Raw genomic sequence first — 221,480 nt, 5'->3', positions numbered from 1 at the left:
GCGGCTGACGTTGTGGTTATGGCCGTCGCGGTTGTCCTCGCCGTTGGCCGCGTTGTGCTTCTCCTCGTAGGCCACCGTGTCGGCGAGGGTGTAGCCGTCGTGGCTCGCGATGAAATTGACGCTGGCCAGCGGCGAGCGCCGGGACGGCGCGAACACCTCGCGCGAGCCGGTCAGCCCCTGGGTGACCTTGGCCAGCGTGCCGGAATCGCCCTTCCAGAAGCCCCGCATGGCGTCGCGGAACTTGTCGTTCCATTCGCTCCAGCCGCGCGGATAGCCGCCGAGCTGATAGCCCCCCTCCCCGATATCCCAGGGCTCAGCCACCATCTTGACCCGCGCAAGCACCGGATCCTGCGCCACCGCCTGGAAGAAGGCCGCCTCCGGGGTGAAGGCCAGGGGCGCGCGCCCGAGGCTTGAGGCGAGGTCGAAGCGGAAGCCCGCGATGCCGTAGGCGCTCACCCAGTGGCGCAGGGAATCCAGCACCAGCTGCATTACCCGCGGGTGGCTCACGTCGAGGGTGTTGCCGCAGCCGGTGCAGTCGATGGTGCGGCGTGGATCGGCCGGGTCGAGCTTGTAGTAGCTGGCATTGTCGATGCCGCGGAACGCCAGGGTCGGCCCGGTATGGTCGCCCTCGGCGGTGTGGTTGTAGACCACGTCGAGCCAGGTCTCGATCCCGGCGGCGTTCAGCTCGCGGATCGCCGCCTTCAGGCTGCCGGGCCCGCCCTCCCCCAGGTAGCGCGGATCCGGGGCGAAATAGCTCACCGGTTGATAGCCCCAGAAATTGACGAGGCCCCGCTCGACCAGGAAGCGGTCGTCCGCGAAGCCCTGGATCGGCAGCAGCTCCAGGGCGGTGATGCCGAGCTTGACGAGGTGCTCGATGATCGCCGGGTGGGCGAGCGCCGCGTAGGTGCCGCGCTCGGCCTCGGGGATGGCCGGATGGGTGCGGGTCAGCGCCTTGACGTGCGCCTCGTACACCACCGTCTCGGCGAGCGGCCGGCGCACGGGTGTGAGGGCGAGGTCGGGCACCTCGGGGGCGGTGACCACGCATTTCGGCATGTAGAGCGCGCTGTCGCGCCGGTCGATCCGGTCCTCGCGCCGGCTCTCACCGCCCCTGCGGTGCCCGTAGAGGGCGTCGTGCCAGCGGATCCGGCCGCGGATCTCCCGTGCGTAGGGGTCGAGCACCAGCTTCGACGGGTTGAAGCGGTGGCCGGCGGACGGCTCCCAGGGGCCGTGCACCCGATAGCCGTAGAGCTGCCCCGGCAGCACACCGCGCAGGTAGCCGTGCCAGACGTCGTCGGTCCGACCGGGCAGCCGGACGGTGCGGGTCTCGTGCCGCTCCCCGGGCTCGAACAGGCAGATGTCGACCGCGGTGGCGTGCTCGGAGAACAGGGCGAAATTGACCCCGCGCCCGTCGAAATGCGCCCCGAGCGGCGCCGGGACCCCGTCGTCGACGGCGATCATGGGCGGGTTCCGGGCGTGAAGGTGACGGTCGAAGACGGGCCGTGCAACGTCATGGTCTCAAAAGGTCTTCGACCTTTTGTGGGTGCCGGGCAAAATCCTGCCGGGTTCGGGCGACGCCCGACATCGGGGCTCTGCCCCGAGAGCCCGCCAATGGGATGATCCCTCTGAAAACCCGGGACAGTGACGGTTCCACCGCCGGCTACTCGGCGGCCGCCGCGGCGGTGGGCGGCTCGCGCTCGACCGTGCGGAAATTCTCGAGTTCCGCCAGGAAGTTGCGCGCCCACCAATCGACGTCCTCGCGGGTCATCCGCTCGACCATCGGCTTCCAGCGCGCCAGCCGGTCCGCCTTGGGCATGTAGAGCGCCGCGCGGATCGCCTCCGCCACCTCGAACCGGTCGTAGGGATTGACCAGCAGCGCCTCGGGCAATTGCCGGGCGGCGCCGGCGAATTTCGACAGGACCAGCACGCCGGGATCGTCCTCGGCCTGGGCGACCACGTATTCCTTGGCCACGAGGTTCATGCCGTCGCGCATGGGCGTCACCAGCCCGACCCGGGCCGCCCGGTAGAGCCCGGCCAGCACCGGCCGCGGATAGGCCTTGGTGATGTACTGGATCGGCGTCCAGGCCGGATCGCCGAGCGCGCCGTTGATCTCGCCGACCTTCTCGTTCACGTCCCGGGCGAGCTGCTCGTATTCCGGCACCTCGCTGCGGGATTTCGGCGTGATCTGGATGTAGGTGACGTTGCCACGCTGGTCGGGATTGGAGGCGAAGAAGCTCTCCACCGCCTCCATCCGCTCCGGCACGCCCTTGGAATAGTCGAGCCGGTCGACGCCGATCAGCAGCTTGCGGGTGCGCAGGCCCGCCATGGTCTCGCGCACCACCTTGTTGGACCCCGCTTTCTCGGCGGCGTCCTTGAAGCCCGCGACGTCGATGCCGATCGGGAAGGCGCGGATCCGGGTCCGGCGCCCGTCGACCATCAGCGAGCCGCCGCCCAGGGGAATCGCCCGCTGCGTGTCGACGAGGTTGCGCTGGAGGTTCTGGACATCCGCCTCGGTCTGCAGGCCGATCAGGTCGTAATCGACGATGGCGCGCAGCAATTCGGTGCTCGCCGGCAGCGAGTTGAACACGTCGGCGGCCGGCCACGGGATGTGGTGGAAATAGCCGATCGGGTTGTCGAGCCCGAGGCCGCGCAACTCGGCGGCCAGCGGCAGCAGATGGTAATCGTGGACCCAGATGATGTCGTCGGGCTCGACCAGTTTGGCCAGCGCCCGGGCGAAGGTGCGGTTCACGCGGCAATAGCCGGCATAGTCCGAGCGCGAGAAGGCGCCCAGCCCCAGCCGGTAATGCATGATCGGCCATAGGGCACGATTCGCGAAGCCGGCGTAATATTCCAGGTGGTCCTGCGGCGAGAGGTCGACCACGGCGTACTGGACGCGGCCCCGGTCGATCAGGGTCGGCTCCTCGGAGGGCTCCTCCGCGATCGTGCCGCTCCAGCCGAACCACAGGCCCTCGTAGGCGGTGAACGCCTCCTTGACGGCGACCGCCAGGCCCCCCGCCGCGACCGCCTTGCCGCCCTCCTCCGGGACGGCGACGCGGTTCGATACGATCACAAGGCGTGCCACGCGGGTCGGCTCCGGATCAGGGGCGCGGGTCAAGTCAAGGGCCTTGCCGCGCCTGCATCGAGACTTCGTGATGGTCAGAACGCGCGGGGGGCCTGCGCGATCCTTTGATGGTCTTGGGGCAACCCAAGCGTGAAGCCGGGCGCGGGTCAAGTCGAGCCCGTGCCGTTCCGGGACAGGGCGGCCGCTCCGTCCTGGCACCATGTCGTTCCCGTCGAGGCCTTTCCCGCCGGGCCGACCGCGTGCGCGGCGGTGACGGCCCCTCGGGTCCCCGTTGTCGAAGCGTGGCGGTTCTGCCAGACCGTGCCTGAACGCGGACTGAGCGGCGCCGCGAGTCGCGTCCGGAACGGGCATCGGTCCGGCCTGCACGTGGCACCGGAACCGGTCACAGCCCAGTCGGTTACTCAGCCATCGCGGGGGCCGCGGTCGCCGCGAGCGGCGGCGTCCCCGCGTCGCGAGGAGTGTTTTCGAGATGGCCGGCACTGAGTTCCCGCAGAACGCGCCCAAGGATCCGCTGAAGGATCCGCCCCACGAGCCGTCCCAGGAGGCACCCCACGGGGCGACCCCGGAGCGCGCCCAGTGGCGTGCCCTGCAGGGTGACGTCGAGGGGCTGGCCGACGTGGCGGCCGAGCGCGGGCGCGGTCTCCTGGACGCAGCCCGGGTCCAGGCGCAGACCTATGTCGAGCAGCGCAAGAGCGACGCCGCGCAGTCGGTCCACGATCTGGCGCAGACGATCCGCAATTCCGGCCGCGACCTCGGCGACAAGCCGAACGTGCGCGCCTTCTTCGACAACGCCGCCGACGGGCTGGAGCAGCTCGGCTCGCAGATCGAGCGACGCAGCCTCGGCGATTTCTATAGCGAGGCTGAATCCTTCGCCCGGCGGGCGCCGGTGGCGGTGGCGGTGGGCACCTTCGTGGCCGGCCTGATCGCCGCCCGCTTCATCAAGTCGTCGAGCCTGCCGCCGGAGGCGTCGGACGGCGACGCCCGCGACAGCTTCCGGGCCTGACGCCATGGCCCAGGGTCCAGATCCGCGCCAGACCGGCGCCTCCAGCATCCAGAGCCTGATCGGCGATGCCCTGCGCGAGACCAACGAGCTCGCCCGCAAGGAGATCGCCCTGTTCCGGGCCGAGATGGCTGGCAACGTTCGCCAGCTCATCGTCGGCCTCGCCTGCATGGTCGGCTCGGCGGTGTTCGCCGTGGTCGCCCTGCTGGTCCTGATCGGGGCCTTCGTGAAGTGGCTCGCCACCATCGTCGGATCGGAGTGGCTCTCCGCCCTGATCGTCGGCGGCGTGCTGCTGGCCCTCGCCCTCGGCATGGCCCTGTGGGCGCGCAGCGTCCTCTCCCTCTCGACCCTGGCCCCGACGCGCACGACGCGTCAGGTCCGCCAGGATGCCCAGGCCCTGTCGGAGCGCGTGTCCGGATGAGTACGATGAACGACCTCGAGAAGGAGATCGAGGAGAGCCGCGCCCGGCTCGACGACACGATCGACCGCATCCAGGGCCGGCTCTCGGTGCCGAACCTCGTGGACGAGATGCTGGGCAATGCCCGGCGCGTGCCGGCCCTGAACAGCACCTACGACAGCGCGCTGGACGCGGTGCGGCGCAACCCCGTGCCGGTGCTGCTGATCGCGGCCGGCGTGGGCCTGCTGGTCAACCGGATGGCGCGCGACGCCCAGCGCCGGCGGACGGAGGTCTCGGCCGAACGCGTGGCCGCCCTGAACACCGGCACGGCGCGCGGCTACGACCCCGATCTCCCGACCGCGCGCCCGGCGCGCGATCCCCTGGACAAGACCGAGATCTGACACCCCGGCAGGACCGGACACGAACGACCCGAGGCCGGCCGAGCGGCCGGAACGAACGGCGCCGCCCGCGGACAACCGCGCGCCGCCGAGAGGACATCCGAGGACAGCGCCATGACCGACAAGCCGGGCACCCCCGCCACCCCCTCCCGCACCCCCGAGCAGATCGCCGCCGAGGCGGGCATGCCGCACGGAACCAGCGACAGGAGCCTCCGCCCGGATCCGGCCGGCCTCGGCGATCCCGGAGCGCCGGGCACGGCGGCGGGTGACTTCACCCTTCGGCCCGACCCGCGCGGCTTGCACGATCCGATGCCGCATGGCGCCGCGCCGCTCTCGAGCGGCGGCTATGCGAGCGGCGGCTCCACGACGTCCGCGCACGCGGACGCGGCGTCCGCCACGGTGAAGGAAGGCGTCCAGGCGGCGGGTGATAAGGCCGCCGACCTCGCGGGACAGGCGGGCCGGACCGTGTCGGACCTCGCCGACGACCTCAACGGCCGTCTGGGCGGCGCCGCCGATCAGGCCCGCGAACGCGCCTCGGCGGCCTACGACGACGTGCGCGAGCGGGCGGGCGCACTCCACAGGCGCAACCTGCGGGCGCTCGACGACCTGACCAGCCAGGGGATCGACGGCCTCCAGCGCGGCCGTACCGCCGTGGAACGATTCGTGGACGACAACCCGCTCCTCGTCGGGGTGGTCGGCGTCGCGGCCGGCCTGCTGCTCGGTGCGCTGCTGCCGCGCACCCGCCAGGAGGACCGGAGCATCGGCCCCTGGGCCGACGAAGTGCGCGACCAGGGCCTGCGCTACGCCCGCGAGGTGACCAGTATCGGCCGCGAGTTCGTCCAGACCGCCCTCGACCCGGACAATCTCAACGCCGCCGCCCGCAAGGTGACCGATCCGGACGACCACACGCCGCCGGAGGGCGAGCGGACGCAGCACAACCTCTGAACCGGGTTACGGCGCAAGCCGTACCCGCACCGTTATCAGGTGCGGGCGCAGTGACCCTGGGTCACTGCGCTCGCGAAGATGGCAGAGGTATTCTTTCGCACCGGGGACCGAACCGGGAGCCTCAATCAGTCCCTGTACAGCCCCGCATACGCCTCCCGGAGCAGGTTCTTCTGAACCTTGCCCATGGTGTTGCGCGGCAACTCGTCCACGAACAGGACGCGCTTGGGGCATTTGAAGCGGGCGAGCCGACTCTCCAGGGCGGCCTGCACCCCGGCCTCGTCCGGGCATCCCGGGCCGCCCACCACCACGGCGGTGACCGCCTCGCCGAAATCGGGATGGCCCAAACCGATCACCGCGGATTCGACCACGCCAGGCAGGGCATCGATCTCGGTCTCGACCTCCTTCGGGTAGACGTTGAAGCCCCCCGAGATGATCAGGTCCTTGCCGCGCCCGACGATGTGGACGTAGCCCTGTGGATCGACCTTGCCGAGATCGCCGGTGATGAAGAACCCGTCGGCCCGGAACTCGGCGGCGGTCTTCTCGGGCATCCGCCAGTAGCCCTGGAACACGTTCGGGCCCTTCACCTCGATCATCCCGACCGCGTCAGGACCGAGGATCGCGCCCCCCTCCGGATCGACCACCCGCAGGGACACGCCCGGCAGCGGGAACCCGACCGTGCCGGCGACCCGGTCGCCCGCGTAGGGGTTCGAGGTGCTCATGTTGGTCTCGGTCATGCCGTAGCGCTCGAGGATGGCGTGGCCGGTGCGGGCCTGCCACTCCCGGTGGGTCTCGGCGAGCAGCGGCGCCGAGCCCGACACGAACAGGCGCATGCCCGCGGCGGCCTCGGGCGTGAGGCCCGGCTCCTTCAGGAGGCGCGTGTAGAAGGTCGGCACGCCCATCAGGACGGTGGCCCGGGGCATCAGAGTCAGGATCAGCTTCGGGTCGAGCCGGGGCAGGAACAGCATCGCGCCGCCGCTCGCCAGCACGGTGTTGGTCGCCACGAACAGCCCGTGGGTGTGGAACACCGGCAGGGCATGGATCAGCACGTCGTCGGCGGTGAAGCGCCAGGACTCCACCAGCGTCCGGGCGTTCGACGCGAGGTTGTCGTGGGTCAGCATGGCGCCCTTGGAGCGCCCGGTCGTGCCGGAGGTGTAGAGGATCGCCGCGAGATCCTCCGGGCCCCGGGGCACGTCGGCGAAGTCGCGGCCCGCCGCCCCCGCCCGGTCCGCCGCCTCGGCGGCGCTGCCGCCGCCGGCGGCGTCGAGGGTCCAGACCTGGCGGACACCGGACGCCGCCTCGGCGAGCGCGTCGCGCCGGCCGGGGTCGCAGACGAACACGGCCGGCTCCGCGTCGCCCAGGAAGTAGCCGATCTCGGCCGGGGTGTAGGCGGTGTTGAGCGGCAGGAACACGGCGCCGGCCCGGACCACACCCAGGTAGAGAAAAATGACCTCCGGGCTCTTCTCAACCTGCACGGCCACCCGGTCGCCGGGCGCGACGCCCGCCGCCCGCAGGGCCGCCGCATAGGCGCCGGCGCGGGCGATCAGGTCCGCGTAGGTGTATCGGCGGCCCTCCGGCGTCTCGATCACCGGCTTGGCGGGATCGGGTACGCCGTCCCGAATCAGGGAGAAGAGGTGGTTGGTCATCGGGCGGCTTGAATTGTCGCGGGCCTTCGTGTCGCCCGCACCCATAGCCGCCTCAGGGGCCTCCCGGCGAGCCCTTTCAGGCGGCGAGCCGCTGCCGCGATGACAGAAGGCGCCCCCGGCTCACGCCTCGGCCAGCACCACGGCGCGCGGGGGCGGCAGCTTGGCGCGCAACTCCCGGCTCACCGCCGGGGATGCCACCACCGTGCCGAGATTGGCGTAGGTCTCGTGGTTCCGCTCGATGGCGGCGAGGTCGTAGAGGTAGTTCACCATCAGGCCGTGGGCCTGGGACAGGCCCTTCTGCGAGGTGTCGCCGAGGAAATTGATCCGGTCGAGGCGCGCGCCGTTGCCGAGGTGGAACCGGGCCACCGGGTCGAGGGGGCGCCCGCGCTCGTTCTTGGCGCGCAGGAAATAGGCCGCCGCCGCCGGGATCAGCGCCTTGCGCACCGCCTCGACCCGGGTCTTGTCGGCGGCCCAGTCCGGATCGTCCAGCGCCCGCAGGGTCTCGACGTCCTCGGGCAGGAGACCCTGCGGGCTGTCGGCCCGGCGCTCCCGGGCGAGCCACGCGGAAAAGCCCGGCACCGGCGACAGCGTCACGAAGGTCTTGAGCGTCGGGACCTCGCGGGTGAGATCCTCGACCACCTGCTTGATCAGGAAATTGCCGAAGGTGACCCCGGCCAGGCCCTTCTGGCAGTTCGAGATCGAGTAAAACACCGCCGTGTTGGCCGCCTGCGGCTGCAGCGGCTTGCGCTCCCGCGACAGGATCGGCGCGATGGCCGGCACGATCTGGTCGGTGAGCGCCACCTCCACGAAGATCAGCGGCTCGTCGGCCAGCGCCGGGTGGAAGAACGCGAAGCAGCGCCGGTCCGGCGGCTCGATCCGGGCGCGCAGGTCGTCCCAGCCGGAGATGGCGTGCACCGCCTCGTAGCGGATGATCTTCTCCAGGATATGCGCCGGCGTGGTCCAGTCGACGTGGCGCAGCACCAGGAAGCCGCGGTTGAACCACGAGGCGAACAGGTGCTCGAAATCGCAATCCAGGCTGTCGACCGCGTCCAGCAGGTCGGGATCCGAATCCTCGCCGGAGCGGAGCGTCCGGCGCAGGTCGAACAGGTCCTCGCGCATCCGCACGAGGCTCAGCGTGCCGCCCCGGGCGAGGTTGAGGCGGCGGATCAACTCCTGGCTGCGCGGCTCGGCCGCGTCGTGCAGGCTGCCGAGCCGCGCCCGGGTCGGGGCGGCCCGGTAGGCGGCGATCGCCGCGTCCACGGCGGCATGGTCCGCGTCGAAGTCGAGGGCGATGGCCCGGAGGAAGGCGTGGCGCTCCGCCTGGCCGAAGCTCGCGTAGCGGTCGAGGATCAGGCGGGCCAGCGCCACCCCCGAGGCCTCGCCCCGCCGGGAGATCAGATCCTCGCACAGCTTGACGAGGTCGCCCGCGCTCGCCCGGGAGGCCAGGTCGCCGCGCCCGATGCCGATCAGGTCGCGGCCGCGCTCGCTGATGGTCTGAAGCAGGTCGCCGAAGAAGGAGATCGCCGCCATGACCCTCGCACTGGCTCCCGTCGGCCCGGACTCGAAGCGCGTCCCGCTCCCCGGCGCCGATTCGCCGTTCGGACGCGGGCGCACCCGGATACGCGTGCCGCCGGCCCCCGCCGGGGAGGCCGGATCGGCATCCCGATCCTGCCGGCCATTCTACGGCGGTGCGGGCGCTGCGACCAGAGCTTGAGCGTCCGCCGGGTGCGAAGATCGAGCGTGCCGGTCCGGCACGAAGGTCGTGTGACGGACCGGGGCCGGGCGAATCAGAGCCGCTCGGCCACGGTGGCGAGGTCGGCCCGCTCGCGCCAGTCGCCGACGCCGTGCTGGCGGGCGAAGCGGAGTTCGGCCGCGCGGCGGGCGCGTTCGGGATCGCGGGCCCGGGTGATCTCGACGGAGCCGATCGTGAACGGCACTCCGAGGATTTCCTTGGCGAAGTCGACGCGGTAGTTCGGCATCCCGTACTCCCTGTTGCGGCGGTTCCTGCTGCGGTCGCACGGAACGAACCGCCCTCTCGTTCGTCGTCCGGTGCGGAACCGTGATCGGCTCGACGCCCGGCCTTCGTGTTGTGCGGCACCCGATCGTGCGCCACCGGCGCCGGCCCTGTCGATCGCATATGGTGCGACGGCGGCGGCCGTGAAGGGGCGCGGGGCGTGCCGGCAGGGATGCATCGCCGCAGCTTGCCGGCCGGCGCGCTGGGCCCGTATCGCTGACGGATCGAATGCCCTCCCCGAGACCCGGACCCGACCATGGCCCTTCCGCGGCGGCGTACCTGCCTGCCCTCGACCCAGCCGTGACGCCGATGCTCGACGCGAAAGCCCGTCTCGGCCTGACGCTGATCGCCGGTGGGGCGGTGGCCAACATCTACTACAACCAGCCTCTGCTCGGCCTGATCGTGGCCGAGTTCGGCGACCGCGCCGCCCTCTGGGTGCCGACCACGGCGCTCGTGGGTTACGGGCTCGGCATCGTCGGGCTCGTGCCCCTCGGCGACGCGCTGCCGCGGCGCGCGCTGATCGTGTGGCAGTGCCTCGGCCTCGCCCTGGCGCTCCTCGCGGTGGGGCTGGCGCCCAACCTCGCGAGCCTCGCCCTCGCCCATCTCGTCGTCGGCGTGTTCGCCTGCGCCGCCCAGCAGGCGGTGCCGTTCGCGGCCGAGCTCGCGCCGGATGCGAGCCGCGGGCGGGTCGTCGGCCAGGTGATGACCGGGCTGCTCACCGGCATCCTGCTCGCCCGCACGGCGAGCGGGTTCCTGGGGGCGCATCTCGGCTGGCGGCCGGTCTTCCTGGTCGCGGCCCTGCTGGCGCTGGTCATGGCGGGCATCGCCCGGGCGACCCTGCCCCAGACGGTGCAGACCCATCCCCTGCGCTACCGCGCCCTGATGCTGTCGATCCTCGACCTCGCCCGGACCCAGCCGGTGCTGCGCACGGCGAGCCTGTCGCAGGCGCTGCTGTTTGCCGCCTTCAACGCCTTCTGGGCGACCCTGGCGCTGCTGGTGGAGGGGCCGCCCTTCGGGCTCTCGGCCGCCGGGGCGGGGCTGTTCGGGGTGATCGGCGTCTGCGGGGCCTTCGTGGCACCCCTGTCGGGCCGCTTCACCGACCGGCGGGGGGCCAAGCCCGTGGTGCTCGGCGGCAGCCTCCTGGTCGCCCTGTCCTTCGTGGTGCTCTGGGCGGGCACGTGGTCGCTCGTCGCAGTGGCGCTCGGCGTCCTGCTCATCGACATCGGCATCAACGGCGCGCTCATCGCCAATCAGACCCGGGCCTACGCCCTGGTCCCAGGGGCGCGGGGGCGGATCAACACCGTGCTGTTCACGACCCTGTTCGTGTTCGGGGCGCTCGGTGCCTATGCCGGCTCGCAGGCCTTCCTGCTGGTCGGTTGGGCGGGGGTCTGCGCGGTCGGGTTCGCCTTCTCGGCGCTGGCCGTGCTGGTGGCGGCCCGCGATCCGCATCCGCCCGGGGGGCGCTCTACTTGAGCACCCGCGACAGCCGGCACCACGCCGCCTTCCCGGCCGGCAGGCCGAAGCGGAGGCGCTCCGGGCGCTCGGCGAAGCGCCGCACCGCGATCCCCGCCGCTGCGAGCCGCCGGTAGAGGTCCAGCCCGTCGGGAAACGCCGCGGTCCGGAACAGGCACGTGCCGCCGACGACGGTTCCGCCGCCCCGGGCGATCATCCGGTCGAGGCGGCCCGCATCCGCCGCCCGGGCCTGCGCGGCCTCCGCGCGCCACGCCGTATCCGACAGGGCGGCCGTTCCGATCGCCAGGGCCGGCCCGGACACCGCCCAGGGGCCGAGCGCCGTGGCGATCCGCTCCGCCGTCCCGGGATCGGCGACGGCGAATCCCAGGCGCAGGCCCGCGAGCCCGTAGGTCTTGCCGAAGGAGCGCAGCACCACGAGGCCCGGCGCCGCATGCGGGCACAGGCTCTCCACCGGCTCGAGATCCGCGAAGGCCTCGTCGGCCACCAGCAGGCCGCCGCGGGCGCCGAGCGCCGCGGCCAGGGCGCGGCGCGCCGCCAGCGGATGGGTCCGCCCGTCCGGATTGTTGGGATCGACGATCACAACGACCCGGGCATCGCCGACCGCTTCGGGGCCGGAGATCTCCGCCACCGCGTGCCCGGCCCGGGCCCAGGCGGCGGCATGCTCGGCATAGGTGGGCCCGAGGACCGCGACCCGGGTTGGGGCCAGGAGCCGGGGCAGGGTCTCGATCAGGATCTGGGTGCCGGGGGCGGCCACGACGTGACCGGCACCGGGGGCGCCGTAGGAAGCGGCGGCGGCCTCTCGGAGGGCCTGGACCTCGGCGGCTTCGGGCAGCCGCGTCCAGGCGCTGGCCTCCATCGGCGGCACGGGATAGGGGACCGGGTTGATCCCCGTCGAGAGGTCGAGCCACGGTTCCGGCGCGTCGGGAAAGGCCAGCCGCAGCGCGCCGAGATCGCCGCCATGGGCGATCGGGGCGGGCTCACGCGCGAGAACGTTCCACTCCGAATGGTCCATCTGCCCGGTACGTTTGCCGACACGCTCGCCATCCTCGCCCTCGCCCTCGGGATCGAGGCGGCGGCCGGCTACCCGGACGCGCTCTACAAGGCCATCGGCCACCCTGTCACCTGGATCGGCCGGCTGATCGCCGCCCTGGAGCGCGGCCTCAACCGCGGCGGCGCCTGGCGGCGCCGGGCCGCGGGCTGCCTCGCCCTGGCGCTCCTGCTCACCGCGGTGGGGCTGCCGGCGCTCGGCCTCACGGCTTTGGCGGGCCTCGCCGGCCCCCTCCCCGCCTGGCTGCTGCTCGGCCTGATCTGCGCCAGCCTGCCCGCGCAGCGCAGCCTGCACGACCACGTCGCCGCGGTGGAACGGGCCCTGCGCGCCGGCGGCCTGGAGGCCGGGCGCCGCGCGGTGGCGATGATCGTCGGGCGCGACCCCGAACGGCTCGATGCGCCGGCCGTGTGCCGCGCCGCCATCGAGAGCCTGTCGGAGAACTTCTCCGACGGGATCGTCGCGCCCGCCGTCTGGATCGGCGGACTCGGCCTCCCCGGCGGCGCGCTCTACAAGGCAATCAACACCGCCGACAGCATGATCGGCCACCGGACTCCGCGCTACGCCGCCTTCGGCTGGGCGGCGGCCCGGCTCGACGATCTGGTGAACCTGCCGGCCGCGCGGCTCGCCGGCCTGCTGATCGCCGGGGCGGCCGCCCTGCGCGGCGCCGACGCCCGCGGCGCGTTCCGGGCCATGGCCCGCGACGCCAGCCGCCACCGCTCGCCGAATGCCGGCTGGCCGGAGGCGGCGATGGCCGGCGCCCTCGGCCTGCGGCTCGCGGGACCGCGGGTCTACGACGGCGCCCTCGTCCCCGACGCCCATATGGGCGACGGCCGGGCCGAGGCCACGCCGGACGACATCGCCCGGGCGCTGGCGCTGTACCGAACGGCCTGCTGGCTCCAGGGCGGTCTCGTGCTGGGGCTTCTCGGCATCGGCCTTGCCCTGACGGCCTGATCCGGACCCTCTGCGCGCGCGACTTGGCGCGAGGCGACTTGGCGCGGCAGGGGCTTTGCACCGCCCGCGCACCGGACGCATCGTGGGGACGGAACAGGGAGATGCCGATGCGCGCGGTGTTCGTGGATGCCAACGAGACCCTGGCGGCGGTGGCCCGGCGCCTGCTGCGGCCGGACGACCCGCCCTTCGCGATCCACGCGGAGCCCGCCATCGGCCCGGAGGACCTGCCGGGGATCCTGGCCGGGGCCGCGGTCGCGGTGATCGACCACACCGCCCTCCCCCTGGCCGTGGCCCGCGCCTGCACGGGGCTGAAACACGTTGTCTTCCTCGGCACCGGCGCGCGCAGCTACATGGACCCGGAGGCGCTCCAGGCCGAGCTCGGCGTGACGGTCCACACCATCAAGGGCTACGGCGACACGGCGGTCGCCGAATGCGCCTTCGCGCTGATGTGGGCCGCCGCCCGGGGGATCGCCGCCATGGACCGGGGCATGCGTGCCGGATCTTGGCTCCGCACCGAGGGGATGCAGCTCACCGGCAAGACGGTGGGCCTCGTCGGGTTCGGCGGGATCGGGGCCGAGATGGCGCGGCTGTGCCAGGGCGTCGGCCTGCGGGTGCTCGCCTGGAACCGGACCCCGAAAACCCATCCGGGGGTCGCCTTCGTCGCGCTGGACCGGCTGCTCGCCGAGAGCGACGTGGTCTCGCTCCACCTGCTGCTGACCGACGAGACCCGCGGCTTCCTCTCGGCCGCGCGCCTCGCCGCGATGAAGCCCGGCGCCATCCTGATCAACACCGCCCGGGGCGCGGTGGTCGACGAGGCCGCCCTGGTCGAGGCCCTACGCACCGGGCCGATCGCGCAGGCCGGGCTCGACGTGTTCGCGGTCGAGCCGCTGCCGGCCGATCACCCGCTGGCCGGCCTGCCCAACGTCACCCTCTCGGCGCATTCGGCCTTCCGGACGCCGGAGGCCAGCGACAACCTGATCGGTGCCGCCCTCGACCATTGCCGGCGGATCGCCGCCGGCTGACGGCCGGTGATCCGCTCGGGGATCGAGGGATCCCAGAGGGCTTATGCCCAGCCCTCTGAAGGTGTTTCCGGATGTGCCGGGACACCGACCAGACGCGCTCTTTTCCCCACGGGGGCCACGAGGTTCTCACCGCGCCTCGGGAAGGCGTGACAGGCCCCCTCTCCCGGGCGGGAGGGGGGACCCGTGCCTCGTCCTGTGCCCGCGTGGCCCGGCTCGATCTGTGAATCCGCAAGCCCACACGGGAAGGCGAAACACGCTGCTCTTTCACGATGTCACAGCCGTGGATCGTGATACCCGCACCCAGCCCGGACACCTCGAAAGGGCTGGATCCCGGACCTTTCGAACCTGAGACCTTCGCTTATCGGCGCGGCCCCGCCTCGACCGGAGTCGACAACGCGCTCAGTGCTCGGTGCCCGGCATGTTGGGGCGCGGCGCGCCGCCGTGATGCTGGATCACGTTGGAGCGCTCCGGGCTGCCCTTGGCGTCGGCGACCTGCTTCCGGGCCGCGGCGGCCAGGAACCAGATGCCACCGAGCGTTCCGAAGGCGAGAATCATAAGCGGAAATCCCTGACTCATCGCGGTTTCCTCCTTGATGGCACCCCGCGGGCGCGCGGGGTCGCATCATCCTGCCGGTCGAGCCGGCTTGAGGAAGCATAACGCACCAAGCCGTCGGGTGTTCAGGCCGCCCGCGTCGCGGCCGGCACGCCCCGCCGCTCCGCGTCCCGGCGCAGGGCGGAGAGCACCACGAACATCAGGCCGGCCCCCACGGCGAGGCAGGCCGACAGGAACAGCATCGGCACGAGGTCGCTGCGGGTCTGGTCGCGGATGAACGGCACCGCGTTCTGTGCTACGAAGCCGCCGAGATTGCCCACCGAGTTGATCGCCGCGATCCCCGTCGCCGCCGAGGCGCCGCGCAGGAAGGTCCCGGGCATCGACCAGAAGACCGGCTGCGCCGAGAAGGTCCCGGCCGCCGCCACGCACAGGCAGGCGAACTTCACCGCGTCCCCCGGCAGGACGACGCTGAGCGCCAGCCCGGCCGCGCCGACCAAAGCCGGCCCGACCACGTGCCAGGTCAGGGCGTCGCCCTGCGCGCCGGTGCGGGCGGCGTGGCGCGGGACCCACCACAGGGCCACCGCCGTGGCCATCCAGGGGATGATGTTGAGGAAGCCGTTGGTCAGGTTCGAGACGCCGAAGCCCTTGACCACGGTCGGCAGCCAGTAGCCCAGGCCGTAGGCGGCCAGCGGCAGGCAGATGTAAACGCCGGCCAGCATCAGCACCCGCCGGTCGAGGAGCGCCGCGAACGGGTTGCCGTGATCGACATGGCCCCCGCCCGCGCGCTCCGCCTGGAGGGTCCGGGCGAGCCAGTCGCGCTGGGCCTGCGACAGCCAGGGTGCGGTCTCGGGCCCGTCGGGCAGGACGAGCAGGACGATCACGGCCATCAGGATCGCCGGCACTCCGGTGGCCAGGAACACCCATTGCCAGCCCGCGAGGCCGAGCACGCCGTTCAGGCCGAGGAGCGCCCCGCCGACCGCCGCGCCGACCGCGTTGGCCACCGCGCTGGCGATCATGAACCAGCCGATCATCCGGGCCCGGTGCCCCTGCGGGAACCACAGGGTGAGGGCGAACAGCACGCCCGGGAAGAAGCCGGCCTCGGCGACGCCGAGCAGGAAGCGCAGCACGTAGAACATCGCCGTGCCCCGGGTGAAGCCGAGCAGCACCGTGACGAGGCCCCAGGTGATCATGATCCGGGCGAACCAGATCCGCGCCCCGACCCGCTCCATGAACACGTTGGCCGGCACCTCGAACAGGAAGTAGCCGAGGAAGAACAGCGAGGCCCCGAGGCCGTAGGCGGTCTCGCTGAGGCCGAGGCTGCCGACCATCTCCAGCTTGGCGTAGGAGACGTTCTGCCGATCGATATAGGCGATCAGGTAGAGCAGACCGAGGAGCGGCATCAGCCGCAGGGTCACCGTGCGGACGGTGCGCGCGGCGAGATCTGCATCCGCGGGCGCTTGGATGGACATGCGGCGTTCCTCAACTCGCTGCGGCCCTTCGTCGCGAAGGCCTGCCACAGTCCTAAGCAGACTCGCGCCGGCAAGCCAACTCGCCGTCTGCTTCGGTTCTTCAGGAGGGGCAGGGTTTTGACGCGCGGCCACGGTGGGCCGGGCCGGCCTCTGCTTGCGCGCGTCTCGGAGCCGGGGCCGCGTCTACCGGGCGAGGGCCAGGAGCCGGTCGCAATCGACATGGGCCGCGATGTGCCGCGCGAGCCCGTCCAGCGCCGTCTCGACGCCCGCCTCGTAGCCCGCGCCGTCGGACGCGGCCCCGAGGCGCCCGAGCCAAGCCGCCCGCTGGGCATCCTGCGCGAACAGGCCGTGGACGTAGGTCCCGGCCACGCGCCCGTCCGCCGAGACCGCCCCGTCCAGGCGCCCGTCGGCCAGAAGCAGCAGCGGCCGGGCCGCGTCGGGGCCCGCCGTCGCGCCGATATGCATCTCGTAGCCGGAGAACGGCACGCCGTCGGGCAGGCTCGTGCCGGTGACCGCGGCGAGGCGCTTCTCGGGGGTCATCACGGTGTCGATGTCGAGGAGCCCGAGGCCCGGCACCGTGCGGGGCGCCCCCTCGATCCCGTGCGGGTCGGCGAGGGTGCGCCCGAGCATCTGGTAGCCGCCGCACAGGCCGAGCACCCGTCCGCCCCGGCGGACATGGGCGCGCAGGTCGATGTCCCAGCCCTCGGCGCGGAACCGGTCGAGATCGTCGATCGTGGTCTTGGAGCCCGGCAGCAGCACCAGGGCGGCCTCCGCGGGGATCGGCGTGCCGGGCTGGACCAGCACCACCGACACGCCGGGTTCGGCCCGCAGCGGGTCGAGATCGTCGAAATTGGCGATCCGCGGCAGGACCGGCACCGCCACCGTGACGGCCCCCGCCCCGCGCGGGCCCGAGCCGGCCAGGCCGAGCACGTCCTCGGCCGGCAGGCGGGCGGCCGCGGGGAAGTGGGGCACGAGGCCGAGCGCCGCCCAGCCGGTCCGCTCGGCGATCAGCCGCATCCCGTCGGAAAACAGGCTCGGGTCGCCGCGGAACCGGTTGACGATGAAGCCGGCGATCAGCGCGGCGTCCTCCGGCGCGATCACCGCCTTGGTGCCGACGAGGCTGGCGATCACCCCGCCCCGATCGATGTCGCCGACCAGCACCACCGGCGTGTCGGTGGCCCGGGCGAAGCCCATATTGGCGATGTCGCCCGCGCGCAGATTCACCTCGGAGGCCGAGCCCGCGCCCTCGACCAGGACCAGATCGGCCTCCGCGGCGAGCCGGGAAAAGCTTTCCAGGACGGCCGGCATGAGCTTCGGCTTCCAGGCCTGGTAGTCGCGGGCCTTCACGGTGGCGACCATCCGGCCCTGCACCACGACCTGGGATCCGACCTCGCTCTGGGGCTTGAGCAGGACCGGGTTCATGTGGACGGAGGGCGCCACCCGGGCGGCCCGGGCCTGGAGCGCCTGCGCCCGGCCGATCTCGCCGCCATCGGCGGTGACGGCGGCGTTGTTCGACATGTTCTGCGGCTTGAACGGCCGGACCCGCAGCCCCCGGTCGGTGAAGGCGCGCGCCAGCCCCGCCACGATCAGCGACTTGCCGACATCGGAGCCGGTGCCCTGGATCATCAGGGCCCGCCGCATCGGAGCCCTTGCTGGCCTGTCGGCATCGTCACATCCTGGGCATCGTACGAATCGAGATGGCCGTGGACCTGACCTTTCCGATCGAGTTCAACGTCCCGGGCACGCCCGTCTCGCTACAGGCCAAACGCGCCCGATCCAAGGAGGCGTGGAAGGAGAAGGTCCGGGCGGCGAGCCGTGGGGTCGTTCCGGAGGGGCATTTCGCCACCGAGCGGCCGGTTGCCGTCACGCTCTACTATTTCACGGCCCTGACCCGGACGGGGGACATCGACAACATCCTCAAGCCGACGCTGGATGCGCTGATCCGGCACATCTATCTCAACGACGGGCAGGTCGAGCGCATCGTCGCTCAGAAGTTCAAGCCCGGCGACGTCCTCCCCTTCGCTGCCCCGAGCCCGATCCTCACCGAGGCCCTGCAGAGCCCGAGACCGCTCGTGTATATCAAGCTGTCCGACGATCCCTTCGAGGACCTGACATGAGCGCCACGGAACGCGAGCGGCGAGTCCTCGACCTGATCACGTCGCGCCTGAAAGCCGAGGGCTACGACGTGTTCACGCAGCCGGCGCGCGGCCTGTTGCCGGCGTTCATGCGGGATTACCAGCCCGATGCCATCGCCCTCGGGCGCCCGAGGAACATTGCCATTGAAGTCGCCCGGGATGACACCGCCGCGCGGCCGCAGGCTGCTGCGCTGAGCGAGCGGTTTGCCCAGAGTCCGGATTGGGAATTGCGCATCGTCTATGCGCCGGAGGGCAGCGACGACCGGCCGGTACCCGGCGTGACCCGGGACGAGATCCCTGCGGCCCTCGCGCGGGTCGAGACCCTGCTCGCCGCGGACCATCCTGAGGCGGCCCTGCTGCTCGGCTGGTCGGTCCTCGAAGCGATCGGCCGCCTGCTCCTGCCCGGCGCGGTATCGCGCCCGCAACCGGCCGGCCAACTCCTCGAGCGGATGGCCCTGGAGGGCGTCGTGACGCCGGACGAGGCGGACCGGCTGCGGCAGCTCGCAAACCTGCGCAACCAAATCGCCCACGGCGCCCTCCGGGTGCGCGTCCCACGCGAGGCGGTCGCGGAGCTGATGGCCATCCTGCGCACGGTTCTCGCCGAGAGCGAGGCGCCGGCCGCGTCATAGGCCCGTTCAGAACTCGATCCCCTCCTGCGCCTTCACGCCGGCCGAGAAATGGTGCTTGACGCTGCCCATCTCGGTGACGAGGTCGGCGGCCTCGATCAGGGCCGGCTTGGCGTTGCGGCCGGTGACGACCACGTGCAGGTCCGGCCGGCGGTCCGTGAGGGCGGCCAGCACCGCGTCGAGGTCGAGGTAGTCGTAGCGGAGCGCGATGTTGAGCTCGTCGAGGACGAGCAGGCGGATCGTGGGATCGGCCATCAGCCCCGCGGCGACGTCCCAGGCGTGGCGGCAGGCGGCGATGTCCCGGGCCTTGTCCTGGGTCTCCCAGGTGAACCCCTCCCCGAGGGTATGCCAGGCGACCCGGTCGCCGAAGGCCGCCACCGCGTGGCGCTCGCCGGTGTCCCAGCCGCCCTTGATGAACTGCACCATGCCGACCCGCCAGCCGCGGCCGAGCGCCCGCAGCATCAGCCCGAGGGCGGCGGTGCTCTTGCCCTTGCCGGGGCCGGTATGGACCAGCAGCAGGCCCTTCTCGACGGTCTTGGCCGCCACCTCGGCGTCCTGGACGGCCTTGCGCTTCTCCATCTTGGCGCGGTGGCGGGTCGCGTCGTCGCTCATGCGGGGGCTCCTGGCTTCACGATGAGGGGCAGCCCGGCGACGGTGAACACGACCCGGTCGGCCCGGGCGGCGAGCCGCTGGTGCAGGCGCCCGGCCTCGTCGCGGAAGCGGCGGGCCAGGGCGTTGTCGGGCACGATCCCGAGCCCGACCTCGTTGCCGACCAGCACCAGCGGTCCCGGCGCGCCGGCGCAGGCGGCGAGCAGCCGCTCCACGGCCCCCGCCACGTCGGCCTCGGCCAGGATTAGGTTGGTGAGCCAGAGCGTGAGGCAGTCGACCAGGACGGGCCCCGCGGCCCCGGCCACCGCCTCCGGCAGGGCCAGGGGCACGTCGCGGGTGCGCCACGCCCCGGTGCGGCGCGCGCGATGCTGGGCGATGCGCGCGACCATCTCGTCGTCGAAGGCCTGCGCGGTGGCGAGGTAGAGCCACGGGCCGGGACAGGCCTCGATCAGCCCCTCCGCGTAGGCGCTCTTGCCGGACCGCGCCCCGCCGAGGACGAGGGTCATGCGAGGGGGAGGCTGCATGCCCCTCCATCGCCCCAAGCCGGCCTCCGGTCAAACCCGGGCGGTGTGGCGCTTCGGCGGTTGCCGGGCGCGCCGCCTCCGACTATAGAACCCCGGTCCCGCCAAAGCGCCCTTCGTCTAGCGGTCCAGGACGTCGCCCTTTCACGGCGAAAACACGGGTTCGATTCCCGTAGGGCGCGCCAACGAAATCAAGCACTTAGCTCAAGCCGCCGCACTCGGTGTCCAGTTTGTGTCCCGTCGAGCGGGCCGGACAGCCTTGGACGAAGCTGGCTTTGGTCGGCCATCAGCACGTCGCCAATTCATACCAACGAGGTGTCGCGCTAACCCGACGTGCGGCCGTTTGCTCGGAATGGATCAAGGCCATGCTCAATGATACGGTCCCAGCCTTTCGGTTTAACCGACCTCGTCCCCCCTCCCCCGCAACCCAGCCGCTTCACCGCCACGAGCCGTTGAGGGCGCATACCGAGCCGAATGCGGCAAAGCCTGCTAGTGAACCTGCCGCATCAGATCGAATCAGCGCCGAAGCTGAAAGCCGCGACGCCGTGGCTGCCGACGCCGAACACTTCTTGCATCAGGTCCGAGGTGCGGGAACGCAGCCGCTCGACAGCGCGGGTTGGCTGCAGCGGGCGGGTTTGAACATCCGCAAAGCATCGGACGCGCAGCACCTTGAGACCATCGCGCTCGCCTACGCCACATACATCCGAATCAGCGCCAGCCCACTGCAGACCGCGATCATGGCCGAGCTTGAAACGCTGAGCGGGCGCAAGCGCTCGCGCACGACCCACGACCTGCACCTGATAGTCGAGCGATTCGTCTCTTACGGCGGTGAGACCGCGGCCGAGCTGCTGGCGGCGCGCAAACTGATCAGTCGGGACGTGCGGGCGATCCAGCATCTCGAATCAGCCAAGGTGCTGCCGAGCCGGGTTCAGGCGCTTGCGGCCTCGCCGGGCGAAGGGTTGCACGCCTGGGCGCGTCAGCGGGCAGTGGCGAAGCGGGTGTCCTCATCCCCGCCGAATGCGATCGCGACTGCGCGTCAAGCGAAGGTCGAGGCACAGCAGCGCGCGCGGATCCACGAGGTGACGATCACGACTCGGCGGCCGGACGGTACGCGGAAGGCCCGGCAGCGGTACAGGATCTCCGGGGTGCTAAGTTCGGAGATTGCCGGGCTGCGGCGGCGCCTGAAGGGCCTGGAAGGACGATCCGCTCGCAAAGCTTAGCTGGGATGACCGAGCCGACAGCTGAGCGGCATCAGGTCAACCAAGTGCCGCTATGCGCCATCAGCGGAACTTCGGGCAAAACCACCTGAATGGCCGCTTAAAATCCGACAGCTGCCGTTGAGATGGAATGGTCGGTCCGGCGACCACAACGCCCTCATGTCGTGCTCCATAAAGTTGACCCTGACCTTTGGGCATCGATACGGTCGCCGTTATGGCCATGGCATACCCATACAGCCGTTTCCCGCGCCCGGAGCAGATGCACGGCGACAGCCTCAGCCGGCAGTGGCCTGCCCCCTGAAAAGTGGTCCTCCCTGAGGTATGGCTTCGCGCCATGTGGAGGATGTTATGATGCGTCGGAAGAAGCATACGGCTGAAGAGATCGTCGCGAAGCTGCGTCAGGTCGATGTTTTGGTCTCGCAGGGCCGCAAGGTCTCCGAAGCAATCCGATCCATCGAGGTGACGGAGGTCACGTACTATCGTTGGCGATCCGAGTACGGCGGCCTGAAGGGTGATCAGGTCAAGCGGCTGAAGTCCTTGGAGACGGAGAACCTGCGCCTGCGTCGGGCGATCTCGGACCTGACGCTGGAGAAGCTCATCCTGAAGGAGGCAGCTTCGGGAAACTTCTGAGCCCGGCTCGCCGCCGGGCTTGCGTCGACTACGTCGTGGCCGAGCATGGCGTGTCGGAACGGTTCGCTTGCCGCGTTCTTGGTCAGCACCGCTCGACACAGCGCAAGCGCGCCGTGGTGGTCGAGGACGAGGCGGCATTGACCGCCGCCATCGTCGCACTGGCTCTCCAGTACGGGCGCTACGGCTACCGTCGGATCACGGCGATGCTCCGCCGCGATGGCTGGACGGTGAACGTGAAGCGGGTCGAACGGATCTGGCGGCTGGAGGGGCTCAAGGTTCCAGCGCGACAGCCGAAGCGAGCCCGCCTCTGGCTCAACGATGGCTCCTGCCTCCGTTTGCGGCCGGAGCGGCCCGGCCACGTCTGGTCTTACGACTTCGTCGAGCACCGCACGCACAATGGGCGCAAGTATCGGATGCTGAACGTGGTCGATGAGTTCACCCGTGAGTGCCTGGCCATCCGTGTGTCCCGTAAGCTGAAGGCGTACGACGTGATCGATGTCCTCTCGGATCTGTTCAGCCTGCGCGGCGTGCCCGAGCATATCCGTTCGGACAATGGCCCGGAGTTCATCGCCAAAGCCGTCCAAGACTGGATCACAGCGGTCGGCTCGAAGACGGCTTACATCGAGCCGGGCAGTCCTTGGGAAAACGGGTACTGCGAGAGCTTCAACGCGAAGCTACGGGATGAACTCCTCAACGGCGAGGTGTTCTACACCCTCAAGGAAGCCAGCGTCGTGATCGAGCGATGGCGGAGGTACTACAACAGCATCCGACCCCACTCGTCACTCGGCTACTGCCCGCCTGCGCCGGAGGTCGTCATCCGGCCACCGGAACCGGGCGGCTCAGTACCGTCCGCTCGCCCCGCCATCGTCACGCGACCGACGATGCACTAACTTCAAACCTGGGCCACCGGATGGGGGCAGGCCACTGCACGGTGGCGACGGTGCGACCGGGCATGCGGCCTTCCAATCGTACCCTGCCTCCAACAAGGCGCGTGTCGTGGTCTCTGATAATGGGCGTGGGCTGATGCAAACCATCAGGCCTCCCTTGGAAGATCGAGATCCGAGCTATCGCCACGTCCGGGACGTAGACCTGCTCGTGGAGATGTTCCGCGATGGCTTGTCGCGTTTCGACGACCCCTCTCACGGGAATAGCCTGAAGGGGTGCGCGACCAAAGCAATCAAATATCGAGCTACGCTCGATGTGCGGCTGAGGTCGCAAGCGGTGACGCTGGTGCCCTCGGGGGAGGCGTACATTCCAAACACCGCCATCCTATCATCGGAGTTACCGAAGCTCGCCGGAACTCACATCGCTTTCGAGCTGTCTCTTGTCTGACGTCATCATCACCGCTTAAATGACGGACATGAACCAGGTGCTCCAATGATCGTGCTTCGCGATATGATGCCCAAGTCCGAGGGCTGGGGCCGGGAGATGGGTCGACCGGTTTTCTCGAAGCTCGTCGAGCATGTCGAGCGCAATCCCGACCAGACAATCTTCCCGATCTCCTTCAAGGGCGTGAAGCAGGTCGACTACTCCTTCGCGTCCGAGACGGTCGTTCAGCTCGCCCGCCGCTACAAGGGTGAGAAGGGGTTCTACCTGTTCGAGATCGCCACACCCTACATTGAGGAAAATATCGACGCGGCAGCCCGACGTGTCGAGCAGCCATTGGTCATCGCCGATGCGAAGGGTCATCGGTTCATCGGTTCCGAGCCCAGCGCCGGATCGAAGGCCGCACTCGATTTCGTCGTGGCACGGTCGCACGCACGTGCTGCCGAAATCGCGGACGCGATCCACGTCACGGTGGCGAACGCCTCTATGAAGCTCAAGCAGCTCTGGTCGAGCGGCTTCCTGCTGCGGCGGGAAAGCGTTGCCGATACGGGCGGCGTCGAGTTCGTCTACCAGCGTATCGCCTAAGCCGCCGGGGTTCGTGATAAACGGACCCTTGACGACGTTCGGCCGCACCCCAATAAATGGCTTCACTTATGGAGATTGGCGCGCCGCCCATCTCAATGGAGATGCGCATGTTCGTCGATCACCGCTTGGCACACCGCAAGGCCTACCTCATCAACCTGCTCGCGCGCATGTGCGCCGAGCTCGACATCACCGAGAGCCGGCTCCAGCAGGCTAAGGAGCGCTACGAGGGCGTCGCCCGGTGGCTCGGTGCCGGCGAGCACTTCCTGCTGCACGACCTCTCCATCTACCTACAGGGCTCCACCGCCCTCGGGACGTCGGTGCGCCCCATCGGCAAGAACGAACACGACGTTGATCTGGTCGCGTTCATGCCCGCAGGGACCACTGTGTGGACGCCCGCCTACATCAAGAAGGTGATCGGCGACCGCCTTAAGGCGCACGCGACCTACGCCCGGCTGCTGGAGGAGAAGATCCGGTGCTGGCGGCTGGTCTACGCGGACGAGTTCCACCTCGACATCACGCCCTCGATCCTGAACCTCGCCTGCCGCAACCAGGGCGAGCTCGTCCCGGACAAGAGCCTGCTGGAGTGGAAGGGCAGCAACCCGCGCGGATACCGCAAGGCTTTCGAGGCCCGCGCTGCGCTGGTGCCGGTCATCATGCTCACGAAGACCGTGGACGAGGCGATCAAGAGCCGCGCCAACATTGAGCCGTTCCCCGTCGCCTCCAGCGGCCGCAGCATCCTCTGCAACATCGTCCAAGTGGCCAAGCGGCACCGGGACGTCCACTTCGAGGGGCAGGATCTCGCCCTCTGGCCGATCTCGGTCATCCTCACCACGCTGATCGCATGGAGCTACGAGCGCTGCGTCAAGGCGGGAGTCTACGACACCGAGTTCGACCTCATGATCGCCGTGCTGCGGGGGGTGCCGGGCTTCATCGGCCGGACGCTGCCGGACGGATCCCCGGGCTGGTACATCCCGAACGAGACCACCATCGACGAGAACTTCGCGGAGCGCTGGAACGACGACCCGGACAAGGCGAAGGCCTTCTTTACCTGGCACGCCAAGGCGGTGGCCGACATGGAGAACCTCGCGCGCGTCGATGGCACCGACCAGGTGCGGAAACGGATGGACGAATCGTTCGGTCCCCGCCCGGTCGGCGCCGCCTTCACCGCGCTCGACAACGAGATCGCCAGCGCCCGCCGCTCTGGCCTGCTGGGGGTGGCGCCGCTCGTCGGGCTGACGGCCGCGCCGGCCGCTGTCCCCGTCAGGAGCAACACGTTCTACGGGCGGGACTGCGGATGAGCCCCCCCTCTGGTCCGCGGCGCCTTACGCTCGCCCAGCAGCACGTCAACCTTAAAGCCAGCCCCATCATTCGGGGCGATGGCGGCATCGCGGGCGGCGCGCTGACATGGCGGTTCCAGGCCTCCCCGTCCCCGATCTCGCGCACGTACGACCTGCGCCTGACGTATCGGGTCAACGGGGTGCCGGCCACCTTCGTCGATCAGCCCGACCTGACCTCGCTCGCGAACGGAGCGAAGATTCCGCATCTCTACTCCGAGCGGCCGGCGCGGCTCTGCCTGTACCTTCCCAGCGCCTACGAGTGGCGGCCCTCCATGCTGCTGGACCGCACCATCGTGCCTTGGGCGGTCCTCTGGCTCTGGTACTTCGAGGACTGGCTGGCGACCGGAGAGTGGCGGGGCGGAGGCGTCCATGTCTCCCCCGATGTCGAGGCCAAAATCATCGTCAACAACCCCGGCCTCATCGAGGTCCTTCAGACTGCAAAGGAGGCCGCGTGATGAAACCCGGCAGCGACGGTCCCGAATTCCGTAAGATCCTCACCCTCGACGGCGGCGGCATCCGCGGGGTCTTTCCGGCCGCCTTCCTCGCCAAGCTCGAAGAGCATCTCGACGAGCGCATCGGCCGCTACTTCGACCTGATCGTCGGCACGTCCACCGGCGCCATAATCGCGGCCGGACTGAGCCTCGGCCTCACCGCCGGGGAGATCCTCCGCTTCTACGAGGAGAAGGGCCCCGCCATCTTCGACCAACATCGCGGCCCCATCGCGAACTGGATCACGAAGCAGGCGCGGTCGACTCGCCACTGGATGGGCACGAAATATTCCAACACGAGCCTTCGGGAGGCGCTGGACGAGGTGATCGGCGGTCGCCTGATCGGCGAGAGCCAGACCCGGCTCGTCATCCCAGCCTGGCATCCGATCCTGGAGCGCGTCTATCTTTACAAGACCGCCCATCACCCGCGTTTCGAGACCGACTACCTTCAGCCGGCGGTTGATGCCGCAATGGCGAGCGCGGCGGCGCCGACCTTCCTCGACCCCTACCTCACGAAGGAGGAGATCGAACTAGTCGACGGCGGTGTTTGGGCAAACAATCCTATCGGCGTGGCGGCGGTCGAGGCGGTCGGCGTTCTGCGGTGGCCGGGTGACCGGCTCAAGATCCTTAGCATCGGAACGACCAACGACGTGAAGGCGCCGAGCCGGATCGGAGGCAAGCTCGGTGCGGCGCCGAACCTCGCCCGGCTCTTCATGGCAGGTCAGTCCCACAGCGCCCTCGGCGCCGCGAAGATCATCACAGGCGACGTGCACGACCGCAAGGCGATCTGGCGGATCGACCAGACCGTCCCGCTGGATCGCTACACGCTCGATGACGTCTCGCGCATCGCCGAGATGAAGAACCGGGCCGTCGTCGAGGCGCGCGAGCAACTCCCCGACCTGCGCCGTCACTTCTTCGGGGAGGTCGCCCCGGAGTTCGAACCCTTCCACCGGCTGCCAGCCGTGAAGGCCGCGGCGTGAGGAAACGCAGGAGAGCATGATGGCGAATACACTGACGAAGTCCGGGCAACCCTAAACGCCCGAGGACACGCGGACCCTGCGCAAGCTGGCCGACGAGAACACGCCGACGCGCGTGATGCACATGCCCATGGCCTCATAGATCCAATCCGCGGTTCAAGACCAGATCCGTCTGGTCCTAGGCGTAGTACCAGCTTCCAGGGCTGCTTCGCCTTCCAAGCGGACATTCGAATAGGCGGGGCGGGAGGTCCGCAAAGGGTCATACCTCGACGTCGTAAGCGGCGAGCTCGGGCAGCATCGCCTCGAGGACGAAATCGACGAACGCCGCCGGCACGTCGAGGTAGAACTCGCGATCGGAATAGGCGCCGATATGAGCAGGCAGCCCTCTTGCTGCGAACCACGAGGCCAGCCGATCGAGGTCGGCTTTTGGGGTGTCGCTCAGAAACGAGATCTGTGAGCGCTCCCGGTCGGGATCCCTGTGCCCGGTGTCGCTAAAGCTGAGCTGCAGGTCGACATTGGCCCCGGGCTGCCGCAACCACACAGCGCGTTCGGTCCGTCGCAGTTCGACGAACCCCAGCTGCCCGACGAACATGTCCACCACGGTCTCGAAATGACCCGGGTTCACGCGGTTGGCAACATGGTTGAACCGCACGCCCCAGCTCCCGCCCGTCACAGTGGGCAACGGCATAGAGGATGGATCCGATAGCGTCGAGGAACTAGTTGACCGGGTTGGGATCGAGGTTCAGCAGTCCCAAACACCTACCTTGCCGCGTCGCCCCCCGCCGAGCTTGGCTATGTACTTCACATCGATCATGACAAGACTCGAAGGTAGGCAACCATCTAAACTCGCTCTGGCGGCGTTTCTGACCCGGTTGAGCCGTTCGGAGGCGGGTTTAGGGGCTTCGAGGGGCTGTTTGACCGGTTTGGGCAACTGCACCTGGGCGTCGACGCCTGAACCCCCTGCCCACCCTTCGAAAAAGCCCATGCATCGCGTGTATCCCGTGCAGGCGCCTAGCGGACAAACCAACGTGTACAATCCTCACGCTCTCGCCTCGGCGGTGAAAACCGCCTTAGCCGGGGAAGGTCGAGGTCACCCGTTCGCCGCTGCGAATGAAAGTGATCGTCCAACGTGGACTCACCCTGTTCGCCACCCTGCTGAGGTCCTGAATGCTTCTGACCGGCACCCCATCGACCTGAACGATCACATCACCGCGCTTGAAGTTGCTGCACGTCGCGAAGTCGTCGGTCCGGCAGGAAGCCATGACTGCCCCATAAGTGCCGACGCCGATGCCGAACTGCTGCGCGGTGGCTGGCGAAACATCGACGAACGTCGCGCCTCGGAACGGGGAGCGAACGTTCATCACCAACGCCGGACCGGAAGGAGCATCCGGGCTTTCGGGCGCCGCAGCATTGGGCCGAGCTGCATCCGCTTGCACTGCCGCGTTGGGGACGGCGACAGCCAGAGTGCGTCCCTTGCCCTCCATCAGCCGGTTGGCTTCGGCAAGCAGGGTCTGATCGAACCCGATCAACGGTGCCGCGAATGGCAGCGCCGCGCCCACTGCCAAGCCCGAGCCGACGCATCGGGTGTCCCTCGGTACGGCTGGCTTCGGCGACCCACTGAAGCTCGGATCAGCTGTGTAGGGTGAGCCTTGCAGCGCGAAGGCGGTCATGTTGCCGAGGATGTCGTCGGCATCCTTATTCTCGCGCAGCGCACGTCGCCATCGGTAGGGCTCGGTCTCGGCGTAGTGCTCGCGCAGCCGGTCGAGCGCCCGGCCTACGATCGGTTCGTAGAAGCAGCGCTCGGAGCTCTTCTCGAAGGATTGAACCGCTATCGCGGTCTGGGTCAGCCCGTCACCGAACTGCGCCGACGCCGGCCGAGGGTGCAGGAACGTCGCCACGGCGCTCGCGAGCGCAATGCTGCACAGGATCCTCATCGGCTCTCTCCATCGGTGATCTGCTGGATGTCCATCAGGGTGACGACGCCTTCACCGGCGGCCCTGTGCCAGGGCCTCGGCCTTCATCACGTCGAACTCGGCCTCGCTTAGGTGCCCCTCCCGGCGCAGGCGGCCCAGGCGTTCGAGCTCGGCGATCACGTCGACCCGGCCGGTGGTGGTGGGCTGGAGGGGGGTCGGGGACGGACTTCCGATGGCGGCCTGCCCGATGCCCCCGCCCGTGCCGTCGCCGACGAGCGGATCCGGCCCGTAGCGGTTCGGCCCCGGGGTGCCGGGCATGCAGGAGAACGCGATCAGCGCCAGTCCGACGAAGGGGATCAGCAGCAGCAGGATCATCCAGCCTGACCGATCGGTGTCGTGCAGGCGGCGGGCTGTGACGGCGTAGGACGGGAGGAGGTGAGCGAGGACTACCAAGGCGGTGAAGATACCTGCGGGGTCCTTCTTCGAAACGACATCCGTTTCTTGGGTCACGGCGGCGTCGATGATGAGTGTCACGAACACCAGGCCGAGAAGCACAGCGGTGAACTGCCAGAACTCGGCACGCGACGCCCGGCCCTGGAACACCGCGTAGCGCCTCATCGCTTTTAGGTAGCCCCCCATCCCCCTGTCCCCTTCGTTCTGTGGTCGATGTTGCGATGCTGCGTTGCCGACAGCTTGAGGTAATCAGGGACTGTTGGTCCGTCGATTGTCAAGCCGTCGATCGTGCCCTGTCGCGAGATGGACGCGCGGGGCATCATCGGTTGGAACCTGCGTCGGCTGCGGGTCGAGCAGGGCCTGTCTCAGGAGCGGTTGGCGCTCGCCTCGAGCATCGACCGGGCCTACGTCGGCCGGGTCGAACGCGGGTCCGAGAACGTGACGATCGCCACCCTCGAAGCCTTCGCCACCGTCCTTGGCGTGCCAATCGCCAACCTGCTGACTGAACCGGATCAAGGCGCCGCCAGACCCAAACCATTGCGGGCCGGGCGAAAGCCGAAGCCGTAACCCTAGGGCCAGACCGATGCTCATGACCAAGCCGTCAGCGCGTCGAGGTCGGATAGGATCAGGTGCAGCTCGCGCCAGGGCGAAGTGTCCCGAAGTAAGGCGCCCGGTTCCTGCCAACTCAGCAGGACCAGCAACTTCAACATGATCCCTGTTGCGGTTGAGGCTGGCGTGGCGAGCAGGGTCGAAACCGCTGCCAGAACGTCATCGCCAGCGGCCGCCTCACGGGCCAGCGCGGCGGTCAGGCCAGTATTGACCGCCGCTTCAACCCAAAGCCGCTGGCGACGCTGGAAAGCGCGCTGAAGCCGTTCGCGCTGGCGCCCTTGTGGCACATGCTGCTCAATGGTGGCCTAGTCGGCGGCGAAACGGGCTCGGATGCCGGCGGCGGAAGGTAGGCGCACCCGCGGGTAGCCGATCTTCGCGACCAATCCCGCCTCGAGCCAATCGGCCTCCGCGAGCCCAGCTTCGTGACTGGCCAGCAGGGTTTGAAAATCCGCGAACAGCGACGGGATCGGGTCTGGGGTTGGAGTCCTGCTCGACGAGGCCGTGGTGGTTGGCGCGGTGTCGATCCGCTGATTCGATGCCGTCGCCAGGGAGCCCATCAGGGCCAGCAACCGCCGTCTGGTCGGTGCCGCCCCTGTCGTCTCGGGAGCGATGGATCTTGATGTGTCGCCCGCCTCGCTCTGGCTGACGTTCGGGTCCGTGGGAAGCCCGGCGCTCACGGCTCAATACTCATCGGCGCTCATGATCGTCAGCACGCGGGTTGTGACCGCGGGATCGGCCGGGTCCGGCGAGCCTCCGAGCAGCGCCCGGTCGTAGGTGTCGATCTTCCAGAAAAAGCGCTCGCCCCCGACCTCGACCGCACCGAAGTCGTGCTCGCCGTATGGGTCGTTGTCGGGATCAAAGCTGCTGAAGCGGCGTACGGCCAGCAGTAGGGCGATGCGGTCGGCCTCGGCCAGTTCGACCACGCCGGGGGTCTCGACCACCTGCCCACCGCTGAAGGTTCGCCGGAAGGCGTCGTTCAGGGCCCGCACCCACGCGACGGGGTCAGCCGCCGCGGGGCTCGACCCAGCGCTATAGATCTGGGTGTTCATGGCAGATCCCCCTCAGGCCACTTCGATCGCGGCGGTATTGGGGTGCAGCAGGGCCATGTGCTCGCGGCGACGCACGAGGAGTGGGAGGTCCGGCCAGTCGCGCCATCGTAGGCTGAAGATCCCTCCAGCCTTCGCCTCGATCACCTCGGCCTCGTACCAGCCGTCCTGCTCGCCTTCTGAGATCAGCACGAGGCTGCCGACCACGACACCGGCCCAGCTACGCGGAAACCGAGCTTCGGTGGTTGCAGTCGCCTTGGGGGTTTGGTCATTCGCGTTGTCCAGGGCCGTAGCAGGCCCTTTCGCAATCTTCTCGCCTGCGGCCGCAATTATTGTGGCCTCGGCCGGCCCAGCCAGGGCGCTTAGGCGGTCGTACAGGCCCTTCTTGACGAACGGCACGAATGCCCGCCCCGAGGCGAACACTCGGCCCTGAGGAAGCTCCGCCGCGAGGGCTCGATGCGCCTCGGTACTGAGCAGCATGGTCCGCATGTTCATCACCTCGGCGGCCTTCATCGCGAGGGCGGTATCGGGCTCGGCGAACCATGAGGCGTGCGGTTTCCCGTCCTTATCGGCGCCGAATACGACCAGCGCTGGCGCGGGCTTGGCAATCGGGGGTTCGGCCTTGGTGTCGGTGTCGGGGCCCCTCGCTGGGTTTGAATTCGTCGACTGCTCTTCGGCCGTGGTGACGATCGCGATCATGGCAAGCTCCTGAAATGCGAAAGGGGCCCCGGATGGGACCCCTTGCTTGGTGTGGATGGGTGGGCGAGGCTCGATGAAGAGCTCGGCCTCAGGTCGCAGTGCGATCGCTTCCGTGGCGGCGGTGGTCGAATCATCATGGCCTCAGGCTTTGAGCAGCTTCGCATCGCCCGCCATAGCTTATATAGGTATTTAGTCTTATTGTCAACTTGTTCAGCAGGTTTAATACTTAGCTGTCTGGTTGCGGAACGTCGTTGAAAGGCGGCACGTTGGGCGATGAAAGCATACGCTTGGCGGTTCGAAGGCGTGCGCCGCCGTGTTGCAAGGAGGGCTCGTTGATGCTGGCCATCCATCCCCAGGCCCGCACCACCCGGGCTGTCCGCGCCGAGATTGCCCGCTCGCCCGAGAGCTCAAACGTGCTGGCCAAGCGCTACGGTGTCTCCACCGAGACCATCCCCAAATGGCGCAACTGCGGCCCCGATGCGTGTCAGGATCGCTCGGCGCAATCCCATAAGCTGCCCTCGCGCGCCAGCGATGAGGTGCGCGCCATCGTGTGCGCGCTCCGCCGGTCCACCGGCTTCCCCTCGACGCAATGACCTTCGTCGTCAGCCACTTCCTGCCGCACCTAAACCGGCACGCCGTCTGCGGCATCCTCAGAGCGTAGGGCCTCAACCGGTTGCCGACCGCCGAGCAGGCCCGTAAGCCGCATGGCACCGTCAAGGACTACGAGGTTGGTTTCGTCCACGTCGACGTGAAGCACCTGCCAAAACTGCGTGATCGCGACGGCACCACCCGCAAGCGCTACCTGTACGTTGCAATCGACTGCGCCACCCGCTACGTGCGCCTCGCGGTCAAGGATGACGAGACCCTGGCCTCGGCGCTGGCCTTCCTCATAAACGCGCTCGACGCCTTCCCCTTCCGGGTCACTCACGAACTCATCGATCGGGGTTCCTGCTTTGCGGTCTAGGCTTTCGAGGCCGCCTGTGAGCGGCACGGGGTGCAGCATGGCACGACGCGCCCCTACACGCCGAAGACCAATGGCATGGTCGAGTGCTTCAACGGCCGGGCGCAGCGGGAGGTGCTGGGCATCACGCTCTACAGCCACGCCGACCTGGAGATCGTGCTGCTCGGCTTCAACGCGGCCTACAAGGGTCGCCGTCAGCGCGCGTTCAACGGTCTTTCGCCCGAGATGGTGCTGCGCCAGCATCTCGAAGCTGATCCTGCACTTGCAAATCTCACCTACAGACCGCCCAGTTCTACTCTCATCAATCGCGCCCTCCGCATCGTTGCAGACGCCAAGAAGGTCTTACATCCAGACAGCCGTAGCAGTCGAAGGTGATCACCTTCGGCACAGGTTGCAGCTCTCACCTCGGCTGAAGCCTTCCTCTATGCCGCGGCCGTTATGACCCTCGTCGGACGTCTCACCCGATCAGCCTGACTTCTCGGACGGACCCTCAGCCAGCAACGCGCCGTAGCGGAACGTCGCGATACGCCCATTCGGCTCACTGAACGTCCCTTCGCCTCGATCGGCCCGTGCCGTCGTCACGGTCCCAGGCATGATTGTAGTTCCGGTGCAATCCACACTCAGAGACACAGGCGCATGCGCACTATCGAGCGTGAAACCGCCACTGCACGCGACAAGCCTCTTCGCATCCTGAGTGTAAAAGCTGACGCGTAGGAGACGCACCGACGCGTGACCCTTGAGCAGAAGCCCGTCCTCCCTTCGGATCTCGAAGGGCAGCGAGTCGAAGCCGAACGTGCTGCCGCCTTCGTCCAAGCCTACCTGAATGCCCGGCATCAGCGCTCCACCGCAACCAGACAGGATCGTCAGCCATGCGCCGGCACAGGCGTGGAGCGACCGCCACTTCTTCGAGACGCGTATCGTCACTCCGCCTGCTCGCAAAATGTTGGCGTACGGCCAGCAAGTTCTACCGCGTACGACAATTCGTGTTTGTGTCATCGCTCAAGCCGTCGTCATTGAGGCGTGCCGGGCAATCGTAACGTTGTCCTGATCGACCGTCGGCAGCCTTGGGATCCCAGTCCGGCCCAAGCAAACGGCCGCGGATCGCCTCACGCCGGTAGATCCGGCCCGGCAACGGCACGACGCACGCTCGCGTCAGGGTCGGGTGCTCCATTCGGTGTATATCATGGCAGATTTACTGTAATAGTCAGTAATTATATGGGCGTATATCAATCATCAACAAATTATTCAAAATCTAAGATAAAATGCAGGCACGGCGAGGACATCGATCATCGCGGCTACGAGCGGAAGATATGTAAATCCGTCAGGTGCGGGGCCCCGTCCGGTCCGCCTCCTGGCAAAGGCTAAAATCAGCAAGGGGACCAACGGCAGCAGGTATCGCCCTTGGGGCCCGTACACCCGTTCCTCACCGACGTTCGTCCAGGACAGATATTGGGATACCACGATCAACCAGCAGCAGAATATGACTGACGCCACCAGTAAGATACGTTCAGGCCATGAAGGTAAAGGCTCGCGGTAGGGGATGAGCAGCGGTATAAAAAGCGAGCAGCCCCACAGTACGTAAAGCGCCCCGGGTAGAGGCTGATCGTACCAGCCGAAAATGCCGACCATCCCCTCCGCGAGCACGATCAAGTGTTTCAGGTTGAATACGAACTTTACCGGTACAGTGATGAATCGCAGAGGGGCCGACACGAGCACCCGCGCCTGCGCTGTCGGATCGGTGCTGTTGAACAGTGCCGGACGAGTCGTAGACCAGAGGGGACCTGCCTCGTAGGTGGGACGCGGCACCGGTGCTGCTACGAACACAGTGGCAACCACAGTCCACAGGAGTGCGGGTATCACGGTTAGAGCCATTAAGGACAGCCGGCGCCTATAGAAGCGGCCATCCCGCCGAGCCGGCGGCAGCGGAATCAGCAACATCGCGGCGATCGGCGCGTATGGTGGCTTCGCCCACACGATCGCGGTTATGGCCAGAGCTGCCCCAAACAGGCGGCACCGCGCGCCCTGCTCCGTCATGGACCACGGGGTGAGCAGGGCTGCGGCGAGGGCTGCCAGCGCGATTATCAGCCCGTCCTGGCTAAACGATGCCGCGAGCGAGAGCGACATCGGCAGGCAGAGGAGCGCGAATAGGGCGGCCCGCCCGCGGGTGGCATAAGCTAGGGCTGCGAGGCCCAAAACCATATATGCGACGATGTTCGCGAGCCGTCCGAGCCGAGCCGTCGTTGCGGGATCGAGGTCAAACGCGTCTCCGACCGACAGACCGAGCGCACCGGGGGCGTAGAGGAGGGGCGGATAGGTCGCGATAGTGTGAAGCGGTATGAAAATATTTCCGTCGCTCCCTGCGGTATCGCTCGGCGCCAGGGTGCCACCGAAATCTGGCGGTCGGCTGCGAGCGAGGCGGTCCCACTGGGAGTCGAGCGTTACCCCCGCCACCCGATGGACGGTGCCGTCGGCGTAAGGCACGTTCGCGCGATGCCCGACCCATTGTCCCTGGGCGAGCGCGGCCGCACGGGCGAGGTGCCCGGCCTCGTCGGCGACCTCGCCCAGCGGAACGATCAGCGCCAGCGCGACGGAGACCGGCAGGCCGAGGCACAGGAAGGACAGGCACCAGAACCGGCCCCCTCCGACGAACGGTAGGGTCAAGGCTGCGCCTGCGGCCGCCGAGGCGGCGCATCCCGGGATCTGGAGATCGGCGTGAACAGCGGCGCCTCTTGCAGTCCGAGACGGTGCAGGCGGTAAGCTATCGCAGTCCGGAGCACGCCGAGGCCGTACACGCAGCTGCGCTCGAAGTCGATCGAGGAGGCGTCGTCGAAGTAGCGTGTCGGACAAGAGATCTCGCCGATCCGGAAGCCGGCATGCATCGCCTGGGCGAGCATCTGGTTGTCGAACACGAAGTCGTCCGAGCAAGCCTGGAGTGGAACGAACTCCAAAACCACCCGGCTCCAGGCACGGTAGCCGGAGTGATATTCGGATATCTTCTGACCCATCAGCCAGTTCTGCACGAGGGTCAGGCAGCGGTTGGCGATGTACTTGTACATCGGCATCCCGCCGGCGAGCGCGCCCTTGCCCAGGATACGCGACGCCACGACCGCATCGTATTCGCCCGATACGATCATCGAGGCCATGGCCGTGATCAGGCGCGGCGCGTACTGGTAGTCCGGGTGCAGCATCACCACGATGTCGGCGCCCCGTTCCAGAGCGATCCTGTAGCAGGTCTTCTGGTTGCCCCCGTAGCCGCGGTTGCAGGAATGGCGGTGGGTATGGATGCCGAGGGCCTGGGCGAGCGCCACGGTCTCGTCGTGACTGGCATCATCGATCAGGATGATGTCGTCGACGATGTCCAGGGGGATCTCCGCGTAGGTCCGCTGGAGCGTGGCAGCCGCGTTGTAGGCGGGGAGGACGACGGTGATACGCCTTCCGAGCAGCATCACACCTCCTCCACTATGCGGCGGAGGTCCGCCCGAAGACCCACGTCGGTCTGCCACTGAGCGACTCTGCGATTGACCAATGACGTTCGAGGCAGGCGCGCGTATGCGGCGAAACTCTCCTCGACGAACCGGTTGAGCGGCATCGTCGAGCGTGACGAGCGCCGCCCCGATGCCGGCCGCAAAAAGAGGGCGCTACCGGCAACGCCGTAATGGGCGGCGATCTCCGGATAGACCGGCCAACTCTCCCCTCTGCCGGGATCGCCGGAGAGGTAATCCTCAAGGTTGCATTGCTGATGGCAAACCCCGACTCGATCGAGCAGCTCTCGGGCGAGGTCGACGATGACGTGCAGCTTGATCTGATTTGTCGAGTGCATGAAGCAGCCACGCCGCATCCAGCGTGCGATCGATGCCTCCAGGTCGTAGCCAGCCTCAGCGCCGAGCTTACGCAGCTGCTCGGCCGCCTCGTCCCATGCGTCGAAATACCCAACCCGCTCGAAGACGCGGCGTTGGAACAGCTTCAACACCTCGCCCTGGGACAGGCGAGAAAGGTAGCCGAACAGGACGAGCGCGGAATGCGACTGTCCCATCGGGCCCGTAACCGGGACGCGCGAATAGGAGCCGACGCGGACCTGATCGGGGTGGAAAGCGGCGAACGTAATCACCGGAACGCGCGCGACCTTGGGACCGTGCAGGCCCGCGATCGCTCCGCCGTTGCGGCACAGCGGAAGGTCGGCGCTCAGGAAGACAAAATCATGCCGGCCGAACTCAGCTAAGAGCCGCTCCGCTGCATAAAGCTTTGTCGCGTCATCAGCTGTCTTGTACGTGACAGTCGCCTCCGGTGCGATGCACGCCATCGCATGCGCGACGGCCGCGCTTTGCTCTCCCCCGATGACTAGGAGACGTGGTGAGCCCTGCGACTGACGAACAGAAAAAAGCGATCTCAATCTCTGAATCGCGAGAACATCTGGCAATTTCATCATCGACTCAAGACGACGTCAGCAAAACGAATAAATCGACAGACATACCAGGGCTTTCATCACTAAATGTGGCATCAATGACTTGAGATTTGCGCCTGATTACAGGAAAAACAAAGTACTTATGCCATGGCGCATGAGGACGGTTGCTTCGCCATCAAAAATCGTATACGTGGGAAAAAATCACACGTCAACGACCGAGAGTATGTTGCCCCGTTGCATCCCATCCCGCCGCAGGACTGGTGCCGCTGCAGCCGTTGTCGTCGCCGGCGGATGCATCGGACTCCAAATCGCGCGCGAACACAGCTGCTCACGAGGTTGCGACCACTGACGCTGCCGCACGCTGCGACCGCGATCGCCCCCGCCGCACACAGCATCCGACGGCAACCCCCAGTCTGACTATGCGATTCTTCATCGACCACGATCAGGGCGACTCGATCCGCGGCTGGATCGTGCCGGATAATCCCCTCGCCATCAGCCGCGTTGCGGTATCAGTCGCTGGACGTCGCGTGGCCGAGATTCCGGCCAGCGTCATCGATGAGGCGTTCAAGCGCAACGGCTGGCACGCAACCGGGCAATGCACGTTCGTGCTCACCGATGTAGAGGTGCCGGGGCTGCCCGAGATCCCACAGCTCGAACTCTACGACGCCGACACCAACGTGCTGATCTACCGTCGCCTGCCGCCGGAGGGGACGGTTCAGCTGCGGACCATGCTAATCAACACCAGCATCGAGCCGGAGACGGCGCTTCAGACAGCGCTCTTCCCGTATTTCCAGCACTGCCATTTCAACGTGCATCGCCTGTCGGACGAGATCATGACCAGCCTGCTCTCGACCAAGGCGATGCCGTCGGCGTTACTGTCGGGGGCCGTGACCATCCCGCGGTATGAAAACTACATGACGCCGGACCTGATGGTCACGGCCATCCTGCTGAAGGACCCGCATGTCGAGATGGCGACACGCATGCTTTGGCTGAAGGCGCGGGCAGGCGACGCGACCGACCCCGGTCGCAGTTGGCGCCTGGGTCCGCTCGCGGAAGCCGCGTCCTTCGCGGACGAGTACGACTTCGCCGACGCGAAGAGCCTCAAACGATTCTTCCGCATGCTGCCAGAGCCCGCCTACCGGCTGCTCTACAATCCGCTGACCCGCCAGCTCGGGACGCGCATGCCAGGCGACCGTCTCGACCCAGGCAACTCGATCGTCGCGGTGGAAGTCCTCGCCCGGGTCGGCATCGTCGGCCACCAGGCGCAGTTCCCCGCCTTCGCGTCGATGTTGTTCGACCGTCTCGGCATCGATGTGCCGCTCCCCGATTTACCGCCAGTGCCCGCGGAAGTTCAGGCACTGGCGGAGCGGCTCAGATCCAGCAAGGCGGTTGAGGAGATGCTCGTCTTCGACGGCGCCATATCCAAGATGGTCGAGGTATCGGTCGCGAAACATTGGAGTAACTGATCTCTAGAGAGACATCCATCCTAAAGATCAGCAAAAATGCAAACCAATATATCAACAAAGCGTCGTTCCAAGCCCTTATAGGATGTAAATCTTCGCTTATTTTTTCGCTCAAGACCTCATGCACAGCATGGCCGATGTGAAGAAAAAGAATGATCTAGATAGAGAACCGAGCATACGTCCCAAAGATGTTTTATGCATCATTGCGATGGCTGCCTAGTCAATGGCGATTTTAGCAATCGAGCACCCAGTCCGCCAAGCGCCGCCGATCGTCTCGTACCTGAGTTTTACCAGCTTTCAAATGCGCTGACGATAATTCGCGCGCTGCCAGGACGATCATGCATGCTCCTTTTGTCCACGTGTTAGTCAAGGACTGGCGGAACCGAAGCTTGCTTCGACAGCGAGCAGATGCGCGCTGGAGGCAAATTCGGATCGACCTCGCCGCCGCTGCGAAGGGGGGCGTGCTGCTCGCCGGCAACTCACACGCGGCTCTGATCGGACACCCCCAAATCGCCGGTCGACCGCCGAGCATCAATATCGCCGCCGGCGGCCTCACCGCCCGAGGTTGCGCCAAACGGATGGCGCGCCTCGATACACCGGCGCGAGCCGATGCCGCGGTGCTGATCATCGGGACGAACGACATCGCCCGGCGCCATCGCCCGGAACGGCCGGCCACGGGGCGACGGTTCGAGGCCGACGTACAGCGTATCCTTGCGATCCTAAATCGTTGGTCCGAGCATATCTTCGTCGCTGCCGTGCCGCCCCTCGGCCCCGAAGCGGCGGACCATGACGCAGACGCCGCTGCGACCTTTTCAGATCGTCTTGAGCAACTCTGCGCGGAGGGGCAGCACGTCTTCTTCGATCCGTTTGCGGCTATTCGCGCATCCGATGGAGGCCACGTGAGGGCAGGCCTCTTGTCCGACGATATACATCTAGACGACTACGCGGCACTCGCCGCTGAGATCGATCGGGTCGTCGGCTCTGTCCTTGATGCCGCGCGTCGATCTCAGCCGTCGAGCGAACGGGCCGGCGTGGTCAGGTAGGTGCGCGAGCGGCCGGCGCCGAACGTCCTGTTCGACGCCCGGGGATGCCGATCCCGCGTCAAGGTCGAGGCGGCCCGGATTGTCGGCACCTGAGAAGGCGCGACGCGAAGGCTGACCAGCCGAACCACCTCCCCGGCCAGGCCGGGATAATCGGCCATTTGAAAGCCGTCGCGATGCAGTCCCGCCAGCGCGAAACCAGTCTCGCCGTCGCGGATCCCGGCGAACGGATCGAAAAAGGTAAACCCGCCTTGCTCGGTCAACGTCCGGAGGCGTTCAGTAAAGGCCATTACGGCGGCTGGGTCACGCCCCGTGGTCCATGGGCCGATCGGTGGGACCGCCGCCACGAAGATGCGTTCCGCCCACGCGGCAAGGGTCTGCAAGATCTGGTCAACATCGTCGGTGAAGCGGTCCGCAGCCGCCGGCCGGGCGGGGTGCCGCCAGCGCAGGATATCGTTGGTGCCGATGAACAGCACGGCCGCTGTGGCGCGGGCGTCCGAATGCAGGCTCGCGAGGTGGCGTGCACAATCGGCCGCCGTGCTGCCGCCGACTCCGAGATTGATGCAGCTTCGGTCGCCGAAATCGGGTGTTCCTAGGAACTCGGCGTGCGAGTCTCCGACCAGGGCGACGTAGCCGTTCGGTGCGGCACGGAGCGCAGCGCGAATGCCCGGCAAGCGTTCGATCCGGCGCCGACGGATGAAGCGCGCCTGCCGCAAAGTTTTCACTGGACTCGTCATCCAACTCACGAACATTCCGTGTGGCTGAATAATTCTGTATAGAATTTACATTATTGATAGAGATTGACATTCAAACGCATGCATTCAAATATTATTGCGTTTATTATTCTGTCAAATAACTTAACGTTGCCGTGAGAAGACGTGGCTTGAGACATAAAAATGGCGGAGAGAAGCTATCGTATGATGGCTTCTTCGTCGCAGATTACAGCGGCGTTGCAGTTGATTTCGGCCTGCAGGTCAATGAGAGCTCGATGCGCCGCGGGTTCGGCGCGGTTCGGCGCAAAGGTTCCGAGGAACTGTCGCATGACGTGGCGCACCCCGGCATCGTTGATGGTGCGCTGGTCCTCATCGTAATACCGCCCGGCATTCGCACTGCCGGTAATGAGGTCGTAGGACGGGAAATACACGATCCTGTCGCCGTGAGTAGCGCATACTTCGTTGGCCGCGGCACGCAAGATCGACTTGGAATAACAATTCGAAGTCATGACGTGCTGATCAAGATAAGTGGCCACCATCGCGACGGGAGAAACCGTCATCACGACGCGCGCCGATGGATTGACGCGCCACAATCGGTCCAGAAAACCGTTCAGGTCGTCGATGACCTCGGCGACGCCCACGTTGACGAACGCGTAGCGGCCTGGGTCGTAGGTGCCGCCCGCAACACCGGGGGCGAGCGGTAGAACCGCCCCATCCGCGCGCCAACGCCAGCTCTCGGTCTGACCGAGCGTGATCACCAGGACGTCCAACGTCTCGAACAACCGACGCACAGCGGCCAAGTGAGCGTCGCGCGCCGCCCGTACCTCTTCTGCGCTCGCAAAGCCGTCCGGTTGGATCCTCGGCCGGAACGGATCTACGAACCGTCCGTCCGCCCGCTCCCAGGTCGTAAGTTCGGGCTCGAAGGCCCCGTATGCCCGATCGAACAGCTGCACGAACTGTCGCGTGTAGTACAGATTGCCGTAGCGGGCCGAATAGGTGCCGTATTGAAGGGCCTGAGCCTGGACGTGCGACATGCCGGCGGGCGCGGTCTCAGTGACATAGTAGTTGAACTGCGAGGCATGGAGAGCCGCCGCCACGCGCTGCGCGAAACAGGAACCAGCTGTGGCTACCCGGTCGTCGGGCGAGATGGTGAAGTTGTCGCCGGAGCGCAGATCCAGGGCGAAAGGCGGCACGTTCGTGACGGCGTTGGACCAGAACTGCTTCGACGGCAGCGACCTGTACGGGTTGTTCGACATTTCGGCCTCACGTGACATGCTGCTGAAAGGATGGGCGCCGCTACCGGCTGCCGCGGTCGACCTGCACGGGCGGCGCCCTCGTTGGTGGTCGGACGCATTCGACTCCGCGAGCGCGATTTGGCCCGCCGATCGCGGCCGGTAGGCGCAGCGGGTGTAAGTCATCGGGCACGGTGCAGCGTCGGATTTTGATCGTGCGCCGATCTCACGGAAGCTCGCGTCGCTGCCGAGGTTAGCGGGCCGACGATTGCAGCGGCGAGGATCAGGCATAGGGCTAGGTCGGGAAGCGCTCGCCGACGGCTGGACGCGCCGCCGCCGCGGCAAGACAAGCCGATTAAAGACCGGATCATCGCCGCACCCGCCCGAAGGCGGAGCCAAGAGTCGCGATCTGAGCGATGTCCCACCGCCTTTCGTCGAGGCGTTGGGGAGCCGATATTTCCGCTGAGGAATCGGTGGAGGCGACCAGTTGCGGGACGATCAGCTCACTGTTTGGACGGACCAGTTCCACGACACAGACGCCGACGGCGGGCAGCGCCAGGGCCGTGAGCGTGTACGCGAGGCGGATCAGGCGCGTCGGGAGGTCAGGGACTCGGTCGCGGCGTGCCGCCGTTTGATTGAATGCGATCGGCGGCAGGGGGGGGGTAGACGATAGGGTAAGATGCGGGCGGCATCAGCGAGGAACCTCGAAGGTTGTGGGAGATATGCCCACAACATTTATGTGTGCAAATTTCCCACGTCAACCGAGAAATTGCACATACAGGTGTGTCTGCGTACTATGTGAGGTTGCCTCCCACGCTTAAGCTCCTACCAGAGTGGGTATGTCTGAGACTGCCGACACATCGCGAGAGGGCGCGGCCCTGCACGCGCCGTTGGCCCGGTTACTGCTGCCGTTCGTGCGCCTGCTGGTTGCCCACGGCATCACCTTTCCGGCCCTCACCTACCTTCTACGAGAGCTCTACGTGAACGTAGCCGAGTACGATTTCGCCCTGACCGGTTAGGAGCAGACCGACAGCCGTGTCTCCCTGCTCACCAGCATCCATCGCAAGGAGGTGCGGCGCCTGCGCGGGGTCTGCGCCTCCGTGAGCGCGGTGCCCGCCGTGGTCTCGCGCACCAGCCGGGTCATCGCCCGCTCGACCGGTTCGTGCCGTGCTCGCTGGATTCGGCTATCGCCGTCGGCCAGCGCGAGCACTCGCAGATCGTATCGGCCATTCACTCCGTCGACGCGGCGGAAGCGTAGGTGAAGGTTTATGAGGGCCAGCTGGTCCCGAACCTGAGCCTGCAGGGCTCGCTCAGCCAGGTCTACGACCAGACTGGCCCGAACCAGGCTTACTTCGTCGATTTCGTCGGCGGCAAGCTGAACATCCCGATCTACGAGGGCGGCCAGACCTACGCGCAGATCCGGCAGGCGAAGGAGCAGGTCGATCAGGCCCGCATCCAGGTGGATCAGGTCCGCGACCAGGTGCGCGCGCAGATCGTCGATTTCTGGGGCCGGCTCGAAACCGCCAAGGAGCAGGTCATCGCCGCCCAGGTGCAGGTCCAGGCCAACGAGGTGGCGCTGAACGGCGTGCGTGAGGAAGCCCGCGTCGGCCATCCAGGCGGCGTCACCCCAGATCGGCCTCGTTGCATCCTGCGCAGCCGGAGCCCTCAGCCTAGCCGTGCTGTTATGTGCGGGACAGGCGAGCGCCAATGAGATCGTCGTCCAGGGCAACCAACGAGTCGACGCGGAGGCCATCAGGTCCTACGTGACCGGCACGGCGTCCGGCTCCGCCGAGGAGGCCCGCCGCAATCTGCTGGCGAGCGGCATGTTCTCAGATGTGAAGGTCGCCCAATCGGGCGGGCGTACGGTGGTGACCGTCCGCGAGAACAACCTGATCAACCGCGTGGTGTTCGAGGGCAACAAGAAGGTCGAGGCGAAGGCACGCGGGCCCTACACCGGAGCGATCATCAACGCCGACCTCGCCCGCATCCGCGACGTCTACAAGCGCTTCAGCCGGGGTACCGCCAAGGTGACCTACCGCATCGTCGACCTGCCGAACGGCCGCGTCGACGTGATCTACCAGATCGACGAGGGCGATAAGACCGGCATCGTCTCGATCAACTTCGTGGGCAACAACGCCTATTTGGAGCGGACCCTGAAGGGGCTGATGGGCTCCTCGGAGATGAACTTTCTGTCGTTCATCAAGACCTCCGAGGTCTACGATCACCGACAACGGCACCCATTTCACCACGCCCGGCAACGTCGCCTTGGCCGCTTCCATCATTAAGGTACGATTGCAGCCGGCAAGACCTTCCGGGCCCACAGCTTCGAACTTGCCTGCGCCCGCAACGATATCGACCATCGGCTGACCAAACCGCGCCATCCCTGGACGAACGGTCAGGTCGAGCGGATGAACCGCACGATCAAGGACGCGACGGTCAAGCGCTACCATTATGACAGCTACGCGCAACTCCGTGCGCACTTGGCCGACTTCGTCAACGCCTGCAACTTCGCCCGCCGCCTCAAGACCCTGCGCGGCCTCACGCCCACCGAGTTCATCCTGAACGCCTGGACGAAAGAGCCTAATCGCTCCAGGATCGACTCGTCACACCTCATCCCGGGACCATACAACTAGTCTGTCAGTTTTAATGACGGTCACAGACCTCGAAAGCTGGGCACTGCCGCTGCTGACAACCTAATCGATCGTCGATGCGATTGCCGTTGCAGATGTCCCAGCCAGCTTCCGCGCAAAAGCCCCACAGCGCCGCTTGAACAAAACGAGAGAAGGTCGCCGGGAAGTCCGGGTTGTAGGCTTGGGCATCGATCCGGCAGGCCAAGCCCTCGATGATCGCCGCGCAGCCCCCAGGCGCGGTACAAGCCGGCCCGAAAGCGTGTTCGGCGTCAAACCGCGCCAGGGTGCCCGTCCGATGCAGGAAGTTATGAACGAGGGAGTCGACGGCGATCATCCATGATCCGGCTGTGACCCAGCGTTCCCGGTTCGGGTCGGCGCCGAGCAGAAGGTCAGCCAGCATCATCGCCCAGAGCTTCGGGCCGATGCCGTAGATCCTGCAGAGGGGACCAAGAACGGCCTTCCGCAGGCGCGGACCACGTTCGGGCGCCCCGGGGCCAGGATCGGCCTCGGCGAGCCGTTTATCGATCCAGCCGACGAAGTCACCGTCGCAGACATCGCGAATAAAGAGGGCAAGGCTGTAGGCTGCTTGGTTCAGCGATCCCTTCCTCAGCCTCGGGAGGGGTAAGGTGCAGGCGCTGATGTGATCCGGTGCAGCGCAGGTCTGGTCGACCCTGCGATAGCTGCAACCTTCGAAATGCCAATAACTCGCAAGGCGCAAGCACCTCTGAGGTACCGACAAGGCCGCCTGGATCTCGGCGTGGGTCACCCCGCCATGCTGCTCGGCGTAGCGGACAGCGATCTGATCGGAGATACCCTGGAGCGGTACGAGGCTCATCATCCAGTCGAAGATCGGAGCGCTATCGTAAGCGGTGACCGCCTGCGAAACACCGTTTGCTGTTTGATGGGCTTGTAGATGCTTGAGAAAGGCGGCCGGTGCGAGGGCAAATGCCGGCGCGGTGACACGTTGTAAATGTATCCACGGATCGCCTTTTGATTGATTCGCCTCGGTATGAATTAGCTTCATGCCATCGAATATACTGACTGCCGCAATAAGCATGTCAAACAGATTTTAAGCTATATTCATTGCTGCCGGCGCAATGGCCGATCGAAGTTTTGTATCAGATTGTAGCGATCGATCAGCGCGACAGTTTTTGGTGGCAGACGGTGTGGTGCCAGATGACTGATTATGGCCGAAAGCGGCTAGGGCGTGTCGTCGCCTGAACGGACTGGCGGGGTTTGCGTTTTCCTCTCTCCAAGACAGGAGGGATGATGCTGAGCGACGCGCAATGGTCTGAGCTGGAGCCGCTGGTCGAGGTGTGCCGTCCGAAGGCCAAGACGCCACCGCAGGACCTGCAACGCACGCTCTCGGCCATTCTCTGGCGGCATCAGAACGGGGCGAAATGGCGGGCCATTCCGCAGGATCTGGGTCCTTGGTGGCGGGCCGCACAGATCTTCATCCGCTGGTCACGTGCTGGCGTATGGGAACGGCTCCTCGGCCTCGTGCAGGAGCGCGGGGTTCAGCTCGGGATGGTGTTCCTCGACGGCACGAACATACGCGCGAACCAGAAGGCGGCCGGTGCCGCCAAAAGGGGGGATCTGGGGCCGAGCGAGACACTCGTGAAGCTGTTGGCCGCTCGCGTGGCGGCTATGGCACCAAGGCTTGCGTGATCGCTGATGGGCGGGGCCGCGCCATCGCCTTCCGGCTGGCACCGGGGCAGGCGCACGAGCTGCCCCATGCGGTTCCATTGCTCGACCAACTGCCAAGCGTGCCCAAGTGGGTGGTCGCAGACCGCGGCTACACCAGTCACGCCTTCCGCGAGCACATCTGGGACATGGGTGCGCGCCCCGCGATCCCGCCTCAGCGCCACGAGACCCCCGTCGCCTGCCCGGACTGGATCTACAACAACCGCAATCAGGTCGAGCGCCTTTGGGCGAGGCTCAAGGAATGGCGTGCCATCGCCACCCGCTATGAGAAAACCGCCGCCAGCTTCGTAGGCGTCCTGTCCCTCGCCGCAGCCCTCGACTGGCTCAAGCGATGACACGCCCTAGTCCGCTTCCGAGTAGACCCGCCGCAAAAGCGGACTGCCTCTTACCGACCCAAGCCATACACCGGGACCGCTTGTTGCGCTTCACCAAAGCGATCGCTTGTCAGCCGTCTAGCAACTTCGGCTGGGGGGCTTTCAGACGGTTCGCCTTCGGGGGGCGGATAGATCGGAGCGGACACAACCGCCGGGACCGTTCACGACCCAACTCAGCCGTCCGGATACCCGCGGGCGCTTCCACAAAGCGGACGTTCGTCCGATTTTTAACAATTTCGCCGCGGATGTAAGCTGTGTAGAACCGCTACGTTTTCGATTACCTCTGCATAACAGCTAAAAGGCCGAGCTCAACTTTTGTTATAGCCCTTCAAGATTATAAAGACGAGTCATGCATCACAATTAACTATTCATTGTTCTTCAAAAACTATCTCTGCGCGCCACGTCGGCTTTGTCGTGATAATATTGAAATCTGAACATCTGCTTTCATATAGATTTACGGTGTTGATAGACTGCCAAACCACTACACCATCGTCGGTGTCGGAATGGTGGTTAAGTTCGTCGGGATCACATGGGACCTGTTCTGCATACCAACGTTTAAAGTAAATTGATTGATCGACTAAATCGCCGTTTACGGGGTTCTCAAATATTACAAAAATGCTACTTCCGGCGATGGCTAGCTGTTCCAACTTACAAATAAGGATCCCAATTGTTGCCCGACCGAATGAATGATACATGAAAACTACAATTTTTCCGCCTTTCAATTGAGTCGTAGTTACATCGGCTCGATCGATGCTGATTTTGGCTCTGCCAGGGAATAAATCTGATATTTTCTGAACGTTCTTCTCCGCGATGGCGCACAGTTCGCCTGATATTTCAATGCCGATTAATTTGTAGAATGGAAATTCTGATGCGGTTATTAATGCGCGACCCATGCCGCAACCAAGATCATAGAAGGTAAATTGAGCAGTATCCGGGAGTGAACGAAGAGCTATTCTTACGCAACTGGGTTGACAACCTGCATAATGATTGTTCTCTCGAAGGCCAATTTTAAATATATTCAGCCCCGGGTCGGTTAGAAAGTTCGGGACAAAACCGCTTGTTTGAATACCATAAATTAAATCGATTGGATGAGTATGGCGCCGAGCCTGAGTTAATGCTCGATGCAGCATAAAATTCCTTCCAACCGCATTGCGCGTAAAAACTATTGTCGTAATTGTGCGCAGCAAGGACAAATAGTGAATTAACATATTAAAATTCCGATCATAACCTACAAAAATAAGCAGCTTTGCCCGGCAAGCCTGTTCAAGCGGCGCTTTTCTTATGTAGACGGCTCAACTGAGACACTTTTCCGCGGGGATGTAGGAGGCTGTATGCGCCGCGAATTATCTTTCCAGGTATGCCTTCAGGAGTTGCGAGGTAATCACCGCAAATTTGAGGCTCGCATACCCTGCTCCAAATGGGCGTTGTCCCAGCTAAAAAAACAACTCCTTCCATTCCGTTATCGATTTCGTGTTGCAAAAAGAAGTGTCTCATTGCCATAGACATAGATGAATTATTTAAATTTTCGTGATTGAGCTGCCATTCGACAATACAAGTTTTGCCTTGTCTCCAGCCCGATATATAGCTAACCCACGCCCCCGTTTTATCAGTCAGCCCCATAGAAAACGAGCCAGGCTGTTTCTCGATCGCGCTTTGACGTCTCAAAGCCTTTTCCAGTTTTTCAAATCTGGCCGCTACGGCCTGCAACCGTTCCACGGCCGCTGTGGCTTGAATTGAGGTGAGCGAAGCATGAAACACACATCCGAAATCCTCCTCGGCGCGCCTTTTATAGTATCGAAAATTCTTCCGCATTTTCTGGCTGAAGCGAGAGGTCAATCCACTCATCCCTCCCGTCAAAGGCAGAGAGCTTCTCATTTCGCGAAATTGCCAATTTTTAGAAGGGGTTGCGTTAGCTTGGCGTCCCGCTGTCTCGTCAATTGTGGCGGGCGGTATCAGCAGTGAGACAATAATCGTGTGAGAGAATCTATTCTTTATTAGAGCTGCTGTGCCATATTCGATAATAGACATGTAATTGTTTGAATTTCCAATGACGCACCCCCTACCACAAAGGTAGCCACCTCTGAATGTACCTATTGGAAATCGTCCGAATTTAGTGCCGTGAAGCAGAAGTGCTCCGAAAGGGATGCGATTGGAGTGCAGTAAAATCACTACCGGAAGAGTATTCCATCGGTCCGAAAGCGCTAGAAACCAAGCCATCGATACGGTCATATCATAACTTTGACCACAGGAATGGCGTAATTTTTCGACTATACTTGAAACAGATTCGATAGCTCTTTTGCCTAAAAAAATACCAACCTGAAATTTACCACAACTGCTCGATGAGATCATGAGGCGGACCTCTTGGATTTTCGCACTTTTGACGGTTCCGGCATATAAAATTTTTTCATGTTAGTATAGCTGTGCATGTACGCTTACTGATAAAGTAGGAGGGGGTAGGCTGACGCCGAGAAGAGCAGCCCTAAAATCGACTTGGTGTCCGGAAAGCTGGCTAAAAAGATGCATAAGCCAGCCGATAAGGCGAGGTCGAACATCGACACGGCGCGGAAGCCTGCGAAGCGAGCGGTCCTGTTTCGGCGCTTTGAATTGTATGTGAATGCAGCGGCACATTTTGAGGAACAACTGCCTCTCGCGTGACGATTAGCGCCTGAGCTTGACGGTTAGTACCATCCGAAACGGGTCGTGATATAGCGGATTGGGAACGTCCGCCTCCTTGGGGTCTTGCTCAGAAGCAGACCGTCACAAAGCCACCCCCAGCCGAAGTTGCGAGACGACTGACAAGCGACCGTTTTGGAGAAGCGCAACAAGCGATCCCGGTGTCTGGCGTGGGTCGTGAACGGTCCCGGCGGTTATGTCCGCTCCGATCTATCCGCCACCCGAAGGCGGACCGTCTGAAAGCCACCCATCTGGGACGGTCACGCGGGCGATCAGTAGCGGTCGATCCTAGCCGAAAGCTGCCGCTTCGCTTCGGGGGAGAATCAGCCGGGAAAACAGACAGCTCGTTACCGACCTAACCCCGACGCACAGCCTTGCGAGCCTCCGAAAGCGAGCCTTCGCTCGGGTCTCCACTCACTTCAGAATTTTACGTCAGCGAAACCGTCAAGCTGTTAGCTTGGTCCGATCAAAGCGGATGTGAGAAGCCTGAGCTATGAAAAGGGGATGCCAGGGTTGCCAGGCTGGTGAGTCGCTGCCCTTTGAGTTCACAATGGCGTTCCATCCCATCCTCGACATCCAACGACATGGCGTGTGGGGCTATGAGGCTTTGGTCAGAGGCGTCTCGGGTCAGGGCGCCGGCCATATCCTCGCCATGGTCGATGAGGCAAACCGCTACAAGTTCGATCAGGCGTGTCGTGTGAAGGCGATCGAGCTGGCGAGTTCCTTGTTCGTCGAACCAGATACCCGTCTGTCCATCAACTTCATGCCCAACGCCGTCTATGAGCCAGCCGCATGCATCCGGGCGACGCTGGAGGCGGCTCGTCGGGTCGGCTTCGCACATCGGCAGATCATGTTCGAGTTTACCGAGAACGAGCGCATGGCCGATGTCGCTCACGTCCAGCGCATCGTCACCGAATATCGCAAGCAGGGCTTTGCCACCGCCATCGACGACTTCGGTGCAGGGTACGCCGGGCTCAACCTGCTCGCGAGCTTTCAGCCTGACTACATCAAGCTCGACATGGAGCTGATCCGCGGCATCGGAGCGTCGCGCGCCCGCCAGACCATCGTCGTGGGTGTGGTCGAAATAGCACTTCAGCTCGGTATCGCGGTGATCGCCGAGGGCGTTGAAACAGAAAACGAGCTCGAAACACTGCGTGCGGCCGGCATTCACCTGTTCCAGGGCTACCTGTTCGCCAAGCCTGCGGTGGCGAGCCTGCCGGCCGCTTGGCTCCCACAGCGAGGCTCTGCTGAGTTAAGAACGGAGGCTTGCGTGAATGCTGGGCTTGGCACGCGCGCCGCCTGAGCATTTCCGGACCGACATGCGAGGCCTGCTGTGCTCACTTTCGAAGCCATCTCTCTCGACATACTCCTCACCCTTGAGGCGGATCAGCTCGACACCATGCCGTTCGGGGTGGTCGGACTGTCACCGGCGGGCATCGTCGAAATCTACAACGTTACAGAGGCGCGGCTGGCTGGTCTTCAACGGGAGACCGTCCTCGGCACGCACTACTTCTCAGTGACCGCGCAGTGCATGAACAACTTTATGGTGGCTCAGCGGTTCGAGGATGAGGCGGAGATCGATGCGATCATCGACTATGTGCTCACCCTACGGATGCGCCCCACGCCCGTACGGCTACGACTGCTAAAGGCGCCGCAGACCGATCGCCGCTACATCCTGATCCAGCGCTGAGCGAGGCCGCCGTGACGACTGACCTCGAAGCCGAGAATGCGGCCCTGCTGCAGTTCCTCTATGCCTGCCCGGCCGGTCTCGTGGAGTTCTCGGCGGCTGGTGCCATTGGCATGGTCAACCCGGCTGCGATGGGCCTTCTCATGCCGATCGCGGGTCGTCCGTTCGTCATCAACCTGTTCGACGTCATGGACGCCTGCGCGCCGGAACTGCGCAACATGATCCACCGCTTCGCACCACCGCAGGGGACGGTTTGTGACGGCCACCGCATCGTGACCGGGCGCGGGGAGCGGCCGAACGTCCTGGCCTGCACCATCGTGAAGCTGACCGCGGATCGCTACGTCGCGACCCTTTCCGATGTCACCGAGCAGGTTGCCCGCGAGCGGCGGTTGAAGCAAGCCGAGACGTGGTTCGCTTCCCTGCTCGACGGCGTCGATGATGTCGCTGTGCTCTCGCTCAATGCGAACGGCTGCGTTGACGCGGTCACGCCCTCTGCGACGCGCCAGACCGGTTTCACGGAAGCCGAACTCCTGGGCAAACCCTTTGAATGGTTCGACCGCCCGGACCGCGCTACGGCGATGCCGCTGCCCGGTGAGGCGATCGCCGTGGCGCGACGGGACGGCTGGTACCTTCACGAGGGCTGGCACGCCCTGGCCGACGGCGGTCGCTACTGGTGCCAGCGCCTGGTTGCCGTGCGCAATGAGGCAGCGGGGGCTGCCGCGGGATATACCCTGGTCATAAGAGCGGTGACCAGCCAAGGGCGTGACACAGCCGATTTGCGCAGGATGCTGACGCGGGACCATCTCACCGGTGCAAGCAACCGGGCCCACTTCTTCGAGACGGCGGAACGCCAACTTGTACGGGCACTCCGGGATACTGCATCGTTGGCTCTCGTAGTCCTCGATGTCGATCACTTCAAGCGCGTGAACGACGAGCACGGGCATGCGGCGGGTGACGTGGTGCTGCGCGAAGTCGCGCGCCGCTGCGAAGCGGAGTTGCGTCCTGAGGACATCTTCGCCCGTTTGGGAGGTGAGGAGTTCGTGGTGCTCCTGCCGGAGACCTCGCTGATGAAGGCCTCTGCCGTCGCCGAACGCTTGCGCACCTCGCTCGCGCGTGAGCCGATCGTTGCGGGCGGGATCGAGCTGCGCATCACCGCGAGCTTTGGCTGCTCTGCGTTGGATACGGATCCGGCCGCATCCCTGGCTGGCCTGCTCGCGGCCGCGGATACCGCGCTTTACAATGCCAAGCGTGCGGGCCGCGACCGGGTTGAACTATCACACCCAGATCGGGCCGCGGCTTGAACCCAGGTCATCCCGCGATGCTTTCGCGAAGCGCCCTAGCTACGGTCCTGCAAAGCCTTCTTATCGCTGAACTCCTTGCCGCGCGCGGTCGCGGGAATCCTGCAGCGCGTCTGCCGGCGCACCTGCCACCTGCATGGCCCGAGACCACGCACATTAGCTCCGGCGCGGGAGTGGGGTTGGGCTGCGACTCGCTGGAGCGATTGTGGCTGGCCTCTGCAGTCAACGAGATGTTCCACCTCCACGAGGCGGGCGGTGAGGATGAGCTGCTTGCGGATACCACGTTCGGGGCCTGGATCGAGCGGATCGAGGCCGCGTGGCGCTCCGGTGTCGCTTCGATCACTTTCACGAGCTCGGGGACGAGTGGGCGACCGAAGCGCTGGACGCACACGGCCGATGCTCTACGCACGGAGATCGCGTTCCTAAGTGAGCTGTTCCGGGACAGGCGGCGCATCGTCTCCCTCGTGCCAACCCACCACGCGTACGGCTTTCTGTTCGCCGCGCTCCTGCCCGATGCGCTCAGCGTCGACCATATCGATGCGACGAAGCTCGGCCCTGCTGAGATGGCTCGCAGCCTCGCGCCGGGGGATCTCGTCGTCACGTTTCCCGATCGCTGGCGCGGGCTGGAGCGCTCGCTGCCCAACTGGCCGAAGGACGTCGCTGGCGTGGTCTCGACCGCCCCGTGTCCGCGAGACTTGATCGCGGCGCTCCGCGAACGCGGCCTGGCAGCGATGACAGAGGTGTACGGCTCGTCGGAGACGGCCGGCGTGGCTGTACGCCGCTGGCCGGAGATCTCGTATAGCCTCATGCCGCACTGGCAATTCGTCGAGCCAGTTAACGAGGATGCGCCGGAGATCGTCCATCGATTCGGGCGGCGTCTCTCGTTACCGGACCGCATCCGTCCGCGGGGTGGGGGTCGGTTCGAGCTAGCTGGCCGATTGGATGGTGCTGTACAGGTGGGCGGCATCAACGTGTACCCTGACCGGGTTGCAGCGCGCCTCCGTGATCGGCCCTGGGTCGGTGATGCAGCGGTGCGTCTGATGCGGCCGGAAGAGGGGGCTCGTTTGAAAGCCTTTATCGTACCCGGGGTGGGAGCTGATCTGACCGCGTTGCAGGCGGACCTCTATGCATGGATTGACAGCGCTTTGTCGGCAGCAGAGCGACCGACGGCACTCACGTTTGGATCCAGGTTGCCGACGGGCCTGATGGGCAAACGCGTCGACTGGTAAGGAGCGCGGAGCGGTCATAACGGCAGGTTGACGCGGAATTCCGACGTCGGCCACCAATGGGAACACGCTCGCAAACACTGAAGTCTGCAGGGTGCAGCTATATCTGCCTAAAGCGGTATGCCCAGCTGCTCCCATGACTACCACAGGTGCAATCCGGCCGACCGAACCTGGCCGTAAGCGGAACGGCTGCTTCGGGGTAGACTCGCCGCATAAGCGGACGGTCCTCTACCGACCCAAGTCGGCCACTTGGATCGCCCTGGACGCTTCCCATAAGCGGTCATTCGTCGGCCATGTGGCAATTTCGGGTTGGGGTAGCAAATGAACGCTGAGCGAACAGTCATCTTATCGAAGATAGTAATATGAAGTAGCGATATTCGTGATTGTTGATTGAATGAAAGATGACCCGCCATCGCCACTTGAGCCGCTGGCTAAATCAGACTTCGAGACGAAGATGAGGTCGCGGTTCCGCATACGGAAGGCCTGAGTTAGAAACAGACTGTCGGGGTCGCGCATGTCCGCTTGGTAGACGACCGGCACAAGGGCGGTGCCTAGCAGGCGACTGCCGGGTTTCAGGCGTCGCACCACTGCCGCCGGCTCGAAACGGAAGATGAACGTACCGCCTGGGTCCGCCTGAAGGTCGGACAAGCCACGCGCCTTCGCCAGAGCTTGGGCCAGAGTGATGCCTTCCGCATCAAACGGGATCTCGGTGGCGTTGCCGAGCGCACCCATCGCCAGAAAGGTCTGAGGATCGCGCACCAGCGTCAGGGTATCTGCCGGGCGCAGGGAGATGTTCTCGGCGGGATTTGAAACTACGGTCGTCAACGGCACCTTAGCGATTCGGGCCCCACGCGAGAGCTGCACAACGATCTCGCTGACCGGCGCTCTATCCGAGAGCGCCCGCGGTGGGATCGCGTTGGTGCTTGTTGTCGTCATCGTCGTCACGCTGGTGATCGGCTGGATGTCTGTCTTCACGATCTCGGGCCCTGTCCGCCGCATGGCGAGCGTCATGAAGCGGGTGGCCGATGGCGACACTGACCTCGCAGTACCGAATGCCGGCGAGCGGAGCGAGATCGGCGAGATGGCCGCCGCAGTGCAGGTGTTCAAGGACAACCTCGTCCGCACCCGCAAGCTCGAAGAGGAGACCGCCCTGGCCCGGGCCTCCGCCGAGGAGCAGCGCAAGCGCGCGATGCGGGACATGGCCGATGGGTTCGAGGCCGCAGTCGGTGGTGTCATTGGCCTGGTATCGTCTTCGGCCACTGAACTGCAGGCCACCGCTGGAGCCATGAGCGGCACGGCGGCCGAGACCGCCGCCCAATCCTCCGCGGTGGCGGCCGCGGCCGAAGAGGCGGCCGTCAACGTCAACACTGTCGCCGCAGCGGCCGAGGAACTCGGCTCTTCGGTCCAGGAGATCGGCCGGCAGGTCGATGGCTCCGCAGACCTCGCCCGGCAGGCCGTGGCCGAGGCCGACCAGGCCGGCACGCTGGTGCAGGCGCTCAGCGCCGCCGTCTCCCGGATCGGTGACGTCGTGGGCCTGATCTCGACCATCGCCGGTCAGACGAACCTGCTGGCGCTGAACGCAATGATCGAGGCTGCCCGGGCCGGCGCGGCCGGCAAGGGCTTTGCCGTCGTCGCCTCAGAAGTGAAGGCGCTGGCCGAGCAGACCGCCGAGGCGACGAGCGAGATCTCCGGACAGATCCTGCAGATCCAGGCGTCGACCGGGCAGGCCGTCGCCTCGATCGGTGGGATTACGGGACGCATCCGCGAGATCAGCGCGGTCGCCACCTCTATCGCCGCAGCAGTAGAGGAGCAGGGGGCGGCGACCCAGGAAATCGTTCGCAATGTCGCCCAGGCGGCGGTCGGCACGGGCGAGGTGACGGGGAACATCACCGGCGTGGCGGGTGCCGCCGAGGAGACCGGGGCTGCGGCGAGCCAAGTGCTCGGGGCGGCGTCCGAACTGTCGCGCCAATCCGAGCATCTCGCAGCGAAAGTCGCACGCTTCCTGGCCACGGTTCGAGCCGCCTGACTGAATTCGCGGGCCTGCAGTGCGCACGCGATAGAGTTCGGTCACGACTTGACCGTCCGCTTTCCTGCTGACTGATCTTGGAAGCGGACGGGCCGATTCCCCCCCTTCTCAGACGTTCAGAGACGCAGGGCTGCGGGGTTGGGCGCGCTGCTCGCGGGCGTAGTGGATTGGCGGTCTGCCGACATGACGAGCGAAGGCGGTGCTAAAGGTGCTGGCGGACCCGTAGCCCACGCGCTCGGCCACCTCCGCCACGCCGGCTCCCTCGCGACCAAGCAGATCCTTCGCCAGCGCGATGCGCCACGCCAGGAGATACGCCATCGGCGCGACGCCGACCTCGCGCCGGAACCGTTCGAAGAATGTCGAGCGCGACAGTCCCGCCTCTCGGGCCAGGGCGGCGACCGTCCAGGGAACGGTCGGTCGCTCGTGCATGCGGCGCAACGCGGCGGCCACGCGCTCGTCGGTAAGCCCGCGTAGGAGGCCCGAGGGCGCCGTCGGACCCGTGGTGGACCGGAGCGCCTCGATCAGCAGCACCTCTAGAAGCCGCGCCAGGACCACATCGCGGCCGGGCCTGTCCGCCCGAGTCTCCTCGTTCACGAGGCCGAGCAGCATCGCCAGTCGCCCGACGCCGCGCACATGGACGAACCGAGGCAGGAGCGACAGCAGCAGCTCCGTATCGTCGGAGGCGAAGGTGCAGTGACCCACTAGCATGCGCAGGTCGGGCAGCACCTCAAGAGGGCCGAGTCGGAACACGCCGGGGCCGACCTCGAGGGGCGGCGGCGCCCGCCCCGCCGACGGCGCGACGAGGCTGGATGCGGCGAAGGCGCTGGCGGCGGGGATCAGCACGAAGTCGCCGGCTGCGAGGATGATCTCCACCTCGTCGTCGATCGCGAGGCGGCAGGCCCCCTCCAGCACCGCGGCGTAGAACGGCTGGCCGTGGTCGTTGCGGCGCACTGTCCAGGCTCCGCCAGCCAGGACCAACTTAGAGAACGAGGCACCGGGCCGTAGCAACCCGACGACCTGGGTGAGCGGATCGACCATTTCGGACGCTCGCCAATGAAAAATGGACTTGCGCCCGTATCACGTCCGGCAGAGCGCTCCTATCACCCCGTGGTGCGTCACACGGGAGGTCCCCATGAACACGACCCTCATCACCGGCTGCTCATCCGGCTTCGGTCTGAAAACCGCGCGCCTTTTCCTCGACCGCGGCTGGCGAGTCGTCGCCACGATGCGCACGCCTCAGGTGGCCCTGCTCCCGGAGTCCGACCGCCTCACCGTGCTGCCGCTCGACGTGACGGACGCCAGCAGCATCGCCCGGGCGGTCGCGAAGGCCGGGCCGCTCGATGTCCTGGTGAACAACGCGGGCGTCGGGCTACTGAACGCCCTGGAAGGCCTGTCGATGGAGTCCGCCCGGGAGGTGTTCGAGACGAACACCCTCGGCACCATCGCCATGACCCAGGCTGTGCTGCCGCAGTTCCGGGAACGGGGCGCGGGGGTGATCGTCAACGTGACGTCGAGCGTGACTCTGCGGCCGCTGCCGCTGCTGGCGGTCTATACCGCGAGCAAGGCGGCGGTGAATGCCTTCACCGAGTCCCTCGCCCACGAGCTCGTGCCATTCGGCGTGCGCGCCCATCTCGTCATTCCCGGCCGATCGCCGGAGACGGCGTTCGGGACCAACGCCCGCACCCGGATGGGGATGGATGTACCCAAGGCCTACGGCGATCTGGCGGGGAGGGTCTTCGCGAACTTCCAGCAGGCGACGGAAGAGCTGACCCGGGCCTCGGACGTGGCTGAGGCGGTCTGGCGCGCGGCAATCGACCCGGCTTGCCCGATGCGCCTGCCGGCCGGCGCTGATGCGGTCGCCTGGGCGGCGGCCTGACACGAACCCTCGAACGTCCGCTTCCGCTACATGTTTAAGCAGAAGCGGACTGGTAAATATCCACCCATAGCAAACCTCGGCCTCAGGCACGCTCCAGCAAGTCGAGGAGCACCACGCCGGCAGCGGCGATGACGTTCCCCCGCCCGCGCCAGGGCAGGACGACAGCCTCGGACAACGGCTCGGCCGCCACCCCCCGCAGAACGGTCTCAGGTGCCTCGGCCTCGCGGTCTTGATTATTCCCACGCATGTAGACCACCTGACTGCCGGTGTGGTTCTCGGGCGCGGCTAGGGACGGCTCATCGTCCGCGCCGTCCTCGGTGTCTGGATCCCCGTCCATGTGGTCGAGCACGGCGATAATCCGATCCGCCGCGTCGAGGGCGATCTGTGCCGCTTCCTCCAGGCTGGCGCGGAGCGCGGGCCCGGTCAGCGGCTCCAAATCTGGATCGGCCGGTTTCGGACGCGGGGTGAAGGTCAGGACATCGCCCATGGTGATGGTCTCGGGTCGCGATGAAGGGGAGGCCCGGCGGGATCCGGCCGGGGCGAGACGCACGGCTACGGAGGGGTAGGGAGCCGCCGTCAGCGGACTTCGGGCCCGGCCTGGGTGCGGGCTCTGAGGGCCTCGGCGAGGCATAGTTCCCTCATGCGATCAGCCTCGGCGACCGCCAGCAGCTCGCGGGCAAAGGCCGCGGTCTCAGCAGAGTCGCCGTTCTCGATCGTCTGAACGGCCAGCATCGCCAGTCGCGTTTCCTTCTCCAAGGCGGTGCTCGGCGCCCGACGAGAAACCTCCTTGCGGATCGCGGTCTGGACGTCGGCCAAGGCGTCTCCGATCCACCGCATCAGCTTGCCGGCTTCGTTGAAAACCGGGTCGGCGCTGCGAGCGGAGTCCAGACAGCAGCGAGGTCCCCAGGTGTAAGCGTCGGCCAGAGCTTCGACGTTCTCGGCCATGTCTTGTATCGCCCGCAGATCGCTAAGCGAGGCAGACGCGAGGTCGAGCATGGCGACGAGGCTGTGAGCATGCGCCGGCTCCTCGACGACTTCCGGCTCCGGCTCGGCGGTCTCGGTCGCGCCCCCCTCCTGGCCCAGCACCGCAGACGATGCCGCCATCATGTACCGGGCGCAGGCCAGGCTCAGCAGCTTGCCCCAGCCTTCGAACGTCCCCTGTGCAGCGTCGAGCGCCTTGAACGACCGGCCCGCTCGGGGTGCGAGTCGGGTCAGAGCAGGGAGACGAGGCCGGTCAGGACCATGCCGCCGCCCACGATGGCGAAAGCGGCCAGCAGCTCGGCACCGACATCGAGGAAGAGCAGGGACCGACTGTGCGACGTGTCGAGGCGAACCGGGGCGACGGCCTCCCACGGCTCGATCGTGCCGGGCTGCTGCTCGTCCGGCAGGTTGCGATAGCGGAAATCCACCGGGGGCCGGCGACGCTCGGCGGTGGCGACGGCCGTGCGGTGACGGTCTGCCGCTGTTCGGCAGAGCGGATGAATGCCAAGGGTCATTCCTCGCGCTGGCCTACGCCTCTGCGTTAGGGCGGCGGATCAGATGGTTCTGACATCTGTAGATAGGGGGAGACGTCGCGTTCTTCCGGATCGCGTGATTCGGCCCGAATTAGACTTCAAAACTATCAGATGATAGAATTCAGAGGGAGCTTTCGACCTTAATGGCCCCTATTGAATGCGCTATTAGAAGTTGTATTTTTGATCTGAACGTGGATAATCCGTCAATTGACGTGATTTGAGGATCGTTTGGAGTTACATGCTTATACAAAAGTACGGTTTATGACGGAATAAACTATTAATTAACAGAATCTATCAGAAATAATTGCTGGTTCCGCCACATGTTTATCAGGCGAGGACTGATTATAGTCCTGATGAGAAGCCAGCAATGCGCGTACACCTCCCTGTCAAGGCTGCCCTGGCGGCTGCCTTCGGCCTGCTCGCCCTCATCGCGGGTGGACAGGGCGCACCCTCGATCATTAAGCTAGGGGGCATCCGACATTCCGTCACCGTGATCGCCACGAACTGGCTGCCGTCTGTCGTTGCCGTCGGCCAAATGCGCGAGGCCGCGTCCGAGGTTCGGATCAAGCAGCTAAGCCTTCTCACTCTGGCGGATCCGAATGTCGGCCCATTGCCCGACACGGAAGGCGACCTCATCCGCTGACTCAGCCGCGCTCACCCGTTCGATCCGGAGCCCTCTCGTGCCATCTTCATATGCGCAGACTGACGAGGAAGCTCGGCTGCAGGCGCTGGCCGAGCACGAAATCCTCGATGCCGAGTCAGATCCGTCGCTCGCCCACATCGTCGAACTCGCCGCCCGCCTGCTCGGCGCACCGGCTGCCTTCGTTTCCTTCGTTGATCGCGATCGGCAAGTCTTCCACGCCAAGGTCGGCCTAAGCCTGTGTGACACCGACCGCGACGTCGCCTTCTGCGCCCGGACCATCGCGCAAGCCGACATCCTCGTCGTACTCGACGCATCCCGGGATTCACGGTTCTGCGACAATCCCCTGGTCACCGACGCCCCGTTCATCCGCTTCTACGCAGGCGTGCCGCTACGTACCGGGGACGGCCATGCCATCGGTACACTCTGCCTCGCCAGCCCCAAGCCGCGACGCGCTTTCACGGGCCGAGACAGGCGTATCCTCACCGACCTAGCCCGACTCGTGCTCGACCGGCTGGAGCTGCGCCGCGTCCAGGCGGCCCGGCGTGCGACTCAATCGCGCTTCGAGCACATCGCCGACACCTCGTCGGACGCCATCATCTGCGCGGACGCCCACGGGCGGGTGAGCTTCTGGAGCACGGCCGCCGAGCACCTGTTCGGGCATACGGTCGCCGAGGCTCTTGGTCAGCCCCTCGCCATACTGGTGCCCGAGCGGATGCACGGCGGCCACGAGGGTGACCTCCGCCGGATCGCGCCCGGGGCGGAGACGCGGCTGCTCGGCCGCACTGTCGAACTCACCTGCCGGCACAAGGACGGCCGCGAGTTCCCCGTCGAGCTGTCCTTGTGCACCTGGACCGAGAACGGCCACGCAGCTTTCGGGGCGATCGCGCGCGACGTCAGCCAGCGCCACATGGTAGAGGAACGCCTGTTCCGTCTCGCGCATCTCGATGCCCTGACCGAGCTGCCTAACCGGGCTGTACTGTGCGGCCGGATCGAGGCGGCGATTATGGAGGATCGCCCAGCGGCGGTGCTGATGCTCGACCTCGACGGCTTCAAAGAGGTCAACGACGCGCACGGTCATGCCGTGGGCGATGCCGTACTCCGGCTGGCGGCGAGTCGACTGCGCAACTGCGTCGACACCATGGGCGTTGCGGCTCGATTTGGCGGCGATGAGTTCGCGGTCGTGCTCCCCGGCGTCGGGGATCCGTTGATGGCAATCTCCAAGGGGCGGGCGATAATCGACGCCCTCTCCGAGCCGTACCGCGTCGAGGAATCCATCTTGCGACTCGGCGCCAGCGTCGGCGTGGCCCTAAGCCCCGCCCATGGGGTGCGAGAAGACGAACTGCTGGCTTGCGCCGATGCCGCCCTTTACCGCGCGAAGATGGATGGGCGCGGGCGCGCCTGCCTGTTCACGCCGGACCTGCGCGAGGTCGCACAGCGCGAGCGGGCCTGCCGCGACGGGCTGCGCCGCGCTATCGAGCAGGGTGAGTTCGTACTGCATTATCAGCCGCAGGTAAGCCTGTCCGACGGGGCACTCATGGGGGCCGAGGCCCTGATCCGGTGGCAACATCCCGAACTCGGCCTGCTCATGCCGGCCGCGTTCCTGGAGGTGCTAGACAACGGTCCGGACGCAGCGCGTGTTGGCGACTGGGTGCTGCGCACTGCCTGCGCCCAAGCACAGGCTTGGCGGCAAGGTGGTGTGCATCCGTTCCGGATCGGGGTGAACCTCTGCGCTGCCCAATTCCGAAGTGGCGGTTTGGTCGAGCGAGTCGCAGCCGCGCTCGCAGAGACTGAGCTGCCGGCGCACGCCCTGGAGTTGGAGATCACCGAGACGATCATCTTGCATCACGACCCAGAGGTGGTCGCCGCCCTGCGGGCCCTGCGCGCCATGGACGTGGGAATCGCGTTCGACGACTACGGCACCGGCTACGCCTCGCTCAGCCTGCTCAAGCGCTTCCCGTTGACACGATTGAAGATTGACCGCGGCTTCGTGAACGGCCTGTGTGAGGACCGGCACGACGCGGCCATCGTGCGGGCGGTGATCGACCTCAGCCGCAGCTTCGGGCTGGAGGTGATCGCCGAGGGCGTCGAGACCGAGGAGCAACGCCGGCGTCTGCTCGCGAAGGGCTGCCAAGAGGCGCAGGGTTATCTGTTTGGCCGCCCAATGCCACCGGCGGAATTCGCCGCGCGTTTCAATTTGCGCCAAGATCATATACGTCGCTCGTCGACTTTTACGTAGCCGCGCGCAATGACGATAGCCGATAAAACACGTTTAGACCGTTCAATGCTAGCATGTTGACTGAGAATTTGTTGCTTTATCTGCTCCATTTACCAATCATGTTTTATTTAATCGACCAGCCTCGGATCTTGACCATGAGCGCGCTGTACCGCTTCGTCTACGCCAGCAAGAACCTTCTGACTGGGACTGAGGCCGAGGCTGCAGTTGAACAAATCCTGGCGGCATCGCGGCGGAACACCAAATGGCGCGCAGCGGGCGAGCATGCAACGACAGGTGGGCCCGAGCTGGTTCCTCGGGGCTCGCCCGTGAAGCCTTGGCCGGGCAGTCGCATGAGGGTCGGTGCGGCGGCGGGACTGGAGACCGCGAGCGCCGGCCCACGGCCCTGGAACCCAGCGTGTTCGAGATCCTGCTGCGGACGAAGCCCGCCCCGGCAACCTCGGGCCCAGCATCTTTGTCGACGGGGCAACCCTCTCGGGCCTACCCGCCGCGAACCTGAAGAGGCGGTACGAGGATCGGCATGGGTGACGATGTGGCGGCGCTTCTGCTGACCCTGGCGGCGGAAAACGGCGAGCTGCGCGAGCAACTGGCTATGGCGCAAGATATGCTCGTTTAGACTGCAATCGACACCGGCCATCTGAACGCCTGCATCAAGGCGGTGCAGGTGGAGCGAGATGCATGGCGGGCCGAGCCTGAAAGGCTGCACACCGATTATATGCATCTAGGAGCGTCAATATCGCCGACCGGGAATGCATCGTGCGACGCTATTAGATCGTCGTCGCGTGTATAGTGACTCTCTGAGATGACGGCATTCGAAATCATTTGCGTGTTGGCTTATGTCGCAACGGTCGGCGTGATCATGACGGACACGACGATCCTCTCGCCTAGCCCAGTTGTTTTGTATGCCAACGAAGCCTTTGGGCGGCTGATTGGGCGAGACCTGAAGGATGTCATAGGTCGTAATCCATGGATCATGCAGGGCAAGGAGACGCGCCGCTCGGCGCTCGACACTTTCCATCGTGCCCTCATGGCCGGTGAGCGTTTCCATGGCTACCGCACCAACTACCGTGAGGACGGGTCCAAATATCGTGTCGAGATCGACTGCCGGCCCCTGCGCGCTGCCGATGGGCGGATCGAGAACTTCGTGGCGTTCGAGCGCGAAGTGAGCTGACGGATCGGGCGTCCCACCGTCAGCGCGGCCGGTCGCTACGAGCCCGGCTTGGTAGGTAATGATCCATTAACCACCTTCTTGCGCGAACTCGCCATCTTTAAGCACGGATAAGTTGTATTGTTTCTAATCACGGCGGTATGAAAACTGCTACCGGGGATTAATATAAGTTGTGTTCGGTGCGAATACTGGTCGTGATCGGACACATTAAGCGTAAATTAACGCTCGTTGCCCAGTATTGCCGAAAGCGATGATGCGAAGGGTGACGTGTCGGCGGGATACTCCGCTGGCCGACTGCCTCCCGGTCCGTCGTCGAACACCACAACAATCCTGGGGGATCGGCCATGTTTGGTGGAACGCGCACACATGCGGATCAGGCGGCCAAGCTCGATGCGCTCGACCGCTCGCAAGCCGTCATCGAATTCCAGCCCGACGGCACCATCCTCACCGCCAACGCCAACTTCCTGACCGCCATGGGCTACACGCTGGCCGAGGTGCAGGGACAGCACCACGGCATGTTCGTTGAGGCAGCCACCCGCGACAGCGCCGAGTACCGCGCATTCTGGGAAGCCCTGCGGCGGGGCACGTTCCAGGCCGCCGAGTTCAAGCGGATCGCCAAGGACGGTCGAGCCGTCTGGCTTCAGGCGAGCTACAACCCCTTGCTCGACCGCGCCGGGCGCGTGGTAAAGGTCGTAAAATTCGCCGCCGACATTACGGCGCAGAAGCTGCGCTCGTTGGATAGCGATGGCCAGATCGCCGCCCTGCACCGCTCGCAAGCGGTGATCGCGTTCGATCCGACCGGCACGATCCTAGACGCCAACCAGAATTTCCTCGACGCGGTCGGCTATCGTCTTGATGAGATCCGCGGCCGGCATCACAGCCTATTCGTAGATGCGGCTGAGCAGGCGGGGACAGCCTACCGGGGGTTCTGGGACCGGCTGGGCCGCGGCGAGTTCGCGGCGGGCGAGTTCCGGCGCATCGCCCGCGGCGGTCACGAGGTCTGGATCCAGGCGAGCTACAACCCGATCACCGACGCGGATGGCACCGTGCTCAAGGTGGTGAAGTTCGCCGCCGACATCACCGCGCAAGTGCATGAGCGGCAGCGCCGGGCCGCGGCGCAGCGGGCGATCGGCACGGATCTCGACGCGATCGGCGCCGCAGTCGAGGACGTCACCCGACAGACGGCAGAGGCGGCTGGCATCGTGGGACAGGTCTCCAACGACATCCAGTGTGTCGCCTCGGGCGCAGAGGAGTTGTCGGCCTCAGTCGGGGAGATCAGCCAGCAGGTCAGCCACGCCGCGCGCATGGCCGGCGAGGCGGTCGAACAGGCGCGTCATACCAGCGGCATCGTCGAGGGCCTGAGCGGGCAGGCGGCACAGATCGGCGACGTCGTGACGATGATTCAGGGAATTGCCTCGCAGACCAACCTGTTGGCGCTCAACGCCACAATCGAGGCGGCGCGAGCCGGCGCCTCGGGTAAAGGTTTCGCTGTTGTGGCTTCCGAGGTGAAGGCCTTGGCCGAGCAGACCGCCAAGGCCACCGACCAGATCCGCGGGCAGATCACCGCGACTCAAGCAGCCACACGCGAGGCGGTGAACGCGATCGGCGCGATCCAGGGCACGATCCGATCCCTCGACGAGGTCTCAGCGGCGATCGCGGCGGCGGTGGAGGAGCAGTCGGCCGTGACCCGGGAGATGTCGGGCAGCATGCACACGGCCGCCCATGGGGTGACGACGATCGCCGGCGGCATGGAGGCGATCGCGCGAGCGAGCGAGCAGGTCGATACCGCCACTCAGCAGGTGCGTGAAGCAGCGCGGGCAGTGGGCTGAGGGCATGAACAATACGGGCGAGCAAGCCGCCGTGCGGGCCAGCCTAGAAAATGGGCTCGGGGACCTACTTCGTGCAGCCGTCGAGACTCCGGCAGAGCCCTATGCGGCGAGCTGCAACCGGATCGACGCCGTGTTCGATCATCGGATGGCGCCGCATCGGCATCTGGCCTGGGCGCTAGCGGAAGCCGAGGCGTTGAAACATCGGCTCAAGGACGGCCTGTACGGGTACGCCCCCGATGCTATCGGCGAGGTGTGCAGCGCAAGGGACCCCGACCTGGGGGAGCAGAGCCGATGATTGGCACGCTCGTACCGCTGCGATCCGGTCGCTGCGCCACACCCGCGCTCGCCGCCGTCGACGTGACAGCTATAGAGCTGCTGCAGGAAGGACATGCACTGACGTTGTCGGGTGCGCGGCTCGACGTGATCCAGACGGATCTGTTGGCTCAGCGCGTGCAACTCGCCGCGGTGCGTGCTGATTTGCAGGCGCGGCGGCGGAGCGGTGACGTCGGGATCAACGCTTTCAACGCGACTCTGTGCGCCGAGACCGACATGGGGCTCGCCTACATTGATCGGTTCCTTGATCTGGTAAAAAGCTGCGCCGCGCGCGTCGATGAGAACGGCACGCTGAGCCGTCAGGCACAGCCTGCGTAAGCGAAGCCGCCGACAAGGATCAAATTTCTTTTAGGTTTAGACGAACTATAAACCAGGTTGGTGCCACACTCCGCTATATACGATGACGGAGACAGCTTCCGTGTTGGATCAGTGCTCGATTTCAACCCAGGGTAGATATTGCCTGCTCGGTGGCGAGGACGTTTCATGTCTCGCCGATGTTTCAGCCCCCGACGTCATCGAGCTGCGTCGCGTCGTGCAGGGAGCGCTCCCCGGCAGCGGAGTTCGCGTCGCATGCTACCTCGATAACATTGGGCTGATCGACGGCGTTGTGCTGCACGGCTCCCGCGCAAGCTTCGTCCTGCAGGTGGTGGCCAACCTCGAACGACGCTCCAGGATCGTAGCGCGGCTGGCTTGGCTGCGCAGCGCCGAGACGCGAAACGACCAACGCAAGGCAGCCCGCATCGTCCCGGCCCACCGCGAGGTGCAGATCAGGCTGCCGGGTGAGCAGGCGGTCGGAGCGATTGTCGCCGACCTGTCCATGACTGGCGCAGCCCTGCTCTTGGACGAGCGGCCGGATGTCGGCGAGACCGTGACGGTGGGCAAGCGCTTCGCGACGGTAGTGCGCCATACACCCGAAGGCATCGGTGTGGCGTTCCGGATGCCGTTCGGCTCGCTGACCTTCAACGAGCACGTGATCCTCTGAGGCGCAGCGATGAGTGAGCTTCTGCTGATCACCGACGACGTCCAGCGTGGTGAGCGCTTGGCACGTGATCTCGGTTCGCGCGGTTCTTGCAACGTCCACGATCTGTACGAGGACAAGTTGCCGACCCGGCAGTTCGATCTGATCGTCAGCGACATCGAAGCGCTCACCTCCGACGCGATCATCCGCCTTCGCCGCGCCTTGGCGAAGGTCCGAACCGAAAGTCTGCCGTATCTGTTTCTCGTGCACGGCAACGTCGCTCGGGCCGAAGCGCAGGCACAGATCCTGGGCGCGAGCGCCACGGCCAACCTGCAGCAGATGTCCACTGCGCTGGATCGATTGCGGGGCTCGCCGATCCCCCGTTCTGCACGAGCGACGGCTGCCGAGGCTCGGCAGTTCTTCCAGGGCGCTCTGTTTTCTGGCGGCACAATCACGCCGGATGTGGCCGATGCCGGAACCGACTTGGTCGTGCGCGCCGTCAGCGAGAGCGGGGTCTACGACTGGGTGCGGGCGGTCCGGCAGTTCGACGACGCCACCCATCAGCACTGCCTGATCGTCGCCGCCCTCGCCGCGGCCTTCTCGGGTGCACTCGGCCTGCGAATGGCGGACCGCCATCGCCTGACGAGAGCCACCCTGCTGCACGATGTCGGCAAAATCCATGTGCCGATCGAGATCCTGAACAAGCCGGGTCGACTGACCCATGCGGAGATGGCGGTGATGCGCACGCACGCCGCGTGCGGCCACGCAATGCTCGTCAACGGTGCCTTCGACGGTGAACTGCTGGCGGCGGTTCGCTCGCATCACGAGATGCTCGACGGGACCGGTTACCCGGACGGTCTCAAGGGGTGGGAGATCCCGGACTTCGTGCGGCTGGTGACCGTCTGCGACGTCTACGGCGCGCTGATCGAACGACGCAGCTATCGCGCGCCGATGCCGGGCGGCCAGGCCTACGGCATCCTGCAGGGCATGGTCGGGCGGTTGGACAGCGATCTCACACGCGCATTCCGACCGATAGCAGCGGCGTTCGACCTATCCGTGTAAGCCAAGGAGCGCCGGTAGCATCGGCGCTGCTGGCGGCGCAGCTACCGCACGTGGACGGCGAGCTTCATCTTCGGGTGAACGCCGCACAGGACGGTGAAATCACCCTCCGTCGGGAAGGTGATGACGGCTTTGGCGCCGGGCTCGATATCACCGCTGTCGAAGGCGAACGTCTCGGCTTCGACGTAGGCCTGGTGGACAAAGTTGTCGTCGTCGTTGACCACCGTGATGTGCTCACCGACGTGGAGTGCGACGTCCCCCGGCCCAAAACGTTTGCCCTTCTGCGATACGATGTGATCCGCATCCGGGAGGCTCGCGATGGCGCCGCTGGCCACAGCTAGTGAGATCGCGGTCCCGCGCATGATCGCCGGAAGCAACTTCCGGTTGTTATTCAGCATCTCGGCCATCGAAGATAGATTACAATCTCAGCTGAGATTGAATTCACTCCGTTAATCACCTTAAGGATGCCTGAAGTTTTCAGATCATGACGAGGTTGTGATCACGTGCCGTTCAAGCGGAAGCAATGGCAGAACAAGGGAGGGGATCTTCAGGCAGATTGAGCGCCGCTCAACGCTAGGCCACTGTTCGCCATCCTAGCGGCATGCCCATGCAGCGGTCACCGCAAGTCCGCCTGTAACGACGATACCGATGGGCGAATCTTCGGCTAGAGCCCGGGCCAAGTCGAGAACCAACATGGATAAAGAACGCAGAGGATGCACGATCTATTCGGCAATGTTACCTGGCACGTGCCGGCACACCAATAGACTGAAAACAGGACGCAATGATCAGACACACTGTACATTCCGCTAATGCAGGTGCGATACCTGTTCTTCATTTATTTCACGCGACAGTTCCTGACCGACGGCGAGGAGCAGCTCATCCGCCTTTTGTAGCAAATGCAGTGAGCCATACTGTTCGAGCGCTGCCTGCGCTTCCAGGCAGCGGTCAGCTGCCTGCACGATTAGGCTTTCCTCATGCGGCAACGGCTGGGCAACATAGCCCTCGCCTGTTTCACAAGTCTCACGACTTTCGGTGATGTCGATCATGATGCCGCGGCAGCGCACCGCCTGGCTGTCCTCGGCCCGGTAAATCCGCCCGCGGCACAGGATCCAGCGTATGCTTTGGTCGGGGTTTACGATCCGGTACTCGACTAGGAACAAGCTCCCGCTCTGCACTGCTTTGGCCATGTCGCGCGCCATCCACTCGCAGTCTTCAGGATGGACATTGGCGATCGATACCGGGGCCTTGACCGGCTGGCCGGCGAGGCCGGGATCGCCAGTATGCAAAGCCGCAGCTTGCTCGTCATAGTACACGCAGCGGTTCAGCAGGTCCCATTCCCAGGTGCCGACAACGCCTGAGGCCGCCAAGCTAGTACGCAGCTCGTTCGGCCGGGTCAGGTTCCGCACAACGCCACGCTTCGGCATCTACTCTCGTCTCCCCTGGGCGGCGATCTCGGTCGAGGACAGCCATTCCGTAGCGGATTTCACATGCTAGTGTCGATTGTGCTCCGGCTCGGACTTGCAACTTCAGGGGTGACGGACGCATGCTTGAGCTATCAGCATGCGTGGGAACTGACATGGGCCAGAGGGACAAGGATCCTCCCGGGCTCGGCTTTGAGGGAGACCGACAAGGCCGTAGGCCGATCACCAGTGAGGCTACGATGCGGTTGAAGACGATCGCCGCGTCGCTAAACATGCCCGTCGAAGCGTTCAATCTATTGCATTCGCGCGCGGCGCTACCTCGGGTTTTCTCGTCGCAGGAGGAGGCAGCCGAGGTGTTGCGACTGTACTTTGCCATTGATGACTTAGCCCTGCGGCTGCGCTTCCTCGAATTTTTGCGCGACTTGTCTACTAACCGTGTCGGGGCAGAAAACGACAAGGTTTGAGCTTTAAGGCGAACTCTAATGAGCGGCAGCAGGAACGCCATCTTCCCCTAAACCCGCTGAGCGACCCGTCAGGCGTAGGGGCCACCGAACAGGTCGCCGAGCACTTTCCGCCGGAACAGTGTGCGCCAGCGCCTTCGCTGATGCTCCGGCCAGTCGTGGATCATGTGGCAGCGCTGGCAAAAGGCCGCGAGGTTGGCGTCCGCATTGTTCGAGGTATCGTGATCCCTATGCGCGGCAGCTAGAACGACCCAAGTCCGGCGAGCGCGGCCGAGGATGTCGGCACCCAGCCCGAGACGGATCCGCCTGCCACATCCATCGCGCCACCGGCTGGCCTCGGCGTCCCACCAGCGCCCGTCGCCCAGGTGGTAGACTATCCGCCCATGCGGCCGTCCGCACCCCTCACAGCAGCCCTTTGCCCGACCAAAGCGGATCGCCAGCGACAGCTCGCGCCAGTCGATCGGATAGAAAAAGCGGTGCTCGGGCCGGATTGGCATGAGGGGGCTGAATACCCGATGGCGGGCCAATTCTGTGGCAGGGCGGCGGATCGCTTCTGTAGCATCTCGGCAACAGCCACGGGCCAAAGTCACGGGGTGCTGCAACCAAACCATAGCCGAGATGTTGCGCCGCCTGGTCGTGTACATCGCACTGTATTTCGACCGTGGAACGCATGTTCATGGATGGTTTACTATACCGTCCCACGTCATCAGCCGGCAGTGTGTCCGTAAAACTACAGCCATTTCATCTACGGACCGGTAGCCTTATCGTCAGATCGAAATTTGGACCTTACGTTATGACCAAGCTCCTGACCTCGCTGGCCGCGTTCACCGCCCTGACGGCCGCCGCCTCGGCCGCCGACCTGCCCCGCCGCGCCGCCCCGCCGCCGGTGTTCACCCCCGTGCCGGTGTTCACCTGGACGGGCGCCTACTTCGGTATCAACGCCGGCTACGCGTTCGACGCCTCCAGCCGCAGCAACAACAACTCCACCTTCGGCGTCCCGGCCCCCTACGCCGCCGCCGGCACCACCGCCACCTTCGGCAACCGCAGCCAGGACGGCTTCTCCGGCGGCGCCCAGATCGGCTACAACTATCAGTTCACCCCGGGCTCGGGCGTGGTCGTCGGCATCGAGGCCGACGCCCAGTACCTCGACTTCGGCCGCAGCCGGAACAACGCCTTCATCAACGGCGCCCTCGCCCCCGGCTACTACGTCACCGACCCGCGCGGCCTGTCGAGCCTCGACTACTTCGGCACCGTGCGCGGCCGCCTCGGCTACGCCTTCGACCGCACCCTCGTGTACGGCACCGGCGGCTTCGCCTACGGCTCGGGCAGCGCCGACCGCTCCTTCGGCGGCTACGCCGGCAACGACAGCTTCCGCACCGGCTACGCCGTCGGCGGCGGCGTCGAATTCGCGCTCCCCACCGAGTCGTTCCTGAACTTCTTCCGCTCCTCGGCCGTGACGCTCAAGGTCGAAGGCCTGTACGTCAACCTCGACCGCAACACCCGCAACCAGGGCGCGTTCGTCATCAACGCCGCCAGCAACTTCCCCGCCGTGTACAGCAGCGGCATCGGCCGCCGCTCCGATGAGTTCGCCGTCGTCCGCGCCGGCCTGAACTACAAGTTCGGCTCGTACTGAGATCCGGTCGCGCTGCTCCCGGCATCCGTGCCGGAAGATGCGATGGCGGGCGAGGGGTAGTTGGTCCTCCTCACCGCCCCTCATCGCCGAAGAGCAGCCGTCCGGCTGACCTCCGCACCCCCAGCTCGATCACCCTGGCCGCGAGGTCGGCGACACCCCGGGAGCACCCGCTCCCGGGGTGTTTCTTCGTTCCGCCCCCAGCCCGGTGTGCAGACCTTGGCGCTGCGGCTCATACAGTGCCGGGATCTGTAACTGCAAATCTGATGGAAGACTGAACAATATCGATCGTGGCGTTGTTCAGACTCGGACCGATCAACGCGATCTGTCTGGAGGAAAATATCATGTCGATAAAGACGCTTGCCCTCGCCGCTGCGCTGACCTTCGCAGTCACAGGAGCGGCTCTCGCTCAGATGCCCTCCGGCGGTAGCGCGCAGAGCAACATGAACAATCCGGGAAGCGTGAAGAGCCCGTCAGAGAAGCGCACAGCCGGCCAGCAGGGCATGATGGGTATGAGGCACATGAAGCGTCATCGGCGCCATCATATGCGTCGTTCGCGCATGTAGTTATAGTTACCAGGGTTCCGCAGACATCGATCTGCGGAGCTATTCCGCTAGCGTTGGTCCCAGGTTACGCCGGGGTGATCTGTCCCTCCGTGGAGAGCAGGTCGCCCTGCGTGTCATTGATGGCGTCGAGCACAGCCTGGGGGTTCGTTGGCCGCGCCATCGCCTCCGCTTCATCGTCGACCCGATCGGTGAGGTGGGGATGGTCACGCCTCATCTCCTCCATCAGGGCGATGATCTTGGCACTCTTCTGTTCGGAAACGATCGCGAGTTCCAGGGTTAAGCTGAGCGAGGTGCTCGGCCAGCTGCTCATCGTGCCGCTGCGTGATCAGGATCAGACTGGTGACGTATGGCTTAGGACGCCGCCAACGTCCTGCATGTACGCGAAACGTCGCGGATCGAAACTGCGTGACCGAGTGCCGGGAGAACGAGGTTCAAACCGACCCAGGCGAGGATCGCGCGAGAGAGTACGCCGAAAAGCGTGGGCGCCCAACGGCGCTGGTCATGCGATCGACAGTGCGTTGGACCGGTGTGGCCTTACGATGATGCTCCCAGTGGAGACCAGCGATGGCCCGGACAGTGTGCTCGATGTGGGCGGGCAGGATTGGCGCAGCCGCTTCCTCCTGGCGGTCCGGGCTTGGATTGACCATCAGTGGCGCAGTCCGGTTATCGGAGAGGTCTATAAAGCTGGAACAGGTATATGGCTCGACCGGTTGCCCGTGAACGTTTTCACGACAGCCGAGACAACCCGATGGCCCGCTCTCCCCTTCCACTGAGCGTCGCTTTTGCCGCGTTCGCAACCCTGGCGCTCACCGCATCCGCGCAGGCCTAGACCAAGCCCGGCGAGATCAAGTGCTTCGACGCAAGGGGCGACAAGGGCCGAAGCGCTCAGGACGGCTGGAGCCAAGCGCCGGTGCCGCGGGAGGAGTCGGCCGCGAAGGATGCGCCGAACCCCAGTGGCCACTCGATAGCGGAGAACAAGGATCGACCGGTCCCGGCTGCGAACCCGACCGGCGACTCCGCGCACGATCCTCAGGCGCCGCTGCCAACCCGCACGGCATCACCATCTGGTACCAACCCGGCGGAACCTTCGAAGTAGCAAACTTGCTTCAACACCGCTCCTGACGCTCGCCATCTTGAGACCATGCCCGCGCAGCACGGCCAGACCTACGATCCGCAGAAGCCTTTCGCACCTCAGTGCGTGTGGTCTGATACACCTGCTCCTACCGTAATGCAGGACCCCCTCGCCCGTTCAACTACTTTGACTGCAGCCGATGTTCTCGGCCGGCGCAGCGACGCACACGGTGGGGTCATCGTCTCTGATGAGGCGATCGGCGCGCATCTGTGGTTCGAGCGCGGGTTTCGGGACCACGACGAATTAATCTCACTCATCAATTCCACGCGGCGGGCGCTGGGCGAGTGTGTCCCGTCTCGACCCGTCCGTTAGCCGTACCGGAAACCGGTTCAGCTCAGCTTCGAGCTGGGGGCTGCCTAATGGCTCGCCGGAATCCCGAACCGCCTCGGATGTTCGATGTCTGGGACCGCATCGCCGCTGAGGCCGTGGAGCACGCGAAGGCACAGAGCCAAGCCGTCGCCCTCGAACGGAATATTAGGGCCCCGCGCAACAGGCGCTCGAACTGGACAGGCGATCGGCAGACGCTCCACGAAATCGGGAGCCTGATCCACACCCGCCATCTCGGCCCCTGCGATACGGACGACGGCGAAGTCTACCTGAGAGCCGCCCTGCCCTGGCTCGTTGCGAAGGCCGGTGGCTTTCTCGCCGAGGATCTTGAGCAGCACGTCACCGGCTGGTGCCGAGTTGGCGTTCCCGTATTAGCCTAAGCGCCAACCGCGGATGCATCGCCGAGGCTGAGGAGCGCGACGGCCGGAAACGGTTGTGGTGGTCCGCGCAGGAGTTGGGCGACCTGCTGCGCCTCACGACGGATGAGCGGGAGCGGCTGCGGATCGCGCGCATCCGCCCGGCCGGCATGACGGCCCGAGAGTTCGCCAGCGATCAGCGAGCCCGGGAAGCCGAACTGGCGAAGGCCTACCGCATCGCCAAAGGGGTCCGGCCGCGGGAGCAATCGAAGGCCCGGCTTGAGCCGTGGGCCACTCTCGATATGAGTCGGGCGACCTACTTCCTGCACCAGAAAGCCGGCACCCTCCCCGCTCAGATCCGAGACCGTGAGACTGTTTCGTCGGCACCAGGTACGAAGTACCTAAAGCTCACGACGGATCGGTCTCACGTCGCAGAACGAGCCATTCCGAGTCCAGCGAGGAAGCCCCGCCTGAGCCCGAGCGTCGGCGCTGTCGGGCATGCGCCCGGAGCCAAGGTAAGGGCGATCCCGTCAGGTCGTGCTGTCGCGCAGCCGCTTCCGGAGGAAGGAGTTTTTGAGCACCCCGACATGCTCGGTGGTGGGGAGTGGAGACACATTGGCGCTCCCCTCAGCGACTATGCCGGCGGTGTCCTACCCGACAACCTCGTGCGGGCCGTGCGTGATGCGCAGCGGGTGCGCCAGATGACGCAAGGGGCAGTCGCACGTCAGATCGGGATCAGCCGTCCGCAGCTCGCCAACGCGCTACAGGACCGGTTCGGCTTGAGCCGGAGTGCTGCTGCCAACCTGCTGATGTGGCTTGCTGCCTGAATTCCTTTGTTATCGCGCAGACGGCGCAGCCGTCCGCCGTCAGGCGGGATCGAGGGTGCCGGCTCGGGCCGCAGCTCGTCGCCCGCAGGGCCCCCCCCCTCCCCCTCCCCCCCCCCGCTTTCCGTCGCATAGCGTTCCTGGTCTCGCTCCCGTAGCTCGGCCGTATGGCTTCCGATTTCGCACCCACCATGCTCCCGAACGCCGCTGCCGTGTGGCGCAGCGCCCTTGAGGATCTATCCCCGCACGCCTCGCCCTGCCGGTATCTGACGCCGACCCGCTGGGTGCCGATCCGCGAGGCTGCCATCGATTTCTGCGACCGGCTCGGGGCTGAGGCCCATGCGCTCGGTTGGACGGCGGCCGAGCTGTTCGCGCTTCATCCAGAGCATGGAAGGCTGCGGCTCGACTACTGCGGGGTGATGATGGTCTCCGGGAGCAAGGCTTTGGAGGTGGAACCCACCAGGATCGTGTTCGCAGACGGCTCAGGCTACCGGACCAAGCAAGGTCAGGTCTGCGGCATTCCGGTCTGGGAGTATGTGAAGAAGGCCGCAGGCCGATGACGGGGGGGCTCATGGCGGGATCGGCGGCACCGTCTCGCTCGTCGGTTTCACAGTCCTGATTACTGCGCTGGCAGCCTACGGGCTCGCCGGGCTGGTGTGATAACCCCCGGCCTGAAGTTCATCCGGAGGACGGCGGCGGGGCCGGGATCCGGTTCCGGGAGCGGAAGGGGTAGGCGTTGGGGTGGTCAGGTCGTACCACCTAGCATCTGAAGGCGAAGGGCTATCTGAGATGAGTGACACGCCTGAACCCGACCGCGCCGCCCGCGTGATCGCCGAGAACGTCTACGTGGCGTTCTGCCAGCAAGCCACGATGCCTGCGCACCGGCTTGAGGAGCAGACGATCCTGACGCGCCTTGTTGAGGCGATCCGTCCACGGATCGGCAGCTCTCCGGGGGCGATCGTCGAGGCCGCCAACGCCGCCTTGTCGGCCTGGGAGCAGCGGGATCCCGATGTTCGCGGACCGCGTGTCGTGTCGGTCAATCAAATCGACGGTTCGGTGATCGTGGTTTAATAGTCAGTGAGCCAGTCTTTCACGCCTGTCCGTAGTTCACCGCCATCGCGTAGGCCAGGTGCACCAGAACGGATCGGCGCCTCGTTGGCTTACTCCCTCGCTCAAGGGAGGATGACATGCTGACAGGTAGCCTGCTTTGGCTCTTGGGGGTGCCGATCCCCGTGCTGATCCTGATCTGGTTCTTTTTCCTGCGGAGACGGTAGCGCCGAAGCTGACTCTGCCAAGACCGAGAGGCGGCTCAATTACGAAATGAACACGTTGCTGACTGTGTGTCAGCAGTTATGGGGCCTAGGTCGCCTGAAAAAGAGTAGCCTTTCCCACTTCGGGCCCTTGCTAGGAAATGTCGTTGAGGCTCGGCTAACCGCCCTCCCCCATCCTGCATTTCGGGCCGCGTCGCGTATTCGGCTCCTCGCCGTGAGAAAAGGCACAAGCCCCGCCAACCCGTGAGCAGATCGGGCGGCGGGGTCGAGCCGGGGATAAAACTGTCTAGGCACTACAGACGCGGTTTCAGTGCTCGGTCCCCGGCATGTTCTGGCGTGGTGTGCCGCCATGATCCTTGATGAGGTTGGAGCGTTCCGGGTCACCCTTCAGGTTTGCCACCTGCTTTCGAGCCGCAATGGCTAAGAAGCCGACGTCGCCAATCGTGCCAAGTGCAAGTACTAAAAGAGAAATGCCGCTGCCCATGAGCTGTACTTTTCGTCGGGAGAACCGCCGAAGCATAAGCGACGGGGAGCATGATGCTTTAAAGTAAACCAGGATCTCGATGATAGGTTGCTAATTTATATATGGGCAGGGGTGCGGCGTCTTCCCTCAATATTATTCTTCTGGATCTCTGAGGCGTCGAACGGCGTTTATCCCGTGCCCGCATCTGCCGCGGTGCGGAGTGTGCCGTGTACAATACCTTCCTGTCGTCGATAATGCTGGCGATCGAGTCGCGACGCGTGATCGAGCTGCGCATGGTTCGGCTTGCCTGGGGCGGCCGGGAGGGCCGCGCCGAGATGCAGTCGATGGTCGTCGAGAAGGTGCATGCGGCCGGCGAGGCAATGACCACGCTAATGTTGGGAGGCTCGCCCGAGACGGTCATCGCCCGCTACCGCGAGCACGTCGCCTTCAACACCAAGCGGCTGTCGGCAGCCTAGCGCGCTGCGCTAATCTCGCTTGCGCGTTTGACGACAGCCCGCAAGGCGGCGCTACCTTCCATCACGAACCAGGCATGTAACGTGTTGGTGATTTCAGTTGTATCGTCCGGCAGCTCTCGGAATAGATCGGCGTAGCGGGCTGGCTCACGCTGCACGAGCATGTCGAGATAGCTCGCACCCTTCGTCCGCGCGAGGTTGACGAGGGCATCGTTGAGAACGCGCCGCATCATCTCGCCGACCATGGCCGAGACGTACACCGCCTCGGCACTGCCTTGTTCGGGTTCACTCACGGTTTGCCCCGTGGCCCCTGCCGCAGCGTCCCTGTTGAAGTTTGCGTGCAGGATTTCCCATCCGATCACCGGCGAGATAGCTCAAACTGGCTTGAGATGTCGTCGCAGCCAGCGCGTTGCGTCTTCCAGAGTCGGAAAGGCAGGGACCCTCAGCCCTTGCAGCCGGCCGAACCCCGCCTCCATGAACCAACTTCCGACATTGGCATGCTCGGGTTCGGCGAGGCGAACCAGCACTGCCACGAGTAGGCCGTTGGCGATCACCAGCATGCCGTCGTGGTCAAGGCTGCCCGTGTCGATCGCGATCGGCTGCAGCACAATCAGCGTCTCGACATTGCCCCGCTCGGACATCGGCTAGCCCTCCTGGGCGCGGCCAAGCCAACTCAGGTCGCGGCGCTCTCCCCAACGGGTGTTGCGCAGGTGCAGGTAGTTCGGTGCGAAGCTACAGAAGGCCTTCATTCGCTCGACGTCGAGAATGGTCAGCACGCGTCGCTTGAGGTGGATCAGGCCGAGGGCGCGAAGCTCGCGCAGCGTCCGGTTCACGTGCACGTCGGACAGACCCATCGTGTCGGCGATCTCAGACTGCGTGAGCGGAAACGCATAGCTGTTGTCGGTAACACGGCCGACCGCTTCCAAGCGCATGAGAAGTTCGCACAGAAAATGCGCGATGCGCTGGTCCGGAGCGCGCGCGCCCATATTGACCAGCCACTCGCGCAGGACGGCTCCATCGACCAGAGAGCACCACCAGAAGGCGCGCGCGATGCTCGGGTGCTGTGCTGTGATCTTATCGATAGCTCCGCGCGGGATATCAACGACCTGGCACGTCGAGATGGTGCCGATGGTGTGATCCATCTCGTCGAGGATGAACACGTTCAGGTCGCAGAAATCGCCCGGTACGAGGAGTGCCATGATCTGGCGCTGGCCGTCCGGAAGGACCTTGTACCGGCAGGCGAAGCCGTCGAGGATCAGCAGGACGTTGTCGGGCTTGTCGCCTTCCTGGATTAGATCCTGGCGCGCTCCGACCTGCCGGACCTTGAGTATCAGGTTGTTCAAGGCCGAGCGGGCTTGGTCGGACAGCGGTTCAAAGCTCTCAAGCTTCCGCGTCAGCGCCTGCTGCATGGGGCTCACATCGCTGCACCTCGGTATCTGCCACTATGTCAGATATCCGACCAAATCTCCATCATTTGATTGATATCTTGCTCTCTTAGAAGATTAGGCTCAAAGACAAGCAGGCGTAGGACGCAGGCACGTTCAAGTGCTCCCGACCGAGAGCTCTTGGGCCTCCCGCTCCAAGTGAACGGGACCATGTCGCAACCGACGCAGGATAGCTGCCTCAATCGCTTGCTTAGATCCCTGAATCCGGACGATTTCTGTCTCCTGCAGCCGCACCTCGAACTCGTGGTCCTGTCGTTGAGCGATGTGCTGATCAAAGCCGACACCCCCATCACCCGGGTTGCCTTCGTCGAACGAGGCATCGTCTCGCTCGTCAGCGTCGCGGCAGATGGCCAGCAGGTCGAGGTCGGGCTCGTCGGATGCGAGGGCATGGTTGGCGTGCCGATCCTGCTCGACGCCGAGCGGACGCCAGACGAGGCCCGGGTTCAGGCTATCGGGCTGGCGCAGATCATACCCGTGAGCGCCTTCTCGGAGGCGCTCCGGAGCAGTCCGCGCCTGCACAATCACCTGTTGCGGTATGCGCACGTCCTCGGCGTGCTTGCCACGTCCACGGCCCTAGCCAACGGCCGCTACACCCTGGAGCCGCGTCTCGCCCGCTGGCTGCTCATGGTCCACGATCGGACTGAGCGCGACGAGTTGCCGACGACGCATCGGTTTCTCTCGCTGATGCTCGGGGTCAATCGTCCGGGCCTGACGGGCGCGATCTCGGTCTTGGAGCGTTCCGGCGTGATCGGTCGACAGCGCGGTACCCTGATCGTCCGCGATCGCGCGGCGCTGCTCGCTCTAGCCGGCCCCTCCTACGGCGCTCCGGAAGCCGAATACGAACGGCTGTTTACGGGTCCGGCACCGAGTGTTTCCTGAGAAACTTTCCAGTCGCATCCTAAGCTACGCCCCCCCCCCCCCCCCCCCCCCCCCCCGCTTGCTGCTGAGATGCCGCTCGATCCAGGCCTGAGCCGCGTCCAGGTCTAAGAACAGGGGAGCACCGATCACTGCGGTCGGGCCGAAGCCAGCTTCCAAGAACCGCAGGCCCACATCGGCACCGTGCTAGTCGAAGAGCCGAACCAGGACTGCCACGAGGAAGCCGTCCGCGAACACGAGTTGTCCGTTGCTATCTTGACTGCTGGTGCGGACCCGCACCGGCTGAAGATGCAGGGTCATCCCGCCGCTCGCTTCCGCAAATGCAGGTAGGTCGCGTCGAACTCGGAGGCGCGGATCAGCTCATCCCAGCGGTCCGGGGCGGCCCATGGGCGGCTGCTCAAATCCAAAGGGTGTTGGCTAAGGTATGAGATTGCCCACGGGTCGAGACAGTCGACCCTGACGATGCGTCCGTGACGATACGGGCGGGATAGGGAAGCGGGCCGGATCCCGTAACGACGTGGTTCGGCCCTGTGCCGTTCGGCATCCGAGCCGGAGCGACTGATGCAAAGTAGCACGTGAGCAAGTCGACGTGGAATCTATAATTGCTGAGGGGGGCGCTCTATAGAAGGCGCCCACGGTAGCGCTCCTTGAACCGTTGGTCCAATTTTAATTGCTTAAAGCTGTGATGATTCGTCTGATATATAAAGTTTTAAAAATTATATGCCATCGTGAGATCTCATTTCAGTAGTGCATTGCGATGTTAGAGCGCCGCGCCAAGCTTCGTGTAACGTCAACGTTAGAGCCCGTCCGATAAGGGCCTGAGGCGGGGTTGAGTGGCCGGGATGGCGATGATTCCAGGAGGGTGCTGAAGCCTAACCTGGAAGCGCCATGTGGACCCCGACCACCCGGCGGCAGCATAGCCGCGCGGGCCTTCGCTATGAAACTGACCTCACCGATGCCGAGTGGGCTGTGATCGCGCCGCTGATGCCGAGGCCAGCGTCCTGTGGCCGGCCTCCGCTCTGGACGACACGGGAAGTCCTGAACGCCATCTTCTACGTTCTGAGAGGTGGGATCTCCTGGCGGATGATCCCCAAGGATCTGCCGCCGCGTTCGACGACGTTCGGCTACTTCAGCCGCTGGCGCGACACAGGGCTGTTCGGCCGGATCAACCATCACCTCGTCATGGCCGATCGCGAGCGTGTCGGGCGGGAAGCCTCGCCGTCTGCAGCCGTGCTCGACAGCCAGACCGTCAAAACGATGGAGAGCGGCGGGCCGCGCGGCTACGACGCTGGCAAGAAGGTCAAATGCCGCAAGCGCCAAGCTCTGGTCGACACGGACGGGCGTGCGCTCGTCCTCGATCCGCAACCTGCCGACGTGCAGGACCGGGACGGAGCCGGTCCGGTCCTGCGCCTGTCGCGCCGGACCTTCCCGTTCATCACCAAGGCCTTCGCCGACGCCGGCTATGCCGGCGACAAGCCAGCGAGCGCGACGATCATCGCCGTGGAGATCGTGCGCAAGCCGCCGGATCAGGTTGGCTTCGCTGTTCATCCACGTCGGTGGGTCGTTGAGAGGTTCTTCGCCTGGATCAGCCGCAACCGACGCCTCTGGAAGGATCCGGAAGCGACACTCGCCTCCGCACGAGCCTTCCTCTACGCCGCAGCCGTCATGATCCTCGTCAGACGCCTCGCCCGATCAGCCTGACTTCTCGGACGGACTCTTAGAGGGACGCGCGTCGTTCGCGGGCACACCCGTTCATTCCCCCTGCCTGGTGCTCAACCACAGCTCTAACGGCGCGTGCATCCTGTTTGCCTCGGGCAGGAAGGTGCCGAACACGTTCGATCTCTCGATCGGCAGGGCGAGCACCTCGCTGCCAGTCAGGGTCGTGTGGCGTCGCAATACGACGATGGGCGTTACCTTCCTGATCCCGCGGATCGTGCCGGACGTGATCCCGGGCTGAACTGAAAGTTCGTTGCCCCAAGCGCATTTCCCCAAGCGTGTGCGATCTGAGGCAATGGCGCGCTGCTAACCATCGATAATGACCGTTATCGGTGACGAGGCTTGTAGCCTGACGCTGCAGAGCCTTCACTGCGCCCAAGTTGGCCCGCCTGGCATCTGCATGGTGTGAGGACGTCCTTACCGCCGCTGTCAGCAAGGAAGAGGACGCACCGGCCACGCGTGACCGGGGAGGGCACGGCGACCGGTGCGCTCGCGAGCAGGAGCGTGAGGGCGCTCAACCGCCGCGATAGAGGGAAGAGAAGGATCGGTAGCGGAAAGATCCGTAGCCTCGCCTTCTGCTATGCCTCTGCGGCCTTCCGCGGCCGACCAGCATGCTTCGGCTTGTCGGAGACGGTCGCCGCGGGCTTAGCAGCCTCCGCGACCACCTTCTCGCGTCGTTGGCCCAGCCCGAAACTCTGGGCAAGCGCCGAGCGCTGTGCCGAGTAGCTGGCCGCCGTCGAGGGGTAATCCCGCGGCAGGCCGAAGTGCTCCCGGTACTGCTCGATCGTCATGCCACTCTTGCTGAGATGCCGCTTCAGGGTCTTGTACGGCTTGCCGTCGAGGAAGCTGATCAGCGCGTCTGGCGTGATCGACTTCCGGATCTGCGCGGGTGTGAGCTTCTCGACTGCCGGAGCCGCCGCAGCGGCGCTTTTGCTGAGACCGGCCAGGGCAGTGTGAACGCCGGTGAGCAGTTCCGGCAGATCACCGGGCCGGACGGAATTGTTAGACACGTAGGCTGAGACGATCTCGCTCGTCAGTCCGATGAAATCGATGGTCTGAGCCTCGATGGTCCCTGTATTCTCGTTCACGGCGCACCTGCTTGAGTGAAGCAAGCCATCTGCGCCAGCGAACACAACAAATCAATGCACGTTTAGAACTTTTCGCTTCTACCTGCTGATTTTTGGCTTGCCATCGCTCGCATCTCGGGACGCGGATGCGCGCGCCCATCTCACCACCCTCGCTGAGGAAGTCGAGGCTACCCGACATCGGATCAGGCGCGGTCATGAGGGGGAGGAGTCCGCTGCGCTATCGCTTGCCGTGAGATCGGAGTGTTACCCATCTCGGCTCGCTCAAACTCGCGTAGAGCGGCCCGCACGACCTCGCTGACGCTGCTGTAGCGGCCAGTGGCTACACACCCTTGCAGGAACGCCCGGAGTTCCGGGGGCACGGAGATGGTGATGGTTTCGCGCAGAGCCATGCTTAGCCCTAGCATCGCCTTACAGTGTCTTACAGTTACATATGTTTGATCTGGTTGCGGTCATTATGCCGTCCGCTTCATCGCAGGAGCAGACATTAGACGATGCCTAAGCCATGTCCGAGTGGGGTCGTGAACGGGCGCGGCGGCACGTCCGCTTCATCGCTACGCCGACTAGAAGCGGGCCGGCAGGAAACCACCCAACCCAGCCATTCGGAAGCGCCTACTCACGCGACTGAACCTGGCCGATAGCCGCCGGTCCGCTTCGGAGCAGATCCGCCGAAAAAGCGGACGGCCTCCTACCGACCCACCCCTGCCGTACAGGCCCCGGATGGTGCTCCCCGAAAGCGGTCATCCGTTGGCCGTCCGACAACTTCGGCTCGGGGTGGCAATCGGACCTTGACCTTTCGTCACAAAGCGGACGTTCCACCTTTGACCGACGCTGAGCGAACGTTAGATCACGAGCGCCGCGTGGCGCTCTCGTTCGGCGCCGGTCAGCTGCGATTTGAGCGTGTACGACTTCGCCGTGCAACCGCCCCACATGCCGCCCGTTATCGGACACATTCTGAAACGAAGACGGCTAATGAAATCGATGGCTCTCTCTACTCTCATCCTCGCGACGGCATTCGGCTTTGCCAGCCCGGCGCTGGCGAAGACGGATAAGCCAGGACCGGACTGGATCCCAGCCGATCAAGTCAAGCAGAAGCTCATGGACGCGGGCTACACCAGCATCACCGAGTTCGAGGCTGACGACGGGCACTGGGAAGGCGAGGGCGTGAAGAACGGCGTGAAGATGGAGTTCCACGTCGATCCCAAGACGGGCGCCCTGACCAAGGAAAAGCCCGACAAGGATTGACGCGGCGGCTGACGCCGACCGGCTTGGGATCGAGGTAGCTCGGTGACGAAGCGGGCTAAGCATACGGCCTATCTGATCGCCGTGCATCAGAGGCGTGAAGGCGTCCGCGTCTACGTCATCCTGGCCCCTTCGGCTGCGGTGGCGATGGCGCAGGTGGACGCATTGGCGGCGGATGACGTGCACGTGGAGGTGGTGGGCTCGCTAGGGCGTGACCTCGCACGACGCCTCGATCTAAAAGTCGGTGAGATATGCCTGATCTAAAGCGCCCCGCGCCTGCTCTCGACTGACGTGCTCGTTCCAGACGGCGAGACGTATTGCTTCACGGCAGAACGAAGCCCGAGATGCTGTAGATCAGTGCCGCCACTAGCGCCGCGGCCGGCATGGTGATCACCCAGGCGACCACGATGCCCTGGGCGATGTTCCAGCGCACTGCCGAGACCCGCCGAGCCGCGCCGACACCGATGATCGCCCCAGTGATCGTATGGGTGGTCGAGACCGGGATCCCGAATGCGGTGGCGGCGAACAGGGTCACGGCCCCGCCAGTCTCGGCGCAGAAGCCCTGCATGGGCGATAGCCGGGTGATCTTCGAGCCCATCGTGTGGACGATGCGCCAGCCCCCGAGCAGCGTGCCGAGCGCCATGGCAGTCTGGCAGGACAAGACCACCCAGAGCGGGACGTGGAACGCGCCGTCGCCCTCCCCGTGGGCGTAGAGCAGCACCGCGATGATGCCCATGGTCTTCTGCGCGTCGTTGCCGCCGTGGCCGAGCGAGTAGAGCGAGGCCGAGACGAACTGCATCCGGCGGAACAACCGGTCCACGGCGTGGGGTGTCGAGCGCACGAAGATCCACGACACGGCCAGCATCAGCAGCAACCCGAGACCGAAGCCCAGGGCGGGCGAGAGCACGATGGCGGCGCTTGTAGCGATCACGCCCGGCCAGACGATCGCGCCCAATCCGGCCTTAGCGATGCCGGCCCCGAGCAGGCCGCCGATCAGCGCGTGCGAACTCGACGACGGAATGCCGGCGTACCAAGTGATCAGGTTCCAGCTGATTGCGCCGCCGAGCGCACCCAGGATCACCCGGTCGGTCACCGTGGTGACGTCGATGATGCCGGACCCGACCGTGCCGGCGACGTGCAGGCCGAAGATCAGGAACGCCACGAAGTTGAAGAATGCCGCCCAGATGACGGCGTAGCGGGGTGCGAGCACCCGGGTCGACACGATGGTGGCGATCGAATTGGCCGCGTCATGCAGGCCGTTCAGGAAGTCGAAGACCAGGGCGACGCCGATGAGGACGATCAGGAGGGTCACGCGATCGGCTCAGACATGCTCGACAACGATGCTGCTGATCTGGTTCGCGACATCCTCGAACCGGTCCATGACCTTCTCCAGGTGATCGTAAAGCTCGGACCCAACTACGAAGGCCATGGGGTCCTGCCGGGACGCCTTGAACAGCGCCTTCAACCCGGCATTGTGCAGATCGTCCGCTCGGCCTTCGAGCTGGATGACCCGCTCGGTCAGGGTGTTGAGGATAGTGGCGTTCTCGCCCAGGGCCCGTAGCTTCGGCAGCGCCTCGGCGGTGGCGGCCGCCGCCTCTTGGATCACCGCGCCCATCTCGCGCATCGACGGCTCGAAGGCGGTGACCTCGAACAGTTGTACGGCCTTGGCGGTCTTGAGCATCTGGTCGATGGCGTCGTCCAACGACCCGACCAGGGCTTGGATGTCGCCCCGGTCGAACGGGGTTATGAAGGTTCGGCGCACGGCGAGCAGCGCCTCGCGGGTGATCGTGTCGGCCTCGTCCTCGTGGTCGGCGATCGCCTGGCAGGCCATTGGCACCTCCTGAGTGCCGTCGAGCAGCGCCCGGAGCGCAGCCGCGCCGTCCACGAGCGTAGCAGCATGGCGCTCGAACAGGTCGAAGAACCGGTCCTCCTTCGGCATGAGCGCGCGAAACCAAGCCAGCATGTGAGGTCCCGATATTGGGGGATGACGGTCCTACGATCGCGATCGTTCCCGACTGCATATCACAACGGTTTAAGGCGCTCGTTCGTCGCTAAGCCGCAACTGATGTGAACCTAGGGCCAGCTAACCCATCAGGTCACATTTCCTCACGCGAGCGTCAGCATTAGTCGTTTGCCGGCTTCGGCAAAGGGCGGCATCGTACGACGAGGGCGGCGTAGGAAGCGGGATGACGATTGCACCACAGCTTACCTCGTCTCAGGCTGTTGCCCCGTCGCAGGACGCGTCACGGACCCTGGTAGCGACCGGCATCAACCACGCCCTGCACGACGGTTATACGGACCTGATCTACGTGCTTCTACCGGTCCTGCAGGAGGAGTTCGGGCTTGGCTATGTCGCCCTCGGACTGCTGCGCACCCTCTACAGCGGGACGATGGCCGCGCTGCAGATCCCGGCGAGCCATCTCAGGCAGATCCTCGGTGCTCGCCTCGTGCTGGTGCTCGGCACCTTGCTCAGCGCGGTCGGCTACACAGTTGCGGGGGCGTCGGGCGGCTTGCTCGGCTTGTGTATCGGTCTAGCGCTGGGCGGAGCGGGCAGCAGCACACAGCATCCACTAGCATCAGCGGTGATCTCCCGGGCCTACGGACGGAGCGCACGGGGGCCACTCGGCACCTATAACTTCACAGGCGATCTGGGGAAGGCGTCGCTGCCGCCCCTCGTCGGCCTGCTGCTGACGCTTTTGAGCTGGCGCATGGCTTTGTGGGTCGTCGCCGGAATGGGCGTCGTGGTCGCTCTTGGTGTGAGCCTACTGCTTCCGCGAGATCCCGCCTCACAAGGAGAGCCGCAGGGCAAAGCCACGTCGACAGCCCAGCCACATCACGCGGGGGGCGGTCGGGCCGGCTTCTGGTTGCTCGTCGCCATCGGTACCCTCGACAACGCCGCCCGCCCGGCCTTCCTGCTCTACCTGCCGTTCCTGCTGCAGGAGAAGGGCGCGGCGCTGACCACCGTGGGGCTGGCGCTCTCTCTGGTGTTCATCGGCGGCGCGCTCGGCAAGGCCGTGTGCGGCCGGCTCGGGGAGCGCCTCGGCGTGACCCGGACCGTGCTGCTGACCGAGGTCGGGACCGCGGCGGCGATCCTGGCCGTGATCGCGCTTCCGCTCGCTCCCGCGCTGATCCTGCTGCCACTGCTCGGCGTGATGCTGAACGGCACCTCGTCAGTCCTGTACGGCACGGTGCCGGAACTGGCCCCGGGTGGACGGGTCGAGCGGGCCTTTGCCGTGTTCTACACCTGCACCCTGGGCGGCAGCGCGCTCTCGATCCCTCTGCTCTACGGCCGACTCGGGGACGCCGTCGGGCCGAGCTGGGCGGCAGTCGCTGGGGCCGTGACCGCACTGACCGTCGTCCCAATCATGCTCGCCCTATCACCGCACCTCGCTATGAGAGCGGCCGCTCAGCAACCTCTGCCTCGCTGATCGAAGCTCTCCAGCGCCGCGCCACCAATCCCGAGCCAGTTCCATGAGCCCGTTCGTCCTAGCCTGCGTGATGTGCGCCGCGATCCTGCATGCCGGATGGAACGCTGTGCTGCGCGGCGGTGGCGACCGGCTGTGGTCGATGACGCTGATGATGATCGCAGTCGCCTGCGTGACCGCAGTCGCGGCGGTGTTCGTGCCATGGCCCAACGCAGCGAGTTGGCCCTACGTGATCACCTCGGCCATCATCCACACCGGCTACAACCTGTCCCTCGTCCGAACCTACCGCGTCGGTGACCTCGGGCAGACGTACCCGATCTCACGCGGATCCTCACCCATGCTGGTCGCTCTCGGCGCGCTGATCTTCGCGCACGAGGCCATCGACATCGTCTCCGCCATCGGCATCGCTCTGGTGTCCGCGGGGATCGTCTCGCTCGCCTTCCAGGGCAAGGGGCTCCGAGCCGACTTCCTTCCCGCTGCCCTGACCACGGGGGTTCTGATCGGGGCGTACACCGTCGTGGATGGGATCGGCGTCCGGCTGGCCGGAAGCAGCGTGGCCTATACGAACAGCATGTTCCTGCTGTGGAGCATAACGATGCCGCCGATCTACTTCCTGATGCGGGGGAGACCACCGGCCTACACCAGGGCGCAGACCGGGATGGCGCTGACGGGCGGTCTCGTCTCGCTCCTCGCCTACGGCATCGTCATCTGGGCCATGCAGTACGACGCGATGGGCGTGGTGTCCGCGCTGCGTGAGACCAGCGTGGTCTACGCAGCCATCATCGGGCGCGTGTTCCTCAAGGAGACGCTGACCGCGCGACGGTTCGCATCCTGCGCCGCAATCGCCGCAGGGGCAGCGTGCCTGGCTGCCTAGTCGATTTGCTCACGGCAACTGCACGGTTTTGAGGGAGCGGCAGGGGGCCAACTAGAATAGGAGGCGCGGGCGACATGGTGGATGAGGCGAATGTTCGGACTGGCCGGTGCCATTGCGGAGCAGTGCATTTCGAGGTGACGCTCAGCGACGGCTTCAAGTCGATCCGTCGGTGCAACTGCTCGTACTGCCGGATGCGCGGCGCCGTGGTCGCCATGGCGGAGGCAGGTGGGATCGAGATCCTGCAGGGTGCAAAGGCTTTCACGAGCTACCGGTTTCATACCGGGGCGGCCCAGCACTTCTTCTGCTCCCGCTGCGGGATCTACACGCATCACCAACGACGATCCAACACCGATCTATATGCCGTGAACGTGGCTTGCCTGGACGGGGTGAGCCCGTTCGACTTCTCGGAAGTGACTATCACGGATGGCGTCAATCACCCGAACGATACCGGGACCTCAGCGCGTCAGGCCGGCACGCTGCGCTTCATCCCGACGGACTGATAATTTCGGACGGCGGCTCAGTCCTGCTATCACGTTCAAGCTGACCTGAAACCGCTGATCATCGGCCGGAAGGCCATATCATCACGGCTCGCCAGACCTTGTGCACAATCTGACCTCGGCTCATTCCAATCTTACGCCTATGAGCAGATGGCCAGATATTCCCACGATTCAATCGTAAGTTATTGTCCACGAAGTTGCCGCGAAGCGGACCTTCCGAGGGTCTGTAAAGAGTCGAAAGCGGACGGGGACGGTGTTCTGGAAAAGGTACGCCTTTCTCAGACTGGCGCTTGCGACCGCTCTCAACCCAAATAAATCACCACCGCTGAATTCCCGCCCCCTGGGCCGATGTCCCCTGCCGCGCCACATCAACGGCTGAGATCGAGAGAGAAGTATCATCGTGGCAATTCAAGCACGAACGGGAGGCCTGTCCCCGGCCCAGGCCGCGGTACTTGCGATCGGCGCCGTCACGGCGGCGCTTTTGATCGGACGGCGCGCGAGCCCGACGCCTGAACACCCTCGAACGCAGCGTTGGTATCGGCGTCTCGACAAGCCGGACTACACGCCGCCGTCCCTTGTCTATCCTATCGCTTGGACCGGCATCCAGGCGTCGCTCGCCTATGGCGGCTACCGGCTGCTGCGTGCCGAGGGGTCGTCCGAGCGAACGACAGCCTTGGCGTTTTGGGCTGCGAACCAAGTCGGCATCGCGGGCTGGAGTGAAGTGTTCTTCGGTCATCGCTCGACGGGATGGGGCGCCGTCGCCTCGGCCGCGCTTGGCGCAAGTGCGGTGGGCTACGTGGCTGCGGCCAGTCAGGCCGATAAGACCGCCGGTCAGCTCGGCATCCCGCTGGTCGCGTGGGTGTCATTCGCGACGCTGCTCGCCGAGGAGATCTGGCGGAAAAACGATTAAGCCGTATTCCGTATGTGCGTGTTACGCGAATGACCGGTCGCGGATAGCGTCGGACCTCGACCATGCGTCCGGAAGCAGATGGGGTGGATGGCTCCCGCTCCAACTGACGGCATCTCGGTGCCAAGATGTGGTTGCTGTCGACGCAGCAGCCACGCAGATGCAGGAGCCATCCCCATGGAGATCACCACTGTCGGCATCGATCTGGCCAAGAGCATCTTTCAGGTCCACGCCGTCAATGCAGCCGGGCAAGTCGTCGTTCGCAAGTCGCTGAGGCGGGCGCAGGTCGTGCCGTTCTTCGCCAAGCTGTCGCGATGCCTGGTCGGCATGGAGGCGTGCGGCACGTCCCACCACTGGGCCCGGGAACTGATGAAGCTCGGCCATGACGTGCGGCTGATGCCGCCCGCTTACGTGAAGCCGTATGTGAAGCGCGGTAAAACCGATGCGAACGACGCCGCTGCCATCTGCGAGGCGGTGACGCGTCCGAGCATGCGGTTCGTGCCGGTGAAGTCGACCGAGCAGCAGGCGGCGCTGGCGCTGCACCGGACGCGCGACCTGCTGGTCAAGCAACGCACGCAGTTGGTGAACATGATCCGCGGCCTGCTCGCCGAGTTCGGGATCGAGATGGCGCGGGGCCTGCGGCACGCGCTCGAACTAGCGGCCCGGCTCTCGGCCGGAGACGCGGCCGAGGTGCCACCACTGGCGCAACGCGTGGTGACCGGGCTGGCCGATCAGATCGGCGCCGTGCAGATCCAGCTCACCCGCCTGGAAAAGGAGTTGCTCGCCTGGCATCGGGACAGCGACCTGTCGCAGCGCCTGGCGACGATCCCCGGTGTCGGTATCGTCTCGGCGACGGCGCTGGCCGCCTCAGTGAGCGAGCCCGAGCGCTTCCGCTCCGGTCGGCAGTTCGCCGCCTCGTTGGGACTAACCCCGCTGCAGAACTGCAGCGGCGGCAAGGAGCGCCTGGGTCGGATCTCGCGCATGGGCGACCGCTACCTGCGCCGCCTGCTCGTCGTCGGCATGACCTCCCTGATCCGGCGTGCGAAGGCGACACCGACCTCGGTCGACCCGCGGCTGCCGGCCCTTCTCCAGCGTAAGCCGGTGCGCGTCGTGACCGTTGCGGCCGCCAATCGCACCGCGCGGGTCGCCTGGGCGATCATGACCCGCGGCGGCACCTACCGCGCACCAGCGGCCACGGCCGCCTGACAAGCACGGCAAAGAGACTTTTTATAGGTTGCGAGGACGATGAGAGTTGATGGCGAACCGGTCAGACCGGGAGCCGGGACACCCCGCCGAATGTCCAGGGCGTCATAGCCCGCGAAGCAGAGTGGGACCCAGCTCGCGGATACCATCAGGGCCAGCAGTCAACATGAACGACTGCACCGACAGGCCGGACACAAGACTGCATCCGACCAACGCGCCAGAAGCTCAATTCGCCACTTGCAATGCGGGAGTCATCCACACAGGACGTTCTGCAAGCGACCCGACCCGGCCGTACAGGCCACGCGTCGGCGCTACCCGTAAGCGGTCATTCCTCAGACACCCGGCAGCTTCGGCTCTGAGTGGAAAGCGAGAGTTGACGTAACGTTTGGAAGCCGACCTTCGACTCCGCCCTGGGCTCAGTCGTTCGGGGTGATGCAGTTGGCATTTTTAGGATCACCCACGGTCGAACACTATTTGGGGCAACTCGCTCTCACGCAGGACCAGATGGTGCTCGATAAGCTTCAGCTTAGAATTTCTTCAGATTTGAACCGTTGTAAGTGTGTGAAATACAACACGTTTTCGGCTTGATCAACGATCCGTGAACAGTGTTTACACGGGCATTGTGCCGCTCCGGTGCGCGTCAGCGTGATCCATGTCCTACCGCTCTCTACTCCTCGCCGTTCTTCTGGCCACCACCACCCTTTCCGGGGCTGCGACGGCGCAGGACGGAACCGTCCAGCTCAACGAACTCTCGGTTGAAGCAGCAGGACCCGGCAGCTCAGCTCCCGGACCGGTGGGCTCCGGTGGGGTCAACCTCAGCGGCGGCGACGGCGGCACGGCCGCCACTAGTGGCGGCGGCGGCGGCCCATCCGGCATAGCCGGCTACACAGCCCGCGTGACGACTGCGGGAACGAAGACCAACACGCCCATCATCGAGACACCACAAGCGATCTCCGTCGTCACCCGCGAGCAGCTCAACGACCGCAACGTCCAGACCCTGAGCGATGCGATCAACTACGTCCCCGGCGCCATCTCGGCCCGGTCGGGCTTCGACCCGCGGTTCGATCAGATCTTCATCCGCGGCTTCGACGTGCTGACCAATCAGGGCACCTATCGCGACGGCCTGCGCGTGATCGGCAGCGGGTTTATCTTCCCGCGCATCGAGCCCTATGGCGCGGAGGCCGTGACCATCCTGCGCGGGCCGTCCGCCGGCCTCTACGGCCTCGGCTCGCCCGGCGGCATCCTCGACATCACCAGCAAGCGCCCCGTCTTTGTGTCGTTCGGCGAGATCCAGTTCCAGGCCGGCAGCTTTGACCGCTTCCAGGGCAACTTCGACGTCGGCGGCCCGATCGAGGGGTCGGGTGGAACCATGGCCTACCGGCTGACTGGCCTACGCCGCGAGGCGGGCACCTTCATCGGTCTCGGCACCAACGACGACCGGTTCAACATCGCGCCCGCCTTCACCTGGAAACCCGACGCGGCTACGACGTTCACGTTCCTAAGCGAGTTCCAGACGACCAACACTCCGGCCACGACGTTCTACTACAACTACCCGGGTTTCCGGGCGAGCCCGTACTACATGGGCGATCCGGCCTTCGCCGGTCTCAACCAGACGCAGTATCGTGTCGGCTACGCCTTCGAGCATTTCATCACACCCGATTTGGTCTTCCGCCAGAACTTCCGGCACTATGGCGTCTTTCTCAGTGGAAAGTACGTCGACATCAACGGCATTAACGACGCAAACACGATCGGCACGCGCGACACCGGCTACATCCGCGAGGGCTTGGTGCAGCATACGCTGGACAACCAATTGGAGGCGCGCTTCGCCACAGGCCCGGTCGCCCACACCATGGTCGGGGGCGTCGACTACGCTCGGTACAGCCTGAGCCAACGCCTCGGCTTTGGCCTAGCCCCAGACCTGAACCTCATCACGCGGAACTACGGCCAGCAGTTTATCGCGACCCCGACCCTCGGGTCTGCCGCGCGCCAGACCCAGGAGCAGATCGGCGTCTATTTGCAGGATCAGGCCAAGTTCGGCGACTTCATCCTGACCTTGAACGGCCGCCACGATTGGGTCTTCCAGAACAATTTCGCCACCCCCGACAGCGCGGTCTCAAGTCAGAACAACAGCGCGTTCACGGGCCGGGTCGGACTGGGTTACGTCCTGGCGCCAGGCCTCGTTCCCTACGCCAGCTACGCCACGACCTTCACCCCGCAGGTGGGCCTCGACCGGAACGGACAAGCGTTTAAGCCGGCTACCGGTGATCAGATCGAGGCCGGCGTGAAGTACCTGATCCCCGGCACCAACATCCAAACCGCGTTTGCCGGCTTCGACATCACCCAGTCGAACATCCTGATCCCCGACGCGTCCTCCCTCGCGTTCCAGACTGCCGGCGGGGCCGTGCGCTCGAAGGGCTTCGAGGCCGAGGCGACCGCCAACCTCGCCCCGGGCACGAACTTGACCATCGCCTACACGCACGTCGATATCCGGTTCGTAAACTCGGTCTCGTTCACTGGCCAGTCGCTCACCGGGAATCTCGTATCGGGCATCCCCCAGGATACCTACGCGTCGTTCCTGACCTATGCGTTCCCGCCGTCCTCAGCCCTGCGCGGTCTTCAGATCGGTGGCGGCATCCGCTACATCGGTTCAAGCTACGCAGATGACCAGAACACGGTGCGCAATACCGCTGTCACGCTGTACGACGCTTTGGTGGCCTACGATTTCGCGGCGCTCGACCCGAAGTACAAGGGCTTCCGCGCGCAGCTTAATGGCTACAACATCTTCGACCGGAACTACCAGACTTGCTCGTTCGGGTTCTGCAATCGTAATCAGCCGGCGACGGTCATTGGCAGCCTGATCTACCGGTGGTGAGAGGCCTCGCCTCCAGCGGCTGAGTATGCGAGCACTGAGCCGTTACACCAGCACGACGACCGTGGCGCGCTGCATGGCAGGCTGCGGCTGAGACGACACGGGCGTGAGAGGATGCCGTGCACGAGATCGATCTGACACCGACTTACCAGGACACCCTTCGTCTTGCGCAGCTCCGGAAGCAGGCGAAGGGCCTCGGGCTAAAGTTGTCGAAGTCGCGCTGGCATCAGCCTTATGTTCCGAACCGCGGCGGCCTGATTCTCCTCGATAGCCGGGACGATGTCGTCGCAGGGGACGGCTACAGCCTCAATCTGGCGGCGGCCGAGAGGATCTTGTCCATTATGGCCAATCAAATGCCATCTTCGATGCCGCGATCAATGGAACGTATGGGGTCGGCATAGAAGGCTTTGCTCAATAGGCATCCCACTGCCGGTAAGCAGACCTCTCCGAGGTCCTAGAAGGGTCAGAAGCGGGCCCAGCGGCTATATCCGCTTCGATGCATCCGCCGCCCTGAAGCAGACTGGCTGAAAACCACCCTGAGCAGCCATCCCGCTTCCGACCCATGGCAGCCGTCCCGACGGCCCTCGCCGCTACCTGAAAGCGGCCATTCGTCGGCAGTCTGGCAACTTCGGCTCGGGGTGGGGAGCGAACTTTAGAGCCCTTTGCCCTAAAGCGGACGCTGCGCGCGCCGCAGTTCACCGCCTACCGGCGGTAGCCAAGCTCGCCCGTTCTACAATCTCGACTGCGCCGCGACGCAGCTCGATCAAGCCTGCCTCGGCCCATTGCGCCAGGATGCGGCTCACCACCTCGCGCACGCTGCCAATGTCGTCGGCGAGCTTCTGATGGGTCACGGCAACGACACCGCGCGGATCGGCTTCAGCCAGGAGCCGTTGGGCGAGGCGCTGCTTCAGCGGGGCGAACGCCACCTCGTCGATGAGCGTGAACAGGCCAGACATCAGCCGCGTGTAATCGTCCATGACGAAGCTGCGAAACGTGGCGCTATCCCCCATCAGGTGCTGGAACGTGCTCACTGGCAGAGCTGCAAGCTCAGTCCGCTCCTCGGCCACGCTCTGGGCCGGGAAGGTGCCGCCGGACAGGAGGCATTGCGTGGTCAGGGCGCAGGTACCGCCAGGGCCGACCTTGTAGATCAGCACCTCACGCCCGCCTTCGGACATGCGGAAGATGCGCGTGCGCCCCTCCAGGCACATCAGGTAGTTGGCGCATTCACCATCCAGCTCGTAGGCCGTGGCGCCGGCCTCCAGCACCGGGAACTGCACGGTGCCCCGGGCGAGCTGCAGGTGCGCCGGGCTGAGCGCCTGGAGAAGTGGAAATCGGTCGACCCAATGCTCGACCTTATGCGCGTCCATCATGACCGGCGTCGCCCTCTCAGCCGTGACGACAGGCTGATCATCCGGCTCGCGTTGCGTTTTTCTCCCGCCGCGCCGGACTTGTGTGACCTGGGTCACCGACCGGGTGCAGCAGCTCAGCATAGCATCGCGGCACAATGAAAACGATACGGGCGCCGGCCCTGCACGGCACCCGATGGGAGTGACCCGATGCGCCGCCTCGCCCTGAGCTTCATGCTGGCTACACTCGCTGCCGGCCCGGCCGCCGCCGAACAGGATCTGCTCCTCGGCGCCAACATGTCCTCGCCTGCGATGACCCAGGCCGAGATGAGCCGCGCCGACGTCGAGGCGATGATCAAGGCCGCGGACGGCAGGCCGATCGACCTGCACGACAAGGCCCTGTCCGGCCTCGACCTGTCCGGGTTGAACCTCCGGGGCGCCAACCTGCGGACCGCGCGCCTGAACAAGACTAACCTGCGCGGCGCCGACCTCAGCGGTGCCAACCTCGAACAGGCGTGGTTCCTGAAGGCCGACCTGTCCGGCGCCAAGCTCGCGGAAACGAAGATGTTCGGCATCACCGCCCGGGACGCCAACCTCAGCGGTGCCGACCTCAGCCGGTCGATGCCGATCGGCGACTTCAAGGGCGCCAACATGAGCGGCGCGACGCTCGTAGACCTGAAAGGCGGCGCCGACATCAAGAACCAGTCCATGGGCCTGATGCGGGCGGTGTTCACCTCGGTGAACCTTGCGGGCGCGAACCTGAAGGGGGCCAACCTCGGGCGGTCGCGCCTGGAATACGCCAACCTCAAGGATGCCGACCTCACCGACGTGGTGCTGATGGGCTCGGATTTGTCCGGGGCGAACCTGACTGGGGCCACGGTAGCGGGCGCGGACTTCAAGAACGTCGACGTCAGCGGCGCCCGGCTGATCGACCTCAAAGGCCAGGACAGCGCCAAGGACTGGTCAGCCCGCGTGAACGTCGACCGCGCCATCACCCAGGCGTCGAACTAACCCTCGTTCCCCCGCCTCGCATCCGCTCACGGAGATCCGCGCTCATGACCACCCGCCGCATCCTGCTCGCCGCCTTCGCCGTCGCCCCCATGCTGTTCGGCACCGCCGCCATCGCCGCCGAGATGACCTACACGCCCGCCGCGTTCGAGGCCGCCCAGAAGGCGGGCAAGCCGATCCTGGTGCACATCACCGCCCCGTGGTGCACCACCTGCGCGGCGCAGAAGCCGATCCTCGCCGAGCTGGAGGCCGATCCGAAGTTCAAGGACCTGCAGGTGTTCGACGTCGACTTCGATAGCCGCAAGGACGTCGTGAAACAGTTCGGCGCGACGATGCAGAGCACCCTCATCACCTACAAGGGCGACAAGGAGACCGGGCGCTCGGCCGGCGAGACCAAGCCCGAGGCGATCTCGTTGCTCCTCGATAAGGCGATCTGAGCCGTCATGGTCACGAGCCTGAGCCTCGCCTTCCTTGCCGGCATCCTCTCAGTGCTGTCCCCCTGCGTGCTGCCATTGCTGCCGCTGGTGCTGGGCGCGGCGGCCTCGGAGCATAGGTTCGGTCCGGCGGTGCTCGCTGCCGGGCTCGCTCTTTCCTTCGTGGTCATCGGGCTGTTCGTGGCGGCCGTGGGGTTCGCCATCGGTCTCGACGCCGGCATCTTCCGAACCGGCGCGGCCATCATGCTCATCCTGATCGGGCTGGTCCTGATGGTCCCGGCGGCGCAGACGCGGCTGGCCGTGGCCGCGGGTCCGATGAGCAACTGGACGGAGAACAGGTTCGGCGGCTTCTCCACCGCCGGCCTGCTCGGCCAGTTCGGCGTTGGGGTGCTGCTCGGGGCGGTGTGGAGCCCTTGCGTCGGACCAACCCTCGGGGCGGCTTCACTGCTCGCCTCCCAGGGACGCGACCTCGGCACCGTCGCGTTGACCATGCTGCTGTTCGGCCTCGGCGCGGCACTGCCACTGCTCCTGCTCGGCACGCTCTCACGCGAGGTGCTGATGCGTTGGCGCAATCGGATGATGGGCCTGGGCAAGGGGCTGAAGGCCGCCCTCGGCTTGGTTCTGGTAGCCATGGCCTGCCCCCATCCGGTGGCCCAGGTTTGAAGTTAGTGCATCGTCGGTCGCGTGACGATGGCGGGGCGAGCGGACGGTACTGAGCCGCCCGGTTCCGGTGGCCGGATGACGACCTCCGGCGCAGGCGGGCAGTAGCCGAGTGACGAGTGGGGTCGGATGCTGTTGTAGTACCTCCGCCATCGCTCGATCACGACGCTGGCTTCCTTGAGGGTGTAGAACACCTCGCCGTTGAGGAGTTCATCCCGTAGCTTCGCGTTGAAGCTCTCGCAGTACCCGTTTTCCCAAGGACTGCCCGGCTCGATGTAAGCCGTCTTCGAGCCGACCGCTGTGATCCAGTCTTGGACGGCTTTGGCGATGAACTCCGGGCCATTGTCCGAACGGATATGCTCGGGCACGCCGCGCAGGCTGAACAGATCCGAGAGGACATCGATCACGTCGTACGCCTTCAGCTTACGGGACACACGGATGGCCAGGCACTCACGGGTGAACTCATCGACCACGTTCAGCATCCGATACTTGCGCCCATTGTGCGTGCGGTGCTCGACGAAGTCGTAAGACCAGACGTGGCCGGGCCGCTCCGGCCGCAAACGGAGGCAGGAGCCATCGTTGAGCCAGAGGCGGGCTCGCTTCGGCTGTCGCGCTGGAACCTTGAGCCCCTCCAGCCGCCAGATCCGTTCGACCCGCTTCACGTTCACCGTCCAGCCATCGCGGCGGAGCATCGCCGTGATCCGACGGTAGCCGTAGCGCCCGTACTGGAGAGCCAGTGCGACGATGGCGGCGGTCAATGCCGCCTCGTCCTCGACCACCACGGCGCGCTTGCGCTGTGTCGAGCGGTGCTGACCAAGAACGCGGCAAGCGAACCGTTCCGACACGCCATGCTCGGCCACGACGTAGTCGACGCAAGCCCGGCGGCGAGCCGGGCTCAGAAGTTTCCCGAAGCTGCCTCCTTCAGGATGAGCTTCTCCAGCGTCAGGTCCGAGATCGCCCGACGCAGGCGCAGGTTCTCCGTCTCCAAGGACTTCAGCCGCTTGACCTGATCACCCTTCAGGCCGCCGTACTCGGATCGCCAACGATAGTACGTGACCTCCGTCACCTCGATGGATCGGATTGCTTCGGAGACCTTGCGGCCCTGCGAGACCAAAACATCGACCTGACGCAGCTTCGCGACGATCTCTTCAGCCGTATGCTTCTTCCGACGCATCATAACATCCTCCACATGGCGCGAAGCCATACCTCAGGGAGGACCACTTTTCAGGGGGCAGGCCACCTCCACGGCGAGCGGAAAGTCGGCACAGAACGGGTTCAGCATGACGGCTCCGGTCGGTGGTTCGCGCCTGATAACGCCGTAGCGGAACCCCAGTCGCTACGGACGATGACGCAGGTCAACCTCTGCCGGCGGGTTCAAGCCTCGGCGATGAGATCCTTGATGCGGGTGGCGAGGGTTTCCAGCACGAACGGCTTGGTCAGGACCTGCATGCCGGGGCGCAGGTAGCCATTCCCGAGCACAGCGTTCTCGGCGTAGCCGGTAATAAAAAGCACCTTCAGGTCCGGCCGCCGCTCGCGGCCGGCATCGGCCATCTGCCGCCCGTTCATGCCCCCCGGCAGCCCGACGTCGGTCACCAGCAGGTCGATGCGCACGTCCGACTGAAGTACCTTCAGGCCTCCCACGCTGTCGGCGGCCTCGATGGCGGTGTAGCCAAGGTCTTCCAGTACCTCGGTGACGAGCATGCGCACGGAGGGCTCGTCGTCCACGATCAACACTGTCTCGCCCTGGCCGGCCTGCTCCACCTCGGCAAGCCTGCGGGCCACGTCATCCTCGTCGGCCTCGCCGTAGTGGCGCGGCAGGTAGAGGCAGACCGTCGTCCCGACGCCGACCTCGGAATAGATCCGCACCTGTCCGCCGGACTGTCGGGCGAAACCGTAGACCATGGACAGTCCGAGGCCCGTGCCCTCGCCGGTAGGCTTGGTGGTGAAGAACGGCTCGAACACCTTTCCAATCAGATCCGGGGCCATGCCGGTGCCGGTGTCGGTCACGCAGACGCCCAGGTACTGGCCGGCAGCGAGATCGTGCTGGCGGCCACCGGCCTCGTCAATCCACCTGTTGGCGGTCTCGATAGTGATGCGGCCGCCGTCCGGCATCGCGTCCCGAGCGTTGATGCACAGGTTGAGCAGCGCGTTCTCCAATTGTCCTGGGTCGATCAGCGCCGGCCACAGCCCCGCGAGGCCGACGACCTCCAAGTGGACGGCAGGACCGACAGTACGCCGGATCAACTCCTCCATGTCCCGGACCAGGCGGTTCACGTTGGTGGGCTTGGGGTCGAGGGTCTGGCGCCGGGAAAAGGCGAGCAGGCGATGCGTCAGGGCGGCGGCGCGCTTGGCCGCCCCTTGCGCGACGCTCATGTAGCGGTCGAGGTCGCCCATGCGACCCTGCAACATGCGGGTCTGCATCAGTTCCAGCGAGCCTGAGATGCCGGCAAGCAGGTTGTTGAAATCATGCGCGAGGCCGCCGGTCAGTTGGCCGACCGCCTCCATCTTCTGCGACTGCCGCAGGGCCTCCTCCGTCTTCGCGAGCGCCTCGCCCTGCAGCTTGATCTCGGTGACGTCGCGTACGGACGAGTAGATGAGCCCGTCGCGCGGGACAGCGTTCCAGGACAGCCAGACGTAACCGCCATCCTTGCGGCGGTAGCGGTTCTCGAACGTGAGTTGGGCCTCCCCGCGCGACAGCCCCCCCGCCGCCGCCAAGGTCGCGGCGATGTCGTCGGGGTGGACGAAATCGAGGAACGGTCGCGCCTTCATCTCGGCCTCGGTCCACCCGAGGGTCCGCGGCCAAGCCGGGTTGAGACCGACGAAGTAACCGTCGAGGTTGGCTACGCATAAGAGGTCGGACGAAGCTTGCCAGATCTGGTCGCGCTCGGCGGTCCGGGCGGCGACTTGGCGGGCTAGGTCGGCCTCCGTCTGCGCCCGGACGGTCACGTCCTGCACGAAGACGTGGAAGCCGTCGACCGCGCCGCCGTCATCCTGGCGGGGCAGGTAGCGAATCTCGGCAACGCGGTGCCGCCCGTCGCGGTGCGGCCAGTCCGTCTCGAAGGTGACGGGCTCGCCCCCGAGTGCCCGGTCGATGAAGGGCCGCCGAACGGCGTAGGCGGCCGGGCCCAGGAGTTCGCGGACATCGCGCCCGACGACCTCGCCGGGCGGGACGAAGAACCAGTCCCGGTAGGCATCGTTGGCGAAGCGGTAGACATGGCCCGCGTCGATGAACGCGATCAGCACCGGCAGCGCGTCGGTGATGAGTCGGAGTTCGCGGGCGTTGGCCTCCGCCCGCAACTCGGCGTTCCTTCGTGCGGTAATGTCGCCGAAGAAGACCGCGACGCGGCGGTCGCGCGGGTCCCCGACCCGGTGCGCACGCACGTCAAACCAGCGCCCGAACACGGCGGCGTAGTTCTCGAAGTGGGCGGATTCCCCAGTCAATGCGACGCGGCCGTAGCGGTCGAACCAGTGCCGTTCGAGGTTGGGCGCGAACGAGCTGACCCACCGACCGGCGACGTCCGCGCCGGTCTGCCGGGCGAAGGCCGGGTTGGCTTCCTCGATCAGGTAGTCGACCGCCCGTCCGTCCGCGTCGAAGCGCATCCTGATGATGCAGAACCCGACCTCGATCGTCTCGAACAGCGTCCGGTAGCGGGCCTCGCTAGCCTGCAGCGCCTCCTCGGCAAGGCGGCGGTCATGGATGTCCTCGACGACGCCGTACCAAGCCACGATGGCGCCGGCTTCGTCCCGGCGGGGACGCGCCCTGGCTCGCATCCAGCGGTATTCGCCTGCAGCCGCGATGTTGATGCGGTAGTCCACGTCGACCGGATCGCCCGAGGCGAGGCAAGCCGAGAACACCGCGACCGTGTGCGGAATGTCGTCCGGATGCAGGGCCTTCATCCAGCCCGCGCCGTCCGGTTCGCCCGGGGCCTGGCCCGTCAGGTCGAGCCAGCGATTCGAGTACGAGGTGATGTTGCCAACTGGGTCGCAGGTCCACGGGACCTGAGGGTTGAGTTCGACCGTGTGCCGGAAATGGTCTTCGCTCTCGCGGAGCTTCGCCTCGTTCTCCCTCAGCGCCATCCAGTGGAACGCCTCGCCTTCCGCCTCCGGCAGCCGCGACCGCAGGCGTATGACCTCCGCCTCAAGCTCGTTCCGCGACAACGCCGTGACGTCGAACCCAACCAAAACTCACTTCTCGCGATTGGCCGAGGTCTCGCCTCGAATTCGTGTATCCCGGGGGGCAAGCCATCCGGGCTCGACCGGTTCCGTTGACCGCGTCCCCCCGGCCGGGGCCGTGAGGCCCCGCCTGATCGGGCTACGCGGTCCGCTCCCGTCGAATCGCCCTGCGGAAGCGGGCTGCCTCAAGTCCACCGGTGCTGCCGTTCCAATAGCGGCCCTAGCCGTCGATCCGTCCCTGTCGAGCATCCCGGAGCGGGGCGTGTTCCACGACAAGCCGTTCCAGCAGCGCAAGCTCGTTCAAGGCATCCTCGAATTTGCGTCGGCCAGCCGATAGCTCGATCTATCGACCGGCTAAAAGGCACACCCGGTTCGGTGTTCAACGTCAGGTTCCCAGCATTTCTGACCGAGACCGGACGTTCCGGGCTCCACCCAACCCAGCCGTTCAGAGGCACTGGCCAACGCGACCGAAGCTGGCCGAAAGCTGCCGGTCCGCTTCGGAGGCGGGCGACCACGAAAGCGGACGCTCTCCAACCAACCCAATTCTGTCGTCAGGTTGATCTTCCCCGGTCACCAGAAGCGGACGCATGAAAGTCCGATCTTACCGGATGTCAGGCAGATCGACCCGAGGGACTGGGCTGCAACCCGCGAGCGACTAGCCTGACCAGACTCGCTCGGCAACCTTTGCGCAGGTGCGAAAAGTTCCATGCGACGCTCGCTCGGCTCAAGGCCGAGCTTCGTTGAAGCCCCACTGAGCAAGCGTATCCCGAACACTGATATTGCCGTCGCCCGTCATGGGCATTGAACGATCGAGACTTCCCATGTCCACCCTCATCCGCGCCGGCCTCTCGCTCGGCGCCCTGGCCATTTTCGCCGGCCTGCCTCGGCTCGCCTCGACCGAGGCCGCCATGACTGCGGGTCGCATCGCCGTCGATCAGCTGTCCGACAGCGACATCGCTCCGTTGAAGACGCAGATCGCGGCCGACCTCGCCGGCGGCTCCACGCTGCCGTTCCTGGCACTCCTCGCCGTTCTAGCAGTGATCTGGCTGGCTCCCGCCCGCCGGGTGCCACTCGCCGTCTTGGTCCTGGGCCTTGCCTCTGCCGCAGCGCCCGAGCCCGCGCGCGCCTACTTCAGCAAGTACGACTACGGCGAGTACATCGAGATCCTACCGAACCAATCAGCCTTTGTGATCCCAGAGAGCGGGGACACGAAGACAACGCAGGCGCAGTTTGGCTCGGAGCGCTTCCTCTCCGAGAGCAAGGTCGCGGCCAAGCGTGTCCAGATCCCGCACACCAAGCTGCCCAACACCGGCACGCTGTCAGACTATTATGTGCCAGCCGCGCGTTTGATCATCGTCGACCGAACGCCCGTCTCGCGCGAGTGGACGACCTCGTCCAACCGGGGCACTTCGGCCGCCGATCAGGGCTTCCGCTTCGAGACCGCCGACTCGATCGGGCTCTCGACCTCGGTGGTGATCTCCGCCTTCGTAAAGGAAGAGGACGCAGCCAAGTTCCTTTACTGGTTCGGTACCAAGCCCTCGGCCCAGGACACGGACGAGGCGCGCTTCGCCTCGGTCCTCTACGGCCGATCGCTAGCCGAGGTGGTCGACGGCAACGTCCATCGCACTGTGCAGGCAGCGCTCGCGCGGGAGTTTGGCCGTCGCTCGACCGATGACGCGATCCGTCAGAAGGCCGAGATCATGGCCGCCGTCGAGAAGGCTGTAATCGACCAGTTCGCGCCGATGGGCATCACCGTGACAACGCTGGGCTTTGCCGACGAGCTGAACTTCGAGAATACCGCGATCCAGGCGGCGATCGACGATACGTTTATGGCCAACAAGCGGGCGCAGTCGGCCCAGGCGCAGCTTGCCACGCTGCCGATCCAGGAGCGGATCCTCGACATGGAGATCCGCCGGTCGGACGCGCAGGCAAGGCAGACGCTCGCTGGCCGCTGGAACGGCAGCGCATCGGGCTTCCTGCCGTCGTGGGTGGTAATTCCAAGCGATATCCTCGGCACCGTCCGCGGTTGGTTAGGCGGTGGTGAGCAGAAGCCGGCGACGACTTCTACAACGAAGGGCTGATAGCCAAGCTATGATTACAAGCCGAGCGCTTGATATCCGTAAGGGGGGAGCTGCTTTCGACCCAACGTAGGCCTACAGATTGCTGCCAGCGCTGCGCGAAAGCGGTCATAGGTCCGGGTACCCGTGCAGGTCACGTGCGCTGCCAAGGCGCATAGTCAATGCGGTTCGGCTTCACAGATAGTGCAGGCACGACCTGGAATATGGCTCACTGTCCAGGGAGGACCAGGGCGAGTCACTCTTCGCCACCGGTGATGCTAGCGAAGAAATTGTTTCTCGTTCTAACCCGCCTCAGCAACGCTTAGTCACTACGTCCTGTGACGCAAACAAATGTTGGGGACTTTGATTGTTCTTGGACCACCCTAACCGAGGGGCCTCGAAGATGCCGGTTCGCTCTTTAGTGATTTTGATACTGACGTCGGTTGCAACGCCAGCCCTGGCCTTGCAACCGCAGGACACTTTGCGTGATTGGAGCGCCGCACCGGGCGTCGACCGGGACCGCCTTATGCAGCAGTTGGAGAAATCCGGCGGAGGAGGTGCTCCGCGCAAGGATGTGTTGTCCTGCCTAAATGCCGCTTCGGGCATGGACGCGCATGCCAACTTGGCGATCAGCGACGTGTTCACTGCCTGCACTAAACAGACACTGAAAGACTCGATCTGAGCGTCGCCCCCCACCTCGCTCGTGAAGCAAGGGAGTATTCTCCCGAGGAAGGAGCACGGCATCGATGGGGCCGAGGGAACCGAACGCCACCCGCAAGGGCGATCAGAAAATCATAAGGCTTGAAACCGATGCTCTCGCAAACAGCTATCCTCCTGACCGCCCTCCTGTTCGGCGGGATGATCCTGTACTCATTCGGCTTCGCCGCGTTCTTGTTTAGCGCCCTGCCCGCCGACGCGGCAGGCCCGCTCCTGCGCCGCGCCTTCCCGCACTTCTACGTTTTCGTCATAGGGTGCGCCCTCTTCGGCGCAGCGCTGACAGCCAGCATCGATAGGACCTCCGCTCTTATTTTGGGGCTCATCGCCGTCACGGCACTCCTCGCGCGCCAAATCCTCATGCCGGCCATCAACGGGGCGACCGACATGGGCAATCGTAGACGTTTCGGCGTGCTTCATACCGGGTCGGTGCTGGTCACCTTGGCTCACATCGTCGGATCGTCCGCGGTGATCCTGAGGCTATCCGCCTAGGTTTTTGATCCCTCGGTGTGGTGGTACGGTCGGCCACCAAGCCGTTCGGGACGCCGAACCGGCCATGTCATCCCCGGCAGCACCTGCATCGCCGCGTGGGCCGGAGCTCCGATCGGCGGCGCCGCGCCCTGGCTCCCTTCATCCCCGGCGTCTGGCGCTAGCGGTCCGGGCGAACGGCCGGCATCCTAAGCGTCGTGCCGAGGACAGCCATGCCGAGTGAGATCACCCTCTTTGAGGCCCGGCGGGTCATCACGATGAACCCATCGCGTTCGGATGCGACCCATATCGCCGTGCGGGACGGGCGCGTGCTGATGGTCGGGACGCCGGCCGAGTTCGACGGGCTCGACGCGGTGCCGGATCGCCGCTTCGCCGACAAGGTCATCCTCCCCGGCTTCGTCGAGGGGCACGCCCACGTGATGGAGGGCACCCTCTGGCGCCAGACCTATGTCGGCGCTGGCGACCGCCGCAGCCCGGACGGACGTCGCGTGCCGGGTCTGCGCGACATCGGCGCCGTCGTGGACCGGCTCTCGGAGGCGGACCGGGCCATCGCCGACCCGGACCAGCTGCTCTACGGTTGGGGCTTCGATCCGCTGCATCTCGGCGGCGCGCGCCTGACCCGCCACGACCTCGACCGGGTCTCGACCACCCGGCCGGTGATGGTCCACCATGCCAGCCTGCACATCACCAACGTCAACAGCCTGCTCCTGGAGATGGCCGGCTTCGATGAGCACACGGCCATCGACGGCGTGCCGAAGCTGCCGGACGGCACGCCGTCCGGCGAGCTGCAGGGGATCGCCGCGCGGCTGCGCCTGTTCCGGGGGCTCGGCTACAACCCGATGAGCGGGACCCTCGACGCCGCCGATGTGGGCCGGTTCGGCGCGGCTGCGCAACTCCAGGGCATCACCACCATCGCCGACCTGCACAACGACCTCACGGACGCGACCGTGGCGGTTTACGGCGCTGCCTGCGTCGAGGGACTGCCGGTGCGGATCGTGCCGGCTCTGGCCTCGGTCTCGTGCCCCCCGGAAGACGGGGTCGCCAGGATCGGCCGCCTCGCCGCCGCTAGCACCGAGCGCCTCCGCTTCGGCATCGTGAAGATCGTCGTCGACGGGTCGATCCAGGGCTTCACCGCCCGGCTCCTGCCGCCGGGCTATCACAACGGCGCGCCGAACGGCCTCTGGTACGTCGCCCCCGAGGATCTCGACCGGATCGTCGGCGTCTACCACGCCGCCGGCATCCAGCTTCACATCCACACCAACGGCAACGAGGCCACCGAGGCGGCGCTCGACGCGGTCGAGAAGGCGCAGATCGCCCATCCCCGTCCCGACCACCGGCACACCCTCCAGCATTGCCAGATGGCAACTGAGGCGCAGCTGCGGCGGGTCAAGGCCCTGGGCCTGTGCCTCAACCTGTTCTCGAACCACCTCTACTACTGGGGTGACGCCCATCACGACCTGACGATGGGGCCAGAGCGGGCAGCCCGGATCGACGCCGCCAGGAGCGCGGCGCGGCTCGGTATCCCGCTCGCGATCCACTCGGACGCGCCGGTGACGCCGCTCGGGCCGCTGTTCACCGCTTGGTGCGCCGTCAACCGGACCACATCGTCGGGGCGCGTGCTCGGCCCCGAGGAGCGGCTGAGCGTCGCCCAAGCCCTGCACGCCGTGACGCTGGGGGCCGCCTACACCCTGCGGATGGACCATTGCGTCGGCTCCATCGAGGCCGGGAAGTTCGCCGATTTCGCCGTCCTCGACGCGGATCCCTACGCGGTACCCCAGGAGGCGCTCAAAGACATTCCGGTCCACGCCACGGTGTTGGGCGGCCGCGTCTTCGCGGTGCCGCCGGCATGAGGCGCGGGCTTCCCCCGCCCGCGACGCGCTGCCCGCTCACGGTCGTCGGCGGCTTCCTCGGAGCCGGCAAGACGACGCTGCTGAACCGGCTGCTCGCCGGGTCGCAGGGCCGCTACGCGGTGCTGGTCAACGATTTCGGCGCGATCAACGTCGATGCGGGCCTGATCCAGAACCATGATGGGCAGACCCTGCGGCTGACCAACGGCTGCGTCTGCTGCAGCCTCGCCGACGGCTTCCTCGACACGCTGATGCGCGTCCTCGCGGAGCCCGAACCCTTCGACCACATCGTCATCGAGGCGAGCGGCGTCGGCGATCCGGGCGCCATCGCGGAGATCGCCCTGGTGGAGCCCGGCCTCGTCCTGCGCGGCGTCGTCGTGCTGGCGGATGCCGAGCGCCTGCCGGGCCTCGCCGCCGACCCGCGCCTGGGCGATACCCTCGCCCGCCAGATCCGCGCGGCCGACCTCCTCGTTCTCAACAAGCGCGACCTCGTGGACGAAGCGGGTCGCGCGGTAGCCCGGGATACGCTCGCCGCCCTCGCGCCCGGCGTCCCGGTCATCGAGACCGTGGCGGCCGCGCTGCCCGCTTCTGTCTTCGATCTCGGCGGCGCAGGTCCGGACCGGGCCCGGCGGGGATCGACCCGGCTGCGGGCCGAGGCGGTGCCGCACGAGGAGGCCTTCCAGCGCCTGCTCTACCGGCGCGCGGGCGCGTTCGACCGCGCCGCGCTCGAACGCGCGCTCGCCGGCATGCCGGCCGCACTCCTGCGGCTGAAGGGTCGCCTCGGTCTGGCCGACAGGCCCGGGATGCACCTGCTGCAGATGGTCGGGCGCCGCTGGAGCCTGTCGCCGCTGCCCGAGCCTGCGCCGGACGAAGCCGAACTCGTCGGCATCGCGGCGACCGATCCCGAAGCCGGCCCGACGCTCGCCGGCCTCCTCGACGCCGCGATGCGACACCCGCACACCCCACACGGAGACCGAACCCGATGCGCCTGACCAAACGCACGCTCCTCGGCGCCGGCCTCTCGGTCCTCGCCGCACCCCTGACGACCCCGATCCTCGACCTGCCGAAGGCGCTGGCCGACGACGCGGCCGCGCCGCTGGTGATCGGCACCAGCCAAGTGCCGCGCCACTTCAACGGCGCCGTGCAGTCCGGCATCGCCACCGGGATGGTGTCGACGCAGATCTTCGCGAGCCCGCTGCGCTACGACGACCAGTGGAACCCGCAACCCTACCTGGCGAAATCCTGGGTCGTCGCCCCCGACAACCTCAGCGTGACGCTCCACCTCGTGGAGGACGCCGTCTTCCACGACGGCCACCCGCTGACCGCCGAGGATGTCGCCTTCTCGATCGGGGTGATCAAGGCCAACCATCCGTTCCAGACCATGCTGGAGCCGGTCTCGACGGTCGAGACCCCCGATGCCCACACGGTCATCATCCGGCTCGCGCGCCCGCACCCGGCGCTGCTGCTGGCCATGTCGCCCGGCCTGATGCCGATCCTGCCCAAGCACGTCTACGGCGACGGCCAGGACATCAAGACCCATCCGGCCAACCTGAAGCCCGTCGGCTCCGGCCCGTTCAAGTTCGTGGAGTACAAGCAGGGCGAGTCGATCCAGCTCGAGCGATTCGACCGGTTCTTCATCCCCGGGCGGCCCAGGTTGGCGCGGCTCGTCTACCGGATCCTGCCGGACCAGAACAGCCTCGTCATCGCCACCGAGCGGCGCGAGATCGGCATGCTGCCGTTCCTCTCCTCGGTGCGCGATATCGAGCGCCTCGTCAAGGCGCCGACCCTGACCGTGACGGATCGCGGCTTCGAGGGGATCGGCCCGATCAACTGGCTGGCCTTCAACTGCGGGAAGAAGCCCCTCGACGACGTGCGCGTCCGTCGGGCCATCGCGCTGGCGGCCAACCGCGACTTCATCACCGGCAAGCTGCTCGGCGGCGTCGCGAAGGCGGCCACCGGCCCGATCGTGCCGGGCTCGCCGTTCTACGAGCCGGCCGTCGACCTCTACAAGCTCGACATCGCCGAGGCGGACGCCCTGCTCGACGAGGCCGGCCTGAAGAAGGGGCCGGATGGCACGCGGTTCCAGCTCACCATCGACTACATCCCCAACGACAACGATCAGCAGCGCAACGTCGCCGAGTACCTGCGGGCCGGCCTCAAGCGGATCGGCATCGCCCTCCAGGTCCGCGCTGCGCCGGACTTCCCGACCTGGGCGCAGCGCGTCTCCAACTTCGATTTCGACCTGACCATGGACAACGTCTTCAACTGGGGCGACCCGGTGATCGGCGTGGCGCGGACCTACCTGTCGACCAATATCCGCAAGGGTGTGATCTGGTCGAATACCCAGCAGTACGAGAACCCGAAGGTCGACGAACTGCTGAACGCCGCCGCGGTCGAGACAGACCTGCAGAAGCGCAAGGCGCTCTACGACGAGTTCCAAAAGATCGTCGTGTCCGAGGCGCCGATCGCCTATCTCAACCTCACCCCCTACAAGGCGGTCTACGACAAGCGCCTGACGAACCTGCCCCTGTCGATCTGGGGGCCGCTCTCGCCCCTCGACGAGGTCGCCTGGGCGCAGGGCGCCGCCGGAGCCGAGCGATGACGGGCCTGCGCAGGCTCGGCGCGACGGCAGCGAACGCCGTCGGCCTGCTGCTCGCCGTGGTGGTACTGAACTTCCTGCTGATCCAGGCGGCGCCAGGTGATCCGGCGCAGGTCATCGCCGGGGAGATGGGCGGTGCCTCGCCGGAGATCATGGCCGAGATCCGCACGCGCTACGGCCTCGACCGCAGCCTGCCCGAGCAGCTCGCGACCTATGTCGGCAAGGTCGCGCGGGGCGATCTCGGCTACTCGTTCTTCTTCAACGAGCCGGTCTCGCGCCTCATCCTCGGGCGGCTGCCGGCCACCGCCGTGCTGGTCCTGTCGTCCCTCGGCTTCGCGGTGCTCGCCGGCGCCGGCCTCGGGATCCTGGGCGCCCGCAAACCGAACGGCCTCCTCAGTCACGCGGTCTCCCTGGTGGCGATCGCCGGCAACGCCGCGCCGGTGTTCTGGACCGGCCTGATGCTGCTGGTCGTGTTCGCCTCCCTGTGGCCGGTGCTCCCGGTCGCCGGGATGGAGGACGTGGCCACCCCGCGCCACGGCCTCGCCTACGGTCTCGACGTCGCCCAGCACCTGGTCCTGCCGGCGCTGATCCTCGGCATCGTCTACGTCGCGCAGTACAGCCGCCTGATGCGCGCCAGCATGATCGACGCGCTCAACGCCGACTACGTCCGGACCGCCCGGGCCAAGGGCCTGCCGGAGCGGATCGTGATCGGCAAGCACGCGCTGCGCAACGCGCTGATCCCCCTCGTCACCATGGTCGGGCTCCAGTTCGGTCAGCTCTTCGCCGGGGCGATCCTGGTGGAGACCGTGTTCGCGTGGCCGGGGCTCGGCCGGCTGACCTTCGACTCGATCCTGCGGCGCGACTACCCGACGCTGCTCGGGATCCTGTTCTGCTCGGCGCTGCTGGTCATCGCGGCGAACCTCGTCACCGACCTCCTCTATCGCCTGATCGACCCGCGGATCCGCGCCGGGAGGCCGTTATGAGCGCCCTCGTCGCGGCCGAGCCGGCGGTGCGGCCCGAGCCGATGCGTTCCGAGGCGGCGGCCCCGATGCCGCGTCCCGCGGCGAATCCCGGCCTTGCCGCCCTGCGCCTGTTCCTGCGCAACCCGAGCGGGCTCCTGGGCTCCGTCATCCTGATCGGCCTCCTGTTCGCCGCGCTGGCGGGCCCGCACCTCTACGGGGTCGACCCGTTCGAGATCGTCGGCGCCCCGTTCCAGCCCCCCGGGGGCGACCCGGTGCTGGGTACCGATTACCTCGGCCAGGATATCCTCGCAGCTCTGCTCCAGGGCGGCCGCGCGACCCTGCTGGTCGGGTTCTCGGCGGCCCTCATCACCGTGGTGATCGGCGTGACCTTCGGGGCGCTCGCAGGCTTCTTCGGCGGCCGGGTCGACGCGGCGCTGATGAAGGTCACCGAGTTCTTCCAGGTGCTGCCGACCCTGCTGTTCGCGATGGTTCTGGTCACCCTGTTCGGCCAAAGGATCGCCATCACCACGATCGCGATCGGCATCGTGTCCTGGCCGCCCACGGCCCGTTTGACCCGGGCCGAGTTCCTGCGCCTGCGCGGTCTCGACTTCGTCAAAGCGGCCCGGGCGGCCGGCGCCGGACCGCTCTACCTGATCGGCCGGGTGATCCTGCCGAACGCCGCGCCGCCGATCGTGGTCTCCGCGACGCTGGCGATCGGCACCGCCGTGCTGTTCGAGGGCGCCCTGAGCTTCCTCGGGCTGGGCGACCCCAACGTGATGAGCTGGGGGCTGATGATCGGCCAGAACCGCGCCTACGCCCTGGAGGCGTGGTGGACCGTGCTGCTGCCCGGGGCGGCGATCTTCCTCGCGGTCCTCGGGGTCAGCCTCGTGGGCGACGCGGTCAACGACGCGGTCAATCCGCGCCTGCGCAAGCGGAGCTGAGCGATGGCCCCCGTTCTCGCCGTCGAGGATCTGACCGTCACCCTGACGCAGACGGACGGCCCCGTGCCGGTCCTAGAGCGGCTGAGCTTTTCCGTCGAGGCCGGCCGCACCGTCGCGCTTGTCGGCGAATCCGGTTGCGGCAAGAGCATGACGGCGCTGGCCATCATGGGTCTGCTGCCGGAGGGCTTCGCCCGCGCCGGCGGCCGGATCCGGCTCGCCGGGGAGGATATCGCAACCGCCAAGCCGGCCCGGCTGCGGGCCCTGCGCGGCAGCGCCCTGTCGATGATCTTCCAGGAACCGATGACGGCCCTGAATCCAGTCTACACGGTGGGCGACCAGATCGCCGAGGCGCTGCGGCTCCACCAGCGGCTCGGGCGCCGCGCCGCGCTGGAGCGGGCGCTGGCGATGCTCAGGGCCGTGCAGATCCCCGCGGCCGAACGGCGCCTGCATGCCTACCCGCACGAACTCTCCGGCGGCATGCGCCAGCGGGTGATGATCGCCATGGCGCTGGCCTGTCGGCCCAAGCTCCTGATCGCCGACGAGCCCACAACGGCGCTCGACGTGACCGTCCAGGCGCAGGTCTTCGACCTGCTGAAGGCCCTGCAGGACGAGATGGGCACCGCCATCGTGCTGATCACCCACGACCTCGGCGCGGTGGCCGACATCGCCGACACCGTGGCGGTGCTCTACGCCGGGCGCTGTATCGAGCAGGGCGACACCCGGTCGGTGATGCGCGCGCCGCAGCATCCCTACACGCGGGGGCTAATGGGCTGCACGCCGCATCTGCGCCTCGGCGCGGCGGCCGATGCGCGGACGGGGCCGCTGCGTGAGATCCCGGGCCTCGTTCCGCCGCTCGGCCGGCGACCGGCGATCTGCGCCTTCGCGGACCGCTGCGGCCGGGCCGATGCCACCTGCCTGGACAATCTCCAGCCGCCCCTGGCCGAGGCTGGCCCGTCCCGGGCGGTGGCCTGCTGGCATCCGGAGACCCGCGCCGCATGACGACGAACGCCGCATCATTCCCGACCGGGGCGGACCTGCTGCAGGTCAACGATCTGAAGGTCCACTTCCCGGTCCCGGGGGGCGGGCGCGTCCACGCGGTCGATGGCGTGAGCTTCGTCGTGCGCCGGGGCGCCAGCTTCGGCATCGTCGGGGAATCCGGCTCCGGCAAGTCGACCACGGCGCAGGGGATCATGCGCCTCGTCCCGGCGACCGCGGGTCAGGTGGTCCTGCGCGGCGACGACATCCTCGGCCTCCGGGGCGCCCGGCTCCGGCAGGCGCGGCGCCACATCCAGATGGTGTTTCAGGACCCGTTCGCCTCCCTCGATCCCCGGCGCTGCGCCGGGGATCTCGTGGCCGAGCCGCTGCGGCTGCTGGAGGGGCTCTCGCGCAGGCGGGCGGCGGCGCGGCTCGACGGACTGTTCGCCGCGGTGGGCCTGCCCTCCGAGGCCCGGAGCCTGTTCCCGCACCAGTTCTCGGGCGGGCAGCGCCAGCGCCTGTGCATCGCCCGGGCGCTGGCGACCGAGCCCGACATCATTGTCTGCGACGAGGCGGTGTCGGCCCTCGACGTCGCGATCCAAGCGCAGATCCTCAACCTCCTGGCCAAGCTCCAGGCCGAGCGCGGCCTCGCCTACATCTTCATCTCGCACGACCTCGGCGTCGTGCAGCACCTCTGCCACGAGGTCGCGGTGATGTATCTCGGCCGCATCGTCGAGCAGGCGCCGACGCGGACATTCTTCTCCGCCCCGCGCCATCCCTACAGCTGGTCGCTGATCTCGGCGGCGGTGCCGGCCGGTCCCGCGCGGGACGCCCTGAAGGCGCGCTACCTCGTGCGCGGCGAGCCGCCGAGCCCGATCGATCCGCCCGCCGGCTGCCGCTTCGCCGGGCGGTGCCCGCTCGCGGTCGAGCGCTGCCGTGCCGAGGATCCTACCCTGCTGGCGACCGGCCCGGGCCACTACGTCGCCTGTCACCGGGTCGGCGAGATCGAGGCACCGAATTTCGACCGGGCCCAGGCCGCCTGACGCCACGCGGTCCTCCACCTCCATACGAAGAGGCCGCCCCGAACGCACGGGACGGCCTCTTCGTGTCCGCCGGCGGCGGCCGGTTCAGGCCGCCTCGTCGCGGTGATGGTACCAGCGATACAGCATCCGCTGCCCGATGCGCCGGAACGGGGCGAAGGGGTGGCCCGGGAGCGCTCCCTCGAAGATCGGCAGGCCCGCGGGCCTGCGCCCAGCGACCAGCCCAGCGAGCCGGCGGCCGGCCTGGGCCGAGAACGCGACGCCGTTGCCGCCGTAGCCCATGGCATAGAACAGGGGCTCGCCCGGTTCGGGCTGGACGATGCGGGGCATCATGTCGTGGCTGACATCGACCCAGCCCCACCACGAATAGTCGATCCCGATGCCTTCGAGGACCGGGAATTTCTGGTGCAGGCCGTCCACCAGCAGGCGCAGGTGGCGTGGATGGGTCGCGTCCGCGCCGGTGATCGCGCTGCGGCTGCCGATCTGCACCCGGCCGTCCGGCAGCCGGCGGTAATAGAACCGCAGGGTGCGCGTGTCGGTGACGAAGGTCGTCGTGCGCAGCGTCGCGGCGATCTCGTCGGCGGTGAGCGGCCGCGTGACCAGAGAATTCGACAGGATCGGCATGATCCGGCTGCGCAGGCGCGGGTGCAGCCCCTGGCTGGTATAGCCGCCCGTGGCGATCGCGACCGCGCGGGCCCGCACGGTCCCGTGGGGTGTCCGCACCCGGAAGCCGCCGCCGTCGCGATCGATCCCGAGCACCGGACTGGAAGGGTGGACCTTGGCCCCGGCCGCCCGTGCGGCCCGGAGGTAACCGAAGGCGAACTTGCCCGGATGGATGCCGATCCCAAGCGGTTCGTGGAGCGCGCCGACCGCCCCGGCCTCGTCCATCCAGTCGCGCCGCAGCTCGTCCGCGCCCAGCATCCGGGTGCGGTAGCCGAAGACCGAGTTGGCGACCTCGGACTCGGCCGAAAGCTTGGCCAAGGTTCGGGACCGATGGGCGACGTAGATGTGGCCGCCGGGCTGCGGATCGGGATCGAACTCGCGCACGAGGCCGGTGAAATACTTGAAGCCCTCCAGGATCTCGGCGTGGAGGCGGAGCGCGGTCTCGCGGCCGTAGCGGGCGATCCATTGCGAGCGGCTGAGCCGGCCCGAAGCGTTCTGACCCTGGCCGCCGTTGCGGGTACTGCAGCCCCAGGCGACCCGGTTGGCCTCCAAGACGGTAGCCTTGATGCCGTGATCGCGGGCGAGGCTGAGGGCGCAGGACAGGCCGGTGAAGCCCGAGCCGACGATCACCACGTCCGCATCGACGTCCCCCGTGATCGGGCCGTCATCGGCCGGCGGCGGGCCTGCGGTGGCCACCCAGTAGGTCGGCGCGTAGGCGCGGTCCGTCCCCGGGGTGGCGTCGGTCAGCGGGTCGTAGGTCGGATCGTAGGGCGCGCCGGTCGGGCGCGGGACGGGATCGGGGGTCAGACTCACGCTCCGCCTCCCTCAGGCCGCCTGGACCGGGCGATCCTTGCGGAAGGCGCTCTTGCGGGCGATCAGCCGGCCCTCGAACACGAAAAGGTCGACCCCCTCCACGGCGACCCGGCCACCATCGGCCCGGGTGCCGGTGAACAGCCATTCCGATGTCGCTCGCTCCCCCGCCAGCGTGTGGCGCGACACCGTCCAGGCCACATCCGGCATGTCGGTCCAGACCGCCACGAAGGCCGCCCGCACCGCGTACTGGCCGGACAGCCGGCGGCCGTGCGCCTCCGGACCGGCGGCGGTGTCGAACACGACACCCGGCGTGAAGCAGGCCATGACACCCTCGGCGTCGTGGCGGTTGAAGGCGGCGAACAGGCGTTCCAGCAGGGCGTGGCGCTCGGCTTCAATCGTCGCTTCACTCATAGCATTGCGCTCCCCTTGCGCGCCCACAGGCGGCCGTCGTTCGCGCTGACCTAACGCCGCGGCAGGCCGGCAGACGAGATCCAGAGCGAGGCCAAAGACGCATCCAGTTGGGGGGCGCACCAAGGGGCGGAGGAGCCAGTCGGAGACGATTTGGGCAGAGTCTGGCCCCTTGTGCACGGGGCTTGCCTTGTCGGACCCTGTCGCAAGCCGAGCCGCTTCGATCCGGTTTGCTCAAGGGGGAGTGTGGACATGGACAGCGTAAGGCCGCGATCGAACCCGCGCCGCTCCGTGGTGCGCACGCTCCTGACCGCCCTGACGCCCCTGGTTCTGGGCCTCCTCGCGCCCGGCCCCGCCTGGGCCGCCGAGAAGTCGGTCACCTTCGCCCACCAGGACATGGTGGTGCCGTTCCGGGCCCTGATGGCCTCGGGGGCGATCGAGAAGGCTACCGGCTACACGGTGACCTGGCGCAAGTTTGGCGGCGGCGGCGACGTGATCCGCGCCATGGCGTCGGGCAACGTTCAGATCGGCGAGGCGGGCTCGAGCCCGATCGCCGCGGCGGCCTCGCAGGGGCTCGACATCCAGCTCTTCTGGATCCTCGACGAGATTGCCGACGCCGAGCAACTCGTGGCGCGCAACGGCACCGGCATCCAGAGCGTGTCCGACCTGCGCGGCAAGACCGTCGCGGTGCCATTCGTCTCGACCTCCCACTACCAGCTGATCGCCGCCCTGGCCGATGCCGGGCTGAGCCAGAAGGACGTGACGATCCTCAACATGCGTCCGCCCGAGATTGCCGCCGCCTGGGAGCGCGGCGACATCGACGCGACCTTCATCTGGGATCCGGTCCTCGCCCGGGTGAAGAAGTCCGGCACGGTGGTGATGTCGGCCGGCGACATCGCCCGCAAGGGCAAGGCGACCTTCGACGGCCTCGTGGTCGACCGGGCCTGGGCTGCGCAGAACCGGGACTTCCTGGTCACCCTGGTGAAGCTGATCGCCGCCGAGGACACCGCCTACGGGGCCAAGCCCTGGGCCGCCGGTTCGCCCAAGGTGAAGGCGGTGGCCAAGATCACCGGCGCCGATCCCGCGGAGGTGCCGGCGAGCCTCGCGAGCTACCGCTTCCCGGCCCTCGACGCGCAGGCCTCCCCGGCCTGGCTCGGCGGTGGGGCCGCCAAGGCCCTGACCGAGACCGCCGAATTCCTGAAGGCGCAGGGCCGCGTCCAGGCCCTGGCGCCGGATTACGGCCGGTTCGTCACCGGGGATTACGTCGCGGCGGCCCGGAAGTAAGCGGCGGCTTCAGAGGGCGGCATGATCGAGATCCGCAACGTCAGCGTCCATTACGGGGAGGGCGAGGCCGGCATCGTCGCCCTCTCGCAGGTGAACCTGACGATCCGGCCCGGGGAGTTCGTGGTCGCGCTCGGCGCCTCCGGCTGTGGCAAGACCACCCTGCTCTCGGCGATCGCGGGCTTCCTCGAACCGACCGAGGGCAGCATCCTCCTCGACGGCGTGCCGATCCGGGGGCCGGGGGCCGACCGGGGGGTGGTGTTCCAGCGCCACGCCCTGATGCCCTGGCTGAGCGTGGCCGAGAACGTGGCGTTCGGCCCCAAGCTGCGCGGCGTCGCGCGCCCGGAGCGGCGCCGGATCGCCCAGGCGATGCTCGACCTCGTCGGACTGGCCGAATTCGCCGACCGGAAGGTCTACGAACTCTCCGGGGGCATGCAGCAGCGGGTCGGCATCGCCCGGGCGCTCGCCGCCGACCCGCGCGCCCTGCTGATGGACGAGCCCCTGGGCGCCCTCGACGCGTTCACGCGCGAGCAGGTCCAAGAGCTGATCCTTCGAATCTGGCACCGGACCGGCAAGATGGCCTTCTTCATCACCCACGACGTCGAGGAGGCGGTGTTCCTGGCCACGAAACTCCTGATCATGAGCCCGCGGCCTGGCCGCATCGTCGAGACGATCGACCTGCCGTTCTCGCGCGCGGTCGTGGCCGGGCGGGAGGCCCGGGCGGTCAAGTCGGATCCCGACTTCATCGCCGTGCGGGAGCGCGTGCTCGCGCGCATCCATCACCGGACCGATCCAGCACTCGGGGGCTCCCGATGAGCGGACTGCCCCTCGACGCGACGGCCGTGCCCGAACCGCAGCGGGCCCGTCCCAAGCGCCCGGCCCGCCGCAGCGGCGCGCTGGTGCCGATCGTCAGCACCGCTACCGTACTGGCCTGCCTCGGCCTCTGGGCGGTCGCGACCCATATCGGCTGGATCAAGCCGCTGTTCCTGCCGCCGCCGGAGGCGGTCTTGTCGGCCCTCGGCCAGGCCTGGAACGGCGATCTGGATGGTGCCCCCCTCGGCATCCATGTCCGCGACAGCCTGCTGCGCGTCCTCGGGGCCTTCGGGCTCGCCACTTTGCTCGGCATCCCCGCCGGGCTGGCCATGGGGACGAGCCGGATCGCCCGCGGCATCCTCGACCCGCTGATCGAGTTCTACCGGCCCCTGCCGCCGCTCGCCTACCTGCCGCTGATGATCATCTGGTTCGGGATCGGCGAATTGTCGAAAGTCCTGCTGATCGTCCTCGCCTGCTTCGCCCCGGTGGCGCTGGCGACCCGCTCCGGCGTGCTCTCGGCCTCCGCCGACCAGATCAACGCGGCGCGCGCCCTCGGGGCGAGCCGTGCGCAGGTCCTGCGCTACGTGGTGCTCCCGGCGGCGCTGCCGGAGATCCTGATCGGTCTGCGGATCGGCATGGGCGTGGGCTGGACCACCCTGGTCGCCGCCGAGATGGTGGCGGCCCAGGCCGGGCTCGGCCAGCTCGTCCTCAACGCCTCCAACTTCCTGCGCACCGACGTCGTGGTGATGGGGATCCTGCTGATCGGCCTTTTCGCCACCCTGTTCGAGGTCGGCCTGCGCCAGCTCGAGCGCGTGCTGGTCCCCTGGAAGGGAAAGGCCTGAGGGCAGCCGGGTCCCGCCCTGGCCCCCTCACGCGCCGCCGGCTGGACCTGTCGCGACGCACGGGGCGCCCCTATCGACGGCGGGACGCCCAAAGCTGAGCCACGAGTGAGTCGCCCATGTCGAACGCCCCCGAGAGCCAAACGTGCGGGCAGGCGCGCCTTCCCCGGGGTGTGCGCGATCTCCTCGCCGCCCTCGCCGGCCGCCACCTGATCGGCAATGCGCTGGTCGGCCCGGTGGACGGCGACGGCCTGACCGTCCTCGATCCCGCCACCGGGCACGCCCTGGCCCCGGCGCCGGCGGCCGGCCCGGCGGATGTCGAGGCCGCGGTCGCGGCCGCCCGCGCCGCCGGTCGGGCCTGGGCGCGGGTGCCGGCCCGCGAGCGCGGGCGGCTGGTGGCCGAGGGCGGGCGCCGGATCGCGGCGGCGTCCCCGGATCTCGCCCCGCTGCTGGCCGCCGAGACCGGCAAGGCGATCCGCACCGAGTGCCGCCCCGAGATCGCCACCGCGGCCGACATCCTCGCGATGTTCGGCGGTCTTGCCACCGAATTGAAGGGCGAGACGCTGCCGTTCAGCCCGGACATGCTCGCGCTGACCACCCGCGAGCCCCTGGGCGTGGTGGCGGCGGTCCTGCCCTGGAACGTGCCCCTCGTGCTGATGGCGCTCAAGATCGGACCGGCCCTGGTCGCCGGGAATACCGTGGTGGTGAAGGCGTCCGAGGAGGCCCCCTTCGCGACGATCGAGGCGGCGCGCCTCCTGGCCGATCTCCTGCCGCCCGGCGTCCTCAACGTGATCTGCGGCACCGGTCCCGCCTGCGGAGCGCCGCTGGTCCGGCACCCGGACGTCGCCAAGGTCACCTTCACGGGCTCGCAGGCGGTGGGCGAGGCGATCTACCGCGAGGCCGCCGACAAGCTGATCCCAGTGAGCCTGGAACTCGGCGGCAAGAGTCCGATGCTGGTGTTCGCGGATGCGGACCTCGACCGGGCCGTCGCGGGCGCGGTGGCTGGCATGCGCTTCACCCGACAGGGCCAGAGCTGCACCGCCTCGAGCCGGATCTACGTCGACGCTGAGCTGCACGACCGGTTCGTGGAGCGTCTGGCCGCCGCCGTCTCGAACCTCCGGATGGGCGATCCCCTGGACGAGGCCACCGATATCGGCACTGTGATCAATGCCCGGCAGCGTGCCAAGATCATGGATTACATCGCCCAGGGCGAGGCCACGCCGGGCGCGCGGGCCGTGCGGTGCGGGCGCCTGCCGGCCGCGCCGAATCTCGCCGAGGGCCTGTTCGTGGAGCCAGTCCTGTTCACCGGTCTGACCGAGGACAGCCCGCTCATGCGCGACGAGATCTTCGGTCCGGTCGCCTGCATCGTGCCGTTCTCCGACGAGGAGGCGGTCCTGGAGTCGGCGAATGCGGGCGCGTTCGGCCTCGCCGCAACGGTCTGGACCCGGGACCTGCGCCGGGCGCTGCGGGTGTCGCACGCGCTGGATGCGGGCTATGTGCAGGTCAATCAGAACCTGACGATCCAGCCGAATCTCAGCTACGGCGGCTTCAAGAAGTCGGGCCTCGGCAAGGAGGCCTCCCTGGAGTCGATGCTGGAGCATTTCACCCGCAAGAAGACCATCGTGGTCGACATGCGTTAGGGCGGTGCCTCCCACTCTTCCGATGCCCGAGCCGGCATCCCTGATCGCGATCGCGGCCGCGATCTTCGCCGCGGCGCTGATCCGCGGCTTTACGGGCTTCGGCTTCGCCCTGGCGGCCGTGCCGCTGCTCGGCTTCTCGCTCCCACCGAGCCAGTGCGTCCCGCTCGCGGTCGCCCTCCAGTTCTGCGCGAGCCTGTCCGACCTGCCGCGGGCGCGCCGAACCTGCCATTGGCCCTCGCTCCGCTGGCTCGTCGCCGGCACGGCGATCGGATCACCGCTCGGAGTCGCCGCGCTGGCTGCGGCCAGCCCGGACGTCGCCCGGCTCGGCATCGCGCTGGTCTGCGGTTGCGGGACCGTCGCGCTCCTGCGCGGCTTTCGCTTCGCCGGGCTTCCGCGCGGCAGCGCGACCCTGGCGGTCGGGGTCACCGCCGGCCTGTGTAATGGGCTCGCGGCGATGCCGGGTCCGCCCGTGGTCGCCTATTACCTCGCAACGCCGCTTTCGCCGCAACAGGGGCGCGCCTCGCTGCTGGTGTTCTTCCTGGCGACGTCGATCGCCAGCGCCGTCAGCCTCGCGACCGCCGGGCTCTTCGGGGTCTTTCTGGCGATCCCGGTTATCGTCGGCATTCCGCTCATCGTCGCCGGCAGCCGGCTCGGCGAGGCGCTTCTCAGGCTCGGTGCCGGACGGGGGCATCGCGCCCTGTCGATCCTGCTGCTCTGCACCGTCGCCGTCACGAGCGTGGTACAGGCGGTCTCAGACTTGCTCGGGCATACCCTGTGACATGGGGATTCCAGCCGGCGTGACCAGTTCCGCGAGGCGGGTGAGGCCCGCCTCGATCCGGTCGGTGCGGATCGAGGCGAAGCCCAGGCGGAAGCAGGCACGGCCGGCCTCCGGATCGGCGTAGAAGATGTCGCCCGGCTCGATCAGGACGCCGCGGGCGCGGGCGCGCACGCTGAGATCCCGGGCATCGAGGCCGACAGGCCCCTCCACCCAGAAGCTCGTGGCCCCCGGGTCGCGCCGCCAGCGGAACGCGGGCAGGAGGCGGGGCAGCAGGCCGGCGATCCGGACGGCGCGCTCCTCCAGGACGGTGGCGGTCCGGCGCAGATGCGTGCGGTAATGCCCGAGCGCCACGAACATCGCGGTGGCGCGCTGATTGTTCGAGGGCGGATGGCGCAGCATCAGCCGCCGCAGCACGCGCAGCTCCGCGATCACGGCCCGGGGCGCCACCACGTAACCGACCCGCAGGCCCGGCGCGAGCACCTTCGAGAAGCTGCCGACATAGATCACGCGGCCGTCCGTATCGAGGCTCTTGAGGGACGGGATCTCGTCCGCCAGCGCGAGGTCGGCCTCGTAATCGTCCTCGACCAGGACGACGTCGTGCCGCCGCGCGGCTTCGAGGAGGGCGCGGCGCCGCTCCAGCGGCATCACCGCGGTGGTCGGGCACTGATGCCCCACAGTGACGAACGCCACGTCCCGGCTGGCGAAGGCGGCATCGGGCACGACCCCGTGCCGGTCGATGGCGAGCGTCGCGAGGTCGTCGGTGGCGAGGGTCAGCATGTTGCGGGTATCGGGATAGCTGGGGTCCTCGACGCCCGCCGCTGTGTCGCGGCCGACCAGCAGCTGGATCAGCAGCGAGAGGGCCTGCTGCGAGCCGATGGTGACCATCACCTCGTCGGCGCTCGCGAAGATGCCCCGCCGCGGCAGCACCTGCAGGCGGAGCTGCTCCACGAGATCGGCGTCGTCCTCGTCGATCAGATCGCCCGCCCAGGCGTTGATCTCGGATACCCCGGAGGCGGCCCGCACGCTCTCGCGCCAGTCGTTGGCCGGGAACAGGGACGGATCGAACTGTCCGAATAGGAAGGGATAGGGATAGTCGAGCCAGTCCCGGGGCTTGGTGATCTGCCGCAGCTGCGCCGGCCGGACCGCGAAGCGCCGAGACCACGCGATGGTTCGTCCGTGGGTCGGTCCGCGTGTCTCAGAGACGGTCAGATCCGGCGCCAGGAAAATCCCGCTGCGCTCGTGAGCGACCAGGAAACCCTCGTCGATGAGCTGCTGGTACGCGTTCACCACGGTGTTGCGAGCGACCCCGAGCAGAGCCGCCAACTGGCGCGTCGAAGGCAGCCGAGCCTCTGCGGTGAACAGCCCCCGTTCGATGGCGGTCACAACTGCCCGACGGATCTGCAGGTGTAGCGCCAAGCCACTCCGGTCGAGTTCCCCGAATAGCTGTGTCCAGGCGAGGGCATGATCGGTGACAGTCATGGCATGCGACTCCGGCTTCGGACACATCACCCGAGGCAAGGATGGCGCCAGCGATCCAGGATCGGCGCATCCCCTTGGGAAGTCCGTTCTGGAGACGGCGTTACGGCTCTCTCAGCGACCGATATGGGTGCGAAGCCGAACGGCTGCTTGTCGGTTGAGGCGTCGGTCGTAGCTCGGATAAGTCGAGGCGCGTGGTCCCAGGATGATCGATCCTTCCGCCGGCCGATCTGAAGCGGCGTCGGCGGCATTAGGTCTGGTCCCGGAGCCGCGAACAGCTTACGCAACGCCCCGTTGAGCGCACCGTGTACGAGTGATGCGCATCTCCTGCTGCCGCCTGACTGAAATTTCGGGCAACTAATTGCTGTCGGACCAACCGCTCCTGGGCTTCTGTGACGAAGGCATCAGAGGAGGAGCGTATGGCAAACCGCGCGATCGAGCTTCCGAGCCCGCCTCCGTTCGATCCCGAGGCGATCCCCAACGCCGCGACCCTCTCACGCGGCGGGACCGCGCTCAGACTGATTTGGCATGACGGACTGACCGCGACGCTGCCCGCTGAACATCTGCGTCTTCGTTGCCGGTGCGCGTGGTGCACCCGCGATCGGGCCGCGGACCGCTTCCCCGACGCCTTCCCCGACATCGCGGTCACCCGCGTCGAACCCATCGGCGGCTATGCCGTCCATATCGCGTTCACCGACGGTCACGCCCGCGGGATCTTCCCCTGGGCTTACCTGCGTGCCCTCGCGGCCGAGGCCGACGACAGCCCGCGAGCCGCGGCGCAGGCCGCCTGAACCCCCGATCCGATTCCTCGGCGATCGCACGAGCGCCGCCACTCCGCTGACGCGAGACCTTACCATGAGCGCCTTCGAATCCTCGACGAAGACCGAGATCCTCGAGACCGACATCCTGGTAATCGGCGGCGGCACCGGCGGCCCGATGGCCGCCATCAAGGCCAAGGAGGCCGACCCAAAGCTCCGCGTCGTCCTGATGGAGAAGGCGAACGTCAAGCGCTCGGGCGCGATCAGCATGGGCATGGACGGACTCAACAACGCCGTCGTGCCGGGCTACGCCACGCCCGAGCAGTACGTGAAGGAGATCACCGTCGCCAACGACGGCATCGTCAACCAGAAGGCGGTGATGGCCTACGCGCAGGGCTCCTTCCCGATGATCCAGTACCTCGACAAGCTCGGAGTCAAGTTCGAGAAGGACGGGTCGGGCGAGTACAACATGCGCAAGGTCCACCACATGGGGACCTACGTGCTGCCGATGCCCGAGGGGCACAACGTCAAGAAGGTCCTCTACCGGCAGCTCCGCCGCCTTCAGGTCGGCGTCACCAACCGCTACATGGCGACCCGGCTGCTCAAGGGTCCGGACGGTCGGATCGCCGGCGCCATCGGCGTCAACACGCGCACCTCCGAGTTCCTCGTGGTGAAGGCCAAGGCGGTGATCCTCGCCTGCGGAGCGGCCGGGCGACTCGGCCTGCCTGCCTCGGGCTACCTGTTCGGCACCTACGAGAACGCGGCCAATTGCGGCGACGGCTACGCGATGGCCTACCATGCGGGCGCGCAGCTCGCGAACCTCGAATGCTACCAGATCAACCCGCTGATCAAGGACTATAACGGGCCGTCCTGCGCCTACGTCACCGGCCCGTTCGGCGGATACACGGCGAACAATCGCGGTGAGCGCTTCATCGAGTGCGATTACTGGTCGGGCCAGATGATGCTGGAGTTCTGGCGTGAGCTGCAGGGGGGCAATGGCCCGGTCTTCCTCAAGATGGACCATCTGCGCGAGGAGACGATCTCGGAGATCGAAACCATCCTGCACTCGAACGAGCGGCCCTCACGCGGGCGCTTCCACGAGCGGCGCGGCACCAATTACCGGAGGCGCCCCGTGGAAATGCACATCTCCGAGATCGGCTTCTGCTCCGGCCACTCGGCCTCTGGCGTCTTCGTCGACGAATTTGCCCGCACCACGGTCCCGGGCCTCTACGCCGTCGGCGACATGGCGAGCGTGCCGCACAACTACATGCTTGGTGCCTTCGTGAACGGCGGCATCGCCGGCGCCGATGCTGCCGCGTACTGCTCGGCGAACGCGCTGGCGGACCACGACGAGGCCGATATCGCTGCCGAGCGCGAACGGGTCCTGGCGCCGACCCGGCGCGACGATGGCCTCACCCCGCATGAGATGGAGTTCAAGACGCGCCGCCTGGTCAACGACTACCTCGAGCCGCCGAAGGTGACGGCCAAGATGGAACTCGGACAGCGCCGCTTCGCCGAGATCCGCGAGGACCTCGACCTGCTTTGCGCCCGCGACCCGCACGAGCTGCACCGGGCGCTGGAGATGCAGACGATCCTCGACTGCGCCGACATGGCGGCCGCGGCCTCGCTCTACCGCACCGAGAGCCGGTGGGGCTTCTATCACCTGCGCGTCGATCACCCCGAGACCGACGACGCGAACTGGAATTGCCACACCGTGCTGTTCAAGGATGGTCAGGGCCAGATGGCCCACGCCAAGCGCGCGGTCGACCCGTTCATCGTGCCGGTCGCCGCCGAGGAGATGAGCGCCTACCACCAGCTCCGTATCAAGACGCCAGCCGCTGCCGAATAGCCCCCCACGAACCGGAGATCGATCCATGCCGATCATCAATCAGGCCAGCAGCGCCGCGGTCGTCATCGACGACGAGAAGTGCATCGCCGAGAAGGGCTGCCGCGTCTGCGTCGACGTCTGCCCGCTCGACATCCTCGCGATCGATGAGACGCGGCAGAAGGCCTACATGAAGTACGACGAGTGCTGGTACTGCATGCCGTGCGAGGTCGACTGCCCGACGAACGCAGTCAAGGTCAACATCCCGTACCTGCTGCGCTGAGGCCGACCATGAGCCCCGTATTCGATTCCTTCGACGACGACCTGGATGACGTGGCCGAGCGCTGCGCCAGCGCCGATGCGGTCGTCCGGCGCGTCGCGATGATGGAGCTCGCCGAGGCTGTCGGCCCCGAGGCGAAAATCCTGCTCCTGAAGGGTCTCGGCGACCCGGACGCCACCGTTCGTGCGGCCGCCGCCAGGGCCCTGGACGAGCACGACGGCGCGGACGTCGTCGAGGGCCTGGTGCGCTCCCTGGAAGACGCCGACGAGGCCGTGCGGCGCACCGCCGCCGACACCCTCGCCGAGAAGAAGGAGCCGACCTGCGGCCCACTGCTGATCGAGCGCGCCGAACACGCCGACCCCTTCGTGCAGGCGTCCGCCCTGCGGGCGCTGCGCGAGCTCGTCCTGCCGGACGCCCTGTCGGCCGCATTGAAGGCGCTCCAGAGTTCGGCGCCCGAGGTTCGCCGCGAGGGCCTCGGCGTCATCGGCTACCTCAAGGCCGAGGAGGCGCTGCCCGCGCTGATCGCCACCGCCGGCGATCCCGACCCGACCGTCCGGCGCGCGACGATGGCGGCGCTGGTCTTCCTGCGCCCCGGCGGCCCGGGCGTCTCCACGTTGATCGCCGGCCTGTCTGACGACAACTGGCAGGTGCGCGAGGAGGCAGCGGTCTCGTGCGCCAAAATCCGGCTGCCCGAGGCGACGCCCCCCCTGATCACGGCGATGGATGATCCCGTCTGGCAGGTCCGTATCAAAGCCGCCAACGCTCTGGGCCGGATCAAAGCCTCGGCCGCCGTCGACGTTCTGGGGGGCGCATTGGCTTCGGAGGTGAGTAACCTGCGCAAGGAATCCGCCGCGGCCCTCGGCGAGATCGCCGACCCACGCGGTCTCGCTGCCCTTGAGGCGTCCTCCAACGATCCCGATCCCGACGTCCGCAAGCTCATCCAATGGGCCATCGGGCGCTGCCAGGGACGCCCCTGACTGATCCAACTGACGTCGGTTCGATGCGGCACCTCTCCCATCCGGGGGGGCGCCGTATCGCGTCCACAGACGGCTCGCCGGCAGCCGGATGCCACATGCGAGCTGGGACAGTTTAGAGCTGGTACAGGGTTTGCGGCGACATCCCTGCAAGACGCAGGAGATGGCAATGCAGACCACGGCGCCGATACGCCCGTCTCAGGCCCCGGCGGGGCTGCACACCCAAGCGAACGCCCTTCTGCTGTCCGATGCGGCACCCAGGACTGGCGCCGGCCAGCGCCCGCTGCTCGACGGATTGACCGAACGCGAGCTTGCCCTCGTCGTGGAGAAGGGGCGACGCCGTGTGCTCTACCGCGGCGCGACCCTGTTCACGCAGGAGACGCCGAACGACGGGATCTGGATCGTCGAGAGCGGCCGCATCCGGGTCTTCTACGCGGCGCCTTCCGGTCGCGAGATCACGCTGGCTTACTGGTACCCCGGCAACTTCGTCGGCGGGCCCGACGTGTTTGGCACCGGCCTTCACAAGTGGTCGGGCATGGCGGCGAGCAATTCCAGTGTGCTGCACCTGCCGGGCAAGGCGCTCAAGCAGCTCGTGACGCAGATCCCGACGCTGGCGATCGGGGTCATCGACGGCCTGACCTTCAAGGGCCGCTGCTACTCGACCCTAGCCCAGATGCTCGGGACTCGCTCGATCACGGAGCGTCTCGCCCATCTCATCCTGCACCTGTGCGATCTCTACGGCGTGCCGGAGGAGGACGGGACCGTAATCGCGGCGACCTTTACCCACGCCGACCTCGCCCACATGGTCGGCGCCACCCGGCAATGGGTAACGATCAGCCTGAAGCGCCTTTCGGAGCAAGGGGTCGTCGCGACACGGCGCATGCAGATCGTCGTGCTGCGCCCTGAGATCCTAGCGCAGCTGCGTGGCGGCGAGGAATGCGCTTAAATCTGAAGCTTCCCGCTCAAATCGACAGCACATCCGGGCCGACACAACCTTTTTGCGCAACTAATCGACCTGCGCGCGCTCTCAGTGTTTGATCGAACTCGTCGCCGGGTCCGATCATGCCCGCGATGTCCTTGCGGCATCGGACCGACATGACGGAGCGGGCGATGGCAAGACGGTTCCCCGGGCTCGGATCGGTATCCGCTCTCGCACTTCTCGCAATCACCGGCACCGGGATCGGTACGCCGGCCCGCGCAGAGACCCTGACTGTCGGCATTGGCACGCAGGACACGACGACCAACACCGCGACCGTGGGGGTGGTTATCCGACAGCTCAAGCTGCTCGAGAAGTACCTGCCCAGGACCGGGAAGTACGCCGACAAGACCATCCAGCTCGACTGGCAGAACTTCACCTCTGGGCCGCCGGTCACAAACGGCATGATGGCCGGCAAGCTTCAGTTCGGCGCCATGGGCGATTACCCGTTGGTCGTCAACGGCGCCACCTTCCAGAACAATCCCGAGAGCAAGTCGCAGCTGATCGCGGTCGCGGCGTACAACCTCTACGGTTCCGGCAATGGCATCGTCGTCAACAAGGACTCCGAATACTTCTCCTTCGAGGACCTGAAGGGAAAGGTTGTCAGCGTGCCCTTCGGCTCAGCTGCCCACGGAATGGTTCTGAAGGCGCTGCAGGACAAGGGCTACCCGGCCACCTACTTCCGCCTGGTGAGCCAGAGCCCGGAGGTCGGTTCGACCAACCTTCAGGAGAAGAAGATCGACGCGCACGCCGATTTCGTCCCCTTCGCCGAGCTGCTGCCGTTCCGCGGCTTCGCCCGTAAGGTGTTCGACGGTGTCGAGACCAAGCTGCCGACCTGGCACGGTGTCGTCGTGCGCACCGATTTCGCCAAGCAATACCCCGAAATCGTCGAGGCCTACGTCAAGGCGGTGCTCGACGCCGACGCCTGGGTCAAGGCAGACCCGAAGCGCGCCGCCGAGCAGATCGCGACGTGGACCGGCACCGACAAGGAGGTGGTCTACATCTTCCTCGGGCCCGGTGGCATCATGACCATCGATCCCACGATCAAGCCGCAGCTGATCGACGCCGCACGCGAGGACGTGAAGGTTCTGCAGAAGCTCGACCGGATCAAGGCGTTCGACGTCGGCCCGTGGGTCGACGACGCGTATCTGCGCAAGGTCTTCGCCGAGCGCGGTCTCGACTACGAGCAGCAGCGCGCGAGCACCACCAACTACGAGGTGAGCGGCGAGGACACGTTTTGCAAGAAGACGATCACCGAGCCGCGTAAGGCCGGCGAGATCTGGGTGAAAGGCGGCGCGATACAGCCCTATTCCACCACCGCCTGCACGCTCGGCGCGCTGAACGAGATGAAGACCAAGGGGCAGCCGGTCGACGTCGCCTACGTCTTCGACACCGCCCGCGGCATCAAGCTGTTCGCCCGCGAGGCCTTCTACGTGGTCGACAGCAAGGGCGGCATCGCGCCCTTCCTGCTGAAGCAGGATGCCGAAACCGCGGCTCAGGGCGGCGGCAAGGTGATGCCCTACGACGAGGCCCTCAAGGCCGCTGTGACGGGAGGCTAAACCCTCATGGAAGCTGTCGCCCTCCGGTCCACCGCCGAGCCCGAGCCGCCGCGAACGGCGACCCTCGCGCCGCCGTCCGCGTCTGCCCAACCCACAACCGGCCGCACCCGCCGCTGGCTTCGCCTGCACCATGGTGAGTTCCGCGCCGCGCTGATCGGGCTCGCGTCGCTCATCCTGTTCGTCGCCCTCTGGCAGTATCTGACTGCCAACCGCGTCACCCTCTACGTGCGGTTCCTGAACATACCCACGCCGATGGACGTCGTGGGCCGGGCGGTGATCGCTCTGCACAACCCGGTCTTCGGCGACCACGTGCTCATCTCCTGCCGCCGGATCCTGTTTGGCTTTCTCCTGGCCGGCGGTGTCGCAGTCCCGCTCGGTCTCCTCATGGGCCGCTATCACCTCCTGCGCGAGATTGCCTTCCCGATCTGCGAGGTGCTGCGGCCGATCCCGGCCATCGCCTGGGTTCCGATGGCGATCATGCTCTGGCCGACGAACGAGGGATCAATCATCTTCATCACCTTCCTCGGCTCGTTCTTCCCGATCCTGATCAACACCCTCCAGGGCATGGTGCAGGTCGACCCGGTGCTGGTGCGTGCCGCCCGGTGTCTCGGAGCCAGGGAAGTAGCGGTGTTCCGCGAGGTCTACCTGCCAGCCTCGTTGCCGCAGATCTTCACCGGGCTGACGGTCGGCATGGGCGTGGCCTGGGTCTCGCTGATCGCCGCCGAGATGATCTCCGGCCAGTTCGGCATCGGCTACTTCACCTGGGAGGCCTACTCCCTGGTCCAGTACCCGGACATCGCGCTCGGCATGATCACGATCGGGCTGCTCGGGCTCGGCTCGAGCTTCGCGATCCGGCTCATCGGCCGCCTCGTCATGCCCTGGGCCGCCTCCCGGTAGGACACCCGACGGTCCCGCCGCCTTCCGCGGGGCGGTGCCCCACGAGGCGGATGCCCGTCCCCATCAATCGAGGAGCCTGCCATGCCCGAGCCGAGCCGAGGCCTGATCGAGGTCCGCGACTTCTGCCTGCGGTACGAGTCGATGGAAGGCGCCGTCGAGGCCGTCTCGAATACGTCACTCACGGTGCAGCCCGGCGAGTTCATATCGATCATTGGCCCATCCGGTTGCGGAAAGTCGACGCTGCTCAACGCCCTGGCCGGTTTTCTCACGCCATCGTCGGGACAGGTGACCGTCGACGGCGAGGCGATCTCGGGGCCGAGCGCGGACCGGGGCATGATCTTCCAGCAGTACTCACTCTTCCCGTGGAAGACGGTGCGCGAAAACGTCGAGTTTGGCCTGAAGATGAAAGGGCTTCGGCGGGGCGAGCGCGAGCGTCAGGCCCGCACGCTCCTCGGCCTCGCCGGTCTCACGCCGTTCGAGAACCACTACCCCGACCGACTGTCCGGCGGGATGAAGCAGCGGGTCGGCATCGTGCGCGCACTGGCCACCGGTCCGCGCATCCTCCTGCTCGACGAGCCGTTCGGCGCCCTCGACGCGCAGACCCGGCTGATCATGCAGCAGATCCTCACCAACATGTGGCAGCGCCTGAAGATCTCGGTGCTGTTTGTGACCCACGACATCGACGAGGCAATCTTCCTCTCCGACCGCGTCTACGTAATGACCGCCCGTCCCGGGAGCATCAAGGCCGAGATCGTCGTGCCGCTGCCCCGCCCGCGACAGCCGGCCCTGACCCTGTCCTCCGAGTTCCTTGGCCTGCGCCGGGGGCTGATGTCGCTGATCCGCGAGGAGAGCATCCGCGCGATGGGCGGGGAGGTCAGCGCCGATGCGATGAAGGGCCTGGCCATCGATGTCGAGGGCCAGGATCTCGCCGCGCTGCTCTAAGCTCCGCGCTAACGGGTGAAGCCATGACCTACGTCGTCACCGAGAACTGCATTCGCTGCAAGTACACCGACTGCGTCGAGGTCTGTCCGGTCGACTGCTTCTACGTCGGTGACACCATGCTGGTGATCAATCCGGACGAGTGCATCGACTGTGGCGTGTGCGAGCCGGAGTGCCCGGCCGATGCCATTAAGGCCGATAAGGAGCCGGGAACGGCAGGCTGGAAGGCTTTCAACGCCAAGTACGCCGACCTCTGGCCCAACATCACTGAGAAGACCGAGCCGGCCGGCGACGCGGCGGCGTGGGACGGCCGCGACGGCAAGCTGCTCGAAGCGTTCGGGAATGCGGATCCGGCGGTCGCCTGAGTCAGGAAGAAAAAGCCATGAGCAAGTTTCATGAGGAGCGCGTCCTCTCGGTCCATCACTGGACCGACAACCTGTTCTCGTTCCGCACGACCCGCGATCCGGCGTTCCGCTTCCGCAACGGCGAGTTCACCATGATCGGCCTGGAGGTCGAGGGGCGGCCGCTCCTGCGCGCCTATTCGGTCGTCTCGGCCAATTATGAGGAGGAGCTGGAGTTCTTCTCAATCAAGGTCCAGAACGGGCCGCTGACCTCAAAACTCCAGCATCTCAAGGTCGGCGACCCGATCATCGTCGGCAAGAAGCCCACCGGCACGCTGGTGCTCGATAACCTGCTGCCGGGCCGGCACCTCTACCTGCTAGGCACCGGCACGGGGCTGGCGCCGTTCCTGTCGATCATCAAGGACCCGGAGACCTACGACCGGTTCGAGAAGGTCGTGCTGGTCCATGGCTGCCGGCAGGTGCAGGAACTCGCCTACGGCGAGACCATCACGGAGACGCTGCCGAAGCACGAATTCCTGGGCGAGATGATCTCGAACCAGCTGGTCTACTACCCGACCGTGACCCGGGAGCCGTTCCGCAACCACGGCCGGATCACAGACCTGATGGTCTCGGGCAAGCTGTTCGAGGATACCGGCCTGCCGGAGATGTCGATCGAGAACGACCGCTTCATGCTGTGCGGCAGCCCCGACATGATCCGCGACACCCGGGAGCTCCTGACCTCCCGCGGCTACGAGGAGGGCAACCACGGCGAGGCGGCCCACTACGTGATCGAGAAGGCCTTCGTGGGGAAGTAGGGAGCCCGGATCTCGTGCGACTCCCTCGCGTGACACGCACGCAGGCCGGACGGCTCTTCCTCCTCGCCACCGCGACGGGCTGGGGCCTCAACTGGCCGGTGCTCAAGCTGGTCTCTCAAGACTGGCCGCCGCTGTTCGCGCGGGGCGTCGCCGGTCTCATCGCGGCCTCCGGACTGGGCCTTCTCGCCTACGGGCGCGGTGAGCGCCTGACGGTGCCGCGCGCACTTTTCGGACGGCTCGGTCTCGCCGCCGCGATCAACGTCTTCGCCTGGATGGGTTTCACCGGTCTGTCCCTGAGATGGCTCACCGTGCCGGAGGGGGCGCTCCTGGCGTACTCGATGCCGGTCTGGGCCGTGCTTCTCGCCTGGGTTCTGCGCGGCGAGCGTCCGGACCAGCGCGGGTTCGCGGCCCTCGCACTCGGCATCCTCGGTATCTGCGTCCTCGTCGACGGCACCGGAACCGGTCTGATCCTTCGGAAGGCGCCCGGCATCGCCCTCGCCCTGGCCGCGGCCATCCTGTTTGCGTTGGGAACGATCCTTGAGCGAAGGCCGATCGGCTTACCGCCGATCGCCCTCACCGCGTGGCAGGTCGGGCTCGGCTGCCTTACGATGACGCTGATCAGCCTGTTCACCGAGGCGTCCGACATCAAGGGCCTGAGCCTGCCGAGCCTAGCCGGCATCAGCTACATGGCGATCGGCCCGCTCGCACTCTGCTACCTCAGCTGGCAGGCCGCCCTACGCCGGCTGCCGACAGGCATGGCGACCACGGGCATGCTGTTGGTGCCGATTATCGGCACGGCCGCGGCTGCGCTGGTGCTCCATGAGACGATCGGATCGCGACAGATGCTCGCCTTTGTCCTGACGCTGAGCGGTGTCGGCCTGGCTCTGCAGAGGAAGGTGGTGCCGACGTCCCCGACGGCCTGCGCGTCGTCGAGCGCGGGCCTGGTACGCTGACGCGCAGGTGCACGCGGACGAGCGAGACGTCCGCTTCTGGGAAGCACTTCATTGCGGCAGGATGTCCGGGTTGGGCGCATCGCAGAATGTCTGCTTGCAAGCAGCCCCTCGACTTCCATAGTCCACCCTAAGCCAACGTTGTCGGTGCCCGGCACACAACCGCTTCGGGGAAGCTATGGCAACCGTCCGCATGCCCGACGCGGGTGCCTTCTGAGCGTAGAAACCCCCGCTTCGTCGACGCTCGTCGGCCGGCAAAGCTTGAGTGCCTTGCCAGCCAGTTTGCACATTCGCGTCGAGTTCAAGCTTCGGCTGCCGCGGCCGCGTTCGGATGCAGCAAGGCCATCTCATCGCGCTGGCGCATCAGCAGCGGCAGATCCGGCCAGTCGCGCCATTGTAGGGTGAACTCGCCGCCCGGCTTCGAGGCGACCACCACCGCCTCATACCAGCCGTCCTCCTCGCCCTCGGTGATTAGGACCAAGCTGCCGATCGCGATGCCGGCCCAACTGCGCGGATATCGAGGATCCACGGGGCCCGACCCGCCAGGGCAGCCCTCGTCGCCGTTAGCGGGCTTCTCAGAGCTGTGAGCAATCAGTTTGATGCCGTTGGTAGTCGAACCCCTCGACCCGTCGGCGAGTGTCTGCAGGCGCTCATAGACCTCCTTGGCGACGAACGGCACGAAGGCACGGCCCGAACTGAAGACCCGGCCTCGAGGCAGTTCAGCGGCGGCCGAGCGCTGAGCGTCGTCGCACAACACGAGTGCGCGGAACCCTATCGTCTCAGCAGCCTTCGTAGCGAGGCTCACATCCGGGGTGGGAAACCATGCCGCGTGAGGTTTGCCGCCCTTGTCGAGTCCGAAAACGATGAGGGCCGGTACCGGCTTGGCGAGCGGGCTCTCTGCTGGGGGGAGTGCGCCTTTCGGCTTCGTAGCGGTGGCTGCGGTCATAGAATGCTCCAGAAATGCGAAGGGGGCCTCTGATGAGACCCCCTCGGGATGGTTGCGAATGGCTGAGGCCGATGCAGAAGGCCCGGCGGTGGCGCTAGGCAGCTCGGCTTCAGGGTTAGTGGTGGGTGCCTCATGGCGGCCCTCAACGAAGGCCACGAAGCGGCGGCCCAAGCTCAGCTATCAGATTATATTCCTATTTGTCAAGGTGAGCCCACCCGGGCGTACTACGCCAATGGGGCGAAGCTAATGGTTGCTATTCGCTGCGATGCCGGCCTCCGATCTTTTTTGGTCGTCAGGAACGGCCGCTTGTCGGCTCTCTGAGCGGTCTTGATTGCGGCGTGATCGTCAATGGGAGCCAATCGGCATCAGCGTCACTTCTATCGATCGAGCCGGGCGCACCTTGAGATCCGCCAGGCGAGGCAGATGAGCCGATGGACCGTGAGCGCGACCGCGACGTGGCTGAAGACCTGATCGAGGACGCCCGCAAGCAGACGGGCCATACGAGAAGACTGAACGGCCGGGTCAGGGCACTGACCAGCCGGGCGGTGATGATCCCGCCAAAACACCGAAGGACTGACGGCGCTCAGGCATCGACCTTCCGCCGGTCCCCTCAGGCTGGACGTCGAGTGGCTGCCTGTCTCGGCGCCGGTGCCGCCCTGCCTTGCCGCTTGCTGCGCCCGGCAGGCTCCCTGGCTTTGACTGCGCCGGAACTCGGCGTCTCCGCTTCACGCTGCGGCCGCACGGCGTGCGCGTCGAGGAAGCGCCGGCACGCGTCAAAGCCGGTCTCAGCCTCCCGCGGGCAGATGATGCCACACTGCTCGGCCAGGCTATGTGCGTACTTGAGCATCGCCGCGCTCGGAGTCCGGTGGTCGCCCGATCGGTCGGCGTCGCCATCCTGAGGTACGCGTGGCCCGGCGTGGGTGTCGAGAAAAGACCGGCACATGCTGATGTTGCTCTTGCAGCCGCGCGGCAGCTTCACACCCCTTCTCTCCGCCAAGCTAACCGCAAACGACACCATGGCCGGCGTCGGCGGCCGGTTGTCGGCCTGACTGAGCGGGATCAGGCTCGGATCGAGGCTGACGACGGGCGAGTTCGCGATCGCGGCGATCAGCTCATCGAGGCGCGCGCGCGTGCGCTGTCGGAAGGCGTTCGCGCGCTCGACGGCCACGGCACGCGTGGCCGCACGACCGATCTCGGCCAGTTCCGCCTCGAACAGGGCGCGTCCGACCGGGTCACCGTAGGTCGGAAATACACGCCGCACCGCAATCATGAAGGCCAGCCCGACCTCGGTCACCTCGATGGCCGGGTCTTTGCCGTTGGCCAGGGTGATGTAGCGGCTCTTCAGGAGCTTGGGCAGGATCGTGTCGCGGGTGGCGGCCGTGCCGAGGCCCTTAGGCTCGTTCGGGTTGACCGGGTTCTCCAGGGCGCGCTTGACCGCCGGATCATCGACCTGGTCGATCAGCCGACCCATCACCACCGGCAGCTCGCCTCGAGTGATGCGTCGCGGCGGCTCGGTCATCGCGGTGGCGACATCCGCGCCCGTGGCCGATGCGCCCTCCCCGTCGTTCACAAGTGGCAGACGCGCGGACGTGGCCTCGGCCTCTCGCTTGGCCTTGCCGGGTACGACGTCCGCTTCGAGTTCGGCTTCGCTGCCGTAGATCGCACGCCAGCCCGGGGCGCGGATGACGCTGCCCGACACGGCAAACCGCTTCGCGCCCAGCGGCGTTCCGACCTCGGCGGTAACGCTCGTGCGGGCGTCGATGCCGTCGGGCAAGTGGGCGGCGAGAAAGGCTTTCGCGACGAGCTCCCACAACCGGAACTGCTCGGCGGTGAGACGGCCGCGTTCCGGCACCTTGCGTAGGGGCACGATGGCGTGATGCTCGCCCGGGTCCTTGACGTAGTGGCCCTTCGCCCCGCGTCGGATCAGGGGCGCCTCGCCTCCCGGGATGACGTCACGCACATCGGTCAGCTCGGTCGCGATGGCGGTGACGATCGCAGCGGCATCACCCGCCTGCCCCTCCGGCAGGTACTCGGACTCGGTGCGCGGGTAGCTGAAGTAGCCCTGATCGTACAGCTCCTGGGCGAGCCCGGCCGTGTGCTGCGGATCCCAGCCGAACCGCTTGGCGCAGCGCCGCGCCAAGGTGTCCTTCGAGAACAGACGGGGCGGTGTGCGGCGCACGTCCTTGTGCTCGACCGCCAGAGGGCCCGACCACGCTGCGGCGGCAGTTCGGATCGTCTCTGCGACGGCCGGGTCGAAGATCCGATCCTTCGGGGCGTGCCACAGGGTCAGTTCGGCACCGGACTGGGTGGTCAGGTGCAGCGCGACCTTGAAGAAGTCCTGCGGCACGAAGGAGCGGATCCGCTCCTCCAGGTCGGCCAGGATGGCGAGGGTCGGCGTTTGCACGCCGCCAAAGCGCCAGGGCTCCCGGAAGGCGGGCGGGCGCAGGCGCAGCGAGATGGCCCGCGTGCCGTTCAGGCCAAGGTGGTAATCCTCGTACTGCCTACAGAGTGCCTCAAGGTAGGCGGCGTAGTCGCGCTCGCCTGAGCCCGGCTCCTTGGCCAGGGCTGCGAAGGCGCGCCGGATCGAGACGTCGTCGAGCGCGCCGAGCTTGAGCCGGTCGACGCGGCCGCGCCAGCCCAGATGCTCCAGCACCTCCCAGGCGATCATGGAGCCCTCTCGCCCGGGATCGGTCGCGATGATCACGCGCTCGACGCCGCTCAGCGCCTGTCGGATTGCGGCGATCTTCGGCTCGTGCGACTGGCCGGACCGATTGGTGCCGCAGCTGACCGGGATCGTGGCGAGCTTGATGGGCAGCGCCTCGAAGCGCCATAGCTTCCACTCGGGCCGGATGCTACCCGGCTCCTCGGCCGATAGCAGGTGCCCCTCGGCGGCCACGCAAACGGTGTTCGGCGAGCGGAAAAAGCGCTGCAGCTGCCGCATGGCCGAGGGCTTCTCGAAGAAGAACAGCGTGCGGCTGGAACTCGGAGGTGACATCTCGCTATCCGCGGAGGCGCCCGCTGCACATGGCAGCCTGTTCGTATTTTGTTCTAAAAAGGGTTCGCGCGCAATCGCGCTGAGTGAGAAGCCGCAACGCCCTCGCGCCCAACACTCTAAAGCGAAGAAGCTTCTTCTAGTTACGATTGGGCACTCGAATGGATCTGTATCAAACGCACGGATGGGGCAAAGCCAAGGGCAAAATTTCCTAAATCGGACTTTTGCGTCAAGCACTTGGCGGGGCTGAGTCCCACCAAGTGCAGGCACGTTCCGGTTAGATGAGCCGGCGCAACGTAGGCCGATGAGGATCCTTGCCCGAGCTCACATTGTGAAGGAGTAACCGGTTCCACAAGGGCCATCGTTCTTGGAATAGATCCGCCTCGTCGGCGAAAGACGGATGTAAGGTATCGAATTTCGGCCGTCTCTCGGCTGACATATGTTGGTCGTAAGTTCGAGCGAAGATGCGGTGCTTGAAGACGTAAGAAAGCATATGAGGTTGATTTAGCACCGGTTCAATACTGAACGAATGACAGGAGGTGCTACCGGGTCGGAACGTATGGGTGAGCCGGTCGAACGCCTCTTGACTGATTGAACCAGAAACGAGCACACAACTAGAAACCCGCCATATTGCAGCGATGCTACCTCTAGTTCCTAGGGAAATATCGATGCCACCGATTGCGATTGCATTGGGCATCGATTCGAGCAAAGCTTGCTTTTGCTGATCGAGTAGTCTTCCAAGATCAAAATCGACGAGCAAGCCTTTTGCCACTAATGCACTGGGCGGAGTCCACCACAATTGGACCCACGGATCATTCTCCCCAAGGACATGCTCTGCTTGCGCGAGGAGCCGCAGCCGATACCGCCTTGCGCACACCGGGCAAACCCCAGAGAAGCATCGGTTGTCCTTTCGGCAGAGTTTCAAACGCTCGAGGATCCCTTGAGCGGCTCGGCCCCTGTTTTTCTCTAAACGCTCCATAGTGCGGCTGGCTGCTCGGCGACAAATTTCGAATGATTCGTAGCGAGATATGTATGATTTTAAGTCAGTCATAGTTCGTCTCCAGTTGATGGAGGCCACTACAAGCAACCAAAATTCTGCCGCGTCAAATTTACAAACAAGATTTAGGTTGTTTAAACTCGTCCATGATTGACCGATAAGGTCCGAGAAGAGCTTGATCACATTTACGTGATGGGTTCGATCGAAATTACGACTCTGGAAAATTTAACTTCTAACTCATGATCATCTAACGAACCCCCGCGTTGCTCGTCGTCGCAGCGAGCGGGGGTTCGTTCTTTAACGGCTGAGCTTTGCCGAATAGAGCTATTCCTGCTGTAGCGAGGGAGAAGCAAAGGGCTGAGGTAAAACCCCTGGCCGTGCCTCTCATCCATCGAACACGTATCTCGGACCGCTCGATGGCGAGCACATCGTGATAAGGACGGCGCTATCAACCTCACGCCACCCTTCATCGCCGCGACCAGGGCTGCCGCTGTTTCCAGGCTCGAAACTGCTTCAGCGCCTCATCCCGGATTGCATTAGCGAGCGCGGTCCCCTCGCGGTTGCCGAAGAGGAGTCCGTCGAGGGTGCGGCCGGCCATGACGTCGAGCAGGCGAACCCGCTGACCGGTACGTAGCCAATCCTTCTTGATCCGCCACGCCCGGGTGTCGAAGCCGGTCAGCGGCTGATCGCGTGAAACGGTCCGCAAAAAGACGGTGCGGTAGACCTTCTGTGGGGCCTTCAGCGCGTAAACGAACTGGCGCACGATGTCGTCGTCAGGCACCGCCTGAACGTGCACCGAGGTCACGCCTTCCTTGATGCTGGCATGCCGGGCACGGAGCGGCTGGAGGATACCATCGAGCTCCTGACGCGTGGCCCCCCAGGCGAGCAGGTGGCAGTGCCAAGACACCGAGTCGAACACGGCCCAGCCCGATGAGGACCAACGGGGAAAAAGCGCGACCTCGACCATGCCGATGAAGGGCAGGTCGCCTAAAGCCTGCCGGGCCACTTGCTGCAGGTGATAGATCTTGAAGTGGGCGGCCTCGCTCATGCACCGTCGATCCGACCGCAGTGCACGGCTAGGCGCGAACCGATCCTCGAGGGAAAAAGCGTAACGCGCGGGAGTGACCGTCACGAAGCAGCGCGGGCCATATGCGATGCCGGGCTCAGCAGCGACGTGCTTCAGGGCGATTTCGGCAAAGGCGATCCGCGAATAGGCGTTGTTGGCGTAAAGTGCGTGCGCGTTGGACCGCTGAAGCTCGTCGAGCGCATCGCGACAGGCGACCTGCTTGTAGTTCTTGCGCGGGTATTCGAGGTAGTCCTTTATCCGATCGTCAGCCCGCAGGTGAACCTCGGCGAAGGTGGCCATATCGACGATGGTGGGTAGAGGTGATCGCGGGTCGTAAGGTCTGGGGGGTCGAATTTCAAAAACCTGCTTCGGCGGCCTGTAGGAGCGCGAAGGTGATAGAAAATGGGCATATTCTAGCATAGGTTGCCTGCATTGATGAGGTGATAGGTGCTATAAGGTTGTTTGAATAGATGTGTTTCTTGAGCAGTTGGAACTATTCGACGAACCATCTTGGGACCGAAGGGCTCGAGCTTTGTTAGGCCCGAGCCCTTCGTTGTTGAATTACTCGCTATCTAAGCCAATGCAGTCAAATTTTTTGCAGGCAAATTCTTTGTAGTCCGAGGTACCCTCAACGCGTTGGATCTTGAGTTTTGCTTGCTGCCCTTTTTCGATCTTCATCGCTCTATCAAGGTGCTTCTCACTCACCCAAATTTTTAATGCCACAAGGTCGCCCCAAGTCTCATCTTCAAAGATCGCTGCTTTCAGGGCCCTCGACTTTGTAGCGAGCTTCGCAACCGCTTTGACGCCTCCGTCCTCGTCGATTTGCTTAGCTATCTCATCAGGTGAGATGCTATTGTCGCAATAATATCGAGCAACATTTGCATACACGTTGACAGTCTGTTCTTTCTCCCGGGTGTCTGCGTTAAGAATATATCGCGCTAGAGTGTTGAGCTTGTTCAACGTATCGCGCTTGCGGCCGGTTTTTTTTCTCCGTCTCTAAGAAAAATTTCTCTTTCAGAAGTGCCTGGTACCCGAGTACATCGCCGTCAAACAACTTAGCACTGCGAGCGATGTCGGCGATGGCGAGGTGTAATTGATCGCGATAGGATCCTTCTACCGATTCATGTTTCTTTCGAGCTTCTCGAGCGACATCGAGGGCAGATTTCGGCTTCTCTTTCTGTTCCATTCTTCCGACCTTTCGGCCGAGCTTGTTGGCGCCCATTTGTCGGCATTGACGACGAACAAGCTCGACGCTTAATGATGAATGAGGTTGGTTTCTATCGCCCGGAGGAAGTTCGGAGAGCGCGACTTTGCGCCACCGAAGACCCCCCCCGGGCGATTTTGGCGGGTTGCTGATGCCTGTGCGTCTCAGCTAACCGCCCTTGGTAAGGCTCCTGACTATTCCAACCACTTCTGCCCGATGCCAAAAACTCAATCTCCCAAACTTGCAAGGAGCGGGAAAGCGTTTTGCTTTTATGTCGGCGTAAAGCTTGGAACGAGACATCGGGATGATCTGAAGCACTTGCTTCAACCGGAGCAATTGATCGTTCGTTTCGTTGCTCGCATGCTTCATTAAAACCTCTCGTCCAGTTGCAGACGAGAAATGTCTTGCACCAATAAAATCGGAAAAAACTCGGGTTGATGGGAAAATTCCTGTTTCATTTTCGAGATCGAAAAGCGGGTTTTGGGCAAAAGGCTCTCTGATCCGCACCCCAAGCCTTAAGCGAGCGCGCACCAAGATTGGGCTGCTCCGCCTTGTTTAGGATATTCGCTTGCTGACGATTCTAGAGTTGCGCCCGATCATGTAGCGACGGCCAAGTCGTCTTCGTAACCGGCTGCGGTGAGACAGTTGCGGCACTCGTTTGCGGTGAAGTGGGTGAAGGCATCATGTCGGTGGCAGCTGCGATCTCGTCGATGAACACCAGCGTGTTGGGGTCGAGATCGGGCATGGCGCCGAACCAAGCTTGGCGCTCGCCTCTCACATCCGCGCACTCCTGCTCAGCCGCGTACAGAGCCCCTTTTTACGGGTGATGCCGTGGCGGGCGAGGAACCGTGACAGTCCGCTCGTGCTGGTCTGCAAACCGTGCGCGGCCAAGGCCTCGCGCAACTCGTGCAGGAACAGCTGCTGTTGCCGCTCATGCGTGGCCAGGATCAGCCCAGCCTGCGCCTCGATGGCCCGCGAGCGCTGGTCGCCACCTCCTTGCGCACGGGGCGACATGCCCCTCCTGTCGGACCCGCGCCGCCCAACGGCTCACGCTCGACACGCTCACCCCAAAGCGGGCCGCCGCTGCGTGGGGAGGCGCCCTCCGCCACCGCGGCAGCAACGCGCTCACGCAGGTCAACCGACAAGGATGACGGCATTGGCAGGCTCCTCTACCCACCAACCCATCAGATCAGAGCACCTGGCGAACCGAACGGGCGCAGCTCTAACGATAAAGACGTCCTGCCCCCGCAGCCTGAACCAACCGGCATGACTGCCCGGGCAACGCTCTAAGTCCCCAAATTCGACCACCTAAACCTTCACGAACCCTGGTTAAAACAGCTAGATCTAAATAATTGACTGGAAAAACAACATTATGGCGCCTTGCGACTTGCTATTAACTTGAGCCTGTCTGCGTAGTCTTCTTGCGCCCAATCTAATGCTAAATCTAAGTGTTTTTGGATAGTCTTTGCACTAACGGGAAAGCCGCAAATCTCACAATCCCTCGCGATCCCCAGAACGTCACCACGCACTCTGTGTTTTTTATCATAAACAGGATAAAGTTTGTGCCGCTCAAATGCCATACTCAAGAGAATGCTGTATAATTTGTGCCTGGTGTTCGTATGAATTGCATCCATGCTCGCTTCTTTTGTCGGCTCATTGAAGTCCCAGCCTTTGCTTTTTGACCAGATTACAAAGCTTTTCGGCATTATAGCGTCGTTTAGGAATGTGCCGGCGGATACAGCTCGATTAATTACCTTGATACGTGATTCGAGAACTTTGGAAAAATCAGCTTCTATCTCGTCGTCGAAATTTGATGGAAGATCTAACGCAAATTCCGGTTCAATTTGCATCGAAAGCGCTGCGGCCTCGGCGACAGTCCACGAGTCCATGGACATCCACCTTTGTAAATCATATATCGCATAAGTTTTTCGAATTTCAGCTATGGTGTTGGCTTCACGCGCTTGTTCGTTCTTGATTCTTGCTTCCATCCAAATCTGCTGGACTTCTCCTGATTTCATCCTCGCGTATTGCCCCATAAGACCCCAGGCATTTTCCACAAAATCCTTAATTCTATTTTGGCTTTCTTCAGAAATATTCTGAATAATTGTGAGGCGCTCGATCCCGAGGATTTCGTGGACCAAATCGCAATAGATTTCACTTGCTTTCGGATCTGATTGGATGCCGATAAAATATAATATGCCGTCTTCAATGCAACGATCTAGGTTCGTTTCTTCTCCTGAACTATAGCCTCCACCTTTCGAGGCAAATATAATCTGCCGGGTTTGATTGTTGAATAGCGGATTAGTCGCATTAATTATGTAATCGATTTTCTCATATCGATAAAATGCCTTTGCCATGAGGACCCCTGTTTGGCTCGTACATCTTCCACTGACAGGTAGCACGTATTAAATTCAAATGCGGTTCGGCTTCGATAATGATGCTGCAGAATTCAAGCTATCGCTGAATTTGGCACACGCTTGTAACCCAAATTGTTGAGCCGATCTATAATTCGACACGTAATTGTCGAATAATGAATAGTGCCATCGCGAAATTTTAGCGGTATATAGGGTGTGGTAAATCGAGTCGGATAACAATATTAAAACTTAAGTTGAAAACAGTCTTGGTGCGCCATTCGCAATGAATTCTCGCCGTTTAGCGGCGAGCACCTTTGCGTAAGTCGTCTCGATCATCCGAACACTCGTTCCGCAGTTCTCCGCCACCACGTTCAGCGGTACTCCTGCCTCAACGGCACGCGAGATGTAGGAGTGTCGCAGCGCGTAGAATGTGCCCGATGGATCGAGCTTCGCGGCTAGCAACGCCCTCTTCATTGGCCGTATCTGATGGCTCGCACCCCAAGCGTCTCCGTCGGCGCGAGGCAACAACGGAGCATCCTTCTCGCGGCCAACCATCAGCCGTGAGAAGAACACTACAGCTTCAGGCTGCAAGATGACGATCCTTGCTCCGGTCTTGCCCCTCGGTACGTACAGCGTTTCGCCCGCGGCGTCGAAGTGGCGGACCTGACACGCGGCAAGTTCGCCATAGCGCGCGCCCGTCAGAAATCCTGCCGTCAGCAGGTCACTGAAGCTCGTATCGTTGCAGCTCTCAAGGAGACGCAGCACCTCCGCGGACGTGAAGTGGACCTCGCGTGCCCGGCCGACCCGCTGGAACGGGCGGACAAGCCGCCAAGCGCTGTCGTTCGATAGACCATTTGTTGGGTCACCCACTGCGTGATTCAGCATCGCTTTGACGATGCTAAGCACTCTATTGGCAGTGTCCTGGCTCCGGCGACGCTGCTCGGCATCGGCGCCGGCCCGCACCAAGCTATCGCGCCAAGCTTCGAGTTGGCGACGCGTTAGATCCTCGATGCGGCTCGAACCGAAGCGCGGCAGGAAGAGGCGTTCCAAGCGGCGGCGGGCGTCGTAAGCTGTACGTTCGTTTCGGGCCTCAAGCCCAGTGAGATAGGCCCGAGCGGCGACCTCCACGGTGAGTGGCGCCTTCAGAGCCCCCTCCCCTTTCTTGCCGCCTGCTGTCGCCTTCGCCTGCTGCTGCGCCTCCCAGAAGTCGAGCACGCTCCGGCCGTTACTATCCTCGAAGTCGTCGGCCTGCCCGATCCGCTTGGTCCAGGAACCGCCCTTCCCGTCGGCGACCCGCAGCACCCAGGTCCCGGCAGTCTCGTTACGACGGTAGCCGAGCGAGACACCGGGTGCGACGCGGGCGAAAACGGGCTTTTTGGCCACTGGCAGACGCAAACGGCTGGTGCGTGTTTCGAGCTTTGATGAACGTGCATTGCGAGCCATGGTGTCCCGCGAGTGTCCCGTGGACGTGCTCGGATGATGCCACACAAAGTTGGACAGGCCAAACGCTAGTTCGAACTGAAAGCGAGATCTATCAGCAGGTTAGCTGGATATCGTTGGACGTTCCTGGAGGAATGGCTACGCCCTTTCACGGCGAAAACACGGGTTCGATTCCCGTAGGGCGCGCCAACAAAATCAAGCACTTAGCTTGTATCGGCGCCTGGCATGTCCAATAAATGTCCCATATACGCACTTGGACGGCGGTAGACTTTAACGCCCGCACGGGATGCACGAGCGGCGTTCGTAAGGGGTGGAAGCAGCCCTGATCATTTCGTGGCCGCCCGGTCGGAACCATCGGTCAGCGCCAGGCTTCCTAGCTTGACCGTGGAAGGATCTGCGCCTTGCACGGCCCGTCAGATGCCACCGTTCCCGGTGGCGGTACGAGAGGAGACATTCCTTGCGCACTTCGATGATCACCGCGGCCCTGCTCGCCACGCTCGGCGCCGCAGCTCTCTCGACGTCTGCCTCGGCGGCCCCTCTCAGCCCGGCCCCGGCCGTCGCTGTCACCGGCGCCCACGACGGCATCGTCGACGTTCGCTGGCACCCGATCCGCCGCATGCGTCACATGATGCATCGGCGCGGGCACCACCGCATGTAATGACCGGGCAGTCGCAGCCGGCGACCTTGTCCGAGGGCTCGGAAGCGGATGACACCGCTGCCGGGCCTTTCTTTTGTGAGCTGACGCGCATCCTCAAAGCATCGAGGCAAGCGACGGCAGATCCGCCCGATCGGCCAAGGCCTCTGCTTGGCGCACTCGATCCCGTGATCGTTCGAAAGCCTCATCCCCATCGTGGTAGAGGCGTTCGGACCGGGCGAGGTCGAAGCGGGCGAGCCTGGGCATCCGGACCGCGAGGAAGGCGTAGATCAGGCGCATAGGATCTCCTTGGCCAGCCGTTCGAGGTCACCAACCGCATCATCTTGGTACTGCCGGAGCGACATGCCGATCCGGCACTTCAGTAGGATCGCCGGAAAGCTCACCATCGGTTCGTCCATGAAGGGCAACAGGACGGCATCAAGCTGACTGTCGAGTTCGTCAGTGGGCTACGGCGGCATCGCAAGCGCGCTCAAGAGCATCGCAGGCGGGCAGCAGAAGCAGGGCCAGAAGGCAGCGGGCGGCGGCGGAATGGCGCCCCCGAAGATGGATGGGCGAGCGATGACCCTGCAGCAGGCCCGGCAGCAGTTCGACGCGAGCCGGTTCTACTCGATGCTGCCGCGGGGCGGGCGGGCCGGCTGATATGCCCGGGGCGCTGGCTCCTCCTGCAGATCGTAGGTCTGGCCGTTCTGCGCGGGCATGGCCCCAAGATGGCGAGAGGCGGGGTGGTTGTCGAGATACCGTACTTGACGGCTCGTTAACCAACACTCGGCAACATCGCGGCAAAACTATCTTGAAAGCGCGCGATGATCGGCCTCTCGTTCCGCCAGGCAGCCAAGCCCTCACCTCAGCCAGATGTCGGTAGCGCAGAGCGCCTTCGGTGTGCTGACGAACAGCGGCTCCTCACAGCCCTAGAGCGGTTAGCCGCGACCCAAGATCTGACCATCGCCGATCTGCCGGATGGTCCGTTGCGGGATGCGCTCTCGCGGCTGCTCACGCGGGGACGCCGAGAGCGGCATACTAATCTGAGCGTTCTGGCGAACGTGGCTAAAGAGGCATCGGAAGCGGCTATCAACGTCGGCTGGACCACTCACGATGTCGGTCAGGTCGCCGACTCGGCCCAGACCATCGCCAGCGCGACCGAGGAAATGGTCGCCTCCATCGCCCAAGTCGCCGACACCTCTGAGGCTGCTGGCAGTTCCGCGGAGGTTGCCCGCACGGCCATGCTCGCCTGCCTGGGTGAACTACGGCAGGTCCGACAGGCGATGCAGGCCATTGACGCGCGAACCTCTCAGATCAATGAGCGCTTGGGTGTCCTACAAGGGGCGGTCGCGCAGATCGGTACCATGGCCGGCACCATCGCGAACATCTCCGGGCAGACGAATCTGCTCGCTTTAAACGCCACGATCGAAGCCGCTCGGGCAGGGCAGGCTGGTAAAGGGTTCGCAGTGGTAGCCTCCGAGGTGAAGGCGCTCTCGGCTCAGACCGCCAGGTCGACGGACGAGATCCGCACCTGGCTCGGGACGCTGCAAACCGAGATGAGCCAGATCGCGCATGCCGTGAGCGACAGCCGTGCTGCGGTGATCGCCGGTTCGGCGACTGTCGAGAAGCTCGGCGCCTGTGTCGAGGAGGCCGACAGCGGTATCCGCCAGACCAGTGACCTGAACCGTGCATTGTCCGAGACCCTTAGTCAGCAGCGGCAGGCCACACAGGAGATCGCGCAGAACGTGCAGGGCATCGCCGCGAAGGCGACCAAGACCCGCGGTGAGATCGCGAGCATCACCGCGCGTCTTGTCGCAGCAGAGGCCACGGCACTCGAGGCGCTCGACGCAGCGGATGAGACTGCTCCGGCCTATCAGCTCGTACGGCTTCCAGGCTACGTCGGCGCGTGGAAGCGGCGGCTGGCAAATATTTTGCTGGGGCAGGCTGCAGCGGATACGACCGCAGTCGCCATGCGGGGCCAGTCGACGCCCGCACTTTCCGTACAGTTGAGTGGCACGGCTGTCGAAAAGCACCCGGCGTTCACGCGGTTCGCTCGAGCGGAACAGCTGGCCCTCACCGAAGCGGCGCGGATGATAACGGCGTTGGCGAAGCGAGACTGGGATACGGGTACGCCAGCCTTCAGCGCTGCGTCCGAGGCGATGGCGGCCATGCTGACGGCAGCGGACGATCTGGCTGCTAGTCAGTGAGCTTGATGTTAGCCCACCCTCGGCCCGAATTGGGCGCACAGGGCAAGGCACAAGCTCCTATCGTCAAGAGCAGGATCCCCAGCGCTCCAGGTGCCCGTGTCAGCCGCTGATCGAGAACGGCGTTGCCCCTTGGTGTATGGCCGATCCTGCTGCATGGCGATCGTTCAAATTTTACGCGTTCTTCAGCCTCTCCCTTATCGAACGCTCCTGCAAAAAGTTCGCATTGATCCGGGTCGGAACATGCGTGCCTCTAGAACCACCGCCTTATTTCTTGCCTCGACCGTCGCGCTCGCCGCGGCTGGATCGGCTCGCGCGGATCTCTCCAGTGCCATGAGCATCGTGCTGCAGAAGAGCAGGCACTACGCGCCGACCGACCTGTTCCTGCATCGGGGTGACACCATCACACTGGTCAACGGCGACGAGAACGCTGTGCATCACGCCTTCATCGAGGCCGATCGGTTCGCGTTCGATGCCGGCGATCAGGAGCCGGGGAAGCAGGCCACGCTGACGCTTAAGGAGCCGGGCGACTTCATCATTCAGTGCGGCATCCACCCGAAGATGAAGCTCACCCTCCACGTACAGTGAGAGGCAAATACGAAGCCAAGGGAGGGTAGTCAGTTTGGGTGCGGTGACACAACCTGCAGCCGACGCAGGTCATGCGTGCAACTCTGGGTATCCTTCCGAACTCGGGCTGGATGTAACGATTTCCTGAGGGCCGCAGGTCCTAGCGGGATCGGGCACCTTTTATGGACGCGGTTGAGGATCAGCGAGATGTCGTGCTCCACAATCTCGTGAAGCACGCCGGTCCGGCGCGAGCACGGCTGCGTCTATCTCTTCCCGATGCAGCGCGCCTCGTCCACGTCGAACCCGAACTCATCGCGGGTATCGAGAAGGGTGGCGACTGCATGGCTCCACTCATCGTGCTGACGCAGTTTGCCCTGTTTCTCGGCCTTAACGAGCTTGGCCTACCGCGCCCTCAGCCCGCCGGGATGGAGTAGTCGTCCTACCAAAACGTATCCGGCCGAAACTTCAGCTGAGGCCAGCACGTACCGCTCGCCTATGAGCGAACAACACGACAAGCCCGCGACCCTGGATGCAGCGTTAGCCGTGCAGATCCATGCTGCCCGCGTACGAGGTGCCTACTCGATTGAGACCCTGGCGGCGCTCGCACAGGTCGCCCCCGAGGTGCTTGCCAGACTTGAGGATGGCTTGCCGATCACCGAGGCGGGGGCTCGTGACCGCGTCATGGGCGTGCTCGGACTGCGTCCAGATAGCCAACTCTATCCTGCCAAGCCGACTGATTTCGGCCGGCGCCCATTGGATTGAGAAGGAAGCACGCTGACCCCGTCTGCAACCGCCCAGCCTCCTCCCGCCACGCATCGCGCTCGGCCCGCATGGCCTCTACGAGGGCGTGCATGTTGCCGGCGTCGATTGGGGTCTCAACCAGCATGTCCTGGGCCGAGACCAGCTGCTCGCGCAGCTCGGCGTTCTCGGCCGCCAGAGCAAGGAGCAGGGCGGCCACGGTGTCATTCATCCCTGCTCCCGCACGCCCCGAGGCAGCGCGTTTAGCCGGGCTTAAGCTTGGCCGCAATTAGGCCGATTAGCGCGACTGCGCCGGCGAGGCCGCGCCGAGGCTCAAGGGGGAAAGCTGCGGTGCTGCTCTGCCGGCGCTCGGCTCACCGCCAATCGCTGGGTATATGTTGGCGGTGGGCGGTTAACAGATCGTGGATGTCTCAAGAGCGTTAGTAGCGCCGACAGGACTGTGTTGAGGATCACAGCGGCGTTGGTGGGCCGGTAAAGGCTGCAGATGGTCACGACGCGCTCGAGATGGCGAGCGGCTGGGTGAGTGTCGAAGCAGGATCGGATCACACCCCCTTTTATCGAAGGCTGCTTCGCATTTGCACTTGTCCGTTGGGACTTTAGGGAGCCGCGCCAAAACGAACGAAGAGACTATCAGGGTCCTGCGAGCCCATGCTCGCGCTCTGTGCCGTCGTTGAGGGGGCACGGCCAGCGACGGCTACGGCCGGCGTGAAAGCGCAGGCGCTGATCAGGATGGCAAGGGCAGCAAGGGACTGAAACGTGCGCATAATCGGGCTCTCTCGGCGATGGTGGATCATGGCGCTGAGGCGTGAACGACTATCTGAAAGAGATCACGACAATTTGAGCTATCTACGTTACGAGTCGAACTTTTGACCTTTGTGGGTCCGTAGATGTAAGCATTCAACTGTAAGCTGCGATGGTTATTTATTAACTAATGCGTTGATAAACTGATTTATGCAAAGGGTTGCTGACCGTTGGAGTTGTAGCACGCGCCCTGTCGCTGGGCTCAGCCTCGCGTCCCACGCTTGGACCACTCGCGTGCCATTCAGCATAGACTACCGCAGGATTTCATGGCCCTCCGCATAGGTACCCGCATCCAGTCCATAACCCTGATCGCCTTGAGCGGGATGGCAGCCCTGATCGGCTTGGCGGCCTGGGACATGTCGGGAAGCGTCACAGACGCGCGCGAACTGAAGACGCGCGATCTCGTCGAGTCAGCGCAAGGTGTACTCACATACTTTGAGGGCGAGGAGCGCGCCGGGCGAATGGATCGGTCCGCCGCTCAGAATGCGGCGATCGCGGCGGTCAAAGGCCTGCACTACGCCGGGAGTGAATATTTCTGGTTGCAGGACATGCAGCTGCGTATGATCCTGCATCCTAAGGCCGAGTTGATCGGCAAGGACATCGGCGGGATCACGGATCCGACCGGCAAGCATCTATTCGTAGAGATGGTCGAGCAGGTGAAGCGGTCAGGAGCCGGCTTCGTCCCCTACATGTGGCCCAAGCCTGGCCTGGATCAGCCTGTCGCGAAAATCTCCTACGTAAAGGGATTCGAGCCCTGGGGCTGGATCATCGGATCAGGCATCTACGCGGATGACACGGCGGCACAGATGCGCCCGACGCTGATGCGGCTGCTCGGCGGCGCCTCCATCGTTGCGGTGCTGATCGGCCTTCTGGCGACGCTCATAGGCCGGGGCGTGGTGCGGCCGGTCCGCGCCATGACGGCGTTCATGACCGGTCTCGCCGCGGGAGACCTGAGCAGAGAGGTCCCAGCCAAGGAACGTCCCGACGAGATCGGTGCGATGGCGGCCGCCGTCCAGGTGTTCAAGGACAACCTGATCCGCACGCGCGCGTTCGAAGCGGAGACCGCGCAGGCCCGCCGCGCCGCAGAGGATCAGCGCAAGGCCGGGATGCGCCAGATGGCCGACGGCTTCGAGCAGGCGGTCGGCGGTATCATCGGCATGGTGTCGTCCTCCTCGACTGAGCTGCAGGCCACCGCCCAGACCATGACCGCCACGGCGACGGAGACCGCCAGTCAATCGACGACGGTCGCGGCTGCCGCCGAGGAGGCCGCCTCCAACGTCAACACCGTGGCCGCGGCCGCCGAGGAACTGGGCTCGTCGGTGCAGGAGATCAATCGGCAAGTCGCCGGCTCGGCCGAACTGGCGCAGCGTGCCGTGCGCGAGGCGGATCACACCGGCGCCCTGGTACAGGAACTGAGCGCCGCGGTCGCGCGCATCGGCGACGTGGTCGGGCTGATCTCGACCATCGCTGGGCAGACCAACCTGCTCGCCCTGAACGCCACGATCGAGGCGGCACGGGCTGGTGCGGCGGGTAAGGGGTTCGCCGTGGTCGCCGCCGAGGTGAAGGCGCTCGCCGAGCAGACCGCAAAGGCCACGACCGAGATTTCTGGGCAGATCGCTCAGATCCAGGCCTCGACCGGGCAGGCGGTGACGTCGATCAGCGGCATCACCGAGCGGATCCGTGAGATCAACGGGGTCGCAGCCTCAATTGCGGCGGCAGTCGAGCAACAGGGTGCGGCGACCCAGGAGATCGTCCGGAACGTCTCCCAGGCGGCGCAGGGCACCGGTGAGGTGACGCACAACATCTCCGGTGTGGCGGGTGCGGCCGAGGAGACCGGTGCGGCGGCGAGCCAGGTGCTGGGGGCGGCCTCAGAACTGTCGCGCCAGTCCGAGCACCTCGCGGCCGAGGTCGGGCGCTTCCTCGCCACCGTGCGCGCAGCGTGAGGCGACGATGAGCCCTGTGGGACCCTGTTACATCGTTCCGTTTGATGAGGTTCAGGGTCTCAGGGCAGCCCTGGCCGGCGCCATCGCCGAAGGGGTGAATCTCGGCCCCCGCGGGGCACAGATCCGCGCAAAGGGAGAGTCGCTGGAAACGATGACCGCAGCGTTGCGTCCGGAGCTTGCCGGTCTCTGCGACCAGCTCGAAGTCGATGGCATGGAACTGGATCTTGCTTAGCTCACTCGCATGGCGAAAGCCGCTCGCACCTTCGGGCTAGGCAAGGCTAATTGAGGGGTCTGACTGCATAGATATGCCTTGAGCCGGCGCCTGCGGTGTCCAGTTCCGCTCCTGCACCGACCGTCACACGACCATACGGTAACGTAGCCTTCTCAGGCACAGCTGATAAAAGACCAGCGGTGTTGCAAATTGAGTTAACGTTGACGTAGGTGGGTTAGAGTACAGCGCAGCTTCGAAATTGCCGCACACGTTATATTCTGCCAGGTTCCTACACATTGATTAACTGTTCAAGCTTAGATTGCAGACCCCGGAGCTTGGTATGCGATCTGTTTACACGTGCCTTACCCAGGCGCACGATCATGGCTTAATCCTACTCGCCGCTGGCGTTTGCGTCATCGGCGTATATGGCTCGTTTTCGGTTGCGACCCACGCGGCGCGCTCCGAAGGCCGGTCCGCCGCGCTTTGGGCTGGTGCCAGCATCGTCGCCTCAGGCTGTACCGCCTGGGCGACTCACATGATCGGGCTGCTGGCTTTCCGACCAGGCATGCCCGCGGGGTTCGATCCCTATCTCACTGCCCTATCGCTCCTGGTCGCCATCGCCGGCATCGGGATCAGCGTCGCGCTCGCGATCGGCCAACGCAGGAGAAGCCATCGTTTCCTCATCGGCCTCCTCCTCGGCGGCAGCATCGTCGCGCTGCACTACCTGGGAGAAGCTTCATACCTGATCGCCGGTACCGTCGCGTGGGATCCGCTCCTGCTGTCGGTGTCCATCCCGACGAGCCTGCTCATGTTCGGCGCGGCCATGGTCGTGACGGGGGAGCGCCGCCGCGATCTGAGACGCGCCGGGGCGCCGCTGTTGGTCGCCGCGATCGGCGTCCTCCACTTCTGCGGCATGGCGGCCATGACGCTGACCTTCGATCCTGAGCGCTCGCTCCCGCCGCGCGCTGTTCCACCTGACATCCTCGCACCGGTAGTAGCGGGCGTATCCCTCGGCCTGCTGGCGCTGGCCGTGGTCGGGCTGCGCCTCACTCTGAATGCTAGGGCTCAAGCGCGGCGCGACCAACAGCGCCTCCGCGAACTGGCGAACCTCGCAGTCGAAGGACTCGCGGTCTGCCATGGTGAGGTGATCACTACGGCCAACCGGAGCTTGGAGCGGCTGTCAGGCCTCAGCGCTGGGCAGCTGAACGGTCGTCGCCTGTCCGAGCTTCTTCCCGGCCTCGCCATCGCGGATCTTCCCCTGCGCGAGGAACGGGAGGCAGAACTGGTCGGTGCCGATGGGCAACGCGTGCCGGTGCGCGTCCTGCGCAGCGAGGTCCCGCTCGGCAACAAGCCACAGACCGTGCTCGCCATCCGCGACCAAAGGGAGCGCCTACAAACTGAGTCTAAGATGCGCACCCTGGCTTATTCAGACGCGCTGACCGGCTTGCCCAATCGTGTGCATTTCCACGACCTGCTGGCGCGCCATGCCATGGCCTACCGGACGCACGATCGGGGCTTCGCGGTCCTCATCCTCGATCTCGACCGGTTCAAATTAGTAAACGACACCCTCGGGCACGGCTTGGGCGATGCTCTGTTGCGCAAGGCGGCCCGGCGTCTCAAGGCAGCACTGGCCGAGCACGACGTGGTCGCTCGCCTCGGTGGTGACGAGTTCGCGGTGCTGCAGGTCGACGGGGCCAGCCCTGAGGCGGTGCAGGCGCTCGCCGCGCGCATTGTCGAGCTGATTGGGCGCCCTTTCCTGATCGATGGCCAATTGATCAATGTCGGGGCCTCGGTCGGCGCCGCGCTCGCACCGGTGGACGGCACCGAGCCGAGCCAGCTTCTGCGCAACGCCGACCTCGCGCTCTACAAGGCCAAGACTGACGGCAAGGGCACTTTCCGTCGGTTCGAGCCAGCGCTGGACGCGCGCATGCAGGCCCGGCGCGGCCTGGAGGCGGACCTGCGCCGGGCGATCGCCGTGCAGGAATTCGAGCTGCACTACCAGCCGCTGGTCGATGCGCGCTCTGGCCGGATTACCGCCGCCGAAGCCCTGGTGCGGTGGCGCCATCCCGAGCGAGGCCTCGTCTCGCCCGCCGACTTCATTCCGCTCGCCGAGGAGACCGGTCTCATCGGACCGCTCGGACAATGGGTCCTGCGCACGGCCTGCACGCAGGCAACCCTCTGGCCCTCGCACATTCGGGTCGCCGTCAACCTCTCGCCCGCGCAGTTCCGGGACCTGCGCCTCTCCGAGACCGTGCGGGCAGCGCTCGCCGCCTCCGGCCTCGCCGCGGACCGGCTCGAACTGGAGATCACCGAGGGCGTCCTGCTGGCCGACGAGGAGCGCACACTGGCCACCCTGAACCGCCTGCGGGCGGCGGGGGTCAGCATTTCGATGGATGATTTCGGGACGGGGTACTCCTCGCTCAGCTATCTCCGCCGGTTCCCGTTCGACAAAATCAAGGTCGACCAGTCCTTCGTGCGCCAGCTCCCGGGCGACCCCGAGAGCGCCGCGATCGTCCGGGCGATCATCACAATGGGCTCGTGCCTTGGCATGGCGATCACGGTCGAGGGGGTCGAGACCGCGGAGCAATTCGCGTTTTCAGCCGAGGCGGGCTGCGATCAAGTGCAGGGCTACCATGTCAGCCGCCCACTGCCCGCGGCGGAATTCGTGTCCTTCGTCGACACGTTCGTCAACGCGCGTGAGGCGGCATGACTCCGGCGGACCACACCGACCTGTTCCGGCTGGTCTACCGGAGCCGCTGTTCGACCGACGGAACGCCCGAGGAGGTGCGGCGGCGCATCGATCAAATTCTGACCGTGTCGCGTCGACTTAATGCCGAAGCCGGCATTACGGGCGCGCTGATGTTCACAGGATTGTTCTTCATACAAGCCCTGGAGGGGCCGGCATCGGCCGTGGAAGCAACCTTCGATCGGATTTGCTGCGACTTGCGGCACAGCAACATCGAGGTCGTCGAATGCGGACCCGTTCTGGAACTAGCCTTCGGCGAGAGGTCGATGAGCCATCTAGTGCCGACCGCAGTTGCCGAAGTCGCGCTCTACGGTTTGAAGCACGATGCCGAATTGGCTGATGCCGCAGCCGCGGCGATGAAGCTCATGGCTGCCCTGGTTCGATCTGAACCACGTTCGGATGAGCCGGCACACCACTTCGCTGTCTGAGATCATCTGTCCTCGTTGGTTCTGCGTCCGCCTTATCGAACACCCGCAGACCCTCACTGCATGGCTCGGCCGCCTCCACCACCCACGCGGATTTTCGCACGGTCTGATCGGTTGAGGTCGCCCACCGCTCGTCGGCAGCCCTTCTCCGATTCCGCCTCCATAGCCTGCCTGTGTGGATCTCCCATATCCGTGGAGCGCACGCTTTTGCACCCTATGACGCCCAACAGCGCCGGGGCCGTGTCTCGCCTCCCCGCCGGGGCCATTGCAGCCATTCCCGCGAGAAGATGCGGACTATGTTCGGATCGGACTTCCGACTTTGGTGGCGGCACTCCTGGAAAGTCAGCTGCCCGTCACCCTCGGCCATCCTCTACAGGATGACAGAGGCCCTGGCGGACAGTGACCGCGTGGAGCTGTGCGACTTCGGCACGTTTGCCACGAAGGAGCGTCGGGCCCGCGCCCGCCTGCCCTGCGAGACCAGCCGGCCCGACCGCTGCGCAATTCTGTCGCCGGAGCTCGACGCGCTCGCCGATCGGGACCGGCAGCTCCTGCCGTCGCATCGGGGCCCGGAGCGCTTCCACGTTGAGCGGGACGCGATTGTGCGAGCGCTTCGGCGGTTGGTGCGGTCTGCGTCTTCATACTTATAGTCGAAGTAGCAGCCCGGCGTTGATCCCGAAAGCCCTTCTGCCCTAGGCAATAACGGCATTCCGCTTTAGACATTCATCTACAGTCAAGGATTTATTAATTTGCCTTAATTTCCATCTAGAATATGCATCTGCTTCCAAAGGCTCGCTAAGCGAGCGGTTTATTAATAACAGGTGGGAATAATCGCACTCGATCGAGTTGTGCCGAGCCGCCGATGCCGAACCTCCCCAGCGTACCTTCCGAACTGGTTTCTGACCTCATTACTTCGGATGTCCAAGGGGATCCGCAACTCGATGCCATCTGCCGAACCGCCACCGCACTCTTCGGCACGCGCTACGCCTTCGTCTCACGTCTCGATGCTGAGTGTCAGAGGATCCTCGCTCGCGAAGGATTGGAGATACTCACGACGCCGCGCTCCGTAGCCTTCTGTGCCGTCACGATCCTCGGAGTGGTGTACCAACCTCTCGTCATCCCCGACACCCACGAAGATCCGCGCTTTGCCGCCAATCCGTTCGTAATCGGCGAGCCGTTTCTGCGCTTCTATGCTGGGGTTCCGATCGTTCTTGGGGACGGTGAAGATGGTGCCACCGTCTGTATTGCCGACACAGCGCCGCGCCACGGCTTCGGGGCTGACGAGCGGCGGCAATTGCATGATCTGGCGATGCTGGTCGAGGCTATCCTGCGCGGGCGTCGTGCACAGAACGAGACGACATTGGCACTGCTGAAGGCAGAGGAAGCCAGCGCATCTCTTCGAGCCGAGATCGACCGGCGCAATCGGAGCGAGGCGCTAGCCGTACATCAGCAAACGTTGCTGGAGGAAGCGCACGAGGGCGAGCGCTTCGCCGAAGAGGCTGCAGGCTTCGGACGATGGACAATCCAGCCCGCACAGGGCACCGTCATCTGGTCGAACGGCATGGGGCAGTTGCTCGGTCGGGAGGATTTCGCCGAGCAAGTCCTAGACCTAGAGCAGCATATCGCCTGCTACCACCCAAGCGAGCAGGAGGATATCCGGAAAGCCATACCCCGAGCTGATGACAAAGCAGACGGGCCAGCGGGTGGGTTCACCCGGCGCGGTCGTATCTTGCGGCCGGATGGTGAAGTGCGGGACGTCGTAGTCCACGGGCGTACTACGCGGGATGCAACGAGCCGCGCAGTAACAGCGAGCGGTATCACCCTCGACGTGACGGACCTGATGCGTTCTGAGGACCGACTCCATGCTTCAGAAGCGCTCCTGGGGATGACGCTGGAGCATATGGATCAGGGTTTGATTATGACCGACGCGGATGATCGCGTGCGAGTCTGTAATCGTCGCGTCGCCAAGCTGCTTGGGATACCCGAGGAGCTGCTTGAGGATGGGATGCCGTTCGATCGTGTCCGCATCTATCAGCGAGATCAGGGTGAGTTCAGTCACTTACCGGATCATCTGAGGCATTGGTTGGAGCACGGTGATCCTAAGAATTGTGTCCCAGATTACGAGCGCACCCGCCCAGATGGCACGGTGCTCCAGGTTCGCACGCTCCCGCTGCCTGGAGGAGGTATGGTGCGCACCTTCACCGACATGACCGCGTACCGCGCCGCTGAAGCCGCAGAACAGGAAAGCGAGAGGCGCTTCCGCCTTCTCGCAGCAAACGCGAGCGATGTCCTCATTTTAGGCAGCCCCAAAATCCTTCGTACTTATGTTTCCGCTGCTTCACTTGAAGTTCTTGGTTACGAACCCAGGGAATTAATTGGAACAAATCCATTAGATATGATCCACCCCGACGATGTTAATGTCTTCAATGAGAATTGGTCACAACTATTAAGCGGTGATAACAGGCGACCAATTTTCTGCCTTCGGCATCTTCACAAAGATGGTAGTTACATCTGGATCGAGACGTCTGCTAGCCTGCTATACGATGAGCATAAAACTCAGCCAAATGGCTATGTCGCCGTACTTCGCGATGTGACGGCTCGCCGAGAAGCGGAAGAGCGAATCCGCCATATGGCCCTGCACGATACGCTCACGGGTCTGCCCAATCGAGCTCTGTTCCGCGACCGCCTCGACCAAGCCATCGCGCATGCTACGCATACGCACAGCTCCTTCGCTGTGCTCGCTTGTGACCTCGACCGGTTCAAGTCGATCAACGATAGTCTCGGTCATCCGGCTGGCGACGTTCTCTTGCGCGTCGTAGCTGAGCGAATGCAGTCGGTACTGCGACCCTACGATACCGTTGCCCGCCTCGGCGGGGACGAGTTCGCGATCGTTCTCGCCTATCTCGACGAGGAGTCTACGGCGCCTTCCCTCGCCGAGCGTCTGATTGCAGCTGTGGGCGAGCCGATCTTCCTTGACGGACAAGCGGTCGAGGTCGGCGTCAGTGTCGGCATTACGGTCGCCTCAGAGAACGACGGCGATGCGGACGAGCTGTTCAAGCGCGCGGACATGGCCCTCTACGAAGCCAAGGCCGGCGGTCGCAACACCTACCGTACATTCTGCCCGGACGTCGGAGCCCGCGTTGCCACGCGTGGGCAGCTTGGGTTGGACATGAAGGAGGCGATCCGGCGCGGTGAGTTCCGCCTAATGTACCAACCGGTCGTAGACGCGGCGACCGGTAAAGTGGTCAGCCTGGAGGCGCTGATGCGCTGGTCTCATCCAGTTCGCGGTGAGATCTCGCCTGGTGAGTTCATACCGCTGGCGGAAGAGAATGGGCTGATCATACCGCTGGGCGCCTGGGCACTGCGGGAGGCCTGCCGTGAGGCGCTGAGCTGGCCTGAAGTGTTGCGGGTCGGCGTCAACGTGTCGGCCGTACAGTTCCGCAGCGGGCTTGAGGAGGCCGTGCTCTTCGCCCTGGCGAAAACGGGATTGCCCGCTCACCGACTGAAGTTGGAGGTGACCGAGAGCGTGCTGATGCAGGATGGTGATGCCGTGATTGCGTGCCTCCACCGACTGCGAGCGCTCGGAGTCATCATCGCGCTCGACGATTTCGGTACTGGTTACTCGTCGTTGGGCTACCTGCGGCGCTTCCCCTTCGACAAGATCAAGATCGACCGAACCTTCATCCGCGACATCACCGACCCGGATGCGGCGGCAATCGTGCGGGCGGTCGTCAGCATCGGCGAGCGGCTTGGCATGGGCATCGTTGCTGAAGGTGTCGAGACGGCCGAGCAGCTTGACCTTGTGCGCCGAGAGGGCTGTACGCAGGTGCAAGGTTTTCTATTCAGCCGACCGTTATCACCGCAGGACGCGCAAGCCTACGTTCTGTCTGCCCAAGCGGGCTCAGTTGCAGCCAGTTCGACACCTTCGTTGTCCACACCTAAGCGTCGGAGAAAGCCTCCCACAGCCTTGCCGCCGGCATGCCCGGCTAGTCGGGCCCCGCAGGTCGCGTGAGGCGCTCGTATGTTAGTTTTAGTCAGGTCCGGGCGGCTGTCCAGTTTGGACAGCGCTGCCGTCAGGCCGCCTTGGGCCGCCTTGTTTCCGCTCTGTATTTTAAGGGGGGCGGGTGGCTCCGCGGGCAGGCTGTGCCACCGCTATTCCCCGTTAGAAAACGGGCCGCGAGCCCTCGAACGCACTGTTGTGGGCGCTGTTCTCAGCCGGTGTTTAAGTTAGACAAGGCCGCCGACGACAGGCTGGTCCGAGGCCTCATCCATGCTGTTCGGATGCTGTTAGCAGCACGAACTCAGACGTGCGGTACTGTCCGGTTGCGACCCGACCTGATCGGTTGCGGCCCTTGTCTCACTTCCCCTAAGGCGGACAGAGCTATGAAAATTATCTCGCTGCGACCAGATTTGATCCTAAGGACCCATTTAAACTTATTTATCAGTATAGTTCATTCGGTATTGCGGCCACGAAGTAAATTGCATATCTAGCAAGAGGCAAAACTATTAATCTCAAATTAAGCATGATGCGTCATTTCCACGCTGATATCTGGCTTGGAAAAACGCTGAGATGAACTTCAACTTCACCGTACGGGCACGCCTAATCGCGTCGTTGCTCGTCTTGCTCGCCCTATCCGTCGGACTTGGTGGATTCTGCTATAGCCGCATAAATGCCCTAACCGTGTCCATCGACGAGCTTGGCGGCAATACCCTGCCGTCTACCCGGATCCTCAGCCGCTTGGCCACGGATTTCGAGGCCCTCCGCAGCCGGCAACTGGCCTACCTCGTCTCCAGCGAAGAACGCCGGCCTCAATCCCTGCCGCGCCTGCGCGCCAGCATGGCCGACATCGAGGCGGACTTGAAAGAGTACGCGCCCTATCTCAGCGACGGTGAAGATGCCCTTTGGAAGGCCGTGACGACCGCGGTGCCTGCTTATTCACAGATGGGAGAGGAGTTCCTGCGCCGGATGCAGGCCGGCGAGACGAAGGCGGCCACGGACCATCTCTTGGACGGCATGCTGCCGAACTTGAACGCGGCCCGTGCGGCCATAAAGGCCGATATCGCCTTCAACGACACGAACGGCAAGCAGGGCGCTGCCAATGCCAGAACTCTATCCGAGAGCGCCCGCGGTGGGATCGCGTTGGTGCTTGTTGTCGTCATCGTCGTCACGCTGGTGATCGGCTGGATGTCTGTCTTCACGATCTCGGGCCCTGTCCGCCGCATGGCGAGCGTCATGAAGCGGGTGGCCGATGGCGACACTGACCTCGCAGTACCGAATGCCGGCGAGCGGAGCGAGATCGGCGAGATGGCCGCCGCAGTGCAGGTGTTCAAGGACAACCTCGTCCGCACCCGCAAGCTCGAAGAGGAGACCGCCCTGGCCCGGGCCTCCGCCGAGGAGCAGCGCAAGCGCGCGATGCGGGACATGGCCGATGGGTTCGAGGCCGCAGTCGGTGGTGTCATTGGCCTGGTATCGTCTTCGGCCACTGAACTGCAGGCCACCGCTGGAGCCATGAGCGGCACGGCGGCCGAGACCGCCGCCCAATCCTCCGCGGTGGCGGCCGCGGCCGAAGAGGCGGCCGTCAACGTCAACACTGTCGCCGCAGCGGCCGAGGAACTCGGCTCTTCGGTCCAGGAGATCGGCCGGCAGGTCGATGGCTCTGCTGACCTCGCCCGGCAGGCCGTGGCCGAGGCCGACCAGGCCGGCACGCTGGTGCAGGCGCTCAGCGCCGCCGTCTCCCGGATCGGTGACGTCGTGGGCCTGATCTCGACCATCGCCGGTCAGACGAACCTGCTGGCGCTGAACGCAACGATCGAGGCTGCCCGGGCCGGCGCGGCCGGCAAGGGCTTTGCCGTCGTCGCCTCAGAAGTGAAGGCGCTGGCCGAGCAGACCGCCAAGGCGACGAGCGAGATCTCCGGACAGATCCTGCAGATCCAGGCGTCGACCGGGCAGGCCGTCGCCTCGATCGGTGGGATTACGGGACGCATCCGCGAGATCAGCGCGGTCGCCACCTCTATCGCCGCAGCAGTAGAGGAGCAGGGGGCGGCGACCCAGGAAATCGTTCGCAATGTCGCCCAGGCGGCGGTCGGCACGGGCGAGGTGACGGGGAACATCACCGGCGTGGCGGGTGCCGCCGAGGAGACCGGGGCTGCGGCGAGCCAAGTGCTCGGGGCGGCGTCCGAACTGTCGCGCCAATCCGAGCATCTCGCAGCGGAAGTCGCACGCTTCCTGGCCACGGTTCGAGCCGCCTGACCTGAGTTCACCGGCCTGCGGTGTGCACGCGATAGAGTTCGGTCATAACTCGAACGTCCGCTTTGCTGCTGACTGATCTTGGAAACGGACGGGCCGATTCCCCCCTTCTCAGACGTTCAGAGACGCAGGGCTGCGGGGTTGGGCGCGCTGCTCGCGGGCGTAGTGGATTGGCGGTCTGCCGACATGACGAGCGAAGGCGGTGCTAAAGGTGCTGGCGGACCCGTAGCCCACGCGCTCGGCCACCTCCGCCACGCCGGCTCCCTCGCGACCAAGCAGATCCTTCGCCAGCGCGATGCGCCACGCCAGGAGATACGCCATCGGCGCGACGCCGACCTCGCGCCGGAACCGTTCGAAGAATGTCGAGCGCGACAGTCCCGCCTCTCGGGCCAGGGCGGCGACCGTCCAGGGAACGGTCGGTCGCTCGTGCATGCGGCGCAACGCGGCGGCCACGCGCTCGTCGGTAAGCCCGCGTAGGAGGCCCGAGGGCGCCGTCGGACCCGTGGTGGACCGGAGCGCCTCGATCAGCAGCACCTCTAGAAGCCGCGCCAGGACCACATCGCGGCCGGGCCTGTCCGCCCGAGTCTCCTCGTTCACGAGGCCGAGCAGCATCGCCAGTCGCCCGACGCCGCGCACATGGACGAACCGAGGCAGGAGCGACAGCAGCAGCTCCGTATCGTCGGAGGCGAAGGTGCAGTGACCCACTAGCATGCGCAGGTCGGGCAGCACCTCAAGAGGGCCGAGTCGGAACACGCCGGGGCCAACCTCAACGGGCGGCGGCGCCCGCCCCGCCGACGGTGCGACGAGGCTGGATGCGGCGAAGGCGCTTGCGGCGGGTATCAGCACGAAGTCGCCGGCTGCGAGGACGATGTCCGCTTCACCATCGATAGCGAGGCGGCACTCTCCCTCCAGCACCGCGGCATAGAACGGCTGGCCGTGGTCGTCGCGGCGCACCGTCCAGGCGCCGCCGGCCACGACCAACTTGGAGAACGAGGCGCTGGGCTGAAGTAGCCCGACGACTTGGGTGAGCGGGTCGACCATTTCGGACGTTCGCCAATGTAATACGGACTTGTGCCGGTATCACGTCCGGCAGAGCGCTCCTATCACCCCGTGGTGCGTCACACGGGAGGTCCCATGAACACGATCCTCATCACCGGCTGCTCATCCGGCTTCGGCCTGGAGACGGCACGCGTGTTTCTCGACCGCGGCTGGCGAGTCGTCGCCACGATGCGCACGCCTCAGGTGGCCCTGCTCCCGGAGTCCGACCGCCTTACCGTCCTGCCGCTCGACGTGACTGACGCCGACAGCATTGCCCGGGCCGTTGCGGAGGCCGGGCCGCTCGATGTCCTGGTGAACAACGCGGGCGTCGGGCTGCTAAACGCCCTGGAGGGCCTGTCGATGGAGTCCGCCCGGGAGGTGTTCGAGACGAATACCCTTGGCACTATCGCGATGACCCAGGCCGTGCTGCCGCAGTTCCGGGAACGGGGCGCGGGGGTGATCGTCAACGTGACGTCGAGCGTGACCCTGCGACCGCTACCGCTGCTGGCGGTCTATACCGCGAGCAAGGCGGCTGTGAACGCTTTCACAGAGTCCCTCGCCCACGAGCTCGTGCCATTCGGCGTGCGCGCCCATCTCGTCCTTCCCGGCCGATCGCCGGAGACCGCGTTCGGGGTCAACGCCCGTACCCGGATGGGGATGAATGTGCCCGAGGCCTACGGTGATCTGGCGGGGCAGGTCTTCGCGAATTTCCAGCAGGCGACGGAAGAGCTGACCCGGGCCTCGGACGTGGCCGATGCGGTCTGGCGCGCGGCAACCGACCCGGCTTGCCCGATGCGCCTGCCGGCCGGCGCTGATGCGATCACCTGGGCGGCGGCTTGACACGAGCCCTTGAACGTCCGCTTCCGCTACATGTTTGAGCGGAAGCGGACTGGCAGATATCCACCCTGAGCCGCCCTACTGCTTCCGACCCAACCTGAACGCTTAGTCAGCAGGTGCGCATCTCTGGAACCAGTCGTTGAAACGACCCGCAGCATTCGTCTCTCGCTGCTCGCCTGCAAATCATAGTCGCGTACACCACGCGCGGAACCAGCCCACGCGGCCGCAGCCAGTACGCGCGCAGCTGCTCAGCGCCCTCTTCGGCGGTGAGTCGCGGTCAGCCACCGTGCGTTTGGAGCCACCCGGCGATCCCGCCCACCACCTCCTGCTCAATCCCGTAGTAGCCGTGGGGCGAGAGTGAACCGCAGGCTCTGTCCGAACGCTGCATGCCGCCGCTGACTGCGAGAACGCGAACGCTGGGCGAACGCGTCATGGTCGCGGCAATGCGTGGCGCCATCTCGGGCGGAGCCACGTCGCAAGCATCGTCTCGGTTGGCGACGACCAATACCGGAACGCGCACGCCCCCCGGATCAGCGTCGAATACCGTCTCGGTGCTCCGTTGTCCGGGCACAGACACGGACTCGGTCAACACCAAGCCCGCAATGAGACCCGACCGGGCGTGGGCGGCCCCGTTTATCGCCGCGATCGTCCCCTGACTGGTGCCAACCAAGAAGACGGGTGCAGAGGCTCGATCCCGGGCGTAAGCTGCCAGACCGTTCACAAGCTGACCGTAGGCCGGTGAGCTTCGCAGGCCCCGCAGGTTCGCCTGATCGACGGTGTCGGGGATCAGCACGGCGTAGCCCCTTGCAACCCAGTCCGCCCGCGTACGGACGACGAAGTTGTCCTCGTGGCGCAGGTCCCCGTCTCGCCGAACGCCGATGTCGCCGGAGCCGCCCGGCAGCATGACGAGCGTTGCCCGGGGGTGAGGCGGCGCGTCGTAGAGAACGCGCTGGTCAACACCACCACCGAGCGGCAGATTTATCACGCGCTCTCCCGCAACAAGGGCCTGCCTTGCTGGTCCGGTCTGGGCGAAGGCCGGGACGCCGAGCAGGTTAACGGCGAGGAGCGAGAGGGTGAATTTACCCGGCATCATAGATCCTCTTAACAGACTGATAGGAATGCCTTGATCGACCCATGAAGACTGCGCCTGTATTCCTGCGAGTTATCTGAACAGATTGGCTGAGGGCATCAACTTGCAGGGATGATACAGACTGCAACATTCGTCGTTCGAAAGAGGAGCCTCGTCGCTGTTTTGCGGAACGGTCCCGAGCCGTCACTCGCGTCGTTGAGCTTCTCCGTCCCGCCAATCTTTACGCACTCTCGCTCGACCGCATTATGTGGCGGGTAGCCTAACCACCGATCGGCATCCTTTTCGAAGGCCCAAGATGAGTCGCAAGTGAGCGCGAGGGCGGCGTCTGCTTCTTACGTTTTGCGCTCAGAAGCAGACCGTCCGAAATCCACCCATTTGAGACGTCCTTCCGGGCTTTGGATGGCAGATGCTGGCCGAAAGCGGCTAGTCCGCTTCCGAGTAGACCCGCCGCAAAAGCGGACTGCCTCTTACCGACCCAAGCCATACACCGGGACCGCTTGTTGCGCTTCACCAAAGCGATCGCTTGTCAGCCGTCTAGCAACTTCGGCTGGGGGGCTCTCAGACGGTTCGCCTTCGGGGGGCGGATAGATCGGAGCGGACACAACCGCCGGGACCGTTCACGACCCAACTCAGCCGTCCGGATACCCGCGGGCGCTTCCACAAAGCGGACGTTCGTCCGATTTTTAACAATTTCGCCGCGGATGTAAGCTGTGTAGAACCGCTACGTTTTCGATTACCTCTGCATAACAGCTAAAAGGCCGAGCTCAACTTTTGTTATAGCCCTTCAAGATTATAAAGACGAGTCATGCATCACAATTCACTATTCATTGTTCTTCAAAAACTATCTCTGCGCGCCACGTCGGCTTTGTCGTGATAATATTGAAATCTGAACATCTGCTTTCATATAGATTTACGGTGTTGATAGACTGCCAAACCACTACACCATCGTCGGTGTCGGAATGGTGGTTAAGTTCGTCGGGATCACATGGGACCTGTTCTGCATACCAACGTTTAAAGTAAATTGATTGATCGACTAAATCGCCGTTTACGGGGTTCTCAAATATTACAAAAATGCTACTTCCGGCGATGGCTAGCTGTTCCAACTTACAAATAAGGATCCCAATTGTTGCCCGACCGAATGAATGATACATGAAAACTACAATTTTTCCGCCTTTCAATTGAGTCGTAGTTACATCGGCTCGATCGATGCTGATTTTGGCTCTGCCAGGGAATAAATCTGATATTTTCTGAACGTTCTTCTCCGCGATGGCGCACAGTTCGCCTGATATTTCAATGCCGATTAATTTGTAGAATGGAAATTCTGATGCGGTTATTAATGCGCGACCCATGCCGCAACCAAGATCATAGAAGGTAAATTGAGCAGTATCCGGGAGTGAACGAAGAGCTATTCTTACGCAACTGGGTTGACAACCTGCATAATGATTGTTCTCTCGAAGGCCAATTTTAAATATATTCAGCCCCGGGTCGGTTAGAAAGTTCGGGACAAAACCGCTTGTTTGAATACCATAAATTAAATCGATTGGATGAGTATGGCGCCGAGCCTGAGTTAATGCTCGATGCAGCATAAAATTCCTTCCAACCGCATTGCGCGTAAAAACTATTGTCGTAATTGTGCGCAGCAAGGACAAATAGTGAATTAACATATTAAAATTCCGATCATAACCTACAAAAATAAGCAGCTTTGCCCGGCAAGCCTGTTCAAGCGGCGCTTTTCTTATGTAGACGGCTCAACTGAGACACTTTTCCGCGGGGATGTAGGAGGCTGTATGCGCCGCGAATTATCTTTCCAGGTATGCCTTCAGGAGTTGCGAGGTAATCACCGCAAATTTGAGGCTCGCATACCCTGCTCCAAATGGGCGTTGTCCCAGCTAAAAAAACAACTCCTTCCATTCCGTTATCGATTTCGTGTTGCAAAAAGAAGTGTCTCATTGCCATAGACATAGATGAATTATTTAAATTTTCGTGATTGAGCTGCCATTCGACAATACAAGTTTTGCCTTGTCTCCAGCCCGATATATAGCTAACCCACGCCCCCGTTTTATCAGTCAGCCCCATAGAAAACGAGCCAGGCTGTTTCTCGATCGCGCTTTGACGTCTCAAAGCCTTTTCCAGTTTTTCAAATCTGGCCGCTACGGCCTGCAACCGTTCCACGGCCGCTGTGGCTTGAATTGAGGTGAGCGAAGCATGAAACACACATCCGAAATCCTCCTCGGCGCGCCTTTTATAGTATCGAAAATTCTTCCGCATTTTCTGGCTGAAGCGAGAGGTCAATCCACTCATCCCTCCCGTCAAAGGCAGAGAGCTTCTCATTTCGCGAAATTGCCAATTTTTAGAAGGGGTTGCGTTAGCTTGGCGTCCCGCTGTCTCGTCAATTGTGGCGGGCGGTATCAGCAGTGAGACAATAATCGTGTGAGAGAATCTATTCTTTATTAGAGCTGCTGTGCCATATTCGATAATAGACATGTAATTGTTTGAATTTCCAATGACGCACCCCCTACCACAAAGGTAGCCACCTCTGAATGTACCTATTGGAAATCGTCCGAATTTAGTGCCGTGAAGCAGAAGTGCTCCGAAAGGGATGCGATTGGAGTGCAGTAAAATCACTACCGGAAGAGTATTCCATCGGTCCGAAAGCGCTAGAAACCAAGCCATCGATACGGTCATATCATAACTTTGACCACAGGAATGGCGTAATTTTTCGACTATACTTGAAACAGATTCGATAGCTCTTTTGCCTAAAAAAATACCAACCTGAAATTTACCACAACTGCTCGATGAGATCATGAGGCGGACCTCTTGGATTTTCGCACTTTTGACGGTTCCGGCATATAAAATTTTTTCATGTTAGTATAGCTGTGCATGTACGCTTACTGATAAAGTAGGAGGGGGTAGGCTGACGCCGAGAAGAGCAGCCCTAAAATCGACTTGGTGTCCGGAAAGCTGGCTAAAAAGATGCATAAGCCAGCCGATAAGGCGAGGTCGAACATCGACACGGCGCGGAAGCCTGCGAAGCGAGCGGTCCTGTTTCGGCGCTTTGAATTGTATGTGAATGCAGCGGCACATTTTGAGGAACAACTGCCTCTCGCGTGACGATTAGCGCCTGAGCTTGACGGTTAGTACCATCCGAAACGGGTCGTGATATAGCGGATTGGGAACGTCCGCCTCCTTGGGGTCTTGCTCAGAAGCAGACCGTCACAAAGCCACCCCCAGCCGAAGTTGCGAGACGACTGACAAGCGACCGTTTTGGAGAAGCGCAACAAGCGATCCCGGTGTCTGGCGTGGGTCGTGAACGGTCCCGGCGGTTGTGTCCGCTCCGATCTATCCGCCACCCGAAGGCGGACCGTCTGAAAGCCACCCAACCCGGACGTTGGCCTCTACCTCAACAGCCAGGAATCGGACCTTCCGAAGGTCGCCAATGGGGCGACACCGGACCCGGAGCATGGGTCCCATCCGACGGATTGCGGCGACTAGCTCGCGCGGGTCGCGAACGCCGCATCGATTGATCGTGGCGGAAGTTGCCCCAATCCCAGATCATCCGATGCGGCGGAAAGCCGTGCGCCCGCCAGGAGCGGCCGGATGGGGGAGCAGGAGGAAACGGAATGCCCAACCACATGTTCGACGAGAGCAACATCACCTGGCGGACGCTCGACTGGCTGCCGCACATCGCCTTCTTCGTCTACAAGGTCGACGAGGAGAACCGCATCGTTGACGTCGTGTTCAAGTTCGCCGCGAACCAGAAGGTGATGCTGCACCGGCACAAGAGCCCCTACGTGACGCTCGTGATGCAGGGCGAGCTTCGGTTCTACCGGCAGGATGGGACCCACAAGGAGACCCGTCCGACGGGCAGCTACGTCTCGGGGGTGGCGAACGGCGACCCGCACATGGAGGGCGGCGGCGGCGAGGACGCCATCGTGTTCTTCAGCAACCGCAACATCGAGGACGCGCTCTACGAGTTCCTCGACGACGCGGGGAATCCCGTCCAGGTCCTTGGCATCGCGGACTTCAAGGCGCAGCTCGACGAGCAGATCGCGACGGGCACCTTCGCGAAAGTCACCGCAAGGGCGGCGTAGCCTCCGCGGTCACCGGGGTAGCGTGAGGCCATCCCGGTGACCGCAGTGGTCCATGGGCCGGAGGTCTCGGAACGAACCTTGGCTCAATCCAGAGGCGTTCGCCGGGCGCCTTGTCCGATCTCGGCGGTTACGTTTTCAAGAGCTCCGGGTGCTTCTCGTCCGGCAGGGTCTTGCGAACATGGTGCCGTACGATCTCGGCGCTGAACGGTTTGCCGATGAACGTCGCTCTTTCCAGTAGGTCGCCGGGCCCAGGCTTGGCGTTGCCGGACGCGACTACCACGGCACTGTGGGGCCATCGCTCGGCGGTGTGCCGGGCCAACTCGAAACCGTCGCCATGCCCCGGCATATGCACGTCGGTGAAGAGCAACTGCACCGCCTCGTGGTGACGTTCGAGCACCGCCAAGGCCTGAGCGACGTTCATCGCCTCCAGCACTTGGAACCCTGCATCCTCCAGGATGCTCGTCGCATCCATCAGGATCAGGGCATCGTCGTCGACAACGAGGGCATGGGGCGCGTCGCCCTGGGCGGCTTGGGTCACGAAGCAGGAATGGGCAACGGTCGAGAAGGTTGCCCGCCGACGAATTTGTGATGGCCGCAGTCGCGCCGGTGCGGCAACTCCGTTGAGATGCCTACGTTGGAAACGATGGCTCAGCATCCTCCACTCCGGTTCGATCCTTCGTTCGAAACCATCCCCGAGGATGAGGGTGAGACGCAGCGGGGCCTGACGGAGGCCATGCTCGGCATCCAGCGGAAGACGCACACGGACACCGGCTACGCCCATCGCGCGGTCCATGCCAAGGCGCATGGCTACCTCCGGGCACGGTTCGAGGTGCTCGCCGGCTTGCCTCCGGCGCTGGCCCAGGGGCTGTTCGCCTCACCCGCCAGCTACGACGCCATCCTCCGGTTCAGCACCACGCCTGGTGACGTGCTTCATGACGGCGTCTCCACGCCGCGCGGTGCCGCCCTGAAGATCCTGGGGGTAAACGGGCCCCGACTCCCCGGCAGCGAGGATGAAACCACCCAGAACTACGTGCTCGGCAACTCTCCGTCGTTCCAAATCGGCACCGCCAAGGGGTTCCTCCGTCAGCTGAAGCTCCTGGCCGCCACGACGGGCCGTGCGGAACCGGTCAAGCAAGTCATATCCGCGGTGACGCGTACCGCCGAGGCCGCACTCGAAATGGTCGGGGGCAAGTCCGCTACGCTGACCACCCTGGCCGGCCAGGCGAAGACCCACCTCCTCGGCGACAGCTTCTTCTCCCAGGCCGCGCTGCTCCACGGCGACTACTTCGCCAAGGTAGCCCTTTCCCCGGTCTCTTCGGAGCTCATCGCCCTGTCGGAGAAGTCTATCGACACGTCCGGCCACCCCGATGCGATCCGTGAGTCTGTACGGGAGCACTTCCGAACGTGTCCGGCGGTCTGGGAGCTGCGGGTTCAGTTGGCGACGGACATCGAGGCGATGCCGGTGGAGGACGCGGCCGCGATGTGGTCCGAGGACGAGAGCCCCTACGTCCCCATCGCCCGCATCACCGCCGTTCCGCAGGACACCTGGTCGGACGGCATGCGGGAATGGGTCGAGGACAGGATGGCGTTCAATCCATGGACGGGTCTGGCCGCGCATCGACCGCTCGGATCGATCATGCGCGCCCGCCGCCCAGCCTACGCCGCTGCCCGAGAGTACCGGTCACGGGGCAACGGAGCCGAGATCCACGAGCCCACGAAGCTACCCCAAGCCTAGTGGACGGCATCACCCCTTGCCGAGCCGCCGATGGTTCGCCCGCACCTTCCGCCGATAATCGCGCACGACCTTTTGTGGCGTCCCGCCCAGGGCGATGGTCGCGGCCGCCTCGCTGGCGGCCTTGACCTTCGCGGTCACCATCAGGCGCGCTTCCTTGTCCGCCTTCGGGCCGCCGAGCATGAACATCGCCGTGCGCTGGCCGATGACCATCTGCGCCTCGACGCCGAGCATCGCGAGGTCGATGCCCATGGTGAGCCACGATGCGGGCTTGGCCCGTGAACTCCGACGTGCGCGCATGGTGTGGTCCTCAAACCCTGAAAACCTGGACGGCCAACGCGCGTCACGCCGCATGCTTCCGTATGACGGTCAGCCCACGCTCGTTTCCTGGGCCAGCCAGTCCACGACTGCACGAAGGGCAGCGCTCTCCCCCGCGCCGGCGTCGATGACGGTCTCGTAAGCAGCTAGTTGACCTGCAGCGCTCGATCCGTTGCGGGCGATGATTTTGGCGTGCGCGACCTGGGCAGCGCATCCGAGCGCCGCCGCATCGTCGGCGATCAGGTCGAGAAGCGCGTCAACGGCCTCCTGGACCGGTACGACGCGCTCGGCGGTCTCGTCGATCAGAGAGGCTCCAGTGCCATCGCGTTCGGCCCGCCACAGGTTCTCCATCACGAATCCGCGTGACGCGCCTGTCAGGCCGTCATGAATGTCCGGCCGGCGGTCCAGCAAGCGAACGAGGCAACGATAGATCTGGGCGACGGTGAGGGTGTCTTCGAGGCGCGTGCAGCTGTCGGCGACGCGAAGCTCAAGGGTCGGGTACCGGACCGAAGGGCGGATGTGCCACCAGAAGTAGGTCGGGTCTGGCACAGCGCCCGCAGCCGTCATGACCTTCACGTAGCGGTCGTAGTCGTCGGCGTTGTCGAACAAGTCGGGCAGGCCGGTCCGTGGCAGCTCGGCATAGGCGCGAAGCCGATAGCCGTGCAGACCCGTCTGGCGACGGTCGTAGAACGGCGAGGATGTCGAGAGGGCAAGCAACAGGGGGAGGAACGGATAGATACGCCGCATGATGTCGATCCTCGCCTCGGGTCGCGGCACCTCGACGTGAACGTGCATGCCGGCGACCACGGAGCGGCGTCCGGTGATCTGCAGGTCGTCCATCATGCCGCGGTAGCGCGGCTTGTCGGTCTCCTTCTGGACGGACCAGACCGCGGTCGGGTGGGTGCCGGCAGCGAACAGCTTGAGCCCGTGCTTGCGTGCGGTGCCTTGAAGCTGATCACGAAGGTTGCCGAGCGCAGTCTGCGCTTCCTCGACGCTCGCGGTTGGTGCAGAGCAGATCTCGACCTCGTTCTCTAGAAGCTCACGCTCGACCGAGCCCAAGCGTTTGGCATCGTCGTGGAACCCCTGGATCGAGCTACGCGGAGCACCCCGGGAGCGTGCGCTCGCCAGAAAGAACTCTTCCTCGATCCCGAATTTGAAGTCGTGCCCTGAGCGTTGCGCCATTTCGTGCTCCCATTCAGCAGGACGACGTTTGGCACTCTCGAACGGCAGTCCCGGAGAGCCACCTCAGGATATCGGACTATGGATCGATAAGGCATTTACCGGGCCGCGTCGGGGGATACAGCCCTGGGCTCGTCGCCGAGAGGCAGACGTTCCGAGTACGACCCAACTCGGTCGCCCAGGCGACGGCAGAAGCCGCTCGAAAGCGGCCACTCGTCGGCGGTGCGGCAACCGCGGCTCGGGGCGCATAGCAACGACTTGGGCTGGAGGTCAGCACGTCTCGATTAAGGCTCATCGAGATCGTTCGTCCGGCAGGTCGGCCCCTGAAGCGGTGAACTCGCCAAGGCATTCGACAGAGTTTGACGCCACCAGCTGTGTCCAGGATCGTGCTGGAAGCGCGGATGCCACCAGAGATACGCGACGCTCGGTGGCAACAGGATCGGTGGTTCCCTGACTTCAACATCGTGCCGCGACGCACGATCGGTGATCGCCTTCGGCAGCGTCGCGATGAGGTCGGATGCTGCCACCATCCAGATCGCGGCCGGGAAGCTTGGGACTGTCATAGCGACGCGTCGACGCCGTCCGACAGCCGACAGAGCCATGTCCACAATACCCGTGCGGTCCCCTCCGGTGCTGACGAGCACGTGCGGCAAGGTGGTGTAGGCGTCGAGGTCGAGCGGGTCCGTTAAAGCTGGATGCCCGCGTTTTACCACACAGCGGAACGGCTCGGAGATGACACGCACCCGCATCAACGCGCGATCGAGCGCCAGCTGCTGCTCGACTTCGGCCCCTGCTAGGACAAGATCGAGGTTACCGCTCGCAAGGTCTTCAGCGAGTCCCTGGCCGATCGGCCTCACCTGGAAATCCAAGCCGGGTGCTTCGCGCCTGATCCGACCGAATAGCTCGGGTAGAACCGTGAACTGGGGATAATCCGGTGTCGCTAGGCTGAAGCACCGAGTCGAGTGCGCCGGATCGAACGTCGGCTCCCGGCCCAGCACGCGTTCGAGTTCCGAGAGGCCGAGTGACAGCCCAGGGCGCAGGGCCAGCGCGCGGGGTGTTGGGCAGAGCGTATTACCGACCCGAACCAGTAACGGATCGCCGAACCGCATCCGTAATGCACGAAGCGAATGACTGACAGCCGATTGCGTGAGGCCGAGCGCGCTCGCCGCCTGCGTCACGCTGCGATGATCGAGCAGCGCGTCGAGCACGAGGAACAGGCGGAGATCGCGCTCGGATACATGACGTGGGCTCATGTGTGTATGAGAACTCTTAATCTCGGCTCATGTCGAGAGTGGGCCTAAAGACGGGCATTCCACAAACAGGGAGCCAGTCGATGCACCGGACCGAAACCATGAGCTTCGCTGGAACGCTCGTCGACATCTTGGTGTCGGGCGAGGAGACCGGCCGGCAGTTCTCGTTGCTGCGCATCACAAACCCGTCCGGTGTATGGACGCCGCCGCACCGGCACCTGCACGAGGAGGAAACCATCTATGTGCTGTCCGGACAGGTGGAGGTCGAGACCGGCGGCAAGACTCGCTCGTTGTCCATCGGGGAGGTTCTGCACCTTCCGCGAGGCCAAGCCCATCGGCTGGGGAACGCCGGTCCTGAAATAGCCGAAGCCCTGGTGTTCTGTACGCCATCCGGCTTCGAGCAGTTCGTCCGAGAGGCAGGTCAGACAGCTGCGACCTCGGCGCCCGCTCAGGCGCCTGATGCGGAGGCTCTGGCACGTCTCAGCAGCTTGTCGGCGCGCTTCGGCATCGAGCTCCTGCCGTCAACCTAACGGTGATGTCCGCTTCCATGTATCGCCGCCCAGAAGCGGACCGGCGGCTTTCCACCAAAACCGGACCCAGCGGCCGGTCAGCCCTCCATCACGCATACGCCACCGGCAACTCTCCCACCTGCGTCGTGTAGCGCGGCGTGCGCATCTCGAACTTCGTGCTCCAGTCCCGCCGGCTCACCAGCCCAGCGCGGGCCGGCACCACCGCGCCCCGGCCCCAGCGCGCGTTGCACGCATCCATCGCCGCCATCAGCGGTTCGGATCGCGCGCGGTCCAGCGCGCCGATGAGCGCCCGCGGGCTGTGCGACAGCGGCACCAGGTCGTTGGTGACGATCCCCGCCTTCGAGTAGCGCCACGGCCGCTCCCCCGGCTCGCGCCAGGTCTTGGCCACCCCGTGCCGTGCCGCCTTGATCAGCGCCAGTGTGTCTGACGTGTGCTCGGGCAGGCTCACGGTCGTCGAGACCGAGCGCATCGGCGCGTCCCGGTCGTGCTCGCTCGTGTGGTAGAACACCGTGACGTGGTCGGTGCCCAGCCCCTCCCGCCGCAGCTTCTCGCCGAGCCGCGTCGCGTGGGCGGCCACCGCCTCCGCCAGCACCGCCCGCTCGGTGATCCGGGCGGAGAACGAGCGGGTCACCGCGCAGCCCTTCCGCCGCGCCGGCACCAGCTCCAGCGGCAGGCAGGCCAGCCCGCGCAGCTCGTGGATGATCCGTTCGCCCACCACCGTCAGGCCCTTGCGCACCGGCCGCGGATCGAGGTCGCGCAGGTCCGCCACGCTCTCGACGCCCATCGCCTGGAGCTTGGCCAGCGAGGCCCGGCCGATGCCCCAGACCTCGGCGACGTCGATCCGGCACAGCCAGTGCGCGTAGGCGTCCGGATCGGTCAGGTCGCACACCCCCTGCAGCTCGGGCACCGACTTGGCGATGTGGTTGGCGAGCTTGGCCAGCGTCTTGGTCGGGCCGATGCCCACGCAGGTCGGGATTCCCGTCCAGGCCCGCACCGTGGCGCGCAGGTCCCGGGCGAGCGCGACCCGGAGCGCCGGCGCCACGTCGGTGAGGTTCAAGAAGCTCTCGTCGATGGAGTAGATCTCCACCTGCGGGCTGAACTGCCGGTAGACCGCGTTGGTGCGCCCCGACATGTCGCCGTAGAGCGTGTAGTTCGACGAGAACACCCGCACGCCGCGCGCCCGGCACAGGTCGCGGATCTTGAAGTACGGATCACCCATCTTGATGCCGAGCGCCTTGGCCTCGGCCGTGCGGGCGATCGCGCAGCCGTCGTTGTTCGAGAGCACGATCACCGGCACGGCTGCGAGCCTCGGGTCGAACACCCGTTCGCACGAGCAGTAGAAGCTGTTGCCGTCGATCAGCGCCACGGCGCGGCCGCCGCCGATCCGGTCGCGCCGGCGGGCCTCGGGCGTGCTCACGACGTGTGCCCACGGGCGACGTGCCAGCGGATCGAGAAGCGGACCACGCCCCAGATCGCGCCCTCGCCGAGTTCCTCGACCGCGAAGGCCGGGAGATCCGGGTTGCAGAAGGCGAGGCGTGCGGCGTTGCCCTCGATCACGAGGCGCTTGCACGACATCTGGCCGTCGATCGCCGCCACGACGATGCTGCCGTGGCCGGGGGTGAGGCTGCGATCGACGCAGGCGAGGTCGCGGTCGTAGATGCCGGCGCCCTCCATGGAGGAGCCGGCGATGCGCCAGAGGAAGGTGGCGGGCGGGTTCGGGACGAGCCAGCGCGGCAGTTCGAGGGCGCCCTCGAGGAAGTCGTCGGCGGGCGAGGGAAAGCCGGCGCACAGGGCCTGGCCGATCAGCGGCACGCGGACGGCGTCGGGGCTGTCGACGAGCAGCGCGTCGATCCGATGGATCGGCATGCGCGTCAGCCCCCCCCGATGAGGCAGTAGGCATACCCACGCGAAATCAGCCGGCGCTGCTCCACGACACATTGCTCGGCCGCGTCGAGGTCGCTGAGCGCATCCGTGATCGCCTGCACGAGCGCCGCCCGGGCATCGCCCTCGGCGGCCCGGAGGTAAGCCGCGGCAATTCCCTCGGCCTCGGACGGACGGATCTCCACAGGCGGCTCGTGCCGTTGGGCGTGCATCCGGATCACAACCTCGATTAGAACACATCGGGAACAAAGCGGATGGCGAGGCGTGGTTCAATGGCTGTTTCGGATCGCGCGACGATCGCTGTGGGCGCCTGTGGAGAGGTCGGGAAAACGCCAATGCCGCGGAGGCTTTACCGCTTCCACTGCCTGGGGGGCGGTGAGGCCGTGTTCGATCTGCAGGGGCGGTGGTTGTCGAGCATCCGCGAGATTCGACAGCACGCGGACCGGGTGGCGCTGGATCTGATGACGGGGGCCGGGTGCCAGGATTGGACGGTGTGGCTGGTGGACGTGCGCGATGCCGCAGGTCGGCCGGTGCTGTTTCGCGCGTTCACCGCCGTGACGGTGGACGGCACGCGGGCGTGAGCGACGGTATGGCGATGAAGACGGCGTTCGTGGTCCAGCCGTTCGAGCTGCACCGGAAGCGGCTGCGGCCAGCCCGGCAGGAGGCGGCATCGACGGAGAGCGGCGCGCTGAAGAAGGCCGAGAACCTGGCCAAGCGCATGCCGGGCGCGGCGGCGCTGAAGGTGGTGGCCGACGACGAGACCGGCGAGCTGGAGGGTGTGACGATCCTCGGCCAGTGGGGCGAGATCCCGGACGACTTCGCCGAGAGCCTGCAGGGCGGTTAGGGATCAGCGCTCAGTCGCTAAGGGTACTGCGGTCGATCTCAGATCAACCCGCCGGCGGGCTCGCCCGTGAGGGAGCGACCCGCGCGCGTGACCAAATTCGCGAACGCCAGGGCGGCGGCCGATGCCTGCGTCTTCGAGGGAAAGGTCCGGTCCGATTCGAGGACCGTCATCTGAGCCCCGTCGAGCAGCACCCAGGTCCACTGGTGTCGGCTGGTGGAGCGGATCTCGAAGTGCATGGCCGGCTCGCGATGTGGGACATGCCCGCATCATGAGTTGGGAAAAGGGCTGCGGCGTTAATGGCTTGTCCAGCGCAACAACCTGTGTCGGCTAACATCGCGGTTGCCCCCGACATCCTCGAAGATCACAGCCGAGGCCGGCCGCGGTTCCGCGCCGCAGGCTTATCCGACTGCGTGCAAGGTCTCGCGCCTGGGCCGAGGATGCGGACTGCGTAAGCGCGCCATTCTTACTCGTTGCGGTCACGCCATCTCATTGACGCACGTCTGGATTGCATGATTGTGCGCAACTCAATCGCACGTAATCTAGTTTAAGGGTCGTCGATGCTTCAGTCGACATCGTCCCTGCCCACCCGAAAGACCCTTTCGAATGACCGCACCCGTGATCGCCCAAACGGCGCCGAAGCTGGCGACAGACGCTGACCGCACGATCGGCAGCCGGATCGCCACGCTCCGAGCAGCCCAGGGCTTGAGCCAGAGCGCTCTGGGATCCGCCCTCGGCGTCAGCTTTCAGCAGGTGCAGAAGTACGAGAAGGGTCGCAACCGCATCGGTGCCGGCCGGCTTCAGGCGATCGCCGAAGTTCTGAAGGTGCCGGTCGAAACGTTCTTTGCGCCTCAGCCGGGATCGACCGGTTCCGGAACCGAAGGCGCGACCTTCCTCGAGGATCCGCAGGTGATGGAGCTCGTCACGGCCTTCGCGCGCATCACGGACGGCGCCACCCGCGCCGGCGTGCTCGCGATCGTGAAGGCGACGGCTGGCCTGCCGCTACAGCCTGCTCGGGGTTAGGGGTGCCTGTCGGCGAACGCCCGCACCGGCACGCCCGGCGTTAGTCCCTTCAAGAAGCGGTAGCCCGAGGTTTGGGCGAACGCGATGCGATTGGCATGAACAGCTTCAGCCGCGCCAGAGCTAAGCATCAGCAAGCCGCAGGAATCGACGCGCAGCGTGCTGCTCGACGGGTGCACGCCGAACAGCTCGGGCGCGGTCCAGTCGAGCCGGTACGCTTCGGCGCCGTGTTGATCGAAGAAGGCTAGGGCGTTCTCGCGCATCACCACTCATCTCGCCGGGGCGAGGTATCGGCACGGTGACGCGTGTTCGGACAGGCGCTCGATCAGGTCGCGCCAGGAGGCGACGGCGGGCTGGAGGTCTGACATGCCCCCGGCGATACGGGCGAATAATTGCCTGAACGGCAAAACCCGCCAAGCGCTGGGCCGGGTGGGCAGATGTCATTAGTGGTGTTCGCCGCCGCTCCCTCGACGGTGAGCGCTCGGCCTTTCGTCGCACGCTGGCTTTTCCTCCGAACCGTCAGCGGCGCACGCAGTTGCTGGCTGACCACGATGTAGGAGAGCACGATGTCGAACCCAGCCAAGGGACAGCACGGCGATGGCCAGCGCCACAGCACGATGAGCGCGCAGGAACAGAAGGCCGCCGAGGTCCAAGAGGCCGGGAGCGCAAAGGCCAACGCAGGCCACCCTGAGGTTCTCGAAGGTGGGAAAGCGGAGTCGACGACCGAGGGCAAGGGGCATCCCAAGTCGGCGGCATCGAATGCACCGGCAGGTGGGACCAACGACGCGGCCACGAGCTCGGCGACAGTGGGCAAGGCTGAGAAAGAGGCTGCGGCTGCGGCCGGCGCCGAAAAGGAGCAGCACGGGCGCGGACACCGGAAATCGGAGTAGCCTTCCCGAATCGAATGATCCGCCCGGCCCCGCCCCGATCTGCTCACGGGGCGGGGGAGCGTCCGATCTCACCTGCGGTCGGGCCGATACGCAACGCGGCCCATCAGCGGGATGGCAGAACCCGGTTACGACCGGGTGTAGCGTATGGTTGTGTCGGGCTCAGTATCCGTACCCACCGTAGTAGCCGTACGGGCGGCGGTAGTAGCCGTAGGGTCCGCCGTAGTAGCCCACCGGAGCATACCCGCCGTAGCCATATCCATAACCGCCGTAGGGATACCCGTAGCCGCCAGCGAGGCCGTATCCGACAGCTGCACCGGTCAAGAGGCCCAGACCCAGACCGTAGCCGCCGTAGCCATAACCGCGGCCATAGCCGTATCCTCGGCCGTAACCGCCGTATCCCCCGCGGAAGCCACCGTAGCCGCCGCGGAAGCCAGCGCCGCGGAAACCGCCACCATAGCCGCCGCCGCGGAAGCCACCGCCACCAAACCCCCCACCGTGGAAGCCACCACCGCCGAAGCCGCGGGCATCAGCGCCGGTCGGCACGAAGGCGATGGCGGCCAGCAGCGCCGTTGAAGCGAGAGCAAGACGTTTCACAGGATCATCTCCTATCCATGTCGTCACCAAACAACCTGGGCAACCGCAAAACGGATCCGCCCGTGAAATACCCACGGCGTCGCAATTTTGTATCAATGTGTTGCTGATAGACAAAAAAGCCCGACCCAGGGGAGATGATCCTGGGCCGGGCGCTTCTGCATCGAGCAATACGGGGCGGTGTCGCTTGATGCAGTTGTCGGGTCAATACGATGGAACGAACAAGAGTTCCACTACTGATTCGATCTATCGTTGCCTGATTGCGCTCGCCATCCAGCGCGTCAATCCACGCCGCAATCGAGCAAATCGCGCCTGCGCTGCTCGGAGTTTTCCAGGGCCTCGTCTTGCCAGCTGACCTCGGGCGGATCCGTATCCGCCCTGACCGGCCGCGCGCCCGGCATGTGGGCGGGACGGTTAAGTCAACGTTAGGGAGTGTTCAGCGCGACTATGCCGGCAGGACCTTTGACCCTTGCGGACCTGCGCAAGGCAGGCGTCGTCACCAGCCAGGAGATCGTCGCGGCGATCGATGTCTACCTGCGAGATCCGATGGCTGGCCCCTACCGCTTCGACAGCGGCCACAGCGTGGACATCGCAGCTCTCGTGAACGCCACACCGGCCTTCGCGGCGGTGGACTGATCAGGACCACATGAGAAGGCGTTTCGGACGGTGCTGGCCGCCGCCGTCATGTCGGCGCATCCGACCGCGCCATAGCCCTCGGTCGCTCGGCCTCGCGCCGATCAGATTACGGGACGGGGGAGCGTCCGATCTCACCGGCGTGTGAGCCGATACGCAACGCGGCAGGATGTGGTGGTTAAACAGAATTATCCCCCCAGGGTCCGACCTACCGCCCTTAAGGCGGCTCGATTGGCTTCACCCTGCACGTAGCTGATAACGCGGCGCCGAACGGCTACATCCTCGATTTTCTCGAACGCTCGGATCAACTCAGCATTCTCAGACAGGCTCAAGCCTTTGGCATCGTTCAGCTGTCGGGCTACCCGGAGGGTCTCAATCGAGATGCCGAGCGCGTCGGCAATCATCGACAAAGCCTGCGCCGTATCATCCATGCCCCGGGCCCTAGGCTGGTTCTAAAGGCACGACCGTAGGTTTGCATACAACTGTCTACAAATCACGGAAGCGTGCGCTGCAGCGAACGAGCTGCCGGTCCCGCTTCGGGTGCATAGCTAGTTCTGCGCGAGGCGGGTGTCTCTTGGATCTAAGGGGGATGCGCGTTGTCGGACGGTGCAGATGCCCCGTGCCGGATGTTACTTGCGGGGGATCCGGGGTACAAAAAAGCCCGCGCCGGCGAACTGGGCGGGCTGAAAACTACGAGCAGCAAGACTGATTGGCTGACGTCCAGCAGTCGACTCCGCCATGGTGCGAGCAGGTCCACTGGCGATGCTGGCTGAAACTCCAATCGCCATCGCGACAGCGGGCTGTCGCATCACGCGGCTTCTCGCACGCGCCCCCTGACTTCGGATTGAGATTCTCAGGAACTGGGATGACGCATCCGTCGCTGTTGCGGTAGCTGGGTCGGCCGCGTGCCTGATCATCGGTGAACACGGGACACGCGCCGCGCGCCACAGCATCGCTGATGGACCCCGTCAGCGCCGCGCCGAATAGCGCTACCGCGACCAGCCTGAACTTCATCTGCATGCTCCGAGCTATATTCACTCCGGCGGATGCAGTATCCGCGATCGTATCGGACGTCCGTTGTGCCGACCACACACCCCGAAATGAAAAAGCCCCGCGCGGTTAGGCCGGCGGGGCTTCGTTGCAGCAACTGCGAATGATGCAGTGTCTCAGCGCCGCGACCCTCGCCTCTGGACCCAGGTCATCGAGGGCCGCCGCATACGATGGCGCCGCATCATCCGCACTGGGGCAACCATGCTGGACGTCGCCGAAATGCCGGTGACAGGTCCGGCGGGCACAGCAGCTGCCGGCAGAGAGAGAATGGCTAGGCCGGCTGCAGCGAGCGACGCGAGTGCTAAGATGCGCATGGAGTTTCTCCGGGCCTCAGCGCAGGAGGTGCGCATCAGACCGAGAGGAAGCGTTGGCGCATCCCATTGGTTCAACTGCTCCCGTCCGCCTTCGCCATCTGCCGCCCGTCGTCTTGCATGGGATCGAGGATGAGGTTGGTGAACGGATCTGATGTCAGCGACGCGGGTGGGGCGTCATTTGAATAGGGGTAGTGCTCTGGAGCACACCGCGAAATGACGTCTGGTGATTAACCACATCTCGCACCTGCAGCGCCGATGGGACTATGCGGCGGAGGTGCTGGAGGGTCTCTATCATGTTGACTCGCATCGTCGTCAGCCTCGCCGCCCCCGTCTTCCTCATCGCCTGCTGGGCTGCTCCGTCCTTGGCACAGCCGGCCGCCAATGGCGGGCCGAAACTACTCATCCACGGCAACTACTGCGGCCCGGGCAACAATGCTCCGCTGCCGCCAATCGACGCTCTCGATGCGGCATGCGCCCGACACGACGCCTGCACGCCGGATGTCGGTCTGCCTTCGAAGGCATGCAATCTCCGGCTTGAGCGTGACGCAGAGGCAGTCGCCCGCGATCCGCACCAGCCGGACGATGTCCGCGCCTTGGCTGGCTTCGTAGCCTCTTTCGCGGCATCCAATCCGTCCAGCGGGACTTTGACGGTACTCCCCGCGAGATTAGCTCGTTGATGCACTGGCGTTTCAGCCTCCGTCCGCCTGCGGCCATCGTCAAAGAAAATGCCCCGCGCGGCGGTGCCGGCGGGGCTGAAGGTCGGTCTGGGAGGACTAGGTGACGCCAAGCAAGCGGCGGGCCAGCTATGGCGGATTCTAAGGAGCGATCCGGGTGGGAAACCTCAGTCCGCCTGCCGCATCTGCGCTCCGTTCCGCTGGTCAAACGATCGGACGCCGGTTGTTCCGCCAAGATGCCACCGACGCGCTGCGGGCCTCGAAGGCTTAGCGTAGTGCGTGCCGGGTTCGCCTTGGCGCTCCGCATTAAAGCCGTGGAGTAGAACCGCTCCGGGGCCGAACGTGCGTTGCATCTCCGCGCGCCAGATTCGGTCTGTGATAGCGAGGGCGCTCTCGTCTGGGTAGGCGGCGTGATCCATAGAGGGCCTCTTTGGCTCCCCTTTCCGCAGCACCAACGCTGCCAGATGTGCCAAGCTTTATTCTGACACCCTGCCGAAGCCGGGGTGGCCGAGCGGGAACTTGGCTCAGGCGCTACTCAAGCAAGCAGACCGCGATGCGCGCTATGCCCGTGCAGCCAAGCCCGAGCGTAATCGCACAGAGGAACGATCCGCTCGCCCCGTGACCGGACGTGGGCCGCTACGCTTTCCATGAGCCGATCAGCCGCCCCCATGCCGCGCAGGACCGGTGGCGCATAGATGTAGGTGATGACGATCTGGCCGGGCTCGCGACTGTAGCTTGCGAACGCAATCTGGTCGCCGACATGCAGTTCGAACCGGCTCTGCTCGGGGTTGTCGCGCATCGTATCTGTGATGCCGCCTTCAGGCATCGCTCGGCCTCGATCAAGGGACACGTCATGCACGAGGGCCTTCGGATCCGAGGCTACGATGCATCGGTGCGGCCCCCCAAGGGTCACTTGGGAAGCCCAATGGTTGAATTCGAGGTAGGGCTGCTGATGCGGGCCGGATCCTGTGAGGACGTGGTTCGGCCCTGTGCCGTTCGGCATTCGAGCCGGAGCGACGGATGCGATGTAGCGCGTGGTCGTGACGACGGGACGGTGGCGAGTGCTGAGCAACCAGGGAGCGAACGCCTTCAAGGGGTACTCAAGGAGCAGGTTTTTATAAGGGGGCAGCTAAGTCAGGAGCATGCCGATGGTAATCCGTGTTGAGGTGTGGGGCGAGACGATCGCCCTCACCGTGCATTGACAATCAAAATCGATCTGGATCGTTTATGGCGAATACAGGGGGGGAAACGCTACGAAGGCAAAAGCAGAAGTGCCAGCACAGCGGCTACCATTTGGCGCGAACAGGCCCGCTACTTCTCGGGTCAACTAGGGCTGCGCCTCGGCCGGCAGTGAGTTTCTACCTACGCCCGCCACGATCCGCTGCTGGGCTGCACTAACTTGTCGCCGCTCAGCCGCCAGTCGGCTTGGGGGGCGCCTCCGGGGCGGCGCCCGGCCGGACGCGGTCGAGGAGCTGCCCAGCGGGCTCAAACCACCCCGTGGGCGTCGGCCGAAATCTTGCAGTGGCGCAAGCCTTTGCCTCTGGGCGATGGATTGCGAGAACGTCATGAGAGTATCGATCCCGACCGCCTTCATCCTCGGCCTGCTGACAGCCGGTGCCGCGCAGGCGGCCGAGGTCAAACTTGGTATCGCCGCGCCGATCACTGGGCCCAATGCGGCCATCGGTGCACAGTTCAAGAACGGTGCGAGCCAAGCTGCCGAGGACATCAGCAAGGGTGGCACGATCAAGGGCACAACCTTCTCTGTTTCAGTGGGCGACGATGCTTCCGATCCGAAGCAGGGCGTGTCGGTGGCCAACAAGTTCGCCAGCGACGGCGTTAAGATGGTCGTCGGCGACAACAGCTCCGGCGTCTCGATCCCGGCCTCCGACGTCTATCTCGACGCCGGCATCATCCAGGTCACACCGTCCTCCACGAACGTGAAGTTCACCGAGCGCGGCATGTGGAACACGTTCCGCACCTGCGGCCGCGACGACCAGCAGGGCGCGGTGGCCGGCGCATATCTGGCCGATCACTTCAAGGGCAAAAAGATCGCCTTCGTCCACGACAAGACCCCCTACGGCAAGGGCCTGGCCGACGAGACCCTGAAGGCGCTCAAGGCCAAGGCCGGCAGGGACGTGATGTACGAGGGTATCAACCCGGGCGAGAAGGATTATTCCGCGCTCGTCTCCAAGTTGAAGTCGGCCGACATCGATATCGTCTATTACGGCGGCTACTACACCGAGGCTGGGCTGATCCTGCGCCAGATGCGCGACCAGGGCCTGAAAGCGCCGATGATGGGCGGCGACGGCATGGTCGACAAGGAACTCGTCGCCATCGCTGGGCCGGCTGCCGAGGGCACGCTGACCACCTTCCCGCCGGACGCCCGCAAGAACCCGAACGCCAAGGCTGCGGTAGCTGCGTTCAAGGCCAAGGGCATCGATCCCGAGGGCTACACCCTCTACTCCTATGCGGCCGTGCAGGTGCTGGCAAAGGCTATGGCCGAGACTGGCTCCAGCGACGGCAAGAAGCTCGCCGAGTGGCTGCACCAGGGCAAGCCGGTGGACACTGTCGTGGGCAAGATCAGCTACGATAAGAAGGGTGACATCACGCAGCCTGCCTACATCATGTACGAGTGGAAGAAGAGGCCGGACGGCAAAATCGACTACACCGACCACGAGCTGACGCAGTGAACCTCGAACCTCGCATCAGTACTCAGTGACGTGTCGCGTCTATAATTCTCCGTGGAAGGTTCTGGGCTAGCGAGGCACAGATCACCATTTTGACTATCGCCTTGCCCGGCGCTGCCTGATCGCGAGAGCATCAGTATGGGATCATTCCCACGGGGCAGGGGCGCCGCGGCACATGGCGGCGTAGTCCTCGGCGAGTTCGGGCAGGGCCGCGGTCGCCCAGTACGCCACGGCACGGGGATCAGGCTCACCCGGCTGGTGCAGCGTCGCCTCATACCGGCGGGCGGCATCGGCAGTCTGCTCAGGGGTCAACCGGACGGGCGTCGTCCTGCAGGCAGCCTCAAGCCGGGCGAGGCGTCTAGCGAGATCGCGGGAACTCATCGCGGTCTGCCTCCACTTCTTCGACCGTGGTCCCGTAGAACGCGAACGCGGCCCGCACACAGGCGGGCGAGTAGTCGAACCGGATCAGCTGGTTCGGGCCATAGAAGGCGTCCGAGGTCTTGTGCTGATAGTCCTTGAACGGGGGCGCCCCGCCGAGGATGCCGGCCCAGGTCCGGGACAACAGGTGGTCGTAGGCCGTTTCCCCGCAGGATCCGGGAGGCGCATACCGCTCGACCAGGCGGGGCCAGAGCGTCGCCATCTGATCTTGGATGGCTTCGGGGGCCGTCGCGGTGGTAGCATCGGCCTCGGCGAGGTCGTTGTAGCCCAAGAGGCGGGCGAGCCCGTCGTTCAGGGTGTCGGCCTCGCTGTTCGGGTAGTCGATGAAGCGCTGGACCGCGTCGCACAGCAAATGCTCATAGAGCCCGGGCGGCATGGCGTAACCGTCGCTCCGCGCCGTGGCCCGCCGCTGTTCAAGGCGGGCGACCCGCTCGGCGAGGCACGGGCTCATGCGTGCAGCCGCGGGCTATCGAGTGTGAAAGTGAACCACTCGCTGCCCTTCGGCCACCGCCCAGCCGCCGGAGCCGCTGCGCGATCCTCTTCCGTGAGCAGGGCATGGGACAGATCCCGGATCGGATCCCCATCAGCCGCCAGATGGGCGCCGAGGTTCATCACGAAGACCTGGTCCTCGGGGTGGATGGCGTGGCCGCGCTCTCGCAGGAAGGTGACGATGTCGCCGGTTGGGGTCCCCTGCGAGGCTTCAACCTGGAACGTGAGATGCTTGCCGGTCGAGGGCGGGACAGCCGCCGCCTCCAGCCGCGCTATCCGATCGATCAACCCCGCCATTGCCGCTTCCCTCCCGTCGATGCCTGCTCTGCGGCTTGCTCCAGTGCGGCAAGCCGGGTGGCGACGTCCCGGACCTCGACGGCTTTCACATGAGCGTCGACCAGCTTGGACAGCTCCGCGGCTTCGCTCGGCGTGATCTCGCCGTCTGCTACCCCCTGCATCAGTGCGCGGGTCGCCTTGGTCAGGTCGGCCGCGGTCTCGATCTCCGGCAGGGTGAAGGTGATGGTCCGATCCTTCCGGACGGGCATCAACCTATCAAGGCACATCCTCAGCGCGACCGTGTCGCCCTCCAGAGCCATCTCGATCGCCTTGCGGGTCAGGGCCTCGCTCTCGCCGTCGAGGATCGTCTCCAGGGCCTCGGTAGAGCGGTTGCGGGCACCTTTCGGACGGCCGCCAGGGTTGCCGCTCTGGCCCGGCCCAAATGGCCGACCATCACCCGGCATGCTCACCCCCTGCGGCTCGGCGTGACTGTAAAGAACAGCCAAAAAACAGCCACGACCTCATCGCCCGCACCTGTCGGTGATGTCCTTCAGCGGCAGGTCGCGCCCGGGTGCGACCATGATCCGGATGATGGCGCCTTCATCATCGCGGATGTCGTGACCGCACTCCCGGAGGAAGGCGACGGCAGCATCCCTGGGCAGATCCTTCGGCCCCTCGATCGCGAAGTGGCGCTGCGTGCGGTGCCGCGGCGGACGGATGGCCCTCTCCAGCTTCTGGAGGCGGGCGTTCAAGTCCCTCATGTCAGCCGCCCCTCAATACAGGTGGAGAGGGCAGGCGTGACGTCGCGCGCGCGGCGCGTCAGGCCGATGGCCTCTAAGAGGCGGCGAAGGTTGCCGGAGGTGCGGCTGTAGAGGTCCAGGAACTTGGTGTCGGCCTCGCCCTCAGTGGCAAACCGTTCCTCCATCCGCTCCAGCTCGACGGTCAGCGTCGCGATCCGGCGGACGATCGACTGCTGCGCGACGGACACGGCGCCCTCCCCGCCCAGGTCGGACAGATGCAGAGCCATGAGGTCCCGCATGCGTCGCGCCCAGCCCGAACGCCCATCCACGTTCTGCAGCAGCACGCTGCCGTTCGTGACACGGCTCCGGTGCGAGGGCTTCTGTGCGGTAATGAGGGGGCTATCTGCCACCGATCCAACAGCCTTATCGGACATCTGTTGGACAAAGATAGTGTGGGCGGCGCACTAAGTCATTGAATCTTCGTGTATATATCAGTTCATCTGTGTTCAATCTATTGCCTTGATAAGGCGACAATGGCGGCGGCCAGCTTTTTTCTGGTCATTTCGGCGATGCGAGCGTATGCCCTCTCACCCCATCCTGACGCTTAAGATTTCGATAACCATGACAGGCTCCTGTGGATGAGCGCGACCTGATCTGGTCGTGATCGATTGACCTGTCGGCGACGGAGATCAGCGATGGACCAGCAGGCCGGGGACGATCACGAAGACCGCGCTCAGATGGAGTGAGCTGCCGACTGGAAGGCGTCATGGCGCCACCTCTGAGTCCGAAGGCCACCGGGATGCGTTGAAGCTTTCGACGGGGCGCGTCCGCCGCTGCCCGCTCAGGACGCCCCAATGAACGCGATCGGTTGGCTGCTCACCAAATTGATTGAACTCATCACCGGTAAAGACCGAGGGCAGAAAAGCTCTGGCATGCCGAGAGTACGTGAAGTTGGAGCACACGAAGATCGAGCGGCTGATAAGAGCAGAAACTTCGATGCCGATTACCGCGCTGCCACGAACATGCTGAAGACCCGGATGGGCAACAGCTTCCCAGACAATTACCACGCACGGCCGAGCCCGGGCGCGAACAGCATGCGTGACTTCGGCGACGAGCGGGCCGAAGCGATTGACACGGCTTCGGCTGCGATAGCTGCAGCCCTTCGCAAGGGCGCCACCGTCAAGCAGGCAGCTGAAGCCGGCGCAGCTAGCGTCGGCATCTAATCGTTGGACGGTTGGGGCTAACCTTCAGCTGCCCGACGCTTCCGATCCTCCTGCACGTCTCCCATGGCGATCGCGATATCGCTGGCCGGGACGTGCTTGAGCCGCGGGATGAGTTTGAGCAGCGTTTCCCGCGGAATCCTTTCGACCAACATCTCGGCCGCGCGCTTCGCAGCTTCCTTCCGGTCCGCGTCGGTCAGGTGGGCATAGTGCTTTGCCCAGACGCCTCGGATGATGTCGTTCCGCTGCGGCTTGGTGATGTAACCGATACGGGATAGTTCGCGGGCGGCTCCTTCCTGCCAATCGGGATTGTCCTTCGCCTCGTCCCAGACCTGCTTTAGCTCGGTGGAATCATGCTCGGCCTCGGGCGACAGGGGTTTCCGAGACGCAGTAGCCCGCTTTGGTCCCGTTGCCTCGGCCGCCGCCTCGCGCACGCTCAAACCCGCAACGCGTTGCGCTTTTGCCGGATCACCTTCCACATGCCGGGCGATACGCATGTAGAGCTGCGCCGTCCGCGGTGAGACGGTGGTGTTCAGCCGGAGCCAAGCGTCCCAGCCACCGTGCGGGACGGTGTCCTTGGCCTGGGCCAAGAGCCTGCCGCACTCGACGGCGTACCGGGCGCCCTCGCGCTTGGCAGCCTCGACACCGGCATGGGCCGCGTTGATCGCACCGGCGATATTGGAATGGGTCATCACGAATCCTCCGTTGGTGATGAAAGGTGCCGCCTGCGCCTGAGCGCAGTCACTCGGCCGCCGCGAGCTTCAGCCACTCCAGCGCACCGTCGTTCCGCGCCTCCTCGCGCCAGTCGCCGACGACCACGATGCCCTTGGTCGTGGTCCAACCCCTGAACCAAGCGTCGAAGGAATCGGGATAGGGTGGATAGCCACGACCTCTCTGATCGCCTTCCACGACCGCGATCCAGCAAGGCCAGTTGCCCCCGCAGCCCATTATCGTGTGCGCCTCGCGGCCAAGCAGATCGACTCTGACGGACCGCTTGTGCGGGGGCGTGATGTCGAACTTGTCCTCCAAGCTCACCAGCGGCCCCACACTAGCCTTCACGCATCGCGAGATGGCGGAGATCGTGAACACGGTGACGATGTGCTTGTTGATGCGCTTCGATCTGCGCTTCGCGTCCGATGCCACGATGGTCCCGCGGACCTTCGCCCGTTCGGCCGCCTCCACGAGGTGATCAAGCACCGGGGTAATCATCTCCTCGAACACACGCTCGATTTCCCGCGCGTCCGAATTTATCTTACCCCCCTGTGCCGATAGTGCCGTTGGCGCCGTTTGCGTCGAAATCGCAGCTATTGGCGCCATTGGCACTGCCGGCACAGGGGGGGAGATCTCTTCGAAAGCGCAGATACCGTCAAAAGGGCGGCTGACGACGACCTCCGGATGCACCTCATAGTTCAGGGCTTTGCGCCCCTTACCGTCGCCCGCCCGAGTGAAGCGCTGACGGATCAGCCCCGCCTCTACGAGTTGCTTGCACGCAGCATCCATGTCGGCCGCGTCGCGCAGTATCCCGCCGATCTGTCGCCGGACCTCGCGGGCGTTGAACTCGGTAAGCCGGTTCTGCCGAAGGTGTTGTGCTAATAGCATCCCGCGCCGCTCGGCCACCGGGATCACGGCGTCTCCGAATACCCGCTCAGCCATCGGCAGAAAGTAGGCGTTCAGCAAGTCGGCCGCCGCTGTCACCGCATCGGGCGAGATCGCCTTCGGCTCCGATTCCTCGGTGCCGCCACACCACCACAGATACTCCAGCACGGCGGACAGGCGCAGGCAGTGCCCGCGGGCCTTGCCGAGCGTGCCGGCGAGCAGGCCGCTGGCCATGTGGCAGCGCTCTACGATCTCCCTGGCGAACGCCTCCAGCCGGTCCTCCGCCTGGCGGGCGAGCGGCACCAGCACGGGTTCGGGATGCCCGAACTCGTCATGGATCTGCAGCAGGTCGGTGAGTCGGGCGAACGCGCGCTGCATCGGCCCGTCATCCTGCGCGCCACGGGCCAAGTTGAACTCGGGCTTGGTCTCCGGCCACGCCCACAGGAGTCGAGAGGCCAGCCCATCGTCAGGCCCGTTCAGGATCATCTCCAGCTTGTCAGGCTGCACGCCGCCCAGCACGCCGACGCTGAGATGACGGATCCGCAGCGGCTCCGGGTTCTTCATTCGATCCACGACGTAGGCACGGCCACCGTACATCTCGATCGCGAACGCTCTGTCGGAGCCACCGCCGCCGTACTTATCGAAGGCTCCGAGCCAGCCGGCCAATTCATCACGGACCAGTAGAAGGCCACGAGGAAGGCCTGCAGCCAAGGCGCCCAGCGCCTCGACGGTGGCGTCGGCCACCCGAATCCGCGGCCGGACCGGCGCGGGTGGCTCCTGGGCGTCAGGTGGCATGGCGGGCGGCGGGTCACCGTTCTTCACAGCTGTTTTGACCTCGATCTTCCACGCCTCGATCCGGGCCTCACAGGCTTGCTTGGCGGTGGCGTGCTCCTGCTGAACCTGCTCGAAGCCGTCTGCCATCCGGTCTTCGGCGAACCGGACCAAGTTGAACGCTGCGTCCATGCTGGGCGACTTGGATGAGGACGGTGGTCCGACTTCGGCGCACCAAAGGACAGGTGGCTCCGACCATGTGGTGCCAGCCTGGGGCCAGCGCACGTTGGCGACGCTGGCGCCGACGCTGGCGAGCAGGGCAACCGCCACATAGTCGACTGGCGCGGATGCCCCCTTGGCCTTGCGCTCGCACCACCCGGCCCACGGGCCAAGCAGATGCAGCGGGAAGGCCGGCGGGGATCGCCGACCGGTGCCGAGCAGGATAAGATCGGGATCTGGCCAGAAACCAGACCCCCCTGTGCCGATTGCGCCATTGGCGCCGTTAGACCTGCCGTGATCACCATGACGGTGATCGTCAGCGGCAGGGCCAAGGCGATCCACCTCGGCAGCGAAGTGCTGCGCTCTCATGGGCGCACCTCCGAATTCGAATGAGTATGGGGCGCGGGGGGCGGCTGCCGTAGCTGGCGCTCGCGGTCGGTCTGCTCGGTCAGGTCACCGAGCAGATTGAGAGCGGCCCGAAACTCGGCTGCAGCGCAGCGCATCGAGTACTTCAGCCCGGCATCGTCCCGCAGGACCACATAGTCGCCGACCATGTTGGCGCGCATGCTGACGAGGGCCATCAACTCGGCGATGTGGGCCCGGAGCTTGTCCGGATCGCCGTAGGCGAAGTCGTTGGGGTTGAGAGGGGAGGCGCTCATGCGCGCCTCCAGTGCTCAGGTGTCGCGAGCGCCAACTCGGCGATGACGCTGGCGACGGCCGGCGACAGGCCGTAGCGTGCGGCGAGATGGAGATCTTGCCGAAAGGCGGGGGCGGGAGTATTTCCGTGAATGTCGGCCTGCGAAGCGACAATCAAGGAAACCTGCCTCGGCCCGCGCTGAGCGCAGGTTTTCTTTTGCATGCTATGCGGCCTCCTTGGTCCGCGAGGCAGACTCCGCCTCACACGCGCGCAGCCATTCCAGATCAGCCTCCGCCGAGATCCGGACGGAGTTGCCAAACTTCATGGTGCGCGGCGCCTTGCCGGCCTTAATCAGGTTGTAGAAGGTTGCGCGGGAGATCTTCCGGTGCGCGCACCACTCGGGAATTGTCCAGACTTGCATCTCTGCACCTGCCTTTGTCTGTGGCGGTGCATCTAAGATTAGACAGATCTATCCTTGAAAAAACTATGACAACACTGACGCAGATATTTTGCGTCAGAGTTTTTTATCGACATTTCTCGGCCTGCCGATAGCTGTAGGTACTTTCTTGAAAATGCTTCGAAAATCGGCTTCGGTGATGTGTCGGCTGGGAAAACGCTGGCGCAAGAATTCACTAGCTTGTGCTCGCGTCAGCCTTTTCGTCAGCGTTTCCGCCTCAAGCGCTGCTATGGCCTCCTCGATATCCCGATCGCGCATCGATTTGGGCCTGTCCGCTTCCCCGGTCGGGCTGGTAGCCTGCTTGGCTGCCGCACTCACTCGCTCAATTGCTTCGGCCTGTAGAGCATCCAGATAGATGCTTATGTCCTCTCCGCCGTTGGGTATTCCGATCTGCCAAGCAACTGCAGACGGTATGTAGCCATGATCCATGATCACGGCGCCATGGGGCCCTTGCCAGAAATTAGCTAGTAACGGCAGAAAATTTCCCCCTGGATCGTAGTAGATTGCAACTAGCTGTCTGCCAGACAAGGCTGAACCAAGTATTTCAGATCCAATTTTCTCGCGCACTTCCACGAATGGAACCAGTCTGACAGGCAAAAATGATGGCTTGGTGAGCGGCATCAAATGGCTCGCATCGGTTCAACGTTGTCGTCGGCCCCGCCAAACCGTGGGGCACCGGCCCGGATCGCATCGGCGACGTAGCTCGGCGCGAGGTGCCCGTAGTGCTTCTCGACCATTCGGGTGTCGGCGTGGCCGAGGTTGCGGGACACCACCATCAGCGGCACGCCGGCCATGACGGACAGCGATGCCCACGTGTGCCGCAATCCGTGGAAGCCGATGGGCGGCGTGATCCTGCCGTTGGCGCAGGCGTCCGCCATCGGCCGGAGCTGATGCGAGGCCGCCCACGGTTCGCCGTTGGTCTTCAGGAACATGCGCGCCGTGCCAGGGCGGCCGGCGACGTGGCGGGCGAAGAAAGCGGCGCCGTCGTCCGTCAACACGATGTGACGGGGCTTGCCTGATTTGGAGGTGCGGATCGCGATGGTGCCTGAGTCCGGATTGAAGTCGCGGACCTCCAAGACGCATAGCTCGCCGTAGCGGGCACCGGTCTCCAGGCCGGCTTGAACCAGAGCACGGAATCCCGGCTCGGCCGCGTTGATCAGGCGCTTCGCTTCCGCGATCGTCAGGTAGCGAACGCGGGCGGCGTCGACGTTCTCGAATGGCTCGACGCGGCGCCAAGCCAGATCCGACGAGATGCCCCCTCCCCTCCATGCGCGGTTCAGCGCACCTTTCAGGATCGTCAGGGTACGGTTTGCCGACGAGCGGCGCTTCCGCTTCGTCTCGTCGTCGACCGCCATCTCACCGTAGCGCTGCTCGTCGCCGGCCTTTGTCCGGATCCGGGGCGCAGCCTTCGCCATGTCGGCGAGCCACTTCTCAATCTGTTTGGTGGTGAGCGCCTCGACCTCAATGTCGCCGAGGGTCGGCAAGATGTGAGCCCCTACCCTCTTGCGAGCATCGACACCGGTCTTCCGGTTGGCGTCGAGGAAGTCGACGTAGGCGTTGACCGCGTCTCGGACAGTGAGCGGCCCGGTCTTACCGGCAGCACTGTGCGCCCGCTGAACCATCCGGGAGCGCGCCAGATCTTGCGCCTGCCGAAAGCTCAGCACGGCGACGCCGTCCGGATCGGAGTAGTCGTCGGCGACGGCGAGGGTCTCGATCTCGTAGTCGCGCTCGCCGATGTAGTGGCGGGCGACCCACTTGCCGGCGCCCTTCTGCGGTCGGCGGTAGCCAAGGTGAAGGCCTGGCTCCAGCGTGCGGTAATATGGTTTCCCGCGCGGCAACAGCCGCTGGCGGGCGGTGCGGGTCTCAAGGTTGGCGTCACGAACACTGCGGGCCACGGGTGGGCTCCTCTGCAGACGATGTCCAACAGATGTCCAATATGTGTAGCTAGACTGCGATAGACAAGACTAGGCGCAGATCGGCTATCATATTGGAGGAACTGCGGATTTTACGACAAGGGTAGACGCGGATAGATCTCACAGCGTCTCTTTCACGGCGAAAACACGGGTTCGATTCCCGTAGGGCGCGCCAAAAAAATTTGAGCCCCTGACGGCGACACCTGCGATCCGGCTCAGTCGGCTCCATATCCGCTCGGCTCTTCTCTCGGTCGCCGCTATCGGTCCCATGACGGGTGCCTGCCACGGCCGCACCGTGCCTCTGCCATCGGGCGTACGGGCCACCGGCGCGACGGGATCGGGCGGGCACACCTGCCGGAAGCGGCCGGCGTCGGCGCGGTCTTCAGGGGGGCGCAGATTCCGCGCTGGCGCGTGCCGCGGATCGAGGCGAGCGAAGCGTACGCGTCGAGAGAGCCAGGACAACGCCGACGAGCGCGGTCGCGCTGAACACCGCAAACATCGCCGCGCCGACGTTCTCCGGTCCGACGACCCGGTCGTTGATCACCCCGACAAGCGCGGGTCCGACCCCGAAGGCGACGAGCGTCACGCTCGCCACGAAGACGGCACTCATCCGGCCGCGCAGCGCCCGGGGCGTCAGGATCTGAAGTCCCGCCAGGGCGGGCGGGCTCGTGACGCCGAGCGTCGCCACGAGGACGGCGAACCCGGTCAGCGACGTCGTCAGATCGGACGCGAGGGCCATCACCCCGGCGCTCGGGCAGGCCAGCGCCAGCCCGAGGGCGAGGGCGCGCGAGGCCGCGCCCCGAAGCCCGCGCGCCCGCGCCCGGTCGAGCCAGCGCCCCCCGGCGATGTGCCCGAGCGGCGCCGCCACCAGGATCACCATCCCGAGGTAGAGGCCGCCCGTCGCGGGGGTGAGCCCGTGCGCGCGCACGTAGAAGGTCGGCGCCCACGCCGTCAGGGTCTGGCCGATCAGCACGGCCGCCGCCGCGGCGCCGAAATGCGGCAGGTAGGCGGAGCGATGGCGCAGCACCCAGGCGAGCGCCGGCCGCCCTGTCCGGGCCGGTGCCGTCGGCGGTTCGACCACGCGCAGCAACCCGACCAGCAGCGCGAGGTTCGGCAGGCAGGCCAGCGCGAACAGCGCCTGCCACGGCCGGACCGGGCCGTAGCCGGGCACGGTCAGGCCGCCCGCCGCGGTGAGCCAGGCGAGGGCGGCCCCACCCCCCAGGAGCGCGAGGCTGCGCCCCAGCGTCGCCCCGGCGGTGAAGAGCGAGATCGCCCGGCCGATCCCGGCCGGCGGCAGGCGATAGGCCATCAGCGACAGCGCGGCGGGCGCGATCGCGGCCTGCCCGAGGCCGAGCAATGCCCGGGCGACGGCCAGGGCGGCGAACGAGCCGGCCAGCCCGCCGGCCAGGGTCGCCAAACCCCACACGAGGACGCTGGCCAGCAGCAGGCTGCGGCGGTGCCCGCGGTCGGCGCAGATCCCCGCCCAGGGCATCGCCGCGGCGTTGAGCACGGCGAATGCCGAGCCTTGCAGCACGCCCAGCTGCGTGTCCGACAGGGCGAGATCGAGCTTCAGCGGCTGTGCCACCAGGGTGATCAGGAAGCGGTCGCTGAACGCCAGGAACTGTGTCGCCGCGAGCAGCAGAACGAGTGACCGGCCCGACAGGCCCGGAGCCGCGGCGGCGCCATCCGCGCCCATCAGTACAGCTCGCTGATCCAGCGCTCGAACACGGACTCGATCGGGCCGTGGTCGGACCGGTCGAGCCGCGCCCTGTGGACGATCGATCGGTAGCGGCCCGGCGGGACGCCGAAGGCGGCGCGGAAGGCGCGGTTGCTGTGGCTCTCGTCGATGAAGCCGCAGGCGAAGGCGAGGGTGGATGCGGACCGGGTTTCGCCGGGCCGGCGCAGGGCGTCGCGGAGGCGCTCCAGGCGCCGGCGCTGCACGTAGCGGGCGACGCCGCCCTCGTCGGCGAAATCCTCGTACAGCCGGCTGCGGGACGTGCCGATGCCGGCGGCGACCGTCGCCGCGTCCAGGCGGGGATCGAGCAGATGGGTGTCGACATACGCCTCGGCACGGGTGCGGCGCAGCGGCCGCGCCGCCGCTGCCGACACCCGTCGTGCCACCGGCGCGGCCGTGGCCGCTTTCAACCCGAGGCCGAGCAGTTCGGTCGCGGTGTCGGCCGCCCCCTCGACCGCGACATCCGGCAGATTGTCCGCACGGCGCACGAGCGACAGGAGAAAATCCCTGAGCAGCCCGGCCGCGGCCCCGGGCAGCACCGCGCCGTGGAGGGCGTCGAGCGCGCCGACAGCCGGCTCCACGATCGCGCGCGCGAGTGCCACGGAGAGGAGGCGAGCGCGGCCGACACGGGTCCAGTGCGGTTGGGCGGTATTGACGAGCATGATCTCACCGGGCCGCAACCGGTGCTCCGCCCCCGGGGGGCCAGCGGCGAGATCACCGTCCAGCAGGAGATGCAGCACGAGGTGGTCGAAGCCGTCCCGCCCCACCCGGCGGGGATCGCGGCGGTGCAGGAGGCCGCCGAGGTCGCGCTCGTACAGCACCATCCGCTGAAAGCGGCGGATGTGGACGCGGGCATGGAAAGGCCCGTCGGTGCGCTCGACATCGGCCCCGACGCTGTACAGGCGATGGTACGCGTCGAAGCCGTCACCGCCCTCGCGCGGGGCGGTGAACGCGAGCATGCGCGCGGCCATTGCTACGAGGGCCTGACGCCGACGCGAGCGGCACCGACGTAGCCCGGGCCGGGTGACGCCGCATCCCTGACATGGACGCAGCAGGGTCGTCGGGATGCCATATGCCGAGTGAGTTCTCTATTGTTACCCCGAATGTAGTCCCGTTCGTGGAACGTCTAGAGCCAGGTCTGAAGATATTTTCTGGGGCGCCTACACAGGGCGTCCATTGAACCCGCCTGATCGGGCCCGGCGGCTCGACGGCTTTAGCCATCCCCAAGTGCCTGCCGGGCCACCGACCTTCTCCCGGACATGGCATCCCGCCCGAACGGGATCGGGCTGCCCGGTCGCGACGGACGAGGCCGGCCTCGGCGCAGACGCCGCCGTGCTGCGGCCGTCCGACACCGATCGATTGCACGCGCCGCGTCTCGTGATGGCATCCGGGCGGACGGGCCTGGGTGCCCTGTCACGCGAAAATCACACCCGCATTCTGGGGCCGTATGAGCCGCCAGTTTGGGACGCTCAGCCAATCCATGTCGGGCCTGCCGCGTCCACTATCGGAGGCGCTCGGTATCGTGCCGACGGTGAACGCCCCCGCCTTCGTGGCCGGCGGGGCAGGACGGGGGAATCGGGGACACGGTGATGGCGGGCGTTCGCGGCGGTACCGGAATCCGAGGAAGCGACGCGTTCAGCGACGCGTTCGGCATTGACGTGGGCGGCCTCGGCGACCCGGGCAACGCTCAGGGTATCCGCGACGCGGCCTCTGCTGACTGCCGCGCCCGGCCGACAATGCGGGACGGGTCAGCGCCCCCGCGGCCCCGCAGGCCGGTCCGGGCGTGCCCCCCGCCAAGCGCAACCCGAAGGCCGGTGAGCCGAGCAGCATCGAGATCCTGCAGGTCAATCCGACAGGGAGATGAGGATGAAATCGCGATGTCATCTCTGGACCGTCCTGTGCTTGGCGTGCACGCCGGCATCGGCTCAGGCCCCCGTCAACGTGAACGATTGCACACTATTGCCTGATCCGATCGCGCTCCGCCGGTGCGTCGATGGCTTCGGATCGCAGAGCGTGAGGCCGCCTGCGCCCCCGGCGCTTCCCGCGACCGCATCGGATACGGCCCGATCCGAGCCTGCCCCGAGAGCCGCCAAGGCCCCATCGGCCGGCAAGCAAGCGGGAGACTGGTTGCACGAGAGCGCTTCGGGGGTCGAGCCGGGACGATCAAGCCCGAACGCAATACGTCTCGATGATTGATTTCTTTGTAATAATATCTCGGACGACACTGACTGTATCCGATCGCGCATCGCAAACACAGAGCACAAACCGGCGCCCGAAGTTTCATGTCAACGCTGGTTCCATTCGCCATGCGGCCGCGGGCACATCCGACCGCTGACGACCTGTCGGGATGGCGAGCCCCTGCCGCTCTGCGCGGAGACGACGTTCCGGTTCGGCGCATGACCTGACCATGCCGTCCGGGATCGGATCTCGTCTGAGGCTTGGATGTCGGATCCGGCTGGCGGGCTTCGGCCACGCAAAAAGTTAGCACTTCTCCCAGACGAGTGCTAATGATGCGCCGATCGGGCCGCGATTCCCGTCTTCGCCGCCACGCTTCCCGCGATCGCGCCAACCATGCCGGTTGGATCATGCCTGGGAACGATCAGGATCTCGCAATGAAATTCCGTCCGCTACACGACCGCGTGGTGCTCCGCCGCATCGAGGGCGAGGAGAAGACCAAGGGCGGCATCATCATCCCCGACACGGTCAAGGAGAAGCCGCAGGAGGGGGAGGTCGTCGCCGTCGGGCCGGGTGCCCGCGACGAGGCCGGCAAGATCAATGCCCTCGACGTCAAGGCCGGCGACCGCGTCCTGTTCGGCAAGTGGTCCGGCACCGAGGTGAAGATCGACGGTCAGGACCTCCTGATCATGAAGGAATCCGACATCCTGGGCGTCGTCGCCTAGGGCGCGCGCTGCCGAAATGGACACCGGTTCGGCGTCAGCGCGCGCGACGCATCTGAGGATTCAGAGCCTTCAGAGTCGCCGCACGCGGCCCCGAACCCCGACCTGCCCTTCGAGGCGCCCGCTGTGGCGTGCCTCGGGGCCAAACGACAGATGATGAGCCACCACCATGTCCGCCAAAGACGTTCGCTTTTCGGTCGATGCCCGTGAGAAGATGCTGCGCGGTGTCGAGCTGCTCGCCAGCGCGGTGAAGGTGACGCTGGGCCCCAAGGGCCGCAACGTCGTGATCGAGAAGAGTTTCGGCGCTCCGCGCATCACCAAGGACGGCGTCACCGTCGCCAAGGAGATCGAGCTCGTCGACAAGTTCGAGAATATGGGCGCCCAGATGGTCCGCGAGGTCGCCTCGAAGTCGAGCGACACCGCCGGTGACGGCACCACCACCGCGACCGTTCTCGCGGCCTCCATCGTGCGCGAGGGCGTGAAGTACGTCGCCGCCGGCATGAACCCGATGGACCTGAAGCGCGGCATCGATCTGGCTGTGGCCGCAGTCGTGAAGGATATCGCGGGCCGCTCCCGCAAGGTCGCCTCGTCCGAGGAGATCGCCCAGGTCGGCACGATCTCGGCCAACGGCGATACGGAGATCGGCGGGATGATCGCCCACGCCATGCAGAAGGTCGGCAACGAGGGCGTGATCACGGTCGAGGAGGCCAAGACCGCCGAGACCGAGCTCGACGTCGTCGAGGGCATGCAGTTCGACCGCGGCTATCTCTCCCCGTACTTCATCACCAACGCGGAGAAGATGGTCGCCGACCTCGAGGACCCGTACATCCTCATCCACGAGAAGAAGCTGTCGTCGCTCCAGGCGATGCTGCCGGTGCTCGAGGCCGTGGTCCAGACCGGCAAGCCGCTGCTGATCATCGCCGAGGACATCGAGGGCGAGGCGCTGGCCACCCTCGTGGTCAACAAGCTGCGCGGCGGCCTCAAGGTCGCGGCCGTGAAGGCGCCGGGCTTCGGCGACCGCCGCAAGGCGATGCTCGAGGACATCGCGATCCTGACCAAGGGCCAGATGATCGCCGAGGATCTCGGGATCAAGCTCGAGAACGTGACCCTGCCGATGCTCGGCCGCGCCAAGCGGGTCCGCATCGAGAAGGAGAACACCACGATCATCGACGGCGTCGGCGAGAAGTCCGACATCGAGGGCCGCATCTCGCAGATCAAGGCGCAGATCGAGGAGACCACCTCGGACTACGACCGGGAGAAGCTGCAGGAGCGTCTGGCCAAGCTCGCGGGCGGCGTCGCGGTGATCCGCGTCGGCGGTTCGACCGAGATCGAGGTCAAGGAGAAGAAGGATCGCGTCGATGACGCGCTGCATGCCACCCGCGCGGCGGTCGAGGAGGGCATCGTCCCCGGCGGCGGCACGGCGCTGCTGCGCGCCAAAGCGGCCATTCAGGGGCTCTCGAACGAAAACCCCGACGTCCAGGCCGGCATCAAGATCGTGCTGAAGGCCCTGGAGGCCCCGATCCGTCAGATCGCCCAGAATTCGGGCGTCGAGGGCTCGATCGTGGTCGGCCGGATCCTGGCCAATGCCTCGGAGACCTACGGCTTCAACGCCCAGACCGAGGAGTATGTCGACATGCTCCAGGCCGGCATCGTCGACCCGGCCAAGGTCGTGCGGGCCGCCCTTCAGGGTGCGGCCTCCGTGGCCGGCCTGCTGGTGACCACCGAGGCGATGATCGCCGAAGCGCCGCGCAAGGAGGCGCCCGCCATGCCCGCCGGCGGCGGCATGGGGGGAATGGGCGGCATGGATTTCTGACCTGCCGAAAACCGACCGGCGCTCTCCGGCCGCCCGCCCTGCGGGCGTGTCGGGGGGCGCCTCGCAGTGGATCGGGCCGGAGACGCCCCTGCGCCGTGCTGCGGGGTCGTGACCGCGCGCGGTTGTCCAACCGCCGGCGGTTTGCCCCGGATTTGCATGGGTCATCGCCGTGATGCGCGCCCAAGCTCGCCGTGCCGGCGGGACCGGTGCCGATCTCACGGTCGCCCGGGAGGACAGAGCTCATGCGCATAAAAGTCGGCTGCGAGATGGCGTATGCGTTTTCGCAGCCCACCCCCGTCATCGCGACGCTCAACGTTCACGCCTCGCGCTTCTCCGATCTCGAACAGCCCGATCACCTGATCACCAGCCCGGCGGTTCCCCTGGAGGGCTATCGCGACAGCTTCGGGAACTGGTGCAACCGGATGGTCGCCCCGGCGGGGCGCTTCACGCTCAAGACCGACACGATCGTGCGGGACCACGGCAGCGGCGATCAGCCGGAGCCCGACGCGCCGGAGATCGCGATCGAGAAATTGCCCTCCGACAGCATCCTGTTCCTCCTCGGCAGCCGCTACTGCGAGACCGATCGCCTCTCGTCCATCGCCTGGGAGCTGTTCGGGCATCTCCCGCCCGGCTGGAGCCGCGTGCAGGCGATCTGCGACTATGTCCACGATCGGATCACCTTCGGGTACGCGCATGCGCGGGCGACCCGGACGGCCTTCGAGGTCTTCGAGGAGCAGCGGGGCGTCTGCCGGGATTACGCCCATCTGGCGATCGCCTTCTGCCGCTGCCTCAACATCCCGACCCGCTACTGCAACGGCTATGTCAGCGATATCGGCCTGCCGCTGCCGCACGCGCCCGGCGATTTCGCGGCCTGGATGGAGGTCTATCTCGGGGGCCGTTGGCACACCTTCGATCCGCGGAACAACAGCTCGCGGATCGGGCGGATCCTCATCGCCTATGGGCGCGACGCCGCCGATGTCCCGCTCACGCTGACCTTCGGGCCCAACGAGCTCGTCGGGTTTCACGTGACGACGGAGGAGGCCCCGATCCCGGCCTGACCGGGCGTCGGGTCGAAGCCGGTCGCGCCGGGCCCCGCCCGCGGGACCACGCCGTGCCGTCGCCGGGGTGCGCACCGGGCGTTTCATGAGGCACTCCGAACGGGGCCGCCGGCCCGCTTCCACGGGGGGCGGTTCGGGATCCCGTGCGTCAGTGCGCGGGCCTCGGACTCGACACGGATAGGGTACCCCCCTATATCATGGCTCGAAGGACGGCCGATGGGACACACGCTCAAGGACAAGACGAAGCTGCTCGCCCGCGTGCGCCGGATCAAAGGCCAAGCGGAGGCGGTCGAGCGCGCCCTGGAGGCCGAACTCGGCTGCACGGACGTGCTGATGCTCGTCGCCTCGATGCGTGGGGCCATCAACGGCCTGACCGCCGAGCTGATGGAGGACCATATCCGCCATCACGTCGTGAACCCCGCCACCGAGACCGATGCGGAGCGCGCCCGCGGTGCGGCCGAGTTGATCGAGGTGGTCCGCACCTACCTCAAATAACGGGGGCCTGCCCCATGACGCCGTTGACCGACCTGCTCCGGCAGGGGACCGCGCACGCCTGGCTGTTCGTGCCGACCGCGATCCTGCTGGGCGCCCTGCACGGGCTCGAACCCGGCCACGCCAAGACGATGATGGCGGCGTTCATCATCGCGGTGCGGGGCACGGTCCTGCAGGCGGTGCTGCTGGGGCTGGCCGCGACCCTCTCGCACACGGCGGTGGTGTGGGTGATCGCGCTGGGCGGCCAATATCTCGGCCAGGAATGGGGCGGCGAGACCGGCGAGCCGTACTTCCAGCTCGCCTCGGCCGTCCTGATCGTCGGCATCGCGCTCTGGATGCTCTGGCGGACGTGGCGGGCGCAGTCCGACGCGCATCACCACCCCCACGCCGACGACGCGACGCGCGTCACCGCCCGTGACGGCGTGTTCAGGTTGGAGGTGTTCGAGGACGGCGTGCCGCCCCGGTGGCGCCTAAGCCGGATCAAGGGCGTGCTGCCCCCGCCGCAGCACGTCACCCTCGAGACCGTCCGACCGGACGGCGACCGCACGGCCTTCGCCTTCGCGCGTGCGGGCGCGTTTCTGGAGAGCACGGAGGCGATCCCGGAGCCGCATGCCTTCACGGCGCGGCTGAAGCTGGTCGGATCGGCCGGCCCGGAGATCCACGCGGTCGCGTTCGCGGAGCACGACCATGATCATGACCACGACCATGATCCGATGGACCTGGGCGCGGCGGACGACGCCCATGCCCGCGCCCATGCCGAGGATATCCGGCGGCGGTTCTCCGGACGCCCGGTGACGACGGGTCAGATCGTGCTGTTCGGCCTGACCGGCGGCCTGATCCCGTGTCCGGCCGCGATCACGGTCCTCCTGCTCTGCATCCAGCTGAAGCAGCTCAGCCTGGGCTTCGCGCTGGTCGTGTGCTTCAGCATCGGGCTGGCGATCACCATGGTGTCGGCCGGCGTGATCGCGGCGCTGAGCGTCCGGCACATCGGCGGCCGCTGGCCCGGGCTCGGCCGCTTCGCCCGGCAGGCCCCCTACGCCTCGGCGGCGCTGATCGTCCTGGTTGGGCTCTATACCGGCTGGCTCGGCTGGCGGGGTCTCCAGCACGGCCCGGTCGACCATGCCGGCACGGTCGGTCGGCTGCAGGGGTGATCCCGTCGGCCCGCTCGGATTTGACCGCCGGTGAATCCCGAGGGCGCCGCCGGGCCGTTTTATTGCGATGCAACATAACGCGTCCCGGGCCGTTGGATGGGTGCTACCCTCGCATCGCCGCGTGAGGGACGGCATCAGGTCATCCCCTCGTCGAGGGACGCCGCGATGCGGCCGCTCTCCGAGAGTACCCCGATGCGCCTCGTGCTCAGCCTCACCGCCCTGACCCTCGCGACCCTGCCGCTTCCGGCCGTGGCGTCCTCCTGCGCCGAGCAAATCGGGACCATCGCGCGCCGCCTCGACAGCGCCGGCGCCGTCCAGGTCGCCGGCTTGCAGGCGGGGCACACCCTGCGGACGGGCTCGCCGCGCGGGGTGACCGCGGCGCGCCTCGACGCGCCCAGCGACCCCGACACCGTCTCGACGGCCGACCACGTCGTCATCGCGCGGACCCTGATCCTGCGGGCGGGCGAGGAGGACCGGCGGGGCGACAAGCGCGCCTGCGAGAACACGATGACCGAGGCCAAGGGCATGATCGGCGCCCTGCCGTAGGCGCGCGTTCAGGGGCATCGACCCGCCGCCACCAGCAGAAGGACTCCTGGAGATGATCGGACCCGCCGAGATCGAGGACATGCGCCTGGATCTCCTCGCCATGGACGCCCGGGCGCGGCTCTACGACGCCGCCCTGATCCCCCTGAACCGGCACTGGGCCGAGCGCGGCGCCGCCTCGGTTGGCAGCGTCGGCCGGATCTGCGAGCGCGTCTTCGCCCGGGCGGAGGACCGTCCGCTCACGGACTGGAAGGCGGTCGTCACGGAGGCCGTGGCGGAGGCCGGGTTCGGCATCGTCTGGAACGGCGATTCGGTGGCCTCGCTCGAAGCCTGCTCGTAGCCCCAGGTCCTGCGCGGACACCCGCCCCGTCGACGGCATCAGACGCCGCTTTTGTCGCGGGCGCGCCGTTCCGGGAAACCGTGCGCGCCCGGAGGTCTTTGCCCCTTCATGGAACCCTACGTCCTCGTCGTCGCCGGGTTCGGTGTGCTGGTGCTGCTGACCGCGTGGCTGCCGATGGTGCTCCGGGCGCTGCCCCTGTCGCTGCCGATCTGCTGCGTCGGCCTCGGCGCGGCCCTGTCCACCGTCCCGATGGTGTACGACCTCACGCCCCATCCCGGCCTGCACCTGGCGCTCATCGAGCACGCCACCGAGGCGGTCGTCGTCATCTCGCTGATGGGGGCGGGCCTGAAGATCGACCGCATGATCGGCTGGCGGCGCTGGGCGGTCACGTGGCGCATGCTCGGCATCGGCATGCCGCTGACCATCCTGGCCCTCACGGCCCTGGGCACGGCCCTCCTGGGGCTGGGCACCGCCGCCGCGCTGCTGCTGGCGGCCTCGCTCGCCCCCACCGACCCGGTGCTCGCCTCGGACGTCCAGGTCGGCCATCCCGACGAGGATCACGAGGACGAGCCGCGCTTCGCCCTGACCTCCGAGGCCGGCCTCAACGACGGGCTCGCCTTCCCGTTCGTGAACCTCGCCCTCGCGCTGGCCGGGGGCGGCGGCCTCGCCGGCCTGTCCTGGTCGCACTGGTTGGCCGTCGACGTCCTCTGGAAGATCGCCGTCGGCGCGATGCTCGGGGCGGTGATCGGCCGGGCGCTGGGCTGGCTGACCTTCCATCTGCCGAACCTGTCGAAGCTGTCCCGGACCGGGGACGGGTTCGTCGCCCTGGGCGTGACCTGCATCGCCTATGGCTGCGTCCAGGCCGTCGACGGCTACGGCTTCGTAGGCGTGTTCGCGGCCGCACTCGCCCTGCGCGCCTCGAGCCAGGGTCACGACTACCATCGCAAGATGCACGACTACGCCGAGGAGCTCGAGCGCCTGCTGATGATGGTGCTGCTCGTCGGGTTCGGCGCGGTGCTCGTCGGCGGCGGGTTGCTGCACGCCCTGACCTGGCCGGCGGCCGCGTTCGCCATGGTGGCACTCCTGCTGGTCCGGCCCTTGAGCGGCTGGATCGGCCTCCTCGGCAGCGGGCGCTCCCTCGGGGACCGCGCGGTCGTGAGCTTCTTCGGCATCCGGGGGCTCGGGACGGTCTATTACCTGTCCTACGCGTTCGGGCATGCCGCGTTCGAGCAGATGGATCTGCTCTGGGCCACGGCCGGCCTCACGGTGCTGATCTCCATCCTGATGCACGGCGTCACCGTCACACCGGTGCTGCGCGCCCTCGACCGGAGGATGGGACGCGACACCGCCAGCGCCCAGCTCGACCTGACCCTCGCGCCGCCGCCGGCGTAAACGCCGCCCGGACCGCGGGGCGTCCCGCGGGTCGGCACGGTCCGGGACTGCGACGCCCTCAGCGCCCGGCGCTGGGCTCGTGGATCGGGCAGCCGTTGAAGCGCTGGCGGAACGCGGCCGAGTGCCGGTAGGGGGCGTTGCGGGCGCGGTTGATGTTGCCGAGCGGCCGGTGCGCGGCGAGCCCGGTCCAGACGCTGAAGCGCATCTCCTCGTCGACCGCCTGGACGCGGCTGGGGTCCCAGCTGTCCTGTGGCTCGACCCGGATGAGCCCGACCCGCTGGAACGGCGCCTCGTCCTGCTTCCATTCGACGGTCGGATCCTCGACCGGCTGGCGTTCGAGGTCGCGGCAGAGCTGGACGCGGAACTCCCAGGTGCCCGCGATGCCGGCCATCTCGGACCGCACCGTCTCGCGGATCGCATTCGGGCGGCCGGAGGCGTCGATCTCGGTGCCGGTCAGCGCGGTGAGGGCCGGCGCGACGGGGGCGACCGAGAACTTGGCGATGTGGTCGCCGTACCGGAACGGCGTGACGCTGTAATAGGTCTCGCCCAGCGGGTCGACGTTCGGGGCCCCGCCGAGCGCGCCGACGGTCGGGCTGTCGATGCCGACGGCATGGAGGGCCTTGTTCACCCCGCGCAGCACCGTGGAGGCAGCGACCTTCAGGCCCTCGACCCGGTCGGTGGTGCCGGCGAGCAGCTTCAGGCTGCCGAGGAACTTCGCGGCGTTCGGCGCCTGGAACACCGTGCCGTTGACCAAGATGAAGTTCTGGGTCGTGCCCTCGGCGCCCGGCAGGCGCTCGCCCGCCACGTCGAGCACCTTCAGGGCGAGGCCGCGGGGAAGCGAGACGGCGTCGGGCAGGATATCCCCAGCATTGGTCGACATGCGCATGTAGACCTTGTGGGTGCCGGGCGTGGCGAACAGCCCCTGGGCAAGTTCGGGGAGCAGGTCCGCGTCGATCATCAGCACGCCTTCGAGGATGCCGTGCGCCTTGGCATGCACGGATCTGACGGCATGGCCGGAATGATCGGCGACGGTCTGCAGGATCCCGTCGAACGTCGCGTTCAACGCGTCGATCGTCGCGTCCTCGTCGGGGCCGACCTGTTCGACCTGGGGGGTGTAGCGGACGGGCGCTTGCAAGATCGGGGGCTCCGGATCGGTGTGGTTCCGGGATGAACGACGCGCGCCGCGCTCCGTTCCCGGCCATCGGTCAGCAACAGGCAAGATGTCCGATGCCGTCGATCTTCAAAATAGCAGTCGATGCGCCGTGTATTTTTTATTAGGACCTGATGAACATGCCTCGCGCCGCCGTGATTGCGGAGATTCGACGGGCCCCGGCGACCCCATGCGGGTGGCCTGCCTCCGGGACGCCCGGCCGGGTCTCGCAAGCGTTGGCGGTTGCGACATTGCGACCAGCCTGGAACCGGAGGGTGTTGGCCAGGCTTCTCCCGCCGAAATCGCAGTGGAAGCCCCGCGTGCACAAGCACAGGGTGGCTAGATATCCGAGGGCAAGCCCAAAATGGTCTATCGGTTCGCTTCAGCGTTGCCGCTCGCCTTCGTCCTTGCAGGGCCGGCCGGCGCACAGACCGCGGGGGAGCACCCGCGGGCGACCCTGATACACGGCAACTATTGCGGCCCGGGCAACAACGCGCCCGCCGCCCCGGTGGATGCCCTCGACGCGGCCTGCGCCCGCCACGACGCGTGCACCCCCGATGGCGGCCTCGCATCGAAAGGCTGCAACCTTCGCCTCCAGCGCGAGGCCGCGGCGCTCGCGCGCGACCCGCGGCAGCCGGAGGATCTCCGGGCCATGGCCGGCCTGGTATCCACCGCCGCCGCGATGATGCCGTCGGCGCTGGAACCGGCGGCCGCGTCTCTGGCCGCACGGAGCCGGGGCGGGAAAACCTGGGCCGCCTTCACCCGCTAGAGCATCACCCCGACAGGCGGGTTCCGGCTTTCGGAAAAAAGATGACGCGAAACCAGGGGCCTCGCCGCTTCGGCGCGAGCGAGCGCCCTCCCGACCAGTCCGAATCGACCAATCAACACGAGACATACGCCATGACATTGCAGGGCCGGAAGATCGCCATCCTGATCGCGCCGCGCGGGACCGAGGAGCCTGAATTCACGAAGCCGCGCGACGCGCTGGTGCAGGCCGGGGCGACCGTGACGGTCGTCGGCCTGGAGGCCGGCGAGGCGGAGACGGTCAACAACGACCTCGACCCCGCCGGGCGCTACCCGGTCGACCGGACGGTCGAGGCCGTCGCGGCGTCGGATTTCCAGGGGCTCGTCATCCCCGGCGGCAGCGTCGGCGCCGACAAGCTCCGGGGCAGCGCGGCCGCCATCGCCTTCATCCGGGACTTCTTCGCCCAGGGCAAACCGGTGGGCGTCATCTGCCACGGGCCCTGGACGCTGATCGAGGCCGAGGTGGTGAAGGGGCGCACGCTAACCTCCTTCCCGACCGTGAAGACCGACATCCGCAACGCGGGTGGCACCTGGGTCGACGCGGAGGTCGTCGTCGACCAGGGCCTCGTCACGAGCCGCAACCCGAAGGATCTGCCGGCCTTCTGCGCGAAGATCGTCGAGGAATTCGCCGAGGGCCGCCATTCCGCCCAGGCCCGCAGCGCCTGACGCGGCCCGGAACGGCCTCCGGGTGAACCGGCCATCGATCCAAGGGGGCGGGACACGTCCCCGCCCTCTCACCCCGCGAGGCTGAGAATGACCTACCTGCGATACGCCCCCGACATCGAGACGCCCGCCCCGGACGAGCAGGCGACCATCGACGGCATCATCCAGGGCATGACGCGGCAATCCGAGACGGTCGAGGCCCGGGAGCACCATGCGGTGCGCGCCAGCCACGCCAAGAGTTCGGCCTGCGTCACCGGCGAGCTCACGATCGCCCCCGGCCTGCCGCCCGAACTGGCCCAGGGCCTGTTCGCCAGGCCGGGCGTGCACCCGGTCGCGGTCCGCTTCGCGCAGGGTCCGGGCGAGACGCTCGGCGACCGCGTCTCGACCCACCGCGGCATGGCGATCAAGGTGTTCGACGTGCCCGGCGAGAAGCTGCCCGGCCACGCCGCCGACACCCAGGACTTCGTCCTCGCCACCGGGACCACCTTTCCCTCGGGCACGGCCGCCGGCTTCCTGCGCGACGGCACCGTCATCGGCAAGGCGACCGGTCTGCCGGAGGGGGTCAAGAGCGCGGTGGCCTCGACCCTGCGCACCCTCAACCGGACGCTGCACGCGTTCGGGACGGACAGCGCCTTCGCCGACTTCTTCGGCCACCCCTACAGCCACCCCCTGGCCGACAGCTACTTCAGCCAGGCGCCGATCCGCTACGGCGACTACGTGGCCAAGCTCGGTGCCCTGCCGGCGACCGACAGCCAGCGCGCCCTGTCCGAATGGCGGCTCGATCCCGATCAGGACGCGGACGGCTTCCGTCACGCCACGGTGGCGTTCTTCCGGGAGCAGGCGGTGGTGTTCGAGCTGAAGGCCCAGCTCTGGGCCGATGCCGAGCGCCAACCCATCGAGGACGCCTCGGTCGACTGGCCCGTCGCGGTCAGCCCGTATCGCACGGTCGCGACCCTGCGCCTGCCCCGGCAGGATGCCTACGCGCCGGACCGGGTGCGCTACTTCGACGAGGTCATGACCTTCCGCCCGGCCCATAGCCTTGCGGCGCACCGGCCCCTCGGGTCCGTGATGCGCGCGCGGCTTCAGGTCTACCAGGCCCTCAGCGCGTTCCGTCACCGCGAGAACGGTGTCGCGGAGGAGGATACGGCCAGCATCGACCGCATCCCCGCCTAGAGCCGTCCCCGATCGCGTTGCGACGGGGAACGGATGTCAGGGCCTGTTCGACGTGGGTCGTCCGATCCTCGCCCGCATCCTGAGGCGACCGCGGAGCGGGCCGCGAAGGAGGGCTCCTTCGCGGCCTCCGCTGCGCTCCGGCTCCTCAGGATGAGGGCGAAGATCGGGAATCCCATCCGGTAAAACCGTGACGCGACTGCAGCCGCGCAGGCAAACGGGCTCTGAGACGCGGTAGGACCCTCACCCGAGAGGACGCCCGCGGACGAGAACGAGACCGCCATGGCCTGACCGAGGCCATGCTCTCCGTTCAGGTCAAGACCGGCGCCGCTCCGGGCCGTGCCGACCGCGCCGTCCATGCCCCCGTCGGCTTCGACCGGAGGGGGCACACCGCTATCGGGTCGGGACGACCATCTCGAAGTGCAGGCCATCCGCGTCGATGGTCCGGCGGAAGTGGCCTCCGAGGCTGCGCTCGATGGTCTGCTTGAGCAGGCGCGAGCCGAATCCGGTGCCTTCGGCCTCGACATCCGTGGGCGCGGCCGCGCCCTCGTCCCAGGTGAAGGTCAACGTCCGATCCATGATGTGTCCCGCCACCGTGAGCAGGCCGCCCCCGGACAGCGCCCCGTACTTGGCCGAGTTGGTGGCGAGTTCGTGGAGGATCATGGCGTAGTCGTTGACCTGGTCGGGGCCGATAGCGGCGGCCTCCTCGATGTCGATGGTGACGTTGGCACCCTGGCGGTACGGCGACAGGATGCGCTGCGCGAGCTGCTGCAATTTGACGTTGCCGTGGTCCGACCCGTGCCGGCGCGTCGCCAGGGTCGTCGCCTCGTGCAGGACCCCGAACCGCCGGGAGAGGTCCTCGGCGAAGCTCGGGGCCGACTTGGCTTCCCGGGCGACCATGGCGGTCAGCGCCCTGGCGACCGTGAACATGTTCGAGACGCGGTGGGCCAGTTCCGCGGTCAGCAGCCGCTCGGCCTCCTCGGCGCGCCTGCGATCGGTGATGTCGAGGAAGATGGCCTGCACCCACTCCCCGACCCGGCCCTCGTCACCGCCCACACCGCGGGCGGAGATCCAGCGGGCATCCGCCCCCGCGCCGATGCGGAAGTCGAACGCGTAGGCACGCGGCTCGGTGGCGCTCGCCGCCCAGTCCAGCATCATCGCGTCCCGGTCCTCCGGGTTCACCTGCGCGAACAAGGTGTCGATGCCCACGGTGGATTCGGCGGTCCCCCAGAACGTCCGGCACAGGCCATCGAGCTGCGCCAGGCGACGCTCCGGGGACCAGGCCCACAGGCCGACCCCGCCCCGGTGGATCGCGCCGGTGAAGCTGGCGAGGGTCCACGCGTCGCCGGTCAAGGCAGGATCGTCAACCATGTGCGTTCTGTTCGGTCTGGGAGGCAGGAGGGCCGGTTTCAACCGACGGGACTGGAAACCCGGCGCCGGCCCGTTTGCTCCATGCCGCGGCATGCGCGCCGTCACGGACGGATGCCGACGCGACACATGCGCAATCGCCGTCGTGGCCGTGCAACCGATGGCGGCCTTGCCTGTTGACCGGCCATGTCGCTGAAGCGCGCCCCTGAAGCATCCATCATCCTCGTCGTGGAAGACGATGATCTCGTGCGGATGAATGCCGTCGCATTGCTCGAGGATGCCGGCTTCGCGGTGATCGAGGCGCGCCATGCGGACGAGGCGTGGTTCATCCTGCACGAGCGGTCGGACATCGGCGTGCTGTTCACCGATGTCGACATGCCGGGCTCGATGTGCGGGATGACCCTGTCCGAGCGCGTCCACCAGGCCTGGCCCGACATCCGCCTGGTGCTGACCTCCGGGCGGCATCGCTTCGCCGACCGGGACGTTCCCGACCACGGCCAATTCGTGCCGAAGCCCTACAATCAGGCCCAGGTCGTCAGGGCCATCCACAGGGCGGATTGACGGACGGCACCCGTCGCCGGACGACCGGATCACCCCTGGCTGGTGGCTTCCTCGGCCGGCATGGGCAGTGATTCCGCATGGGCCGGCGGGCGGAAGCGCTCCATCACCCCGTGGAGTTCATCCCAGTCCAGCGGCTTCTGCAGGTAATCGGTGGCGCCGAGGGAGAAGGCGAGGTTCCGCTCGTTCAAAACCGTCACGATGACCACGGGCGTGCTGCCGAGCTCGGCATCGCCCCGGAGCGCCCGCAGCACCGACCACCCGTCCATCTGCGGCATGGTCACGTCGAGCAGGACCACCCGCGGCTTCAGGGCCCGGGTCTTCTCCATGCCCTCCCGGCCGTCGGCCGCCACCGCCACCCGGAACCCGTCGCGCTCCAGGAAGCGGGCGACCAGTTCCCGCGTCGCCGGGTCGTCGTCCACGACGAGGACGAGGCCCTGTCCGGGGCCATCGGCCTCGGAAGGCCGGCCCTCCGTATCGGGCAGGGTCTGCGCCGCATCGCCGGCCGCGGTGCCGGCGATGCGCGCGGGCATCGACACCGTGAAGGTGGTCCCGCGTCCCTCGTCGCTCGCCACGGAGATCGCGCCGCCCAGCATGCCGACGAAGGCGCGGGTGATGGAAAGGCCGAGCCCGGTGCCGCCGAACTTGCGCGTTGTCGAGGCATCGGCCTGGGTGAACCGCTCGAACAGCCGCTCCTGCTGCTCGCAACTCATGCCGATGCCGGTATCGGCCACGCGGAACGTCAGCCAGTCGCCCCCCTCCCCCGTGTCACGCCCGACCGACAGCGTGATCTGCCCCGCCTCGGTGAATTTTGCGGCGTTGCCGAGGAGGTTGATCAGGCATTGCCGGAGCTTGGTCACGTCGGTGCGCGCCTCGCCCAGGTCCGCGCCGAGGTCGAGGCTGAGGACGTTGCCCTTCTTGGCGACCAGCGCCTCGACGGTCGAGGCGACGTCGCGCACGACGGATTCGACCGAGAAATCCTCGACATAGGTCTCCATCCGCTCGGCCTCGATCTTCGAGAGGTCGAGGACGGCGTTGATCAGCCCGAGGAGATGGCGGGCGTTCGCCTCGATCTTGCGCATGTCGGGCAGGAGGTTCTCGTGGCCGAGATCCTCCATCTCCTCCTGCAGCATCTCGGAATACCCGATCACCGCCGAGAGCGGGGTGCGCAGCTCGTGGCTCATGTTGGCGAGGAACTCGCTCTTGGCCCGGTTGGCTTCCTCCGCGGCGTGCTTGGCGGCCGCGAGCTGCAGCTCGGCGCGCTTGCGTTCGTCGATATCCGTGACCACCACGACGGCTCCGACGACGCGGCCCTCGTCGTCGCGCATCGGGACGCCGGAGAACCCCACCCAGGCGCGGGTGCCGTCCCCCCGGCGATAGTCGACCTCGAGCTCGGCGGCCGCCGCGCCGTCCCGCGCCACGCGCACGAGCGGCCACTCCGCGGGCGCGACCGGGCGCCCGTCCGCGTGCAGCCCGACCCAGTCGGTGGAGGCGCCGTCGAACGCCCCGGGGGGCATCGCCTGCCCGAGGATGGCCTCGACCCGGGCGTTGTGCCCGACGATGCGGCCGCTGGGGGCCTCGGCGATGAGGACGCCGACGGGCAGCGTCTCCATCACAGTGCGCAGGGTCGCCTCGCTGGCGCGGATCCCGCGGCGCGCCTCCGCCTCGCCGGCCTCGGCCAGGCCCGCCGGGATCGCCCCGGCGAACAGGGTCGCGATGCGGAGGTCTCGGCCCGAGAACGCGTCCGTATGGCTCGACTGCAGCTTCAGGACGCCGATGGTCGCGTGGCCCCGCAGGATCGGGACGCAGATGGCGGAACGCAGGCCGAGCTGCGCCAGGAGTTCGCGCTTGACCCGGGGGTCGAGGACCACGTCGGGGCAGAGCACCGGCTTGCCGGTCGTTAGGCAATGGCCCGCGAGGCTGCCGTCGATGGGGACCCGCAGGCCGGCATGGGCCGCCAGCGTGCCGCGCGCGGCGCGGTAGGCGAGCGCGTCGCCGTCGCGCAATTCGATGACGCCGCCCTCGGCCTGGGGGATGGCATCCATGACGCCGCCGACGAGGGCGTCGAGGATGGCGTCCCGGTTCCCATCCGCCCGCGTGACCGCAGCCTGTGCGGCAATCAGGGCGTTCTGCTGCGCGATCAAGGCGGTCTGGCCCGCCAGGATGCGCTCCCGGTCGGCGGCCCCGCGGCGCAGGTCCATCTGGGACATGACCTGCCCGGCCAGCGCCCGCAGGGCTCCGGCCTGCCGGTCGTCGAGGCCCCCCGGACGGGGGACGAGGTCGATCACGCAGAGGCTGCCGAGACGCTGGCCGCCCCGCTCCTGCAACGGCGCGCCGGCATAGAAGCGCAGGTGCGGCGCGCCGGTGACGAGGGGATTCTCCCGCGTGCGGGGGTCCTGGGTGAGGTCGGGGATCACCAGCAGATCGGGGGCGCCCAGGACATGCGCGCAGACGGACTTGTCGAGGGATGTCTCGCACGGCGCGAAGCCGGCCCGCGCCTTGAACCATTGCCGGTCGCCCGCGACCAGGCTGACGAGGGCGACCGGGGCCGCACAGGTCATCCGCGCCAGCTCGACGATGTCGTCGAACCCCTCCTCCGGGGGCGTGTCGAGGATGTCGTAGTCCCGCAGCGCATCGAGGCGGCGGGCATCCGCGACCGCGGGGGGCAGTGTGATCGGGTCGGTCATGGGCGGCTCGCTGACGGGGCTGATGCACTCGCCTTCGCGAGGCCGCGTTCCGACGCGATGCAGATAGCCGGGACCCTCGACAACCCGGTGGCCCCGTCCTGGTTGCCGCGACATCGATCCCCATCGGCTCCGAGGGCGGCGGTCCTCACGGGCCGAGGGCGGGCTTGGCGGCCAGCGCTTCGCCCGGGCCAAGGCCGGCCGCGCCGCCCGGCCGGTACCGGAGCGCCGGCCGCTCGACCAGGTACCAGCTCAGGAGACCGAGGGGGATGGCGGCCGCGAGGGCCAGGGCCGCCTCCGTCCAGGGGGAGATTCCGGGCACCCGGGCGACCAGCAGGTTCTGGATCGGCCAGGCGTAGAGGTAGAGTCCGTAGGAGGGGTCGACCTGCGCGGTGGCGCGGCTGAGGGCGTTGGGGCGCACCGCGAAGGCGAACCAGAAGATCAGGTAGCCGCCGAGGATCGCGAAGGCCGGCTCGGCCAGCGGCGGGCTGAACATCAGCGGCAGGAGCAGCAGGGCGGCGAGCGCCGCGCCCCGGCCGGTATAGGCGATCCGGTCGGCGAAGAGCTGGAAGCCGCCGCCGCAGGCGAACACGAAGGTGAGGCGGATCATCTCCGACAGGGCGCCGAGCCCGTCGCCCGGCTGGCCGATGGGCAGAAAGAGGCGCCGCAGGACCAGGAGGCCGCCGAGTCCCGCCAGCAGGGCGAGGTAGCGGCCCCGCCGCCGCAGGGCGCGGGCGGTGCCGACGAGGCCGAGCAGCAGGTAGCAGCCGAACTCGCAGGGGATGGTCCACATGGAGCCGTCGAGCAGCGGGTAGGGCAGCGTCGCGAAGGCGCCCGGGACCATCGGCATGAGCAGCAGCGCCAGCCGGACGAGGGTCTCCGGCGGCGAGGCGGCCGCGAGGTCGCCGCCGGCCAGGGGGGCGACGACGGCGATGCAGAGGAGCGACGCGACCACGAAGGCCGGGTAGATCCGCAGCACCCGCCGCATCAGGTAGTCCGGGAAGGAGCGCTTGGCGCGGTAGCTCGCGGTGATCAGATAGCCGCTCACCAAGAAGAAGCCGTCGACCGCCACCTCCCCGAGGGACAGGGTGCCGAAGACCCGCGTGAGCAGCTCGCGCGACCGGTTCCCGTCCACCAGTTCGGGGGCGTGGGCGAGGATCACCAGGACCGCGAACAGCAGGCGCAGCGACCCGAAATTGTTCGCCCGGTCGCCCCGGCCGCCCGCCGCCTCCGCCACCCCTGCCCGCTCCGCGATCCCTCTGACGGGGTCAGGGGCCGGCAAACACGGCGCGAATGCAAGGGCGCGGCGGCCACACCGGTGCCGGATCTGCGGCCACGCTTCAGGGCCCCCGCCCGCCTCAGGCCCGGGCCGCCGCCGCGCTCAGGTCGGCCCGGAACGCGTGAATCATCGCCGCGCGCCGGCTCGGGCTGACGAGGAGCCGGACGGCCGGCGGCGCGTCCCAGAACACCGTCACCTCGCCGTCGGTGAGCACCGCCCAGAGGGTCACCGCGGCCGCCCGCACCTGGAGGACCCGGTCCGACAGCCACACGGCCTCGGGACGGCCGGGCTTGAACCAGCGCGACAGGCGCTCGTTCCAGTGGGCCAGGTGCGTGTCGAGCCTCGCGTCGATGAGCGCGCGCCGGTCGCAGTCCGGCGGCCAGGCGACCGGCATCCGGAACAGCAGCTCGCGGCTCACGCCGCCGCCTCCAGAGCGCTCCGCGCCGACGCGGCGGCCGGCTCGGCGCCCGCGTCACCGCCCGGACCCGGAGACGGCTCCGGACGCCGCCCGGCGGTCCGGCCGAGGCGCCCTTCGAGGCCGATCCAGAGCCCGGCGGTCACGGCGGTGCCGGCCACCACGACGCCGAGCGCCGACAGGCCGGCATAGACGCAGGCGCCGATCAGCACCGTGTTGACGGCGATCGTGATCTTCTTCACCGCCGCCTCCTCACCCTGGGTCGAGCGCACCAGCGCGACGATCGCGCACAGGCGCCCGAGATCCGGCGCGGACAGGCCGATCGGCACCGCCCCGTCGCCGGTGAGGAAGGCCGGCCCCACGGCCACCGGCACGTCGGAGCGGGCATGCGGATCCGCCCCGTGCACCGCGTGGACGTGGATGATCCGGTGCCCGAGGAAGCGCTGCTGGGCGAGATAGCTGGCGGGACTGTGCACCGCGCTGCGGACGAAGTGGCGCGTTGCCCCGAGCCGGACCGCGAGGTCGTCGGCCTCGTCCGCGTGCCCCGGCCGGAACAGCACGGTCTCGCGCAGGCCGAGTTCGGCCATCCGGCCGCCGAACGCGCCCGGCGGCAGGCCCGCCGGGTCCCAGGCGACGCTGTCGTCGAGCAGGATCTCGTCGGCCTCGCGGATCGCCAGCAGCGCCCGGAAATCGCGCACGACGATCCCCTGCTCGGCGAGGCGCAGGGCGATCTCGGCGGCGGCGATGCGCCGCTGCACGAGCACCGTGCTGAAGAAGTCCGGCCGCAGCACGGCCTGCGCGAGCGGCGTGCCGCCCGAGAACAGGGCCGAGGCGCCGACGCAGAGCATCAGCGGCGTGCTCGCATCGGCGAAGGCCGTGGCCGCCCGGGAGCGCGGCTCCGTCGCGAAGATCGCGATTGCGGCCCCGGCCGCGCCGCGCAGGGCGGCCCGGTCGTCGCCGGCCGCGGCGGCGAGGCGCTCGAACAGCCGTATCTCGGCCCGGCGCAGGGCCGCGCGGGTCACCAGATCCCAGGTCCGGAACAGCCACAGCATGAGCGCGGCGGGCAGGTGGTCGCCGTTGACCAGCGCCAGGGCCGACAGGAGCGTCAGCACCGTCGTCACGTCCGCCCGGCGCTGCCGCAGCTGCCGCCATGCCTGCCGCGCCGTCGGCCACGAGGCGACCGCCAGGGCCGCCGCGCTCGCCGGCAGGAGCGGCGGGAAGGCTGCCGCGCCGAGCGCGAGGGCGAGGTTGGCGTTGAGCAGGACGGCCCCGCCCTCCGGATTGGTGAAGGGCGCCACCGCGCGCCGGCGCAGGATCGCCTCGATCGACTCGGCCTCCGAGACCAGCCGCAGGAGACCGTGCGGGTCGCTCGGGTCGCAGCGGAGGTCGAGGAACCCGCCCCGGGCCGAGCGGCCCTCGACCGCAACCACCCCCTCGCACCGGGCCAGGACGGCCGCGACGATCGCCAGCGCCGCCCGGTCGCGCAGGGCTTGATGCGACAGCCGGACCCGGTCGCCGCCACGGGGATGCAGGCGCCAGGTCGAGAGCAGGCGGCCCGAGCGCCATACGGTGACGGGTTCCTGCCAGACGCGCTCGGCGACCTGCCGGGTGAAGGCGGAGCTGCGCGGATTCTCCCGGGGGCCCGTGTCCCGCATCACCCGGGCGATGGCGCGCAGCCCCGCCCCGGCCGCGACCGGCGCCCCGAACCGCAGCTCGATCCGCGCCGCCGCGAGGTCGAAATGAAGCCGCTCCAGCCGGTCGAGCCGCAGGCAGCGGTGCAGGAACGCGGACAGGTCCGGCTCGCGGCCGAGCTGCCCGGCGACCGGCCCTGTCAGGATGACCCGGGTCCCGACGACCTTGACCGCGAGCGGCGGGACCGCCGAGAGGGCGCGCCGGGTCGGCGAGGGACTTTCTGGTGAGCGATTGGCCGGCGCGGGACCGGTCTGCAGGATCGCGGTCGCCATCTCAGACGAAGGCCACGACGAGGGCGGCGACGCCGAGGAACTTCATGCTCTGGTTCTCGTCGATGGTGATGAGGCCCATGGTCGAGTCGAGCAGGAAGGAGATCTCCGCCGAGAGCTGCCCGTTGTAGTCGCGCAGCGACGCGACGTCCTTGCCGATCAGCTTGAGCTGGGCCACCGTTTCCGGGCCCGCAAAGTGCCGCTCGTTGGTGACGATGAACGGGATGATCGTCGCCACCGTGACGGCGGATTCGCGCAGGTTGGCCACCAGGGCGTTGCGCCGTCCGAGCCGCTGCACGATCGCCTTCAGGTCGCGGAAGCTCGTTCTGCGGCGCAGGCCGCCCGCCCGGCGAATGCCGCCGCGGGGGGCTTCGCCGTCGGCGAAGATCTCCGTCGTCAGGGCGTTGAGGTCCTGCTCGACCATGCGCAGCGTGCTGGCGAGCTGCCCGACGAGGGTGTCGAGGAGGTCCACCAGCATGTCGGCCGCCGTGTCGACCCGCGGCAGGCCGCTGCGCCGGCGCGGCTCGGCATAGGTGCGGAAGGCCTGGAACTCGCCCTGCCGCATGCTGATCAGGCGCTGGCGGTCGGCGATCAGGCCGACCGGGAGATTGACCGGCACGTCGGCCTCGAAGGACGGCAGCCAGCAGATCAGATTGAGCGCGTCCGCCTCCACGAAGATGCGGCTCGATTCCTCGATCTCGTGGAGCTCGTCCGGGCTGAACAGCTCGACGCCGAGGGTCGCGGAGACCAGCGCGCATTCCTCGGGCGTGGCGGCCAGGAGGTCGACCCAGAGGGACTGGGCAAGCCGCGCGCGCCGCTCCTCCGCGGGGAAGCGGTCGAGGGGATGCAGGCAGGTCTCGCCGCGGACGAAGGTCAGGATCACGGCGCGTCGGTCCTCTGTGGGGGCGTTCGGGATGCGCGCGGACGGCGCCGGGCGGTCACCGGAGGAGGTTGATGACGCCCGCCGTCCCCGCCCGGCGCTGGAGCGGGCGCAGGGCGTTGCCGAGGGCGCCGAGGGCGGAGACGTTGTTGAAGAACACCGAGTGCCAGATGTTGAAGCCGGCCAGGAACACGCCGGCCACGCAGATGCCGTTGGCGCCGCGGATCAGGGTCCAGCTCTGGCCGACATTGGTGTGCAACTCCCGGGCGATATCGAACAGTTCGCCCATCCGCCGCAGGTTGCCCTCCAGGAAGACCACCTGCGCCGTGTCGGTGGCGATGCCGGCGGCGCCGCTCAGCGAGACCGAGACATCTGCCTGGCGGAGCGCCAGGGCGTCGTTGATGCCGTCGCCCACGAAGCAGACGCGGCGCCCCTCCCGCTGCAGCCCCGCGATCACCGCCGCCTTGTCCTCCGGCAGGACCTCGGCGAAGTAGCGGTCCATCCCGAGCTGGCCGGCGAGCTGGCGGGTCGGCCGGTCGTGGTCGCCCGACAGGATGATCAGCTCCCGGATGCCCCCGGCGCGCAGGCTCTGCACGGCGTCGGCCGCCTCGGGCCGCTGCGACGGGCGCAGGTCGACCAGGCCGGCCGGCGCGTCGTCCACGCCCATGTAGATCAGCGTGTGGCCGGCCTCGCGCCGCGGGGCCATGGCGCCGTCGAAGGAATCCGGGAAGGCGAGGCCCTCCCGATCCATGAACCGGCGGCTGCCGAGCCGCACCCGCCTGCCCTCGATGGTCACGGTGAGCCCGAAGCCGAGGGCGTATTGCGAGGCGTCGAGCACCGGCAGGGGGCCCCCGCCCTGCGCGTGGTAGTGATCGACGATCGCCCGGGCGATCGGGTGGGAGAAGTTCTGTTCGGCCGCCGCGGCCAGCCGCAGGATCGCGTCGGGCGCGTGCGCGCCGCAGGCCACCACCTCCCCGACCTCGGGCACCGAGCGGGTCAGCGTGCCGGTCTTGTCGAACACCACGGTGTCGATCTTGGGCAGCGTCTCCAGGGCGCGGCCCTGCTTCACCAGGATGCCGGAGCGGATGCAGGCCGACAGGGAGGTCACGACGGCGAGCGGCGCCGCCATGCGGATGCCGGTGCCGAGATCCGAGTTGATGACCGCCAGCGCGGCGCTCGACCCGATCAGGCCGCCGGCCAGCGCCGAGACGCCGAGCGCCGGCACCACGATCGAATCGGCCAGCGCCTCGCCCCGGGACTGGAGTTCCAGCTTGTGCGCGACGGTCTCGCGCAGGATGTCGGCGATCTTGCCCGCGGTGGTGTCCCGGCCGGCCCGCTCGACCCGCACGCGGATCTGGCCGGCGACCAGCAGGGTCGCGGCCAGCACCGGGTCGTCGGCGCCGCGCTCGACCGGGGCCGCCTCGCCGGTGAGGGCCTGCTGGTCCAGCATGCCCTCCCCCGATTGGACCGTCCCGTCCACCGGGACCGCCTCGCCGGTGTTGACGACGATCACGTCCCCGGCCCGGATCTCCTCGACCGGCACCTCGGCGGTGGAGCCGTCCGCGCGTTCCAGGCGCACGATGCTCGGCTGGCGGCCGAAGGCATCGACGAGGAGCCGCGCCGATTGCGCCTGGGTCCTGCGCAGCAGCGTGCGCCCGACGCTGAGGAAGAAGGCGGTCATCGCGCCGGCGAAGATCTCGCCGGTGAACAGGCAGGTGGTGAAGATGATGCTGTCGAGCACGTCGACGGCCAGCCGCCGCTCGCGGACGAGGACCCGCGCGGCCTGGCGATAGCTGGGCAGGGCCGTGGCGAGCATCAGCGCGGTGCCGGCCGGCAGAAGGGCCGGCGCCGCGAAGGTCGCCACGCCCGAGAGCACCAGGGACGCGGTGGCGACCGGCAGGTCGAGCCGCTGCAGGACCGGGCCGACGGCGTCGCCGGCCCGGTCCCGGACCGCCCGATGCAGCCCGTGGACGATCTGCTGGGGATGGATCAGGGCCGGGTCGAACCGGACCGTGAGGCTTCCGCCGATCCCGTCCACCCGGAAGGCGAGGAGGCCGAGCAGACCTTCGAGGCCCTCGGCCACCGCGTCCCAGACGGGGGGGCGGCCGCGCAGGCCGGGATGCCGGAGCCGGAGCAGCCCCGGCCGCTCCTCCTGGCGGATCCAGTCGCTGATCAGACGGCCGTAGCGGAAGAACGACCGGCGGCGATGGCTGCCGGCCTCCGGATCGTCGAGGTCGACATCGAGATCGAGGGGGTTCGTCGGCCGGGTGCGATAGGTCGCCACCACCGCGTCCCGGGCGCCGGCCACGTGGCTGATCTCGGCCTCGCGGAGCTTGCGGTCGATCGTGACCGACCGGACGGCGGGCGCGGCCAGCGTCACCCGCAGGAAATCGGCGGTGCGGTCGGGCGAGGCGAACCATTCGGGGCCGCCCACCACGAAGCGGTCCGGCCCCGGGATCCGGACCGAGAATCGCGCCGATCGGGGGGTGGCGAAGGCGTCGGAGCCGATGGAGGACATGGTGCCGGACCGCGGCGGCGGATTCTAGCGCTCGCCTTCGAACTGGCCCGCCAGGGCGTCGATCCGGGTGCGGGTGTCGCCGTCGACATGGCCGTTGCGGAGGGGGGCGCCGTGGGACTCGGCCGCGTGCGGGTCGTGCGACCCGTGCAGGTCGTGCGACCCGTGCGGGTCCGTCGGCGGAACCGACGCGGCCGCCTCCTCCTTCAGCAGGATGCGGCGGGAGCGGGCCGAGAGGGCATCGTGGCTGCCGTCCGAGAGGCCGCGCCGGACCGCGCTGCCGTCCGGCAGCAGGTCGTGCACGTAGGTCGCCGCGAAGACGCTGCCGTAAGCCAGCGCGTAGCTGAGGGAGTACACCCCCGAGCCGACAACCCGCTTGGTCGTGGCCGCGGCCCGATGGGCCGATTCCCGCGCATGGGCGGTCGGCACGTCGAGGGCGCCGGCGGCGGTCTCGAGCGTCTCGCCGAGGATTGCGAACGGATCCTGGGCGGTGGCTGTGGAAGAACTCATGACGCGGTTGTCCTTGCGGGGATGACGAGGAAGCGAACGGGGTTGGCTCAGGCCAGCAGGGCTCCGAAGAGCCATTCGGTGAGCGCGAGCGCGGCACCGGCCATCAGGGCCGCGGAGGCGGCCGTGAGCAGGAGGCCGGCCGCGATCAGCAGGCCGTCCCGGCGGATCAGGCCGATCGCCAGGATGAAGATGGTGAGGGCGAGGGGCGCGTTCGTCCCCGGGATCGGCAGCGCGATCAGCAGCGCCAGGATGATGACCGCGCCGCCCACGACCCGCTGGCCGCCCTGGCCGTGGAAGACCGCGCCGCGGAGCCGCGTGACGCCGTCGATCCGGCGCAGCAGCGGCAGCATCGCCCGCACCGCCCGCTTGAGCGGCTTGGCCGGGATCCGCTTGTCCAGCAACGCGGGCGGCAGCCAGACACGGTCCCGGGCCGTGACCATCTGCGCGCCGATCATCGCGGTCGGGATGGCGATGACGAGGGACACGCCCGGAACCGGGACCGGTATGATCTCGGGCACCGCCAGGGCGGCGAGGGGGATGCCGAAGGCGCTGGTCTCCAATCCGCCGAGCAACTCCCGGACGGTGATCGTCTCCGCATCGCCCCGGCGCAGGACGGCCGCGAACAAGCGTGTGAGATCGCTGGCGTCAACCGCGTCGCGCGGCGCATGAGCGCGCGCGATACCTGAACCGAGACCTGGAAGAGCGAGTGCGGCGGTCATGACGAGATCTGCGCGGCCGAGGGATAGACCTTCAGCCACTCGAACGTCATGGGCCGCTTCCTCCGGACGGGCGCAGGATTCTGATCTGCGGGATGGGATCAGCTTCAAGGGAGAACCATGACATCCGTATTACAGGCCGCGGCGCCGACGATCCTCTATCCGGACCGGTGCGGAACCTTCGCGGCGTGCACCCCGGGCCTGTCCAGATCTGGACAGGCCGAGGCCGGTGCGTGGTGATGGCCGGGCCGGTTGTCCCTGCGGCGGCGCGTGCCCTGGAGCATCATCCCGAGAACGGCCGCCGGGGCGGTCAGGCGTCCCGGGTCCGGGGGGCCGCCCCGGCCGAAAGCCGGGCCTGACGCACCACCTCCTCGGGCGTCGGCGGGTTGGCCGGGTGGTAGGACAGGCAGAGCGGCGTGCGCAGCCGGGCCGGACGCCCCGACCCCTCGGTGGCGAAGTAGAACTCCCCGGCCCCGAGCTTGCCGATATCGGCGGCGGTGCCGCCATTGGCCGCGAGGATCTCCTGGGCGGCCGCGATGGTGGCCGGCGCGCTCTGCCGGCCGAAGAACTGGGTGGTGCAGTTGGAGACGACCTGGTTGTGGATGCCGCGGGGCACCTGCGTCGCCACGATCATCCCGAGCCCGTACTTGCGGCCCTGCGCCACGAGCTTGATGCCGCTGCCAAGGCTTGGCGACGCCCGCTGGGCGGGCAGGAAGGTCTGCGCCTCGTCGACCACGTAGAGCATGCCGCGGGGCGACGGGTTCTTCTTGATCCAGCCAAACAGCGTCATCTGGAGCCGGTTCACGAAATCCTCCCGGGCCGCCTCCGAGGCCAGCCCCGACAGGTTGATCACCGAGATGCGGGTGCGCGCCGGGTCGGGGCCGAAGAACAGGTGGCGCGGATCGAGCACCGTGCCCTCGACCTTGAGGAGCGGGTTCGTGGCGATCGCCGCGCGGAGCTGGTCCGCCATGCCGGCCGCGTGCTTGGCGGCGTTGCCGATGTCGCTGATCCCGTCCGGCAGATCGGCCAGCAGGGCGATGAGATCGCCGAGTTTGCCGCCGCGCTCCGAAAAGTGCTTGAGCGCCCCCGCGAGCACGCCGCGCAGGAGATTGGTCTTGGCGCCGGCCAGCGGCCCGAGGGTCTCGGCTGCCATCTCGATGGCCTGCTGGCGCTCGTCCCGGTCCGTGCCCAACTCGGCGAAGTCGGGCAGGACGGAGAGGAACAGCGGGTTGCCGGCATGCACCCCCGGCGTCCAGACCACGACCTCGACCCGCCCGGCATAGAGGGCCGCCTTGCGCTCGTCCTCCGGGGAAAACCCCTTCGGCCGCTCCGGCCACGGGTCGCCGAGCCGCGAGAGGTCGTTGTTGGGATCGATCACGATGGCGGGGATCCCCGCCAGGGCGGCCTCCTCCACGAGGCGGCGCAGGAGCACGGTCTTGCCGGAGCCCGAACCCGCGATGATCGCCGTGTGGCGGGGCAGCAGGCGCAGCGGCAGGCTGACGGCGGGCGCTTCGGGGGTGAGCCGATGGCCGACCGGGATCGCGTCCGGGGCGGTCGCGGGCGCCGGCTCCTCCACCTCCACCTCCACCTGCGCCGGCGGCGAGCCGGGCTTGTCCCCGGGGGTCGGCCCGGACCCGGCTTTCGGCGCGGTTCTGGGGGTGGCCTCCGGAGCGGCCTTGGCGGCGGCGGGGCGGTCCCCCGGTCCTTCGGCATCCGATCGTGCGTCCGGTGCGGCCAGGCTCGCCCCGCCGCCGCCCGCGTGGTCGAGGCCCGCCGCCTGGAAGAAGGCGGTCTTCACCAACGGCTGCTCGGCGCGGATCCAGCGCTCGAACCGGTCGGAGACGCCCTCCGCCTGGGCCCAGGCGTGCAGGTCGCGCAGGCCGACGAAGACGCGCAGATCCGCGTCCGAGGGGTCAATCGCCCGGCCCCCGGCCGCCGTGAACGCCTCGATGAGCTGCTTCGTCTTGGCCCCGCCCGGCATCGGCCCGCGGCGGACCAGCAGCAGGTCCCGGTCGGGGATCCGGGCCGAGATGCCGGAGGCCGTCAGCGCCGCCCGCAGGCGCGCCTGGAACGCGATGGCGTTCTGGTGCTGGAGCGCCCGGTAGCAGACGTGCCGCTCGCGGTCGTTCTCATCGTGGTGGATGAAGATCAGCCGTCCGTGGAGCGGCGGGATCCTCTGGTCGGGCTCGCCCTTGCTGGCGACGTCGAGGGTGTCGTCGGGCTCGTCCTCCAGGGCGTAGAGATCGAAGACGTCGCGCAGCAGCTGGCCGAGCCAAGCGTCCTCATCGCCGCGGATACCCGCGATGTCGGCCGCGTCGCGGGCGGCGGCGAGGTCGAATTCGGTGGGGGGGTTCGACGTCGGGGGTGACGCAACGACCACGCCGAGGTCGTCGCACTCGGTGACCGCCCCCTCCGCGAGGCAGCGGCGGCGGAAGGCGTCGCAGCGCATCAGCAGGGTCCGGGGCATCATGTTGGCCGCCGCCGCCGCCGCGATGGCGGGCTCGCCGAACGGCCAAGTCGGGGACTTGGCCTTGAACCCGGCCTCCGCGTAGGCCGGGGCCAGCCGGCCGGCTACCAGCGCGGCCGCGGCGGCCCGCTCGTTCATGCCCAGCAGACCCATCGGCTCCGCGAAACGGTCCGGCATCGGCGTGAGGCTGCGTGCGCTGAGGCGCTCCCAGGATTCCTCCAGGCAGGTCACCACCGTCATGCTGCGGTCGCAGACGACATTGACCTCGAGCAGGCCCGCGGCCAGCACCTCGGCGAGGCCGGCCTCCGCGTCGAGCCCGTCCTGGGCGGCGAGCCGGCTGCTCTCGATGATCCCGTCGATCTGGTCGACCGCGACGATCGTCGGCCCGCTGAGCGCCATGATCCAGCACATGCCGCGCACGAGCTCGACCGGGGCCGGCGGCGGCGTCTTGAAACCCAGGGCGCCCCGCTCCGTAGGATCCGCGTCGTAGCCCTGCAGCCAGGCATGGGCGAGGCCGACCACGCCGAAATCCTGCGAGCGCAGCAGGCACAGCGCCCGGAACACGTCGAGGTGCTTGAGGGCGCGGCCGGCATCGACCCGCATCAGCGCCGTGACCAGGACGTCGACGATCCGGCGGGCATCGATGTTCGGGGTGTTGAACGCGGCCTCGACCTGCGTCTCGACGCCGAAGCGGCGCGCCACCCCCGCCAGCACCGCATCCGATTGGCGCCGCCCGTCCGGCATCGTCTGCAGCAGGGCGGTGACGAAGCTCAGGGCGGCGCTGCGCCAGAAATCCGTCAGGCCGAGGACGTCGAGGGGTACGAACCACGCCCCCGTGCGCCACGCCTCCTGCCGGATCTGCCCGATCAGGTGCGTCTTGCCGACCCCGGCCGGGCCTACGAAGACGCGGCCCAGCGCCCGGTCGGCGGGTGTGCGGGCCTTGGCGTGGAGGCCGGCGATAAGGTCCGGGACGAGCCGCTCGTTCGGGCTGCCGGTGGGTGGGGTATCGACCCAGATGCTGTCGAGGGTGCGGACCCAGTCGAAATCGACCCGGCGCAGGGCGTCGAGGGCATCGGTCATGATTGGATCCGGAGGATGTGGAAGGGCTCGCCCGCGGGGCTGAACGCCGCGTCGCGCTCGGCATCATCGAGCGACCGGGGATCGCTGAACTGGCTCAGCCGTGCGGTCTTGTCGCCGCTTGAGATCGCCAGGAGACCCGCATCGACCGTCGCGCGGTCGAGGTCGGCGAGCTCGGCGCGCAGCGCGCTCAGGCGCACGGGCCGGGCCCGCTCGCCGCCGGTCAGCGCGAGATAGGCCGCCTCGATCCGGGCGCGGAGCTGCTTCGGGCCGGGCGGTTTCTTGGGACTTCGCACTTTCTTGAGACTTGGCGCTTTCTTGGGACTAGATGTTTTCTTGGGATTTGCCGTCTTCGGCGGCTTCGACGCCTTCGGGTCCTTGGCGGACTTGACCGCGGGGGCGCGCGCCGTGGCGGGTGGCGGCGCGTCGGGAACGGGTCCGATAAGGTCCGCGAGGGGGCGCCCGGTCGCCGCCAGATCGGCCGCGATTCGTCCCAGCCAATCCTGCAGCACCCGGAAGGCCGGCGGCAGGGCTGCGTCCAGATGGGCCCCCGCCCAGTTCCAGCCCCTGTCGGTGACGGTCAGCCGCAGCGCGCGCCCCTGCGTCTCCACCGTGATATAGCGCCCCGCGATCAGCGCCTCCCGGTCGGCCTTCCTGACCTCCGGCACGAGCGTGCCCTGCAGGGCGGTTCCGCCCCGGCCGAGGAGGCACCACAGGAGCAGGGCCTGCTGCGGCGTCGGCGACTCACTCATCGGCTCACCTCGTCCTGCGCGCCGGGCCCGAGGCGGATCACGGCACGGATCTTCTCGATCGCCAGGGGAAGGTCGGCCGTGACCTGATCGTTGGTCAAGCGCAGGACCCGGTAGCCCGCGGTCAGCAGCTCGTAGTCCCGGTGGCGGTCGTTGCCGAACTTGGGCTCGGCCCGGTGCTCGGGACCGTCGAGTTCCACGACCACGCGGCGCGTGCGGCACAGCAGGTCGACCCGCGGCCGCACCCCCCAGGCGCCCACCGGAACCAGGGCGTTGCAGACGAACAGGCCCGCGAGTTCAGGATCTTGATCCAGCGCCGCCGCGACCCGGCGCTCGATCGCGCTCGCCGGGAGCCCGCCGGCCGGCGGGATGAAGCGCTCCGCCGCCGGGCGGTCCTCCGCGGCGAAGGTGCGGGCGCCGTAGAGGATCCGGTCGTAGGGCGCCGTCTCGGGCGGCTCCGCGGCGAGGGTGGCCACCACCGCGGCCCCATGCCGGCCGCACCATTCCAGGGCCTCGATCGTCGGGCGGGCGCGGGCCGCCGAGGCCGGGTCGATCTCCCAGATCAGGACGATTCCGGCGGGGTCGATCGCCCGCGCGAGGCGGAGGAGTTCGTGATCCTGC

218 protein-coding genes, 1 tRNA gene and 8 pseudogenes (2 of these 227 only partly in view) are annotated in these 221,480 nt (G+C 66.2%); 123 read left to right on the top strand and 104 right to left on the bottom strand.

The window, feature by feature from the left end:
* Together glgX and AC3IF1_RS16900 are read right to left on the bottom strand one after the other, a co-directional pair.
* Nucleotides 1-1,458 carry the 5' portion of a glycogen debranching protein GlgX gene (gene glgX / locus AC3IF1_RS16905; RefSeq protein WP_489218554.1) on the bottom strand. It extends 672 nt beyond the left edge of the window, so only the first 1,458 of its 2,130 coding nucleotides appear in the window; its start codon is at nt 1,456-1,458; its stop codon lies off the left edge, out of view.
* A gap of 199 nt (nt 1,459-1,657) precedes the next feature.
* Nucleotides 1,658-3,079 carry an alpha,alpha-trehalose-phosphate synthase (UDP-forming) gene (locus AC3IF1_RS16900; RefSeq protein ID WP_243966276.1) on the bottom strand — a complete coding sequence of 474 codons (1,422 nt, stop codon included), beginning with the start codon at nt 3,077-3,079 and terminating at the stop codon, nt 1,658-1,660.
* Between the two features lie 469 nt (nt 3,080-3,548).
* Here AC3IF1_RS16900 and AC3IF1_RS16895 point away from each other — a divergent pair, with 469 nt between their 5' ends.
* The 4 genes from AC3IF1_RS16895 to AC3IF1_RS16880 all read left to right on the top strand — a co-directional run bounded on the left by AC3IF1_RS16895 (nt 3,549) and on the right by AC3IF1_RS16880 (nt 5,819).
* Nucleotides 3,549-4,082, top strand: a complete 534-nt coding sequence (locus AC3IF1_RS16895; protein WP_489218553.1) for a hypothetical protein — start codon at nt 3,549-3,551, stop codon at nt 4,080-4,082.
* 4 nt (nt 4,083-4,086) lie between these two features.
* Complete coding sequence (locus AC3IF1_RS16890) at nt 4,087-4,500, top strand: phage holin family protein (protein ID WP_243966272.1); 414 nt, start codon at nt 4,087-4,089, stop codon at nt 4,498-4,500.
* A gap of 5 nt (nt 4,501-4,505) precedes the next feature.
* Nucleotides 4,506-4,877 carry a DUF3618 domain-containing protein gene (locus AC3IF1_RS16885; protein WP_243966271.1) on the top strand — a complete coding sequence of 124 codons (372 nt, stop codon included), beginning with the start codon at nt 4,506-4,508 and terminating at the stop codon, nt 4,875-4,877.
* Nucleotides 4,878-4,988: 111 nt separating this feature from the next.
* Nucleotides 4,989-5,819, top strand: a complete 831-nt coding sequence (locus tag AC3IF1_RS16880) for a hypothetical protein (protein ID WP_489218552.1) — start codon at nt 4,989-4,991, stop codon at nt 5,817-5,819.
* A gap of 125 nt (nt 5,820-5,944) precedes the next feature.
* Here the strand turns inward: AC3IF1_RS16880 and AC3IF1_RS16875 are convergent, their stop codons facing one another.
* The 3 genes from AC3IF1_RS16875 to AC3IF1_RS16865 form a co-directional block, all read right to left on the bottom strand.
* Complete coding sequence (locus tag AC3IF1_RS16875) at nt 5,945-7,462, bottom strand: malonate--CoA ligase (RefSeq protein ID WP_489218551.1); 1,518 nt, start codon at nt 7,460-7,462, stop codon at nt 5,945-5,947.
* A gap of 120 nt (nt 7,463-7,582) precedes the next feature.
* The gene (locus AC3IF1_RS16870; protein WP_489218550.1) at nt 7,583-8,992 is read right to left on the bottom strand and encodes a malonyl-CoA decarboxylase; all 1,410 of its coding nucleotides are present in this window, start codon (nt 8,990-8,992) and stop codon (nt 7,583-7,585) included.
* A gap of 257 nt (nt 8,993-9,249) precedes the next feature.
* Nucleotides 9,250-9,441: a hypothetical protein gene (locus AC3IF1_RS16865; protein WP_192709409.1), complete on the bottom strand. Its 192-nt coding sequence runs from the start codon at nt 9,439-9,441 to the stop codon at nt 9,250-9,252.
* Between the two features lie 344 nt (nt 9,442-9,785).
* Between AC3IF1_RS16865 and AC3IF1_RS16860 the strand changes: the two genes are divergently transcribed.
* The gene (locus AC3IF1_RS16860; RefSeq protein WP_489218547.1) at nt 9,786-10,949 is read left to right on the top strand and encodes an MFS transporter; all 1,164 of its coding nucleotides are present in this window, start codon (nt 9,786-9,788) and stop codon (nt 10,947-10,949) included.
* Here AC3IF1_RS16860 and cobD read toward each other — a convergent pair.
* A complete protein-coding gene (gene cobD / locus AC3IF1_RS16855) occupies nt 10,942-11,961 on the bottom strand; it encodes a threonine-phosphate decarboxylase CobD (protein ID WP_489218546.1) in 1,020 nt (339 codons plus the stop codon). The genes AC3IF1_RS16860 and cobD overlap by 8 nt on opposite strands.
* Between cobD and cbiB the strand changes: the two genes are divergently transcribed.
* Entirely contained in the window at nt 11,953-12,948 is a 996-nt protein-coding gene (gene cbiB / locus AC3IF1_RS16850) for an adenosylcobinamide-phosphate synthase CbiB (RefSeq protein ID WP_489218545.1), read from the top strand. The two genes, cobD and cbiB, sit on opposite strands and share 9 nt — an antisense overlap.
* A gap of 107 nt (nt 12,949-13,055) precedes the next feature.
* Nucleotides 13,056-13,970, top strand: a complete 915-nt coding sequence (locus AC3IF1_RS16845) for an NAD(P)-dependent oxidoreductase (protein ID WP_489218544.1) — start codon at nt 13,056-13,058, stop codon at nt 13,968-13,970.
* Between the two features lie 399 nt (nt 13,971-14,369).
* Here AC3IF1_RS16845 and AC3IF1_RS16840 read toward each other — a convergent pair whose 3' ends face one another.
* The 3 genes from AC3IF1_RS16840 to AC3IF1_RS16830 all read right to left on the bottom strand — a co-directional run bounded on the left by AC3IF1_RS16840 (nt 14,370) and on the right by AC3IF1_RS16830 (nt 17,632).
* The gene (locus AC3IF1_RS16840) at nt 14,370-14,525 is read right to left on the bottom strand and encodes a hypothetical protein (protein ID WP_243966235.1); all 156 of its coding nucleotides are present in this window, start codon (nt 14,523-14,525) and stop codon (nt 14,370-14,372) included.
* 122 nt (nt 14,526-14,647) lie between these two features.
* Nucleotides 14,648-15,991, bottom strand: coding sequence for an MFS transporter (locus AC3IF1_RS16835; protein WP_489218542.1), 1,344 nt, complete (start codon nt 15,989-15,991; stop codon nt 14,648-14,650).
* A gap of 183 nt (nt 15,992-16,174) precedes the next feature.
* Nucleotides 16,175-17,632, bottom strand: coding sequence for a cobyric acid synthase (locus tag AC3IF1_RS16830; protein ID WP_489218541.1), 1,458 nt, complete (start codon nt 17,630-17,632; stop codon nt 16,175-16,177).
* Nucleotides 17,633-17,688: 56 nt separating this feature from the next.
* Here AC3IF1_RS16830 and AC3IF1_RS16825 point away from each other — a divergent pair, with 56 nt between their 5' ends.
* Nucleotides 17,689-18,108: a RusA family crossover junction endodeoxyribonuclease gene (locus AC3IF1_RS16825; protein ID WP_489218540.1), complete on the top strand. Its 420-nt coding sequence runs from the start codon at nt 17,689-17,691 to the stop codon at nt 18,106-18,108.
* A complete protein-coding gene (locus AC3IF1_RS16820) occupies nt 18,105-18,755 on the top strand; it encodes a hypothetical protein (RefSeq protein WP_489218539.1) in 651 nt (216 codons plus the stop codon). The genes AC3IF1_RS16825 and AC3IF1_RS16820 overlap by 4 nt, the downstream gene beginning before the upstream one ends.
* 6 nt (nt 18,756-18,761) lie before the next feature.
* Here AC3IF1_RS16820 and cobO read toward each other — a convergent pair whose 3' ends face one another.
* Together cobO and cobU are read right to left on the bottom strand one after the other, a co-directional pair.
* Entirely contained in the window at nt 18,762-19,364 is a 603-nt protein-coding gene (gene cobO, locus AC3IF1_RS16815) for a cob(I)yrinic acid a,c-diamide adenosyltransferase (RefSeq protein WP_489218538.1), read from the bottom strand.
* Complete coding sequence (gene cobU, locus AC3IF1_RS16810; protein WP_489220402.1) at nt 19,361-19,867, bottom strand: bifunctional adenosylcobinamide kinase/adenosylcobinamide-phosphate guanylyltransferase; 507 nt, start codon at nt 19,865-19,867, stop codon at nt 19,361-19,363. The genes cobO and cobU overlap by 4 nt, the downstream gene beginning before the upstream one ends.
* Nucleotides 19,868-19,991: 124 nt before the next feature.
* Between cobU and AC3IF1_RS16805 the strand changes: the two genes are divergently transcribed.
* From AC3IF1_RS16805 to AC3IF1_RS16775, 7 genes are all read left to right on the top strand, one after another.
* Nucleotides 19,992-20,067: transfer RNA gene (locus AC3IF1_RS16805), tRNA-Glu, on the top strand.
* Nucleotides 20,068-20,427: 360 nt separating this feature from the next.
* Nucleotides 20,428-21,102 carry a hypothetical protein gene (locus AC3IF1_RS16800; RefSeq protein WP_489218536.1) on the top strand — a complete coding sequence of 225 codons (675 nt, stop codon included), beginning with the start codon at nt 20,428-20,430 and terminating at the stop codon, nt 21,100-21,102.
* 348 nt (nt 21,103-21,450) lie between these two features.
* Nucleotides 21,451-22,619 (top strand): IS3 family transposase gene (locus tag AC3IF1_RS16795; RefSeq protein ID WP_489220288.1). Its coding sequence is split into 2 segments (ribosomal slippage): nt 21,451-21,715 and nt 21,715-22,619, totalling 1,170 coding nucleotides; the frame shifts between segments, so codons are not numbered across the junction.
* Nucleotides 22,620-23,106: 487 nt separating this feature from the next.
* Entirely contained in the window at nt 23,107-23,640 is a 534-nt protein-coding gene (locus AC3IF1_RS16790; RefSeq protein WP_489218535.1) for a hypothetical protein, read from the top strand.
* Between the two features lie 107 nt (nt 23,641-23,747).
* The gene (locus tag AC3IF1_RS16785) at nt 23,748-24,938 is read left to right on the top strand and encodes a nucleotidyltransferase domain-containing protein (protein ID WP_489218534.1); all 1,191 of its coding nucleotides are present in this window, start codon (nt 23,748-23,750) and stop codon (nt 24,936-24,938) included.
* Entirely contained in the window at nt 24,935-25,432 is a 498-nt protein-coding gene (locus AC3IF1_RS16780) for a type II CBASS E2 protein (RefSeq protein WP_489218532.1), read from the top strand. The genes AC3IF1_RS16785 and AC3IF1_RS16780 overlap by 4 nt, the downstream gene beginning before the upstream one ends.
* On the top strand, nt 25,432-26,445 hold the full coding sequence (locus AC3IF1_RS16775; protein ID WP_489218531.1) for a CBASS cGAMP-activated phospholipase: 1,014 nt from the start codon (nt 25,432-25,434) through the stop codon (nt 26,443-26,445). Before AC3IF1_RS16780 ends, AC3IF1_RS16775 begins: the two co-directional genes overlap by 1 nt.
* Nucleotides 26,446-26,701: 256 nt before the next feature.
* Here AC3IF1_RS16775 and AC3IF1_RS16770 read toward each other — a convergent pair whose 3' ends face one another.
* The 3 genes from AC3IF1_RS16770 to AC3IF1_RS16760 form a co-directional block, all read right to left on the bottom strand.
* Entirely contained in the window at nt 26,702-27,094 is a 393-nt protein-coding gene (locus AC3IF1_RS16770) for a VOC family protein (protein WP_489218530.1), read from the bottom strand.
* Between the two features lie 418 nt (nt 27,095-27,512).
* A complete protein-coding gene (locus tag AC3IF1_RS16765) occupies nt 27,513-28,376 on the bottom strand; it encodes a hypothetical protein (protein WP_489218529.1) in 864 nt (287 codons plus the stop codon).
* Nucleotides 28,377-28,427: 51 nt separating this feature from the next.
* Entirely contained in the window at nt 28,428-28,994 is a 567-nt protein-coding gene (locus tag AC3IF1_RS16760) for a DUF805 domain-containing protein (protein ID WP_489218528.1), read from the bottom strand.
* 117 nt (nt 28,995-29,111) lie between these two features.
* Here AC3IF1_RS16760 and AC3IF1_RS16755 point away from each other — a divergent pair, with 117 nt between their 5' ends.
* The gene (locus AC3IF1_RS16755; RefSeq protein WP_489218527.1) at nt 29,112-29,375 is read left to right on the top strand and encodes a helix-turn-helix domain-containing protein; all 264 of its coding nucleotides are present in this window, start codon (nt 29,112-29,114) and stop codon (nt 29,373-29,375) included.
* 20 nt (nt 29,376-29,395) lie between these two features.
* Here the strand turns inward: AC3IF1_RS16755 and AC3IF1_RS16750 are convergent, their stop codons facing one another.
* From AC3IF1_RS16750 to AC3IF1_RS16735, 4 genes are read right to left on the bottom strand one after another with little or no spacing between them, the layout of a single operon-like run.
* Nucleotides 29,396-29,704, bottom strand: coding sequence for a hypothetical protein (locus tag AC3IF1_RS16750; RefSeq protein ID WP_489218525.1), 309 nt, complete (start codon nt 29,702-29,704; stop codon nt 29,396-29,398).
* An 18-nt stretch (nt 29,705-29,722) separates the two neighbouring features.
* A complete protein-coding gene (locus AC3IF1_RS16745) occupies nt 29,723-30,094 on the bottom strand; it encodes a hypothetical protein (RefSeq protein WP_489218524.1) in 372 nt (123 codons plus the stop codon).
* 3 nt (nt 30,095-30,097) lie between these two features.
* The gene (locus tag AC3IF1_RS16740) at nt 30,098-30,466 is read right to left on the bottom strand and encodes a DUF3768 domain-containing protein (RefSeq protein WP_489218523.1); all 369 of its coding nucleotides are present in this window, start codon (nt 30,464-30,466) and stop codon (nt 30,098-30,100) included.
* 12 nt (nt 30,467-30,478) lie between these two features.
* Nucleotides 30,479-31,162, bottom strand: a complete 684-nt coding sequence (locus AC3IF1_RS16735) for a hypothetical protein (protein ID WP_489218522.1) — start codon at nt 31,160-31,162, stop codon at nt 30,479-30,481.
* 335 nt (nt 31,163-31,497) lie between these two features.
* Here AC3IF1_RS16735 and AC3IF1_RS16730 point away from each other — a divergent pair.
* Nucleotides 31,498-32,498: pseudogene (locus AC3IF1_RS16730) on the top strand (DDE-type integrase/transposase/recombinase).
* Between the two features lie 90 nt (nt 32,499-32,588).
* Here AC3IF1_RS16730 and AC3IF1_RS16725 read toward each other — a convergent pair.
* From AC3IF1_RS16725 to AC3IF1_RS16710, 4 genes are all read right to left on the bottom strand, one after another.
* Entirely contained in the window at nt 32,589-33,047 is a 459-nt protein-coding gene (locus AC3IF1_RS16725; protein ID WP_489218521.1) for a hypothetical protein, read from the bottom strand.
* A gap of 321 nt (nt 33,048-33,368) precedes the next feature.
* Complete coding sequence (locus AC3IF1_RS16720) at nt 33,369-34,784, bottom strand: DUF2142 domain-containing protein (RefSeq protein ID WP_489218520.1); 1,416 nt, start codon at nt 34,782-34,784, stop codon at nt 33,369-33,371.
* A complete protein-coding gene (locus tag AC3IF1_RS16715; protein WP_489218519.1) occupies nt 34,781-35,569 on the bottom strand; it encodes a glycosyltransferase family 2 protein in 789 nt (262 codons plus the stop codon). The genes AC3IF1_RS16720 and AC3IF1_RS16715 overlap by 4 nt, the downstream gene beginning before the upstream one ends.
* Entirely contained in the window at nt 35,569-36,546 is a 978-nt protein-coding gene (locus AC3IF1_RS16710; RefSeq protein ID WP_489218518.1) for a WcbI family polysaccharide biosynthesis putative acetyltransferase, read from the bottom strand. The genes AC3IF1_RS16715 and AC3IF1_RS16710 overlap by 1 nt, the downstream gene beginning before the upstream one ends.
* A gap of 398 nt (nt 36,547-36,944) precedes the next feature.
* Between AC3IF1_RS16710 and AC3IF1_RS16705 the strand changes: the two genes are divergently transcribed.
* Together AC3IF1_RS16705 and AC3IF1_RS16700 are read left to right on the top strand one after the other, a co-directional pair.
* Nucleotides 36,945-37,991, top strand: coding sequence for a hypothetical protein (locus AC3IF1_RS16705; RefSeq protein ID WP_489218517.1), 1,047 nt, complete (start codon nt 36,945-36,947; stop codon nt 37,989-37,991).
* A 458-nt stretch (nt 37,992-38,449) separates the two neighbouring features.
* Nucleotides 38,450-39,031, top strand: a complete 582-nt coding sequence (locus AC3IF1_RS16700; protein WP_489218515.1) for an SGNH/GDSL hydrolase family protein — start codon at nt 38,450-38,452, stop codon at nt 39,029-39,031.
* On the opposite strand, the gene AC3IF1_RS16695 is transcribed toward AC3IF1_RS16700, so the two are convergent.
* Both AC3IF1_RS16695 and AC3IF1_RS16690 read right to left on the bottom strand, forming a co-directional pair.
* A complete protein-coding gene (locus AC3IF1_RS16695; RefSeq protein ID WP_489218514.1) occupies nt 38,995-39,765 on the bottom strand; it encodes an SGNH/GDSL hydrolase family protein in 771 nt (256 codons plus the stop codon). The genes AC3IF1_RS16700 and AC3IF1_RS16695 overlap by 37 nt on opposite strands.
* Nucleotides 39,766-39,938: 173 nt before the next feature.
* Complete coding sequence (locus AC3IF1_RS16690) at nt 39,939-40,997, bottom strand: GSCFA domain-containing protein (protein WP_489218512.1); 1,059 nt, start codon at nt 40,995-40,997, stop codon at nt 39,939-39,941.
* 815 nt (nt 40,998-41,812) lie between these two features.
* Between AC3IF1_RS16690 and AC3IF1_RS16685 the strand changes: the two are divergent.
* From AC3IF1_RS16685 to AC3IF1_RS16670, 4 pseudogenes are all read left to right on the top strand, one after another.
* Nucleotides 41,813-42,124: pseudogene (locus tag AC3IF1_RS16685) on the top strand (DUF6502 family protein); the annotation flags it as partial.
* Nucleotides 42,118-42,582, top strand: a pseudogene (locus AC3IF1_RS16680) (TolC family protein); the annotation flags it as partial. The pseudogenes AC3IF1_RS16685 and AC3IF1_RS16680, both read left to right, overlap by 7 nt.
* A 22-nt stretch (nt 42,583-42,604) precedes the next feature.
* Nucleotides 42,605-43,195: pseudogene (locus AC3IF1_RS16675) on the top strand (outer membrane protein assembly factor BamA); the annotation flags it as partial.
* 96 nt (nt 43,196-43,291) lie between these two features.
* Nucleotides 43,292-43,606: pseudogene (locus AC3IF1_RS16670) on the top strand (integrase core domain-containing protein); the annotation flags it as partial.
* Between the two features lie 10 nt (nt 43,607-43,616).
* On the opposite strand, the gene AC3IF1_RS16665 reads toward AC3IF1_RS16670, so the two are convergent.
* Nucleotides 43,617-44,660, bottom strand: coding sequence for a hypothetical protein (locus AC3IF1_RS16665; RefSeq protein WP_489218511.1), 1,044 nt, complete (start codon nt 44,658-44,660; stop codon nt 43,617-43,619).
* Between the two features lie 212 nt (nt 44,661-44,872).
* On the opposite strand from AC3IF1_RS16665, the gene AC3IF1_RS16660 reads away from it, so the two are divergent.
* Nucleotides 44,873-45,642, top strand: a protein-coding gene (locus tag AC3IF1_RS16660; protein WP_489220401.1) for an IS5 family transposase whose coding sequence is annotated in 2 segments (ribosomal slippage) — nt 44,873-45,188 and nt 45,188-45,642 — 771 coding nt in all. Because the reading frame shifts where the segments join, the coding sequence is not laid out codon by codon here.
* A gap of 407 nt (nt 45,643-46,049) precedes the next feature.
* Here AC3IF1_RS16660 and AC3IF1_RS16655 read toward each other — a convergent pair.
* Nucleotides 46,050-46,889 carry a class I SAM-dependent methyltransferase gene (locus tag AC3IF1_RS16655; RefSeq protein ID WP_489218415.1) on the bottom strand — a complete coding sequence of 280 codons (840 nt, stop codon included), beginning with the start codon at nt 46,887-46,889 and terminating at the stop codon, nt 46,050-46,052.
* 55 nt (nt 46,890-46,944) lie between these two features.
* Nucleotides 46,945-48,030 (bottom strand): GNAT family N-acetyltransferase, encoded by a 1,086-nt coding sequence (locus AC3IF1_RS16650; RefSeq protein ID WP_489218413.1) that lies wholly within the window; start codon nt 48,028-48,030, stop codon nt 46,945-46,947.
* A gap of 817 nt (nt 48,031-48,847) precedes the next feature.
* Here AC3IF1_RS16650 and AC3IF1_RS16645 point away from each other — a divergent pair.
* From AC3IF1_RS16645 to AC3IF1_RS16630, 4 genes are all read left to right on the top strand, one after another.
* Complete coding sequence (locus AC3IF1_RS16645; RefSeq protein WP_489218510.1) at nt 48,848-49,657, top strand: EAL domain-containing protein; 810 nt, start codon at nt 48,848-48,850, stop codon at nt 49,655-49,657.
* A 30-nt stretch (nt 49,658-49,687) separates the two neighbouring features.
* Complete coding sequence (locus AC3IF1_RS16640; protein ID WP_489218509.1) at nt 49,688-50,044, top strand: hypothetical protein; 357 nt, start codon at nt 49,688-49,690, stop codon at nt 50,042-50,044.
* A gap of 11 nt (nt 50,045-50,055) precedes the next feature.
* Nucleotides 50,056-51,342, top strand: coding sequence for a sensor domain-containing diguanylate cyclase (locus tag AC3IF1_RS16635; RefSeq protein WP_489218508.1), 1,287 nt, complete (start codon nt 50,056-50,058; stop codon nt 51,340-51,342).
* Between the two features lie 227 nt (nt 51,343-51,569).
* Nucleotides 51,570-52,568 (top strand): AMP-binding protein, encoded by a 999-nt coding sequence (locus AC3IF1_RS16630; RefSeq protein ID WP_489218506.1) that lies wholly within the window; start codon nt 51,570-51,572, stop codon nt 52,566-52,568.
* Nucleotides 52,569-53,003: 435 nt separating this feature from the next.
* On the opposite strand, the pseudogene AC3IF1_RS16625 reads toward AC3IF1_RS16630, so the two are convergent.
* Nucleotides 53,004-53,450: pseudogene (locus tag AC3IF1_RS16625) on the bottom strand (polysaccharide biosynthesis/export family protein); the annotation flags it as partial.
* 133 nt (nt 53,451-53,583) lie between these two features.
* Between AC3IF1_RS16625 and AC3IF1_RS16620 the strand changes: the two are divergent.
* Nucleotides 53,584-54,591, top strand: a pseudogene (locus AC3IF1_RS16620) (methyl-accepting chemotaxis protein); the annotation flags it as partial.
* 108 nt (nt 54,592-54,699) lie between these two features.
* Here AC3IF1_RS16620 and AC3IF1_RS16615 read toward each other — a convergent pair.
* Nucleotides 54,700-55,629, bottom strand: coding sequence for an AraC family transcriptional regulator (locus AC3IF1_RS16615; RefSeq protein ID WP_489218505.1), 930 nt, complete (start codon nt 55,627-55,629; stop codon nt 54,700-54,702).
* Nucleotides 55,630-55,723: 94 nt separating this feature from the next.
* Here AC3IF1_RS16615 and AC3IF1_RS16610 point away from each other — a divergent pair, with 94 nt between their 5' ends.
* Nucleotides 55,724-56,467: an SDR family oxidoreductase gene (locus tag AC3IF1_RS16610; protein WP_489218504.1), complete on the top strand. Its 744-nt coding sequence runs from the start codon at nt 55,724-55,726 to the stop codon at nt 56,465-56,467.
* An 82-nt stretch (nt 56,468-56,549) separates the two neighbouring features.
* Here the strand turns inward: AC3IF1_RS16610 and AC3IF1_RS16605 are convergent, their stop codons facing one another.
* The 3 genes from AC3IF1_RS16605 to AC3IF1_RS16595 all read right to left on the bottom strand — a co-directional run bounded on the left by AC3IF1_RS16605 (nt 56,550) and on the right by AC3IF1_RS16595 (nt 57,876).
* Nucleotides 56,550-56,954 (bottom strand): hypothetical protein, encoded by a 405-nt coding sequence (locus AC3IF1_RS16605; RefSeq protein WP_489218503.1) that lies wholly within the window; start codon nt 56,952-56,954, stop codon nt 56,550-56,552.
* 89 nt (nt 56,955-57,043) lie between these two features.
* Nucleotides 57,044-57,574: a hypothetical protein gene (locus AC3IF1_RS16600; protein WP_489218501.1), complete on the bottom strand. Its 531-nt coding sequence runs from the start codon at nt 57,572-57,574 to the stop codon at nt 57,044-57,046.
* Between the two features lie 104 nt (nt 57,575-57,678).
* Nucleotides 57,679-57,876 (bottom strand): hypothetical protein, encoded by a 198-nt coding sequence (locus AC3IF1_RS16595; RefSeq protein WP_489218499.1) that lies wholly within the window; start codon nt 57,874-57,876, stop codon nt 57,679-57,681.
* Between the two features lie 472 nt (nt 57,877-58,348).
* Between AC3IF1_RS16595 and AC3IF1_RS16590 the strand changes: the two genes are divergently transcribed.
* The 8 genes from AC3IF1_RS16590 (at nt 58,349) to AC3IF1_RS16555 (ending at nt 66,207) form a co-directional block, all read left to right on the top strand.
* Nucleotides 58,349-58,624: a hypothetical protein gene (locus AC3IF1_RS16590; RefSeq protein ID WP_489218498.1), complete on the top strand. Its 276-nt coding sequence runs from the start codon at nt 58,349-58,351 to the stop codon at nt 58,622-58,624.
* Nucleotides 58,625-58,661: 37 nt separating this feature from the next.
* Nucleotides 58,662-60,860 (top strand): putative bifunctional diguanylate cyclase/phosphodiesterase, encoded by a 2,199-nt coding sequence (locus AC3IF1_RS16585; RefSeq protein ID WP_489218497.1) that lies wholly within the window; start codon nt 58,662-58,664, stop codon nt 60,858-60,860.
* 799 nt (nt 60,861-61,659) lie between these two features.
* Nucleotides 61,660-62,028 carry a PAS domain-containing protein gene (locus AC3IF1_RS16580; protein ID WP_489218496.1) on the top strand — a complete coding sequence of 123 codons (369 nt, stop codon included), beginning with the start codon at nt 61,660-61,662 and terminating at the stop codon, nt 62,026-62,028.
* Between the two features lie 341 nt (nt 62,029-62,369).
* Nucleotides 62,370-63,854, top strand: coding sequence for a methyl-accepting chemotaxis protein (locus tag AC3IF1_RS16575; protein ID WP_489218494.1), 1,485 nt, complete (start codon nt 62,370-62,372; stop codon nt 63,852-63,854).
* Nucleotides 63,855-63,858: 4 nt separating this feature from the next.
* A complete protein-coding gene (locus AC3IF1_RS16570) occupies nt 63,859-64,149 on the top strand; it encodes a hypothetical protein (RefSeq protein ID WP_489218492.1) in 291 nt (96 codons plus the stop codon).
* Nucleotides 64,146-64,505: a hypothetical protein gene (locus AC3IF1_RS16565; RefSeq protein ID WP_489218491.1), complete on the top strand. Its 360-nt coding sequence runs from the start codon at nt 64,146-64,148 to the stop codon at nt 64,503-64,505. The genes AC3IF1_RS16570 and AC3IF1_RS16565 overlap by 4 nt, the downstream gene beginning before the upstream one ends.
* Before the next feature lie 82 nt (nt 64,506-64,587).
* On the top strand, nt 64,588-65,169 hold the full coding sequence (locus AC3IF1_RS16560) for a PilZ domain-containing protein (protein ID WP_489218490.1): 582 nt from the start codon (nt 64,588-64,590) through the stop codon (nt 65,167-65,169).
* Between the two features lie 9 nt (nt 65,170-65,178).
* Entirely contained in the window at nt 65,179-66,207 is a 1,029-nt protein-coding gene (locus tag AC3IF1_RS16555) for an HD-GYP domain-containing protein (protein ID WP_489218489.1), read from the top strand.
* 41 nt (nt 66,208-66,248) lie between these two features.
* Here AC3IF1_RS16555 and AC3IF1_RS16550 read toward each other — a convergent pair whose 3' ends face one another.
* Nucleotides 66,249-66,611 (bottom strand): cupredoxin domain-containing protein, encoded by a 363-nt coding sequence (locus tag AC3IF1_RS16550; RefSeq protein WP_489218487.1) that lies wholly within the window; start codon nt 66,609-66,611, stop codon nt 66,249-66,251.
* A 399-nt stretch (nt 66,612-67,010) separates the two neighbouring features.
* Nucleotides 67,011-67,628: a PAS domain-containing protein gene (locus AC3IF1_RS16545; RefSeq protein ID WP_489218486.1), complete on the bottom strand. Its 618-nt coding sequence runs from the start codon at nt 67,626-67,628 to the stop codon at nt 67,011-67,013.
* A gap of 236 nt (nt 67,629-67,864) precedes the next feature.
* Here AC3IF1_RS16545 and AC3IF1_RS16540 point away from each other — a divergent pair, with 236 nt between their 5' ends.
* Nucleotides 67,865-68,089 (top strand): hypothetical protein, encoded by a 225-nt coding sequence (locus AC3IF1_RS16540; protein ID WP_489218485.1) that lies wholly within the window; start codon nt 67,865-67,867, stop codon nt 68,087-68,089.
* 68 nt (nt 68,090-68,157) lie between these two features.
* Here the strand turns inward: AC3IF1_RS16540 and AC3IF1_RS16535 are convergent, their stop codons facing one another.
* The gene (locus AC3IF1_RS16535; RefSeq protein WP_489218484.1) at nt 68,158-68,583 is read right to left on the bottom strand and encodes a hypothetical protein; all 426 of its coding nucleotides are present in this window, start codon (nt 68,581-68,583) and stop codon (nt 68,158-68,160) included.
* A gap of 296 nt (nt 68,584-68,879) precedes the next feature.
* Here AC3IF1_RS16535 and AC3IF1_RS16530 point away from each other — a divergent pair, with 296 nt between their 5' ends.
* Entirely contained in the window at nt 68,880-69,719 is an 840-nt protein-coding gene (locus AC3IF1_RS16530) for an outer membrane protein (RefSeq protein ID WP_489218482.1), read from the top strand.
* A 287-nt stretch (nt 69,720-70,006) separates the two neighbouring features.
* On the top strand, nt 70,007-70,282 hold the full coding sequence (locus AC3IF1_RS16525) for a hypothetical protein (protein WP_489218481.1): 276 nt from the start codon (nt 70,007-70,009) through the stop codon (nt 70,280-70,282).
* Nucleotides 70,283-70,346: 64 nt separating this feature from the next.
* Here the strand turns inward: AC3IF1_RS16525 and AC3IF1_RS16520 are convergent, their stop codons facing one another.
* Complete coding sequence (locus AC3IF1_RS16520; RefSeq protein ID WP_489218480.1) at nt 70,347-70,592, bottom strand: hypothetical protein; 246 nt, start codon at nt 70,590-70,592, stop codon at nt 70,347-70,349.
* A 1,211-nt stretch (nt 70,593-71,803) separates the two neighbouring features.
* Between AC3IF1_RS16520 and AC3IF1_RS16515 the strand changes: the two genes are divergently transcribed.
* From AC3IF1_RS16515 to AC3IF1_RS16500, 4 genes are all read left to right on the top strand, one after another.
* Nucleotides 71,804-72,121 carry a hypothetical protein gene (locus AC3IF1_RS16515; protein WP_489218479.1) on the top strand — a complete coding sequence of 106 codons (318 nt, stop codon included), beginning with the start codon at nt 71,804-71,806 and terminating at the stop codon, nt 72,119-72,121.
* 74 nt (nt 72,122-72,195) lie between these two features.
* On the top strand, nt 72,196-72,924 hold the full coding sequence (locus AC3IF1_RS16510; RefSeq protein WP_489218478.1) for a hypothetical protein: 729 nt from the start codon (nt 72,196-72,198) through the stop codon (nt 72,922-72,924).
* Between the two features lie 164 nt (nt 72,925-73,088).
* Nucleotides 73,089-73,481, top strand: a complete 393-nt coding sequence (locus AC3IF1_RS16505; RefSeq protein WP_489218477.1) for a hypothetical protein — start codon at nt 73,089-73,091, stop codon at nt 73,479-73,481.
* A gap of 265 nt (nt 73,482-73,746) precedes the next feature.
* The gene (locus tag AC3IF1_RS16500) at nt 73,747-73,992 is read left to right on the top strand and encodes a hypothetical protein (protein WP_243966394.1); all 246 of its coding nucleotides are present in this window, start codon (nt 73,747-73,749) and stop codon (nt 73,990-73,992) included.
* A 507-nt stretch (nt 73,993-74,499) separates the two neighbouring features.
* Here the strand turns inward: AC3IF1_RS16500 and AC3IF1_RS16495 are convergent.
* Entirely contained in the window at nt 74,500-74,676 is a 177-nt protein-coding gene (locus AC3IF1_RS16495) for a hypothetical protein (RefSeq protein ID WP_489218476.1), read from the bottom strand.
* A gap of 233 nt (nt 74,677-74,909) precedes the next feature.
* Between AC3IF1_RS16495 and AC3IF1_RS16490 the strand changes: the two genes are divergently transcribed.
* Nucleotides 74,910-75,131, top strand: a complete 222-nt coding sequence (locus AC3IF1_RS16490) for a hypothetical protein (RefSeq protein ID WP_279598191.1) — start codon at nt 74,910-74,912, stop codon at nt 75,129-75,131.
* Here AC3IF1_RS16490 and AC3IF1_RS16485 read toward each other — a convergent pair.
* The 3 genes from AC3IF1_RS16485 to AC3IF1_RS16475 form a co-directional block, all read right to left on the bottom strand.
* Nucleotides 75,128-75,421: a hypothetical protein gene (locus AC3IF1_RS16485; protein ID WP_243966400.1), complete on the bottom strand. Its 294-nt coding sequence runs from the start codon at nt 75,419-75,421 to the stop codon at nt 75,128-75,130. The genes AC3IF1_RS16490 and AC3IF1_RS16485 overlap by 4 nt on opposite strands.
* Nucleotides 75,422-75,502: 81 nt before the next feature.
* The gene (locus tag AC3IF1_RS16480) at nt 75,503-75,769 is read right to left on the bottom strand and encodes a hypothetical protein (protein WP_489218475.1); all 267 of its coding nucleotides are present in this window, start codon (nt 75,767-75,769) and stop codon (nt 75,503-75,505) included.
* Between the two features lie 3 nt (nt 75,770-75,772).
* Nucleotides 75,773-76,537: a Crp/Fnr family transcriptional regulator gene (locus tag AC3IF1_RS16475; protein ID WP_489218474.1), complete on the bottom strand. Its 765-nt coding sequence runs from the start codon at nt 76,535-76,537 to the stop codon at nt 75,773-75,775.
* 156 nt (nt 76,538-76,693) lie between these two features.
* On the opposite strand from AC3IF1_RS16475, the gene AC3IF1_RS16470 reads away from it, so the two are divergent.
* The 3 genes from AC3IF1_RS16470 to AC3IF1_RS16460 all read left to right on the top strand — a co-directional run bounded on the left by AC3IF1_RS16470 (nt 76,694) and on the right by AC3IF1_RS16460 (nt 79,406).
* Nucleotides 76,694-77,452 carry a Crp/Fnr family transcriptional regulator gene (locus AC3IF1_RS16470; RefSeq protein WP_489218472.1) on the top strand — a complete coding sequence of 253 codons (759 nt, stop codon included), beginning with the start codon at nt 76,694-76,696 and terminating at the stop codon, nt 77,450-77,452.
* A gap of 885 nt (nt 77,453-78,337) precedes the next feature.
* Nucleotides 78,338-79,150, top strand: coding sequence for an IS5 family transposase (locus tag AC3IF1_RS16465; protein ID WP_489218471.1), 813 nt, complete (start codon nt 78,338-78,340; stop codon nt 79,148-79,150).
* Between the two features lie 121 nt (nt 79,151-79,271).
* Nucleotides 79,272-79,406 (top strand): hypothetical protein, encoded by a 135-nt coding sequence (locus AC3IF1_RS16460; RefSeq protein ID WP_489218470.1) that lies wholly within the window; start codon nt 79,272-79,274, stop codon nt 79,404-79,406.
* A gap of 337 nt (nt 79,407-79,743) precedes the next feature.
* Here the strand turns inward: AC3IF1_RS16460 and AC3IF1_RS16455 are convergent, their stop codons facing one another.
* Nucleotides 79,744-80,253, bottom strand: a complete 510-nt coding sequence (locus AC3IF1_RS16455) for a Ros/MucR family transcriptional regulator (RefSeq protein WP_489218469.1) — start codon at nt 80,251-80,253, stop codon at nt 79,744-79,746.
* 182 nt (nt 80,254-80,435) lie between these two features.
* Nucleotides 80,436-80,642 (bottom strand): type II toxin-antitoxin system ParD family antitoxin, encoded by a 207-nt coding sequence (locus AC3IF1_RS16450; RefSeq protein ID WP_489218468.1) that lies wholly within the window; start codon nt 80,640-80,642, stop codon nt 80,436-80,438.
* A gap of 508 nt (nt 80,643-81,150) precedes the next feature.
* On the opposite strand from AC3IF1_RS16450, the gene AC3IF1_RS16445 reads away from it, so the two are divergent.
* Both AC3IF1_RS16445 and AC3IF1_RS16440 read left to right on the top strand, forming a co-directional pair.
* Complete coding sequence (locus tag AC3IF1_RS16445; protein ID WP_489218467.1) at nt 81,151-81,495, top strand: PepSY domain-containing protein; 345 nt, start codon at nt 81,151-81,153, stop codon at nt 81,493-81,495.
* Between the two features lie 42 nt (nt 81,496-81,537).
* Nucleotides 81,538-81,756 carry a hypothetical protein gene (locus AC3IF1_RS16440; protein ID WP_489218466.1) on the top strand — a complete coding sequence of 73 codons (219 nt, stop codon included), beginning with the start codon at nt 81,538-81,540 and terminating at the stop codon, nt 81,754-81,756.
* Nucleotides 81,757-81,814: 58 nt separating this feature from the next.
* Here AC3IF1_RS16440 and AC3IF1_RS16435 read toward each other — a convergent pair whose 3' ends face one another.
* Together AC3IF1_RS16435 and AC3IF1_RS16430 are read right to left on the bottom strand one after the other, a co-directional pair.
* On the bottom strand, nt 81,815-82,804 hold the full coding sequence (locus AC3IF1_RS16435; RefSeq protein WP_489218465.1) for an inorganic phosphate transporter: 990 nt from the start codon (nt 82,802-82,804) through the stop codon (nt 81,815-81,817).
* A 9-nt stretch (nt 82,805-82,813) separates the two neighbouring features.
* Nucleotides 82,814-83,455 (bottom strand): DUF47 domain-containing protein, encoded by a 642-nt coding sequence (locus tag AC3IF1_RS16430; RefSeq protein WP_489218464.1) that lies wholly within the window; start codon nt 83,453-83,455, stop codon nt 82,814-82,816.
* A gap of 223 nt (nt 83,456-83,678) precedes the next feature.
* On the opposite strand from AC3IF1_RS16430, the gene AC3IF1_RS16425 reads away from it, so the two are divergent.
* The 7 genes from AC3IF1_RS16425 (at nt 83,679) to AC3IF1_RS16395 (ending at nt 91,668) form a co-directional block, all read left to right on the top strand.
* Nucleotides 83,679-84,920, top strand: coding sequence for an MFS transporter (locus AC3IF1_RS16425; RefSeq protein WP_489218463.1), 1,242 nt, complete (start codon nt 83,679-83,681; stop codon nt 84,918-84,920).
* A gap of 43 nt (nt 84,921-84,963) precedes the next feature.
* Nucleotides 84,964-85,791, top strand: coding sequence for an EamA family transporter (locus tag AC3IF1_RS16420; RefSeq protein ID WP_489218462.1), 828 nt, complete (start codon nt 84,964-84,966; stop codon nt 85,789-85,791).
* A gap of 74 nt (nt 85,792-85,865) precedes the next feature.
* Nucleotides 85,866-86,291, top strand: a complete 426-nt coding sequence (locus AC3IF1_RS16415; RefSeq protein WP_489218461.1) for a GFA family protein — start codon at nt 85,866-85,868, stop codon at nt 86,289-86,291.
* A 397-nt stretch (nt 86,292-86,688) separates the two neighbouring features.
* Entirely contained in the window at nt 86,689-87,198 is a 510-nt protein-coding gene (locus AC3IF1_RS16410) for a TspO/MBR family protein (RefSeq protein WP_489218460.1), read from the top strand.
* A 174-nt stretch (nt 87,199-87,372) separates the two neighbouring features.
* Nucleotides 87,373-88,401, top strand: coding sequence for an IS110 family RNA-guided transposase (locus AC3IF1_RS16405; RefSeq protein WP_489220400.1), 1,029 nt, complete (start codon nt 87,373-87,375; stop codon nt 88,399-88,401).
* Between the two features lie 649 nt (nt 88,402-89,050).
* On the top strand, nt 89,051-91,270 hold the full coding sequence (locus tag AC3IF1_RS16400; protein ID WP_489218459.1) for a TonB-dependent siderophore receptor: 2,220 nt from the start codon (nt 89,051-89,053) through the stop codon (nt 91,268-91,270).
* 116 nt (nt 91,271-91,386) lie between these two features.
* On the top strand, nt 91,387-91,668 hold the full coding sequence (locus tag AC3IF1_RS16395; RefSeq protein WP_489218458.1) for a hypothetical protein: 282 nt from the start codon (nt 91,387-91,389) through the stop codon (nt 91,666-91,668).
* Between the two features lie 294 nt (nt 91,669-91,962).
* Here AC3IF1_RS16395 and AC3IF1_RS16390 read toward each other — a convergent pair whose 3' ends face one another.
* Nucleotides 91,963-92,637, bottom strand: a complete 675-nt coding sequence (locus tag AC3IF1_RS16390) for a Crp/Fnr family transcriptional regulator (RefSeq protein WP_489218457.1) — start codon at nt 92,635-92,637, stop codon at nt 91,963-91,965.
* 186 nt (nt 92,638-92,823) lie between these two features.
* Between AC3IF1_RS16390 and AC3IF1_RS16385 the strand changes: the two genes are divergently transcribed.
* The 3 genes from AC3IF1_RS16385 to AC3IF1_RS16375 are packed head-to-tail and all read left to right on the top strand — an operon-like array spanning nt 92,824 to nt 94,718.
* Complete coding sequence (locus tag AC3IF1_RS16385) at nt 92,824-93,624, top strand: pentapeptide repeat-containing protein (RefSeq protein ID WP_489218455.1); 801 nt, start codon at nt 92,824-92,826, stop codon at nt 93,622-93,624.
* Nucleotides 93,625-93,668: 44 nt separating this feature from the next.
* Entirely contained in the window at nt 93,669-94,058 is a 390-nt protein-coding gene (locus tag AC3IF1_RS16380) for a thioredoxin family protein (RefSeq protein ID WP_489218454.1), read from the top strand.
* A gap of 6 nt (nt 94,059-94,064) precedes the next feature.
* Nucleotides 94,065-94,718: a cytochrome c biogenesis CcdA family protein gene (locus AC3IF1_RS16375; protein WP_489218453.1), complete on the top strand. Its 654-nt coding sequence runs from the start codon at nt 94,065-94,067 to the stop codon at nt 94,716-94,718.
* Between the two features lie 2 nt (nt 94,719-94,720).
* Here AC3IF1_RS16375 and AC3IF1_RS16370 read toward each other — a convergent pair.
* Nucleotides 94,721-95,889, bottom strand: a protein-coding gene (locus AC3IF1_RS16370; RefSeq protein ID WP_489220288.1) for an IS3 family transposase whose coding sequence is annotated in 2 segments (ribosomal slippage) — nt 94,721-95,625 and nt 95,625-95,889 — 1,170 coding nt in all. Because the reading frame shifts where the segments join, the coding sequence is not laid out codon by codon here.
* A 200-nt stretch (nt 95,890-96,089) separates the two neighbouring features.
* Nucleotides 96,090-98,897 carry a hybrid sensor histidine kinase/response regulator gene (locus AC3IF1_RS16365; protein WP_489218452.1) on the bottom strand — a complete coding sequence of 936 codons (2,808 nt, stop codon included), beginning with the start codon at nt 98,895-98,897 and terminating at the stop codon, nt 96,090-96,092.
* An 812-nt stretch (nt 98,898-99,709) separates the two neighbouring features.
* Between AC3IF1_RS16365 and AC3IF1_RS16360 the strand changes: the two genes are divergently transcribed.
* The 10 genes from AC3IF1_RS16360 (at nt 99,710) to AC3IF1_RS16315 (ending at nt 110,515) form a co-directional block, all read left to right on the top strand.
* Nucleotides 99,710-100,969 carry an SPFH domain-containing protein gene (locus tag AC3IF1_RS16360; protein WP_489218451.1) on the top strand — a complete coding sequence of 420 codons (1,260 nt, stop codon included), beginning with the start codon at nt 99,710-99,712 and terminating at the stop codon, nt 100,967-100,969.
* Between the two features lie 379 nt (nt 100,970-101,348).
* Complete coding sequence (locus tag AC3IF1_RS16355) at nt 101,349-101,627, top strand: hypothetical protein (RefSeq protein WP_267359698.1); 279 nt, start codon at nt 101,349-101,351, stop codon at nt 101,625-101,627.
* A 128-nt stretch (nt 101,628-101,755) separates the two neighbouring features.
* Complete coding sequence (locus AC3IF1_RS16350; protein WP_489220399.1) at nt 101,756-102,151, top strand: DUF4149 domain-containing protein; 396 nt, start codon at nt 101,756-101,758, stop codon at nt 102,149-102,151.
* A gap of 209 nt (nt 102,152-102,360) precedes the next feature.
* On the top strand, nt 102,361-103,998 hold the full coding sequence (locus AC3IF1_RS16345) for an amidohydrolase (protein WP_489218450.1): 1,638 nt from the start codon (nt 102,361-102,363) through the stop codon (nt 103,996-103,998).
* Nucleotides 103,995-104,987 (top strand): CobW family GTP-binding protein, encoded by a 993-nt coding sequence (locus AC3IF1_RS16340; RefSeq protein WP_489218449.1) that lies wholly within the window; start codon nt 103,995-103,997, stop codon nt 104,985-104,987. The genes AC3IF1_RS16345 and AC3IF1_RS16340 overlap by 4 nt, the downstream gene beginning before the upstream one ends.
* Nucleotides 104,978-106,597 (top strand): ABC transporter substrate-binding protein, encoded by a 1,620-nt coding sequence (locus AC3IF1_RS16335; protein WP_489218448.1) that lies wholly within the window; start codon nt 104,978-104,980, stop codon nt 106,595-106,597. The genes AC3IF1_RS16340 and AC3IF1_RS16335 overlap by 10 nt, the downstream gene beginning before the upstream one ends.
* Nucleotides 106,594-107,577, top strand: a complete 984-nt coding sequence (locus AC3IF1_RS16330) for an ABC transporter permease (protein ID WP_489218446.1) — start codon at nt 106,594-106,596, stop codon at nt 107,575-107,577. Before AC3IF1_RS16335 ends, AC3IF1_RS16330 begins: the two co-directional genes overlap by 4 nt.
* 41 nt (nt 107,578-107,618) lie before the next feature.
* A complete protein-coding gene (locus AC3IF1_RS16325; protein ID WP_489220398.1) occupies nt 107,619-108,497 on the top strand; it encodes an ABC transporter permease in 879 nt (292 codons plus the stop codon).
* A gap of 3 nt (nt 108,498-108,500) precedes the next feature.
* Nucleotides 108,501-109,496 (top strand): ABC transporter ATP-binding protein, encoded by a 996-nt coding sequence (locus AC3IF1_RS16320; RefSeq protein ID WP_489218445.1) that lies wholly within the window; start codon nt 108,501-108,503, stop codon nt 109,494-109,496.
* The gene (locus AC3IF1_RS16315) at nt 109,493-110,515 is read left to right on the top strand and encodes an ABC transporter ATP-binding protein (RefSeq protein ID WP_489218444.1); all 1,023 of its coding nucleotides are present in this window, start codon (nt 109,493-109,495) and stop codon (nt 110,513-110,515) included. The genes AC3IF1_RS16320 and AC3IF1_RS16315 overlap by 4 nt, the downstream gene beginning before the upstream one ends.
* An 84-nt stretch (nt 110,516-110,599) precedes the next feature.
* Here AC3IF1_RS16315 and AC3IF1_RS16310 read toward each other — a convergent pair whose 3' ends face one another.
* Both AC3IF1_RS16310 and AC3IF1_RS16305 read right to left on the bottom strand, forming a co-directional pair.
* Nucleotides 110,600-111,988: an NAD(P)/FAD-dependent oxidoreductase gene (locus AC3IF1_RS16310; RefSeq protein WP_243999571.1), complete on the bottom strand. Its 1,389-nt coding sequence runs from the start codon at nt 111,986-111,988 to the stop codon at nt 110,600-110,602.
* 12 nt (nt 111,989-112,000) lie between these two features.
* Nucleotides 112,001-112,399 (bottom strand): nuclear transport factor 2 family protein, encoded by a 399-nt coding sequence (locus AC3IF1_RS16305; RefSeq protein ID WP_489218443.1) that lies wholly within the window; start codon nt 112,397-112,399, stop codon nt 112,001-112,003.
* 249 nt (nt 112,400-112,648) lie between these two features.
* Between AC3IF1_RS16305 and tauA the strand changes: the two genes are divergently transcribed.
* The 5 genes from tauA to AC3IF1_RS16280 all read left to right on the top strand — a co-directional run bounded on the left by tauA (nt 112,649) and on the right by AC3IF1_RS16280 (nt 117,747).
* Nucleotides 112,649-113,680: a taurine ABC transporter substrate-binding protein gene (gene tauA, locus AC3IF1_RS16300; RefSeq protein WP_489218442.1), complete on the top strand. Its 1,032-nt coding sequence runs from the start codon at nt 112,649-112,651 to the stop codon at nt 113,678-113,680.
* Between the two features lie 21 nt (nt 113,681-113,701).
* Nucleotides 113,702-114,493 carry a taurine ABC transporter ATP-binding protein gene (locus AC3IF1_RS16295; RefSeq protein WP_243999564.1) on the top strand — a complete coding sequence of 264 codons (792 nt, stop codon included), beginning with the start codon at nt 113,702-113,704 and terminating at the stop codon, nt 114,491-114,493.
* On the top strand, nt 114,490-115,332 hold the full coding sequence (locus AC3IF1_RS16290) for an ABC transporter permease subunit (RefSeq protein WP_243999563.1): 843 nt from the start codon (nt 114,490-114,492) through the stop codon (nt 115,330-115,332). Before AC3IF1_RS16295 ends, AC3IF1_RS16290 begins: the two co-directional genes overlap by 4 nt.
* A gap of 116 nt (nt 115,333-115,448) precedes the next feature.
* Nucleotides 115,449-116,969 carry an aldehyde dehydrogenase family protein gene (locus tag AC3IF1_RS16285; protein WP_489218441.1) on the top strand — a complete coding sequence of 507 codons (1,521 nt, stop codon included), beginning with the start codon at nt 115,449-115,451 and terminating at the stop codon, nt 116,967-116,969.
* A gap of 22 nt (nt 116,970-116,991) precedes the next feature.
* A complete protein-coding gene (locus AC3IF1_RS16280; protein WP_279574530.1) occupies nt 116,992-117,747 on the top strand; it encodes a sulfite exporter TauE/SafE family protein in 756 nt (251 codons plus the stop codon).
* On the opposite strand, the gene AC3IF1_RS16275 is transcribed toward AC3IF1_RS16280, so the two are convergent.
* Nucleotides 117,721-119,226 carry an aminotransferase-like domain-containing protein gene (locus AC3IF1_RS16275; protein WP_489218440.1) on the bottom strand — a complete coding sequence of 502 codons (1,506 nt, stop codon included), beginning with the start codon at nt 119,224-119,226 and terminating at the stop codon, nt 117,721-117,723. The two genes, AC3IF1_RS16280 and AC3IF1_RS16275, sit on opposite strands and share 27 nt — an antisense overlap.
* A 416-nt stretch (nt 119,227-119,642) precedes the next feature.
* On the opposite strand from AC3IF1_RS16275, the gene AC3IF1_RS16270 reads away from it, so the two are divergent.
* From AC3IF1_RS16270 to AC3IF1_RS16220, 11 genes are all read left to right on the top strand, one after another.
* Nucleotides 119,643-120,014 carry a DUF971 domain-containing protein gene (locus AC3IF1_RS16270; RefSeq protein WP_243999556.1) on the top strand — a complete coding sequence of 124 codons (372 nt, stop codon included), beginning with the start codon at nt 119,643-119,645 and terminating at the stop codon, nt 120,012-120,014.
* Nucleotides 120,015-120,078: 64 nt separating this feature from the next.
* Nucleotides 120,079-121,830 carry a fumarate reductase/succinate dehydrogenase flavoprotein subunit gene (locus tag AC3IF1_RS16265; RefSeq protein WP_243999554.1) on the top strand — a complete coding sequence of 584 codons (1,752 nt, stop codon included), beginning with the start codon at nt 120,079-120,081 and terminating at the stop codon, nt 121,828-121,830.
* A 25-nt stretch (nt 121,831-121,855) separates the two neighbouring features.
* Nucleotides 121,856-122,089 (top strand): 4Fe-4S dicluster domain-containing protein, encoded by a 234-nt coding sequence (locus tag AC3IF1_RS16260; RefSeq protein ID WP_149312599.1) that lies wholly within the window; start codon nt 121,856-121,858, stop codon nt 122,087-122,089.
* An 8-nt stretch (nt 122,090-122,097) separates the two neighbouring features.
* Nucleotides 122,098-123,063 carry a HEAT repeat domain-containing protein gene (locus tag AC3IF1_RS16255; RefSeq protein WP_489218438.1) on the top strand — a complete coding sequence of 322 codons (966 nt, stop codon included), beginning with the start codon at nt 122,098-122,100 and terminating at the stop codon, nt 123,061-123,063.
* 166 nt (nt 123,064-123,229) lie between these two features.
* Nucleotides 123,230-124,006: a Crp/Fnr family transcriptional regulator gene (locus AC3IF1_RS16250; RefSeq protein WP_243999550.1), complete on the top strand. Its 777-nt coding sequence runs from the start codon at nt 123,230-123,232 to the stop codon at nt 124,004-124,006.
* A gap of 164 nt (nt 124,007-124,170) precedes the next feature.
* On the top strand, nt 124,171-125,595 hold the full coding sequence (locus AC3IF1_RS16245; RefSeq protein ID WP_489218437.1) for an ABC transporter substrate-binding protein: 1,425 nt from the start codon (nt 124,171-124,173) through the stop codon (nt 125,593-125,595).
* 6 nt (nt 125,596-125,601) lie between these two features.
* On the top strand, nt 125,602-126,492 hold the full coding sequence (locus AC3IF1_RS16240; RefSeq protein ID WP_489218436.1) for an ABC transporter permease: 891 nt from the start codon (nt 125,602-125,604) through the stop codon (nt 126,490-126,492).
* Nucleotides 126,493-126,573: 81 nt separating this feature from the next.
* Nucleotides 126,574-127,434 (top strand): ABC transporter ATP-binding protein, encoded by an 861-nt coding sequence (locus AC3IF1_RS16235; protein WP_489218435.1) that lies wholly within the window; start codon nt 126,574-126,576, stop codon nt 127,432-127,434.
* A gap of 23 nt (nt 127,435-127,457) precedes the next feature.
* On the top strand, nt 127,458-127,796 hold the full coding sequence (fdxA, locus tag AC3IF1_RS16230) for a ferredoxin FdxA (protein ID WP_489218434.1): 339 nt from the start codon (nt 127,458-127,460) through the stop codon (nt 127,794-127,796).
* Nucleotides 127,797-127,813: 17 nt separating this feature from the next.
* Nucleotides 127,814-128,587, top strand: coding sequence for a ferredoxin--NADP reductase (locus AC3IF1_RS16225; protein WP_489218433.1), 774 nt, complete (start codon nt 127,814-127,816; stop codon nt 128,585-128,587).
* Nucleotides 128,588-128,616: 29 nt separating this feature from the next.
* Nucleotides 128,617-129,540 (top strand): DMT family transporter, encoded by a 924-nt coding sequence (locus AC3IF1_RS16220; RefSeq protein WP_489218432.1) that lies wholly within the window; start codon nt 128,617-128,619, stop codon nt 129,538-129,540.
* A 298-nt stretch (nt 129,541-129,838) separates the two neighbouring features.
* On the opposite strand, the gene AC3IF1_RS16215 is transcribed toward AC3IF1_RS16220, so the two are convergent.
* The 8 genes and pseudogenes from AC3IF1_RS16215 to AC3IF1_RS16180 form a co-directional block, all read right to left on the bottom strand.
* Entirely contained in the window at nt 129,839-130,483 is a 645-nt protein-coding gene (locus AC3IF1_RS16215; RefSeq protein ID WP_489218431.1) for a hypothetical protein, read from the bottom strand.
* Between the two features lie 610 nt (nt 130,484-131,093).
* Nucleotides 131,094-133,478: a type IA DNA topoisomerase gene (locus AC3IF1_RS16210; protein ID WP_489218430.1), complete on the bottom strand. Its 2,385-nt coding sequence runs from the start codon at nt 133,476-133,478 to the stop codon at nt 131,094-131,096.
* Between the two features lie 1,460 nt (nt 133,479-134,938).
* Complete coding sequence (locus AC3IF1_RS16205) at nt 134,939-135,838, bottom strand: hypothetical protein (protein ID WP_489218429.1); 900 nt, start codon at nt 135,836-135,838, stop codon at nt 134,939-134,941.
* A gap of 261 nt (nt 135,839-136,099) precedes the next feature.
* Nucleotides 136,100-136,498, bottom strand: coding sequence for a hypothetical protein (locus AC3IF1_RS16200; protein ID WP_489218428.1), 399 nt, complete (start codon nt 136,496-136,498; stop codon nt 136,100-136,102).
* Between the two features lie 412 nt (nt 136,499-136,910).
* Nucleotides 136,911-137,273 (bottom strand): helix-turn-helix transcriptional regulator, encoded by a 363-nt coding sequence (locus tag AC3IF1_RS16195; protein ID WP_489220397.1) that lies wholly within the window; start codon nt 137,271-137,273, stop codon nt 136,911-136,913.
* A gap of 151 nt (nt 137,274-137,424) precedes the next feature.
* Nucleotides 137,425-137,899, bottom strand: a pseudogene (locus AC3IF1_RS16190) (helix-turn-helix domain-containing protein); the annotation flags it as partial.
* 213 nt (nt 137,900-138,112) lie between these two features.
* Nucleotides 138,113-139,099, bottom strand: a complete 987-nt coding sequence (locus AC3IF1_RS16185) for a hypothetical protein (RefSeq protein WP_489218426.1) — start codon at nt 139,097-139,099, stop codon at nt 138,113-138,115.
* 246 nt (nt 139,100-139,345) lie between these two features.
* Nucleotides 139,346-140,539: a tyrosine-type recombinase/integrase gene (locus AC3IF1_RS16180; RefSeq protein ID WP_489218425.1), complete on the bottom strand. Its 1,194-nt coding sequence runs from the start codon at nt 140,537-140,539 to the stop codon at nt 139,346-139,348.
* 454 nt (nt 140,540-140,993) lie between these two features.
* Here AC3IF1_RS16180 and AC3IF1_RS16175 point away from each other — a divergent pair, with 454 nt between their 5' ends.
* Nucleotides 140,994-141,194 (top strand): hypothetical protein, encoded by a 201-nt coding sequence (locus tag AC3IF1_RS16175; RefSeq protein ID WP_243966216.1) that lies wholly within the window; start codon nt 140,994-140,996, stop codon nt 141,192-141,194.
* Between the two features lie 93 nt (nt 141,195-141,287).
* On the opposite strand, the gene AC3IF1_RS16170 is transcribed toward AC3IF1_RS16175, so the two are convergent.
* Nucleotides 141,288-141,470, bottom strand: a complete 183-nt coding sequence (locus AC3IF1_RS16170; protein ID WP_489218424.1) for a hypothetical protein — start codon at nt 141,468-141,470, stop codon at nt 141,288-141,290.
* 162 nt (nt 141,471-141,632) lie between these two features.
* Here AC3IF1_RS16170 and AC3IF1_RS16165 point away from each other — a divergent pair, with 162 nt between their 5' ends.
* The 4 genes from AC3IF1_RS16165 to AC3IF1_RS16150 all read left to right on the top strand — a co-directional run bounded on the left by AC3IF1_RS16165 (nt 141,633) and on the right by AC3IF1_RS16150 (nt 144,375).
* Entirely contained in the window at nt 141,633-141,830 is a 198-nt protein-coding gene (locus AC3IF1_RS16165) for a hypothetical protein (protein WP_489218423.1), read from the top strand.
* 164 nt (nt 141,831-141,994) lie between these two features.
* Nucleotides 141,995-143,377: a methyl-accepting chemotaxis protein gene (locus tag AC3IF1_RS16160; protein ID WP_489218422.1), complete on the top strand. Its 1,383-nt coding sequence runs from the start codon at nt 141,995-141,997 to the stop codon at nt 143,375-143,377.
* A 153-nt stretch (nt 143,378-143,530) separates the two neighbouring features.
* A complete protein-coding gene (locus tag AC3IF1_RS16155) occupies nt 143,531-143,962 on the top strand; it encodes a cupredoxin domain-containing protein (protein ID WP_243966208.1) in 432 nt (143 codons plus the stop codon).
* A 161-nt stretch (nt 143,963-144,123) separates the two neighbouring features.
* Nucleotides 144,124-144,375, top strand: coding sequence for a hypothetical protein (locus AC3IF1_RS16150; RefSeq protein WP_243966206.1), 252 nt, complete (start codon nt 144,124-144,126; stop codon nt 144,373-144,375).
* Nucleotides 144,376-144,620: 245 nt separating this feature from the next.
* Here AC3IF1_RS16150 and AC3IF1_RS16145 read toward each other — a convergent pair whose 3' ends face one another.
* Nucleotides 144,621-144,911 (bottom strand): hypothetical protein, encoded by a 291-nt coding sequence (locus AC3IF1_RS16145; protein WP_313900825.1) that lies wholly within the window; start codon nt 144,909-144,911, stop codon nt 144,621-144,623.
* Nucleotides 144,912-145,767: 856 nt separating this feature from the next.
* On the opposite strand from AC3IF1_RS16145, the gene AC3IF1_RS16140 reads away from it, so the two are divergent.
* The 6 genes from AC3IF1_RS16140 (at nt 145,768) to AC3IF1_RS16115 (ending at nt 157,073) form a co-directional block, all read left to right on the top strand.
* Nucleotides 145,768-147,444, top strand: a complete 1,677-nt coding sequence (locus AC3IF1_RS16140; RefSeq protein WP_489218421.1) for a methyl-accepting chemotaxis protein — start codon at nt 145,768-145,770, stop codon at nt 147,442-147,444.
* Between the two features lie 7 nt (nt 147,445-147,451).
* Nucleotides 147,452-147,676: a hypothetical protein gene (locus AC3IF1_RS16135; protein ID WP_243966204.1), complete on the top strand. Its 225-nt coding sequence runs from the start codon at nt 147,452-147,454 to the stop codon at nt 147,674-147,676.
* Between the two features lie 319 nt (nt 147,677-147,995).
* Complete coding sequence (locus tag AC3IF1_RS16130; protein ID WP_279598187.1) at nt 147,996-150,365, top strand: bifunctional diguanylate cyclase/phosphodiesterase; 2,370 nt, start codon at nt 147,996-147,998, stop codon at nt 150,363-150,365.
* Entirely contained in the window at nt 150,362-150,829 is a 468-nt protein-coding gene (locus AC3IF1_RS16125; protein WP_489218420.1) for a BLUF domain-containing protein, read from the top strand. The genes AC3IF1_RS16130 and AC3IF1_RS16125 overlap by 4 nt, the downstream gene beginning before the upstream one ends.
* Before the next feature lie 856 nt (nt 150,830-151,685).
* Nucleotides 151,686-154,835 (top strand): bifunctional diguanylate cyclase/phosphodiesterase, encoded by a 3,150-nt coding sequence (locus AC3IF1_RS16120; protein ID WP_489218419.1) that lies wholly within the window; start codon nt 151,686-151,688, stop codon nt 154,833-154,835.
* A 558-nt stretch (nt 154,836-155,393) separates the two neighbouring features.
* Nucleotides 155,394-157,073, top strand: a complete 1,680-nt coding sequence (locus AC3IF1_RS16115; protein WP_489218418.1) for a methyl-accepting chemotaxis protein — start codon at nt 155,394-155,396, stop codon at nt 157,071-157,073.
* 108 nt (nt 157,074-157,181) lie between these two features.
* On the opposite strand, the gene AC3IF1_RS16110 is transcribed toward AC3IF1_RS16115, so the two are convergent.
* A complete protein-coding gene (locus AC3IF1_RS16110) occupies nt 157,182-158,111 on the bottom strand; it encodes an AraC family transcriptional regulator (protein WP_489218417.1) in 930 nt (309 codons plus the stop codon).
* 93 nt (nt 158,112-158,204) lie between these two features.
* Between AC3IF1_RS16110 and AC3IF1_RS16105 the strand changes: the two genes are divergently transcribed.
* Nucleotides 158,205-158,948, top strand: coding sequence for an SDR family oxidoreductase (locus AC3IF1_RS16105; RefSeq protein WP_489218416.1), 744 nt, complete (start codon nt 158,205-158,207; stop codon nt 158,946-158,948).
* Between the two features lie 274 nt (nt 158,949-159,222).
* Here the strand turns inward: AC3IF1_RS16105 and AC3IF1_RS16100 are convergent, their stop codons facing one another.
* From AC3IF1_RS16100 to AC3IF1_RS16090, 3 genes are all read right to left on the bottom strand, one after another.
* Nucleotides 159,223-160,038: an alpha/beta hydrolase gene (locus tag AC3IF1_RS16100; RefSeq protein WP_243973239.1), complete on the bottom strand. Its 816-nt coding sequence runs from the start codon at nt 160,036-160,038 to the stop codon at nt 159,223-159,225.
* An 821-nt stretch (nt 160,039-160,859) separates the two neighbouring features.
* A complete protein-coding gene (locus AC3IF1_RS16095) occupies nt 160,860-161,699 on the bottom strand; it encodes a class I SAM-dependent methyltransferase (RefSeq protein ID WP_489218415.1) in 840 nt (279 codons plus the stop codon).
* Between the two features lie 55 nt (nt 161,700-161,754).
* On the bottom strand, nt 161,755-162,840 hold the full coding sequence (locus AC3IF1_RS16090; RefSeq protein ID WP_489218413.1) for a GNAT family N-acetyltransferase: 1,086 nt from the start codon (nt 162,838-162,840) through the stop codon (nt 161,755-161,757).
* A gap of 815 nt (nt 162,841-163,655) precedes the next feature.
* On the opposite strand from AC3IF1_RS16090, the gene AC3IF1_RS16085 reads away from it, so the two are divergent.
* Entirely contained in the window at nt 163,656-164,126 is a 471-nt protein-coding gene (locus AC3IF1_RS16085) for a cupin domain-containing protein (protein ID WP_489218412.1), read from the top strand.
* 127 nt (nt 164,127-164,253) lie between these two features.
* Here AC3IF1_RS16085 and AC3IF1_RS16080 read toward each other — a convergent pair whose 3' ends face one another.
* The gene (locus AC3IF1_RS16080; RefSeq protein WP_489218411.1) at nt 164,254-164,781 is read right to left on the bottom strand and encodes a response regulator; all 528 of its coding nucleotides are present in this window, start codon (nt 164,779-164,781) and stop codon (nt 164,254-164,256) included.
* Here AC3IF1_RS16080 and AC3IF1_RS16075 point away from each other — a divergent pair.
* Nucleotides 164,770-165,861: a catalase family protein gene (locus AC3IF1_RS16075; RefSeq protein ID WP_489218410.1), complete on the top strand. Its 1,092-nt coding sequence runs from the start codon at nt 164,770-164,772 to the stop codon at nt 165,859-165,861. The genes AC3IF1_RS16080 and AC3IF1_RS16075 overlap by 12 nt on opposite strands.
* A 9-nt stretch (nt 165,862-165,870) precedes the next feature.
* Here AC3IF1_RS16075 and AC3IF1_RS16070 read toward each other — a convergent pair whose 3' ends face one another.
* From AC3IF1_RS16070 to AC3IF1_RS16060, 3 genes are all read right to left on the bottom strand, one after another.
* Entirely contained in the window at nt 165,871-166,158 is a 288-nt protein-coding gene (locus AC3IF1_RS16070) for a hypothetical protein (RefSeq protein WP_489218409.1), read from the bottom strand.
* Between the two features lie 69 nt (nt 166,159-166,227).
* Nucleotides 166,228-167,358, bottom strand: coding sequence for a carboxylate-amine ligase (locus tag AC3IF1_RS16065; protein WP_489218408.1), 1,131 nt, complete (start codon nt 167,356-167,358; stop codon nt 166,228-166,230).
* A 281-nt stretch (nt 167,359-167,639) separates the two neighbouring features.
* On the bottom strand, nt 167,640-168,608 hold the full coding sequence (locus AC3IF1_RS16060; protein WP_489218407.1) for a LysR family transcriptional regulator: 969 nt from the start codon (nt 168,606-168,608) through the stop codon (nt 167,640-167,642).
* 80 nt (nt 168,609-168,688) lie between these two features.
* Here AC3IF1_RS16060 and AC3IF1_RS16055 point away from each other — a divergent pair, with 80 nt between their 5' ends.
* Entirely contained in the window at nt 168,689-169,135 is a 447-nt protein-coding gene (locus AC3IF1_RS16055) for a cupin domain-containing protein (RefSeq protein ID WP_243967686.1), read from the top strand.
* An 88-nt stretch (nt 169,136-169,223) separates the two neighbouring features.
* Here the strand turns inward: AC3IF1_RS16055 and AC3IF1_RS16050 are convergent, their stop codons facing one another.
* Genes AC3IF1_RS16050 through AC3IF1_RS16040 form a run of 3 tightly spaced genes read right to left on the bottom strand, consistent with a single transcriptional unit; the run spans nt 169,224 to nt 171,201 of the window.
* Nucleotides 169,224-170,552, bottom strand: coding sequence for a Y-family DNA polymerase (locus AC3IF1_RS16050; protein WP_489218406.1), 1,329 nt, complete (start codon nt 170,550-170,552; stop codon nt 169,224-169,226).
* Complete coding sequence (locus tag AC3IF1_RS16045; protein WP_489218405.1) at nt 170,549-171,001, bottom strand: LexA family protein; 453 nt, start codon at nt 170,999-171,001, stop codon at nt 170,549-170,551. The genes AC3IF1_RS16050 and AC3IF1_RS16045 overlap by 4 nt, the downstream gene beginning before the upstream one ends.
* Before the next feature lie 5 nt (nt 171,002-171,006).
* On the bottom strand, nt 171,007-171,201 hold the full coding sequence (locus AC3IF1_RS16040; RefSeq protein ID WP_313900843.1) for a hypothetical protein: 195 nt from the start codon (nt 171,199-171,201) through the stop codon (nt 171,007-171,009).
* A 69-nt stretch (nt 171,202-171,270) separates the two neighbouring features.
* Here AC3IF1_RS16040 and AC3IF1_RS16035 point away from each other — a divergent pair, with 69 nt between their 5' ends.
* Together AC3IF1_RS16035 and AC3IF1_RS16030 are read left to right on the top strand one after the other, a co-directional pair.
* Nucleotides 171,271-171,597: a DUF6894 family protein gene (locus AC3IF1_RS16035; protein WP_489218404.1), complete on the top strand. Its 327-nt coding sequence runs from the start codon at nt 171,271-171,273 to the stop codon at nt 171,595-171,597.
* 8 nt (nt 171,598-171,605) lie between these two features.
* On the top strand, nt 171,606-171,860 hold the full coding sequence (locus tag AC3IF1_RS16030; RefSeq protein WP_243967694.1) for a hypothetical protein: 255 nt from the start codon (nt 171,606-171,608) through the stop codon (nt 171,858-171,860).
* Between the two features lie 38 nt (nt 171,861-171,898).
* Here the strand turns inward: AC3IF1_RS16030 and AC3IF1_RS16025 are convergent, their stop codons facing one another.
* Nucleotides 171,899-172,096, bottom strand: coding sequence for a hypothetical protein (locus tag AC3IF1_RS16025; protein WP_489218403.1), 198 nt, complete (start codon nt 172,094-172,096; stop codon nt 171,899-171,901).
* Between the two features lie 367 nt (nt 172,097-172,463).
* Here AC3IF1_RS16025 and AC3IF1_RS16020 point away from each other — a divergent pair, with 367 nt between their 5' ends.
* Nucleotides 172,464-172,880 (top strand): helix-turn-helix domain-containing protein, encoded by a 417-nt coding sequence (locus tag AC3IF1_RS16020; RefSeq protein WP_489218402.1) that lies wholly within the window; start codon nt 172,464-172,466, stop codon nt 172,878-172,880.
* Here the strand turns inward: AC3IF1_RS16020 and AC3IF1_RS16015 are convergent.
* Nucleotides 172,877-173,140 carry a hypothetical protein gene (locus AC3IF1_RS16015; RefSeq protein WP_489218400.1) on the bottom strand — a complete coding sequence of 88 codons (264 nt, stop codon included), beginning with the start codon at nt 173,138-173,140 and terminating at the stop codon, nt 172,877-172,879. The genes AC3IF1_RS16020 and AC3IF1_RS16015 overlap by 4 nt on opposite strands.
* A gap of 303 nt (nt 173,141-173,443) precedes the next feature.
* Between AC3IF1_RS16015 and AC3IF1_RS16010 the strand changes: the two genes are divergently transcribed.
* Nucleotides 173,444-173,767, top strand: a complete 324-nt coding sequence (locus tag AC3IF1_RS16010) for a hypothetical protein (RefSeq protein WP_489218399.1) — start codon at nt 173,444-173,446, stop codon at nt 173,765-173,767.
* Nucleotides 173,768-173,926: 159 nt separating this feature from the next.
* Here the strand turns inward: AC3IF1_RS16010 and AC3IF1_RS16005 are convergent, their stop codons facing one another.
* Complete coding sequence (locus AC3IF1_RS16005; RefSeq protein ID WP_489218398.1) at nt 173,927-174,361, bottom strand: hypothetical protein; 435 nt, start codon at nt 174,359-174,361, stop codon at nt 173,927-173,929.
* Between the two features lie 444 nt (nt 174,362-174,805).
* On the opposite strand from AC3IF1_RS16005, the gene AC3IF1_RS16000 reads away from it, so the two are divergent.
* On the top strand, nt 174,806-174,994 hold the full coding sequence (locus tag AC3IF1_RS16000; protein ID WP_489218397.1) for a hypothetical protein: 189 nt from the start codon (nt 174,806-174,808) through the stop codon (nt 174,992-174,994).
* Nucleotides 174,995-175,179: 185 nt separating this feature from the next.
* On the opposite strand, the gene AC3IF1_RS15995 is transcribed toward AC3IF1_RS16000, so the two are convergent.
* The gene (locus AC3IF1_RS15995; RefSeq protein ID WP_243964590.1) at nt 175,180-175,422 is read right to left on the bottom strand and encodes a hypothetical protein; all 243 of its coding nucleotides are present in this window, start codon (nt 175,420-175,422) and stop codon (nt 175,180-175,182) included.
* A 259-nt stretch (nt 175,423-175,681) separates the two neighbouring features.
* Nucleotides 175,682-176,005, bottom strand: coding sequence for a DUF3761 domain-containing protein (locus AC3IF1_RS15990; protein WP_489218396.1), 324 nt, complete (start codon nt 176,003-176,005; stop codon nt 175,682-175,684).
* A 643-nt stretch (nt 176,006-176,648) separates the two neighbouring features.
* Between AC3IF1_RS15990 and AC3IF1_RS15985 the strand changes: the two genes are divergently transcribed.
* Nucleotides 176,649-177,032 carry a phospholipase A2 family protein gene (locus tag AC3IF1_RS15985; RefSeq protein ID WP_243972804.1) on the top strand — a complete coding sequence of 128 codons (384 nt, stop codon included), beginning with the start codon at nt 176,649-176,651 and terminating at the stop codon, nt 177,030-177,032.
* A gap of 532 nt (nt 177,033-177,564) precedes the next feature.
* Here the strand turns inward: AC3IF1_RS15985 and AC3IF1_RS15980 are convergent.
* The gene (locus tag AC3IF1_RS15980) at nt 177,565-177,855 is read right to left on the bottom strand and encodes a GNAT family N-acetyltransferase (RefSeq protein WP_243972806.1); all 291 of its coding nucleotides are present in this window, start codon (nt 177,853-177,855) and stop codon (nt 177,565-177,567) included.
* A gap of 721 nt (nt 177,856-178,576) precedes the next feature.
* On the opposite strand from AC3IF1_RS15980, the gene AC3IF1_RS15975 reads away from it, so the two are divergent.
* A complete protein-coding gene (locus AC3IF1_RS15975; RefSeq protein ID WP_489218395.1) occupies nt 178,577-179,719 on the top strand; it encodes a branched-chain amino acid ABC transporter substrate-binding protein in 1,143 nt (380 codons plus the stop codon).
* A gap of 355 nt (nt 179,720-180,074) precedes the next feature.
* Here the strand turns inward: AC3IF1_RS15975 and AC3IF1_RS15970 are convergent, their stop codons facing one another.
* From AC3IF1_RS15970 to AC3IF1_RS15950, 5 genes are read right to left on the bottom strand one after another with little or no spacing between them, the layout of a single operon-like run.
* Nucleotides 180,075-180,605, bottom strand: coding sequence for a hypothetical protein (locus AC3IF1_RS15970; protein ID WP_243972813.1), 531 nt, complete (start codon nt 180,603-180,605; stop codon nt 180,075-180,077).
* Complete coding sequence (locus AC3IF1_RS15965) at nt 180,602-180,940, bottom strand: hypothetical protein (protein ID WP_243972814.1); 339 nt, start codon at nt 180,938-180,940, stop codon at nt 180,602-180,604. The genes AC3IF1_RS15970 and AC3IF1_RS15965 overlap by 4 nt, the downstream gene beginning before the upstream one ends.
* Nucleotides 180,928-181,383, bottom strand: a complete 456-nt coding sequence (locus AC3IF1_RS15960; protein WP_489218393.1) for a DUF5681 domain-containing protein — start codon at nt 181,381-181,383, stop codon at nt 180,928-180,930. The genes AC3IF1_RS15965 and AC3IF1_RS15960 overlap by 13 nt, the downstream gene beginning before the upstream one ends.
* Nucleotides 181,384-181,440: 57 nt before the next feature.
* The gene (locus AC3IF1_RS15955) at nt 181,441-181,671 is read right to left on the bottom strand and encodes a hypothetical protein (RefSeq protein ID WP_243972454.1); all 231 of its coding nucleotides are present in this window, start codon (nt 181,669-181,671) and stop codon (nt 181,441-181,443) included.
* Between the two features lie 5 nt (nt 181,672-181,676).
* Nucleotides 181,677-182,003 (bottom strand): hypothetical protein, encoded by a 327-nt coding sequence (locus AC3IF1_RS15950; protein ID WP_243972452.1) that lies wholly within the window; start codon nt 182,001-182,003, stop codon nt 181,677-181,679.
* A 510-nt stretch (nt 182,004-182,513) separates the two neighbouring features.
* Between AC3IF1_RS15950 and AC3IF1_RS15945 the strand changes: the two genes are divergently transcribed.
* Nucleotides 182,514-182,882: a hypothetical protein gene (locus AC3IF1_RS15945; RefSeq protein WP_243972450.1), complete on the top strand. Its 369-nt coding sequence runs from the start codon at nt 182,514-182,516 to the stop codon at nt 182,880-182,882.
* Nucleotides 182,883-182,899: 17 nt separating this feature from the next.
* Here the strand turns inward: AC3IF1_RS15945 and AC3IF1_RS15940 are convergent, their stop codons facing one another.
* The 9 genes from AC3IF1_RS15940 to AC3IF1_RS15900 form a co-directional block, all read right to left on the bottom strand.
* Nucleotides 182,900-183,571 (bottom strand): DUF3102 domain-containing protein, encoded by a 672-nt coding sequence (locus AC3IF1_RS15940; protein ID WP_243972448.1) that lies wholly within the window; start codon nt 183,569-183,571, stop codon nt 182,900-182,902.
* 49 nt (nt 183,572-183,620) lie between these two features.
* Complete coding sequence (locus tag AC3IF1_RS15935; RefSeq protein ID WP_489218390.1) at nt 183,621-185,834, bottom strand: DUF3987 domain-containing protein; 2,214 nt, start codon at nt 185,832-185,834, stop codon at nt 183,621-183,623.
* Nucleotides 185,831-186,124 (bottom strand): hypothetical protein, encoded by a 294-nt coding sequence (locus tag AC3IF1_RS15930; protein WP_243972444.1) that lies wholly within the window; start codon nt 186,122-186,124, stop codon nt 185,831-185,833. The genes AC3IF1_RS15935 and AC3IF1_RS15930 overlap by 4 nt, the downstream gene beginning before the upstream one ends.
* Nucleotides 186,121-186,324 (bottom strand): hypothetical protein, encoded by a 204-nt coding sequence (locus tag AC3IF1_RS15925; RefSeq protein WP_243972442.1) that lies wholly within the window; start codon nt 186,322-186,324, stop codon nt 186,121-186,123. Before AC3IF1_RS15925 ends, AC3IF1_RS15930 begins: the two co-directional genes overlap by 4 nt.
* A gap of 1 nt (nt 186,325) precedes the next feature.
* The gene (locus AC3IF1_RS15920) at nt 186,326-186,523 is read right to left on the bottom strand and encodes a helix-turn-helix transcriptional regulator (protein ID WP_091722291.1); all 198 of its coding nucleotides are present in this window, start codon (nt 186,521-186,523) and stop codon (nt 186,326-186,328) included.
* A 93-nt stretch (nt 186,524-186,616) separates the two neighbouring features.
* Nucleotides 186,617-187,180 (bottom strand): hypothetical protein, encoded by a 564-nt coding sequence (locus AC3IF1_RS15915; protein ID WP_243972440.1) that lies wholly within the window; start codon nt 187,178-187,180, stop codon nt 186,617-186,619.
* Entirely contained in the window at nt 187,180-188,454 is a 1,275-nt protein-coding gene (locus AC3IF1_RS15910) for a tyrosine-type recombinase/integrase (RefSeq protein ID WP_243972432.1), read from the bottom strand. Before AC3IF1_RS15910 ends, AC3IF1_RS15915 begins: the two co-directional genes overlap by 1 nt.
* Nucleotides 188,455-188,854: 400 nt before the next feature.
* On the bottom strand, nt 188,855-190,168 hold the full coding sequence (locus tag AC3IF1_RS15905; RefSeq protein ID WP_489218386.1) for an MFS transporter: 1,314 nt from the start codon (nt 190,166-190,168) through the stop codon (nt 188,855-188,857).
* Entirely contained in the window at nt 190,168-191,166 is a 999-nt protein-coding gene (locus AC3IF1_RS15900) for a helix-turn-helix domain-containing protein (RefSeq protein ID WP_489218384.1), read from the bottom strand. The genes AC3IF1_RS15905 and AC3IF1_RS15900 overlap by 1 nt, the downstream gene beginning before the upstream one ends.
* Nucleotides 191,167-192,819: 1,653 nt before the next feature.
* On the opposite strand from AC3IF1_RS15900, the gene groES reads away from it, so the two are divergent.
* The 8 genes from groES (at nt 192,820) to AC3IF1_RS15860 (ending at nt 199,893) form a co-directional block, all read left to right on the top strand.
* Nucleotides 192,820-193,107 carry a co-chaperone GroES gene (groES, locus tag AC3IF1_RS15895; RefSeq protein WP_243920647.1) on the top strand — a complete coding sequence of 96 codons (288 nt, stop codon included), beginning with the start codon at nt 192,820-192,822 and terminating at the stop codon, nt 193,105-193,107.
* A 166-nt stretch (nt 193,108-193,273) separates the two neighbouring features.
* A complete protein-coding gene (gene groL / locus AC3IF1_RS15890; RefSeq protein ID WP_489218382.1) occupies nt 193,274-194,917 on the top strand; it encodes a chaperonin GroEL in 1,644 nt (547 codons plus the stop codon).
* Between the two features lie 242 nt (nt 194,918-195,159).
* Nucleotides 195,160-195,975, top strand: coding sequence for a transglutaminase-like domain-containing protein (locus AC3IF1_RS15885; protein ID WP_489218381.1), 816 nt, complete (start codon nt 195,160-195,162; stop codon nt 195,973-195,975).
* 216 nt (nt 195,976-196,191) lie between these two features.
* A complete protein-coding gene (locus AC3IF1_RS15880) occupies nt 196,192-196,470 on the top strand; it encodes a metal/formaldehyde-sensitive transcriptional repressor (protein WP_243970162.1) in 279 nt (92 codons plus the stop codon).
* Nucleotides 196,471-196,484: 14 nt separating this feature from the next.
* On the top strand, nt 196,485-197,618 hold the full coding sequence (locus tag AC3IF1_RS15875; RefSeq protein ID WP_489218379.1) for a nickel/cobalt efflux transporter: 1,134 nt from the start codon (nt 196,485-196,487) through the stop codon (nt 197,616-197,618).
* 165 nt (nt 197,619-197,783) lie between these two features.
* Nucleotides 197,784-198,164 carry a hypothetical protein gene (locus AC3IF1_RS15870; RefSeq protein WP_243970166.1) on the top strand — a complete coding sequence of 127 codons (381 nt, stop codon included), beginning with the start codon at nt 197,784-197,786 and terminating at the stop codon, nt 198,162-198,164.
* Nucleotides 198,165-198,216: 52 nt separating this feature from the next.
* The gene (locus AC3IF1_RS15865; protein ID WP_489218378.1) at nt 198,217-198,501 is read left to right on the top strand and encodes a hypothetical protein; all 285 of its coding nucleotides are present in this window, start codon (nt 198,217-198,219) and stop codon (nt 198,499-198,501) included.
* Between the two features lie 108 nt (nt 198,502-198,609).
* A complete protein-coding gene (locus AC3IF1_RS15860; RefSeq protein ID WP_489218377.1) occupies nt 198,610-199,893 on the top strand; it encodes a cation:proton antiporter in 1,284 nt (427 codons plus the stop codon).
* Between the two features lie 58 nt (nt 199,894-199,951).
* On the opposite strand, the gene AC3IF1_RS15855 is transcribed toward AC3IF1_RS15860, so the two are convergent.
* Nucleotides 199,952-201,028 (bottom strand): catalase family protein, encoded by a 1,077-nt coding sequence (locus tag AC3IF1_RS15855; RefSeq protein WP_489218376.1) that lies wholly within the window; start codon nt 201,026-201,028, stop codon nt 199,952-199,954.
* A gap of 379 nt (nt 201,029-201,407) precedes the next feature.
* Between AC3IF1_RS15855 and AC3IF1_RS15850 the strand changes: the two genes are divergently transcribed.
* From AC3IF1_RS15850 to AC3IF1_RS15840, 3 genes are all read left to right on the top strand, one after another.
* Nucleotides 201,408-201,812 carry a phospholipase A2 family protein gene (locus tag AC3IF1_RS15850; protein WP_489218375.1) on the top strand — a complete coding sequence of 135 codons (405 nt, stop codon included), beginning with the start codon at nt 201,408-201,410 and terminating at the stop codon, nt 201,810-201,812.
* 131 nt (nt 201,813-201,943) lie between these two features.
* Complete coding sequence (locus tag AC3IF1_RS15845; protein ID WP_489218373.1) at nt 201,944-202,513, top strand: type 1 glutamine amidotransferase domain-containing protein; 570 nt, start codon at nt 201,944-201,946, stop codon at nt 202,511-202,513.
* Between the two features lie 87 nt (nt 202,514-202,600).
* Nucleotides 202,601-203,683, top strand: a complete 1,083-nt coding sequence (locus AC3IF1_RS15840; RefSeq protein ID WP_243970177.1) for a catalase family protein — start codon at nt 202,601-202,603, stop codon at nt 203,681-203,683.
* A 390-nt stretch (nt 203,684-204,073) separates the two neighbouring features.
* Here AC3IF1_RS15840 and AC3IF1_RS15835 read toward each other — a convergent pair whose 3' ends face one another.
* Entirely contained in the window at nt 204,074-205,051 is a 978-nt protein-coding gene (locus AC3IF1_RS15835; protein WP_489218371.1) for a sensor histidine kinase, read from the bottom strand.
* A gap of 183 nt (nt 205,052-205,234) precedes the next feature.
* On the opposite strand from AC3IF1_RS15835, the gene AC3IF1_RS15830 reads away from it, so the two are divergent.
* Complete coding sequence (locus AC3IF1_RS15830; protein WP_243970181.1) at nt 205,235-205,609, top strand: response regulator; 375 nt, start codon at nt 205,235-205,237, stop codon at nt 205,607-205,609.
* A 29-nt stretch (nt 205,610-205,638) separates the two neighbouring features.
* On the opposite strand, the gene AC3IF1_RS15825 is transcribed toward AC3IF1_RS15830, so the two are convergent.
* From AC3IF1_RS15825 to AC3IF1_RS15775, 11 genes are all read right to left on the bottom strand, one after another.
* Nucleotides 205,639-208,293: an ATP-binding protein gene (locus AC3IF1_RS15825; RefSeq protein ID WP_489218370.1), complete on the bottom strand. Its 2,655-nt coding sequence runs from the start codon at nt 208,291-208,293 to the stop codon at nt 205,639-205,641.
* A 145-nt stretch (nt 208,294-208,438) separates the two neighbouring features.
* A complete protein-coding gene (locus tag AC3IF1_RS15820) occupies nt 208,439-209,527 on the bottom strand; it encodes an acyltransferase family protein (protein ID WP_489218369.1) in 1,089 nt (362 codons plus the stop codon).
* 121 nt (nt 209,528-209,648) lie between these two features.
* Entirely contained in the window at nt 209,649-209,987 is a 339-nt protein-coding gene (locus AC3IF1_RS15815) for a hypothetical protein (RefSeq protein WP_489218368.1), read from the bottom strand.
* Nucleotides 209,984-211,948, bottom strand: coding sequence for a hypothetical protein (locus AC3IF1_RS15810; RefSeq protein ID WP_489218367.1), 1,965 nt, complete (start codon nt 211,946-211,948; stop codon nt 209,984-209,986). The genes AC3IF1_RS15815 and AC3IF1_RS15810 overlap by 4 nt, the downstream gene beginning before the upstream one ends.
* 1 nt (nt 211,949) lies before the next feature.
* A complete protein-coding gene (locus tag AC3IF1_RS15805; protein WP_489218366.1) occupies nt 211,950-212,828 on the bottom strand; it encodes a CorA family divalent cation transporter in 879 nt (292 codons plus the stop codon).
* A 55-nt stretch (nt 212,829-212,883) separates the two neighbouring features.
* Complete coding sequence (locus AC3IF1_RS15800) at nt 212,884-215,343, bottom strand: heavy metal translocating P-type ATPase (RefSeq protein ID WP_489218365.1); 2,460 nt, start codon at nt 215,341-215,343, stop codon at nt 212,884-212,886.
* A gap of 24 nt (nt 215,344-215,367) precedes the next feature.
* Complete coding sequence (locus tag AC3IF1_RS15795; RefSeq protein WP_489218364.1) at nt 215,368-215,850, bottom strand: hypothetical protein; 483 nt, start codon at nt 215,848-215,850, stop codon at nt 215,368-215,370.
* 47 nt (nt 215,851-215,897) lie between these two features.
* Nucleotides 215,898-216,476: an exopolysaccharide biosynthesis protein gene (locus AC3IF1_RS15790; protein ID WP_489218363.1), complete on the bottom strand. Its 579-nt coding sequence runs from the start codon at nt 216,474-216,476 to the stop codon at nt 215,898-215,900.
* A gap of 400 nt (nt 216,477-216,876) precedes the next feature.
* Nucleotides 216,877-220,113 carry a helicase HerA domain-containing protein gene (locus tag AC3IF1_RS15785; RefSeq protein ID WP_489218362.1) on the bottom strand — a complete coding sequence of 1,079 codons (3,237 nt, stop codon included), beginning with the start codon at nt 220,111-220,113 and terminating at the stop codon, nt 216,877-216,879.
* On the bottom strand, nt 220,110-220,862 hold the full coding sequence (locus AC3IF1_RS15780) for a hypothetical protein (RefSeq protein ID WP_489218361.1): 753 nt from the start codon (nt 220,860-220,862) through the stop codon (nt 220,110-220,112). Before AC3IF1_RS15780 ends, AC3IF1_RS15785 begins: the two co-directional genes overlap by 4 nt.
* Nucleotides 220,859-221,480, bottom strand: partial view of an endonuclease domain-containing protein gene (locus AC3IF1_RS15775; protein WP_489218360.1) — the 3' portion only. The gene runs 440 nt beyond the window's last position; the window shows 622 of its 1,062 coding nt (coding positions 441-1,062); its start codon lies off the right edge, out of view; it ends in the stop codon at nt 220,859-220,861. Before AC3IF1_RS15775 ends, AC3IF1_RS15780 begins: the two co-directional genes overlap by 4 nt.

The organism is Methylobacterium sp. E-012 (assembly GCF_057836545.1).
The sequence above is the reverse complement of the archived record's forward strand: the minus strand, read 5'-3'. Positions and strand labels throughout refer to the sequence as shown.

Excerpts from the sequence above, each read along its gene's own strand:
- AC3IF1_RS16170 (WP_489218424.1), bottom strand. The coding sequence starts at position 141,470 with ATGCGCCTGATCTACGCCTTCCTCGCGGTCCGGATGCCCAGGCTCGCC.
- AC3IF1_RS16000 (WP_489218397.1), top strand. The coding sequence starts at position 174,806 with ATGCCGGCAGGACCTTTGACCCTTGCGGACCTGCGCAAGGCAGGCGTC.
- AC3IF1_RS16655 (WP_489218415.1), bottom strand. The coding sequence starts at position 46,889 with ATGTTAATTCACTATTTGTCCTTGCTGCGCACAATTACGACAATAGTT.
- AC3IF1_RS16480 (WP_489218475.1), bottom strand. The coding sequence starts at position 75,769 with ATGTCCGAGCGGGGCAATGTCGAGACGCTGATTGTGCTGCAGCCGATC.
- AC3IF1_RS16270 (WP_243999556.1), top strand. The coding sequence starts at position 119,643 with ATGGCAAACCGCGCGATCGAGCTTCCGAGCCCGCCTCCGTTCGATCCC.
- AC3IF1_RS16765 (WP_489218529.1), bottom strand. The coding sequence starts at position 28,376 with ATGAGGATCCTGTGCAGCATTGCGCTCGCGAGCGCCGTGGCGACGTTC.
- AC3IF1_RS15875 (WP_489218379.1), top strand. The coding sequence starts at position 196,485 with ATGACGCCGTTGACCGACCTGCTCCGGCAGGGGACCGCGCACGCCTGG.
- AC3IF1_RS16075 (WP_489218410.1), top strand. The coding sequence starts at position 164,770 with ATGGCTCAGCATCCTCCACTCCGGTTCGATCCTTCGTTCGAAACCATC.
- AC3IF1_RS16590 (WP_489218498.1), top strand. The coding sequence starts at position 58,349 with ATGCGCGTACACCTCCCTGTCAAGGCTGCCCTGGCGGCTGCCTTCGGC.
- AC3IF1_RS16150 (WP_243966206.1), top strand. The coding sequence starts at position 144,124 with ATGGACGCGGTTGAGGATCAGCGAGATGTCGTGCTCCACAATCTCGTG.
- AC3IF1_RS16840 (WP_243966235.1), bottom strand. The coding sequence starts at position 14,525 with ATGATTCTCGCCTTCGGAACGCTCGGTGGCATCTGGTTCCTGGCCGCC.
- AC3IF1_RS15795 (WP_489218364.1), bottom strand. The coding sequence starts at position 215,850 with ATGAGTTCTTCCACAGCCACCGCCCAGGATCCGTTCGCAATCCTCGGC.
- AC3IF1_RS16865 (WP_192709409.1), bottom strand. The coding sequence starts at position 9,441 with ATGCCGAACTACCGCGTCGACTTCGCCAAGGAAATCCTCGGAGTGCCG.
- AC3IF1_RS16580 (WP_489218496.1), top strand. The coding sequence starts at position 61,660 with ATGACGGCATTCGAAATCATTTGCGTGTTGGCTTATGTCGCAACGGTC.
- AC3IF1_RS16870 (WP_489218550.1), bottom strand. The coding sequence starts at position 8,992 with ATGGCGGCGATCTCCTTCTTCGGCGACCTGCTTCAGACCATCAGCGAG.
- AC3IF1_RS16070 (WP_489218409.1), bottom strand. The coding sequence starts at position 166,158 with ATGCGCGCACGTCGGAGTTCACGGGCCAAGCCCGCATCGTGGCTCACC.
- AC3IF1_RS16540 (WP_489218485.1), top strand. The coding sequence starts at position 67,865 with ATGCGGTTGAAGACGATCGCCGCGTCGCTAAACATGCCCGTCGAAGCG.
- AC3IF1_RS16250 (WP_243999550.1), top strand. The coding sequence starts at position 123,230 with ATGCAGACCACGGCGCCGATACGCCCGTCTCAGGCCCCGGCGGGGCTG.
- AC3IF1_RS16035 (WP_489218404.1), top strand. The coding sequence starts at position 171,271 with ATGGCGAGGCGTGGTTCAATGGCTGTTTCGGATCGCGCGACGATCGCT.
- AC3IF1_RS15945 (WP_243972450.1), top strand. The coding sequence starts at position 182,514 with ATGAACGCGATCGGTTGGCTGCTCACCAAATTGATTGAACTCATCACC.
- AC3IF1_RS16495 (WP_489218476.1), bottom strand. The coding sequence starts at position 74,676 with ATGGGCAGCGGCATTTCTCTTTTAGTACTTGCACTTGGCACGATTGGC.
- AC3IF1_RS15810 (WP_489218367.1), bottom strand. The coding sequence starts at position 211,948 with ATGGCGACCGCGATCCTGCAGACCGGTCCCGCGCCGGCCAATCGCTCA.
- AC3IF1_RS16450 (WP_489218468.1), bottom strand. The coding sequence starts at position 80,642 with ATGGCTCTGCGCGAAACCATCACCATCTCCGTGCCCCCGGAACTCCGG.
- AC3IF1_RS16830 (WP_489218541.1), bottom strand. The coding sequence starts at position 17,632 with ATGCGGCGGGCCCTGATGATCCAGGGCACCGGCTCCGATGTCGGCAAG.
- AC3IF1_RS15865 (WP_489218378.1), top strand. The coding sequence starts at position 198,217 with ATGATCGGACCCGCCGAGATCGAGGACATGCGCCTGGATCTCCTCGCC.
- AC3IF1_RS16235 (WP_489218435.1), top strand. The coding sequence starts at position 126,574 with ATGCCCGAGCCGAGCCGAGGCCTGATCGAGGTCCGCGACTTCTGCCTG.
- AC3IF1_RS16375 (WP_489218453.1), top strand. The coding sequence starts at position 94,065 with ATGGTCACGAGCCTGAGCCTCGCCTTCCTTGCCGGCATCCTCTCAGTG.
- AC3IF1_RS16415 (WP_489218461.1), top strand. The coding sequence starts at position 85,866 with ATGGTGGATGAGGCGAATGTTCGGACTGGCCGGTGCCATTGCGGAGCA.
- AC3IF1_RS16280 (WP_279574530.1), top strand. The coding sequence starts at position 116,992 with ATGCCCGAGCCGGCATCCCTGATCGCGATCGCGGCCGCGATCTTCGCC.
- AC3IF1_RS16245 (WP_489218437.1), top strand. The coding sequence starts at position 124,171 with ATGGCAAGACGGTTCCCCGGGCTCGGATCGGTATCCGCTCTCGCACTT.
- AC3IF1_RS15785 (WP_489218362.1), bottom strand. The coding sequence starts at position 220,113 with ATGACCGATGCCCTCGACGCCCTGCGCCGGGTCGATTTCGACTGGGTC.
- groES (WP_243920647.1), top strand. The coding sequence starts at position 192,820 with ATGAAATTCCGTCCGCTACACGACCGCGTGGTGCTCCGCCGCATCGAG.
- AC3IF1_RS16710 (WP_489218518.1), bottom strand. The coding sequence starts at position 36,546 with ATGAAATTGCCAGATGTTCTCGCGATTCAGAGATTGAGATCGCTTTTT.
- AC3IF1_RS15860 (WP_489218377.1), top strand. The coding sequence starts at position 198,610 with ATGGAACCCTACGTCCTCGTCGTCGCCGGGTTCGGTGTGCTGGTGCTG.
- AC3IF1_RS15925 (WP_243972442.1), bottom strand. The coding sequence starts at position 186,324 with ATGCAAAAGAAAACCTGCGCTCAGCGCGGGCCGAGGCAGGTTTCCTTG.
- AC3IF1_RS16355 (WP_267359698.1), top strand. The coding sequence starts at position 101,349 with ATGCCGGTTCGCTCTTTAGTGATTTTGATACTGACGTCGGTTGCAACG.
- AC3IF1_RS16835 (WP_489218542.1), bottom strand. The coding sequence starts at position 15,991 with ATGTCCATCCAAGCGCCCGCGGATGCAGATCTCGCCGCGCGCACCGTC.
- AC3IF1_RS16225 (WP_489218433.1), top strand. The coding sequence starts at position 127,814 with ATGAGCAAGTTTCATGAGGAGCGCGTCCTCTCGGTCCATCACTGGACC.
- AC3IF1_RS16735 (WP_489218522.1), bottom strand. The coding sequence starts at position 31,162 with ATGATCGCGATCGTCACCACGGCCGAAGAGCAGTCGACGAATTCAAAC.
- AC3IF1_RS16155 (WP_243966208.1), top strand. The coding sequence starts at position 143,531 with ATGGCGATCGTTCAAATTTTACGCGTTCTTCAGCCTCTCCCTTATCGA.
- AC3IF1_RS16145 (WP_313900825.1), bottom strand. The coding sequence starts at position 144,911 with ATGAATGACACCGTGGCCGCCCTGCTCCTTGCTCTGGCGGCCGAGAAC.
- AC3IF1_RS15930 (WP_243972444.1), bottom strand. The coding sequence starts at position 186,124 with ATGAGCGCCTCCCCTCTCAACCCCAACGACTTCGCCTACGGCGATCCG.
- AC3IF1_RS16505 (WP_489218477.1), top strand. The coding sequence starts at position 73,089 with ATGGCTTCCGATTTCGCACCCACCATGCTCCCGAACGCCGCTGCCGTG.
- AC3IF1_RS16420 (WP_489218462.1), top strand. The coding sequence starts at position 84,964 with ATGAGCCCGTTCGTCCTAGCCTGCGTGATGTGCGCCGCGATCCTGCAT.
- AC3IF1_RS15975 (WP_489218395.1), top strand. The coding sequence starts at position 178,577 with ATGGATTGCGAGAACGTCATGAGAGTATCGATCCCGACCGCCTTCATC.
- AC3IF1_RS16265 (WP_243999554.1), top strand. The coding sequence starts at position 120,079 with ATGAGCGCCTTCGAATCCTCGACGAAGACCGAGATCCTCGAGACCGAC.
- AC3IF1_RS15885 (WP_489218381.1), top strand. The coding sequence starts at position 195,160 with ATGCGCATAAAAGTCGGCTGCGAGATGGCGTATGCGTTTTCGCAGCCC.
- AC3IF1_RS16880 (WP_489218552.1), top strand. The coding sequence starts at position 4,989 with ATGACCGACAAGCCGGGCACCCCCGCCACCCCCTCCCGCACCCCCGAG.
- AC3IF1_RS16350 (WP_489220399.1), top strand. The coding sequence starts at position 101,756 with ATGCTCTCGCAAACAGCTATCCTCCTGACCGCCCTCCTGTTCGGCGGG.
- AC3IF1_RS16100 (WP_243973239.1), bottom strand. The coding sequence starts at position 160,038 with ATGATGCCGGGTAAATTCACCCTCTCGCTCCTCGCCGTTAACCTGCTC.
- AC3IF1_RS16210 (WP_489218430.1), bottom strand. The coding sequence starts at position 133,478 with ATGTCACCTCCGAGTTCCAGCCGCACGCTGTTCTTCTTCGAGAAGCCC.
- AC3IF1_RS16895 (WP_489218553.1), top strand. The coding sequence starts at position 3,549 with ATGGCCGGCACTGAGTTCCCGCAGAACGCGCCCAAGGATCCGCTGAAG.
- AC3IF1_RS16565 (WP_489218491.1), top strand. The coding sequence starts at position 64,146 with ATGATTGGCACGCTCGTACCGCTGCGATCCGGTCGCTGCGCCACACCC.
- groL (WP_489218382.1), top strand. The coding sequence starts at position 193,274 with ATGTCCGCCAAAGACGTTCGCTTTTCGGTCGATGCCCGTGAGAAGATG.
- cbiB (WP_489218545.1), top strand. The coding sequence starts at position 11,953 with ATGGTCCATCTGCCCGGTACGTTTGCCGACACGCTCGCCATCCTCGCC.
- AC3IF1_RS16555 (WP_489218489.1), top strand. The coding sequence starts at position 65,179 with ATGAGTGAGCTTCTGCTGATCACCGACGACGTCCAGCGTGGTGAGCGC.
- AC3IF1_RS15825 (WP_489218370.1), bottom strand. The coding sequence starts at position 208,293 with ATGACCGACCCGATCACACTGCCCCCCGCGGTCGCGGATGCCCGCCGC.
- AC3IF1_RS15985 (WP_243972804.1), top strand. The coding sequence starts at position 176,649 with ATGTTGACTCGCATCGTCGTCAGCCTCGCCGCCCCCGTCTTCCTCATC.
- AC3IF1_RS16465 (WP_489218471.1), top strand. The coding sequence starts at position 78,338 with ATGTGGACCCCGACCACCCGGCGGCAGCATAGCCGCGCGGGCCTTCGC.
- AC3IF1_RS16715 (WP_489218519.1), bottom strand. The coding sequence starts at position 35,569 with ATGCTGCTCGGAAGGCGTATCACCGTCGTCCTCCCCGCCTACAACGCG.
- AC3IF1_RS16090 (WP_489218413.1), bottom strand. The coding sequence starts at position 162,840 with ATGATCTCATCGAGCAGTTGTGGTAAATTTCAGGTTGGTATTTTTTTA.
- AC3IF1_RS16160 (WP_489218422.1), top strand. The coding sequence starts at position 141,995 with ATGATCGGCCTCTCGTTCCGCCAGGCAGCCAAGCCCTCACCTCAGCCA.
- AC3IF1_RS16180 (WP_489218425.1), bottom strand. The coding sequence starts at position 140,539 with ATGGCTCGCAATGCACGTTCATCAAAGCTCGAAACACGCACCAGCCGT.
- AC3IF1_RS16430 (WP_489218464.1), bottom strand. The coding sequence starts at position 83,455 with ATGCTGGCTTGGTTTCGCGCGCTCATGCCGAAGGAGGACCGGTTCTTC.
- AC3IF1_RS15900 (WP_489218384.1), bottom strand. The coding sequence starts at position 191,166 with ATGCTCGCGTTCACCGCCCCGCGCGAGGGCGGTGACGGCTTCGACGCG.
- AC3IF1_RS16130 (WP_279598187.1), top strand. The coding sequence starts at position 147,996 with ATGCGATCTGTTTACACGTGCCTTACCCAGGCGCACGATCATGGCTTA.
- AC3IF1_RS16860 (WP_489218547.1), top strand. The coding sequence starts at position 9,786 with ATGCTCGACGCGAAAGCCCGTCTCGGCCTGACGCTGATCGCCGGTGGG.
- AC3IF1_RS16320 (WP_489218445.1), top strand. The coding sequence starts at position 108,501 with ATGGCCCCCGTTCTCGCCGTCGAGGATCTGACCGTCACCCTGACGCAG.
- AC3IF1_RS16135 (WP_243966204.1), top strand. The coding sequence starts at position 147,452 with ATGAGCCCTGTGGGACCCTGTTACATCGTTCCGTTTGATGAGGTTCAG.
- AC3IF1_RS16405 (WP_489220400.1), top strand. The coding sequence starts at position 87,373 with ATGGAGATCACCACTGTCGGCATCGATCTGGCCAAGAGCATCTTTCAG.
- AC3IF1_RS16665 (WP_489218511.1), bottom strand. The coding sequence starts at position 44,660 with ATGCTTATTGCGGCAGTCAGTATATTCGATGGCATGAAGCTAATTCAT.
- AC3IF1_RS16085 (WP_489218412.1), top strand. The coding sequence starts at position 163,656 with ATGCCCAACCACATGTTCGACGAGAGCAACATCACCTGGCGGACGCTC.
- AC3IF1_RS15965 (WP_243972814.1), bottom strand. The coding sequence starts at position 180,940 with ATGGCGGGGTTGATCGATCGGATAGCGCGGCTGGAGGCGGCGGCTGTC.
- AC3IF1_RS16545 (WP_489218486.1), bottom strand. The coding sequence starts at position 67,628 with ATGCCGAAGCGTGGCGTTGTGCGGAACCTGACCCGGCCGAACGAGCTG.
- AC3IF1_RS16025 (WP_489218403.1), bottom strand. The coding sequence starts at position 172,096 with ATGCACTTCGAGATCCGCTCCACCAGCCGACACCAGTGGACCTGGGTG.
- AC3IF1_RS16825 (WP_489218540.1), top strand. The coding sequence starts at position 17,689 with ATGGCCGTGGACCTGACCTTTCCGATCGAGTTCAACGTCCCGGGCACG.
- AC3IF1_RS16030 (WP_243967694.1), top strand. The coding sequence starts at position 171,606 with ATGGCGATGAAGACGGCGTTCGTGGTCCAGCCGTTCGAGCTGCACCGG.
- AC3IF1_RS16475 (WP_489218474.1), bottom strand. The coding sequence starts at position 76,537 with ATGCAGCAGGCGCTGACGCGGAAGCTTGAGAGCTTTGAACCGCTGTCC.
- AC3IF1_RS16045 (WP_489218405.1), bottom strand. The coding sequence starts at position 171,001 with ATGCCGATCCATCGGATCGACGCGCTGCTCGTCGACAGCCCCGACGCC.
- AC3IF1_RS16335 (WP_489218448.1), top strand. The coding sequence starts at position 104,978 with ATGCGCCTGACCAAACGCACGCTCCTCGGCGCCGGCCTCTCGGTCCTC.
- AC3IF1_RS16535 (WP_489218484.1), bottom strand. The coding sequence starts at position 68,583 with ATGCCAATCCGGCCCGAGCACCGCTTTTTCTATCCGATCGACTGGCGC.
- AC3IF1_RS16290 (WP_243999563.1), top strand. The coding sequence starts at position 114,490 with ATGAGCGGACTGCCCCTCGACGCGACGGCCGTGCCCGAACCGCAGCGG.
- AC3IF1_RS16560 (WP_489218490.1), top strand. The coding sequence starts at position 64,588 with ATGACGGAGACAGCTTCCGTGTTGGATCAGTGCTCGATTTCAACCCAG.
- AC3IF1_RS16015 (WP_489218400.1), bottom strand. The coding sequence starts at position 173,140 with ATGCGCGAGAACGCCCTAGCCTTCTTCGATCAACACGGCGCCGAAGCG.
- AC3IF1_RS15935 (WP_489218390.1), bottom strand. The coding sequence starts at position 185,834 with ATGAGAGCGCAGCACTTCGCTGCCGAGGTGGATCGCCTTGGCCCTGCC.
- AC3IF1_RS15995 (WP_243964590.1), bottom strand. The coding sequence starts at position 175,422 with ATGGATGATACGGCGCAGGCTTTGTCGATGATTGCCGACGCGCTCGGC.
- AC3IF1_RS16110 (WP_489218417.1), bottom strand. The coding sequence starts at position 158,111 with ATGGTCGACCCGCTCACCCAAGTCGTCGGGCTACTTCAGCCCAGCGCC.
- AC3IF1_RS16275 (WP_489218440.1), bottom strand. The coding sequence starts at position 119,226 with ATGACTGTCACCGATCATGCCCTCGCCTGGACACAGCTATTCGGGGAA.
- AC3IF1_RS16690 (WP_489218512.1), bottom strand. The coding sequence starts at position 40,997 with ATGTCGAACAACCCGTACAGGTCGCTGCCGTCGAAGCAGTTCTGGTCC.
- AC3IF1_RS16605 (WP_489218503.1), bottom strand. The coding sequence starts at position 56,954 with ATGGGCGATGTCCTGACCTTCACCCCGCGTCCGAAACCGGCCGATCCA.
- AC3IF1_RS16010 (WP_489218399.1), top strand. The coding sequence starts at position 173,444 with ATGTCGAACCCAGCCAAGGGACAGCACGGCGATGGCCAGCGCCACAGC.
- AC3IF1_RS16115 (WP_489218418.1), top strand. The coding sequence starts at position 155,394 with ATGAACTTCAACTTCACCGTACGGGCACGCCTAATCGCGTCGTTGCTC.
- AC3IF1_RS16760 (WP_489218528.1), bottom strand. The coding sequence starts at position 28,994 with ATGGGGGGCTACCTAAAAGCGATGAGGCGCTACGCGGTGTTCCAGGGC.
- AC3IF1_RS16055 (WP_243967686.1), top strand. The coding sequence starts at position 168,689 with ATGCACCGGACCGAAACCATGAGCTTCGCTGGAACGCTCGTCGACATC.
- AC3IF1_RS16890 (WP_243966272.1), top strand. The coding sequence starts at position 4,087 with ATGGCCCAGGGTCCAGATCCGCGCCAGACCGGCGCCTCCAGCATCCAG.
- AC3IF1_RS15835 (WP_489218371.1), bottom strand. The coding sequence starts at position 205,051 with ATGGTTGACGATCCTGCCTTGACCGGCGACGCGTGGACCCTCGCCAGC.
- AC3IF1_RS16740 (WP_489218523.1), bottom strand. The coding sequence starts at position 30,466 with ATGAACACCCAGATCTATAGCGCTGGGTCGAGCCCCGCGGCGGCTGAC.
- AC3IF1_RS15970 (WP_243972813.1), bottom strand. The coding sequence starts at position 180,605 with ATGAGCCCGTGCCTCGCCGAGCGGGTCGCCCGCCTTGAACAGCGGCGG.
- AC3IF1_RS16140 (WP_489218421.1), top strand. The coding sequence starts at position 145,768 with ATGGCCCTCCGCATAGGTACCCGCATCCAGTCCATAACCCTGATCGCC.
- AC3IF1_RS16255 (WP_489218438.1), top strand. The coding sequence starts at position 122,098 with ATGAGCCCCGTATTCGATTCCTTCGACGACGACCTGGATGACGTGGCC.
- AC3IF1_RS15880 (WP_243970162.1), top strand. The coding sequence starts at position 196,192 with ATGGGACACACGCTCAAGGACAAGACGAAGCTGCTCGCCCGCGTGCGC.
- fdxA (WP_489218434.1), top strand. The coding sequence starts at position 127,458 with ATGACCTACGTCGTCACCGAGAACTGCATTCGCTGCAAGTACACCGAC.
- AC3IF1_RS15915 (WP_243972440.1), bottom strand. The coding sequence starts at position 187,180 with ATGCCGCTCACCAAGCCATCATTTTTGCCTGTCAGACTGGTTCCATTC.
- AC3IF1_RS16645 (WP_489218510.1), top strand. The coding sequence starts at position 48,848 with ATGAAAAGGGGATGCCAGGGTTGCCAGGCTGGTGAGTCGCTGCCCTTT.
- tauA (WP_489218442.1), top strand. The coding sequence starts at position 112,649 with ATGGACAGCGTAAGGCCGCGATCGAACCCGCGCCGCTCCGTGGTGCGC.
- AC3IF1_RS16570 (WP_489218492.1), top strand. The coding sequence starts at position 63,859 with ATGAACAATACGGGCGAGCAAGCCGCCGTGCGGGCCAGCCTAGAAAAT.
- AC3IF1_RS16785 (WP_489218534.1), top strand. The coding sequence starts at position 23,748 with ATGTTCGTCGATCACCGCTTGGCACACCGCAAGGCCTACCTCATCAAC.
- AC3IF1_RS15990 (WP_489218396.1), bottom strand. The coding sequence starts at position 176,005 with ATGAAGTTCAGGCTGGTCGCGGTAGCGCTATTCGGCGCGGCGCTGACG.
- AC3IF1_RS16755 (WP_489218527.1), top strand. The coding sequence starts at position 29,112 with ATGGACGCGCGGGGCATCATCGGTTGGAACCTGCGTCGGCTGCGGGTC.
- AC3IF1_RS16630 (WP_489218506.1), top strand. The coding sequence starts at position 51,570 with ATGTTCCACCTCCACGAGGCGGGCGGTGAGGATGAGCTGCTTGCGGAT.
- AC3IF1_RS16120 (WP_489218419.1), top strand. The coding sequence starts at position 151,686 with ATGCCGAACCTCCCCAGCGTACCTTCCGAACTGGTTTCTGACCTCATT.
- AC3IF1_RS15940 (WP_243972448.1), bottom strand. The coding sequence starts at position 183,571 with ATGACCCATTCCAATATCGCCGGTGCGATCAACGCGGCCCATGCCGGT.
- AC3IF1_RS16305 (WP_489218443.1), bottom strand. The coding sequence starts at position 112,399 with ATGAGTGAAGCGACGATTGAAGCCGAGCGCCACGCCCTGCTGGAACGC.
- AC3IF1_RS16315 (WP_489218444.1), top strand. The coding sequence starts at position 109,493 with ATGACGACGAACGCCGCATCATTCCCGACCGGGGCGGACCTGCTGCAG.
- AC3IF1_RS16080 (WP_489218411.1), bottom strand. The coding sequence starts at position 164,781 with ATGCTGAGCCATCGTTTCCAACGTAGGCATCTCAACGGAGTTGCCGCA.
- AC3IF1_RS15830 (WP_243970181.1), top strand. The coding sequence starts at position 205,235 with ATGTCGCTGAAGCGCGCCCCTGAAGCATCCATCATCCTCGTCGTGGAA.
- AC3IF1_RS16400 (WP_489218459.1), top strand. The coding sequence starts at position 89,051 with ATGTCCTACCGCTCTCTACTCCTCGCCGTTCTTCTGGCCACCACCACC.
- AC3IF1_RS15920 (WP_091722291.1), bottom strand. The coding sequence starts at position 186,523 with ATGCAAGTCTGGACAATTCCCGAGTGGTGCGCGCACCGGAAGATCTCC.
- AC3IF1_RS16185 (WP_489218426.1), bottom strand. The coding sequence starts at position 139,099 with ATGGCAAAGGCATTTTATCGATATGAGAAAATCGATTACATAATTAAT.
- AC3IF1_RS16205 (WP_489218429.1), bottom strand. The coding sequence starts at position 135,838 with ATGGCCACCTTCGCCGAGGTTCACCTGCGGGCTGACGATCGGATAAAG.
- AC3IF1_RS16520 (WP_489218480.1), bottom strand. The coding sequence starts at position 70,592 with ATGAGCAGCTGGCCGAGCACCTCGCTCAGCTTAACCCTGGAACTCGCG.
- AC3IF1_RS15980 (WP_243972806.1), bottom strand. The coding sequence starts at position 177,855 with ATGCCTGAAGGCGGCATCACAGATACGATGCGCGACAACCCCGAGCAG.
- AC3IF1_RS16390 (WP_489218457.1), bottom strand. The coding sequence starts at position 92,637 with ATGATGGACGCGCATAAGGTCGAGCATTGGGTCGACCGATTTCCACTT.
- AC3IF1_RS15850 (WP_489218375.1), top strand. The coding sequence starts at position 201,408 with ATGGTCTATCGGTTCGCTTCAGCGTTGCCGCTCGCCTTCGTCCTTGCA.
- AC3IF1_RS16380 (WP_489218454.1), top strand. The coding sequence starts at position 93,669 with ATGACCACCCGCCGCATCCTGCTCGCCGCCTTCGCCGTCGCCCCCATG.
- AC3IF1_RS16875 (WP_489218551.1), bottom strand. The coding sequence starts at position 7,462 with ATGACCAACCACCTCTTCTCCCTGATTCGGGACGGCGTACCCGATCCC.
- AC3IF1_RS16285 (WP_489218441.1), top strand. The coding sequence starts at position 115,449 with ATGTCGAACGCCCCCGAGAGCCAAACGTGCGGGCAGGCGCGCCTTCCC.
- cobD (WP_489218546.1), bottom strand. The coding sequence starts at position 11,961 with ATGGACCATTCGGAGTGGAACGTTCTCGCGCGTGAGCCCGCCCCGATC.
- AC3IF1_RS16065 (WP_489218408.1), bottom strand. The coding sequence starts at position 167,358 with ATGGCGCAACGCTCAGGGCACGACTTCAAATTCGGGATCGAGGAAGAG.
- AC3IF1_RS16790 (WP_489218535.1), top strand. The coding sequence starts at position 23,107 with ATGATCGTGCTTCGCGATATGATGCCCAAGTCCGAGGGCTGGGGCCGG.
- AC3IF1_RS16695 (WP_489218514.1), bottom strand. The coding sequence starts at position 39,765 with ATGACGAGTCCAGTGAAAACTTTGCGGCAGGCGCGCTTCATCCGTCGG.
- AC3IF1_RS16325 (WP_489220398.1), top strand. The coding sequence starts at position 107,619 with ATGCGTTCCGAGGCGGCGGCCCCGATGCCGCGTCCCGCGGCGAATCCC.
- AC3IF1_RS16385 (WP_489218455.1), top strand. The coding sequence starts at position 92,824 with ATGCGCCGCCTCGCCCTGAGCTTCATGCTGGCTACACTCGCTGCCGGC.
- AC3IF1_RS16775 (WP_489218531.1), top strand. The coding sequence starts at position 25,432 with ATGAAACCCGGCAGCGACGGTCCCGAATTCCGTAAGATCCTCACCCTC.
- AC3IF1_RS15960 (WP_489218393.1), bottom strand. The coding sequence starts at position 181,383 with ATGCCGGGTGATGGTCGGCCATTTGGGCCGGGCCAGAGCGGCAACCCT.
- AC3IF1_RS16215 (WP_489218431.1), bottom strand. The coding sequence starts at position 130,483 with ATGACCGCAGCCACCGCTACGAAGCCGAAAGGCGCACTCCCCCCAGCA.
- cobU (WP_489220402.1), bottom strand. The coding sequence starts at position 19,867 with ATGACCCTCGTCCTCGGCGGGGCGCGGTCCGGCAAGAGCGCCTACGCG.
- AC3IF1_RS16105 (WP_489218416.1), top strand. The coding sequence starts at position 158,205 with ATGAACACGATCCTCATCACCGGCTGCTCATCCGGCTTCGGCCTGGAG.
- AC3IF1_RS16575 (WP_489218494.1), top strand. The coding sequence starts at position 62,370 with ATGTTTGGTGGAACGCGCACACATGCGGATCAGGCGGCCAAGCTCGAT.
- AC3IF1_RS16260 (WP_149312599.1), top strand. The coding sequence starts at position 121,856 with ATGCCGATCATCAATCAGGCCAGCAGCGCCGCGGTCGTCATCGACGAC.
- AC3IF1_RS16095 (WP_489218415.1), bottom strand. The coding sequence starts at position 161,699 with ATGTTAATTCACTATTTGTCCTTGCTGCGCACAATTACGACAATAGTT.
- AC3IF1_RS16295 (WP_243999564.1), top strand. The coding sequence starts at position 113,702 with ATGATCGAGATCCGCAACGTCAGCGTCCATTACGGGGAGGGCGAGGCC.
- AC3IF1_RS15800 (WP_489218365.1), bottom strand. The coding sequence starts at position 215,343 with ATGTCCTCCATCGGCTCCGACGCCTTCGCCACCCCCCGATCGGCGCGA.
- AC3IF1_RS16240 (WP_489218436.1), top strand. The coding sequence starts at position 125,602 with ATGGAAGCTGTCGCCCTCCGGTCCACCGCCGAGCCCGAGCCGCCGCGA.
- AC3IF1_RS16610 (WP_489218504.1), top strand. The coding sequence starts at position 55,724 with ATGAACACGACCCTCATCACCGGCTGCTCATCCGGCTTCGGTCTGAAA.
- AC3IF1_RS16490 (WP_279598191.1), top strand. The coding sequence starts at position 74,910 with ATGCTGGCGATCGAGTCGCGACGCGTGATCGAGCTGCGCATGGTTCGG.
- AC3IF1_RS15845 (WP_489218373.1), top strand. The coding sequence starts at position 201,944 with ATGACATTGCAGGGCCGGAAGATCGCCATCCTGATCGCGCCGCGCGGG.
- AC3IF1_RS16425 (WP_489218463.1), top strand. The coding sequence starts at position 83,679 with ATGACGATTGCACCACAGCTTACCTCGTCTCAGGCTGTTGCCCCGTCG.
- AC3IF1_RS16515 (WP_489218479.1), top strand. The coding sequence starts at position 71,804 with ATGTTCGATGTCTGGGACCGCATCGCCGCTGAGGCCGTGGAGCACGCG.
- AC3IF1_RS15780 (WP_489218361.1), bottom strand. The coding sequence starts at position 220,862 with ATGAGTGAGTCGCCGACGCCGCAGCAGGCCCTGCTCCTGTGGTGCCTC.
- AC3IF1_RS16530 (WP_489218482.1), top strand. The coding sequence starts at position 68,880 with ATGACCAAGCTCCTGACCTCGCTGGCCGCGTTCACCGCCCTGACGGCC.
- AC3IF1_RS15870 (WP_243970166.1), top strand. The coding sequence starts at position 197,784 with ATGCGGCCGCTCTCCGAGAGTACCCCGATGCGCCTCGTGCTCAGCCTC.
- AC3IF1_RS16020 (WP_489218402.1), top strand. The coding sequence starts at position 172,464 with ATGACCGCACCCGTGATCGCCCAAACGGCGCCGAAGCTGGCGACAGAC.
- AC3IF1_RS16360 (WP_489218451.1), top strand. The coding sequence starts at position 99,710 with ATGTCCACCCTCATCCGCGCCGGCCTCTCGCTCGGCGCCCTGGCCATT.
- AC3IF1_RS16705 (WP_489218517.1), top strand. The coding sequence starts at position 36,945 with ATGCGATTCTTCATCGACCACGATCAGGGCGACTCGATCCGCGGCTGG.
- AC3IF1_RS16885 (WP_243966271.1), top strand. The coding sequence starts at position 4,506 with ATGAACGACCTCGAGAAGGAGATCGAGGAGAGCCGCGCCCGGCTCGAC.
- AC3IF1_RS16340 (WP_489218449.1), top strand. The coding sequence starts at position 103,995 with ATGAGGCGCGGGCTTCCCCCGCCCGCGACGCGCTGCCCGCTCACGGTC.
- AC3IF1_RS15905 (WP_489218386.1), bottom strand. The coding sequence starts at position 190,168 with ATGGGCGCGGATGGCGCCGCCGCGGCTCCGGGCCTGTCGGGCCGGTCA.
- cobO (WP_489218538.1), bottom strand. The coding sequence starts at position 19,364 with ATGAGCGACGACGCGACCCGCCACCGCGCCAAGATGGAGAAGCGCAAG.
- AC3IF1_RS16345 (WP_489218450.1), top strand. The coding sequence starts at position 102,361 with ATGCCGAGTGAGATCACCCTCTTTGAGGCCCGGCGGGTCATCACGATG.
- AC3IF1_RS16780 (WP_489218532.1), top strand. The coding sequence starts at position 24,935 with ATGAGCCCCCCCTCTGGTCCGCGGCGCCTTACGCTCGCCCAGCAGCAC.
- AC3IF1_RS16550 (WP_489218487.1), bottom strand. The coding sequence starts at position 66,611 with ATGGCCGAGATGCTGAATAACAACCGGAAGTTGCTTCCGGCGATCATG.
- AC3IF1_RS16330 (WP_489218446.1), top strand. The coding sequence starts at position 106,594 with ATGACGGGCCTGCGCAGGCTCGGCGCGACGGCAGCGAACGCCGTCGGC.
- AC3IF1_RS16600 (WP_489218501.1), bottom strand. The coding sequence starts at position 57,574 with ATGATGGCGGCATCGTCTGCGGTGCTGGGCCAGGAGGGGGGCGCGACC.
- AC3IF1_RS16820 (WP_489218539.1), top strand. The coding sequence starts at position 18,105 with ATGAGCGCCACGGAACGCGAGCGGCGAGTCCTCGACCTGATCACGTCG.
- AC3IF1_RS16060 (WP_489218407.1), bottom strand. The coding sequence starts at position 168,608 with ATGAGCCCACGTCATGTATCCGAGCGCGATCTCCGCCTGTTCCTCGTG.
- AC3IF1_RS16845 (WP_489218544.1), top strand. The coding sequence starts at position 13,056 with ATGCGCGCGGTGTTCGTGGATGCCAACGAGACCCTGGCGGCGGTGGCC.
- AC3IF1_RS16650 (WP_489218413.1), bottom strand. The coding sequence starts at position 48,030 with ATGATCTCATCGAGCAGTTGTGGTAAATTTCAGGTTGGTATTTTTTTA.
- AC3IF1_RS16615 (WP_489218505.1), bottom strand. The coding sequence starts at position 55,629 with ATGGTCGATCCGCTCACCCAGGTCGTCGGGTTGCTACGGCCCGGTGCC.
- AC3IF1_RS16125 (WP_489218420.1), top strand. The coding sequence starts at position 150,362 with ATGACTCCGGCGGACCACACCGACCTGTTCCGGCTGGTCTACCGGAGC.
- AC3IF1_RS15840 (WP_243970177.1), top strand. The coding sequence starts at position 202,601 with ATGACCTACCTGCGATACGCCCCCGACATCGAGACGCCCGCCCCGGAC.